The 228478-nt window shown below is 74.8% G+C and carries 202 protein-coding genes, 4 tRNA genes and 1 other RNA gene; 117 read left to right on the top strand and 90 right to left on the bottom strand.

All coding sequences use genetic code 11. The annotated features are described in order from the left end of the window. The first annotated feature begins 116 nt into the window (after window positions 1-116). The 10 genes from obgE (at window position 117) to RSE42_RS12230 (ending at window position 8449) form a co-directional block, all read left to right on the top strand. Window positions 117-1637: a GTPase ObgE gene (obgE, locus tag RSE42_RS12275; RefSeq protein ID WP_415296413.1), complete on the top strand. Its 1521-nt coding sequence runs from the start codon at window positions 117-119 to the stop codon at window positions 1635-1637. 177 nt (window positions 1638-1814) lie between these two features. Next, window positions 1815-2942 (top strand): glutamate 5-kinase, encoded by a 1128-nt coding sequence (gene proB / locus RSE42_RS12270; RefSeq protein ID WP_034651801.1) that lies wholly within the window; start codon window positions 1815-1817, stop codon window positions 2940-2942. A 53-nt stretch (window positions 2943-2995) separates the two neighbouring features. Next, window positions 2996-4360, top strand: a complete 1365-nt coding sequence (locus RSE42_RS12265; protein ID WP_415296411.1) for a glutamate-5-semialdehyde dehydrogenase — start codon at window positions 2996-2998, stop codon at window positions 4358-4360. Between the two features lie 190 nt (window positions 4361-4550). Further along, complete coding sequence (locus RSE42_RS12260; protein ID WP_021483496.1) at window positions 4551-4706, top strand: hypothetical protein; 156 nt, start codon at window positions 4551-4553, stop codon at window positions 4704-4706. A gap of 43 nt (window positions 4707-4749) precedes the next feature. Then, a complete protein-coding gene (gene nadD, locus RSE42_RS12255; RefSeq protein WP_415296409.1) occupies window positions 4750-5355 on the top strand; it encodes a nicotinate-nucleotide adenylyltransferase in 606 nt (201 codons plus the stop codon). After that, window positions 5348-6397, top strand: coding sequence for a hypothetical protein (locus RSE42_RS12250; protein ID WP_415296408.1), 1050 nt, complete (start codon window positions 5348-5350; stop codon window positions 6395-6397). Before nadD ends, RSE42_RS12250 begins: the two co-directional genes overlap by 8 nt. Before the next feature lie 25 nt (window positions 6398-6422). After that, window positions 6423-6869 (top strand): ribosome silencing factor, encoded by a 447-nt coding sequence (gene rsfS, locus RSE42_RS12245; RefSeq protein WP_021482244.1) that lies wholly within the window; start codon window positions 6423-6425, stop codon window positions 6867-6869. Continuing rightward, window positions 6866-7546, top strand: a complete 681-nt coding sequence (locus RSE42_RS12240; RefSeq protein WP_415296405.1) for a histidine phosphatase family protein — start codon at window positions 6866-6868, stop codon at window positions 7544-7546. Before rsfS ends, RSE42_RS12240 begins: the two co-directional genes overlap by 4 nt. Before the next feature lie 68 nt (window positions 7547-7614). Then, a tRNA-Ala gene (locus RSE42_RS12235) sits at window positions 7615-7687 on the top strand. A gap of 192 nt (window positions 7688-7879) precedes the next feature. Beyond that, a complete protein-coding gene (locus tag RSE42_RS12230; RefSeq protein WP_021483178.1) occupies window positions 7880-8449 on the top strand; it encodes a dihydrofolate reductase family protein in 570 nt (189 codons plus the stop codon). Window positions 8450-8512: 63 nt separating this feature from the next. Here the strand turns inward: RSE42_RS12230 and RSE42_RS12225 are convergent, their stop codons facing one another. Then, entirely contained in the window at window positions 8513-9481 is a 969-nt protein-coding gene (locus RSE42_RS12225) for an SH3 domain-containing protein (protein WP_051028408.1), read from the bottom strand. Window positions 9482-9652: 171 nt separating this feature from the next. On the opposite strand from RSE42_RS12225, the gene RSE42_RS12220 reads away from it, so the two are divergent. Continuing rightward, window positions 9653-10498: an aldo/keto reductase gene (locus RSE42_RS12220; protein ID WP_114553074.1), complete on the top strand. Its 846-nt coding sequence runs from the start codon at window positions 9653-9655 to the stop codon at window positions 10496-10498. Window positions 10499-10594: 96 nt separating this feature from the next. On the opposite strand, the gene RSE42_RS12215 is transcribed toward RSE42_RS12220, so the two are convergent. Then, the gene (locus RSE42_RS12215) at window positions 10595-11041 is read right to left on the bottom strand and encodes a hypothetical protein (protein ID WP_415296404.1); all 447 of its coding nucleotides are present in this window, start codon (window positions 11039-11041) and stop codon (window positions 10595-10597) included. Window positions 11042-11132: 91 nt separating this feature from the next. Beyond that, window positions 11133-12065 carry an aldo/keto reductase gene (locus RSE42_RS12210; protein ID WP_415296402.1) on the bottom strand — a complete coding sequence of 311 codons (933 nt, stop codon included), beginning with the start codon at window positions 12063-12065 and terminating at the stop codon, window positions 11133-11135. Window positions 12066-12318: 253 nt separating this feature from the next. Between RSE42_RS12210 and RSE42_RS12205 the strand changes: the two genes are divergently transcribed. After that, window positions 12319-13284 carry a LysR family transcriptional regulator gene (locus RSE42_RS12205; protein WP_198947322.1) on the top strand — a complete coding sequence of 322 codons (966 nt, stop codon included), beginning with the start codon at window positions 12319-12321 and terminating at the stop codon, window positions 13282-13284. After that, window positions 13281-14513 (top strand): MFS transporter, encoded by a 1233-nt coding sequence (locus RSE42_RS12200; protein WP_144722592.1) that lies wholly within the window; start codon window positions 13281-13283, stop codon window positions 14511-14513. Before RSE42_RS12205 ends, RSE42_RS12200 begins: the two co-directional genes overlap by 4 nt. A 58-nt stretch (window positions 14514-14571) precedes the next feature. Here RSE42_RS12200 and RSE42_RS12195 read toward each other — a convergent pair whose 3' ends face one another. Further along, complete coding sequence (locus RSE42_RS12195) at window positions 14572-14790, bottom strand: SCO4848 family membrane protein (protein WP_086151137.1); 219 nt, start codon at window positions 14788-14790, stop codon at window positions 14572-14574. Between the two features lie 172 nt (window positions 14791-14962). On the opposite strand from RSE42_RS12195, the gene RSE42_RS12190 reads away from it, so the two are divergent. Next, window positions 14963-15790: a siderophore-interacting protein gene (locus RSE42_RS12190; RefSeq protein WP_232322538.1), complete on the top strand. Its 828-nt coding sequence runs from the start codon at window positions 14963-14965 to the stop codon at window positions 15788-15790. Between the two features lie 82 nt (window positions 15791-15872). On the opposite strand, the gene RSE42_RS12185 is transcribed toward RSE42_RS12190, so the two are convergent. Both RSE42_RS12185 and RSE42_RS12180 read right to left on the bottom strand, forming a co-directional pair. Then, a complete protein-coding gene (locus RSE42_RS12185) occupies window positions 15873-16982 on the bottom strand; it encodes a fatty acid desaturase family protein (RefSeq protein ID WP_086151135.1) in 1110 nt (369 codons plus the stop codon). Window positions 16983-17135: 153 nt separating this feature from the next. Next, on the bottom strand, window positions 17136-18089 hold the full coding sequence (locus tag RSE42_RS12180) for a helix-turn-helix domain-containing protein (protein WP_086151134.1): 954 nt from the start codon (window positions 18087-18089) through the stop codon (window positions 17136-17138). A 90-nt stretch (window positions 18090-18179) separates the two neighbouring features. Here RSE42_RS12180 and RSE42_RS12175 point away from each other — a divergent pair, with 90 nt between their 5' ends. After that, window positions 18180-18602, top strand: coding sequence for a hypothetical protein (locus tag RSE42_RS12175; RefSeq protein ID WP_415296400.1), 423 nt, complete (start codon window positions 18180-18182; stop codon window positions 18600-18602). A gap of 164 nt (window positions 18603-18766) precedes the next feature. Here the strand turns inward: RSE42_RS12175 and mqo are convergent, their stop codons facing one another. From mqo to RSE42_RS12155, 4 genes are all read right to left on the bottom strand, one after another. Beyond that, window positions 18767-20287: a malate dehydrogenase (quinone) gene (mqo, locus tag RSE42_RS12170; protein WP_144722588.1), complete on the bottom strand. Its 1521-nt coding sequence runs from the start codon at window positions 20285-20287 to the stop codon at window positions 18767-18769. Between the two features lie 294 nt (window positions 20288-20581). Beyond that, window positions 20582-21487 carry a maleylpyruvate isomerase family mycothiol-dependent enzyme gene (locus RSE42_RS12165; RefSeq protein WP_415296399.1) on the bottom strand — a complete coding sequence of 302 codons (906 nt, stop codon included), beginning with the start codon at window positions 21485-21487 and terminating at the stop codon, window positions 20582-20584. Further along, the gene (locus RSE42_RS12160; RefSeq protein WP_409141457.1) at window positions 21478-22152 is read right to left on the bottom strand and encodes a pyridoxal 5'-phosphate synthase; all 675 of its coding nucleotides are present in this window, start codon (window positions 22150-22152) and stop codon (window positions 21478-21480) included. Before RSE42_RS12160 ends, RSE42_RS12165 begins: the two co-directional genes overlap by 10 nt. Beyond that, window positions 22149-22754 (bottom strand): TetR/AcrR family transcriptional regulator, encoded by a 606-nt coding sequence (locus RSE42_RS12155; RefSeq protein WP_415296397.1) that lies wholly within the window; start codon window positions 22752-22754, stop codon window positions 22149-22151. The genes RSE42_RS12160 and RSE42_RS12155 overlap by 4 nt, the downstream gene beginning before the upstream one ends. 220 nt (window positions 22755-22974) lie before the next feature. On the opposite strand from RSE42_RS12155, the gene bioB reads away from it, so the two are divergent. After that, window positions 22975-24048, top strand: a complete 1074-nt coding sequence (bioB, locus tag RSE42_RS12150; RefSeq protein ID WP_415296395.1) for a biotin synthase BioB — start codon at window positions 22975-22977, stop codon at window positions 24046-24048. A 27-nt stretch (window positions 24049-24075) separates the two neighbouring features. Next, window positions 24076-25488: an MFS transporter gene (locus RSE42_RS12145; RefSeq protein WP_415296393.1), complete on the top strand. Its 1413-nt coding sequence runs from the start codon at window positions 24076-24078 to the stop codon at window positions 25486-25488. A 43-nt stretch (window positions 25489-25531) separates the two neighbouring features. On the opposite strand, the gene RSE42_RS12140 is transcribed toward RSE42_RS12145, so the two are convergent. Beyond that, window positions 25532-26710 (bottom strand): M24 family metallopeptidase, encoded by a 1179-nt coding sequence (locus tag RSE42_RS12140; RefSeq protein ID WP_415296391.1) that lies wholly within the window; start codon window positions 26708-26710, stop codon window positions 25532-25534. 146 nt (window positions 26711-26856) lie between these two features. On the opposite strand from RSE42_RS12140, the gene RSE42_RS12135 reads away from it, so the two are divergent. Beyond that, on the top strand, window positions 26857-27249 hold the full coding sequence (locus tag RSE42_RS12135; protein WP_085387683.1) for a cupin domain-containing protein: 393 nt from the start codon (window positions 26857-26859) through the stop codon (window positions 27247-27249). A gap of 80 nt (window positions 27250-27329) precedes the next feature. Here the strand turns inward: RSE42_RS12135 and RSE42_RS12130 are convergent, their stop codons facing one another. The 5 genes from RSE42_RS12130 to RSE42_RS12110 form a co-directional block, all read right to left on the bottom strand. After that, entirely contained in the window at window positions 27330-28265 is a 936-nt protein-coding gene (locus tag RSE42_RS12130; protein WP_415296389.1) for an NADP-dependent oxidoreductase, read from the bottom strand. A gap of 45 nt (window positions 28266-28310) precedes the next feature. Beyond that, on the bottom strand, window positions 28311-28718 hold the full coding sequence (locus RSE42_RS12125; protein ID WP_021482782.1) for a VOC family protein: 408 nt from the start codon (window positions 28716-28718) through the stop codon (window positions 28311-28313). Window positions 28719-28846: 128 nt separating this feature from the next. Further along, window positions 28847-30064: an amidohydrolase gene (locus RSE42_RS12120; RefSeq protein ID WP_415296387.1), complete on the bottom strand. Its 1218-nt coding sequence runs from the start codon at window positions 30062-30064 to the stop codon at window positions 28847-28849. After that, the gene (locus RSE42_RS12115; RefSeq protein ID WP_415296385.1) at window positions 30061-31311 is read right to left on the bottom strand and encodes a YncE family protein; all 1251 of its coding nucleotides are present in this window, start codon (window positions 31309-31311) and stop codon (window positions 30061-30063) included. Before RSE42_RS12115 ends, RSE42_RS12120 begins: the two co-directional genes overlap by 4 nt. Window positions 31312-31384: 73 nt before the next feature. Beyond that, entirely contained in the window at window positions 31385-34069 is a 2685-nt protein-coding gene (locus RSE42_RS12110; protein ID WP_415296383.1) for an ATP-dependent DNA ligase, read from the bottom strand. 215 nt (window positions 34070-34284) lie between these two features. On the opposite strand from RSE42_RS12110, the gene RSE42_RS12105 reads away from it, so the two are divergent. Next, entirely contained in the window at window positions 34285-34983 is a 699-nt protein-coding gene (locus tag RSE42_RS12105; RefSeq protein WP_255181325.1) for a GTP pyrophosphokinase family protein, read from the top strand. A 41-nt stretch (window positions 34984-35024) separates the two neighbouring features. On the opposite strand, the gene RSE42_RS12100 is transcribed toward RSE42_RS12105, so the two are convergent. Further along, a complete protein-coding gene (locus RSE42_RS12100) occupies window positions 35025-35327 on the bottom strand; it encodes a DUF1905 domain-containing protein (protein ID WP_031315545.1) in 303 nt (100 codons plus the stop codon). A gap of 91 nt (window positions 35328-35418) precedes the next feature. Here RSE42_RS12100 and RSE42_RS12095 point away from each other — a divergent pair, with 91 nt between their 5' ends. From RSE42_RS12095 to RSE42_RS12085, 3 genes are all read left to right on the top strand, one after another. Then, window positions 35419-36477, top strand: a complete 1059-nt coding sequence (locus tag RSE42_RS12095) for a Ku protein (protein WP_415296380.1) — start codon at window positions 35419-35421, stop codon at window positions 36475-36477. Between the two features lie 127 nt (window positions 36478-36604). Then, entirely contained in the window at window positions 36605-37057 is a 453-nt protein-coding gene (locus tag RSE42_RS12090; RefSeq protein ID WP_415296378.1) for a VOC family protein, read from the top strand. A 134-nt stretch (window positions 37058-37191) separates the two neighbouring features. Continuing rightward, window positions 37192-38928 (top strand): hypothetical protein, encoded by a 1737-nt coding sequence (locus RSE42_RS12085; RefSeq protein WP_415296377.1) that lies wholly within the window; start codon window positions 37192-37194, stop codon window positions 38926-38928. A gap of 91 nt (window positions 38929-39019) precedes the next feature. Here RSE42_RS12085 and RSE42_RS12080 read toward each other — a convergent pair whose 3' ends face one another. Then, window positions 39020-39646: a TetR/AcrR family transcriptional regulator gene (locus tag RSE42_RS12080; RefSeq protein WP_232322539.1), complete on the bottom strand. Its 627-nt coding sequence runs from the start codon at window positions 39644-39646 to the stop codon at window positions 39020-39022. A 225-nt stretch (window positions 39647-39871) separates the two neighbouring features. On the opposite strand from RSE42_RS12080, the gene RSE42_RS12075 reads away from it, so the two are divergent. The 6 genes from RSE42_RS12075 (at window position 39872) to RSE42_RS12050 (ending at window position 47156) form a co-directional block, all read left to right on the top strand. Continuing rightward, entirely contained in the window at window positions 39872-41431 is a 1560-nt protein-coding gene (locus RSE42_RS12075; RefSeq protein ID WP_232322540.1) for an MFS transporter, read from the top strand. 97 nt (window positions 41432-41528) lie between these two features. Next, window positions 41529-43436 (top strand): metallophosphoesterase, encoded by a 1908-nt coding sequence (locus RSE42_RS12070; protein WP_415296375.1) that lies wholly within the window; start codon window positions 41529-41531, stop codon window positions 43434-43436. 54 nt (window positions 43437-43490) lie between these two features. Then, the gene (locus RSE42_RS12065; RefSeq protein WP_076405581.1) at window positions 43491-44195 is read left to right on the top strand and encodes a YceI family protein; all 705 of its coding nucleotides are present in this window, start codon (window positions 43491-43493) and stop codon (window positions 44193-44195) included. Between the two features lie 34 nt (window positions 44196-44229). Then, entirely contained in the window at window positions 44230-44958 is a 729-nt protein-coding gene (locus tag RSE42_RS12060) for a metal-dependent transcriptional regulator (RefSeq protein ID WP_061266759.1), read from the top strand. 116 nt (window positions 44959-45074) lie between these two features. After that, entirely contained in the window at window positions 45075-46352 is a 1278-nt protein-coding gene (locus tag RSE42_RS12055; RefSeq protein WP_415296373.1) for an MFS transporter, read from the top strand. A 147-nt stretch (window positions 46353-46499) separates the two neighbouring features. Beyond that, window positions 46500-47156 (top strand): vitamin K epoxide reductase family protein, encoded by a 657-nt coding sequence (locus RSE42_RS12050; protein WP_415296372.1) that lies wholly within the window; start codon window positions 46500-46502, stop codon window positions 47154-47156. Between the two features lie 33 nt (window positions 47157-47189). On the opposite strand, the gene RSE42_RS12045 is transcribed toward RSE42_RS12050, so the two are convergent. After that, window positions 47190-47636 carry a YbjQ family protein gene (locus RSE42_RS12045; protein WP_051876945.1) on the bottom strand — a complete coding sequence of 149 codons (447 nt, stop codon included), beginning with the start codon at window positions 47634-47636 and terminating at the stop codon, window positions 47190-47192. A 67-nt stretch (window positions 47637-47703) separates the two neighbouring features. Between RSE42_RS12045 and leuS the strand changes: the two genes are divergently transcribed. Further along, the gene (gene leuS, locus RSE42_RS12040; protein ID WP_415296371.1) at window positions 47704-50703 is read left to right on the top strand and encodes a leucine--tRNA ligase; all 3000 of its coding nucleotides are present in this window, start codon (window positions 47704-47706) and stop codon (window positions 50701-50703) included. 133 nt (window positions 50704-50836) lie between these two features. On the opposite strand, the gene RSE42_RS12035 is transcribed toward leuS, so the two are convergent. Then, a complete protein-coding gene (locus RSE42_RS12035) occupies window positions 50837-52789 on the bottom strand; it encodes a helicase HerA-like domain-containing protein (RefSeq protein WP_415296369.1) in 1953 nt (650 codons plus the stop codon). A 157-nt stretch (window positions 52790-52946) separates the two neighbouring features. Between RSE42_RS12035 and RSE42_RS12030 the strand changes: the two genes are divergently transcribed. The 6 genes from RSE42_RS12030 to holA all read left to right on the top strand — a co-directional run bounded on the left by RSE42_RS12030 (window position 52947) and on the right by holA (window position 60956). Then, window positions 52947-53558, top strand: coding sequence for a TetR/AcrR family transcriptional regulator (locus RSE42_RS12030; RefSeq protein ID WP_043659968.1), 612 nt, complete (start codon window positions 52947-52949; stop codon window positions 53556-53558). 97 nt (window positions 53559-53655) lie between these two features. Continuing rightward, the gene (locus RSE42_RS12025) at window positions 53656-54627 is read left to right on the top strand and encodes a DUF5692 family protein (RefSeq protein ID WP_043659971.1); all 972 of its coding nucleotides are present in this window, start codon (window positions 53656-53658) and stop codon (window positions 54625-54627) included. A gap of 106 nt (window positions 54628-54733) precedes the next feature. Beyond that, complete coding sequence (locus RSE42_RS12020; protein ID WP_415296367.1) at window positions 54734-55615, top strand: DegV family protein; 882 nt, start codon at window positions 54734-54736, stop codon at window positions 55613-55615. Between the two features lie 120 nt (window positions 55616-55735). Further along, on the top strand, window positions 55736-57046 hold the full coding sequence (locus tag RSE42_RS12015; RefSeq protein WP_415296366.1) for a ComEA family DNA-binding protein: 1311 nt from the start codon (window positions 55736-55738) through the stop codon (window positions 57044-57046). Continuing rightward, window positions 57043-59742, top strand: a complete 2700-nt coding sequence (locus RSE42_RS12010; protein WP_415296365.1) for a ComEC/Rec2 family competence protein — start codon at window positions 57043-57045, stop codon at window positions 59740-59742. Before RSE42_RS12015 ends, RSE42_RS12010 begins: the two co-directional genes overlap by 4 nt. A gap of 203 nt (window positions 59743-59945) precedes the next feature. After that, window positions 59946-60956 (top strand): DNA polymerase III subunit delta, encoded by a 1011-nt coding sequence (gene holA, locus RSE42_RS12005; RefSeq protein ID WP_076405569.1) that lies wholly within the window; start codon window positions 59946-59948, stop codon window positions 60954-60956. Window positions 60957-61188: 232 nt separating this feature from the next. Here holA and rpsT read toward each other — a convergent pair whose 3' ends face one another. The 3 genes from rpsT to RSE42_RS11990 all read right to left on the bottom strand — a co-directional run bounded on the left by rpsT (window position 61189) and on the right by RSE42_RS11990 (window position 62999). Then, the gene (gene rpsT, locus RSE42_RS12000) at window positions 61189-61449 is read right to left on the bottom strand and encodes a 30S ribosomal protein S20 (RefSeq protein ID WP_021482133.1); all 261 of its coding nucleotides are present in this window, start codon (window positions 61447-61449) and stop codon (window positions 61189-61191) included. A gap of 235 nt (window positions 61450-61684) precedes the next feature. Continuing rightward, window positions 61685-62374, bottom strand: coding sequence for a type II toxin-antitoxin system PemK/MazF family toxin (locus RSE42_RS11995; RefSeq protein ID WP_415296363.1), 690 nt, complete (start codon window positions 62372-62374; stop codon window positions 61685-61687). A gap of 46 nt (window positions 62375-62420) precedes the next feature. Continuing rightward, window positions 62421-62999, bottom strand: coding sequence for a type 1 glutamine amidotransferase domain-containing protein (locus RSE42_RS11990; protein WP_085387698.1), 579 nt, complete (start codon window positions 62997-62999; stop codon window positions 62421-62423). A gap of 205 nt (window positions 63000-63204) precedes the next feature. Between RSE42_RS11990 and lepA the strand changes: the two genes are divergently transcribed. The 3 genes from lepA (at window position 63205) to RSE42_RS11975 (ending at window position 67686) form a co-directional block, all read left to right on the top strand. Next, window positions 63205-65097 carry a translation elongation factor 4 gene (gene lepA / locus RSE42_RS11985; RefSeq protein ID WP_396052091.1) on the top strand — a complete coding sequence of 631 codons (1893 nt, stop codon included), beginning with the start codon at window positions 63205-63207 and terminating at the stop codon, window positions 65095-65097. Further along, window positions 65094-66386: a radical SAM family heme chaperone HemW gene (gene hemW, locus RSE42_RS11980; protein WP_415296360.1), complete on the top strand. Its 1293-nt coding sequence runs from the start codon at window positions 65094-65096 to the stop codon at window positions 66384-66386. The genes lepA and hemW overlap by 4 nt, the downstream gene beginning before the upstream one ends. A 193-nt stretch (window positions 66387-66579) precedes the next feature. Next, window positions 66580-67686, top strand: a complete 1107-nt coding sequence (locus RSE42_RS11975; RefSeq protein ID WP_415296358.1) for a hypothetical protein — start codon at window positions 66580-66582, stop codon at window positions 67684-67686. Between the two features lie 111 nt (window positions 67687-67797). Here the strand turns inward: RSE42_RS11975 and RSE42_RS11970 are convergent, their stop codons facing one another. Then, window positions 67798-68661 carry a DUF3097 domain-containing protein gene (locus RSE42_RS11970; RefSeq protein WP_076405563.1) on the bottom strand — a complete coding sequence of 288 codons (864 nt, stop codon included), beginning with the start codon at window positions 68659-68661 and terminating at the stop codon, window positions 67798-67800. Between the two features lie 155 nt (window positions 68662-68816). On the opposite strand from RSE42_RS11970, the gene RSE42_RS11965 reads away from it, so the two are divergent. The 19 genes from RSE42_RS11965 to RSE42_RS11875 all read left to right on the top strand — a co-directional run bounded on the left by RSE42_RS11965 (window position 68817) and on the right by RSE42_RS11875 (window position 90276). After that, a complete protein-coding gene (locus tag RSE42_RS11965) occupies window positions 68817-70280 on the top strand; it encodes an MFS transporter (protein WP_415296356.1) in 1464 nt (487 codons plus the stop codon). 79 nt (window positions 70281-70359) lie between these two features. Next, window positions 70360-71376 (top strand): heat-inducible transcriptional repressor HrcA, encoded by a 1017-nt coding sequence (hrcA, locus tag RSE42_RS11960; protein WP_021482687.1) that lies wholly within the window; start codon window positions 70360-70362, stop codon window positions 71374-71376. A 106-nt stretch (window positions 71377-71482) separates the two neighbouring features. Then, on the top strand, window positions 71483-72607 hold the full coding sequence (gene dnaJ / locus RSE42_RS11955; RefSeq protein WP_043651775.1) for a molecular chaperone DnaJ: 1125 nt from the start codon (window positions 71483-71485) through the stop codon (window positions 72605-72607). A gap of 13 nt (window positions 72608-72620) precedes the next feature. Then, window positions 72621-73433: a 16S rRNA (uracil(1498)-N(3))-methyltransferase gene (locus tag RSE42_RS11950; RefSeq protein ID WP_396052081.1), complete on the top strand. Its 813-nt coding sequence runs from the start codon at window positions 72621-72623 to the stop codon at window positions 73431-73433. Then, window positions 73430-73792 carry an HIT domain-containing protein gene (locus tag RSE42_RS11945; protein WP_021482946.1) on the top strand — a complete coding sequence of 121 codons (363 nt, stop codon included), beginning with the start codon at window positions 73430-73432 and terminating at the stop codon, window positions 73790-73792. Before RSE42_RS11950 ends, RSE42_RS11945 begins: the two co-directional genes overlap by 4 nt. A gap of 121 nt (window positions 73793-73913) precedes the next feature. Further along, window positions 73914-75002 carry a PhoH family protein gene (locus RSE42_RS11940; RefSeq protein ID WP_021482947.1) on the top strand — a complete coding sequence of 363 codons (1089 nt, stop codon included), beginning with the start codon at window positions 73914-73916 and terminating at the stop codon, window positions 75000-75002. Beyond that, the gene (ybeY, locus tag RSE42_RS11935; protein ID WP_021482948.1) at window positions 74999-75451 is read left to right on the top strand and encodes an rRNA maturation RNase YbeY; all 453 of its coding nucleotides are present in this window, start codon (window positions 74999-75001) and stop codon (window positions 75449-75451) included. The genes RSE42_RS11940 and ybeY overlap by 4 nt, the downstream gene beginning before the upstream one ends. After that, window positions 75448-76782 carry a hemolysin family protein gene (locus RSE42_RS11930; protein WP_086151103.1) on the top strand — a complete coding sequence of 445 codons (1335 nt, stop codon included), beginning with the start codon at window positions 75448-75450 and terminating at the stop codon, window positions 76780-76782. The genes ybeY and RSE42_RS11930 overlap by 4 nt, the downstream gene beginning before the upstream one ends. Next, window positions 76779-77729, top strand: coding sequence for a GTPase Era (gene era, locus RSE42_RS11925; RefSeq protein WP_415296353.1), 951 nt, complete (start codon window positions 76779-76781; stop codon window positions 77727-77729). The genes RSE42_RS11930 and era overlap by 4 nt, the downstream gene beginning before the upstream one ends. 78 nt (window positions 77730-77807) lie before the next feature. Beyond that, window positions 77808-79406 (top strand): alpha/beta hydrolase family protein, encoded by a 1599-nt coding sequence (locus RSE42_RS11920; protein WP_415296351.1) that lies wholly within the window; start codon window positions 77808-77810, stop codon window positions 79404-79406. 83 nt (window positions 79407-79489) lie between these two features. Then, a complete protein-coding gene (locus RSE42_RS11915) occupies window positions 79490-81142 on the top strand; it encodes a PQQ-binding-like beta-propeller repeat protein (protein WP_043651763.1) in 1653 nt (550 codons plus the stop codon). Between the two features lie 170 nt (window positions 81143-81312). Beyond that, window positions 81313-83502, top strand: coding sequence for a hypothetical protein (locus RSE42_RS11910; protein ID WP_186325273.1), 2190 nt, complete (start codon window positions 81313-81315; stop codon window positions 83500-83502). Window positions 83503-83733: 231 nt separating this feature from the next. Continuing rightward, window positions 83734-85515, top strand: coding sequence for a 2-isopropylmalate synthase (gene leuA, locus RSE42_RS11905; RefSeq protein WP_043651760.1), 1782 nt, complete (start codon window positions 83734-83736; stop codon window positions 85513-85515). A 120-nt stretch (window positions 85516-85635) separates the two neighbouring features. Beyond that, window positions 85636-86757, top strand: coding sequence for an ABC transporter permease (locus RSE42_RS11900; RefSeq protein ID WP_415296348.1), 1122 nt, complete (start codon window positions 85636-85638; stop codon window positions 86755-86757). Beyond that, window positions 86754-87464 (top strand): ABC transporter ATP-binding protein, encoded by a 711-nt coding sequence (locus tag RSE42_RS11895; RefSeq protein ID WP_415296346.1) that lies wholly within the window; start codon window positions 86754-86756, stop codon window positions 87462-87464. Before RSE42_RS11900 ends, RSE42_RS11895 begins: the two co-directional genes overlap by 4 nt. A 120-nt stretch (window positions 87465-87584) precedes the next feature. Beyond that, complete coding sequence (locus RSE42_RS11890) at window positions 87585-88157, top strand: TetR/AcrR family transcriptional regulator (protein ID WP_086151097.1); 573 nt, start codon at window positions 87585-87587, stop codon at window positions 88155-88157. 54 nt (window positions 88158-88211) lie between these two features. After that, window positions 88212-89030, top strand: coding sequence for a DNA repair protein RecO (gene recO / locus RSE42_RS11885; protein WP_061266734.1), 819 nt, complete (start codon window positions 88212-88214; stop codon window positions 89028-89030). Continuing rightward, entirely contained in the window at window positions 89030-89833 is an 804-nt protein-coding gene (locus tag RSE42_RS11880; protein WP_114554428.1) for an isoprenyl transferase, read from the top strand. Before recO ends, RSE42_RS11880 begins: the two co-directional genes overlap by 1 nt. Before the next feature lie 68 nt (window positions 89834-89901). Further along, entirely contained in the window at window positions 89902-90276 is a 375-nt protein-coding gene (locus tag RSE42_RS11875; protein ID WP_043651741.1) for a VOC family protein, read from the top strand. 28 nt (window positions 90277-90304) lie between these two features. Here the strand turns inward: RSE42_RS11875 and RSE42_RS11870 are convergent, their stop codons facing one another. Genes RSE42_RS11870 through RSE42_RS11845 form a run of 6 tightly spaced genes read right to left on the bottom strand, consistent with a single transcriptional unit; the run spans window position 90305 to window position 94798 of the window. Beyond that, window positions 90305-90982, bottom strand: a complete 678-nt coding sequence (locus tag RSE42_RS11870; RefSeq protein ID WP_086151094.1) for an alpha/beta fold hydrolase — start codon at window positions 90980-90982, stop codon at window positions 90305-90307. A 30-nt stretch (window positions 90983-91012) separates the two neighbouring features. After that, window positions 91013-91621 (bottom strand): DedA family protein, encoded by a 609-nt coding sequence (locus RSE42_RS11865; protein WP_186325272.1) that lies wholly within the window; start codon window positions 91619-91621, stop codon window positions 91013-91015. 3 nt (window positions 91622-91624) lie between these two features. After that, window positions 91625-92017, bottom strand: a complete 393-nt coding sequence (locus RSE42_RS11860) for a Fur family transcriptional regulator (protein WP_114553438.1) — start codon at window positions 92015-92017, stop codon at window positions 91625-91627. Then, on the bottom strand, window positions 92014-92982 hold the full coding sequence (locus tag RSE42_RS11855) for a metal ABC transporter permease (protein WP_415296342.1): 969 nt from the start codon (window positions 92980-92982) through the stop codon (window positions 92014-92016). The genes RSE42_RS11860 and RSE42_RS11855 overlap by 4 nt, the downstream gene beginning before the upstream one ends. Beyond that, window positions 92979-93809, bottom strand: coding sequence for a metal ABC transporter ATP-binding protein (locus RSE42_RS11850; RefSeq protein ID WP_082774215.1), 831 nt, complete (start codon window positions 93807-93809; stop codon window positions 92979-92981). The genes RSE42_RS11855 and RSE42_RS11850 overlap by 4 nt, the downstream gene beginning before the upstream one ends. Continuing rightward, complete coding sequence (locus RSE42_RS11845) at window positions 93806-94798, bottom strand: metal ABC transporter substrate-binding protein (protein WP_415296340.1); 993 nt, start codon at window positions 94796-94798, stop codon at window positions 93806-93808. The genes RSE42_RS11850 and RSE42_RS11845 overlap by 4 nt, the downstream gene beginning before the upstream one ends. Before the next feature lie 161 nt (window positions 94799-94959). Between RSE42_RS11845 and RSE42_RS11840 the strand changes: the two genes are divergently transcribed. Then, window positions 94960-96357, top strand: a complete 1398-nt coding sequence (locus tag RSE42_RS11840; protein ID WP_232422896.1) for a glycine--tRNA ligase — start codon at window positions 94960-94962, stop codon at window positions 96355-96357. A 112-nt stretch (window positions 96358-96469) separates the two neighbouring features. Here RSE42_RS11840 and RSE42_RS11835 read toward each other — a convergent pair whose 3' ends face one another. Beyond that, on the bottom strand, window positions 96470-96628 hold the full coding sequence (locus tag RSE42_RS11835; protein WP_021483859.1) for a hypothetical protein: 159 nt from the start codon (window positions 96626-96628) through the stop codon (window positions 96470-96472). 117 nt (window positions 96629-96745) lie between these two features. Here RSE42_RS11835 and dusB point away from each other — a divergent pair, with 117 nt between their 5' ends. Beyond that, a complete protein-coding gene (dusB, locus tag RSE42_RS11830; protein WP_415296337.1) occupies window positions 96746-97981 on the top strand; it encodes a tRNA dihydrouridine synthase DusB in 1236 nt (411 codons plus the stop codon). 114 nt (window positions 97982-98095) lie between these two features. Here the strand turns inward: dusB and RSE42_RS11825 are convergent, their stop codons facing one another. Both RSE42_RS11825 and RSE42_RS11820 read right to left on the bottom strand, forming a co-directional pair. After that, window positions 98096-99940: a glycoside hydrolase family 13 protein gene (locus RSE42_RS11825; protein WP_415296336.1), complete on the bottom strand. Its 1845-nt coding sequence runs from the start codon at window positions 99938-99940 to the stop codon at window positions 98096-98098. A gap of 182 nt (window positions 99941-100122) precedes the next feature. After that, a complete protein-coding gene (locus RSE42_RS11820; RefSeq protein WP_415296335.1) occupies window positions 100123-101199 on the bottom strand; it encodes a LacI family DNA-binding transcriptional regulator in 1077 nt (358 codons plus the stop codon). 264 nt (window positions 101200-101463) lie between these two features. Between RSE42_RS11820 and RSE42_RS11815 the strand changes: the two genes are divergently transcribed. The 4 genes from RSE42_RS11815 to RSE42_RS11800 all read left to right on the top strand — a co-directional run bounded on the left by RSE42_RS11815 (window position 101464) and on the right by RSE42_RS11800 (window position 107253). After that, complete coding sequence (locus RSE42_RS11815) at window positions 101464-102696, top strand: extracellular solute-binding protein (protein WP_021482604.1); 1233 nt, start codon at window positions 101464-101466, stop codon at window positions 102694-102696. Window positions 102697-102847: 151 nt separating this feature from the next. Next, window positions 102848-104494 carry an ABC transporter permease subunit gene (locus RSE42_RS11810; protein ID WP_415296334.1) on the top strand — a complete coding sequence of 549 codons (1647 nt, stop codon included), beginning with the start codon at window positions 102848-102850 and terminating at the stop codon, window positions 104492-104494. Window position 104495: 1 nt separating this feature from the next. Continuing rightward, on the top strand, window positions 104496-105407 hold the full coding sequence (locus tag RSE42_RS11805; protein ID WP_043651727.1) for a sugar ABC transporter permease: 912 nt from the start codon (window positions 104496-104498) through the stop codon (window positions 105405-105407). Window positions 105408-105411: 4 nt separating this feature from the next. Continuing rightward, entirely contained in the window at window positions 105412-107253 is a 1842-nt protein-coding gene (locus tag RSE42_RS11800) for a glycoside hydrolase family 13 protein (protein ID WP_144722553.1), read from the top strand. Here RSE42_RS11800 and RSE42_RS11795 read toward each other — a convergent pair. Next, window positions 107250-107681 (bottom strand): hypothetical protein, encoded by a 432-nt coding sequence (locus RSE42_RS11795; RefSeq protein ID WP_144722552.1) that lies wholly within the window; start codon window positions 107679-107681, stop codon window positions 107250-107252. The two genes, RSE42_RS11800 and RSE42_RS11795, sit on opposite strands and share 4 nt — an antisense overlap. A gap of 113 nt (window positions 107682-107794) precedes the next feature. Here RSE42_RS11795 and RSE42_RS11790 point away from each other — a divergent pair, with 113 nt between their 5' ends. Beyond that, a complete protein-coding gene (locus tag RSE42_RS11790; RefSeq protein WP_249355971.1) occupies window positions 107795-109084 on the top strand; it encodes a deoxyguanosinetriphosphate triphosphohydrolase in 1290 nt (429 codons plus the stop codon). 21 nt (window positions 109085-109105) lie between these two features. Here RSE42_RS11790 and RSE42_RS11785 read toward each other — a convergent pair whose 3' ends face one another. Beyond that, complete coding sequence (locus tag RSE42_RS11785) at window positions 109106-109558, bottom strand: VOC family protein (RefSeq protein ID WP_061268625.1); 453 nt, start codon at window positions 109556-109558, stop codon at window positions 109106-109108. Between the two features lie 96 nt (window positions 109559-109654). Here RSE42_RS11785 and RSE42_RS11780 point away from each other — a divergent pair, with 96 nt between their 5' ends. Both RSE42_RS11780 and dnaG read left to right on the top strand, forming a co-directional pair. Then, window positions 109655-110617 carry a helix-turn-helix domain-containing protein gene (locus RSE42_RS11780; RefSeq protein WP_415296331.1) on the top strand — a complete coding sequence of 321 codons (963 nt, stop codon included), beginning with the start codon at window positions 109655-109657 and terminating at the stop codon, window positions 110615-110617. Window positions 110618-110626: 9 nt separating this feature from the next. Continuing rightward, window positions 110627-112573: a DNA primase gene (dnaG, locus tag RSE42_RS11775; protein WP_086151085.1), complete on the top strand. Its 1947-nt coding sequence runs from the start codon at window positions 110627-110629 to the stop codon at window positions 112571-112573. A gap of 52 nt (window positions 112574-112625) precedes the next feature. Here dnaG and RSE42_RS11770 read toward each other — a convergent pair whose 3' ends face one another. From RSE42_RS11770 to RSE42_RS11755, 4 genes are all read right to left on the bottom strand, one after another. Further along, the gene (locus RSE42_RS11770) at window positions 112626-112835 is read right to left on the bottom strand and encodes a hypothetical protein (RefSeq protein ID WP_396052058.1); all 210 of its coding nucleotides are present in this window, start codon (window positions 112833-112835) and stop codon (window positions 112626-112628) included. Window positions 112836-112838: 3 nt separating this feature from the next. Continuing rightward, window positions 112839-113330 (bottom strand): hypothetical protein, encoded by a 492-nt coding sequence (locus RSE42_RS11765; protein WP_396052056.1) that lies wholly within the window; start codon window positions 113328-113330, stop codon window positions 112839-112841. 182 nt (window positions 113331-113512) lie between these two features. Then, window positions 113513-113588: transfer RNA gene (locus RSE42_RS11760), tRNA-Asn, on the bottom strand. 55 nt (window positions 113589-113643) lie between these two features. Beyond that, the gene (locus RSE42_RS11755) at window positions 113644-114159 is read right to left on the bottom strand and encodes a hypothetical protein (RefSeq protein ID WP_043654924.1); all 516 of its coding nucleotides are present in this window, start codon (window positions 114157-114159) and stop codon (window positions 113644-113646) included. 58 nt (window positions 114160-114217) lie between these two features. Between RSE42_RS11755 and RSE42_RS11750 the strand changes: the two genes are divergently transcribed. Together RSE42_RS11750 and RSE42_RS11745 are read left to right on the top strand one after the other, a co-directional pair. Continuing rightward, a tRNA-Ile gene (locus RSE42_RS11750) sits at window positions 114218-114291 on the top strand. A gap of 51 nt (window positions 114292-114342) precedes the next feature. After that, on the top strand, window positions 114343-114702 hold the full coding sequence (locus RSE42_RS11745; protein ID WP_216607983.1) for a DUF488 domain-containing protein: 360 nt from the start codon (window positions 114343-114345) through the stop codon (window positions 114700-114702). On the opposite strand, the gene RSE42_RS11740 is transcribed toward RSE42_RS11745, so the two are convergent. Next, the gene (locus tag RSE42_RS11740; protein WP_415296328.1) at window positions 114675-115793 is read right to left on the bottom strand and encodes an acyltransferase family protein; all 1119 of its coding nucleotides are present in this window, start codon (window positions 115791-115793) and stop codon (window positions 114675-114677) included. The genes RSE42_RS11745 and RSE42_RS11740 overlap by 28 nt on opposite strands. A gap of 142 nt (window positions 115794-115935) precedes the next feature. Here RSE42_RS11740 and RSE42_RS11735 point away from each other — a divergent pair, with 142 nt between their 5' ends. The 3 genes from RSE42_RS11735 to RSE42_RS11725 all read left to right on the top strand — a co-directional run bounded on the left by RSE42_RS11735 (window position 115936) and on the right by RSE42_RS11725 (window position 117964). Then, window positions 115936-116742: a DUF1206 domain-containing protein gene (locus RSE42_RS11735; protein ID WP_255434713.1), complete on the top strand. Its 807-nt coding sequence runs from the start codon at window positions 115936-115938 to the stop codon at window positions 116740-116742. 67 nt (window positions 116743-116809) lie between these two features. Continuing rightward, window positions 116810-117295, top strand: coding sequence for a peptide deformylase (gene def, locus RSE42_RS11730; RefSeq protein WP_021481144.1), 486 nt, complete (start codon window positions 116810-116812; stop codon window positions 117293-117295). Window positions 117296-117463: 168 nt separating this feature from the next. Further along, window positions 117464-117964 (top strand): DUF3145 domain-containing protein, encoded by a 501-nt coding sequence (locus tag RSE42_RS11725; protein WP_021481145.1) that lies wholly within the window; start codon window positions 117464-117466, stop codon window positions 117962-117964. Between the two features lie 112 nt (window positions 117965-118076). Here RSE42_RS11725 and RSE42_RS11720 read toward each other — a convergent pair whose 3' ends face one another. The 5 genes from RSE42_RS11720 to RSE42_RS11700 form a co-directional block, all read right to left on the bottom strand. Beyond that, window positions 118077-119321, bottom strand: a complete 1245-nt coding sequence (locus RSE42_RS11720) for a beta-ketoacyl-[acyl-carrier-protein] synthase family protein (protein WP_034651767.1) — start codon at window positions 119319-119321, stop codon at window positions 118077-118079. Between the two features lie 97 nt (window positions 119322-119418). After that, a complete protein-coding gene (locus RSE42_RS11715) occupies window positions 119419-119667 on the bottom strand; it encodes an acyl carrier protein (RefSeq protein WP_415296325.1) in 249 nt (82 codons plus the stop codon). A 163-nt stretch (window positions 119668-119830) separates the two neighbouring features. Beyond that, window positions 119831-120838: a beta-ketoacyl-ACP synthase III gene (locus RSE42_RS11710; protein ID WP_034651764.1), complete on the bottom strand. Its 1008-nt coding sequence runs from the start codon at window positions 120836-120838 to the stop codon at window positions 119831-119833. Then, window positions 120835-121821, bottom strand: a complete 987-nt coding sequence (locus tag RSE42_RS11705) for an ACP S-malonyltransferase (protein WP_114553198.1) — start codon at window positions 121819-121821, stop codon at window positions 120835-120837. Before RSE42_RS11705 ends, RSE42_RS11710 begins: the two co-directional genes overlap by 4 nt. 131 nt (window positions 121822-121952) lie before the next feature. Next, a complete protein-coding gene (locus RSE42_RS11700; RefSeq protein WP_415296323.1) occupies window positions 121953-123152 on the bottom strand; it encodes a PucR family transcriptional regulator in 1200 nt (399 codons plus the stop codon). A 119-nt stretch (window positions 123153-123271) separates the two neighbouring features. Here RSE42_RS11700 and RSE42_RS11695 point away from each other — a divergent pair, with 119 nt between their 5' ends. Further along, entirely contained in the window at window positions 123272-123958 is a 687-nt protein-coding gene (locus tag RSE42_RS11695; RefSeq protein ID WP_034651756.1) for a hypothetical protein, read from the top strand. Between the two features lie 86 nt (window positions 123959-124044). Here the strand turns inward: RSE42_RS11695 and aceE are convergent, their stop codons facing one another. Then, a complete protein-coding gene (gene aceE, locus RSE42_RS11690; RefSeq protein ID WP_034655442.1) occupies window positions 124045-126807 on the bottom strand; it encodes a pyruvate dehydrogenase (acetyl-transferring), homodimeric type in 2763 nt (920 codons plus the stop codon). Between the two features lie 431 nt (window positions 126808-127238). Between aceE and RSE42_RS11685 the strand changes: the two genes are divergently transcribed. The 10 genes from RSE42_RS11685 (at window position 127239) to RSE42_RS11640 (ending at window position 142222) form a co-directional block, all read left to right on the top strand. Then, window positions 127239-127652, top strand: coding sequence for a DUF3052 domain-containing protein (locus RSE42_RS11685; RefSeq protein WP_031316633.1), 414 nt, complete (start codon window positions 127239-127241; stop codon window positions 127650-127652). Beyond that, window positions 127636-128133 carry a peroxiredoxin gene (locus RSE42_RS11680; RefSeq protein ID WP_415296321.1) on the top strand — a complete coding sequence of 166 codons (498 nt, stop codon included), beginning with the start codon at window positions 127636-127638 and terminating at the stop codon, window positions 128131-128133. The genes RSE42_RS11685 and RSE42_RS11680 overlap by 17 nt, the downstream gene beginning before the upstream one ends. 69 nt (window positions 128134-128202) lie before the next feature. Beyond that, window positions 128203-128276: transfer RNA gene (locus tag RSE42_RS11675), tRNA-Val, on the top strand. Between the two features lie 142 nt (window positions 128277-128418). Then, complete coding sequence (locus tag RSE42_RS11670; RefSeq protein WP_415296320.1) at window positions 128419-132147, top strand: DUF4132 domain-containing protein; 3729 nt, start codon at window positions 128419-128421, stop codon at window positions 132145-132147. Between the two features lie 36 nt (window positions 132148-132183). Then, the gene (locus RSE42_RS11665; RefSeq protein ID WP_415296319.1) at window positions 132184-133605 is read left to right on the top strand and encodes a YihY/virulence factor BrkB family protein; all 1422 of its coding nucleotides are present in this window, start codon (window positions 132184-132186) and stop codon (window positions 133603-133605) included. Further along, entirely contained in the window at window positions 133602-134735 is a 1134-nt protein-coding gene (locus tag RSE42_RS11660; protein ID WP_085387725.1) for an ATP-binding protein, read from the top strand. The genes RSE42_RS11665 and RSE42_RS11660 overlap by 4 nt, the downstream gene beginning before the upstream one ends. Next, window positions 134726-137245, top strand: a complete 2520-nt coding sequence (locus RSE42_RS11655) for a DUF5682 family protein (protein WP_415296317.1) — start codon at window positions 134726-134728, stop codon at window positions 137243-137245. The genes RSE42_RS11660 and RSE42_RS11655 overlap by 10 nt, the downstream gene beginning before the upstream one ends. Continuing rightward, window positions 137221-138426, top strand: a complete 1206-nt coding sequence (locus RSE42_RS11650) for a VWA domain-containing protein (protein WP_415296316.1) — start codon at window positions 137221-137223, stop codon at window positions 138424-138426. Before RSE42_RS11655 ends, RSE42_RS11650 begins: the two co-directional genes overlap by 25 nt. Continuing rightward, window positions 138423-140534, top strand: a complete 2112-nt coding sequence (locus RSE42_RS11645) for a hypothetical protein (RefSeq protein WP_415296315.1) — start codon at window positions 138423-138425, stop codon at window positions 140532-140534. The genes RSE42_RS11650 and RSE42_RS11645 overlap by 4 nt, the downstream gene beginning before the upstream one ends. A gap of 53 nt (window positions 140535-140587) precedes the next feature. Then, window positions 140588-142222, top strand: coding sequence for a bifunctional 3'-5' exonuclease/DNA polymerase (locus tag RSE42_RS11640; protein WP_415298895.1), 1635 nt, complete (start codon window positions 140588-140590; stop codon window positions 142220-142222). A 28-nt stretch (window positions 142223-142250) separates the two neighbouring features. Here RSE42_RS11640 and RSE42_RS11635 read toward each other — a convergent pair whose 3' ends face one another. From RSE42_RS11635 to RSE42_RS11620, 4 genes are read right to left on the bottom strand one after another with little or no spacing between them, the layout of a single operon-like run. Then, entirely contained in the window at window positions 142251-142739 is a 489-nt protein-coding gene (locus RSE42_RS11635; protein ID WP_354805371.1) for a VOC family protein, read from the bottom strand. Then, window positions 142705-143610 (bottom strand): helix-turn-helix domain-containing protein, encoded by a 906-nt coding sequence (locus tag RSE42_RS11630; RefSeq protein ID WP_415296313.1) that lies wholly within the window; start codon window positions 143608-143610, stop codon window positions 142705-142707. Before RSE42_RS11630 ends, RSE42_RS11635 begins: the two co-directional genes overlap by 35 nt. Window positions 143611-143627: 17 nt before the next feature. After that, a complete protein-coding gene (locus tag RSE42_RS11625; RefSeq protein WP_415296311.1) occupies window positions 143628-145340 on the bottom strand; it encodes a SulP family inorganic anion transporter in 1713 nt (570 codons plus the stop codon). Next, window positions 145337-145783 (bottom strand): ArsR/SmtB family transcription factor, encoded by a 447-nt coding sequence (locus tag RSE42_RS11620; RefSeq protein ID WP_415296309.1) that lies wholly within the window; start codon window positions 145781-145783, stop codon window positions 145337-145339. Before RSE42_RS11620 ends, RSE42_RS11625 begins: the two co-directional genes overlap by 4 nt. A 90-nt stretch (window positions 145784-145873) precedes the next feature. On the opposite strand from RSE42_RS11620, the gene RSE42_RS11615 reads away from it, so the two are divergent. From RSE42_RS11615 to RSE42_RS11605, 3 genes are all read left to right on the top strand, one after another. Then, window positions 145874-146851, top strand: coding sequence for a Nif3-like dinuclear metal center hexameric protein (locus RSE42_RS11615; protein ID WP_415296308.1), 978 nt, complete (start codon window positions 145874-145876; stop codon window positions 146849-146851). 80 nt (window positions 146852-146931) lie between these two features. Then, the gene (locus tag RSE42_RS11610; protein ID WP_034653131.1) at window positions 146932-147675 is read left to right on the top strand and encodes a zinc ribbon domain-containing protein; all 744 of its coding nucleotides are present in this window, start codon (window positions 146932-146934) and stop codon (window positions 147673-147675) included. After that, on the top strand, window positions 147672-148922 hold the full coding sequence (locus RSE42_RS11605; RefSeq protein ID WP_168944408.1) for a bifunctional RNase H/acid phosphatase: 1251 nt from the start codon (window positions 147672-147674) through the stop codon (window positions 148920-148922). Before RSE42_RS11610 ends, RSE42_RS11605 begins: the two co-directional genes overlap by 4 nt. 78 nt (window positions 148923-149000) lie before the next feature. Here the strand turns inward: RSE42_RS11605 and RSE42_RS11600 are convergent, their stop codons facing one another. Both RSE42_RS11600 and RSE42_RS11595 read right to left on the bottom strand, forming a co-directional pair. After that, window positions 149001-149336 (bottom strand): TfoX/Sxy family protein, encoded by a 336-nt coding sequence (locus RSE42_RS11600; RefSeq protein WP_076405479.1) that lies wholly within the window; start codon window positions 149334-149336, stop codon window positions 149001-149003. 104 nt (window positions 149337-149440) lie between these two features. Next, window positions 149441-150283, bottom strand: a complete 843-nt coding sequence (locus RSE42_RS11595; protein ID WP_415296306.1) for a YaaA family protein — start codon at window positions 150281-150283, stop codon at window positions 149441-149443. Between the two features lie 86 nt (window positions 150284-150369). Here RSE42_RS11595 and RSE42_RS11590 point away from each other — a divergent pair, with 86 nt between their 5' ends. Further along, window positions 150370-150753 carry a tautomerase family protein gene (locus tag RSE42_RS11590; protein WP_415296304.1) on the top strand — a complete coding sequence of 128 codons (384 nt, stop codon included), beginning with the start codon at window positions 150370-150372 and terminating at the stop codon, window positions 150751-150753. A gap of 56 nt (window positions 150754-150809) precedes the next feature. On the opposite strand, the gene recQ is transcribed toward RSE42_RS11590, so the two are convergent. Both recQ and RSE42_RS11580 read right to left on the bottom strand, forming a co-directional pair. After that, window positions 150810-152639 carry a DNA helicase RecQ gene (gene recQ, locus RSE42_RS11585; protein ID WP_415296303.1) on the bottom strand — a complete coding sequence of 610 codons (1830 nt, stop codon included), beginning with the start codon at window positions 152637-152639 and terminating at the stop codon, window positions 150810-150812. Window positions 152640-152707: 68 nt separating this feature from the next. After that, on the bottom strand, window positions 152708-154786 hold the full coding sequence (locus tag RSE42_RS11580) for a HelD family protein (protein ID WP_415296301.1): 2079 nt from the start codon (window positions 154784-154786) through the stop codon (window positions 152708-152710). A 118-nt stretch (window positions 154787-154904) separates the two neighbouring features. Here RSE42_RS11580 and rnpB point away from each other — a divergent pair. Continuing rightward, window positions 154905-155318: RNase P RNA component class A (rnpB, locus tag RSE42_RS11575), an RNA gene on the top strand. Window positions 155319-155604: 286 nt separating this feature from the next. On the opposite strand, the gene RSE42_RS11570 is transcribed toward rnpB, so the two are convergent. Beyond that, a complete protein-coding gene (locus RSE42_RS11570; protein WP_021482872.1) occupies window positions 155605-155928 on the bottom strand; it encodes a hypothetical protein in 324 nt (107 codons plus the stop codon). 15 nt (window positions 155929-155943) lie between these two features. Here RSE42_RS11570 and RSE42_RS11565 point away from each other — a divergent pair, with 15 nt between their 5' ends. The 4 genes from RSE42_RS11565 (at window position 155944) to RSE42_RS11550 (ending at window position 161144) form a co-directional block, all read left to right on the top strand. Then, complete coding sequence (locus tag RSE42_RS11565; protein ID WP_216607980.1) at window positions 155944-156633, top strand: DUF11 domain-containing protein; 690 nt, start codon at window positions 155944-155946, stop codon at window positions 156631-156633. Between the two features lie 129 nt (window positions 156634-156762). Next, window positions 156763-157581 (top strand): bifunctional hydroxymethylpyrimidine kinase/phosphomethylpyrimidine kinase, encoded by an 819-nt coding sequence (gene thiD, locus RSE42_RS11560; RefSeq protein WP_021483778.1) that lies wholly within the window; start codon window positions 156763-156765, stop codon window positions 157579-157581. A gap of 261 nt (window positions 157582-157842) precedes the next feature. Next, window positions 157843-160452 (top strand): phosphoenolpyruvate carboxylase, encoded by a 2610-nt coding sequence (locus RSE42_RS11555; protein ID WP_228485421.1) that lies wholly within the window; start codon window positions 157843-157845, stop codon window positions 160450-160452. Between the two features lie 326 nt (window positions 160453-160778). Further along, complete coding sequence (locus RSE42_RS11550) at window positions 160779-161144, top strand: STAS domain-containing protein (protein ID WP_021482430.1); 366 nt, start codon at window positions 160779-160781, stop codon at window positions 161142-161144. A 54-nt stretch (window positions 161145-161198) separates the two neighbouring features. Here the strand turns inward: RSE42_RS11550 and ppgK are convergent, their stop codons facing one another. Together ppgK and map are read right to left on the bottom strand one after the other, a co-directional pair. After that, window positions 161199-161996, bottom strand: coding sequence for a polyphosphate--glucose phosphotransferase (ppgK, locus tag RSE42_RS11545; protein WP_021482429.1), 798 nt, complete (start codon window positions 161994-161996; stop codon window positions 161199-161201). After that, window positions 161993-162898, bottom strand: a complete 906-nt coding sequence (gene map / locus RSE42_RS11540; protein WP_415296298.1) for a type I methionyl aminopeptidase — start codon at window positions 162896-162898, stop codon at window positions 161993-161995. The genes ppgK and map overlap by 4 nt, the downstream gene beginning before the upstream one ends. Window positions 162899-162967: 69 nt before the next feature. Here map and RSE42_RS11535 point away from each other — a divergent pair, with 69 nt between their 5' ends. Both RSE42_RS11535 and RSE42_RS11530 read left to right on the top strand, forming a co-directional pair. After that, entirely contained in the window at window positions 162968-163189 is a 222-nt protein-coding gene (locus RSE42_RS11535; RefSeq protein ID WP_043653514.1) for a hypothetical protein, read from the top strand. Then, a complete protein-coding gene (locus RSE42_RS11530) occupies window positions 163186-164103 on the top strand; it encodes an N-acetylmuramoyl-L-alanine amidase (RefSeq protein WP_415296296.1) in 918 nt (305 codons plus the stop codon). Before RSE42_RS11535 ends, RSE42_RS11530 begins: the two co-directional genes overlap by 4 nt. A gap of 21 nt (window positions 164104-164124) precedes the next feature. On the opposite strand, the gene panB is transcribed toward RSE42_RS11530, so the two are convergent. Both panB and RSE42_RS11520 read right to left on the bottom strand, forming a co-directional pair. Then, complete coding sequence (gene panB / locus RSE42_RS11525) at window positions 164125-164973, bottom strand: 3-methyl-2-oxobutanoate hydroxymethyltransferase (protein ID WP_076405463.1); 849 nt, start codon at window positions 164971-164973, stop codon at window positions 164125-164127. Window positions 164974-165028: 55 nt separating this feature from the next. Then, complete coding sequence (locus RSE42_RS11520) at window positions 165029-166732, bottom strand: NAD+ synthase (protein WP_194522860.1); 1704 nt, start codon at window positions 166730-166732, stop codon at window positions 165029-165031. 116 nt (window positions 166733-166848) lie between these two features. Here RSE42_RS11520 and glnA (RSE42_RS11515) point away from each other — a divergent pair, with 116 nt between their 5' ends. Continuing rightward, window positions 166849-168186 carry a type I glutamate--ammonia ligase gene (gene glnA, locus RSE42_RS11515; RefSeq protein WP_021483141.1) on the top strand — a complete coding sequence of 446 codons (1338 nt, stop codon included), beginning with the start codon at window positions 166849-166851 and terminating at the stop codon, window positions 168184-168186. Beyond that, entirely contained in the window at window positions 168183-171338 is a 3156-nt protein-coding gene (locus tag RSE42_RS11510; RefSeq protein ID WP_415296294.1) for a bifunctional [glutamine synthetase] adenylyltransferase/[glutamine synthetase]-adenylyl-L-tyrosine phosphorylase, read from the top strand. Before glnA (RSE42_RS11515) ends, RSE42_RS11510 begins: the two co-directional genes overlap by 4 nt. A gap of 20 nt (window positions 171339-171358) precedes the next feature. Here the strand turns inward: RSE42_RS11510 and RSE42_RS11505 are convergent, their stop codons facing one another. Beyond that, window positions 171359-172066 (bottom strand): NADPH-dependent F420 reductase, encoded by a 708-nt coding sequence (locus RSE42_RS11505; protein WP_415296293.1) that lies wholly within the window; start codon window positions 172064-172066, stop codon window positions 171359-171361. Between the two features lie 23 nt (window positions 172067-172089). Here RSE42_RS11505 and RSE42_RS11500 point away from each other — a divergent pair, with 23 nt between their 5' ends. Both RSE42_RS11500 and RSE42_RS11495 read left to right on the top strand, forming a co-directional pair. After that, a complete protein-coding gene (locus tag RSE42_RS11500; RefSeq protein ID WP_228485379.1) occupies window positions 172090-173685 on the top strand; it encodes an SLC13 family permease in 1596 nt (531 codons plus the stop codon). Window positions 173686-173804: 119 nt separating this feature from the next. Next, window positions 173805-175538: a flavin-containing monooxygenase gene (locus RSE42_RS11495; RefSeq protein WP_021482456.1), complete on the top strand. Its 1734-nt coding sequence runs from the start codon at window positions 173805-173807 to the stop codon at window positions 175536-175538. Between the two features lie 99 nt (window positions 175539-175637). Here the strand turns inward: RSE42_RS11495 and RSE42_RS11490 are convergent, their stop codons facing one another. Both RSE42_RS11490 and glnA (RSE42_RS11485) read right to left on the bottom strand, forming a co-directional pair. Continuing rightward, window positions 175638-176555 carry a glycoside hydrolase family 19 protein gene (locus tag RSE42_RS11490; protein ID WP_415296291.1) on the bottom strand — a complete coding sequence of 306 codons (918 nt, stop codon included), beginning with the start codon at window positions 176553-176555 and terminating at the stop codon, window positions 175638-175640. Window positions 176556-176734: 179 nt separating this feature from the next. After that, window positions 176735-178159, bottom strand: coding sequence for a type I glutamate--ammonia ligase (glnA, locus tag RSE42_RS11485; RefSeq protein WP_061269191.1), 1425 nt, complete (start codon window positions 178157-178159; stop codon window positions 176735-176737). Between the two features lie 262 nt (window positions 178160-178421). Between glnA (RSE42_RS11485) and RSE42_RS11480 the strand changes: the two genes are divergently transcribed. Then, window positions 178422-178898 (top strand): RDD family protein, encoded by a 477-nt coding sequence (locus RSE42_RS11480; protein ID WP_043656555.1) that lies wholly within the window; start codon window positions 178422-178424, stop codon window positions 178896-178898. A gap of 105 nt (window positions 178899-179003) precedes the next feature. On the opposite strand, the gene RSE42_RS11475 is transcribed toward RSE42_RS11480, so the two are convergent. From RSE42_RS11475 to RSE42_RS11455, 5 genes are all read right to left on the bottom strand, one after another. Further along, complete coding sequence (locus tag RSE42_RS11475) at window positions 179004-179747, bottom strand: DUF4191 domain-containing protein (protein WP_021480396.1); 744 nt, start codon at window positions 179745-179747, stop codon at window positions 179004-179006. Between the two features lie 10 nt (window positions 179748-179757). Next, window positions 179758-180768, bottom strand: coding sequence for a lipoyl synthase (gene lipA / locus RSE42_RS11470; RefSeq protein WP_163186892.1), 1011 nt, complete (start codon window positions 180766-180768; stop codon window positions 179758-179760). Between the two features lie 142 nt (window positions 180769-180910). Further along, window positions 180911-182197 (bottom strand): MFS transporter, encoded by a 1287-nt coding sequence (locus tag RSE42_RS11465; RefSeq protein WP_415296289.1) that lies wholly within the window; start codon window positions 182195-182197, stop codon window positions 180911-180913. An 83-nt stretch (window positions 182198-182280) separates the two neighbouring features. Continuing rightward, window positions 182281-182952, bottom strand: a complete 672-nt coding sequence (gene lipB / locus RSE42_RS11460) for a lipoyl(octanoyl) transferase LipB (protein WP_415296287.1) — start codon at window positions 182950-182952, stop codon at window positions 182281-182283. Between the two features lie 9 nt (window positions 182953-182961). Beyond that, on the bottom strand, window positions 182962-183465 hold the full coding sequence (locus RSE42_RS11455; RefSeq protein WP_255438072.1) for a MarR family winged helix-turn-helix transcriptional regulator: 504 nt from the start codon (window positions 183463-183465) through the stop codon (window positions 182962-182964). 104 nt (window positions 183466-183569) lie between these two features. On the opposite strand from RSE42_RS11455, the gene RSE42_RS11450 reads away from it, so the two are divergent. Continuing rightward, window positions 183570-185864 carry an MMPL family transporter gene (locus RSE42_RS11450; RefSeq protein WP_415296285.1) on the top strand — a complete coding sequence of 765 codons (2295 nt, stop codon included), beginning with the start codon at window positions 183570-183572 and terminating at the stop codon, window positions 185862-185864. Here RSE42_RS11450 and RSE42_RS11445 read toward each other — a convergent pair. Then, a complete protein-coding gene (locus tag RSE42_RS11445; RefSeq protein WP_232322548.1) occupies window positions 185777-186490 on the bottom strand; it encodes an HNH endonuclease family protein in 714 nt (237 codons plus the stop codon). The genes RSE42_RS11450 and RSE42_RS11445 overlap by 88 nt on opposite strands. Window positions 186491-186662: 172 nt before the next feature. Between RSE42_RS11445 and RSE42_RS11440 the strand changes: the two genes are divergently transcribed. Together RSE42_RS11440 and RSE42_RS11435 are read left to right on the top strand one after the other, a co-directional pair. Beyond that, window positions 186663-187703 (top strand): Gfo/Idh/MocA family protein, encoded by a 1041-nt coding sequence (locus RSE42_RS11440; RefSeq protein WP_415296283.1) that lies wholly within the window; start codon window positions 186663-186665, stop codon window positions 187701-187703. 86 nt (window positions 187704-187789) lie between these two features. Further along, entirely contained in the window at window positions 187790-189310 is a 1521-nt protein-coding gene (locus RSE42_RS11435; protein WP_415296281.1) for a hypothetical protein, read from the top strand. 76 nt (window positions 189311-189386) lie between these two features. On the opposite strand, the gene RSE42_RS11430 is transcribed toward RSE42_RS11435, so the two are convergent. From RSE42_RS11430 to lpdA, 3 genes are all read right to left on the bottom strand, one after another. After that, on the bottom strand, window positions 189387-190280 hold the full coding sequence (locus RSE42_RS11430) for a TIGR01777 family oxidoreductase (protein ID WP_415296279.1): 894 nt from the start codon (window positions 190278-190280) through the stop codon (window positions 189387-189389). Between the two features lie 170 nt (window positions 190281-190450). Further along, entirely contained in the window at window positions 190451-192313 is a 1863-nt protein-coding gene (gene sucB / locus RSE42_RS11425; RefSeq protein ID WP_415296278.1) for a 2-oxoglutarate dehydrogenase, E2 component, dihydrolipoamide succinyltransferase, read from the bottom strand. A gap of 30 nt (window positions 192314-192343) precedes the next feature. After that, window positions 192344-193726, bottom strand: coding sequence for a dihydrolipoyl dehydrogenase (gene lpdA, locus RSE42_RS11420; RefSeq protein WP_061269200.1), 1383 nt, complete (start codon window positions 193724-193726; stop codon window positions 192344-192346). Window positions 193727-193941: 215 nt separating this feature from the next. Here lpdA and RSE42_RS11415 point away from each other — a divergent pair, with 215 nt between their 5' ends. After that, a complete protein-coding gene (locus RSE42_RS11415) occupies window positions 193942-194298 on the top strand; it encodes a hypothetical protein (protein WP_043658675.1) in 357 nt (118 codons plus the stop codon). 83 nt (window positions 194299-194381) lie between these two features. Here RSE42_RS11415 and RSE42_RS11410 read toward each other — a convergent pair whose 3' ends face one another. After that, the gene (locus RSE42_RS11410; protein ID WP_034652934.1) at window positions 194382-195887 is read right to left on the bottom strand and encodes a leucyl aminopeptidase; all 1506 of its coding nucleotides are present in this window, start codon (window positions 195885-195887) and stop codon (window positions 194382-194384) included. 89 nt (window positions 195888-195976) lie between these two features. On the opposite strand from RSE42_RS11410, the gene RSE42_RS11405 reads away from it, so the two are divergent. Genes RSE42_RS11405 through RSE42_RS11390 form a run of 4 tightly spaced genes read left to right on the top strand, consistent with a single transcriptional unit; the run spans window position 195977 to window position 198198 of the window. After that, a complete protein-coding gene (locus tag RSE42_RS11405) occupies window positions 195977-196333 on the top strand; it encodes a hypothetical protein (protein ID WP_034652936.1) in 357 nt (118 codons plus the stop codon). Between the two features lie 16 nt (window positions 196334-196349). Next, complete coding sequence (locus tag RSE42_RS11400; protein ID WP_051028504.1) at window positions 196350-196883, top strand: hypothetical protein; 534 nt, start codon at window positions 196350-196352, stop codon at window positions 196881-196883. Further along, entirely contained in the window at window positions 196880-197992 is a 1113-nt protein-coding gene (locus tag RSE42_RS11395) for a quinone-dependent dihydroorotate dehydrogenase (RefSeq protein ID WP_051028503.1), read from the top strand. Before RSE42_RS11400 ends, RSE42_RS11395 begins: the two co-directional genes overlap by 4 nt. Further along, window positions 197989-198198 carry a hypothetical protein gene (locus RSE42_RS11390; RefSeq protein ID WP_076405433.1) on the top strand — a complete coding sequence of 70 codons (210 nt, stop codon included), beginning with the start codon at window positions 197989-197991 and terminating at the stop codon, window positions 198196-198198. Before RSE42_RS11395 ends, RSE42_RS11390 begins: the two co-directional genes overlap by 4 nt. Before the next feature lie 109 nt (window positions 198199-198307). Here RSE42_RS11390 and RSE42_RS11385 read toward each other — a convergent pair whose 3' ends face one another. Further along, a complete protein-coding gene (locus RSE42_RS11385) occupies window positions 198308-199819 on the bottom strand; it encodes a PLP-dependent aminotransferase family protein (protein ID WP_391515331.1) in 1512 nt (503 codons plus the stop codon). A gap of 62 nt (window positions 199820-199881) precedes the next feature. Here RSE42_RS11385 and RSE42_RS11380 point away from each other — a divergent pair, with 62 nt between their 5' ends. Beyond that, window positions 199882-200607: a YczE/YyaS/YitT family protein gene (locus RSE42_RS11380; RefSeq protein WP_415296274.1), complete on the top strand. Its 726-nt coding sequence runs from the start codon at window positions 199882-199884 to the stop codon at window positions 200605-200607. A 58-nt stretch (window positions 200608-200665) separates the two neighbouring features. On the opposite strand, the gene RSE42_RS11375 is transcribed toward RSE42_RS11380, so the two are convergent. Continuing rightward, on the bottom strand, window positions 200666-201679 hold the full coding sequence (locus tag RSE42_RS11375) for an aldo/keto reductase family protein (protein WP_415296273.1): 1014 nt from the start codon (window positions 201677-201679) through the stop codon (window positions 200666-200668). Window positions 201680-201729: 50 nt separating this feature from the next. After that, a complete protein-coding gene (locus RSE42_RS11370) occupies window positions 201730-202323 on the bottom strand; it encodes a DUF3043 domain-containing protein (RefSeq protein WP_043658508.1) in 594 nt (197 codons plus the stop codon). A 74-nt stretch (window positions 202324-202397) separates the two neighbouring features. Here RSE42_RS11370 and RSE42_RS11365 point away from each other — a divergent pair, with 74 nt between their 5' ends. After that, the gene (locus RSE42_RS11365) at window positions 202398-203807 is read left to right on the top strand and encodes a dipeptidase (RefSeq protein WP_370512500.1); all 1410 of its coding nucleotides are present in this window, start codon (window positions 202398-202400) and stop codon (window positions 203805-203807) included. A 37-nt stretch (window positions 203808-203844) separates the two neighbouring features. On the opposite strand, the gene RSE42_RS11360 is transcribed toward RSE42_RS11365, so the two are convergent. Continuing rightward, window positions 203845-204684 carry a hypothetical protein gene (locus RSE42_RS11360; protein ID WP_391515339.1) on the bottom strand — a complete coding sequence of 280 codons (840 nt, stop codon included), beginning with the start codon at window positions 204682-204684 and terminating at the stop codon, window positions 203845-203847. A 49-nt stretch (window positions 204685-204733) separates the two neighbouring features. Next, the gene (locus RSE42_RS11355) at window positions 204734-205264 is read right to left on the bottom strand and encodes an acyl-CoA thioesterase (RefSeq protein WP_396051980.1); all 531 of its coding nucleotides are present in this window, start codon (window positions 205262-205264) and stop codon (window positions 204734-204736) included. A 93-nt stretch (window positions 205265-205357) separates the two neighbouring features. Between RSE42_RS11355 and RSE42_RS11350 the strand changes: the two genes are divergently transcribed. Further along, window positions 205358-205723, top strand: a complete 366-nt coding sequence (locus RSE42_RS11350; protein ID WP_241769880.1) for a DUF3817 domain-containing protein — start codon at window positions 205358-205360, stop codon at window positions 205721-205723. A gap of 37 nt (window positions 205724-205760) precedes the next feature. On the opposite strand, the gene RSE42_RS11345 is transcribed toward RSE42_RS11350, so the two are convergent. Beyond that, window positions 205761-206360: a DJ-1/PfpI family protein gene (locus RSE42_RS11345; protein WP_391515344.1), complete on the bottom strand. Its 600-nt coding sequence runs from the start codon at window positions 206358-206360 to the stop codon at window positions 205761-205763. Window positions 206361-206416: 56 nt separating this feature from the next. After that, complete coding sequence (gene nadA / locus RSE42_RS11340) at window positions 206417-207625, bottom strand: quinolinate synthase NadA (protein ID WP_043658512.1); 1209 nt, start codon at window positions 207623-207625, stop codon at window positions 206417-206419. A 137-nt stretch (window positions 207626-207762) separates the two neighbouring features. On the opposite strand from nadA, the gene RSE42_RS11335 reads away from it, so the two are divergent. Continuing rightward, window positions 207763-208980, top strand: coding sequence for a glycerate kinase (locus RSE42_RS11335; RefSeq protein ID WP_415296270.1), 1218 nt, complete (start codon window positions 207763-207765; stop codon window positions 208978-208980). Between the two features lies 1 nt (window position 208981). Here the strand turns inward: RSE42_RS11335 and RSE42_RS11330 are convergent, their stop codons facing one another. Then, window positions 208982-209410: a VOC family protein gene (locus tag RSE42_RS11330; RefSeq protein WP_415296268.1), complete on the bottom strand. Its 429-nt coding sequence runs from the start codon at window positions 209408-209410 to the stop codon at window positions 208982-208984. 187 nt (window positions 209411-209597) lie between these two features. On the opposite strand from RSE42_RS11330, the gene erpA reads away from it, so the two are divergent. Next, window positions 209598-209948 carry an iron-sulfur cluster insertion protein ErpA gene (gene erpA / locus RSE42_RS11325; RefSeq protein ID WP_043658948.1) on the top strand — a complete coding sequence of 117 codons (351 nt, stop codon included), beginning with the start codon at window positions 209598-209600 and terminating at the stop codon, window positions 209946-209948. A 110-nt stretch (window positions 209949-210058) separates the two neighbouring features. Here erpA and RSE42_RS11320 read toward each other — a convergent pair whose 3' ends face one another. Both RSE42_RS11320 and RSE42_RS11315 read right to left on the bottom strand, forming a co-directional pair. Then, the gene (locus RSE42_RS11320; protein ID WP_415296266.1) at window positions 210059-210355 is read right to left on the bottom strand and encodes a sulfurtransferase TusA family protein; all 297 of its coding nucleotides are present in this window, start codon (window positions 210353-210355) and stop codon (window positions 210059-210061) included. Next, window positions 210352-211497, bottom strand: coding sequence for a cysteine desulfurase family protein (locus RSE42_RS11315; protein ID WP_415296265.1), 1146 nt, complete (start codon window positions 211495-211497; stop codon window positions 210352-210354). The genes RSE42_RS11320 and RSE42_RS11315 overlap by 4 nt, the downstream gene beginning before the upstream one ends. A gap of 401 nt (window positions 211498-211898) precedes the next feature. Here RSE42_RS11315 and coxB point away from each other — a divergent pair, with 401 nt between their 5' ends. From coxB to RSE42_RS11300, 3 genes are read left to right on the top strand one after another with little or no spacing between them, the layout of a single operon-like run. Beyond that, on the top strand, window positions 211899-212819 hold the full coding sequence (coxB, locus tag RSE42_RS11310; RefSeq protein ID WP_021482035.1) for a cytochrome c oxidase subunit II: 921 nt from the start codon (window positions 211899-211901) through the stop codon (window positions 212817-212819). Next, the gene (gene ctaD, locus RSE42_RS11305; protein WP_021482036.1) at window positions 212819-214642 is read left to right on the top strand and encodes a cytochrome c oxidase subunit I; all 1824 of its coding nucleotides are present in this window, start codon (window positions 212819-212821) and stop codon (window positions 214640-214642) included. The genes coxB and ctaD overlap by 1 nt, the downstream gene beginning before the upstream one ends. After that, window positions 214639-215037 carry a cytochrome c oxidase subunit 4 gene (locus tag RSE42_RS11300; protein WP_415296263.1) on the top strand — a complete coding sequence of 133 codons (399 nt, stop codon included), beginning with the start codon at window positions 214639-214641 and terminating at the stop codon, window positions 215035-215037. Before ctaD ends, RSE42_RS11300 begins: the two co-directional genes overlap by 4 nt. Before the next feature lie 775 nt (window positions 215038-215812). Here RSE42_RS11300 and RSE42_RS11295 read toward each other — a convergent pair. The 5 genes from RSE42_RS11295 to RSE42_RS11275 form a co-directional block, all read right to left on the bottom strand. Continuing rightward, window positions 215813-216436, bottom strand: coding sequence for a superoxide dismutase (locus tag RSE42_RS11295; RefSeq protein ID WP_085387761.1), 624 nt, complete (start codon window positions 216434-216436; stop codon window positions 215813-215815). A 192-nt stretch (window positions 216437-216628) separates the two neighbouring features. After that, on the bottom strand, window positions 216629-218383 hold the full coding sequence (locus RSE42_RS11290) for a cytochrome b (RefSeq protein ID WP_021481147.1): 1755 nt from the start codon (window positions 218381-218383) through the stop codon (window positions 216629-216631). After that, window positions 218380-219441: a ubiquinol-cytochrome c reductase iron-sulfur subunit gene (locus tag RSE42_RS11285; protein ID WP_251176215.1), complete on the bottom strand. Its 1062-nt coding sequence runs from the start codon at window positions 219439-219441 to the stop codon at window positions 218380-218382. The genes RSE42_RS11290 and RSE42_RS11285 overlap by 4 nt, the downstream gene beginning before the upstream one ends. After that, window positions 219438-220217: a c-type cytochrome gene (locus RSE42_RS11280; protein ID WP_021481149.1), complete on the bottom strand. Its 780-nt coding sequence runs from the start codon at window positions 220215-220217 to the stop codon at window positions 219438-219440. Before RSE42_RS11280 ends, RSE42_RS11285 begins: the two co-directional genes overlap by 4 nt. Before the next feature lie 73 nt (window positions 220218-220290). Continuing rightward, window positions 220291-220941, bottom strand: a complete 651-nt coding sequence (locus RSE42_RS11275; protein ID WP_415296259.1) for a cytochrome c oxidase subunit 3 — start codon at window positions 220939-220941, stop codon at window positions 220291-220293. Between the two features lie 316 nt (window positions 220942-221257). Here RSE42_RS11275 and RSE42_RS11270 point away from each other — a divergent pair, with 316 nt between their 5' ends. After that, window positions 221258-221695: a response regulator transcription factor gene (locus RSE42_RS11270; RefSeq protein WP_021481151.1), complete on the top strand. Its 438-nt coding sequence runs from the start codon at window positions 221258-221260 to the stop codon at window positions 221693-221695. A gap of 34 nt (window positions 221696-221729) precedes the next feature. Then, the gene (gene trpD, locus RSE42_RS11265) at window positions 221730-222827 is read left to right on the top strand and encodes an anthranilate phosphoribosyltransferase (RefSeq protein ID WP_085387762.1); all 1098 of its coding nucleotides are present in this window, start codon (window positions 221730-221732) and stop codon (window positions 222825-222827) included. A 33-nt stretch (window positions 222828-222860) separates the two neighbouring features. Here the strand turns inward: trpD and RSE42_RS11260 are convergent, their stop codons facing one another. Then, window positions 222861-223142: an Lrp/AsnC family transcriptional regulator gene (locus RSE42_RS11260; protein ID WP_034654744.1), complete on the bottom strand. Its 282-nt coding sequence runs from the start codon at window positions 223140-223142 to the stop codon at window positions 222861-222863. Further along, entirely contained in the window at window positions 223121-224977 is a 1857-nt protein-coding gene (locus RSE42_RS11255) for a DEDD exonuclease domain-containing protein (RefSeq protein ID WP_085388731.1), read from the bottom strand. The genes RSE42_RS11260 and RSE42_RS11255 overlap by 22 nt, the downstream gene beginning before the upstream one ends. Window positions 224978-225127: 150 nt before the next feature. Between RSE42_RS11255 and RSE42_RS11250 the strand changes: the two genes are divergently transcribed. Continuing rightward, window positions 225128-226489: an NYN domain-containing protein gene (locus RSE42_RS11250; protein WP_415296256.1), complete on the top strand. Its 1362-nt coding sequence runs from the start codon at window positions 225128-225130 to the stop codon at window positions 226487-226489. Between the two features lie 70 nt (window positions 226490-226559). On the opposite strand, the gene RSE42_RS11245 is transcribed toward RSE42_RS11250, so the two are convergent. Next, window positions 226560-228377 (bottom strand): AMP-dependent synthetase/ligase, encoded by a 1818-nt coding sequence (locus RSE42_RS11245; RefSeq protein ID WP_171468021.1) that lies wholly within the window; start codon window positions 228375-228377, stop codon window positions 226560-226562. Window positions 228378-228478 lie beyond the last annotated feature (101 nt).

Genomic DNA, 228478 nt, shown 5'->3' with positions numbered 1-228478 from the left:
GGAGGGGCGCACCGACGCGGTGCGCCCCTCCTGCCGTTTCCGGCGCCCGTCCCCGCGGGCCGCACCACCCGCCGCGACCGCGGCACCGCACGACCCACCTCTGAGAGGATCCCTCCATGGCCAGCTTCGTCGACCGTGTCGTCCTGCACGTCTCCGGCGGCGACGGGGGGAACGGGTGCGCCTCGGTCCGGCGCGAGAAGTTCAAGCCGCTCGCCGGCCCCGACGGCGGCAACGGCGGTGACGGCGGCACCGTCCGCCTCGTCGTCGACTCCCAGACCACGACGCTCCTCGAGTACCACCACTCGCCGCACCGCCACGCGACGTCGGGCACCCAGGGCATGGGTGACGACCGCGACGGCGCCAACGGCGAGGACCTCGTCCTGCGCGTCCCGGACGGCACGGTCGTCAAGTCCCCCGACGGCACGGTGCTCGCCGACCTCGTCGGCGAGGGTGCCGAGTACGTCGTGGCGGAGGGCGGCCGCGGCGGTCTCGGCAACGCGGCGCTCTCGTCCCCGCGCCGCAAGGCGCCGGGCTTCGCCCTGCTCGGCGAGCCGGGCGAGGAGCGGGACGTCGTCCTCGAGCTGAAGACCATCGCGGACGTCGCGCTCGTCGGGTACCCGAGCGCGGGCAAGTCGTCGCTCGTCGCCGCCATCTCCGCGGCGCGGCCCAAGATCGCCGACTACCCGTTCACGACGCTCGTGCCCAACCTGGGCGTCGTGCAGGCCGGCTCGGCGCGCTTCACCGTCGCGGACGTCCCGGGCCTCATCCCGGGAGCGAGCGAGGGCAAGGGCCTCGGCCTGGAGTTCCTGCGCCACATCGAGCGCACCGCGGTGATCGTGCACGTGCTCGACTGCGCGACGCTCGAGCCCGGCCGGGACCCGATCAGCGACCTCGACGTCATCGAGGCGGAGCTCGCGGCCTACGCGCAGGACCTCGAGATCGAGGGCGGGCGGGTGCCGCTCACCGAGCGTCCGCGCCTCGTCGTCCTCAACAAGATCGACGTCCCCGAGGCGCGCGACCTGGCCGAGCTCGTCAAGCCCGACCTCGAGGCGCGCGGCCTGCGGGTGTTCGAGATCTCGACCGCGAGCCACGAGGGCCTGCGCCCGCTGACGTACGCGCTCGCCGAGCTCGTGGAGAAGGCGCGCGCCGAGGCGCCCGCCCCCGAGCCGACGCGCGTCGTGCTGCGGCCGCGCGCGGTCGACGAGGCCGGGTTCACGGTCAAGCGCAAGGGCGGGGCGACCGACTACTGGTTCGAGGTGCGCGGCGCCAAGCCGGAGCGCTGGGTCCGCCAGACGGACTTCTCCAACGACGAGGCCGTGGGCTACCTCGCGGACCGCCTCGCGCGCCTGGGCGTCGAGGACAAGCTGTTCGAGGCGGGCGCCGTCGCGGGCGACGAGGTGCGCATCGGCAGCGACGTCAACGCGGTCGTCTTCGACTGGGAGCCGACGCTCATGTCGGGCTCCGAGCTGCTCGGCGGCCCGCGCGGTTCCGACAACCGCCTCGACGAGAGCCTGCGCCCGACCCGCTCCGAGAAGCGGCGCGAGCACCACGAGCGCATGGACGCCAAGGCGGAGGCGCGGCGCGAGCTGTGGACCGAGCGCCAGGCCGGCACCTGGACGGACCCCGATTTCGACTGACCCCGGCGTCGTCCGCGCCGCCGAGGGCCCGGTTCCCGTGGGGACCGGGCCCTCGGCCGTGCCCGGGACGTCCTCGGCGCGGCCCGGGAGCGGGCCGGTCCCGGGCGCAGGCGTCCTGGTCCGTGAAATCGTGCGCGGCGGCGGCCCTCCGGCGGCGATGATGGGCGCGTGAACGCGCTGTCCTCCCGCTCCGAGATCGCCTCCGCCCGCCGCGTGGTCGTGAAGATCGGCTCGTCGTCGCTCACGGGCGCCGACGGCCACCTCGACCTCGCGGCCCTGCGGGCTCTCGTCGACGTCCTCGCGGCCCGACGCGCGGACGGCGGCCAGGTCGTGCTGGTCACGTCCGGCGCCATCGCCGCCGGGATCGGCCCCCTCGGCCTCGCGACCCGACCGCGCGACCTCGCGACGGCGCAGGCCGCGGCGTCGGTCGGGCAGGGCATGCTCGTCGCCCGGTACGCCGAGGCGTTCGCGGCGCACGGGCTGCGCGTCGGGCAGGTGCTCCTCACCGCGGAGGACACGGTGCGTCGCGGGCACTACCGCAACGCCCAGCGCTCGCTCGAGCGCCTGCTCGACCTCGGCGTCGTGCCCGTCGTCAACGAGAACGACGCCGTCGCGACCGACGAGATCCGCTTCGGCGACAACGACCGGCTCGCCGCGCTCGTCTCCCACCTCGTGCGGGCCGACGCCATGGTCCTGCTCACGGACGTCGACGGCCTGTACGACGGCCCGCCGTCGCGCCCGGGCGCGCGCAGGATCGCCGAGGTGCGCTCGCCGGCCGACATCGAGGGCGTCGAGGTGACGGGACGGGGGAGCGCGGTCGGCACGGGCGGCATGCTCACCAAGCTCGAGTCGGTCTCCATCGCGACCGGCACGGGCATCCCCGTGGTGCTCACCAAGGCGCAGCACGCCGCCGCCGCGCTCGCCGGCGAGCCCGTCGGGACCTGGTTCGCCGCGACGGGCAGGCGGACGACGCGCCGTCGGCTCTGGCTCGCGCACGCCGCCCGCACGCGCGGCCGCCTCGTGCTGGACGACGGCGCGGTGCGGGCCGTGCAGGGTGGGCGCGCCTCGCTGCTGCCCGCGGGGATCACCGCGGTCGAGGGGGAGTTCGACGCCGGCGACCCGGTCGAGCTCGTCACGTCCGACGGGCGCGTGGTCGCCCGCGGCCTGGTCGCGTTCGAGTCGCGCGACATCCCGGACCTCCTCGGCCGGTCGACCACGGAGCTGCGGGCCGAGCTCGGTCAGGGCTACGACCGCGAGGTCGTGCACCGCGACGACCTCGTCCTCGTGCGGCGGCGCGCGCGCTGACCGCGGGCCGGACGACGCTCCCGGCGCGACGGCCGCCGACGTAGGCTCGGACCATGACCACCACCGAGGACGCGCCCGTCGTCGCGGGCGCCGCCGAGCCCGGGACCGCCGGTCCTGCCGCAGCCGCGACCGACACTCCGACCGACGCTCCGACCGACGTCGCGGCGGCCGTCGAGGACGTCGCGCGCCGCGCCAAGGTCGCGTCGCGCACGCTCGCGACGGCGACCCGCGCGACGAAGGACGCCGCGCTCCTCGCGCTCGCCGACGCGCTCGTCGCGGCGACCGACGAGATCGTGGCCGCGAACGCCGTCGACCTGGAGCGTGAGCGCGCGAACGGCATGAGCGAGGGGCTGCTCGACCGGCTCGCGCTCGACGCGCAGCGCGTCGCCGCGATCGCCGACGCGCTGCGCGCGCTCGCGGGCCTGCCGGACCCGGTGGGGGAGGTCGTGCGCGGCTCGACCCTGCCGAACGGCCTGCGCCTGCGCCAGCTGCGCGTGCCCATGGGCGTCGTCGGCATGATCTACGAGGCGCGCCCCAACGTGACGGTCGACGCCGCGGGACTCGCGCTCAAGAGCGGCAACGCGGTGATCCTGCGCGGCGGGTCCGCGGCGGCGAGCTCCAACGAGGTGATCGTCGGCGTGCTGGCCCGTGCGCTCGAGGCGCAGGGGCTGCCCGGCGACCTCGTGCAGTCGATCGACCGGCACGGGCGCCCGGGGGCCGTCGCGCTCATGCACGCGCGGGGTCTCGTCGACGTCCTCGTCCCGCGCGGCGGGGCGGACCTCATCCGCACCGTCGTGCGCGAGTCGACCGTCCCCGTCATCGAGACCGGGGTCGGCAACGTCCACGTGTACGTCGACGCGAGCGCGGACCGGGCCATGGCGCTCGAGATCCTCCTCAACGCCAAGACGCAGCGCGTGGGCGTCTGCAACGCCGCGGAGACGCTCCTCGTCCACGCGGAGGCCGCCCCCGAGTTCCTCCCGGCCGCGCTCGCCGCGCTCACCGAGGCGGGCGTCGTCGTGCACGGCGACGACCGCACGGCCGGCCTCGCGCCCGCGGGAACCGACGTGCTCGCGGCCACGGACGAGGACTGGGCGACCGAGTACCTCGCGCCCGAGATCGCCGTGCGCGTCGTCGACGACCTCGACGCCGCGATCGAGCACGTGCGGACCTGGACGTCGGGCCACACCGAGGCGATCGTCACGTGCGACCTCGCGGCGTCGGAGCGATTCGTCGCCGAGCTCGACTCCGCCGCCATCATGGTCAACGCCTCGACCCGCTTCACCGACGGCGGCCAGTTCGGCCTCGGGGCGGAGATCGGCATCTCGACCCAGAAGCTCCACGCGCGCGGCCCCATGGGCCTCGCGGAGCTCACGACGACGAAGTGGGTCGTGCACGGGGACGGCCACGTCCGCCCCTGACGCACGGCCGCCGGCGGGTACCTGATACCCGCCGGACGAGGTCCCCGGACGGTCGTGAGAGACTGGTCGGCGACCGGCGCCCGTCCGGTCCGCCGTCGGGCCGGTCCCGGCGGGCGTACCGTTCCATCGCACCACCCCGGCCCGCGGCACGTGCCCGTCCGGCCCGGGGACGACCTTCGAGGAGGACGTCGTGATCTCTGCCGTCGTGCTGGCCGCCGAGGAAGGCGCCGAGGCCGCGTCGCACCTGCCCATCCCGCCGCTCGCGTACGGGCTGCTCGGGTTCGGCGGGCTCGTGGCCCTGCTGCTCGTGACCTACGCGTTCCGCAGCGTCGGCACGCGGCACTGACCCGCCCCGGACGACGGAAGCGCCCGCGACCGATGACGCGTCGATGAGCCCGCGCCGGGCCCGCCTGGGGGTGATGGGTGGCACGTTCGACCCCGTCCACCACGGCCACCTGGTCGCCGCGAGCGAGGCCGCGGCGCGGTTCGACCTCGACGAGGTCGTCTTCGTCCCCACGGGCAAGCCGTCGTTCAAGCAGCACCAGACCGTCAGCCCGGCCGAGCACCGCTACCTCATGACCGTCATCGCGACCGCGTCGAACCCGCGGTTCACGGTGAGCCGTGTGGACGTGGACCGGCCCGGGCTGACCTACACGGTCGACACGCTGCGCGACCTGCGGGCCGCGCGACCGGACGCCGAGCTGTTCTTCATCACGGGTGCGGACGCCGTCGAGCAGATCCTCACCTGGAAGGATGCCGACGAGCTCTGGAAGATGGCACACTTCGTGGCTGTCTCCCGCCCGGGCCACCAGCTGAGCGTCGAGGGCCTGCCTCCGGGCGTGGTCACGACGCTCGAGGTCCCCGCCCTCGCGATCTCGTCGACGGACTGCCGTCGGCGCGCGGAGGCCGGGCAGCCGGTGTGGTACCTGGTTCCGGACGGCGTGGTCCAGTACATCGCCAAGCACGGTTTGTATCGAGGTCAGCACGATGAGTGACAACGGCAGCAACATGCAGCCCGTCCGCCCGCTCACCCGGCGCGAGATGCGCGAGCGCGAGCAGGCGGCCGCCGCCGAGCGGTCCGCGCAGAGCGCTGCGCCCCCGCCTGCCCCGGCACCGGGTGCGGGCGGCTGGCAGCAGCCGGCGCGCCCGGCCGCGCCGTCCGGCCCGCCGCCGTCGCGCCGCACCCTGCGCGAGACGACCGGCCCGGCGGAGCACCCGGCACAGCCGTCGGTCGTGCGACCCCCGGCCGCCTCGGGCGGCATGCGTGGCCTGGACGAGACCGGGCGCCTCACGCCGGTCCAGGAGACGGCCGAGCGCGTCGCGATCCGCCCGCCGGCCCCGACGCCCGTCGTGCCCACGCGCACGTCCTCGCGTCCCCCCGCTGCGGCCCAGCGCCCCCCGGTGCCCGGCGCGTCCGGCCCCGTGCGGCCCGCGACGCCGTCGGCTCCGGTCGGCGGTCTCGCCGCGGGCTCGGGCCCCGCGCGTCCCGAGGCGACGCAGCCGCCGCGCCTCTCGGCGTTCGCGGCCCCGCCCACCAGCACTGCCCCGCCCGGCACGCCCGCGCCGGCACCGGCGACCTCCCCCTGGGCGGGGACGCGCGCGCCCGCTCCCGAGCGCGCGCCCGCCCCGGCACCGCCCGCCGAGGCAGGCGGCGCGGCCCTGCCGTGGTCCGCGATCACGGCAGGCTCCGCGCCCGAGCCCGCGGGCGCGGAGCGCGAGCAGACGTCGCCCTTCGGCGGCGTGCGGGAGCACGCACCCTCTCCCGCCGGCGGGTCGGACGAGCTCTTCCCCCGCGTGCGCGGTCGTGCCGCCGAGCCCGAGGAGTCGGACGACGACCACCTCGAGGACGAGCGGCGAGGCCCGTCGTACACGTGGCTGCACTACCTGATCCTCGTCGCCGTCGCGTTCGTCCTCGGTCTGCTCGTCTGGACGCTCGTGTCCCGCGACGACCCGGGCCTGGCCGTGGAGGACGCGAGCGCCTCGGCCGCCGCCGTGCGGACGTGGGACGACCCCGGCACCCTCGACACCGGCCGCTGACCGGCCGCACCACGAACGGAGACACGTGACCGCCACCGACCGAGCCCTCGAGCTCGCCGTCATCGCCGCCCGGGCGGCGTCCGACCGCAAGGCCGAGGAGATCATCGCGCTCGACGTGAGCGAGCAGCTCGTCCTGACCGACGTGTTCCTCATCGCCTCGGGGTCGAGCGAGCGCCAGGTCTCGGCGATCGTCGACGCCGTCGAGGAGGCCATGCACAAGGCCGGGTCCAAGCCGATCCGCCGCGAGGGCAAGCAGGAGGCCCGCTGGGTCCTGCTCGACTTCGGGGACGTCGTCGTGCACGTGCAGCACGCCGAGGACCGCGTGTACTACGCGCTGGAGCGGCTGTGGAAAGACTGCCCGGTCGTCGAGCTGCCGGAGGACGCGCGCGGCGGGGACGGCACGGCCGACGACACCGACGACACCACGCGCGGCGACGGCGCCATCCGCCTCTCGGGGGAGCCCCTGGCGTGACCGCCGGCACGCTCGTCCTCCTGCGCCACGGTCGCACCGCGTACAACGCGACGATGCGCCTGCAGGGGCAGGTCGACATCCCGCTCGACGCCGTCGGGCGGTGGCAGGCGGAGCAGGGCGCGAAGGCCCTCGCGAGCGCGCACCGCGCGACGCGCGTCGTCGCGTCCGACCTCGTGCGCGCCGCCGACACCGCGCGCGCGTACGCGGCGGCGACCGGCGCGGACATCACGTACGACCCCCGGCTGCGCGAGCGCGGCTTCGGGGAGTGGGAGGGCCTCACGGGCCCGGAGATCGCCGAGCGCTGGCCCGAGGAGTACGCGGCGTGGCGCCAGGGCGAGGAGCCCGTGCGCGCGGGTGCGGAGTCCAAGGCCGACGTCGCGGCGCGCCTCGTCGCGTCCGTGACCGAGCACGTGGAGTCCCTGGAGCGGGACGACACGCTCGTCGTCGTCTCGCACGGCGCCGCGATCACGCTCGCGGTCACCGCGCTGCTCGGCCTGGACCCGGAGGGCTGGCGCGGGATCTCCGGGCTGCACAACGTCCACTGGTCCCACCTGCACCGCTCGGCGCCCGCCGCGACGCCCGCGTGGCGCCTCGTGGCGCACAACGTCGGGGCCGGGTTCCCGCTCGACGAGTGGAACGCGGGACCGGATTGGAATCTGGAGCCAGTTTCTGCGTAGACTAGCGACGCTCCGCAGGACGGGAAACCGGCCGGAGGAGTGCATGACCTGGATCTTCACGGATCCACGGGGCTGTGGCGCAGCTGGTAGCGCACCTGCATGGCATGCAGGGGGTCAGGGGTTCGAGTCCCCTCAGCTCCACCCGTAGAGCCGGACGGGAGCACGCATCATCGAGCGATGGGCGGGCTCCCGTCCGGCTTTTCTGCGTCCTGCGCGCCGCCCGGTGCTCGCCGGTGGAGGCCGCGGGTCTTGGCGCGGCCAGCCGCGCCTGCCACGCTGGTGCGGTGCGACGGCGCTCCGCCCGTCGCGCGGGTACCCGGGGGAGGGCACGCGATGAGGCCACTGCGCTACGCGATCAACGTCACGCTCGACGGCTGCTGCCACCACGAGGCGGGACTGCCGCCCGACGAGGAGTCGATGCGGTTCTGGACCGAGGAGACGGAGCGCGCGGACGCGCTGCTGTTCGGGCGGGTCACCTACCAGATGATGGAGGCGGCGTGGCGCCGTCCGGCGTCGGGCGCGTGGCCGGACTGGATGGGGGAGCGGGACGTCCCGTTCGCGGAGGCGATCGACGGGGCGAGGAAGCACGTGGTGTCGAGCACGCTGCGCGAGGTCGACTGGAACGCCGAGCTCGTCGAGGGCGACCTGGGTGACGCGGTGCGGCGGCTCAAGGAGCAGCCGGGCGGGTCGCTGTTCGTCGGTGGCGTGACGCTGCCGCTCGCGCTCGCGAATCTCGGGCTGATCGACGAGTACGCGTTCCTCGTGCAGCCGGTCCTGGCGGGGCACGGGCCGACGCTGCTGTCGGGGTTGCGCGAGCGCATCACGCTCGAGCTGGTGGACCGGCAGGAGCTGCGCTCGGGCGCCGTCGCGGTGCGGTACCGGCCCGTGACGGCCGTGCCGTGAGCCGGGACGACGACGCCCGGCGCGGCAGGTGCCGGCCGGGCGCTCGTGCGGGAGGAGCGGGGACTACGACGTGCTGACGTGCACGTGGTCGAAGTGGTTGGCGGTCGCGCCGCCGCGGTCCTCCATGCCGGACCACGCGCTCGCCGGGTCGCCGGCCATCCAGATCTTCTGCTGGTAGATGAGGTACGTGATGCCGAGCGAGCCCGCGTTGGCCTGCAGGTAGCGCGCGATGTCCCAGCCGGTCTCGCCGCTGATCATGATGTCGACGGCGCGGCCCGTGCCGTGGTCGCCGTCGTCGCCGGGGCGGATGCCGCCGAACGTGGTGACCTGGGGGAAGTTCGCGCACACGGAGCGGTAGACGGCGCGCGCGTTGGCGCGCAGCGACGACTCGATCCCGGTGCTCACGGAGCACGCGGCGTCCGAGACGCCGCCGGCGCTCGACCCCCCGGCCGCGGCGGCGGCGACCTGGGGCGCCTCGGGCTGCGACTGCGCGAGGAAGCTCGACTTGATCCACGCGGCCGCGCCGTCCCAGACGATCTGGCTCCAGTCGCCCTCGGTGACGCCCGTGACGTCGACGGCGGCGCCGAACTCGGTGGTCGCGACGCGCTCGGCGTCCGGGGACGGCGCGGAGCGCACGTTGACGGCCTCGGTGGTCCAGAGCTGGCCGGTCACGGGCGGCAGGGGCGGGGGCGTCGGGGCGGCCTGGGCGGCCGGCACGACGGCGATCTCCGCCGCGGTCTCGACGACCGGGGGCTCCTGCGGCGCCGTGGGCGGCGCGACGCGCTCGGACGAGCGGCTGGCGGCTCCCGTGCCGCGCTCCACGCTCGCGCCGGCGGTGGGCTCGACGCTCAGCGGAGCGAGGTCGGGGTTGCCCTCCGCAGGCTGGGGGCCCGCGCCCACGGCACCCGCGCCGAGCAGCGTGACGAGCGCCAGCGCGGGGAGCTTGAGCGACCGGACCGGCAGCGTCGGCAGGGCCGGGAGCCGGAAGGAGCGCGCGGTGGCGGGGGCTGCGCTGTGGCGGCCTCGGGACATGGTGCGCTCCGGTTCTTCGTGGGTAGGACGCGCCAATGTAACCAAACCGTGATCTGAGAAGTCCAGTCGGACATTCCGTGCAGCGCTCCCGTTCGACTCATGAGCGGCAGCGCTGAGTCGTATGCGCCGCAGTCGTTGGACGGGCGGGAGGCGGGTTCCTACGCTGGAAGCATGACCGTTCCCCCTGTACCGACCGTGACGCTCAACTCCGGTCACACCATCCCGCAGCTCGGCTTCGGCGTCTTCCTCGTGCCGCCGGACGAGGCCGAGAAGGCCGTCAGCGAGGCCCTCGAGGTCGGCTACCGCCACATCGACACCGCGGCGATCTACCGCAACGAGGAGGGTGTCGGCGCCGCCATCGCGAAGAGCGGCATCCCCCGCGACGAGCTCTTCGTCACGACGAAGCTCTGGAACGACCGCCAGTCGGGCGAGCAGCCGCACGACGCGATCCGTGAGAGCCTCGACAAGCTCGGCCTCGGCCATGTCGACCTGTACCTCACGCACTGGCCCGCGCCCGAGCAGGACCAGTACACGAACGCGTGGGCGAAGCTCATCGAGATCCGCGACGCGGGCCTCGCGCGCTCGATCGGCGTCTCCAACCACCTGCCCGAGCACCTCGACCGGATCGTCGCCGACACGGGCGTCGTGCCCGCCGTCGACCAGATCGAGCTGCACCCGGCCTACCAGCAGCGCGACGTGCTCGCCTGGGCCGACGCGAACGGCACGAAGATCGAGGCCTGGGGTCCGCTCGGCCAGGGCAAGTACCCGCTCTTCGAGAAGCAGGCCGTCGTCGACGCCGCGGCCGCCCACGGCGTGACGCCCGCCCAGGCGGTGCTGCGCTGGCACCTGCAGCGCGGCTTCATCGTCTTCCCGAAGTCGTCCCGCAAGGAGCGCATGGTGGAGAACTTCGACCTCTTCGGGTTCGAGCTCACCGCCGACGAGGTCGCCGCGATCGACGCCCTCGACACGGGTGACGGCTCGGGTCGCGTGAGCGCCCACCCGTCCGAGGTCAACTGACCCGGTCGCCCGCGGCCTCCCGCGAGGCAGCACGCACGACGAGGGGCGCCGTCCGGTCGGACGGCGCCCCTCGTCGTGCGCAGGTGGGAGGTCGGCTCAGCCGCACTCGTCGCAGATGCCCGTGGCGGGCAGGACCGTGAAGCACGTGGGGCACACGGCCGGCGGCTTCTCCGGCTCCGCGGAGCGGGCCGTCGTGCGGCGCGGTGTGCGCGTCGCGGGCGCGGCCTTCGCCGTGGCCCGACGTGCGGGTGCGGACGCCGCGGGGGCGGCACCGGGCACGTCGAACCCGCGCTTGCGCAGCAGGTCCGCGACGCCGACGGGGCTGCTGCGGAACTCCTCGGCGGTCGCGACGCGGCCGGTCGCGTACCGGTGCGCGACGCCGAGGATCGCCTGCGCGTCGTAGACGCGGTCCTCGTGGACGAGCGGGGTGCCGGGGGACGCGGTGAACCCGTAGACCCCGAGGAACGCGTCCCGGCCCCGGTCGTCCCAGTCCGCGAGGGCCTGGAGGATGTGCTGCCGGGTCACTGCCGAGAAGGTTGCCACGGCACGAGCCTAGACCGCCCCGCGGGACCCCTCGGACGACGAGCGCGTGACCTTCCGCACGCGCTCGTGCCGGGCCCTGGACGCCCGTGGATCAGGGGACGGTGTACCCCGCGGCGCGGAACATCTCGTACCACTCGGCACGGGTGAGCGGGACATCCGAACCGAGCGCGGCGCCGGCGACCCGGTCGGAGCTCGTCGTGCCGAGCACGACCTGCGTCCGCGCCGGGTGGCGCGTGATCCACGCGGTCGCGATCGCGATGGGCGGCACGTCGTACCGGGCGGCGAGGCGGTCGATCACGGCGTTGAGCTCGGGGTACTTCTCGGACCCCAGGAACACGCCCGTGAAGAACCCTGCCTGGAACGGGGACCAGGCCTGGATCGTGATGTCGTGGAGACGGCAGTAGTCGAGGATGCCCTCGTCGCGACTGATCGACTGGTCGAGGGCCTGCATGTTCGCGGCGACGCCCTGCGCGACGAGCGGGGCGTGCGTGACGGAGAGCTGGAGCTGGTTCGCGACGATCGGCTGCTCGACGTACCGGCGCAGCAGCTCGATCTGGCCCGGCGTGTGGTTCGAGACCCCGAACGCCCGCACCTTGCCCGCGGCGTGCAGGTCGGAGAACGCGCGCGCGACCTCCTCGGGTTCGACGAGGGCGTCGGGGCGGTGCAGCAGCAGGATGTCGAGGTAGTCGGTGCGCAGGGCCTCGAGCGAGCCCTCGACGGACGCGACGAGGTGCTCGTACGAGAAGTCGAAGTACGGGCCCTCGGGGACGATGCCGGCCTTGGACTGGATGACCCACTCCGTGCGCTCGGCGGGGGAGAGGTCGAGCGCCTCGGCGAAGCGGCGCTCGCAGCCGTGGAGCTCGGAGCCGTACACGTCGGCGTGGTCGAGGAACGTGATGCCGGCGTCCCGTGCGGTGCGCACGAGGGTGCGGACCTCGTCGTCGGTCTTGTCCTGGATGCGCATGAGGCCGAGTACGACGTCCGGGACGACGATGTCGGTGCCGGCCAGGGTGAAGGTCTTCATCGGTGGAGCTCCTTCGTGGGGTGGGCGGGTCGGGTGCGCGACGTCGGTGTCCGGGATCCGAGAGTGCACTGCCCCAGGGGGGTCCCGGGTCGGGGGTAGGAAGGGACGTCGTCCGCCGGGGGCGGGGTGCCGGGCGACCCGAGTCGAGCCCGGTCGGCCGCGACGGGTCGAGCCTAGGAAGCGATAACCTAGAAGTCTAACAACTAGTATTTGTCAGATAGAGAACTGTGAGTGGTCAATGGACCTTCGTCAGATGGAGTACCTCGTCGCGCTCGCGGACGAACGCCAGTTCACCCGGGCCGCCCAGCTCGTCGGCGTCTCGCAGTCGGGGCTCTCCGCCGCGGTCCGCAGCCTGGAGGAGGAGCTCGGCGCGAGCCTGTTCACGCGGACGACGCGGCGCGTCGAGCCCACCGAGGCCGGTCTCGCGCTGCTCCCGCACGCACGCTCCATGCTCGCGCAGGCGGCGGCCGCTCGCGACGCGGTCGTGCGGGCGACGCACGCGCTGTCCGGCTCGCTGCGCGTCGGCTCGGAGCAGTGCCTGGGCGTCCTCGACGTGACCGCCCTGCTCGAGCGCTTCCACCGGCGCTACCCGCAGGTGGAGATCCACTTCGCACAGGCGGGCTCGCACGACCTCCTCGCGCGCGTCCGTGAGGGCGACCTCGACGTCGCGTTCGTCGCGACCACCGAGCATCTGGGGCCGCTGTCCCAGACGGTCCTGGGCAGCGAGCCGCTCGTGCTCGTGTGCGCGCCGGAGCACCCGCTCGCCGGGAGGGGTCGGGTCGAGTGGTCCGACCTCTCGGGCCAGGAGTTCGTCGACTTCGACCCCTCGTGGGGCGCGCGGCCGGTCAACGACGCGACGTGCGCCGCGCACGGCGTCCACCGGCGCGTGCGGTGCTCCGTCAACGACGTGCACACGCTCCTCGAGCTCGTCGACCGCGGGCTCGGCATCGCGCTCGTGCCGCGCCACGTCGCGGGCAAGCCGGAGGCCGAGCGTCTCGTGACGCTCGCGCTGCCGGAGGGCGGTGCGCCGAGCTGGGTCGTCTCCGTCGTCACGGGGCGCTGGGACCGCGGCGCCTCGGCCGCGCCGCAGCTCCTGGAGCTCCTCGCCGACGCCCCCGCGTGCCGCGGCGTCGAGGTCGCCCGGACGGGCGCCGCGGCGTCGCGCACGGGTGTCGAGGTGCCGAGCCCTGCTGTCGAGGCCGTGGCGGAGGCCCGGTGACCGCCCCCGCGGGCACCGACGCACCGCTCTTCCCGCTGCGCAGCGTCGTCCTCGGCGCGTTCCTCCCCACGCTCGTCCTCGAGATCGGCGTGGGGGCCATGCTGCCGGTCGTCGCGGTCACGGCCACGGGCCGGGGCGCGAGCCTCACGGTCGCGGGGCTCGTGGCCGCGCTCGTGCCGATCGGCAAGATCCTCTTCGACCTGCCCGCCGGAGCGCTCGCCCAGCGCCTCGGCGACCGTGCGGCCATGCTGCTCGCCGGAGGCGTCGCGGCGGTCGCCTTCGCGACGATCGCGCTCACCCCCACCCTGTGGGGCCTCGCGGCGGGGGTCCTCGCGCTCGGTGCGTCGACCGCCGTCTTCAACCTCGCCCGCCAGGCGTACCTCACCGAGATCACACCCCCGCTGCGCCGGGCGCGCGTCCTGTCGACGCTCGCGGGCGTGCACCGCATCGGGCTGTTCCTCGGCCCGTTCGCGGGCGCGGCGGTCATCGCCGCGACCGACGTGCGCGGCGCCTACTGGCTCGGGACGGGCGCCGCCCTCACCGCGGTGGTGGTGCTCGCCGTCGTCCGGCCGGACGACGCGGAGACCGGGCGTGCTCGGCTGCGCGGCGCCCGGGCCGTGCCGCGGGTGGGCATCGCCCGCGTGGCGCGGGACCACCGTCACCTCTTCGCGACGCTCGGCGTGGCGATCCTCCTGGTCAGCGCCGTCCGCGGGGCCCGGCAGACCGTCATCCCCCTGTGGGGCGAGCACCTGGGGCTGGACGCCGAGGTGACGTCGCTGATCTTCGGCGTCTCCGGCGCGCTCGACATGCTGCTCTTCTACCCGGCGGGCAAGGTCATGGACCGGTTCGGGCGCCTGTGGGTCGCCGTGCCGTCCATGCTCACGATGGCCGTCGGTCTCGCGGTGCTGCCGCTCGCGCACACCGCCCCCGCGCTCGCGGTCGTCGCGGCGGTGCTCGGGGTCGGGAACGGCATGGGCTCGGGCATCGTCATGACGCTCGGTGCCGACGTCGCGCCCGCGGACGTGCGCCCGACCTTCCTCAGCGTGTGGCGCCTGTTCCAGGACACCGGCGACGCGCTCGGCCCGCTCGTGCTGTCGGCCGGTGCGGCGCTGGGGTCGCTCGCCGCGGGAGTCTGGGCGACGGCGGCGCTCGGCGCCGGCTCGGCGGCCGCGCTCGCGCGGTGGGTGCCGCGGCACTCACCGCTCGCGAACCTCGTCCGACGTCGCTAGTCCGGGCCGCGCTCGGGTGCGGGGTGGGGCGTCGGGCCGGGCCGCGCGCCGGCCCGGCTCAGACGAGCGTGAGGACGCCCAGCACCCCGACGGCGAGGGCGAGCACGAGCGAGACGGCGATGAGCACGACGTGCACGGTGAGGAAGCGCGTCGCGCGGCCGTCGGCGTCGCGCGAGCGGGGGTCCTTGGCGATGCGCTGGAGGAAGCGCGGCCAGATGAGCAGGTTCCAGGCAGCCGTGACGAGCAGGACCACGGACCAGACGACGGGGATCTCCACGTCCCGAGCATGCCAGGAGGCGTCGGGCGCCTCGGGCGGGGCGGCCGCGGGCAGGGTGTGGGATCCAGCACATCGACGCGGGCGTGAGGTGAGGCTAACCTCTCTCGTGGTCGACGCGCTCGCGGGGCCGCCGTTCCGCCCGGGGAGCCGGGCGTCGCACGAGGAGCAGCCGGTGTCCGTCAAGACCGTCAAGCCCCAGGACGCGCACGTCGTCACGCTGAGCGTCGTCGGGCGCGAGCGGGTCAGTCCGAACGTCGTGCGGGTCACGCTCGGGGGAGACGAGCTGGACCTCTTCACCCCGCTGGGGTTCGACCAGTGGTTCCGGCTCTTCCTCCCGCGGGAGGACCAGGACGCGCTGCGGCTGCCGACCCGCGCGTCGGGCCTCTGGTACGTCCAGTACCTCGCCACGCCCAAGGCGCGCCGGCCGTGGGTGCGGAACTACACCGTGCGGGCCGTGCGCCCGGACCTGCGCGAGCTGGACGTGGACTTCGTCGTGCACGGCGACGCGGGGCCCGCGTCCTCGTTCGCGCTGTCCGCCGAGCCGGGGGACCGCGTGGGCCTGCTCGACCAGGGGATCGGCTACCACCCGCGCGTCCCGCACGACTGGACGCTCCTCGTCGCTGACGAGACCGGGCTGCCCGCCGTCGCGGGGATCTGCGAGTCCCTGCCCGACGACGCGCGCGGCCTCGCGGTGGTCGAGGTCCCCGAGGCGGCGGACGCCCAGGAATTCCGCGTGCCCGCGGGCGTCGAGCTGCGCTGGCTGGCGCGCGACGGCGCGCGGCCGGCGGGCGGCGGCGGCCTCGACCTGCAGCCGGGCCACCTCGCGCTCGACGCCGTACGGTCGGCCGACCTGCCCGCCGGCCCCGTCTACGCGTACGCGGTCGGGGAGTCGGCGCTCGCGACGGGCGTGCGCCGCCACCTGGTCAACGACCGGGGCGTGCCGAAGGCGCACGTCGACTTCGTCGGGTACTGGCGCCACGGGCACGCGGCGTCCGCCTGACGTGCCCCGCGCGCGCCGTCGGGCGCGGGGCGTCGTGCAGCGGGTCGTCGTGCAGCGGGTCGTCGTGCAGCGGGGGGGTCGGTCAGACCCGGCGGAGCTGGCGGAACATCGGGCAGTCGAACGGGTCGCGCGCCGAGAGCCCCACGCGGTTGAGGTACCGGACGACGATCGCGTAGGACTGCACGAGGCTCGTCTCCGTGTACGGCAGGCCGAGGTGCGCGCAGTGCTCGCGCACGATCTCGCGGGCCCGCGCGAGGTGCGGGCGCGGCATGCTCGGGAACAGGTGGTGCTCGATCTGGAAGTTGAGCCCGCCCATGAGGATGTTCATCCACCAGCCGCCGCGGATGTTCCGCGAGGTGAGGACCTGCTTGGACAGGAAGTCGATCTTGCTGTCGGCGGGGATGATCGCCATGCCCTTGTGGTTGGGGGCGAACGACGCCCCCATGTAGACGCCGAAGACGGCGAGCTGGACGCCCAGGAAGGCGGCCGCGAGGCCGAGCGGCAGGAACCAGACGACCGCGCCGACGTAGAGCGACAGGCGCAGCGTGATGGTGACGATCTCGATGACGCGCGTGCGGACGTCGCCGCGCGCGCGGCCGCCGGCGAGGAGCGAGCGGAACGCCTGCACGTGCAGGTTCACGCCCTCGAGCGTGAGGAGCGGGAAGAACAGCCAGCCCTGGTAGCGGTTGATGACCGCCCGGAAGCCCTTCGCGACCTCCGCGTCCTCCTCGAGGAACACGACGACGTCGGGAGCGATGTCCGGGTCCTTGCCGCGGCGGTTCGGGTTCGCGTGGTGGCGCGTGTGCTTGTTCATCCACCACGAGTGGCTGATGCCGACGACGCCGTTGGCCAGCACCTTCCCGAGGCGGTCGTTCGCCGGGCCGGACGCGAACACCTGCCGGTGCGAGGCCTCGTGCGCGACGAACGCGAACTGGGTGAGGATCAGGCCGAGCGCCCCGGCGATGAGGAGCTGGAACCACGAGTCGCCCAGGAGCACGAACCCGGCGACCGCGCCGCCGAGCGCGAGCGTGAGGACCCCGAGGGTCCACAGGTAGTAGGCGTGCGTGCGGTGGAGCAGGCCCGCGTCGCGCACCGTGCGAGACAGTGCGCTGTAGGTGCTGGTGACGGCGCCGGGCTCGTCGGTCCGAGGGCGGGTGGCCCGGAAGCCCGGGCGCACTGCGGCAGAGGTCATGTGTCCTCGCAGGGGTGTCGGTGTCGACTTCCCAGCCGCGGAGGTGAGCAGGTGCTCGTCGTGCAGATGGCCCCACCCTACGGGACCGTAGGTTGCGCGCGCGAGGGGGCCGGGTGAAGGAGTCGCGAAGGAGCGACACCTCACCCGGAGGGGTCAGGCGGCGAACCGGAAGGTCTGGCGGTACTCCGTCGGCGTGATCCCGACCGCCCGCCGGAAGTGGTGGCGCAGGAGCGCGGCCGACCCGAAACCGCTGCGGCGCGCGACCTCCTCCAGGTCCAGCGAGGACTCCTCGAGCAGCGCCTGCGCGTGCGCGACGCGTTGCGACGTCAGCCACGCGAGCGGGGTCGTGCCGGTCTGCGCGACGAAAGCGCGCGCGAACGTGCGCTCGGAGGTGTGGGCCCGGCGGGCGAGGTCGCGCACGGTGAGCGGCTCGTCGAGGTGGTCGGTCATCCACTCCAGCAGCTCCCCGAACGAGTCCTCCTCGCACTCGGGCACCGGGCGCTCGATGAACTGGCGCTGCCCGCCGTCGCGCTGGGGCGGCACGACCATGCGCCGGGCGATCGTGTTCGCCACCCGCGCCCCGAGCTCGCGGCGCACGAGGTGCAGGCACGCGTCGATGCCCGCGGCCGTGCCGGCGCTCGTGATGAGGTTGCCGTCGTCGACGAAGAGCACGTCGGGGTCGATGTCGAGGCTCGGGTAGCGACGGCGCAGCTCGTCGGCGTGCATCCAGTGCGTCGTCACCCGCCGTCCCTCGATGACGCCCGCGGCCGCGAGCACGAACACGCCCGAGCACACGCTGAGCAGCAGGGCGCCGCGGTCGGACGCGCGGCGGACGGCGTCGAGCACCTCGGGCGGGTAGTCGGTCCCGATGCGGATCGCCGGCACGACGACCAGGTCCGCGTCGTCCGTCGCGGAGAGGTCGTGGTCGGGCACGACGTGCGCGCCCACCGACGTCCGGACGGCACGGCCCGCGACCGGGCCGCACACGCGGAAGTCGAACGACGGGACGCCGTCGTCGCTGCGGTCGAGGCCGAACACCTCGCACACGACGCCGAACTCGAACGGGGCCAGGCCGTCGCACACGACGGCCGCAACGGATCGCACCATGCTCGGCACGCTACGCCGCTGGCAGGATCTTGTCGAGAGGTGTCAGTGCTGCCACTCGTGGCGCGGGTCGTGCGCCGGGAGGGTGGAGCCATGGACATCTTCTGGGGTGTGGTGGTTCTTCTCCTCGTCGTCGGCCCGACGGTCGCGGCCCTCGCGGTCCGGCGTGAGGATCCCGCGCGACCGTGGTTCCCCGCCGGGTCCGACGGTGCGTGGCCCGACGGCGCCGCGTGGGACGCGCGCGGGGACCGGTCGGTGCACGGCGAGCGCTGGGACCGTGACGCGCAGCGCCTGGACGTCGACCTGCGCGCCGCGGCGTCGCGACCGGTCGAGCCGGCCGCCGTCGTCGACCCGCACGAGGTCGCGGCCGAGCTCGTGCTGCGGCGCGTCGTGCCCAACCCGGCCGTGCGCGACGGCGTGCGCGCCGCTCCTGCCGTGCCGGGCGGGCGCCCCGGGGCGAACGCGCCCGTCGCGCCGCGGCGGCCGGGGACCCGGGGCACGCCGCTCGCGCGCTGAGCCCCCGCACGCTGAGCCCCCGCACGCCGAGCTGCCGCGTCCTGAGCCTCCCTCGTGCCGAGCCGTCGCGTGCTGCTCGACGCGCGCAGCGTCCTCGGACGCACGAACGGCCCGGACCTCGTGGAGGTCCGGGCCGTTCGCGGGGGAGCGGTGTCGCGCTCGGGTCAGGCGCGCGAGCCGACCGCGTCGACGTCCGCGTCGCCCGTGAGCTGGTCGAGGCCCTCGAGCTCGTGCGCCTCCCACGGCGCGTGGCCGAGGCTCGGGATCATCGTCGCGAGCTCCGGGCGCCACTTGGTGAAGCGGGCGGGGAAGCAGCGCTCGAGCAGGTCGATCATCGCCGGGACGGCCGTCGAGGCGCCCGGCGAGGCGCCGAGCAGGCCGGCGATCGAGCCGTCGGCCGCCGCGATGACCTCGGTGCCGAACTCGAGGACGCCCTTGCCGTCCTTGTCCTTCTTGATCACCTGGACGCGCTGGCCCGCGGTGATGGTCTCCCAGTGCTTGGGGTGCGCGGTGGGCATGAAGCCCTGGAGCGCGGTGAACTTGGTCTCCGGGCTCGCGAGGAGCTGGCCCACCAGGTACTGGGTGAGGTCGAGGTTCTTCAGGCCCGCGCCCACCATCGAGCCGAGGTTGTGCAGGCGCAGCGAGGTGAACAGCCCGAGGTACTTGCCCTTCTTGAGGTACTTGGGGCTGAACCCGGCGTAGGGGCCGAACATCAGGTACGTCTTGCCGTCGACGACGCGCGTGTCCAGGTGCGGGACCGACATGGGCGGCGAGCCGACGTCGGCCTTGCCGTAGACCTTCGCCTGGTGCTGGGCGACGAGCTCCGGGTCGTCCGTGCGGAGGAACTCGCCGCTGATCGGGAAGCCGCCGTAGCCCTTCGCCTCCGGGATGCCGGCCGCCTGGAGCAGCGGCAGCGCGCCGCCGCCGGCGCCGACGAACACGAACCGGGCCTCGACGGTCGAGCGGCGCTTCGGGGCGTTCCACGAGCGGTCCTTGACCGTCAGGCGCCAGCGGCCGTCCTTCGTCTTCCTGAGGTTCTTCACCTCGTGCTCGAGGTAGAGCTGCGTGCCCTCCGAGACGAGGTAGTCGACGAGCTGCTCGGTGAGGGCGCCGAAGTCGACGTCCGTCCCGCTCGTCGCGCGCGTCGCCGCGACCGGCTCGTCGCCGTCGCGCTCGGCGACCAGGAGCGGAGCCCACTCGGCGATGACCGCCGGGTCGTCCGTGAACTCGAGCTCGCTGAACAGCGGGTGGCGGCGCAGCGTCTCGAAGCGGCGACGCAGGTAGTCGACGTTCTCCGCGCCGCGCACGAAGGTCATGTGGGGGGTGCGGGAGATGAAGCTCGCGGGCTGCGGCAGCGCGCCCGTCGTCAGCAGGTGGTGCCAGAACTCGCGCGACACCTCGAACTGCTCGTTGATCTTCACCGCCTTGGTGATGTCGATCGAGCCGTCCGGCTTCTCCGGCGTGTAGTTCAGCTCGCACAGGGCGGCGTGACCCGTCCCGGCGTTGTTCCACGGGTTCGACGACTCCTGCGCCACGGCGTCCAGGCGCTCGTAGATGCGCACCGTCCAGGTGGGCTCCAAGACCTTCAGGAGTGCCCCGAGCGTGGCGCTCATGATGCCACCGCCGATGAGGGCTACGTCGATCTGGTCTGCGCTGCTTGCGGGGTTGCTCGCTCGACTCGACACATGTCGATCCTACGCTTGTGAAAGAGTGCACTAACTGTGCGGTGCGTCACGGGCGTGCGTCACACTTTCGCGGGACCTCGGTCCCGAGCCGGGCAGGTCGGACGTCGCGTACCGCGCGATCCGTCCGCGTTCGCCCGGGTCGCACCGCGATCTCGCGAGGGAGAGCACGGGTCCCGAGCCGTCCTCCCGCGAGGTAGAGCCGTGGTCTCGCGAGGTGGAGCCGTGGTCCGCGTGCACGAGCCGACCACGCCTCTACCTGGGCGGCCCAGGGCTCTACCTCGGCCGACCGGGGCTCTACCTCGCGGGGGTGGGGTTCTCCGGCGGCGGGGAGTACGGGGACGGCCAGGGGCCGATCTCGGGGAGGCTCACCGGCTCGCCCGCGAGGCGGGCGGTGGGCTCGGTGCCGGGGGCGCGGCCCGCGAGCCAGGCGGCGACGTCGGTGAGGCCGCCGTGGACGACGACGGCGCAGCGGCCGCGCGCGGACGTGGGCGCGGCTGCGGCCACGGGCGTGGGCTCTGCTTCGGACGCGGGCTCAGGTCCGGCAGCCATGCGGAGGCCGCCCGGTCCGACGCGAAGAGCGCCCGGTCCCACGTGGACGCCGCCGGCGCCCACGACGAGGCCTCCTGGTGCCCCGTCGAGCTCGACCACGACGTCGTCCGCGAGCCGGACCCCGAGGAAGTCGAGGAGGTGCAGCCCGAGCGCGGGAGGCCAGGAGTCGAGGCCGACGCCGGCGTCGAGGTCGACCGCGTGGATCCGCACCTCGCGCCACCAGGCCACGAGCGCGTCCGTGACCGTGCCGTCGCGGTACGTCACCGGCGCGGACCACCCGGCGGACCCGGCGGTGGGCCACGCGGCGTCGAGGCGGTCGGCCAGCGCGTCGAGCGCCGCGACGTGCTGCGCGACCGAGCGCAGCGCGCCCGTCCGGATGCCGTCCTCGCGCCCGGCCGCGCCGCCGTCGTACACCTCGACGAGCTCGCCGCGCGCGGCGCGCTCGGCCTGCCGTGCCATGGCCTCGCCGATGGCGGTGACGTGCGCGAGCACGTGGCTGCGCGACCACCCGGGCAGTGCCGACGGCGCGTCGAGCCCGGCGGCGTCGAGCCCGCGCGCCGCGTCGGTCACCGCGTCGAGGGCGGCGCGCGCGTCGCGCCGGACCTCCTCGACGTCGGGCGGGGTGAGGGCAGGGGCGTCGGTCAGGGCCACAGCAGCTCCTTCGTCCAGGTGGTCGGCGCGCCGGACGCCGCGGTGTAGCGCAGGCGGGTCTGGCCCGCGCCCGACGACGCCCAGAACTCCACGCTCGTCGGCTCGAGCGCGTACGCGGTCCAGGCGTCGAGGACGAGCCCGGACTCCGCCCGCACGCGGTCGAGGGCGGCGTCCCACGCCTCGCGGTAGGCGGCGCGGGACGCGAGCGGGGCGCTCTGCGACCCGGCGAGGGCGGTCGCGCGGGAGAAGTCGGACCGGTCCAGGAAGTCGGCGGCGGACGTCTCGGCGTCCAGCGGCACGACGGGCCCCCGCACGCGGACCTGCCGACCGTGCTCGCGCCAGAAGAACGTCAGGGCGGCGTTCGGGTTCTGCGCGAGCGCGACGCCCTTGGGGGAGTCGGCGCGCGTCGCGAAGACCCACCCGTCGCCGTCGACGTCCTTGAGGATGAGCGTCCGCGCGTCCACGCGGCCGCTCGCGTCGGCGGTCGAGAGGGTGGCGGCGTGCGGTGCGGGCAGCCCGGCGTCGATCGCGTCGTCGAGCCAGCGGACGAAGAGCGTGCCCGGGTCGTCGGGTGCGGCGTCGACGTCGAGACCGGGGAGGTCGGGGCCGAAGACGGGCAGGGCGCGCAGGCGCTCGCGCAGGGACGGGCGGTCGGCGTCGGTCATGCGTCCTCCGAGGTGGTCGGGAGCGGGTCGAGCAGGGCGACGAAGCCCCGCGCGGCGGCGGACATCGCGTCCGGGTCGTCGAGGGCGCGCGCGAGGACGTACCCGCCCTGCACGACGGCGACGGCGGCGTGCGCGCGGTCGCGCGCCGCGTCGTCGGGCAGCCCGCCCTCGACGAGGACGGCGGCGGCCAGGTCGACGAGCCCGCGGAAGTAGGCGCGCACCTCAGCGGCGAGCGCGGCGTCGTCCATGACGGCCTGGTCGCTCACGAGGCGCCCGACCTTGCAGCCGGCGAGCGCGGGCCGCGGGCGTTCGAGATAGCGGACGAGGCGCTCGACGGCGGAGCCCTGCGCGCCGAGGTCGCGGCGTGCGGCGTCGAGGCCCGCGGTCGTCGTGGCGTGCACGGCCGCGGCGGCGAGGTCGAGCTTCGTGGGGAAGTGGTGGTAGAGGCTGCCCTGCCCGACCCCGCTCGCGGCGAGGACCTGGCGCGGGCTCGTCGCGCCGACGCCCTGGGCCCAGAAGAGCTCCTGCGCGGCGGCGACGAGGCGGTCCCGGGTCGAGCCGGGCGCCTCCGCGCGTGGCTCGGGTCGCGTGTCGGACGGCATGGTCCGCAGCCTAGCGGGCGACCATACCTACCGCTAGGTATGTCGTGGACGAGCCGGGGCGGCCGACGTGGTGCGACCTGCGCCTCGGGGAGAGCGACGGTCCCGCGGCACCGGTCTTGTGGACCGTCACCAACGCGTCGTCGGGCTCTCCCGTCCGTGCGGCCGGACGCTGGAGAGATCGTGCACGGGCCCGTGCGGCGCGCGTCGCCACGATCGACCCATGGACCAGGACCTCGCCGCACTGCTCGACGACCTCGTCTCCGCCACGACGCGCGAGGAGGTGCCCTCTGCGGACAGCCTCCTCGCCGTTCTCGCGAGCGGCGACGACGACCTCCTCGACGTCGTCGCGGCCGCGGCCCGGGTCCGACGCCGGTGGTTCGGCCGGCGCGTGAAGCTCGCCTACCTCGTCAACCTCAAGTCCGGGCTGTGCCCCGAGGACTGCACGTACTGCTCCCAACGCCTCGGGTCCGCGGCGGAGATCCTGCGGTACACGTGGCTCCGCGCGCCCGAGGCGCTCGGAGCGGCGCGCGCGGGGATCGACGCCGGGGCGTCGCGCGTGTGCCTCGTCGCGAGCGGGCGCGGCCCCACGGAGCGCGACGTGACCCGCGTCTGCGGGGTCGTCTCCCAGATCGTCGAGGAGCACCCCGGCGTCGAGGTCTGCGCGTGCCTCGGGCTGCTGTCCGACGGCCAGGCCGAGCGCCTGCGCGACGCGGGCGCCTACGCCTACAACCACAACCTCAACGCGTCGGAGGACGCCTACCCCGAGATCTGCACGACCCACGACTACGCGGACCGCGTCGCGACCGTCCGGCGCGTCCAGGGCGCCGGGCTGTCGGCCTGCTCGGGGCTCATCGCGGGGGCGGGGGAGACCCCCGAGCAGCTGGTCGACGTGCTCCTGGAGCTGTGGGCGCTCGACCCGGACTCCGTCCCGGTCAACTTCCTCGTGCCCTTCGAGGGGACGCCGCTCGCCGGCCGGCACGAGCTCACGCCGCAACGGTGCCTGCGGATCCTCGCCGCCGCGCGGTTCGCGCTGCCCCGGGCCGAGCTGCGCCTGGGCGCCGGGCGGGAGCTCCACCTGCGAGCCCTCCAGCCGCTCGCCCTGCACGTCGCCAGCTCGCTGTTCCTCGGCGACTACCTCACGGCGGAGGGGCAGGACGCCGCCGCGGACCTCGCGATGATCGCGGACGCCGGCCTCGAGGTCGAGGAGGTGCCCGGACCCGCCGGGCGGACGGCGCCGTCGCGCGTCGTGCCGCGCCGCCGCGGGGCGGGGACGGACGTCGCTCCCAACGCCTGATCGCCGCGACCGTCGTAGCGTGAGGGCGTGACGGTGCAGCAGCGGGTGCTGGTGGTCGCGGTCCTCGCGTCGTTCGTGTCGTTCCTGGACGGCTCGGTGGTCAACGTCGCGCTGCCCGCGATCTCCGCCGAGCTCACCACCGGGCCGGTCACCGGTCTCGCGCTGCAGCAGTGGGTCGTCGACGCGTACATGATCACGCTCGGCGCGCTCATCCTCCTGGCCGGGTCGCTGTCGGACGTCCACGGGCGCCGCCGCATCATGGCGATCGGGCTCGTCGGGTTCGCCGTGACGTCGGTCGCGTGCGCGCTCGCGCCCGACGGCCTCGTCCTCGTCGTCGCGCGCGGCCTCCAGGGCGTCGCGGGCGCCCTGCTCGTGCCCAGCTCGCTCGCCATGATCATCTCCACGTTCGACGGCGAGCGGCAGGCCCGCGCGATCGGCTCCTGGACCGCGTGGACCAGCACCGCGTCGCTCGTCGGGCCGCTGCTCGGCGGCATCCTCATCGACGCGATCTCGTGGCGCTGGGTCTTCTGGATCAACGTGCTCCCCGTCGCCGTCACGCTGTGGCTGCTGCGCGGCGTGCCCCGGTCCGCGGCGGAGGAGCCGGGCGCCGCGGCGGGCCCGGGTGGGCGACGGCGCATCGACACGCTCGGGGCGACGCTCGCCGCCGTCGGGCTCGCGGGCACGGTGTTCGCGCTCATCGAGCAGGGCCGCTTCGGGTGGGCGAGCCCCGTGGTGTGGGGGCCGTTCGCCGTGGGGGTCGTGTGCCTCGCCGCGTTCGTGGGGTGGGAGCGCCGCGCCCCGGACCCGATGCTGCCGCCGCGCCTGTTCCGGGTGCGCAACTTCGCGTGGGGCAACCTCGCGACCGCGGCGATCTACGGCGCGCTGTACTTCGGCGGGTTCGTCGTCACGCTCTTCCTCCAGCAGGTCGGCGGGTACAGCGCGACCGCCGCCGGGCTCGCCCAGCTCCCCGTCACGCTCGTGCTCCTGGCCCTGTCGACGCGGTTCGGGGCGCTCGCGGGCCGCTACGGCCCGCGCCTGTTCATGACGCTCGGCCCGATCGTCGGCGGGGCCGGCTACCTGCTCCTGCTCACGACGACCGACGACGCCGTGTACGTCACCCAGGTCCTGCCGGGCCTCGTGCTCTTCGGCCTGGGCCTCGCGATGACGGTCGCGCCGCTGACGTCGGCGATCCTCGGCTCGATCCCCGCGGCCGACGCCGGCATCGGCTCCGCGGTGAACAACGCGGTGTCGCGCGTCGCGGGGCTCGTCGTCATCGCGTTCGCGGGGGTGATCGTCGGCGGCGTGCTCGACCTCGACGGCTTCCACCGCTCGCTCCTCGTCACGGCGGGCCTGCTCGTCCTCGGCGGCGTGCTCAGCTGGGTCGGCATCCGCAACGACCGTGTGCGCGCGACCGGCGCCGGAGCGGACCAGAGCGGCTGAGGCGAGGTGCCGACCTCAGGACCCGCGCCCGCCGTCCCGACGGCTAGCGCACCGTCTGCAGGTCGTGGGTCGAGGTGTTGAGGCGGCGTGCGCCGTCGGGCACGTCCGGCGGGAACGCGACGACGATGTCCTCGATCCGGACGCCGAAGCGGCCGGGCAGGTACACGCCCGGCTCGACGGAGAAGCACATGCCGGGCTCGATCGGGCGGTCCTCGCCCTCCACCATGTACGGCGGCTCGTGCGTCGTCGTGCCGATGCCGTGGCCGGTGCGGTGCACGAACTGCTCGCCGTAGCCCGCGTCGACGATGACGGCGCGCGCGGCGCGGTCGACGTCCTGGCACGTCGCGCCCGGGCGCACCGCGTCGACCCCGGCCTGCTGCGCGCGCCGGACGACGTCGTAGACCTCGCGCTGCTGGTCCGCGAGGGCGTCGTCCGTGCCGCCCGCGACGAGCACCGTCCGCGAGGTGTCCGACCCGTACCCGTCGCGCAGCCCGCCGAAGTCGAGCACGACGAGGTCGCCGGGCTCGATGACGCGGTCGCCCGCGTCGTGGTGGGGGTCGGCGCCGTTCGGGCCGGAGCACACGAGCGTGAAGTCGACCTGCTCGTGCCCGTGCTCGCGCAGGAACCGGTCGAGGTCGGCCGCGACGTCCCGCTCGCGCCGGCCCGCGAACGCGACGCCCAGGACGTCCGCGAACGCGGCGTCGGCGGCCGCGCCCGCCGCGGCGAGGCGCTCCACCTCCGCGGCGTCCTTGACGGCCCGCAGCGTCGGGACGGCGTCGGAGAACGCGGTGAGGCGGGCGCCGGGCAGCGCGCGCTGGAGCCCGAGCACGTGCAGCGCCCACGTGGCGTCCGAGACGGCGTAGGTGCCGTCCGCGGCGAGGAGTCGCGCCGCGGCGTCGTGCTCGTCGTCGCCGTCGCGCCACGTCACGACGTCGAGGCCCTCCGCGCCGGGGGCGGAGGCCAGGTCGCCCCGCTCGAGCAGCGGCACGACGACGGACGCGCCGCCGGTCGTCCCGGTCCCCTCGGCGGGGATCGTGAGCAGCGTCAGCCGCTCCGTCTCCGGCGGCGCGTACCCGGTGAAGTACGCGAGGTCGGGGCCGGGCGAGACGAGCAGCCCCGTGAGACCGGCCTCGCGCGCGTGCGCGGCGGCGCGCTCGCGACGCGCGGCGTAGACCTCGGGACCGAACGCGGCCCCCGGACGTGCGGCATCGGTGCTCGACATGAGCCCAGCGTGGCACCGCTCGCCGCCGAGATCGACCCGAGCGGCCCGACGGCGGTCCGCCGCGGGTCCGCTCGGGCGGCCGGGTCCGTCCCGGTCGTCGCGGGTTGGGCGGTCCGGCTCGGGTCCGGGAGTGGCAGGCTGCTCGCATGACCGACGTGCGCAACCTCCTCGCGGCCCTCGACACGTTCGACGGGCACTGGCAGCCGCACCGCGTGGCGAGCCTCAACGACGCCGACGTCAAGGTGGTGAAGGTGCTGGGCGAGTTCGTCTGGCACACGCACCCCGAGACCGACGAGCTGTTCCTCGTCCTCGACGGCGAGCTGACGATCGACCTGCGCGACAGCGGCGTCGAGCGCGCGGTCGTGCTGGGCCCGCACGACCTGTTCGTGGTGCCGCGGGGCGTCGAGCACCGGCCGCGTGCCGCCGTCGAGACCTCCGCGGTGCTCGTCGAGCGGCAGGGGACGGTCAACACGGGCGACGCGGGCGGCGACCTCACGTCGCCGCTGCGGGAGCTGCCGGGCGAACCGCCCACCGCCTGACGGCCCGCCCGACCGGCCCGGACGTGCCGGACCGGCCCGCGGCGGGTCGATCGGGCGCCGCCGGGGCCGGTCTCGGAGGGTCAGACCCGCACGACGACCTTGCCGCGCACGTGCCCGGACTGGCTCGCGCGGTGCGCGTCGGCGGCGTCGGCGAGGTCGAAGACCTCCGCGACCTCCGGGCGCAGCAGGCCCTCGTCGCCGAGCCGAGCGAGCTCGGCGAGGTCGGCCGCGTCGGGGCGCACCCACACGTAGTGCCCGCCCAGCTCGTCGCGGGCCCGCGCGTCCGTGATCGAGGCGACCGTGCCGCCGTCGCGCAGCACCTGCGGGACCGAGTCGAGCGCGTCGCCGCCCACGTAGTCGAGGACCACGTCCACGCCCTCGGGCGCGAGCGCCCGGACCCGCTCCGCGAGCCCCTCGCCGTACGTCACCGGCTCCGCGCCGAGCGAGCGCAGGAAGTCGTGGTTGCGCTCCGACGCCGTCCCGAGGACGCGCGCCCCGAGCGCCTGCGCGATCTGGACGGCGAACGACCCGACGCCGCCGGCGGCGGCGTGCACGAGCACCGTCTGGCCCGCGGCGAGCCCGGTGCGTCGGATGGTCTGGTACGCCGTCAGCCCCGCGAGGGGCACGGCCGCCGCCTCCTCGAACGACCACGCCGCCGGCTTGCGCGCCAGCGTCCGGACGGGCGCCGCGACGAGCTCGGCGAACGTGCCGCCCGAGACCTCGCCGCCCACGACGTCCTTGCGCACGTACCCGTACACCTCGTCGCCGACCTGGAGCTCGGGGGTGTCCAGGCCCACGCGCTCGACGACGCCCGCCACGTCCCAGCCGGGCACGACGGGGAAGATGGCGTCCATGACCTGGTCGAGGTACCCCTCCCGGACCTTCCAGTCCACCGGGTTCACGCTCGCGGCGCGCACGCGCACGAGGACGGAGTCGGGGCCGACCTTGGGGGTCGGGAGGTCGGTCGTCTCGAGGACGTCGGGGCCGCCGTAGCGGGAGTAGGTGATGGCTCGCATACGGGCGGCAACCCCGCGGACGCCCGACGGATTCCCGCGGCGCGGTCAGCCCTCGAACGCGGTGGGGTCCATGTGGAGGACCTCCCACTGGTGCCCGTCGAGGTCGGCGAAGCTCCGCGAGTACATGAAACCGCCCTCCTCCTGGGGGTCCTTGACCGCCGTCGCGCCGGCGGCGAACGCGGCGTCGACGAGCCGGTCGACCTCGGCGCGGGAGCCGACGCTCAGGGCGTTGATCACCTCGGTCGTGGCGGTCGCGTCGGCGATCGCCTTGTTCGTGAACCGCTGCGCGAACTCCGCGGTGAGGAGCATCACGTAGATCGTGTCGCTGAGGACGATCGAGGACGCGTTCTCGTCCGTGAACTGCTCGTTCACGGTGTACCCCAGCGCGGTGTAGAACGCCTTGGCGGCGTCGAGGTCCTGGACGGGCAGGTTGACGAAGATCTGGGTGCTCATGCGGTCCTCCGGTGTGGCGGGCGGGTCGCCCGGTGCGGGTGTCGTCGGGGTAGACGACGGCCCGCCCGGGAACTCATCGCCCGGCCGCGCGGTGGCGCGACCGGGCGCCGCCCTGCCTCGGCGCGACGTCAGACGAGCACGTCGCCGTCGCGGGCCACGACCCGGCCGCCGGCGACGACGAGCGCGCGGCGCGGGGCGCGCACGACGGCGTCGGGCACGTTCTCCGCGTCGACGAGCACCACGTCCGCGGGTGCGCCGACGACGAGGTCGTGGACGTCGCGGCCGACGAAGCGCGCGGCGTCGGACGTCGCGACGCGCGCGGCGGTGACGAGCTCCTCGTCGTACCGGAAGCGCGAGAGGCGGGCGAGCTGGGTCGTCAGCGCGAGGAGGTCGCCGGTCCCGTAGGGGGACCACAGGTCGCGGATGCCGTCCGTGCCGAGCCCGACGGCGACGCCCGCCGCGCGCAGCGCGTGCACGGGCAGGGGAGCGGCACCGATCGGCGCGACCGTGGTCATGGTGATGCCGGCCTCGCCCATCGCGGCGACGAGGTCCGCCTGGCGCGACGCCGGGACGTCGCCGACCGCGAAGCCGTGCGCCACGTTGACCTTCCCCTGGAGGCCGGCGCGCAGGGTGCGGTCGATCATGAGCTCGACCTGGAACGCGCCGAGGTCCCCGCCGTCGTGGAGGTGCACGTCGACCCCGACGCCACGCCGCTCGGCGATCGCGAACAGCCCGTCGAGCTGGCCGACGGGGTCGCGGTCGATCGACGCCGGGTCGAGGCCGCCGACGTGCTCCGCGCCCGCGGCGGCGGCCGCGTCGAGCAGGTCGAGCACCCCGGGCCGGCGCAGCACGCCGTCCTGCGGGAACGCGACGATCTCGGCGTGCACGGCCCCGTCCAGCGCGGCGAGCGCCTCGCGCACGACCTCGATGCCGCGCAGCCCCAGGCCGAGGTCGACGTCGACGTGGGTGCGGATCGCCGTCGTGCCGTGCCGCACGAACTCGCGCAGCACCGTGAGCGTCACGTCGACGCCCGGGATGCCGAGCTCGTCGCGGTGCGCGCGCTCGTGCGCGATGCGGCCCTGCGTCGTCGCCTCGCCGCCGTAGCTCACCCAGGGCCGGCCCCACCAGCTCTTGTCGACGTGCGCGTGGGCGTTGACGAGGCCCGGGAGCGCGAGCAGGCCGCGGCCGTCCACCACGCCGGCCTCCGGCACCGTGCCGGCCGCCGGGTCGTGCGGCGTCACCGCGGCGATGCGGCCGTCCGCGACGTGCAGGTCGACCGGCTCGCCGCCCCAGGGGCGGACGTCGCGCAGGACGGTGACGGTCTCGGGGGTGCGGGCGGTGGTCATGCGGCGGGTCCTTCCGGCAGCGGGACGACGACCTGGGGCCGTCCGGGGATCTGGATCTCGTACGTGTCGAGCGTGCCGAGGTCGACGACGGTCGCGCCGTCCCACGCCTCGGCCTGCGTGTACCCGCCGGCGAGCACGGCGCTCGGGCGGCCCGTCGCGGGGTCGGTCCACGTCGTCACGGTCTCGTGGCGGCGCGTGAGCGGGACGACCTGCTCCGCGCCGGTCGCCGGGTCGAGCACCGTCACGTTCGGCCCGCCCGTGGCGTTGCCGAACGGGCCGTTGCCCACGACGACGACGCGGCCGTCGGGCGCGCGGGCGACGCCGTGCTGGTGGCTGTCCGCCGCCGAGGCGACGGTCGTCGTCGTGCCGGTGGCCGGGTCGAGGCGGACCAGCACGCGGCCCTGGTAGGGCAGCAGGAGCGAGCCGTCGTCGTCGAGCACCGCGTAGTGCGGCTTCTCGAACGACGCGAGCCCGCCGTCCGTGCCGAAGGGCGCAACCTCGATCCGCCGGGCCTCGAACGTCGTGGTGTCGACGACGTGCACGGAGAACGCGTCGTGGTCGACGGTGTAGACCTCGCTGCCGTCGGCGGCGACGAGCACGTCGAACGGTCGCAGCCCCACGGGCGTGCTCGCGACGACCTCGCGCGACGCGACGTCGATCGTCTCGAGCGTCGACGAGTCGCCGCGGTGGACGGCGACGTGGACGCGGGCGCCGTCGGGCGAGACGGCGATGCCCATGCCGCCGCGGCGGTACTCGCCGAACGCGACGCGCGCGGGCGCGTCCCGGTAGGGGAGGAGGTCGACCCGCTCGCGCGTCGCGAGGTCCACGACGGCGACGCCCTGGGCCGTCGAGACGTAGGCGCGCATCGTCGGGGCGTGCACGGCGACGCCCCACGGCGCGGCCCCGACCTCGATGCGGTCGACGACGGCGCTGCCCTCCCGGATCGTCGGGTCGACGATCGCGAGGCCGTCGGACTCCGCCTCGGTCGCGAGCAGGAACCGCGGGGTCTCGACGGCGGGGACGGGGTCGGGTGCGGGGGCCGCCGGGCCGTCCGCGGGCGTCGTCGCCGGAGCCTGCGGCGAGGCGGCCGGGCTCGGCGGTGCGTCGGGCGTGGCGTCGTCGCCCGCCCCGGCGGGCGTGCACGCGGCGAGGACAGCGACGCCGAGCGCCGCGGCCCACGCCGCCGCGCGGCGTGGCCGACGGTCCCCGGGCCGGTCGGTGCGGCGCGGGAGGGGAGGGGCAGCCATGGCCAAATGGTATACCAATCGTGCGAGCGCTCCGCGGGCGTGATGCGGCGACCGACCGAGGATCGCGGCCGGGTCAGCCCTCGAGCGTCGCGGGCGCCTCCAGCACGACATCGTCCGGCGACTTGTCCCGGCGCCACCCCTTCCAGACGGGATGGCGCAGCTTGCCGAACGGGACGTCGTCGCCGTCGCCCTCCCCGGCGCCCGTCCACTCGGCGTAGACGACCTCCGCGACCCGCCGCGGCGACACCCAGTGCGCGTCGCGCGCGTCCTCGCGCGGCACGCCCACCGCGGGCGGCGTCGTGCGCCCGATCCGGTCGAGCTCGGCGACCAGGTCGCGTCGCTCGGCGTCCGTGAAGCCCGACCCGACCCGGCCCACGTAGACGAGGCGGCCGTCGTCGGGCACGGCGAGCAGCAGGGACCCGACGAGGTGCGTCCGCTCGCCGTGGCCCGGCCGCCACCCGACCACGACGACCTCCTGCGACTGCGCGTGCTTGAGCTTCAGCCACAGCGCCGAGCGGCGGCCCGACGAGTACGTCCCGTCGCGCCGCTTCGCGACCACGCCCTCGAGCCCCAGCCGCCTCGACGTCTCCATCGCGGCCTCCAGGTCCCCGTCGAAGACCGGCGGCACGTGCACCGGGGCGACGGCGTCGCGCAGCACGTCCTCCAGCACCTCGCGCCGCTCGTCGTACGGGCGCTTCGCGAGCGACCGCCCGCCGGTCTCCAGGACGTCGAACACCATGAGGTCGACCGTGACGCGCCGTCGCGCCGCGGCGACGTCCCCCGGCTTGGCGATGTTCGCGCGCTGCTGGAGACGCCGGAAGCTCGGCCGCCCCCGCGCGTCGAGCGCGACGATCTCCCCGTCCAGCACCACCGGCAGCGCCTCGGCCGGGACCTGCTCCGCGAGCGCCTGCAGCTCCGGGTACGTCACCGACATGTCCTTGCCCGAGCGGCTCACGAGCCGCACGCGCCCCTCGGACACGTGCGCGAGCGTCCGGAACCCGTCCCACTTCATCTCGAACGCCCACGCGTCGCCGTCGTGCAGGTCGCCCGCCGACGCGGGCGACGCGAGCATCGGCCGCCAGTCCGTCCGCGCGGGCCGTGGCTCTGGAGCACCGTGGTCGTCGGGCGACGACGCGCCGCGAGCCGACGGCGAAGCCGGGGGTGGGGAGGAGGTGCCGGGTCGTGGCGGGTCTGGCGGGAGCGGCGAGGGACGAGCCGCGGATGGTAGACCCGGCGCCTCCTCCCCACCCCCGGCGCCCCGACCCCGCGCGCTCTCGCCCGGACGGCTCGGCCTCGGCGCCATGAGGTGGATCAGCCAGTCGTCCTCGTCGCGGCCGTCGCGGCCGCCCGTGTGGATGAGCGCGAGGCGGCGCGTGCCGTGCTGCTCGCCGTGGAGCGTGACGATGACCTCCTCGCCGTCGCGCCACTTCTCGAGCTCGTACGTGCCGGCGTCCCAGATGGTCACCTCGCCGGCGCCGTACTCGCCCTTCGGGATCGTGCCCTCGAACGAGCCGTAGGCGAGCGGGTGGTCCTCGGTCTGGACGGCGAGGTGGTTCTTCTTCGGGTCGGTCGGCTCGCCGCGCGGGAGCGCCCAGCTCACGAGCACGCCGTCGTGCTCCAGCCGGAAGTCCCAGTGCAGGCGGCGGGCGTGGTGCTCCTGGATGACGAAGCTGTTGCCCGCGCTCGGCGGCGGCGCCTCGTCCGGGACGGGCTCGGGCGTGCGCCCGGCGTCGCGCATGGAGCGGTACCGGTGCAGGCGGTCGGGCCGCTCGTCGTCCGTCCCGCCGTCCGCGGCGTCGCCGCCCGACGCCGCACCCCCCTTGCGCTCGAACGTCGCCATGCGCGCGGGCGTGGGCTCGAGCGCGGAGAGGTGCCCCTGCGTGAGCGCGGCGAGCGGGTCGCCCAGGGTGCGCACGCGCTCGACGACCTCGTCGAGGTCGAGGTGGCGCAGGTCCGGGTCGTCGAGCTCCTCCCAGGTGCGGGGCGCGGCGACGGTGGGGTGCTCCCGCCCGCGCAGCGAGTAGGGCGCGATCGTCGTCTTGTTGCCGTTGTTCTGGCTCCAGTCCACGAGCACCTTGCCGCCGCGCAGCGACTTCTTCATGTCGCTCACGACGAGGTCGGGGTGCTCGGCCTCCAGGTAGCGGGCGAGCTCGTGCGCGACGGCGGAGACGGCCGCGGCGTCCTGCTTGCCGTCGAGCGCGGCGTACAGGTGGATGCCCTTGGACCCGCTCGTCACGGGCAGGGGTTCGAGGCCCATGCCCTGGAGGATCTGCCGCGCCTGGCGTGCGACCTCCGCGCACTCGGCCAGCCCGGCCCCCGGGCCGGGGTCGAGGTCGAGGACGAGGCGGTCGGGGTCGAGGTGCGCCCCGGTGCGACCGAACTGCCACTGCGGCACGTGGAGCTCGAGAGACGCCGTCTGGCCGAGCCACGTGAGGGTCGCGAGGTCGTTGACCAGCACGTAGTCGTTGGCGCTGCTCTTGTGCTGGATGCGCCGCGTGCGCACCCAGGACGGGACGCCCTGGCCCGCGTTCTTCTGGAAGAACACCTGGCCGTCGACGCCGTCGGGCCACCGCTTGCGCGTCGCGGGCCGGTTGGCGCAGTGGGGGAGCATGACGTCGGCGACGGCCGCGAGGTACGCGAGGACGTCGGCCTTCGTCGTGCCGGTGGCGGGGTAGAGGACCTTGTCCAGGTTGGTGAGCCGCAGGCGGTGACCACCGACGTTCACCGTCTCGCCCGCCCGGCTGGATGTGGTGGCCATGGGCCCATCGTGGCGCGGGCCCGACGGCGTCGCCCGCCGTGGCGGGAACTTCTCGGCGCCCTCGACCGTGGACACTGGGTGGGGCTGTCCGACCGGCCGGGGAGCCCGCCCGGGGTCGATGCCGGACCGAGAGGATCACCGTGACGCACCTGACGACCGACGACGTACCGCTCCCCGCGGAGATCGGTCCCCGCGTCCGCGAGTTCCGTCGCCTGATGATGAACTACAAGTTCGGCATCGACGAGGTGATGACGAAGATCACCGTGCTCCGCGACGAGTTCCGGCACGTGCACGACGACAACCCGATCGAGCACCTTGGCTCGCGCCTGAAGTCGCTCGAGTCGATCGTCGCGAAGGCGCGCCGCAAGGGGATCCCGCTCACCCCGGAGGGCGTGCGGGAGAACATGTTCGACGTCGCGGGCGTCCGGGTCACGTGCTCGTTCGTCTCCGACATCTACCGCGTGCGCGACCTGCTCGTGGGCCAGCGCGACCTCACGGTCCTGGAGGAGCGCGACTACATCGCGCACCCGAAGGGCAACGGCTACAAGAGCCTGCACCTCATCGTCCAGGTGCCGGTGTTCCTCTCCGACCGCGTCGAGGACGTCGTCGTCGAGATCCAGCTCCGCACGATCGCCATGGACTTCTGGGCGAGCCTGGAGCACAAGATCTACTACAAGTACCAGCGGGACGTGCCTCAGCACCTGACGGACGCGCTCAAGCTCGCGGCGGACGTCGCCGCGACCCTCGACACGACGATGGAGCGCATCCACGACGAGGTCCGCAGCCTCGACGGCGTGCCGGAGCCGGTCGAGAACACCGACGAGCTCGCCACGCCGCGCGAGGTGATGGAGAGCTTCATGCGGACGGCGCAGGTCGCCGACGAGGCGTTCCACGAACGCCGCCACGACGGCTGAGGCGACGCTCCCGCGCGGGCCGCGCGACGACGTCGGGCCGCTCAGACCAGCGTCTCGACGCCGATCCGCACCCGGTCGCCGACGTCGACGCCCTCGGCGCGGCGGACCGCGGCCTTGATCGGCACGACGAACGTCTTGCGCTGCGCGTCGGGGAACACCGACGTGGACCAGCGCTGCGCCCCGAGCGTCACCTCGACCTTGACCGAGCCGAACCCCGCGGGCGGCAGCGGCAGCTCCGCGATCTCGTCGCTCACGTCCTCCGGGAGCGCGGCGAACACCCAGCTGTCGGTGCGCGCCTCCCACCGCCACAGCTCGGCCTCGAACTCGAACCTCGTCCCCGCCACCCGTCCATGGTGCCGCGGGCCACCCACACGCGGGTGCCGACGTCGCGCCGTATCCCTCGCGGGCGGGCGCCGGTGACGCCACCATGGACGGATGAGGGCCATCTGGAAGGGCGCCATCACGTTCGGCCTCGTCAACGTGCCGGTCAAGGTGTACTCCGCGACGGAGGACCACGACGTGCCGCTGCACCAGGTCCACGACAAGGACGGCGGCCGCATCCGCTACCGGCGCGTGTGCGAGATCGACGGCGAGGTCGTGCCGTACGAGCACATCGACAAGGCGTACGACGACGGCGAGCGCACCGTCGTGCTGACGAGCGAGGACTTCGCCGCGCTCCCCGCCGAGCGCAGCCGCGAGATCGAGGTCGTGGAGTTCGTGCCGAGCGAGCAGATCGACCCGCTCCTGCTCGACCGCAGCTACTACCTGGAGCCCGACTCGAAGTCCAACAAGGCGTACGTGCTCATGCGGCGCACGCTCGAGGAGACCGACCGGACGGCGATCGTGAAGTTCGCGCTCCGCCAGCGCACGCGGCTCGCGGCGCTGCGCGTGCGGGACGACGTGCTCGTGCTCCAGACGCTGCTGTGGGCCGACGAGGTGCGCGAGGCCGCGTTCCCCTCGCTCGACGACGAGGCGAAGGTGACGGACAAGGAGCTCGCCATGTCGGCGCAGCTCGTCGCGAGCTTCGAGGCGGACTTCACGCCGGAGGAGTACGAGGACGACTACCAGGCGCAGCTCCGCCAGCTCATCGAGGCCAAGCTCGAGCAGGGCGACGCGCTCGACACCGCCGAGACCTTCGGCGAGCAGCCGGAGGAGAGCGAGGGCGCGGAGGTCATCGACCTCATGGAGGCGCTGCGCAAGTCGGTCGCGTCGTCGAAGAGCTCGCGCGCGAGCGGGGGGAAAGCCCCAGGTTCAGGCTCAGGTTCACGGTCCGGGTCGGGCTCCGGGTCGACCGCGAAGTCGGGTTCCGGCCGCGCGAGCTCGTCGTCGGGCAAGGGGTCGAGCGGTTCCCGGTCGACGAGCGCGAGCAAGAGCTCGGGCACGAAGGAGAAGGCGGCGACGAAGCCGGCCGCGAAGAAGAGCACGAGCCGCGCCGCCTCCACGAAGGAGAAGTCGACCACCTCGAAGACGACCCGGAAGAAGGCGTCCGCCTAGCACCGGGCGGCGGGCGGGCGCGCACCGCGCGACCTCGGGGCGGGTGCGATGAGTTCCGCGCCCGGCGCCCGTCGGAACGGGTGGGCGGTCGACCGGCCGCCCGCGAGGCCCTGCGAAGGAGACGACGATGCGTGCGATCGTGCCGAGCCTGTGGTTCGACGGCAACCTCGAGGAGGCCATCACGTTCTACTCGAGCGTCTTCCCCGACGCGAAGGTCGGCGACGTGTTCCGCCAGCCCGACGGCACCGCCGTGTCGGCGGACTTCGAGCTCGCCGGCCAGCGGTTCGACGCCATCAACGGCGGTCCGCAGTTCCCCTTCACCGAGGCGGTGTCGTTCGTCGTCGAGTGCGAGTCCCAGGACGAGGTCGACGAGTACTGGGCGGCGCTCACCGACGGCGGCCAGGAGTCGCAGTGCGGCTGGCTCAAGGACCGGTTCGGGCTGTCGTGGCAGGTCGTGCCGCTCGAGTTCCTCGCGATGCTGCAGGACCCCGACCCCGCGCGCGTGCAGCGCGTCGTGGACGTGATGATGACGCAGTCCAGGCTCGACCTGGTGCCGTTGCGCGCCGCCTACGAGGGCTGAGGCGGACGCCGCCGCGCGTGAGCCCGGAGGACGCGCGGCTCGTCGGGGATGTCCAGGCAGCCCCCAGGTCTGGTTGAATGCGCTCGACATCCGCGACGGCGCGCGCCGTCCTCTCGTGAAGGATCACGAACCGAGTGAAGAAGCTCCTTGCCGGCACCGTGGGGACGGTGCTGGCCCTCGGCGGGCTGGGCGTCGCCACCGCGACCCCCGCAGCCGCCGCCACCCCCTCCGTCCAGCCCTCCTGCAACTCCCTCTACGTCAGCCTCGACGACTACCCGCAGGGCACGTCCGTCGTCGTGACCCTCGACGGCGAGACCGTCGAGAGCACGACGTTCGACACGTCCTACTCCTTCTGGCGCGATCTCGACTTCTCCGTCCCGCACGACTGGAGCGTCGTCGTGGACGCACCGGACGGCGCGGACGGGGACTTCTCCGACAGCGGCAGCACCGTCCCGTGCGACACCGACCCGAACGTCTGGGCCGACGCCTGGGCCTCGTGCGGTGAGCTGTCGACCAACGTGGGCGGGTACCCGGAGGGCTCGCGCGTCGTCGTGAGCGTCGACGGTGCCGTGGTCGGCGACGAGACCTTCACCGGTTCCTTCTGGACCGGCTGGCCGCTGGACTGGCAGACCCCGCACGACTGGTCGGTCACGCTCGACGCGCCCGAGGACGCGCTCGATCGGAGCTGGTCCGGGACGACGGAGCCGTGCCGCTTCGACCCGAGCCTGCGCGTCGACGTCAGCGCCTACTGCGAGGTGCTGTGGGTGGACGTCGCGGGATACCCGGCGGGCACGGCCGTCGCCGTCCGGCTCGACGGGGAGGTCCTCGGCGACGGGGTCGTCGACGAGAGCGGGTTCTTCTCGGGCGAGTGGACCATCGACGGCTCGCGCACCCAGGAGTGGGAGGTCGCCCTCGACGCCGCGGACGACGCGCTGGACCGGACCGAGACCGGGAGCACCGAGCCCTGCTGGGTCGAGCCGACGGTCGTCGAACCGGTCATGCCCGTGGTGCCGACGGACTGCGACGCGACGCCGGACGACGTCGTCCTGCCGGACGACACGGCCGAGATCACGTACGAGCGGACCGCGGAGGGGATCGTCGCGACGGCGGCGCCCGGCTACCGGTTCGACAGCCTGGCCAGCGACCAGTGGAGCTTCTACGGCGAGAGCCAGGTCATCCTGCACTGGGGATCGGCCGTCCGACCGCGCTGCGAGCTCGAGGTCCTGTCGGTCGTGCCGACGTGCGACGCCGGCGTGCCTCTCGTCGACATCTCCGTGACCCCGCCGGCCGGTGCGACCGACGACAACTCGACCTTCTTCATCGAGTGGGAGGGCCCGGGAGGGCCGTACGAGGTCGTCTACGGCGACGCCGGGTTCGGGCACCCGTGGACGACGCGCCAGCCGTGGCCGGGGTTCGTCACCCACCACGACGGGACCGTGTCGCCGACGTACGACCCCACGTGGCGGCTGGACGACGTCGACCTCCGGCTCTCCGCGACCGTCGCGGCGGACGGCGGTGCGTACACCGTGTTCCACAGCGCCACGGTGGAGGACGCGCCGACGGCCGACCCGTGCGCCGACGACCCCGGGCCGCACTTCTCGGTCGACGTGACCCCGCGCTGGCTCGCCGGCAAGCTCTACCTCGGCGTGCGCGTCCTGAACGAGGGCGACGGTGCCGCGGACGTCAGCGTCGTGACGCCGTTCGGGCGCAAGCACTTCCCGCGCGTCGCGGCCGGGGCGAGCGCGTACCAGGCGTTCGCGGTGCGGACGTCGGAACCGGTCGACGGCCAGGTGGACGTCTCGTTCACGGCCGACGTCGACGGCGGGCCGGTGACGCGCGAGCGGTCCGTGCCGTTCTCGTTCGGGGGCTAGCAGTCCCGACTCGCGACGGTCTACGAGGAGAGGCCCGGCGGGGCGCCCTGCGGCGCCCCGCCGGGCCTCTCTCGTGCCTCCGGGCGGCGCCTCAGGCGGTGGCCGTCCGGCGGAGCGCGACGAGCTCGCCGATGAGGCCGAGGAGGTCGTCCACGTCGTCGCCGGGGCGGGGGCCGCGGAAGGCGAGGTCCTCGCCCGGCGTGCCGTCGCCGTCGTCCCCCTCGTCGCCGCCCGTGACGCGGCTGAGCACGTCGCTGCTCAGCGCGGCGTGCGCGTAGAGGCCGTCGCTGAGCAGGACGATCGCGTGGGCGACGACGGGGTCGCCGACCTCGTCGAGCACGGCGCGGGTCCACGCGTCGTGCGCGCCGTCGAGCGCAGCACGGGCGCGCGGGTACGACCCCTGCGCGAGCCGGGACACGGCGAGGTAGACGAGCTCGAACTCCGTGTCGACGAGCGTCGAGGTGCGGATGAGGTAGTCGACGGCCCCCGCGGGGGCGGCGCGCATGGCCTCCACGTCGGCGGCGGTGAGCTCCCGGAGGTGCTCGGTGAGGCCGTCGGCGAGCGCGTCCTTGGAGCCGAAGTGGTAGAGCAGCCCGCCCTTCGACACCCCGGCGCGCTCGGCGACCGCCTCGAGCGTGGCGGCGCGCTCGCCCTGCTCGACGAGCAGGGACGCGAACGCCCGCAGGACCTTGGCGCGAGCAGCGGGGGGCGGCGGCATGGCACCGAGGGTAGTCGGCCCGTGCGGACCCGCAGGCCGGTGAACCGCGAGCCCGCGGCCGGTGCGGGGACGTCGGTCGGGGGAGGCGGCGCGGTGCGCAGCGTCACAGTCGAGGGCGGGATGACGGTGGCCTGTCCCGTCGTTACTATACCGTCTGGACGGTCTGGAAGTTCGGCGCCACCGCGTCGCCCCGGCCGCCCGGAAGACGTGGAAGGACCCCTCGCCGTGACGACCCCCGTGACGACGACCCCGACCGGGACCGCCGCCCAGCACGAGCCCGCGACGCGCGGACCCGCGCGCGGCGCCGCCGGCCGCTGGTTCGCGCTCGCCGTGCTCATGCTCCCGGTGCTGCTCGTGTCGGTCGACAACACCGTGCTCAGCTTCGCGCTGCCCCAGATCTCCGAGTCGCTGCGCCCCACCGGGACGCAGCTGCTGTGGATCATCGACATCTACCCGCTCGTGCTCGCCGGCCTGCTCGTGCCGATGGGCTCGTTCGCCGACCGTGTCGGCCGCCGTCGGCTGCTCCTCACCGGCGCGGTGGGCTTCGCCGCCGTCTCCGTGGTTGCGGCCTACGCGCCCAGCGCCGGCGCGCTCGTCGCGTCGCGCGCCGCGCTCGGCTTCTTCGGCGCCATGCTCATGCCGTCGACGCTCTCGATCCTGCGCAACGTCTTCACCGACCGCGAGGAGCGCCGGCTCGCCATCGCCGTCTGGGCCGCCGGGTTCGCGGCCGGGTCCGCGCTCGGGCCGATCGTCGGCGGCTTCCTCCTCGAGCACTTCTGGTGGGGCTCGGTCTTCCTCCTCGCCGTCCCGGTGCTCGTGCTGCTGCTCGCGCTCGCGCCGTTCTTCGTGCCCGAGTCGCGCGACCCCGCGCCGGGCCGGATCGACGTCCTGTCGATCGTGCTCGTCATGGCGACCATGACGCCGGTCGTCTACGGCATCAAGACCTTCGCGAAGTCCGGCCCGAGCGTGGTCGCGCTCGTGAGCGTCGCCGTCGGGCTCGCCGCGGGCGTGCTGTTCGTGCGCCGTCAGCTCCACCGGTCCGACCCCATGATCGACGTCCGCCTCTTCACGCGCGGTGCCTTCAGCGGGGCGGTGCTCGTCAACCTGCTGTCCGTGTTCTCGCTCGTCGGCTTCCTGTTCTTCGTGTCGCAGGACGTCCAGCTCGTGCTCGGGCTCGGCCCGATGCAGGCGGGCGTCGCGCTCCTGCCGGGGCTGGTCGTCATGATCGTCGCCGGGCTCGGCGTCGTCCGGGTGGTGCGGCGCGTGCGCCCGGCGCACGTCGTCGCCGTCGCGCTGCTGTTCTCCGCGACGGGCTACGCGATCGTCGCCGCGGGCGCCGGGCAGAGCACGCTCGCGCTGCTCATGGTGGCGTTCGTCGTGCTCTCGCTCGGCGTGGGCGCGGCCGAGACCGTGTCGAACGACCTCATCGTGTCGTCCGTCCCCGCCGCGAAGGCGGGTGCCGCGTCCGCGATCTCCGAGACCGCGTACGAGGTGGGCGCCGTGCTCGGCACGGCGGTCCTGGGGAGCATCCTCACGGCGTCGTACCACGCGAACGTCGTCGTCCCGCAGGGCGTCCCCGCGGCCGACGCCGTCGCCGCGGCCGAGACGCTCGGCGGCGCGACCCAGGTCGCCTCGACCCTGCCCGCGGGGCAGGCGCAGGCGCTGCTCGACTCCGCGCACGCCGCGTTCGGCAGCGGCGTCGGCACGACGTCGCTCATCGGCGTGGTGCTCATGCTCGTCGCCGCAGGCGTGGCGCTCGTCACGCTGCGGGGCGCGAAGTCCTGACGACGCGCCGCCCCGCGCGCCCCGCCGCGCCCTCGCGGCGGGGCGCGCGGCGCTCGCGGTTGGCGACGAGAGCCGCGATCCGGGAGGCTGGGCGGTGATGAGCCGTCCGCACCGCACCCCGCCCCGCTGGGTCCGCTGGACCCTCGGCATCCTGCTCGCCCTCGTGCCGTGCGTCGTGTGGGGGGTCACGACGGCGACGGCCGAGCGCAGCCTCGGCCCGCACGAGGCGCTGTACGAGGTCACGACGAACGGCCTCGTCACCGTCGACCTCGGCCCGCTCGGGACCATCCAGATCGACTCGCCGCTGCCGCTCGGCCTGGGCGCCGACGTCACGGTCGAGGAGATCCCCGCCGACCTCACGGCCGTCGGGCAGGCGGACACGCTGGAGGGTCTGTCCCAGGACCTCGAGGACTACCTCCGCTTCTTCGGCGGCCCGCAGGAGACGATCGGCTCCGTCGCGCGCGCCCTCGTCGTCGACGCGCTGCGCCGCACGGGGTTCGCGATCCTCGTCGTCGCGGCCGTCGGTGCGGGTCTCTCCCTCCTGCTCGGCCCGCCGCGCCGGCGCGAGCTCAGCGAGCGGGTCGCGCCGCGCACGTACGAGATCACCGCGGGCGTCGTGCTCGTCTCGCTCGTCGGGGCGTCGCTCGTCGCGAGCGACCCGGGCACGACGGCCGGGCCGTCCCAGCGCGCGTCCGCGGTGTTCGACGGGACCCCGCTCGAGGGCGCGCGCATCACCGGCCGGCTCGCGGGCGTCGTCGACACCTACGGCGCGATGCTCATCGACCTCTACCGCGAGAACGAGGACTTCTACGCACGCGCGGACGCCCACCTCGTCGCGGCCTGGGACCGGCGCGACCGGATCCAGCGCCTCACCGCGCCGCGTCCCGCCGCGGCGGGCACGTCCGACGACCGGGCCTCCGACGAGCCGTCCGACGGCGCGTCCTCCGACGCCCCCGACGCGACGGGCGACGCCCCGGACGCGACGGAGGGGACGACGTCGGGCACGGACGACGGGACCGACGCGGGAGCCGACGAGCCCGGCGCGCCCGACGACGGCTCCGACACCGAGACCGAGACCGACGGCGAGACCGACACCGAGGCGGGCGACGAGCCGACGCCGCGGCCCGCCCCCGCGGCGGAGGAGGACCTCGTCACGCTCCTCGTGGTGAGCGACCTGCACTGCAACACCGGCATGGCCCCGCTCATCCGGACCGCGGTGGAGCGGTCGGGGGCGTCGGTCGTCCTCAACGCCGGCGACACCACGATGAACGGCACGGCCGTCGAGTCGTTCTGCGTCGACTCGTTCGCCTCCGCGGTGCCGAAGGGCGTGACGATGGTCGTCGCCGACGGCAACCACGACAGCGTCGAGACCTCGGCGCAGGAGCGCGCGAACGGCCAGACCGTCCTGGACGGCAAGGTCGTCGAGGTCGAGGGGATCCGCATCCTCGGCGACCGCGACCCGCTCGAGACGCGGCTCGGGCTCGGCAGCCAGCCGCCCCGCGAGGAGACGCCGGAGGAGTACGCGGCCCGGCTGACCGAGGTCGCGTGCGCCGAGCAGGAGGACGGCGACCCGATCGACCTCCTCCTCATCCACACACCCCGCATGGGGAACGAGGCGCTCGACTCCGGCTGCGTCCCGAACCAGGTCTCCGGGCACATGCACACCCGGTCCGGTCCGGAGCGGACGGGCGGGGGCGTCCGGTACGTGAGCGGGAGCACCGCGGGCGCGGTCAAGGACCAGCTCCGCATCGGACCGCTCAAGGGCACCGCGGAGATGACGGTGCTGCGCTTCGACCCCGAGCGGCGGCGCATCGTCGACTGGCAGCTCGTGCAGATCGGGACGGACGAGTCTGCAAAGGTCTGGCCGCGGATCGCGTGGCCCACGCCGTCCGGCGAGCCGGTCGTCGAGGAGGCCGGCACCGAGGTCGGCACCGAGAGCGACGTGCCCGACGGCGACGCGCCCGTCGACGCCCCGGCCGGGGGTGAACCCGCGGGCGAGGGCTGAGCCGCTGCGCGTCGGTGCTCGCCGCGCGCTGCGCGGCACGGCAGGATGGGGCGTATGAGCAGGTCGACGCGCTGGATCGTCGTGTCGGTGGTCCTCGCGCTCGTCGTGGTGCTCCTCGCCCCGTTCGTGTACTCGGAGGTGCAGGAGGGCCGCACCCCGCCCCCGCTGGGTCTGCAGTCGCCGGGGGAGGAGACGGCGTCCGCGGCCCCGGCCGCGCCCGGGCCCTTCGACGTGGACGGCGAGTGGGTCGTCGCGCCGGGCTCCGAGGCGGGCTTCCGCGCGGACGTCCTCGACGTCCCGGCGGACGAGGCGGTGCTCCTCGGCACCACGCCGGACGTCACCGGCACGCTGCGCGTCGCGGACGGGGAGCTGCAGACCGCGACAGTGACCGTCGCGACGACCGCGCTCCGCACCGGGTCGTCCGTCGCGGACCGCCAGCTCCAGCAGGCGCTCGAGACGGACCTGTACCCGACCACGCTCTTCTCGCTCACCTCGCCGCTCGACGTGAGCGAGCTCGCGGCCACCGACGAGACGGTCCGGCTCCAGGCCGCGGGGGCGCTGACGATCCGCGACGAGACCCAGGCCGTGACGGTCGCGCTCGACGTGCAGCGGTCGGGCCAGGGGGTGCTCGCGACCGGGGCGATCGGCGTGCGCTTCTCCGACTTCGGCATCGCGGTGCCGCCCGACGCGCCCGTGCAGGTGCGCGACGAGGGGACGGTCGAGGTGCGGCTCGAGCTCGTCCGGTCCGCGACCCCCTGAGCCCCCGCCGGACGCCGTGACCTAGGGTGGTCGGGTGGACCACCCGACCGACCTGACGCCCGTCGCCCAGGACTACCTCAAGGTCGTCTGGGCCGCCCAGGAGTGGGCGGACGAGCGCGTGACGACGAAGCTCCTCGCCGAGCGCATCGGCGTCGGGGCCTCGACCGTCTCCGAGACGGTCCGGCGGCTCAGCGCCCAGGGTCTGCTCGAGCACGCGCCGTACGGCGCGATCACGCTCACCGAGCGCGGCCGCAGCCTCGCGCTCGCGATGGTGCGCCGCCACCGGCTCCTCGAGACGTACCTCGTGTCCGAGCTCGGCTACGGGTGGGACGAGGTCCACGACGAGGCGGAGGTGCTCGAGCACGCGGTCTCCGACCTGCTCATCGAGCGCATCGACGCGCGCCTCGGGCACCCCACGCGCGACCCGCACGGCGACCCGATCCCCGGCGCCGACGGGACCGTCGTCCGCCCGCCCGCGGTCCCGCTCGCGGAGCTCGTCGTCGGCGACCGCGGCACGGTGGTGCGGATCTCCGACGCCGACCCCGACGTGCTGCGCTACCTCGCCGAGATCGGCGTCGGCCTCGACACGGGCGTCGAGGTCCGCGAGCGCCGCGAGTACGCGGGCATCCTCTCGGTCGTCTGGTCGCCGCCGGCGGAGGGCGTCGAGCCGGTGCCGGAAGGCCGCCCGGCGGCGCCCGCCCAGCTCGGTCTGCGCGCGGCGGACCACGTGTGGGTCGTGCGCGCCGAGCCCGTCTCCGCCTAGACTGGTCGCCGGCCCCTTCTTCTCGTCGCCGATGTCGCCGACCGGGCTCGAATCGATTCGACACCTCGGTCCGAGCCGCTCGCCCGACCCGCCCGACCGACGCACGAGGACACCCAATGACCGACGCCACCCCGACCGCACCGCCGTCGGACGCCCCTGAGCCGCGCGACGCCGGCCGCCTGCGCGGCGCCGGACCCGCGCTGCTCGCGCTCGCGATGGGCGGCTTCACCATCGGGACGACCGAGTTCGCGACCATGGGGCTCCTGTCCGACATCGCGACCGACCTCGGCACGTCCATCCCGACCGCCGGCCACGCGATCACGGCCTACGCCGTCGGGGTCGTCGTCGGCGCGCCGCTGCTCACCGTCGCCGCGGCACGCGTGCCGCGCAAGACGCTCCTCCTCGCGCTCATGGCGTTCTACACGCTCGGGAACCTCTTCTCCGCCACGGCAGGGAGCATCGAGACCCTCGTCGCCGGGCGCTTCCTCGCCGGGCTGCCGCACGGCGCGTTCTTCGGCGTCGGGGCGGCGGTGGGCGCGGCCGTCGCGGGTCCTGGCCGCCGGGGCCGCGCCGTCGCGACGATGATGGCGGGCCTGACGATCGCCAACGTCGTCGGCGTCCCCCTCTCCACGTTCGCCGGGCAGCAGCTCGGCTGGCGGGCCGCGTTCGTCGTGGTCGGGGCGCTCGGGCTCGTGACGCTCCTGGCGCTGTGGCGGCTGATCCCCGCCGGGGCGGGCAACGAGGACACGAGCGTGCGGCGCGAGCTCGGCGCCCTGCGCAACGGTCCGCTGTGGACGGGTTTCGTCGGCGCCGCGATCGGGTTCGGCGGCATGTTCGCCGTGTACTCCTACGTCGAGCCGACCGTCACGCGCGTCACCGGGCTCGCGTCCGGCGCGGTGCCGCTCGTGCTCGCGATCTTCGGCGTCGGCATGACCGTCGGGACGGTGCTCGGCGGCCGGCTCGCCGACCGCTCGGTGATGCGCACCGTGTACCTCGGGTTCGTGTCGACCGGGGCGATGCTCGCCCTCTTCGCGCTCACCGGGCAGCACCCCGTCCCGGCCGTGCTGTCGCTGTTCCTCCTCGGCGTCACGTCGCAGATCCTCGGCCTGTCGCTCCAGACGCGGCTCATGGACCTGTCGCCGTCGGCGCCGTCGCTCGGTGCGGCGCTGTGCCACTCCGCGCTCAACGTCGGCAACGCCAACGGGGCGTTCCTCGGCGGGCTCGTCATCGCCGCCGGCTGGGGCTACCTCGCGCCCGCCTGGACGGGCGTCGTGCTCACCGTGGCCGGCCTCACCATCATCCTCGTCGCCGGTCGCCGCCCCGCGGGCGTCGTGGTCGCCACGCTGCCCGACGACGCGCACGCGCCGTCGGCGGCCGTCGCGCCGCCGCGGTAGCCCGCCGACCGACCGAGGTGGCGCCCGTGCGGTGGTCCGGTGTCTCCCAGCCAGGTCCCAGCGGGGCGCGGTAGGTTGTGCCGTGCGCGCACCGCCGTGCGCGCCGTCACGTCCGGCGGGAGCCGGTGACCCACGAGGAGCGTCCCCGTGAGCAAGAGCGCCACCGCCGGTGCGAACGTGTCCGCCGGGCCCGACGACGAGCTGCTGCCCGCGTCCGGCCCCCGCCCGATCAGGCCGCGCACGATGGGCTGGCTGCTCGTCGTGCTGGGCGCGATCGGCCTCGCCGGCTCGGCGGCGCTCGCGATCGAGAAGTACCTCAAGCTCGCCGACCCGGGTCACGTCGCCTCGTGCAGCGTCAACGCCCTGCTCGACTGCGGCGACGCGATGGACTCGTGGCAGGGCGCGCTCCTGGGCTTCCCCAACCCGCTGCTCGGGATCGCGGCGTTCCCCGTGGTGATCACCACGGGCGTGGTCCTGCTCGCGGGCGCCCGCCCGCCGCGCTGGTACTGGCTCGCACTCCTCGGAGGGACGACGCTCGGCATGGGCCTGATCGTCTTCCTCATGTGGACGACGATGTACGCGATCTCCGCGATGTGCCCCTACTGCATGGTCGTGTGGTTCGCCATGCTCCCGCTGTTCTGGTACCAGGTGGTCCACGCCGTGCAGGAGGGCTACCTGCCCGCGGGCGAGGGCGTGCGCCGCACCCTCGTCCGCAACCGGAACCTGTTCCTGGCGATCGCCTACGTCGCGCTCGTCGCGTGGATCGTGCTGGTCAAGGGCCCGATCATCGTCTCGCTGTTCTGACCGGCGCCGCCGCGCCGGTGGTGCCGTGTCGCGTCAGCGCCAGGCCGGCTGGTCCGGCGCGGCGTCCTGCGGGTAGCCGTGGCCGCCCGGCTGCGGGGGAGCGGACGGCCCACCCTGGGCCTGGTGGGCGGACTGCGCCGTCGCGCCGGGCTGGCCCGCGGCGAGCGGGCTGACGACGACGGCCGTGCCGTACGCGCACACCTCCGAGAACGACGCCGCGATCTCGCCCGTGTCGAAGCGCATCCCGACGACGGCGTTGGCCCCGCGGCGCTGCGCCTCCTGCACCATGCGGTGCATGACCTCCTGGCGCGACTCGTAGACGAGCTGCGTGTACTCCTTGACCTCCCCGCCCCCGATCGAGCGGAAGGACGCGACGAAGTTCGCCCCGAGGTTGGCGCTGCGCACGGTCATGCCCATGACCTCGCCGAGCACCGCGTCGATGCGGTAGCCGGGCACGTCGTTGGTCGTCACGATGATCACGCCGCACATCCTCGCACGGGGCGGACGGCCGCCGTCGGGCCGTGCGACGGCCGGTAAACTCGGCCGGGTGACCACGCCTGACACGACCTCGATCCCGCACGCCCCGGACGCCCCCGCCGCGGGCGGCCCCGCCCACCGCTACACGCCGGCGCTCGCGGAGCAGATCGAGCTCAAGTGGCAGGAGCTCTGGGAGCAGCGCGGCACGTTCTGGGCCGCGAACCCCACGGGCGACCTGACGGACGGCGAGGGCGACGGCCCCGAGGGCGCGAGCCCGTACTTCATCATGGACATGTTCCCGTACCCGTCGGGCGCGGGCCTGCACGTGGGGCACCCCCTCGGGTACATCGCGACGGACGTCGTGGGCCGGTTCCGGCGCATGCGCGGCGAGAACGTGCTGCACGCCCTCGGCTACGACGCGTTCGGCCTGCCCGCCGAGCAGTACGCGGTGCAGACGGGGCAGCACCCGCGCGTGACCACCGAGGCGAACATCGCCAACATGCGCCGGCAGCTGCGCCGCCTCGGGCTCGCGCACGACTCCCGCCGCACGTTCGCGACGATCGACCCCGAGTACGTGCGCTGGACGCAGTGGATCTTCCTGCAGATCTTCGACTCCTGGTACGACCCCGAGGCCCTGCGCCCCGACGGCGGTCGTGGCCGCGCCCGCCGGATCGCCGAGCTCGAGGCCGAGCTCGCGTCGGGCGCGCGCCCCGTGCCGGGCGGCGTCGAGGGCGTCGAGGAGGGGGCCGGCTGGGCGAGCCTCACGCCCCAGCAGCGCCGCGCCGTCGTCGACGCGCAGCGCCTCGCGTACGTGGACGAGTCGCCCGTGAACTGGGCCCCCGGCCTGGGCACGGTCCTGGCGAACGAGGAGGTCACCGCCGACGGCCGCTCGGAGCGCGGGAACTTCCCCGTGTTCCAGCGCAGCCTGCGCCAGTGGAAGATGCGCATCACCGCGTACGCCGACCGCCTCGCGGACGACCTGGACCTCATCGACTGGCCCGAGAAGGTCACGGCGATGCAGCGCAACTGGATCGGTCGCAGCGAGGGCGCGCTCGTGCGGTTCGCCGTGCTCGGCACGCCCGACGGGGCGAACGACGCCGCGGCGGAGTCCGGCGCGGAGGTCGAGGTCTTCACGACGCGCCCGGACACGCTGTTCGGCGCGACGTTCATGGTCGTCTCGCCCGAGCACCCGCTGCTCGACGAGGTCCCGGCGCACTGGCCGGACGGCACGTCGAGCGCGTGGACGGGCGGGCACCGCTCGCCGGTCGAGGCCGTCGCGGCGTACCGCCGCGAGGCCGCCGCGAAGACCGCTGTCGAGCGCCAGGCCGACGCCGGCAAGAAGACGGGCGTGTTCACGGGGCACCTCGCGGTGAACCCCGTGAACGGCCAGGCGATCCCGGTCTTCACCGCCGACTACGTGCTCATGGGCTACGGCACGGGCGCAATCATGGCCGTCCCCGGCGGCGACGAGCGCGACTTCGCGTTCGCCGAGGCGTTCGGGCTGCCGGTCGTGCGCACGGTCGAGCCCGCGGACGGGCTGCCGGAGGACTTCACGGGCCCGTACACGGGCGACGGCGTGGTCGTCGGCTCGGCGAACGACGAGATCTCGCTCGACGGGCTCGACGTGCCCGAGGCGAAACGCCGCATCACCGAGTGGCTCGTGGGCAAGGGCATCGGCGAGGGCACGACGACGTACCGCCTGCGCGACTGGCTGTTCAGCCGCCAGCGCTACTGGGGCGAGCCGTTCCCCATCGTCTGGGACGAGAACGACCAGCCCGTCGCGATCCCCGACGCTCTGCTGCCCGTCGACCTGCCGGACGTCCCCGACTACGCGCCCCGCACGTTCGACGCGGACGACGCCGACTCGTCGCCCGAGGCGCCGCTGGGCCGCAACGACGAGTGGGTCAACGTCACGCTCGACCTCGGCGACGGGCCGAAGCAGTACCGCCGCGACACGAACACGATGCCCAACTGGGCCGGGTCGTGCTGGTACTACCTCCGCTACCTCGACCCGCAGTGGGACGGCGGCGACCAGGACACGGTCGTCGACCCCGAGCTCGAGCGCTACTGGATGGGCCCGGAGCACAACCCGAGCGCGGGCCGCGCCGGGGGCGTCGACCTGTACGTCGGCGGTGTCGAGCACGCCGTGCTGCACCTGCTCTACGCGCGGTTCTGGCACAAGGTCCTCTACGACCTGGGCCACGTGTCGAGCGTCGAGCCGTTCCACAAGCTCTTCAACCAGGGCTACGTCCAGGCGTACGCCTTCACCGACGCGCGCGGCCAGTACGTCCCCGCCACCGAGGTCACGGAGGAGCCCGCGCCCGACGGCTCGGGCGAGGTCGTGTACCGCTGGAACGGCGAGGTCGTGCAGCGCGAGTACGGGAAGATGGGCAAGTCGCTCAAGAACGTCGTCACGCCCGACGAGATGTACGCCGAGTACGGCGCCGACACGTTCCGCGTGTACGAGATGTCGATGGGCCCGCTGGACCTGTCGCGCCCGTGGGAGACGCGCGCCGTCGTCGGGTCGCAGCGGTTCCTGCAGCGTCTGTGGCGCAACGTCGTCTCCGAGGAGACGGGCGAGGTGACGGTCGTCGACGAGCCGGCGTCGCCCGAGACGCTGCGCGCCGTGCACCGGGCGATCGCGGACGTCCGCGTCGAGATGGAGCACATGCGCCCCAACACGGCCATCGCGAAGCTCATCACGCTGAACAACCACCTCACGTCGCTCGACCGCGTGCCGCGCGAGGCCGTCGAGCCGCTCGTGCTCATGACCGCGCCCGTCGCGCCGCACATCGCGGAGGAGCTGTGGGAGCGCCTGGGACACGAGCGCTCGCTCGCGCACGAGCCCTTCCCGACGGCGGACGAGCGCTACCTCGTCGAGGACACCGTGACGTGCATCGTGCAGGTCAAGGGCAAGGTCCGCGGGCGGATCGAGGTGCCGCCGTCGATCTCGGAGGAGGACCTCACGGCGGCCGCGCTCGCCGAGCCGAACGTCGTGCGCGCGATCGACGGCGCCGAGGTCCGCAAGGTGATCGTCCGCGCCCCGAAGCTGGTCAACATCGTCGTCTGACCTCGTTCGCTGAGTGCAGGAGATCGTCGCGTCCCAGGCAGCCGGACGCGACGATCTCCGGCACTCACGGGTCGAGACAGCCGCGCTGGACCGGTCCCGGCGCGACGGTCTCCCGCACCCACCGGGTGGCGGATCAGCGGCGGCGGGTGCCGAAGATGGTGCGGGTGAGCTCGCGGCCGAGCTGGGTGCCCGCCGAGCGGAGGAACGAGTCGAGCGGGCTCGACGACCGCGACCGGGAGGACCCGGACGAGGGCGAGCGCCCCGTCGCGGCCTCGCGCTCGAGCTTCGCCCGCATCTTCTCCAGCTCGGCCTGCTCCTTCTTCGCCTCGCGCTCGGCCTCCTGGGCGGCTTTTTTCGCCGCCTTCTCCTGCGCGGCCGCCTCGGCCTCGGCCGCGTCGGCGGCGGCGCGCGCCGCCGCCTGCTCCTGGACGCGCACCTGGAGGAGCTCGAACGCGGACTCGGCGTCGACGGCGGTGCCGTACCGGGCCGTCGCGGGCGACGCCGCCACGATGCCGTCGAGCACGGACGCCGGCGCGGGATCCATCGACGACTGCGGCGCACGGACCCGTGTCCACGCCACCGGGGCGGGCGCGCCCTTCTCGGTGAGCACCGTGACGACGGCCTCGCCCGTCCCCAGCGACTGGAGCAGCCGCTCGAGGTCGTACGGCGACGTGGGGTAGGTGCGCACCGCGGCCCGCAGGGCCGCGGCGTCGTCGGGCGTGAAGGCGCGCAGCGCGTGCTGGACGCGGTTCCCGAGCTGCGCGAGCACGTCGGCGGGGACGTCCTTCGGGCTCTGCGTCACGAAGAACACGCCGACGCCCTTGGACCGCACGAGGCGCACCGTCTGCACCACCTGCTGGAGGAACTCCTTCGACGCGCCCGTGAACAGCAGGTGCGCCTCGTCGAAGAAGAACACGAGCCGCGGCTTCTCGACGTCGCCCACCTCGGGCAGCTCCTGGAACAGGTCGGCGAGCAGCCACATGAGGAAGGTGGAGAACAGTGCCGGACGGTCCTGCACCGCGGGGAGCTCGAGCGCGGAGACGACGCCCCGCCCGTCGGGCGTCGTGTGCAGCAGCTCCGACGTCGCGAACGCCGGCTCGCCGAAGAACACGTCCGCACCCTGCGCCTGGAGCGCGACGATCTCGCGCAGGATCACGCCGGCCGTCGCGCCCGACACGCCGCCGATGCCCCGGAGCTCGGCCTTGCCCTCGTCGGACGTCAGGTACGCGATGGTGGCCTGGAGGTCCTTGAGGTCCAGCAGCGCGAGGCCCTGCGCGTCGGCCCAGTGGAAGATGAGCCCGAGGCTCGACTCCTGCGTCTCGTTGAGGCCGAGCACCTTGGCGAGCAGGAGCGGGCCGAAGTCCGCGACCGTCGTCCGGATCGGCACCCCGGTGCCGAGGCCGCCGAGCGAGTACACCTCGACGGGGTACGCCGTCGGGCTCCAGTCCTGGCCTATCGACGCCGCGCGCTCCACGATCTTCGCGGACGACGTGCCCGGCACGGCGAGCCCCGACAGGTCGCCCTTGACGTCGGCGAGGAACACGGGGACGCCCGCCGCCGACAGGCCCTCCGCCATGCCCTGGAGCGTCTTCGTCTTGCCGGTGCCCGTCGCGCCCGCCACGAGCCCGTGCCGGTTGAGCATCGAGAGCGCGAACCCGACCTGGACGTCGGCGCGGGGGGACGGGTCGCCGCCCTCCGTACCCTCCAGCAGCGCACCGAGCGGGAGCGTGCCGCCGGCGTACGCGTAGCCCGCCGCCACCTGCGCGGCGTACCCGTCGCCGGGGGGCGACGGTGCGTCCCGGGCGGGGCCGGTCGGCGCCGGCTCCGGTGGTGCGTCCGTCGGGGACGGCTCGGCCGCGGGAGCGTCCCCGGGCGGCGCGTCGGCAGGGGTCGCGTCGGTCGAGGGAGCGGAGGCCGGGGGAGCGGGGGCGTCCGGCTCGGGGGCGTCGCCGCGCGCCGCCGCCTCGGCGGCCTCGAGCGCCGCCCGCGCCGCGGCGGCGCGTGCCTCGGCCGCCTCCGCGGCGGCCTGCGCGGCGGCCGCGCGCAGCGCCAGGATCTCCGGGTCGGTCGGTGCGTCGTCGCCCATGCCTCGGATCCTAGGGCGCGGCGCGGGCGGCCGCCCGGCCGCGCCCGGACGGTCGTCACGACCTTCGGGGACCTTCGTCCCCGCGGCGCTCGGCTTTATTGACGGTCTGTCAATAGCGACCCTAGCGTGAAGACGTCCCCCTGATGAAGGAGCGTCCATGAGCGCGACGACACCGACGCGGCGACGCCGGTCCGCACCCGAGGTGCGGGCCGAGGAGATCGTCCGCGCCGCCCGTGAGCTCTTCGTCGAGCGAGGCATCGCGAAGACGTCCACCACGGACGTGGCGGAGCGCGCCGGCGTGGCGCGCGGGCTCGTCTACTACTACTTCGCGGACAAGGACGCGCTCGTCGACGCCGTGCTCGACGAGTACGTGGAGGAGTTCACCGCGGCCGTCCGCGCCTGGGACGCCGCTCGCGAGACGGGCGACATCGACACCGCGCTCGTCGACTGCGTGGCGATGTTCCGCACCTACCTGCGCGCGATCGACCCGCTGCGCGACGACCTCCGGCGCCCCGAGAACGGCGGGCTCTACGACCGGTTCCTCGACCGCGCCGTCCGCGCGGTCGTCGCGTGCCTCGAGGCAACCACGGTCGAGGCCTACGCGGCACGGCACCGCGTCCGGATCGCGCACGTCGCGGAGACGTTCTACGTGCTCGTCTACGGGCTGGTCGGACTCGTCCGGAACTCCCCGGACGTGGACGACGCGGCCCTCGCGACGATCGTGCGCCAGACGCTGCACCTGGACGAGGAGAGCTCCTCGGACGGGTGATCCCGGGTCCTCCGGCGCGCCGGGACCCGGAAGCCCTCCGAGCGCGCACCGTCCCGGGCGGCGTGGGCCGCCCGGTCGTCCCCCAGGAGAAGACGACATGTTCTTGTTCGACTCGATCCCGTGGCAGGCAGCAGTCATGTGGTTCGTCGTGCTGGCCGCGCTCATCGCGCTCAACGAGCTCGTGCGCTGGTCGAAGACCGCCGCCGTCGGCATCTTCGTGGTCCTGCCCGTGGCGCTGACGATCTTCGTCTGGCCGCAGACGGCGGGCGCCGGCTCCTCGACCGGGACGTGGTTCCACTGGGTCAAGGTCTACTCGGCCCTCGCGGGCTGCATCGGCTTCATGCTCCTGCGCTACAGCCCTCGGCTGCGCGCCATGCGGTACGCCCTGCTGTTCCCGCCCGCGATCCTCGGGCTCAACATCCTCGAGGCCGTCATCCGGGACTTCCAGGTCACGGGGATGGACGGCGTGGTCGACGGCGTCGTCATGGTGGGCGGCCCGTGGAACGTCATGAACGGGGTCGCCGGCATCCTCAACCTCGTCACCATCTGCGGGTGGGTCGGGATCTTCGTGACCCGTGACCGGTTCCAGGACATGATCTGGCCCGACATGATGTGGTTCTGGATCATCGCCTACGACCTCTGGAACTTCGCCTACGTCTACAACTGCGTCGGTGACCACGCGTTCTATGCCGGTGCCGCCCTGCTGATCTCGTGCACCATCCCCGCCTTCTTCCTGCGCAAGGGGGCTTGGCTCCAGCACCGTGCCCACACCCTCGCGTTCTGGATGATGTTCACCATGGCCGTCCCGGCGTTCGTCTCCGACTCGCCGTTCGCGGTGCAGTCCTCCCACGACCCGACGGCGCTCTTCGTGGTGAGCCTCGTCTCGCTCCTCGCGAACGTCGCCGTCGCGGTCTACCAGACGTACGTAATCGTCTCGCGGCGTCGCAACCCGCTGCGCGACGAGCTGTACGCCGACCACGCGTCCTACCGCCGGCTCGCCGCGGAGCGGCCCGCGGCGCGCCCTGCGGAGCAGGCCGTGCCCGCGGGAGTCGCGGCCACCTCGGCCTGACGCACCGGCCACCGGCCCCCGGCGCCGCTCCGGTGTCGCGGGCCGGTCGCGTCCCTGCGCGGCCGGGGTGCGCGACGACGCGTGGTCGCCGTAAGGTGGCGCGGCCATGACCGACCACCGCGTCCACGTCGTCACCGACTCCACGGCCTCCCTGCCCCCCGGGCCCGACGAGCGGCTGCACACCGTCCCCCTGCACGTGATCGTCGACGACGAGTCGCACCTGGAGGGCGTCGGCCTCACCGCCGAGGACATCGCGGCGCACCTCCAGGCCGGCCACCGGGTGACCACCTCGCAGCCGACGCCGCGTGCGTTCGGCGAGGCGTACGCCGCGGCGGCCGCGGCCGGCGCGCGCGAGATCGTCTCCGTCCACCTCTCGGGGGAGCTGTCGGGCACGGTGCACGCGGCGGCGCTCGCGGCCGCCGACGCCCCCGTCCCCGTGCGGGTCGTGGACTCGCGGACCGTCGCGATGGGGCTCGGCTTCGCCGCGCGCGAGGCGGCGGCGGCCGCGGCAGCCGGGGCGGGGTCGGACGTCGTCGCGCGGCGGGCGATCGAGGTCGCCGACGCGAGCCGTGCCGTCTTCCTCGTCGACTCGCTCGATCACCTGCGCCGCGGCGGCCGTCTCAGTGCGGCCTCGGCCGCGCTCGGGACGGTGCTCGGTGTCCGCCCGCTGCTGGCGGTGCGTGACGGCAGGATCGACGTCGTGCAGAAGGTCCGGACCCGGTCCGCCGCCGTCGAGCGGCTCACGACGGTCGCCGTGGAGTCCGCGGGTCGGCGTGCGCGGCCCGCGCTCGCGGTCCACCACGTCGGGGACGACGACGGCGCCGACCGGCTCGCGGCGACGCTCACCGAGCGCACCGGCCTGGACGTCGTCGTGACGCCGGTGAGCGCGGTGCTCGGGGCGCACGTCGGCCCGGGCGTGCTCGCCGTCGTGGTCGCGGACCTCGCCGACCGCGGCTCCGGGGCAGGGGACCTCTCGACGACGACCTGAGGTGCGGACGGCGCAGGCCCCAGGCGCGTGGCCGTGCACAGCCGGGCATCCCGTCGTCCCCTCCACAGCCCGGCCCGAGGGGCCGGCAGTGCGCGGCGACCCCGCCCTAGCGTCCACGGCGTGAGCACACCTCGGCACGAGCCCCGCCAGCACGCCCGCCCCGGCCGCGACCCCGGGAGGGACGGCGCCGTCGTCCGGCAACGCCTGCGGGCGGTCGCCGGGTCCGGGCGCCCTGCCCTCGCGTGGCACCCGGCGACCGCCGCGCTGCCCCGGGTCGACCCGCCGGAGACGAGCCCGGTGCGAGGCGAGCGGTGGTCGTGGGAGCCGCCGGAGGCGGTGGGCGTCCCTGCGTCGGACGCCGTCCCGTCCTGGCACCGGCGTCCTGGAGCGCCGGGCGACTCCGGGTCGTCCGGCGCCGACGGGTGGCTGGAGTCGCGCCCGGAGCCGGAGGAGCGTGCGCCGTCCGTGCCGTCCGTGCCGTCCCTGCCGTCCCTGGTGCCGGAGGCTGACGAGGCCGTCGGTCCCGCCACCCTCGGGGGGACGGCGCGGTCCGACGACGAGGTGCCCGCCGCCACCGTGGACGGAGACGAGGACGTCGAGGCGGACGGAGAGGTGGCTCGCCTGCGGCGGCGCGCGGCGCAGACGGCCGCGAGCGCGTACACGGCCGCGCACGGGCACCCGACGGCGCACTCCGGGTTCGGCGACCTCGCCGAGGAGGGCGGCAGGCGGTGGGCGCTGCGGCCGCGGACCGCGGTCACCGCGCTCGTCGTGGTGCTGCTCGTCGCGGTCGGCGTCGCCGTGCTGCGGGCGCCGGCCGGAGGCGTCGAGCCTGTGGCGCGCGTGGACGCCCCCGCCGCGGCCGCTGCGGCCGGTGACGGCGCCCCGGCTGGTTCGGACGCGTCGCCCGCCGCGGCGGGTGGTGCCGCCGCCGACGGCGCGGGGGAGGCCGCTCCCGATCCGGACGCAGCAGCGGCGGGGACGTCGGGCGGGGTCGTCGTGCACGTCGTCGGGCAGGTGGCGGCGCCGGGCCTGGTGACCGTCGCGACGGACGCTCGCGTCGCCGACGCGCTCGACGCGGCCGGGGGAGCGACCCCCGAGGCCGACCTCGCCGCGCTCAACCTCGCGCGCGCCGTGACCGACGGCGAGCAGATCCACGTCCCCCGCCCCGGCGAGGCGGTCGCCGCACCACCGCCCGCCTCACCGGGGGCGGCCGCCACCGGTGGCGGGGGTGCGGGTGGCGCGGTCGTCGACCTCAACGCCGCCGACGCCGCCGCCCTCGACACGCTGCCCGGCATCGGTCCTGTGCTCGCCGAGCGCATCGTCGCGTGGCGCGACGAGAACGGGCCGTTCACCGCCGTCGACGAGCTGGGGGAGGTCAGCGGCATCGGCCCCGCCGTGCTCGAGGACGTGCGCGACCTCGTGCGCGTGTGACCGACCTCCGGCTCGTCCCGGCGGCGCTCGCGGCGTGGGCCACCGCGTTCGTCGCCGTAGGTGCGTCGGCGGTGGACGCGCTGCACGCGGCGCGTGCCACGGCCGTCGTGCTGTGCTGCGTGCTCGTCGCCCGCCTCGTCGCGCTGCGTCGCGGGGCGACCTTCCCCGGGGTGTCCGACGCGGGTCTCGGCGGGGGCGTCGTCACCGTGCCCTCTGGCCCGGCGACCGGTGCGGGCCCCCGCCGGTCGGGCGGACCGCGGCGCGGCGCGCCCGTCCGGCCACGTGCCGGTCGGCCGGTCGGGCCGCGGACCGGGTCATCGCTCGGCGTGCGCGCGCTCGGGCAGGTGGCGCTCGTCCTCGCGTGCGTGGCCGCCGTCCTCCTCTCGGGCGGGGTCCAGCTCGCCGCGCGGGCTCCGCTCGCCTCGCTGGCCGACGAGCGCGCGACGGCGACCCTCGCCGGGACGGTGCGCTCCGCCGTCGAGCCGCTGACCGACCCGTGGTCGGGGTCGGCCGACCGGCACGAGGTGCGGGTGGCGGTCGACCAGGTCACCGCACGCGGCGCGACCGTCCCGGCGGCGGGGCCCGTCGTCGTGTCGGGAAGCGGGGAGGGATGGACCGACCTTGCGTACGGGGCGGCCGTCGTGGTCACCGGCCGGCTCGACGTGCACGGGGACCGGACCTTCCTGCGCACGGACGACGCGCCACGCGTCGTCGACGACCCCGGGCGGTTCCTCCAGGGCGTGCAGGCCATGCGGCAGAGCCTGCTCGACGCGACGGACGGGCTCAGCCCGCAGGCGCGCGGGCTTGTGCCGGGGGTGGCCGTGGGGGACACCTCGCGGCTGGACCCGGAGCTCGACGAGGCGATGCGCACCACGTCGCTGACGCACGTCACGGCCGTGTCCGGCGGCCACTTCGTCATCGTCGTCGCGTGCGTCGCGGGGCTGTGCGTCCTGCTGCGGGCGCCGCGAGCCGTCCGCGTCGTCGTCACGGGTGCGGCGATGGTGGGTTTCGTCGCGCTGGTCCACCCGGAACCGAGCGTGCTGAGAGCGGCGGCGATGGGGGTGGTCGGCGTCCTCGGCATCGCGCTCGGGCGCCCGTCGCGCGCGGTGGCGGCGCTCGGGGCCGCCGTGGTCGTGCTCCTGGTCGTCGACCCGTGGCTGGCGCGGTCGTACGGCTTCGTCCTCTCCGTCGCCGCGACCGCCGGGCTGGCCCTGCTCACGGCGCCGATCGCCCGCCGTCTGGCACCGTGGTGCGGACGGACTACCGCGCACGTCCTCGCCGTCCCGGTGGCAGCGCAGGCGGCGTGCGCCCCGATCGTCGTCCTGCTCGACCCGAGCGTGAGCACGTGGTCCGTCCCGGCGAACCTCCTGGCCGCACCGGCGCTTGGTCCGGCGACGGTGCTCGGCGTCCTCGCGACGCTCGTCGCGCCGTGGTGGCCCGGTGCCGCGACCGCGCTCGCCTGGACGGCGGGGCTGTTCACAGGCTGGATCGCGGGCGTCGCCCAGGTCTTCGCTGCCACGCCCGGCGCACGGGCGCCCTGGCCGGGAGGTCTCGGAGGAGCCGCGCTGCTCGCCGCGCTGACTGCCGTCGGGCTCGCCGTGGTCCTCCGCTCGCGCGCCCTGCAGGACGCGGGGGAGCGCCGCACGCTGCGTCGCGCGACGTCGCCGTCCCTGCGGGCGCGCCTCGCCGGGGAGTGGCGTCGCGTCACCCGGTCGTCACGCCCCGACGCCGGGCCGTTCGGACGGGCCGACGGCGCGCACCCCGCCCTCGCTCCGCGGGCGAGAGCCCGGCCCCGTGCGCGCCTCGCGGCCGTGGTCGTCGTGGTCCTGGCGGTGCCCGTCCTGCTCGTCGTGGTGCTCCGGCCGCTCGGTGTGACCGCGGGGCCGGTCCCCGCGGACTGGGCGGTCGTGGCGTGCGACGTCGGGCAGGGCGACGCGCTCGTCGTGCGCTCGGGACCGCGCGCCGCGGTGGTCGTGGACGTCGGGCCCGCGGGCGCCGCAGCGGGCTCGTGCCTGGACGACCTCGGGGTCGAGCGGGTCGACCTGCTCGTCCTCAGCCACTTCCACGCGGACCACGTCGGCGGCCTGGAGGCGGTGCTCCGCGGCCGGGAGGTCGAGCGCGCGCTCGTGAGCCCCACGGCGGAGCCCGCGGGGCAGGCCGAGCGCGTGCTCGGGGACCTCGCGGACGCGGGCGTCCCGGCACAGGTCGCGCGGCCCGGGGAGACGGGCGCGACGGGCACGGCGGACTCAGTCGGCGCTGCGGGTGCCGGCGGATCCGGCGAGCGCGTCGACGACGGCGCCTCGTGGGAGGTGCTGCAGGCCGGACCGGGCGACGCGAACGACGCGAGCGTGGCGCTCCTCGTCCGGGTGGCGGGACTGGACGTCGTCGCGCTGGGCGACCTGGAGGACGCGGGGCAGGCGGCGCTCGCGCGGACCCTGGGCGAGCGGGGCACGGGCCCGGTCGACGTCGTCAAGGTCGCGCACCACGGCTCGGCCACCCAGTCCGACCGGCTCGCGCAGGTCCTGGCACCGACCGTCGCGCTCGTCAGCTCGGGCGAGAACACCTACGGCCACCCCACCGACCGGGCGCTCGACCTCTACCGCGGGGTCGGGGCTACCGTGCTGCGGACCGACGCGTGCGGCACCGTGGCGCTCGTCGTGCGCGACGACGTCCTCTCCGCCGCGGGATGCGGATGACCGCGCCCGAGCGCGCCCCCGCACGGGCACCCGAGCGGCCGAGCATCCGGTGCCCCGGTGCCCCGGTGCCCGGTGGCAGGGCGCCCCTGACGCCAGGGCGTCATCGGTGCGGCGTCGCCGGAACTCCTGCGAGAGTCGCGGACCGCAGCCTCGGGGTGCGTCGACCGGCACTGCCGGTGGGCGGCTCGTGGCAGGCTTGGGCCATGCCCGCGCCGACCCGCACCGCCCGTCCGTCCGCCGGCCCGTCCCTCGCGTGGGACGACGTCCGGCTCGCGCCCGTGGTGCTCGTCCAGGGGCCCGAGTCGCTCCTCGCGGAGCGTGCCGTCGACGCGATCGTCGACCTGGCGCGAGAGCGCGACCCCGAGGTCGAGAAGGTGACGATCGAGGCCGCGACGTACCAGGCCGGGATGCTCACGGTGGCGGCGAGCCCGTCGCTGTTCGGCGAGGCGAAGGTGGTCGTCGTCGAGGGCGCCGAGTCGGCGACGGACGCGCTCGTCGCGGACGTCGTGGACTACGTGCCGGTCGCCGACCCGGCGACGACGGTCGTCGTCGTGCACGGGGGCGGCGTGCGCGGCAAGCGCATGCTCGACGCGATCAAGGGGAGCGGCGCGCCCGTCGTCGCGGTGGAGGCGATCAAGAAGGACTCCGACAAGGTGGCGTTCGTCAACGCCGAGTTCCGCAGGGCCCGTCGACGCATCGACGCGTCGGGCGTGCGGGCTCTCGTCGAGGCACTCGGCAACGACCTGCGGGAGCTGGCGGCAGCCTGCAGCCAGCTCGTCACGGACACCGACGGCACCGTGAGCGAGGCCGTGGTGGACCGGTACTACGGCGGCCGGGTCGAGGCGACCGGGTTCCGGGTCGCGGACGCCGCGGTCGCGGGGAACGCGGGGGAGGCCGTGGCGCTCCTGCGGCACGCGCTCGCGACGGGCGCGGACCCGGTGCCGCTCGTCGCGGCCCTGGCGATGAAGCTCCGCGCCCTCGCGAAGGTCGGCGCGATGCGCGGCCGCGGCGGGGTGGCGGCCAAGGACCTGGGGCTCGCGCCCTGGCAGGTCGACCGTGCGCGCCGCGAGCTCGCGGGCTGGACCCCGGAGGGGCTCGCGACCGCGATCAGCGCCGTCGCGCAGGCCGACGCCGAGGTCAAGGGCGCGGGGCGTGACCCGGTGTTCGCCGTCGAGCGGGCCGTGCTGACGATCGCGCGGGCCCACGGCCGCTGACCTGTCAGCCGCCTGACCGGGCTCCGGGCTCGGGGTCGCCAGCACCGCACGGCGGCGTCGGCGACGGGCTCCGACTGGGCGCCCGGTCCCGCGCGGCGGCGCCGGTCAGGACCGGGCGCCCGACGCGGACGCACGAGGGGCGCCGACCCGTGCGGGTCGGCGCCCCTCGTGGGAAACCTGTGCGAGCGTCGCGACGATCAGCGTGTCACGACACCGCGGGCGAACCGTGCGCTCAGAGAGCGTTGACGGACTTCGCGATGGCCGACTTGCGGTTCGCGGCCTGGTTCGCGTGGATGACGCCCTTCGAGACGGCCTTGTCGAGCTTGCGCGACGCCGCCTGGAGCGCGGTGGTCGCCGCCTCCTTGTCGCCCGCGGCGACGGCCTCGCGCACGCGGCGCACGTACGTCTTGAGCTCGGACTTGACTGCCTTGTTGCGCAGACGAGCCTTCTCGTTCGTGCGGATGCGCTTGATCTGGGACTTGATGTTGGCCACGTGTGGACTTTCTGGTTCTGTTCGCCGGAGCGAGCGGATAGGTCGTAGAGGGCGACTCCAGCTCCGGGACTGGGGTGGGGAACCCGTGGAGAGGTGCTGGAGCTGTGCCCGCCGACCTGGGCGGACACGCAGCCATCAAGACTACCAGCGGTCCGGCCGTGACCCTAATCGCTCGTGCGGACGCCGGAGCAGCGCCTCGCGCGGCCCCGAGGCTCGGGCGAGAGCCGGGACCACCTCAGCGGTGCCGCGAGATCCCCTCGACCACGCGGTCGAAGACGTCGCGCCCGACGACGGCACCCTCGCGGCGCACCGCGGCCGGGTCGACGCGCACCACGCGGTCCAGCCGGACCTCGCTGTCGCGCCCCTTCGCGTCCCACGGGCCCGACCCGATGTCGAGCCAGTACCGGCCCCAGCGCGCCTCGTCCCGGGCGTCGCGCGAGTGGTCCTTGCTCGTGAGCATCACGCCGAGGAGCCACGCGCCGTCCGACCCGACGAGCAGCACCGGCCGGTCCTTGCCCTGCGAGTGGTCCTCCTCGAACGGGACCCAGGTCCAGACGATCTCGCCGGGGTCCGGGTCGCCGTCGGGCCGCGGCGCGTACTGCGCCCGTACCGCACCCTCGAAGTCGCCCGGATACGCCCCGGCGGCGGCGCCCCGACCGCCCCTCGTCCCGGCCGGGCTCGGTCGCCCGCCCACCGCGGGGCGGGGTCGAGGACCGGGTGCAGCACCGGGACGCGGGCCGGGCCGCGGCGACGGCGTGCGGTCGGCGGGGCCGCGGCCCGACGGCGTCCGCTCGCGCCCCGGGGCCCGCGTCGCCGCGGTGCCCTGGCTCGCGCTGCCCTGCCCCGCGCCCTGCGAGCGCGTGAGCCCGGAGACCACGGCGCGCGCCGCGTCGGTCAGAAGTCCCAGCCATCGGTTGCGTGCCACGCGCGCACCCTACCGGGCGGACGTGTGTCCGCCCGGACGGTGCACGTCACCCGGCCAGGACGGCGTCCACCTCGCGCAGGAAGTCGTCGAGGTCGCCGGGGTCGCGCGACGTGACGAGCGTGTACCCCTCGTCGTCGCGCACGACGGACCGGTCGACCCAGGCGCCGCCCGCGTTGAGCACGTCCGTCTCGAGCGAGGCGTAGCTCGTGAGGGTCTTGCCCTCGACGGCGGCCGCCTCGACGAGCGCCCACGGGCCGTGGCAGATCGCCGCGACCGGCTTGCCGGCGGCCGTGAACGCGCGCACGAGGCTTACGGCGTCGTCCTGGAGGCGCAGCGCGTCGGCGTTGATCGTCCCGCCCGGCACGAGCAGCAGGTCGTACTCGGCAGGGTCGGCGTCGGAGTGCGTGAGGTTCGGGGTGACGGTGCGGCCGGGGTCCTTGTCGCCCACGAGGGTCTGCACGTCGTCGGCGGACGTGGCCGCGACGTCGACCTGCACCCCCTCGCCGCGCAGGTGCTCGAGCGGGACCACGAGCTCGTCCTGCTCGACGCCGTAGTTGGTCACGATCGCCAGCACGCGGCGCCCCTCGGGGCCGCCGGAGGTGCGGTGCTCGGTGTCCTGGGCCATGAGCGCTCCTCTCGTCGCCGGTCGGCCCGGTGCGGCCGGCCGGTCCTCCACGCTAGGTCGGCTCGCGGTGCCCCGCAGGGCGGGCGGGTGCCCGACGCCGGACGTGGGACAATGGTCGTTCCCGCCCGCCCGAGAGCGACCGTCGGCGCGCCGCCCCCGAGCGCGCGGCCCCGACCCGCACGCCACTCCCAGGAGCGCACCCGCGTTGTCCCCGATCCCCAGCGCCCAGCTGAGCACCCGCATCCAGCCCGCGGCCACGCCGCCCGAGCTGATCCGGAACTTCTGCATCATCGCGCACATCGACCACGGCAAGTCGACCCTGGCCGACCGCATGCTGCAGCTCACCGGTGTCGTCGAGCCGCGCGCCATGCGCGCGCAGTATCTCGACCGCATGGACATCGAGCGCGAGCGCGGCATCACGATCAAGTCGCAGGCGGTCCGCATGCCGTGGGCCGTCGTGGCGGACGGCGTGGAGACGCCGCACGCGCTCAACATGATCGACACCCCGGGGCACGTCGACTTCACGTACGAGGTCTCGCGGTCGCTCGCGGCGTGCGAGGGCGCGGTGCTGCTCGTCGACGCGGCGCAGGGCATCGAGGCGCAGACCCTCGCGAACCTGTACCTCGCGATGGAGAACGAGCTCGAGATCATCCCCGTGCTCAACAAGATCGACCTCCCGGCGGCCCAGCCCGAGAAGTACGCGGAGGAGCTCGCGAACCTCGTGGGCGGCGACCCGGACGACGTGCTCAAGGTCTCCGGCAAGACGGGCGCCGGCGTCGAGGCGCTGCTCGACCGCATCGTCGAGCGCGTGCCCGCGCCGGTCGGCGACGCCGACGCCCCGGCGCGCGCCATGATCTTCGACTCGGTCTACGACACCTACCGCGGCGTCGTGACGTACGTGCGCGTCGTCGACGGCAACCTCAACCCGCGCGAGCGCATCGTCATGATGTCGACCCGAGCGACGCACGAGCTGCTCGAGATCGGCGTCATCTCGCCGGAGCCGATCGTCACGAAGGGCCTCGGCGTCGGGGAGGTCGGCTACCTCATCACGGGCGTCAAGGACGTGCGCCAGTCGAAGGTCGGCGACACCGTGACGAACGCGGCGAAGCCCGCCGCCGACGCGCTCGGCGGCTACTCCGACCCGAAGCCCATGGTCTTCTCGGGCCTGTACCCGATCGACGGGACCGACTACCCGGTCCTGCGCGACGCGCTCGACAAGCTCAAGCTCAACGACGCCGCGCTCAACTACGAGCCGGAGACGTCGGTCGCGCTCGGCTTCGGCTTCCGCGTCGGGTTCCTCGGCCTGCTGCACCTGGAGATCGTGCGCGAGCGCCTCGAGCGCGAGTTCGACCTCGACCTCATCTCGACCGCGCCGAACGTCGTCTACGACGTGACGCTCGAGGACGGGACGCTCGTCAACGTGACGAACCCGTCGGAGTTCCCCGGCGGCAAGATCAAGCAGGTCAGCGAGCCGGTCGTGCGCGCGACGATCCTCGCGCCGAGCGAGTTCGTGGGCACCGTGATGGGGCTGTGCAACGACCGTCGCGGCCAGATGCTCGGCATGGACTACCTGTCCGAGGACCGGGTCGAGCTGCGCTTCACGCTCCCGCTCGCCGAGATCGTGTTCGACTTCTTCGACCAGCTCAAGTCCCGCACGCGCGGCTACGCCTCGCTCGACTACGAGCCGTCGGGCGACCAGGTCGCCGACCTCGTCAAGGTCGACATCCTGCTCCAGGGCGAGCAGGTGGACGCGTTCAGCGCGATCGTGCACAAGGACAAGGCGTACGACTACGGCGTCATGATGACGGGGAAGCTCAAGGAGATCATCCCGCGCCAGCAGTTCGAGGTGCCGATCCAGGCGGCCGTCGGCGCGCGCGTCATCGCCCGCGAGACGGTGCGCGCCATGCGCAAGGACGTCCTCGCGAAGTGCTACGGCGGTGACATCAGCCGCAAGCGCAAGCTGCTCGAGAAGCAGAAGGAGGGCAAGAAGCGCATGAAGAACATCGGGTCGGTCGAGGTCCCGAAGGACGCCTTCATCGCCGCGCTCTCCTCCGACGCCGCGGGCGGCAAGGACGCCAAGGACAAGTCGAAGAAGTGAGCCCGGCGCTGCCCGAGGGCGAGCCGGTCCCGCCCGACGGCTCGCTGCCCTCCTGGGTCGCGGGAGGCGCGGGCGGCACCGTGCCCGCGACCCGCGGGTTCGGGGTCTACCTGCACGTCCCGTTCTGCTCGGTGCGGTGCGGGTACTGCGACTTCAACACCTACACGGCGTCCGAGCTCGGCGGGGGCGCGAGCCAGGCGTCGTACGCGAGCACGGCGCTGCGCGAGATCGACCTCGCCGCGCGCGTGCTGCACGACGCCGGGTTGCCCGAGCGGCCCGTCTCGACCGTCTTCGTCGGCGGGGGCACGCCCACGCTCCTGCCGGCCGGGGACCTCGTCCGCCTGCTCGGCGGCGTGCGCGACGCGTGGGGGCTCGCCCCGGACGCCGAGGTGACGACGGAGGCGAACCCGGACTCGGTGACGCCCGAGTCGCTCGCCGAGCTCGCGGCCGCCGGGTTCACGCGCGTGTCGTTCGGCATGCAGTCCGCCGTGCCGCACGTGCTCGCGACGCTCGAGCGCACGCACGACCCGCGCCGCATCCCGGACGTCGTGCGCTGGGCGCGCGACGCCGGCCTCCAGGTCTCGCTCGACCTCATCTACGGCACGCCGGGGGAGAGCCTCGACGACTGGCGGGCGAGCCTCGAGGCCGCGCTCGCGACCGGCGTCGACCACGTGTCCGCGTACGCGCTCGTCGTGGAGGCGGGGACGAAGATGGCCGCCCAGGTGCGGCGCGGGGAGGTCGCGCTCCCGAGCGAGGACGACCAGGCGACGAAGTACGAGCTCGCCGACGAGCTGCTCACGGCGGCTGGCCTCACCTGGTACGAGGTGAGCAACTGGGCCCGTACCGACGCGGACCGCTGCCGCCACAACCTCGCGTACTGGCGCGGCGACGACTGGTGGGGGATCGGGCCCGGCGCGCACTCCTACGTCGCGGCGGCCGGTACCGAGCCCGCGGGGGCGTCGCCCGAGGACGCCCGCGTCGGCGTGCGGTGGTGGAACGTCAAGCACCCCCGCCGGTACGCGGCGCTGCTCGAGGCGGGCACGAGCCCCGCGGCGGGGCGCGAGCTCCTCACGCGCACGGAGGGCCGGCTCGAGCAGGCGATGCTCGGCGTGCGGCTGCGCGAGGGTCTCGACCTCGCGGTCCTCTCCCCGGCGGGACGGCACGCCGCCGCCGGGCTCGTCGCGAACGGGCTGCTCGACGGCCGCGCAGCGGTCGCCGGTCGTGCCGTGCTGACCCTGCGGGGGCGGCTGCTCGCGGACACGGTCGTCCGGACGATCACGGACGAGTGACGTCGGCCCGGGTCCACCGCGACCCGGGCGCGCCCCGCGGGGGACGAGGCCTTCGGCGGCACCACCCTGCCCGCCGCCGTGCGACGGCCGCGGTGCTCGCCGCGCGGTCCGGGCAGTGAACCGCCAAGGTGGACCCAGCACGTCGACGGAGCGTGCAGCCCGCAGCACGTGACGACGAGGAACGAGGTGCACGATGACGGACCCCACCAACACGGGCGGCGAGCCGCCCCGCGACGACGAGCACACCCCCGCCGACGGCGCGGGCGGCCCGCGACCGGACGCCACGCCACCGTCCGGTCCCGGACCCGACCGGCCCGACGCCGCCCCGTCCGGCGGCGAGGTCCCGCCCGCCTCGCCGTACGGCCCGGGCGGGGGAGCGCCGCACGACCCGGCCGCACCGCCGTCGGGCCCGCCCGCGTACGGGGCGCCGGGTGCCTACGGCGCCCCGGCCGGTGCGCCGGACGGCGCGGCCGGGGGACCGGGTACGCCCCCGCCGGGCGCGTACCCGCCCCCGTCCGGTGCGTACCCGCCGCCCGTCGGCGGATACCCGCCTCCCGCCGGGGGGTACCCGCCGCCGCCCGGGTCGTACCCGGGCGCCGCCGGAGGGTACGGGGGCCAGCCCGGCTACGCGGGCCCGGCGTTCGGCGTCGGCGACGCGATCTCCTACGGGTGGCGCCGCGTCACGTCGAACCTGGGGCCGTGGATCCTCGTCGCGCTGATCTTCCTCGCCGTCAACATCGCGTGGAGCTGGATCACGGGCGGGTTCGACCAGCTCCAGGACCAGTTCGACTACTCCGACACGAACTTCGCGGCCCTCGGCGGCCTCACCTTCACGAGGGCGCTGCTCGCGATCGTCGGCACCGCCATCGGCTACCTCATCACCGCGTTCTTCACGCGCGGCGCGCTCGACGAGGTGGACGGGCGTCGACCCGACGTCGCCGCGTTCTTCCGCATCGGCAACGTGCTCAACGTGCTGCTCGCGGCGCTCATCGTCGGCATCCTGTCCGGCATCGGGTTCTTCCTGTGCGTCCTGCCCGGGCTCGCGATGCTGCTGTTCTCGGCGTTCGTGTACTACGTCGCGCTCGACCAGGGCGTCGACGCGATCACGGCGATCCGCACGAGCTTCTCGCTCGTCGCGAAGAACTTCGGGCAGGTGTTCCTGCTCCTGCTCGCCCTCGTCGGGATCAACATCCTCGGCGCGATCCCGTGCGGTCTCGGGCTCTTCGTGACGATCCCGCTGAGCTACATCGCCGTCGGCTACGCCTACCGTCGTCTCACGGGCGGCGTCCCGGCCGCCTGACACCCGGCCGACGCTGTCGCCGCGCCCCGGTACCGCCCGTCGGTACCGGGGCGCGGTGCGTGACGAGCGCGGTACCTCACGCGCGCGGTGCGTCCGGGCGCCCGCGACCGGTCAGGGCGCGGTGACGAAGTCGATGAGCTCCTCGACGCGCCCGAGCAGCGACGGCTCCAGGTCGGCGTACGTGCGCACCGTGCCGAGGATGCGCTGCCACGCGCGGCCGACGTCCTCCGCGCTCTCCGCCGGCCAGCCGAGCTCGCGCAGGATCCCGCGCTTCCACTCGGTGCCGCGCTCGATCACGGGCCACCGCTCGAGGCCGATCCGGGCCGGCTTCACCGCCTGCCAGACGTCGACGTACGGGTGCCCGAGCACGAGCACCGTGCCCGCGGGCGACCGCCGCAGCGCCTCGTCGGCGATCCGCCGCTCCTTGCTGCCGGGCACGAGGTGGTCCACGAGCACGCCCACGCGACGCTGCGGCGTCGGGCCGAAGTCCGCGAGCGCCGCCGCGAGGTCGTCGACGCCGTGCAGCGGCTCGACGACGACCCCCTCCACGCGCAGGTCGTCGCCCCACACCTTCTCGACGAGCTCGGCGTCGTGCTTGCCCTCGACCCAGATGCGGCTCCCGCGCGCGACGCGCGCCCGCTGCCCGACGACGGCCCGCGAGCCCGAGGCCGTGCGCGTCGGCGCGGCGGGGGCGCGGGAGGTGACGGGCGGGGTGAGCTCGACGGGCGCGCCGTCGACCCAGAAGCCCGGCCCGAGCGGGAACGTGCGGGTCCGGCCCGCGCGGTCCTCGAGCACGACGACGTGCATCCCGCCCGACTTCTCGACCCGGACCACGGCCCCGACCCACCCGGTCTGCACCTCCTCGACGACGAGGCCGCGCTCCGCGGGCTGCGGGCGCGACACGGGCCGCGCGCGGTGGTGGGTGGGGGCGGGCGTGCCGCCGAGGACGTCGGAGCCGTAGCGGTCGAAGGACACGGCGTCACCCTAGGCCAGCGTCCGCCGCTCACCACCGAGATCGCCCCGTGCGTCGCGGGATCGGCGTCCCGCGGGAAGGTCCCGGGCGCCCGACCCGGCCGCGCACGGCGGCTCCCGGCGCGCGCGCCCCCGGGGCGGGGTGGTACCACGGACCGATGAGCCAGCAGCGCGCGGAGCCGGACCCGAACCGCTGGCGCGTGCTGCCGGTCTGCCTCGCGGTGGGCTTCATCACGACGCTCGACGTGTCGATCGTCAACGTGGCCCTGCCGTCGATCGAGTCGTCGCTCGACGCGGGCCCGACCCAGCTCCAGCTCGTCGTCGCCGGCTACACGCTCGCGTTCGGGCTCGCGCTGGTGCCCGCCGGGCGGCTGGGCGACGCGGGCGCACGACGACCGCTCTTCATCGCGGGCCTCCTGGGCTTCGCGCTCATGAGCCTCGCGTCCGGGCTCGCGCCGACCGACACGTGGCTCGGCGTCGCGCGCCTGCTCCAGGGCGTGAGCGCGGGCGTCCTCAACCCGCAGGTCGTCGGTCTCATCCAGCAGCAGTTCCGCGGGTACGAGCGCGGGCGCGCGTTCGGCATGTTCGGCGCGACCATCGGCGTCTCGACGGCGCTCGGGCCCCTGCTGGGCGGGCTCATCATCGCCGCGGCGGGCCCGGAGACGGGGTGGCGGTGGGTGTTCCTCGTGAACATCCCCGTCGTCGCCGTGCTCCTGCCCTTCGCCTGGCGCCTCGTGCCCGGGCCGCCGCGCACCGGCTCGGGCGCGGCGCGCGGGCCGCGCCGGCTCGACCTCGTCGGGCTGGGCCTGCTCGGCGCCGCGACCCTCGGCGTGATGATGCCGTTCGTCACGACGACCGGCCGCGGCGACGACGCGTCGCGCTGGTGGTGGCTCGTGCCGGCCGCGGCCGCCGTGGTGGGCGCCGTCGGGTGGGAGCGGCGCTACCAGCGGCGCACGGGCGAGGCCGTGCTCGACCCGCAGGTCGTGGGGCTCGGGTCCTTCCGCAACGGCGCGCTGCTCGGCCTCGCGTACTTCGCCGGGTTCACGGGCATCTTCCTCGTCGTCACGCTCTACCTCCAGGACGAGCTCGGGTACACGCCGCTCCAGGCGGGGCTCGTCGGCACGCCGTTCGCGGTCGCGTCGGGCGTGTCGGCGTGGTTCTCGGGCCGCTGGGTCGCGCGCTGGGGCCGCGAGCTCGTCGTCGGCGGTGTCGTGCTCGTGCTCGTGGGGGTGGTCGCGGCGGAGGTCGTCGTGCGCACGCTCGGGGACGACCCGGGCGCCGTCGGCCCGGCGCTCGCGGTCGCGCTGCTCGTCGCGGGCGCGGGCAGCGGGACGGTCATCGCGCCGAACCAGACGCTCACGCTGTCCGAGGTGCCGGTGAACCGGGCCGGGGTGGCGGGCAGCATGCTGCAGCTCGGCCAGCGCATCGGGTCGGCCGTCGGGATCTCCGTGGTCCTGTCCGTCTACTACGGCGGGCTCGCGAGCGGCGACTCGGCGGCGGACGCGACCGGGCGCGCGCTCCTGGTGACGATCGGCCTCGTCGCGGTCGCGCTCGTCGTCGGCCTCCTCGACCTGCGTTCGCGACGAGCGGAGGACCGCCGGACGGGCCGCGCGGACGCGTAGGATTGGCACTCGGAGGTCGAGAGTGCCGACTCCCGCACGCCCGCCCGGGCGGCGACGGTGCGGCACGCGGGAGGTGGACGTGAGCGAGGAGCGCCGGCTCGAGGTGCTGCGGGCCATCGTCGAGGACTACGTCCTCACGCGCGAGCCCGTGGGTTCGCGCGTGCTCACCGAGCGCCACAGCCTCGGCGTCTCGCCCGCCACGATCCGCAACGACATGGCGGCCCTCGAGGACGCCGGGTACATCGCCCAGCCGCACACGTCCGCGGGCCGGATCCCGACGGACAAGGGCTACCGGCTCTTCGTGGACCGCCTCTCGGGCGTCAAGCCGCTGTCCGCGCCGGAGAAGCGCGCCATCGAGACCTTCCTGTCCGAGGGCGTGGACCTCGACGACGTCATCGCCCGCGCCGGGCGCCTGCTCGCCCAGCTCACCGGCCAGGTCGCCGTCGTGCAGTACCCGTCGCTGAGCCGGTCGGGCCTGCGCCACCTCGAGCTGGTGCCCGTCGGCGAGTCGCGGCTCCTGGTCGTCATCATCACGGACACGGGTCGCGTCGAGCAGCGCACGCTCGAGGTCGCGAGCCTGCCGGACGAGGGCACGCTCGTCGAGGTGCGCGCGCGGCTCAACGCCGCGGCCGCGGGCAAGCGCCTCACGGACCTCGCGCCCGGTCTCGCCGCCGTGACCGAGAGCTTCCACCCCGACGACGCCCCGCTCGTCCGCGCGGTGGGCGACCTCGTCGCCCAGACGCTCGCGGAGGAGAGCGAGGAGCGCCTCGTCCTCGCGGGCACGGCGAACCTCGCGCGCGCGGGCATGCGGTTCGAGCATGCGCTGCGCCCCGTCCTCGAGGCGCTCGAGGAGCAGGTCGTCCTGCTCGGGCTGCTCACCGAGATGGCCGCCGAGTCGGGCGTGAGCGTCCGGATCGGTCGCGAGACCCAGCTCGAGGGCCTCGCGGAGACCTCCGTCGTGACGACCGGTTACGGTAACGACGGTGACACGGTCGCGCTCGTCGGCTCGATCGGGCCGACCCGCATGGACTACCCCGGCACCATCGCGGCGGTGCGCGCGGTCGCGCGCTACCTGTCACGGGTGCTCGGCACGTGAGCCCCGCGGTCTCCCCGCCCGCGGCGGGCCCGCTCGACGACCACCCCCGACCCCTCCCGACCGGCCCCGCGCCGGCCTCACGACCCGCACCAGCAGAGAGTGACGTGTGAGCGACTACTACGAGATCCTCGGCGTGGCCCGTGACGCCAGCCAGGACCAGATCAAGAAGGCGTACCGCAAGCTCGCGCGCGAGCTGCACCCGGACGTCGCGGGCGAGGAGGCGGGCGACCGCTTCAAGGACGTCGCGCGCGCCTACGAGGTGCTGTCCAACCCGGAGAAGCGCCAGCAGTACGACCTCGGCGTCGACCCCAGCGCCCCCGGCGGCGGGGGCGGCGGCCCGATGGGCGGCGGGTTCGGCTTCCAGGACATCTTCGAGACGTTCTTCGGCGGCGCCCAGGCGCAGCAGGGCCCGATCCCGCGCGCCCGCCGCGGCCAGGACGCGCTCGTGCGGCTCGACATCGACCTCTCCGAGGCGACGTTCGGCGCGCAGCGCGAGCTCCAGGTCGACACGGCGGTCGTGTGCGGCACGTGCGGCGGCACCTGCTGCCGTCCGGGCACCTCGCCCCGCACGTGCGAGGTGTGCCACGGCCGCGGCACGGTCCAGCGCGTCGCGCGCTCGTTCCTCGGCCAGGTCATGACGAGCGCGCCGTGCGCCGCGTGCCAGGGCTTCGGCACGGTCATCCCCGAGCCGTGCGCGGAGTGCTCGGGCGAGGGCCGCGTGCGCAGCCGCCGCAGCATCACGGTCAACGTCCCGGCGGGCGTCGACACGGGCACGCGCATCAAGCTCACCGCGCAGGGCGAGGTCGGCCCGGCCGGCGGCCCCGCGGGCGACCTGTACGTCGAGATCCGCGAGCGCAACCACGACACGTTCGTGCGCCGCGGCGACGACCTGCACTGCACCCTCCAGGTGCCCATGACGGCGGCCGCCCTCGGCACCGTGCTCGAGCTGGAGACGCTCGACGGGCTCCAGGAGATCGACCTGCGCCCCGGCACGCAGCCGAACCAGATCGTCACGCTGAAGAACCTCGGTGTCGGGCACCTGCACGGCAGCGGGCGCGGCGACCTCAACGTGCACATCGAGGTCCAGGTGCCGACGGCCCTCGACCCCGAGCAGGAGCAGCTCCTGCGCTCGCTCGCCGCGCTGCGCGGCGAGGAGCGGCCCGAGCCCCGGCTCGCCGCCGCGCACCCGGGCGTGTTCTCGCGCCTGCGCGACAAGCTCTCCGGCCGCTGAGCGGGGCGCGGGCATGAGTGCTCCGGTGTTCCTCGCCGAGACGGGGACCGACGGCGTCGCGCCCGGCGACCGGTACGTGCTCGACGGCGCGGAGGGCCGGCACGCGGGCGTCGTGCAGCGGCGCGGCGCGGGCGAGCGCGTCGACGTCGTCGACGGTGACGGGCTCCGGCTGCGGTGCGTCGTCGAGCACGCCGAGTCGGGCCGCGTGACGCTCCTCGTGCAGGAGGTGGACCGCGAGCCGGCGCCGGACGTCGTCGTGACGCTCGTCCAGGCGCTCGCCAAGGGTGACCGCGACGAGATGGCGATCGAGGCGGCGACGGAGATCGGCGTCGACGTGGTCGTGCCGTGGCAGGCGGAGCGGTCCGTCGTCGTGTGGCGCGGCGAGCGCGCGGCGAAGTCCCGCGCGCGGTGGCTCGCGACCGTCCGCACGGCGACCAAGCAGGCCCGGCGCGCGCGCCTGCCCCGCGTCGAGGTCGCGCTCGACTCGCGCGGCCTCGCGGCGCGGGTCGTCGACGTCGTCGCGGCGGGCGGTCGGGCGATCGTCCTGCACGAGGAGGCGACGACGCCGCTCGCCGACGTCGGGCTGCCCGCCGGTCCGGCCACGGACGGCGCGCCCGCGCCCGAGGTGCTCGTCGTCGTCGGCCCGGAGGGCGGGATCTCCGACCGCGAGCTCGCCGACCTCACGGCGGCCGGCGCGGTCGCGGCGCGGCTCGGGCCCCACGTGCTGCGCACGTCGACCGCCGGCCCGGTGGCCGTGGCGCTGCTCGCGGAGCGGCTCGGCCGCTGGGGCGTGGCCGGGACGCGTGGTCTAGCCTCGGGGGCATGACGAGCACCGACCTGCGCACCGACCCGGACTGCCTCTTCTGCCGCATCGTCGCGGGGGAGGTGCCGGCCGACGTCGTGGCGACCAGCGAGCGCTCGATCGCGTTCCGCGACATCGACCCGCAGGCGCCCGTGCACGTGCTCGTGGTCCCGCGTGACCACCACGGCGACATCGCCCAGCTCGCGGCGGCGGACCCGGAGCTGCTCGGCGACGTCGTCGCGCTGGCGGACGAGGTGGCGGGCGACCTGGCCGACGGCCAGTTCCGGCTCATCTTCAACTCGGGGCCGCGCGCCGGCCAGAGCGTGTTCCACGTGCACGGCCACGTCATCGCGGGCGCCGAGCTCGGCTGGTCGCCCGCCTGAGCCCTGCGCGAAAGCGCGTGTGACGCCCGGCCGCGCTCGGTACGATGGAAGCGATCTGCGGGGCGGTGGCCGTCCCGGACCCACTGCCCGACCGAAGGAGCGCAGCGGCGCAAGCCGGCTCATGACCTCTCTGTCCCGAGAACCCGACCCCTCGTCGCACCGGGTCGAGCACCGCATCGTCATCCCGAACCACGTGCCGATGGTGGCGCTCCTCGGTAGCCGCGACTCCGTGCTCCGGGCCGTCGAGGAGGGGTTCCCCGCCGTCGACGTGCACGTGCGGGGCAACGAGATCGCGGTCGCCGGCCCTCCGGGGGAGGTCGCGCTCGCCGCGCGCCTGCTCGACGAGCTCGTCGAGGTCGTCGAGGCCGGCACCCAGCTCACGGCCGACGTCGTGACGCGGTCCATCGCGATGCTCACCGCCGCGACGGCGTCGCGCCCGGCCGAGGTGCTGACGCTCAACATCCTGTCGAGCCGCGGCCGCACGATCCGGCCCAAGACCGTGGGCCAGAAGCGCTACGTCGAGGCGATCGACGCGAACACCATCACGTTCGGGATCGGTCCCGCCGGCACCGGCAAGACGTACCTCGCGATGGCGAAGGCCGTGCAGGCGCTGCAGTCGAAGCAGGTCAACCGCATCATCCTCACGCGCCCGGCCGTCGAGGCGGGGGAGCGGCTCGGGTTCCTGCCCGGCTCGCTGACGGAGAAGATCGACCCGTACCTGCGCCCGCTGTACGACGCGCTGCACGACATGATCGACCCGGACTCGATCCCCAAGCTCATCGAGGCCGGCACGATCGAGGTCGCGCCGCTCGCGTTCATGCGCGGGCGCAGCCTCAACGACTCGTTCATCATCCTCGACGAGGCGCAGAACACGACCACCGAGCAGATGAAGATGTTCCTCACGCGCCTCGGCTTCGGGTCGCGCATGGTCATCACGGGCGACGCGACGCAGGTCGACCTGCCGGGCGGCACCCAGTCCGGCCTGCGCGTCATCGAGGACGTCCTCACCGGCGTGGACGACGTCGAGTTCTGCCGGCTCACGTCGTCCGACGTGGTGCGGCACCGGCTGGTGAGCGACATCATCGACGCGTACGCGCGGTGGGACCTGGCGAGCGGCGGGGGCTCGGGGAGCTCCGGGTCGCGCCGCCGCGACGACGACCGCCGCGGACGCCCCGCGGCACGAGAACGACGGACGAGGGACGACGCGTGAGCATCGAGGTCAACAACGAGACCGAGGCCGAGGTCGACGAGGCCGAGTTCGCGGCGCTGGCACGGTACGTGCTCGACGCGATGCGCGTGCACCCGCAGAGCGAGCTGTCGATCCTCTTCGTCGACACGGACGTGATGAGCGAGCTGCACGTGCGCTGGATGGACGAGCCCGGCCCGACGGACGTGCTGTCGTTCCCCATGGACGAGCTGCGGCCCGGGCGCGACGGCGAGGTCGCCGGCCCCGGCCAGCTCGGCGACGTCGTGCTGTGCCCGGAGGTCGCCGCCCAGCAGGCGGTGACGGCGGGCCACTCGACGGCGGAGGAGATGCTGCTGCTCACGACGCACGGCATCCTGCACCTGCTCGGCTACGACCACGCCGAGCCGGAGGAGGAGAAGGAGATGTTCGCGCTGCAGCGCAAGCTGCTCCTGACCTTCCTCGCGGGCCGGTGAGCGGCGAACCCGTCGCGCTCCTGGCGGCCCTGACCGTCCTGACGGTCGTGCTCGCGGCCGCGCTGAGCGCGGGCGAGGCGGCGGTGCTGCGCGTGACGCGGGCGGCCGTCACGGAGGCCGCCCTGGGCGACGACCCGGCCGTGCCCGCCCGCCCGGAGGGGCGCCGGGCGCTGGCGCTGCTCGCGGACCCGGCGGCGACCGTGCGCTCCGTCGGCTTCGTGCGCGTCGTCGCGGAGGTCGCGGCGGTCGCGTGCCTCACGCTGCTCGTCGCGGCGTGGCTCGAGCCGTGGTGGCAGGTCCTGCTCGTCGCGCTCGCGGTGAGCGTCGTCGTCGGGCTCCTCGTGGTGCGCGTGAGCCCGCGGTCCCTCGGCCGTCGCCACGCGGTGCGCGTCCTGCTGAGCCTGTCGCGCCTGCTCACGATCGTCGTCGGGGCCACGCGCTGGCTCACGCGGCTCGCCCCGGCGCCCGACGAGGGGGCCCACCAGCGCGAGCTCCAGGACATGGTGGACCGCGTCAACGAGTCCGAGGTCATCGAGGAGGAGGAGCGCGAGCTCATCCGCTCCGTGTTCGAGCTCGGCAGCACCCTCACGCGCGAGGTCATGGTGCCCCGCACGGACATGGTGACGACGTCGCGCGACACGCCCCTGCGCAAGACCCTCTCGCTCTTCCTGCGCTCCGGCTTCTCCCGCATCCCGGTCACGGGCACGTCCGCGGACGACCTCGTGGGCGTCGCCTACTTCAAGGACGTCGTGCGCGTCCTGCAGGGCGGTCCCGGGACCGACGCGCGGCCCGTGGGCGAGGTCGCGCGCCCCGCGATCTTCGTGCCCGAGTCCAAGCCCGTGGACGACCTGCTGCGCGAGATGCAGGCGTCGTCCTCGCACATCGCGATGGTTGTCGACGAGTACGGCGGCGTCGCGGGACTGGTGACGATCGAGGACGCGCTCGAGGAGATCGTGGGCGAGCTCACGGACGAGCACGACCGGCCGGAGCCCGAGGTCGAGGACCTGGGCGAGGGCGTCCTGCGCGTGCCCGCCCGCCTCGGCGTCGACGAGCTCGGCGAGCTCTTCGGCCTCGGCCTGGACGACGACGACGTGGACACCGTGGGCGGCCTGCTCGCCAAGGCGCTCGGCAAGGTCCCGCTGCCCGGCTCCGTGGCCGAGGTCCACGGGCTGCGCCTCGAGGCCGACCGCGTCCAGGGCCGCCGCAAGCAGCTCGCGACCGTCCTCGTCTCCACGGCGACCTCGCCCGACGCTCCGGTCCCCGCGCCGGACGAGCCCGACCCCGCGGCCGACACCCGTCAGCCCCTCCCCACCGTGAAGGACACCCCGTGAGCACGACCACCCCCGAGCACCGCTCCGGCTTCGCCTGCCTCGTCGGGCGGCCCAACGCGGGCAAGTCGACCCTGACGAACGCGCTGGTCGGCCAGAAGGTGGCGATCACCTCCGGGCGCCCCCAGACGACGCGCCACACGATCCGCGGGATCGTGCACCGCCCCGACGCGCAGCTCGTCCTCGTGGACACCCCGGGGCTGCACCGCCCGCGCACGCTGCTCGGCGAGCGTCTCAACGACCTCGTGCGCGAGACCCTCACCGAGGTCGACGTCATCGCGTTCTGCCTGCCCGCCGACCAGAAGATCGGCCCGGGCGACCGCTTCATCGCGAACGAGCTCGCGGAGCTCATGCGCGGGCGCCGCGGCACGCCCGTGGTCGCCGTCGTCACGAAGGCCGACCTCGTGGACCGCGGCACCCTCGCCGCGCACCTGCTCGCGGTCGACCGCCTGGGGGAGACGGCGGGCGGTTGGGCCGACATTGTGCCCGTCTCGGCCCAGGACGGTTACCAGGTCGACGTGCTCACCGACGTCCTCGTCTCCCACCTGCCCGAGGGCCCCGAGCTGTACCCCGGCGGCGAGCTCACGGACGAGCCGGAGGCCGTCATGGTCGCCGAGCTCGTGCGCGAGGCGGCGCTGGAGGGCGTGCGCGACGAGCTCCCGCACTCGCTCGCGGTCCAGGTCGAGGAGATCGTGCCCCGGGAGGGCAGCGGCGACGAGGCCGCGGGCCGGCCGCCGCTGCTCGACGTGCGCGTCAACCTCTTCGTCGAGCGCGACTCGCAGAAGGCGATCGTCATCGGCCGCGGCGGCTCGCGCCTGCGCGAGGTCGGGACGCGCGCGCGGCACGGCATCGAGGCGCTCCTCGGCGCGCGCGTCTACCTCGACCTCCACGTGAAGGTCGCCAAGGACTGGCAGCGCGACCCGAAGCAGCTCCACCGGCTCGGGTTCTGACCCGGGGGGACGTCCCCCCGTGCCGCCGTCGGGAGGGCACCAGGGACCGGCCGGCGGCCCGCGGCGTACGATTCCTCGGTGATCTTCCGGACCGCCGCGACGACGGCAGCCCTCGCGATCGTCCTCGCGATCGTCGGTGCGGTCACCGGGCCGCAGTGGGACCCGGTGCCCGTGACCGAGCACCTCGTCCCCGAGACGCCCGACACGACCGTCGGCGGGCAGCCGCCCGGCGGGGCCGCCCCGGTCGGCACCTACGACGTGCGCGAGACCGACGTGACGGTCCGGCTCGACGGCGCGACCGTCGGGGGCGTGCTGCGCGAGCCCGTCGACGCGGGCGACGACCTCCCGGGCGTGGTGTTCGTGCACGGTGCGGGGACCGGTCTGGCGTCCGAGGCGTTCGTGGACGTCGCGACCGACCTCGCGAGCGCGGGCGTCGTGACCCTCGTCCCGGACAAGCGGCTCGACACCTACACGACGCGGCACCGCGACTACGAGGCGATGGCGCGCGACTACGCGCACTCCGTGGACCTCCTGCGCGCGCGTCCCGGCGTCGACCCGGAGCGCGTGGGGCTGTACGGGGAGTCCGAGGGCACGTGGATCGTGCCCGTGATGGCGGCCGACGACCCGACGATCGCCTTCACCGTCCTCGTGTCCGCGCCGGTCGTGCCGCCGCGCCAGCAGGCCGCGTTCGCGGTCGACAGCTACCTGCGGAACACCGACGTGCCCCACGGGGTGTTCCGGGCCATCCCGCGCGCCGTCGGGATGGCGATCCCCGGCGGCGGCTTCGAGTACGCCGACTTCGACGTGGAGCCGTTCCTCGAGCGGCTCACCCAGCCGGTGCTCGTCGTGTACGGCACCGCGGACCCGTCGATGCCCGTCGAGCAGGGGGCGCGGCAGATCCTCGACGCCACGGGGCCGTCGTCGCAGGTGCCGGGCGGGGCCGACGTCACCGTGCGGTACTACGCGGACGCGAACCACGGGATCAAGATCGACGACGTGCTCGTGCCCGACTTCCCGCGCGACGTGAGCGCGTGGGTGACGTCCCTGCCCGCGAGCGCGACCGCGCTGCCGCAGGTCGCGGGCGCCGAGCCCGCGCAGCAGTACCTCGCCGGGCCGGTCCCGTCGCCGCGCTGGCTGGGCAACGGCGACCTGTTCGTCGCCCTCGTCCTCGCCGCCGTCGGGCTGCTCGTGCTCGGCCCGCTCGTCGGCCTCGTCGGGGGCCTCGTGCGCCGGCTGCGACGGGTCGCGGGCCGGCCCGGAGCGCCCGCCGGTCTCGCGCCCGGCTTCCGCGTGCCGCTGGTGGGGCTCGGGGTCGGCGCGTTCGCGACGACGGTCGCGCTCGTCGTCTACCTCGTCGCCACCGCGCGGCTCGCGCTCGACTACGAGAAGGACGCGTGGGTCGTGCAGGGCGGCTGGATCGGGGTGCGGCTCGTCGGGCTCGCGACGCTCGTCGCGGGAGCCCTGCTGGTCAACCGGGCCGCCGAGGTCCGCTCCGCGCGCCGTGCGCACGACGAGCGCCGGGGCACCGGCGAGGCGGTCGCCGCGGACGAGGGCGGGAGCGTGCTGCAGGTCGCGCGGGGCGTGACCCCCCGCGTCATGCTGTGGTGCGTGATCGCGGGGTCGACCGTCCTGCTCGTCATCCTCGCGTACTGGGGCGTCTACCAGCTCGGCATCTAGACCCTGCCGGTGCGCCGTCGTCCGGGCGCGGCGGTCCCGCCGCTCGCCCGGCGCGGCCCGACGGGCGTGCGTATCGTGGACGGGTGAGGCGCCGTCGGCTCGCGCAGGACCGGGCGGCTCGTGCCGGGCACGTCACCCACGAGCCGACGACGGACGGTGCCGGGACGGCGGTCGGCGGCCTCGAGCTCCTGCCGCCCGAGCTGCGGTCCGACGACCGGTTCGACGCCGCCCTCGACGCCGCGCTCGCGAGCCCCGCCGAGGCGCCCGCCCACCGTCCGCCCGACGGGCCGCGACCCCGGGACGAGGACGGCCCGCCCGCCGTCCGGGGCGGGCACCACGACCGGGCGGCCCGCGACGTGCTGCCCCTGTCGCGCCCGCAGGACGAGCACCCGCCCACGGACCACGACACGCCCGGCCTCGCGCGGTCCGGCGCGCCCCGGCCGTCCCGGTCCGACGGGGGCGGCGAGTCCCCGCAGGTGCGTGCGGCCGGGCGCCGCTGGTTCCTGCACCCCGTCCCGTGGGTGGCGCTCGCGGTCGCCGTCGCGTTCGCCGGCTCCGTCGCCTTCACCGCGTCGATGGAGGACGCGCGGCCCGTCGACGTCACCGCGCTCGCCGGCGGGCTGCGGCCGCTCGAGGACCCGCCCGAGCCGCGCTGGTCGGTCCCCGTCGAGCCCGGCACCGAGGTCGTCCCCGCGGTCGGCGCCGTCGTGACCGTCGACGGGTCGCTCACGGCGTACTCCGTCGCGGACGGCTCGGTCCTCTGGCGGTCCGAGCGTCTCGGCGACCGTGCCACGTGCCTGCCGGCCTCGGGCGAGCCCGCGCGCGAGGTGGTGGTGTGCGCGGTGCCGACAGGGTGGCGCGAGCAGGCGGCCCGGCTCACCACCGTGCGCGCGACGACCGGGGAGGTCGTGGGGGAGCGCACGGCCGCGACGGCGGGGCGGCTGTCCGTCGTGCCGGTCGGCGCGACGGACGTCGTGCGGGCGTGGTGGCGCGGCGACGAGGTCGCGGTGGTGCGCGAGGACGCCGCGACCGGCGAGGTGCGGTGGGAGCGCACGCTCGCGCACGACGGCCTCGGGAGCGGCGGCGACGTCGTGCTCGACGTGCGCCGCGGCGTCGTCGACGTCCTCGCGCCGGGCGTCGCGGCGGCGCTCACGGAGGACGGCCTGTCGCTCGTCGAGGACGACGTGTGGACCATCGTCCGGCTCCAGGACGGGCGCTACGTCGGCAACGAGTACGGCCGCGGCACCGCCACGGTGTTCACCGCCGCGGGCGAGCCCGCGTTCCGGATCTCCGGCCGCGTGCTCGAGGCGCCCCTGTCGGACGGGTCCGCGCCGGGCGTCATCGTCACGAACACCTTCGGCAGCATCGTGGGCGTGGACGCCGCGACCGGGTCGGAGCTGTGGTCGTTGCCGGGCACGGGCATGCGCGCCGTCGCGCGCGTCGACGGCCGCGTCGTCGTCCAGACGGACTCGGCCTACCGCAGCGTCGACGCCCGCACGGGCGAGGAGGAGTGGGCCGTCACGCTCGAGGACGGCGGCCCCGGGCCGGTGCTCACCGACGGCCGGTCGCTGTTCGTCACGGAGCGGCAGCGCCGCCAGCCGGGGCTCGTGTCGATCGCGCTCGACGACGGGGCGGTCGAGTGGCGCTGGACGCTGCCGGAGGGCACCTACGACGTGCTCGCGGTCGAGGGCCGGCTCTTCCTCCTCGGGACCGGCGGGCTGACGGCGGTCTCGTGAGGTGCCGGGCGGGCGCGACGCCCTCCGGCGTCGCCGCCGGCACCGTCCGGATGGTGGCCCCGGGCCGCGTGGGCGCTTGAGCCGCACGTGATGAACCGGTAGAAACGGTCGGGGCCCCTCGGCCCGGCGTGCGTGCGACCGGCACCGCGCGACAGCGTAGGGAGTGCACGATGACCAACCAGACAGAGCCGGCCGAGGACCCGCAGCCCGGTGCTGCGGGCACCGGGCCGACCCCGGCGCCCCAGGGCGTCACGGCGGGTGACGGGGACTCCACGGCCGAGCGCGCACCGGACGGTGCGACGGGCTCGGCAGGGTCGGACCCGGACGCGGCGGGAGCCGCGGACACGGGTACGGAGAAGGACACGGGCTCCGCGCGCGAGACCGGCGGGACCGCGACGGCGACCGCCACCGCGTCGCCCTTCGCCGGGATCCCGGTGAGCGACTACGTGCGCGACGGCGTCGCCGCGCTGCTGCTCCTCGTCTCCCTCGCGCTGCCGTGGGACGTGTCGAGCCGCGCGTCGGACAAGATCGAGGTCGTCCTGCTGACGATCCTCTCGCTGCTGACGCTCGCGCTGCCGTACCTCGCGCGCACGGGCGTGCTCCCGACGACCTGGACCGTGCACACCACGCGCAAGGTCCGTCTGCTGGCCAACGCGCCGTACGTGCTGCTCGTGCTCGTCTACCTCGTGGTCGACGTCGTGGGCGGCGGCGACCTCGCCGACGGGTGGGGCGGGGTCGGCTCCGCCGCCGCGCTCGGCCTCGCGGGCGCGCTCCTCGCGGCGCAGCCGCGCGAGAGCGAGCTCGGGCCGCAGGACCAGGACCGCGCGGTCACCGACCGGTGGCTCCAGGCGCTCCTCGCGCTCGCGGCGCTCCTCGCCCTCACCGTGCTGCTCACGGTGATCCTCACCGCCACCGGCACGCGCCTCGGCGGCGCCCTGTTCGTGCTGCTGGTGATCGTGGCCGCGGTGTTCGTCCTCGCGCTCGCCGGGCTGCCGACGTACGGCACGTGGCGCCGGTCCGAGGCCGCGCGCCTCACGCTCGTCGGGCTGGGCGTCATGCTCGCCGTCGGGTTCGTCCTCGGCTCGGGCAACAACGGGCTCGTGACGATCGAGAGCACGCACGGCGGCCGGTTCGGGCTCGTGCTCGTCCCGGCGCTCGCGGCCGTCGCCGCGGCGCCCGCTGTGCACCGCGCGATGGCTGCCGCGGACCCGGTGACCACCTGGGTGCGCGTGGCCGTCAACGCCCTCGACCTCGTGCTCGTCGTCGCGGGCTACGTCGCCGTGAGCGCCGTGCTCACCCTGGCCGACGGTGCACGCGGCGTCCCGGTCGTCCTCGCCGTGATCGTCGGTGTCCTCGCGGCCGCCGTCGCGTTCGTCGCGCGCCGCTCGCTCGCTCGCGACGCCGCCACCGGGCGCCCGCTCGCGCTCGGCGGCGCCGGCGTCGTGGCGCTGCTCGGCATCGTGCTGCTCGTCGTGACCTCGAACCGCGTCGTGCTCGGCGGCGGTGTGGAGCACGTGCTGCTCGCCTTCGGCCTCCCGCTGCTCGTCGTCGGGGCGCTCACCGTGCCGCGCGAGGTGCGCGCCTACTTCGCCGAGCACCGCCCCGTGCCCGCGGCCACCGGGGCGGAGGCGGCACGCGCGTACGTGTGGCAGCCGCCCGCGCCGAAGCAGCCCAAGCCGGCCCGGCCCGCGCCCGCCCCGGCGGGCCCGCCGACCGGTGCGCACCCGACGACCGGGCACACGGGTGCCTACCCGGGCTCGGGTGCCTACCCGGCCACCGGGCCGGCGGGCACCTACCCGCCGGCCGGGCACACGGGGCCCGTCCCGACGCAGCAGGCGCCGGACCGGCGGTTCGCCGCCGGGTCCGACGCGACCGAGGTGCTCCCGGTCCAGCCGGCGGAGCCGGAGCGCAGCGGGTACGCCGCGCGTCCCGGCCTCACGCCCGACGAGGGCCCGTCGACGGCGGTCCTGCCCGCCTACCAGGAGGAGCAGCCGGGCACCGGCCCGCAGCCGACCGCCCAGCAGCCCGGCCAGGGGTACCCCCAGCAGGGCTACGGCCAGCAGCAGGGCTACGCGCCGCAGGGGTACGACCAGCAGGGCTACGGCCAGCAGGGGTACGCCCAGCAGCCCGCGGCGCAGCAGCCGTCGTACGCCCCGCCGGCCCAGCCGGCGGGCTTCACCGCGGCCCAGGCGCTCGACCCGAGCACGCCGCTCGAGGTCCTGGCGCAGATCGTCCAGGACGCGCCGCACCTGCGGCCCCAGGTCGCGGCGAACCCGTCGACGTACCCGGCGCTGCTCGAGTGGCTCGGCAACCTCGGCGACCCGGCGGTCGACGCGGCGCTGCGCTCGCGACGCGGCTGACGCACCCCGGCGCCCGGCCGGCCCTCCGCGCGAGGGCCGGCCGGGCGCACCCACGCCGTGCCCGAGGAGCGGACGTCCCGGGCGCGCGGACGGCGGAGGAGTACAGTGGCGTCGTGCACCTGATGCGGCAGCTCCTCCTTCGTTGCCGCGGCGAGGCCCTGTAGCCGGTTCCTCGTCGCGGTGGTTGGTGTGCCGGCTGACACCGATCAGGACGACCCCGAAGGACCGACGATGAACGCCTCCGCCCCCACCTCGACGCCCACCGCCGCGGACCCGAACCCGCAGCAGCCGTCGGGCATGCCGATCCACAAGTACCTGCCGTTCCACCGGCAGATCGACGTCTCCCTGCCCGACCGCACGTGGCCGGACAAGCGCATCGAGACCGCGCCCCGCTGGTGCGCCGTCGACCTGCGCGACGGGAACCAGGCCCTCATCGAGCCCATGAACGCGGAGCGCAAGCTGCGCATGTTCGAGCTGCTCGTCGCGATGGGCTACAAGGAGATCGAGGTCGGCTTCCCCTCGGCCTCGCAGACCGACTTCGACTTCGTGCGGATGCTCATCGAGGAGGACCGCATCCCGGACGACGTCGTCATCCAGGTCCTCACGCAGTCCCGCGAGCACCTCATCGCCCGCACGTACGAGGCGATCAAGGGCGCGAAGCAGGCGATCGTGCACCTCTACAACTCGACGTCCGTCCTGCAGCGCGAGGTCGTGTTCCGCTCGGACGAGGACGGCATCATCGCGATCGCCGTCGACGGCGCGCGGCTGTGCAAGAAGTTCGAGGAGACCGTCCCGGAGACGACGGTCTACTACGAGTACTCGCCCGAGTCGTACACCGGCACGGAGCTCGAGTTCGCAGCCCGCATCTGCAACGAGGTGCTGGAGGTCTTCGAGCCCCGCCCCGACCGCAAGGTCATCATCAACCTGCCCGCCACGGTCGAGATGGCCACGCCGAACGTCTACGCCGACTCGATCGAGTGGATGAACCGGCACCTGCACCACCGCGAGAACGTCGTGCTGTCGCTGCACCCGCACAACGACCGCGGCACGGCGGTCGCGGCCGCCGAGCTCGGCTACCAGGCGGGCGCGGACCGCATCGAGGGCTGCCTGTTCGGCAACGGCGAGCGCACCGGCAACGTCTGCCTCGTCACGCTGGGCATGAACCTGTTCAGCCAGGGCGTGGACCCGCAGATCGACTTCTCCGACATCGACCACGTGCGCCGCACGGTGGAGTACTGCAACCAGCTCGGCGTCCCCGAGCGGCACCCCTACGCGGGCGACCTGGTCTTCACGGCGTTCTCCGGCTCGCACCAGGACGCCATCAAGAAGGGCTTCGACGCGATGGCCGTCCGTGCGGAGGCGGAGGGCGCCACGGTGGACGACATCACGTGGGCGGTCCCGTACCTGCCGATCGACCCCAAGGACGTCGGCCGCTCGTACGAGGCCGTGATCCGCGTCAACTCGCAGTCCGGCAAGGGCGGCATCTCCTACCTGCTGAAGTCGGAGCGCCACCTCGACCTGCCGCGCCGCCTGCAGATCGAGTTCTCGCAGTCCGTGCAGCAGCACACCGACGCGCACGGCACGGAGGTCACGGGCGAGGACATCTGGCGCCTCTTCTCGGACGAGTACCTGCCCGTCGAGCCCGGTTCCGGCCTGGAGCCGTGGGGCCGGCTCAAGCTGCGCTCCACGCGCGCGTCGTCGAGCGAGGACGGCCCCGACACCCTGAGCGTCGACGTCCTCGACCGCGGCGAGGAGCTGACGCTCGAGGGCACGGGCAACGGCCCGGTCGCGGCGTTCGTCGACGCGATCGCGCAGGTGGGGGTCGACGTCCGCGTCCTGGACTACGCGGAGCACGCGCTCTCGGAGGGCGGGGACGCCACGGCCGCCGCGTACGTGGAGTGCCAGGTGGGCGACGACGTCCTGTGGGGCGTGGGGATCGACCCGTCGATCACGACCGCCTCGCTCAAGGCCATCGTGTCCGCCGTGAACCGCGCGGAGCGTGCCCAGGGCTGACCGCCCTCCCGCCGATCTCACCGACGGCCCGGACGACCTCGTCGTCCGGGCCGTCGGCTTTTTGTCGACACCGTGTTGGTAAGATGCCGACGCACTGTCGACAACATTGGAAGGCTCCTCATGTTCCTCGCGTTGCGCGAGCTCGTCTTCGCGCGCACCCGCTTCCTGCTCATGGGCGGTGTCGTCGCGCTGGTCGCGGTCCTCGTCGTCCTCCTCTCCGGGCTGTCCGCCGGCCTCGTCAACGACGGCGTCTCCGGCCTCAAGCGCACGCCCGTCACCGACTTCGCCTTCGCCGAGGGCACCGGGACGGACGCCGCGTTCACGCGCTCCGTCATCGAGACGGACCAGGTCGGCACCATGGCCGAGCAGCCGGGCGTGCTCGAGGCCGCCCCGTACGGCCTGCTGCTGGCCAACGCGCACCAGGAGGACGGCTCGCCCGTCGACCTCACCCTCGTGGGCGTCGAGCCCGGCTCGTTCGTGGCCCCGGCCGCGATCGCGGAGGGCGACGCCGTCGGGGCGGCGGACGGCATCGTCGTCTCGGCGACCGCCGCCGAGGACGGCCTCGCCGTCGGCGACACCGTGGCCCTCGCGCGCCCGGAGCGCACGCTCACCGTCGTGGGCGTCCTCGAGGACCAGCACACGTTCGGCCACGTCGACATCGCGTACCTCCCGCTCGGCACGTGGCAGGAGCTCCTCGCCGGGGCCGAGCAGCCGGGAGCCGACGTGCCGGACGTCGCGACCGCCGTCGCGCTGCGCACCGACCCCGGGTCGTTCGACCGCGAGGCCGCCGACGCGGCGTCGGGCACGGTGACGCGCACGCTCACCGAGTCCTTCGACGCCTCGCCCGGGTACACGGCCGAGACCGCGACCCTCCTGCTCATCCAGGTGTTCCTCTACGCCATCTCGGCGCTCGTCGTCGGGGCGTTCTTCACCGTGTGGGTCATCCAGCGCCGGCACGAGATCGCCGTGATGCGCGCCATGGGGGCACGGCGCCGCTTCCTGCTCGCCGACTCCCTCGGCCAGGCCGCCGTGCTCCTGCTCGCCTCGATCGCCGTGGGCTTCGCCCTCGGCGTCGCGGCGGGCGCGGGCCTCGGCGCGTCGCCGATGCCGTTCGCGCTCCAGGCGCCCGACCTCGTGCTGGCCGGCGTCCTGCTCTTCGTCCTCGGCATGGCCGGAGCGGCCGTCGCCGTCGCGCGCGTCACCTCCGTCGACCCCCTGACCGCCCTGGGAGGGCAGCGATGAGCACCACCACCCCCGCCACGCCCGTGCTCGAGATCGACCGGGTCACCGTCCGCCACGGCGACGGCGACACCACGGTCGTCGCGCTCGACGAGGTCAGCCTGAGCGTCGCCGCGGGCGAGCTCGTCGGTGTCGTCGGGCCCTCGGGCTCCGGCAAGTCGAGCCTGCTCGCCGTCGCCGGTGCGCTCACGGCGCCGGACTCCGGGACCGTCCGTCTCGAAGGGGTCGACCTCGGCGCGACGAACGACCGCGAGCGGGCCCGGCTGCGGCGCGAGCGCATCGGCTTCGTCTTCCAGTCCGGCAACCTCCTCCCGGCGCTCACGAGCGTCGACCAGCTCCGGCTCGCGCTGCGGGTCGCCGGGATCGACGAGCGCGACCCCCGTGCCCGCGACCCCCGCGAGCTGCTGGGCTCGGTGTCCATGAGCCACCGTGCCGACCGGCGCCCGGACCAGCTCTCGGGCGGCGAGCGGCAGCGCGTGGGGATCGCCCGCGCGCTCGTCGCGAGCCCCGCGCTGCTCCTCGTCGACGAGCCGACGGCGGCGCTCGACCGGGCCCGCAGCCACGAGGTCGTGAGCCTGCTGGCCCGCGAGGTCGAGGCATACGGCGCCGCGGCGCTCATGGTCACGCACGACCACGACGTGCTCGAGCACTGCCACCGGGTCGTCGAGATGGTCGACGGGCGGCTCGGGCTGCCCGCGGCGGCCGGCTGACGTCGGCGGTCGGCCCCGGAGGGCCGCTCCACCGCCCCCGGTCGGGCATGATGGTCCGGCCGGGGGCCGTCGCGCTCCCGGGGGAGCGCTCCGCAGAGCGCTCCGGGAAGGAGGACCCTCGTGCCCAAGATCGCCGCCCCGACGGTGGCCGAGCACCGCGCGGCGCAGCTCCGGACCCTGCTCGACGCCGCCCGCGACCTCATCCGCGAGGACGGCAGCGGGCTCACGCTCGCGGCGGTCGCGGCGCGGGCCGGGCTCGCCCGGTCGAGCGTCTACCAGTACTTCCGGTCGCGGGAGGAGCTGCTCGACGCGGTCGTCGCCGACGTCGTGCCGCGGTGGTCCGCGCGCATCACCGCCGCGGTGGCCACCGCGGCGTCGCCGGAGGACGCGATCGTCGCCTACGCGCGCGAGAACCTGCTCCTCGTGGCCGAGGGCGAGCACGCCGTCGTCGCCGCGCTGCGCGCCGAGGCGGGCCGCGAGGCGCTCGCCCAGCAGAGCGCCGCGATGCACGCGACGATCCTCGTGCCGCTCGTCGAGGCCCTGGAGCAGCTCGGCGTCCCGGACGCCGCGCGCTCCGCGGAGCTCGTCAACGCCGTGGTGCTCGCCGCGGCCCGCCAGGTCGAGGCCGGCGAGGACGCGGGCACGACGCTCGCCCGGGTCCGCGCGGTCCTCGGGTGCCTCGCGCCCGCGTGACCGCCGTCGGCGGGTGGTGCGCGCCGTGTCGGCGGCGTGACGGACAATAGGGGCGTGGTGCTGTACCGAGACGACGCGATCGTGCTGCGCGCCCAGAAGCTGGGCGAGGCGGACCGCATCGTCACCCTCCTGACGCGCGAGCACGGGAAGGTGCGCGCCGTCGGCAAGGGCGTGCGCCGCACGTCGTCCCGGTTCGGCGCGCGGCTCGAGCCGTTCATGCTCGTGGACGTCCAGCTCTACGCGGGCCGGTCGCTGGACACGGTGACGCAGGCGGAGACGATCGGCCCGTACGCGCGCCGGATCTGCGAGGACTACGGCCTGTACACGGCGGGCGCCGCGATGCTCGAGACCGCGGAGCGCCTCGTCGCCGACGAGCGCGAGCCCGCCGTGCAGCAGTACTGGCTGCTCGCGGGCGCGCTGCGGGCGCTCTCGGAGCACGCGCACGCGCCGGGGCTCGTGCTCGACTCCTACCTCCTGCGCGCGCTCGCCGTCGCGGGCTGGGCGCCGTCGTTCGTCGACTGCGCGCGGTGCGGCGAGCCGGGCCCGCACCACGCGTTCGCCGTCGCGCAGGGCGGGGCCGTGTGCTCGCGCTGCCGCCCGCCGGGCTCGACGGCGCCCGCGCCCCAGACCTTCGCCCTGCTCGCCGCGCTGCTCGCGGGGGAGTGGGACGCGGCCGACGCGTCGGACGCCCGGCACCGCAAGGAAGCGAGCGGCCTCGTGGCCGCGTACAGCCAATACCACCTGGAGAGAACGTTGCGATCACTGCGCATGGTGGAGCGGGACGCCCCCGCCCCGCACGTCCCCGCCGTCCCGCACGCCGACGAGGCCGCCGCCTCCGCGGACCCGCGCGCCGGCGCCGGGGCGGACGCCTGATGGCGCGGCGCACGTACCAGCCGCCGTTCCCGCACCCCAGCGGTGCGCGGCCCCCGGCGATCCCGGCGCAGTTCGTGCCGAACCACGTGGCCGTCGTCATGGACGGCAACGGCCGCTGGGCCAACGCGCGCGGGCTGCCGCGCACCGCGGGCCACGAGGCCGGCGAGGCGGCGCTGCTCGACGTCGTCGCGGGCGCCATCGAGATCGGCGTCAAGCACGTGTCGGCGTACGCGTTCTCGACCGAGAACTGGAAGCGCTCCCCCGACGAGGTCCGCTTCCTCATGGGCTTCAACCGCGACGTGATCCGGCGTCGCCGCGACGAGATGGACTCGTGGGGCGTGCGCGTGCGGTGGGCGGGGCGTCGTCCGCGGCTCTGGGCGTCCGTGATCAAGGAGCTCGAGGTCGCGGAGGAGCAGACGAAGCAGAACGACGTCTGCACGCTGACGATGTGCGTCAACTACGGAGGTCGCGCCGAGATCGCCGACGCCGCGGCCGCCATCGCGCGCGAGGTCGCCGCCGGGCGGCTCGACCCGCGCAAGGTCACGGAGCGGACCGTCCAGCAGCACCTCGACGAGCCCGACCTGCCGGACGTCGACCTGTTCCTGCGCAGCTCGGGCGAGCAGCGCACGTCGAACTTCATGCTGTGGCAGGCCGCGTACGCGGAGCTCGTGTTCCTCCCGGAGCCCTGGCCCGACGTGGACCGTCGCTCGCTGTGGCGCGCCGTCGAGGAGTACGCGCGCCGCGACCGCCGCTACGGCGGCGCGGTCGACGCGGTGGGCGGGACGGCGGGCGGCACGGCCTGACGCCGTGCGCGGGCGGCGCGCGCCCTGTCGCCGGGACGCCGTGGGAGGCGGCCGGTAGCGTGCGCGGCATGACTCTGAGCATCGGCATGGTGACCGTCGACTCCACCGACCCGCGGCCGCTCGCCCAGTGGTGGGCGCGCCGCCTCGGCGGGCGGCTCGTCGACGAGGCGGACGGGTGGTTCCTCGAGGTCGTGCCCGCCGAGGGGGTGACGGCTCCGGTCCTCGGGTTCCAGCGCGTCGAGGACCCGACGCCCGGCAAGAACCGGCTGCACCTGGACCTCGGCACGTCCGACCGCGAGGCGGACGTCGCGGCGCTCGTGGCGGACGGCGCGACGCTCGTCGGCGAGCACACCATCCCCGGGTACCGCTGGGCGGTGCTGGCCGACCCGCAGGGCAACCAGTTCTGCGTGGGCGCGCCCGAGGAGCCGACGAGCGTCGGCTGAGGCGGGGTCGTCCCGTCAGGGCGGCCCGTCAGCGGGCCAGCGCGTCGAGCCGGGCGGCGAGCTCGGCCGGGCGGCTGAGCGCCACGAGGTGGCCGCCCGGCATCGTCTCGACCTCCGCGCCGAGCCGCTCGCGCGCGACGGCGCGCTGGAAGGGCGGCGGGAAGAGCCGGTCGTCGTCGCCCTGCAGCACGACCGTGGGCACGGCGGGCCAGGCGCGGGCCGGCCACGGCTCGGCGAAGGACCGCTCGGACGGCTGCCGGTCGCTGCGCTGCACGACGGCCGCGACCGGCTCCGGCACGTCGTGGAAGAAGTCGTCCACGGGGTCGAACGGGCCCAGGCCCGTGGCGGCACGACGCGCGGCGTGGTCCGTCGCGCGCCACCAGTCGCCCCCGCTCTCGCCCGGTCGCGGGATCATCGGGTTGAGCAGCACGAGCAGGCGGACCGCCTCGCGCTCGCACACGAGCGGCCCGACGTACGCGCCCATGGACTGGGCGACGACGACGAGGTCGTCCCGCTCGGCGGCGGCCGTCGCCCGGTGCAGCGTCGTGACCGCGACGTCGGTGAGGTCCGCCCAGCCGTGGCCCTCGTCGTGCTGGGGCAGGTCGACGGCGACCGGCCGGTGGCCGAGCCGGTCGAGCTCCGGGACGAGCAGGTCCCAGTACGCGGGGTCGCCGCCGGCGCCGGGCAGCAGGAGGAACGTCGTCATGGGGGTTCGGACGGTCCGGGACGCGTCATCTCATCGGTCGGTGCGCGGCGCGTCCTCGTCGCGGGGGAGCGTCGCCTGCCCGTCCAGCGCGGGGACGTCCCCGGCGGGCGCGCCGGTCGGCACGACCGCGGCGTCGGCGCCCGCCCGGGCGGCCCGACGGCGGACCATGAGGACCACCGCCACGACGACCACGACGACGATCGCGACGAGCACCGCGACGCCCGTCGGCGAGCCCGTCGCGGCGGCGAACGCGGCGGTCCACACCGCCCACCCGACGGTCGCGTAGATCGTCGCGTGCACCGCGCACCCGAGGACCATGGCCGCGAGGTAGCGCCCGAACGGCATGCGCACGACGCCCGCGGCGGCGTTGATCACGGTCTTCGTCCCGGTCGCGAGGAACGACGCGGGCACCGCGAGCACGCCCCACCGCCGCACGGTCTCGATCCCGCGTGCGGCCGACCGCCCGGACAGCCAGGCGTGGACGCGCGCGACCCACGGCTTGACGGGGCGCGTGCGGTCGAGCGTCCACGTCGTGACGAGGCGCGCGATCCAGTAGGTCGCCTGCGTCCGCACGAACGCGATCGCGAAGAAGAAGGCGAAGAGCGCGGCGAACGGGGCGCCGTCCAGCGCGTCGGGCACCGCTCAGTCCTGGACGGCGGTGGCCCGCGCGCAGTCCGCGCACGTGCCGAACAGCTCGATGGTGTGCTGGATGTCGACGAACCCGTGCGAGGTGCCGACCTGGTTGGCCCAGGCCTCGACCGTCGGGCCGTCGATCTCGACGGTCCGGCCGCACGCCCGGCACACGAGGTGGTGGTGGTGCTCGCGGCGCTCGCACCGGCGGTAGAGGTTCTCGCCCTCCTCGGTGCGCAGCACGTCCACGTCGCCGCCGTCCGCGAGGCTCTGCAGCGTGCGGTAGACGGTCGCGAGCCCCACGTTGTCGCCGCGCGTGCGCAGGATCTCGTGGAGCTGCTGCGCGCTGCGGAAGTCCTCCAGGTCCTCCAGCGCGTCCGAGACGGCGGCGCGCTGGCGGGTCATGCGCTGCACGGGTCACCTCCGGTGGTGCGGTGGGTCGACCCCGAGGGTACGAGGTCGAGCTCGACGTCGTCGGGGATGTCCGGGTGCGGGTCCCGCGCGACGCGCGGCCGCCGCCGGACCCACAGGGGTCGCAGCGCAGCGAGGACGAGGTACGTCGCGATCGCGAGGACGACGATCGTCGCACCCGGCGAGACGTTCTTCCAGTACGTGAAGGACAGCCCGACGACGCACACGACCACCCCGACGACCGACGCGACGAGCATCGTGCGGCGGAACGAGCGCGTGACGAGCTGGGCGACCGCGACGGGCACGATCATGAGGGCGCTGACGAGGAGCAGCCCGACGACCCGCATCGACACGGTCACGGTGAGCGCGGCGACGACGGCGACGGCGATGTTCAGCGTGCGCACGGGCAGGCCGGACGCGCGCGCGAACTCCTCGTCGTGGCTCACCGAGAACAGCGCGGCCCGCAGGCCGACGCCGACGAGCAGGATCACCGCGCTGAGGACGACCGTGAGGACGAGGTCCGACGACGTCACCGTCGAGATCGAGCCGAACAGGTACTGCATGAGGCTGCCGGAGGAGCCGCCCGCGAGGCCGATGAGCAGGACGCCGCCCGCGATGCCGCCGTAGAACAGGAGCGCGAGCGCGAGGTCACCGCTCGTGCGGCCCCGCTCGCGCACGAGCTCGATCGCGACCGCGCCGAGCACCGCCGCGACGACCGCGCCGGGGATCGCGAGCGCGTCGTTCGGCACGACGCCCATCGCCGCGCCGACGAGCCACCCGAGCGCGACGCCGGTGAGCGCGACGTGCCCGATGCCGTCGCCGAGCAGCGAGAGCTTGCGCTGCACGAGGTACGTGCCGACGACGGGGGCGCTGACGCCGACGAGCAGCGCCGCGAGGAGGGCGCGCTGCATGAGCGGGTCGGTGAGCAGCAGGGAGATCTCGGAGAACAGGGTGGTCATGAGGCCGTCCTGGGTGCGTGGCCTGCGGAGAGGTCGGGGTTCAGGGTGTCGGTGAGGCCCGTCTCCGGGCCCGCGGGACGGTTGTCGCCGTCGACGGGCTCGTGCGGGTGCAGGTGCTGGTGCGTCGCGCCCGCGTGCGTGGACGACGCGCGGGGCGGGGCGCCGTCGTGCACGACGCGCCCGTGGCGCAGGACGACCGCGCGCTCGACGAGCGGGGCGAGCGCCCCGAGCTCGTGGAGCACCACGAGGACCGTGAGGCCGTCGCCCACGAGGCGCGTCATCGTCGCGGCGAACGCCTCCTGGCTCGGCTTGTCGACGCCCGCGACGGGCTCGTCCAGCACGAGCAGGTCGGGCCGGCGCACGAGGGCGCGCGCGATGAGCACGCGCTGCTGCTGCCCGCCCGAGAGCTCGGCCGTCGAGTCGTCGGCGCGGTCCGCGAGGCCCACGAGCTCGAGCGCCTCGACCGTGCGGTCGCGCCACCCGCGCGGGAGCCGGAGACGGCCGCCGCCGAGGAGCCCGGACGCGACGACCTCCGACGCGGTGGACGGCATGCCCGAGGGCGCGCTCACGCGTTGCGGCACGTAGCCGAGCCGACGCCACGGCAGCCGCGGGCCGAGCGGGGCGCCGAACAGGTCGACGGAGCCGCGGGAGAGCGGCACGATCCCGACGAGCGCGCGGACCAGCGTCGACTTGCCCGAGCCGTTCGCGCCGAGGAGCGAGACGACCTCGCCCGCGCGGACCGAGAGGTCGATGCCGCGCAGGATCTCGCTCCCGCCGAGGGTCACGTGGACGTCGCGCGCGGCGATCAGCTCCGGTGCGTCCGTCATGCGCACGCGAGGCCGGACGTGAGCGCCTCGAGGTTGGACTCCATGACCTCACGGTAGTCCGTCGCGCCCTCCGCGAGGCTCTCGAGCGGGTCGAGCAGCGCGGTCCGGACCCCGAGGTCGTCGGCGAGCGTCTGGGTCACCTTGGGGCTGACGAGCGTCTCGAAGAAGAGCGTGGTCACGCCGTTCTCCCGGACGACCTCGCCCACCTCGCGCAGGCGCGCAGGGGAGGGCTCTGCCTCGGGGTCGATCCCGGAGATCCCGACCTGGTGCAGGTCGTAGCGCTCTGCGAGGTAGCCGAAGGCCTCGTGGGAGGTGACGAGCGTCGCGCCCGCGCACGGGGCGAGCGCCCCGGCGAACTCGGCGTCCAGGTCGTCGAGGTCCGCGGTGAGGGCGGCGGCACCGGCCGCGTAGTCGTCGGCGTGGTCGGGGTCGATCGCGGAGAGCTCGTCGGCGACGGCGTCGCCCACGGCAGCCAGGCGTGTCGGGTCGAGCCAGAAGTGCGGGTCCGTGGGGCCGTGGTCGTGACCGTCGCCGGACTCGTCCGCGTGCTCGGCGTGCTCCTCCGCGGTCTCGTCGGCGTGCTCGCCCTCGCCGCCGGGGTGCTCCTCGAGCCCGGCCGACGCCGCGGCGTCGACCACGTGCTCGGGGGCGCGCTGCTCGATGCCCTCGTCGACCGCGGGCTGGAACCCCGAGAGGTAGACGACGAGGTCGGCGTCGCCGATCGAGCGGACCTGCGCGGGCGCGAGCTCGAGGTCGTGCGGCTCGGCCGCGGGCGGCGTGAGGTTCGCGACGTCGACGTGCTCCCCGCCGACCTGCTCGACGACGTACTGGAGCGGGTAGAACGACGCGAGCACCTGGAGCCGGCCGTCGTCGTCGCCGCCTCCTCCCGAGCCGCCGTCCCCGGGGGAGCACGCCGCGACGAGCGCGGCCGTGGCGAGGGCGGCGGTGGTGGCGAGGGCGCGACGGCGCCGGGCGGGGGAGCGGTGCATGACCACCAGTCTCCGCCTTCTTGAGAATGAATGTCAAAACCGTTCCCGGTGAGCCGGGTCACGGCCGGGTACGCTGGTCGGTCGGCGCCCGTGCGGGCGTCGCCCACCCGTCCAGCCCCCACGAGCCACGTGCGGGGCCGTGAGCACCAGGAGTGATGTCCGTGGCCGCAGCGCCCTCACCCACCGCCCGTCTCGACGCCGTCGTCTCCCTCGCCAAGCGGCGCGGGTTCGTCTTCCCCTCGGGCGAGATCTACGGCGGCACCCGCTCCGCGTGGGACTACGGGCCCCTGGGCACCGAGCTCAAGGAGAACATCAAGAAGCAGTGGTGGCGCGCGATGGTCACGAGCCGCGACGACGTCGTGGGTCTCGACTCGTCCGTGATCCTGCCGCGCCAGGTGTGGGTCGCGTCGGGCCACGTGGGCGTCTTCACCGACCCGCTGACGGAGTGCCTGCACTGCCACAAGCGGTTCCGCGAGGACCAGATGATCGAGGAGTTCGAGGAGAAGAAGGGCCGCGCGCCCGAGGGCGGCCTCGCCGAGATCGTCTGCCCGAACTGCGGCACGCGCGGGCAGTGGACCGAGCCGCGCGACTTCAACATGATGCTCAAGACGCACCTCGGCCCCGTCGAGGACGAGTCGGGCCTGCACTACCTGCGCCCCGAGACGGCGCAGGGCATCTTCGTGAACTTCGCCAACGTCATGGGCGCGAGCCGGAAGAAGCCGCCGTTCGGCATCGGCCAGATCGGCAAGTCGTTCCGCAACGAGATCACGCCGGGCAACTTCATCTTCCGCACGCGCGAGTTCGAGCAGATGGAGATGGAGTTCTTCGTCGAGCCCGGCACGGACGCCGAGTGGCACCAGTACTGGATCGACACGCGCACCGACTGGTACGTGGACCTCGGTATCGCGCGCGACAACTTGCGCCTGTACGAGCACCCGCAGGAGAAGCTCTCGCACTACTCGACCCGCACGGTCGACATCGAGTACCGCTTCGGCTTCTCCGGCTCGGAGTGGGGCGAGCTCGAGGGCATCGCGAACCGCACCGACTTCGACCTCAAGACGCACGCGGAGCACTCCGGCAAGGACCTGTCGTACTTCGACCAGACGAAGAACGAGCGCTGGGTGCCCTACGTCATCGAGCCGGCCGCGGGTCTCACGCGCTCGCTCATGGCGTTCCTCGTCGAGGCGTACACCGAGGACGAGGCGCCGAACGCGAAGGGCGGCGTGGACACGCGCACGGTCCTGCGCCTCGACCACCGCCTCGCGCCGGTCAAGGCCGCCGTGCTCCCGCTGAGCCGCAACGAGCAGCTCTCGCCCAAGGCGAAGGACCTCGCGACCGAGCTCCGCAAGTACTGGAACGTCGACTTCGACGACGCCGGCGCCATCGGCCGCCGGTACCGCCGCCAGGACGAGATCGGCACGCCGTTCTGCATCACGGTCGACTTCGACACGCTCGACGACCAGGCCGTGACGATCCGCCACCGCGACTCGATGAGCCAGGAGCGCGTCGCGCTCGACAAGGTCACCGAGTACCTCGCCGGGCACCTGCTCGGCGCCTGACGCGTCACCGGCCCGGCGCACCGGCGCCGGGCAACGCAGGAGGGGCGGGACCGTACGGTCCCGCCCCTCCTGTCGCGTCTCGTCGGGACGCGTCGCCCCCAGCGGCCTCGCGCTAGCGGGCCGCCCCCTTAGCCCTGTTGAGCAGGCCGATCACCAGGCTCACGACGAGCACGATGATGCCGATCCAGATGAGGATCTTCGCGGCCTCGATGGCGACGCCGAGGATGAGGAGCACGGCGCCGACGATGACCAGGATGAGCCAGAGAGGCATGTCGTCCCTTTCGTCCGTGTCCGGCCTGGATTGCCGGACCTCCTCAACACTGCCACGACCGTGCGCTGCTCGCTCGTCGAAACGGGGCTCGTCGTGCAGCGGGAGCCGGGTGGGACAATGGAGCGCGTGACTGCACCCGCTCCTGCCCTCAGCACGACGACCGACCGCCCCGACCCGGGGACCGGTCCGCTCGTGGCGCCGCTGCGGATCGGCCCGATCGTCGTCCGGACGCCGGTGGTCCTCGCCCCGATGGCCGGCGTCACGAACCGCGCGTTCCGCACGCTGTGCCGCGAGGCTGGCGCGTCCGGCGGCGACGACCCCGGCCTGTACGTCGCCGAGATGGTCACGAGCCGCGCGCTCGTCGAGCGCAACCCCGAGGCGCTGCGCATCGTGACGTTCGGCGCCGACGAGACGCCGCGGTCCGCGCAGGTGTACGGCGTGGACCCCGCGACCGTCCGCGAGGCCGTGCGCATCATCGTCGCCGAGGACCGCGCCGACCACGTCGACCTGAACTTCGGCTGCCCGGTGCCCAAGGTCACGCGCAAGGGCGGGGGAGCGGCGCTGCCCTGGAAGCGCGACCTGTTCACGGCGATCGTGCAGGGCGCGGTCGAGGCCGCCCGTCCGTTCGGGGTCCCCGTCACCGTGAAGATGCGCAAGGGCATCGACGACGACCACCTCACCTACCTCGAGGCCGGCCGGATCGCGGAAGGCCTGGGCGTCGCCGCCGTCGCGCTGCACGCGCGCACCGCCGCCGAGCACTACTCCGGCACGGCCGACTGGTCGGCGATCGCACGTCTCAAGGAGGCCGTGACGAGCGTGCCGGTGCTCGGCAACGGCGACATCTGGTCGGCCGAGGACGCCGTGCGCATGGTGCGCGAGACCGGGTGCGACGGCGTCGTCGTCGGGCGCGGCTGCCAGGGCCGGCCGTGGCTGTTCGCCGACCTCGCCGCGGCGTTCGCGGGCCGCCCGGAGCGCGTGCGCCCCGGGCTGCGCGAGGTGGCGGGCACGATCTACCGCCACGGCGAGCTCATGATCGAGTACTTCGACGGCGACGAGGGCAAGGGCATGCGCGACCTGCGCAAGCACATGGCCTGGTACCTCAAGGGCTACGCGGTGGGCGGCGACGCGCGCCGCGCGCTCGCGATGGTCTCGACGCTCGCCGAGCTGCGCGCGCTGCTCGACGAGCTCGATCAGGACGCGCCCTACCCCGGCGAGGCCGCCGAGGGTCAGCGCGGCCGGGCCGGGTCGCCCAAGACGCCGCACCTGCCGTACGGCTGGCTCGACTCGCGCGAGCTCGACGCCGAGCACGAGGAGCGCCTGCGCGAGGCCGAGCTGAGCGTCTCCGGCGGCTGAGCGCCGCCCTCTCGCCGGCTACCCGAGCGCGGCCCTGCACCGGCGGGACGCAAAGCACGACGGCCGGGACCCCCGCTGGGGTCCCGGCCGTCGTGCACGACGCGGCGGCGTCGGTCAGTGCGCGCGCAGCCAGACGGTCGTGTCGGACGGGACGCGGACCTGCGGGTCCGCGGAGCGGTCGGTCAGGACCGGGCCGGAGGCCACGAGGACCTCCGCGCCGTGCGGCAGGACCACGGGCTCGGCGCCCAGGTTCGCGAGCACGACGACGTCGCGGTTGCGGAAGGCGACGACGTCCGCCGAGCCGGCGAACTCCTCGACCCACGCGAGCGTGCCCGCGCCCAGACGCTCCGCGCGACGCGTGGCGAGGGCCGTGCGGTACGTCTCGTAGGTCGAGCCCTCGACGCCGCGCTGGACGTCCGCGGCGTAGCGGCCGTACGACTGCGGCTGGGGGAGCCAGGTCTTGCCGGACGGCCCGAACCCGAAGCCCTCGGCGTCGGCGCGCCAGGGGAGGGGGATGCGGCAGCCGTCGCGGCCCGCCTCGGCGCCCTGGGTGCGGAAGAACGCGGGGTCCTCGCGGACGTCGTCGGGCAGGGCGGTGTGCTCGGGGAGGCCGAGCTCCTCGCCCTGGTAGAGGTACGACGACCCGGGCAGGCCGAGCATGAGCAGCGACGCGGCGCGTGCGCGGCGCAGGCCGAGCTCCTCCTCGGGCTGCGGGTCGTGGGCGAAGATGCCGTTGGGGCGCAGGCCCGGGTCGGCCAGGCCGAGGCGCGACGCGTGGCGCACGACGTCGTGGTTCGACAGGACCCACGTCGTGGGGGCGCCGACCTCGTCGTTCGCGTGCAGCGACGCCGCGATCACGGTGCGCAGCGGCGCGGCCGCCCACCCGGTGGTGAGGAACGAGAAGTTGAACGCCTGGTGCATCTCGTCCGGGCGGACGTAGCGGGCGAGGCGCGAGAGCGGCTCGACCCAGGCCTCGGCGACGAGGGCGCGGTCGCCGTCGTACTCGGCGAGCACGCGGTGCCACGCGCGGTAGATCTCGTGGACGCCGTCCTGGTCGAACATCGGGCCGGAGTTCCCGGCGCCCGTCGAGCCGTCCTCGGGGGCGCCCGGGTCGGTGCCCTCCTCGCCGGCCTCGGTGCCCTCGACCATCGAGACGGTGCCGTCCCAGTCGGGCAGGCCGTCGGCCTTGATCATGCCGTGCGCGACGTCGACGCGGAACCCGTCCACGCCCTTGTCGAGCCAGAAGCGCAGGACCTGCTCGAACTCCTCGCGCACCTCGGGGTTGTCCCACGCGAGGTCCGGCTGGGTCGAGTCGAAGAGGTGCAGGTACCACTGCCCGGGCGTCTCGCCCTCGGCGCCGGTCACGGGGCGTGCGTTCGCGCCGGCCGTCACGCGGGTCCACGCGGGGCCGCCGAAGATCGACTGCCAGTTGTTCGGGGGCAGCTCGCCGTGCTCGCCCTCGCCCTCGCGGAAGATGTAGCGCGCGCGCTCGGGGGAGCCCTCGGGCGACGCGAGCGCCGCCTGGAACCAGGCGTGCTGGTCCGACGTGTGGTTCGGGACGAGGTCGACGATGATGCGGATGCCGCGCGCGTGCGCCTGGGCGAGGAGCTCGTCGAAGTCGGCGAGCGTGCCGAACAGGGGGTCGACGTCGCGGTAGTCGGCGACGTCGTAGCCCGCGTCCTTCTGGGGCGAGCGGTAGAACGGGCTCAGCCAGACGGCGTCGACCCCGAGCTCGGCGAGGTGGTCGAGCTTCGAGGTGATGCCGGGCAGGTCGCCGACGCCGTCGCCGTCGCCGTCCGCGAAGGAGCGCGGGTACACCTGGTAGATGACGGCGTCGCGCCACCACTCGGGGGCCTCGCCCGGCCCGGTGTGCACGAGCGCGCCCGTGCTGAAGGGCGCCGGGGCGGTGGCCAGCCCGGTGCTGGTCGCGGCGGTCGGCGTCGAATCGATACGAGTCATCGAGCTGTCGGTCCTCACGTACGTGGTGCTGGGGTTTTCAGGGGATCTTCCGGTGGTGGTCACTCGGCTGGCGGAGCGGGGTGTCGCCGACCCTCCGTCGAGTGTAAGCGCTTGCGGTGCGGTGCCGACGAGGGGTCGGCGGATGCCCGCAGCGAGGTGCGTGGACTTCCGGGGCGCCGGTCTCAGGCGGTCGGCGAGCCCGCCGCGGCGACCGTGCTCGCGTCCGTCGCGGACGCCGCGCGGGCCGGGGCGGCCCCGGTCGAGTCGCGGACGATGAGCTCCGGCTGGAAGAGGAGCTCGGTCCGCGGTGCACGCTCGCCCGCGATCTCCGTGAGCAGCGCGCTCACGGCGGCGTGCGCCATGGCGCTCACGGGCTGGCGCACCGTGGTGAGCGGCGGGTCGGTGAAGGCGATGAGGGGCGAGTCGTCGTAGCCGAGCACCGAGACGTCCTGCGGCACGCGCAGCCCGCGCGAGCGCGCTGCGCGGATGGCGCCGAGCGCCATGAGGTCGGAGCCGCAGACGATCGCGGTGTGGCCCGAGTCGATGAGCTCGCCGCCCGCGGCCTGGCCGCCCTCGACGGTGTAGAGCGTCACGACGACGTGCTGGGCAACCTCTGCCTCGTCGGCGACGAGACCGTGCCGCACGAGCGACTCGGCGAAGCTCGCGAGCTTGCGCCGCGCGGGGACGAAGCGGTCGGGGCCGATCGCGAGGCCGACGCTGCGGTGCCCGAGCGAGACGAGGTGCCGCACCGAGAGCTCGACGCTCGCGACGTCGTCGGGCGAGACGAACGGGGCGTCGATGCCCTCGGCGAAGCCGTTGACCAGGACGATCGGGATGCCCCGGCTGCGCAGCCGCTCGTAGCGCTCGTGGCTCGCCTGGGTGTCCGCGTGCAGGCCGGAGACGAAGACGATGCCGTCGACCGCGTGGTCCATGAGCATGTCGACGTAGTCGTCCTCCGTGGTCCCGCCCGGCGACTGCGTGCACAGCAGCGGCGTGTACCCGTGCTCGGACAGGAGCGACTCGATCGTCTGGGCGAACGCAGGGAAGACGGGGTTCGTCAGCTCGGGGACGACGAGGCCGACGAGGCCGGCGGAGCGGGTGCGCAGCGTCGACGGTCGCTCGTAGCCCAGCACGTCGAGCGCGGCGAGCACCGCCTGGCGGGTCTCGCTCGCGACGCCGGGCTTCCCGTTGAGGACGCGCGAGACCGTCGCCGTGGAGACGCCTGCCTGGGCGGCGAGATCACTGAGACGGGTACGCACATGGGGCAGCGTAGGGGACACCGGACCTCCTCGTCCTGGTCGTCCGGTCGGCGAGCCGCGATCCCCTGTGCGGAGGCGCGCGGACCCGTCGACCGGAGGAGGCGGGTGGGCGCCGGTCGACGCCCTGCAAAGCGTTGCATGAAAGTTACCGCAACGACTTGCACCTGTGCCACCTCCCGCTCTACCGTCGTGCCCATCAGGGTCCGGCGCCGGTGCCAACGCCGGAGCGGGCCGCCCATCACGACACGCTTGGAGTGACCACTGATGCGACGGAGCATCCTTCTTGCCGCCGCGCTGACCACGACGCTGGCGCTGACCGCCTGCTCGTCCGGCGGCTCGGGCGACGAGACCACCGACGAGCCGAGCGCCGAGGGTTCGTCCGCCGGTGGCTCGCTGACCGTCTGGGTCGACGAGACCCGTCAGGACGCCGTGACCGCGGCGGCCGAGTCGTTCGAGACCGAGACGGGCACGACGGTCGACGTCGTGCTCAAGAACTTCGAGGACATCCGGGCGGACTTCCTCGCCCAGGTCCCGACGGGCGAGGGCCCCGACATCACCGTCGGCGCCCACGACTGGCTGGGCGAGCTCACCACGAACGGCGTCGTGGCGCCGCTCGAGCTGGGCGACAAGGCGGCCGAGTTCGAGGACGTCTCCATCGAGGCGTTCACGCAGGACGGCCAGGTCTACGGCCTGCCCTACGCGATCGAGAACATCGCCCTCATCCGCAACACCGCGCTCGCGCCGACCGCCCCCGCCACGTGGGACGAGGCCGTGGCCGCGGGCCAGGCCGCCGGGACGCAGTTCCCGATCCTGGTCCAGTCGGACGGCGACAAGGGTGACCCGTACACCCACTACCCGTTCCAGACGTCGTTCGGCGCCCCCGTCTTCGCGCAGAACGAGGACGGCAGCTACTCGTCCGAGCTCGCGATGGGCGGCCCCGAGGGCCAGGCGTTCGCGCAGTGGCTCGGCGCCCAGGGTGCGGCCGGCGTGCTCAGCCAGGACACGACCTACGACATCGCCGTCGAGGCGTTCAAGAACGGCCAGTCGCCGTTCATCGTCGGCGGTCCGTGGATGATCGACTCGTTCGAGGGCCTCGACCTGTCGATCGACCCGATCCCCACCGCGGGCGGCCAGCCCGCGCAGCCGTTCGTCGGCGTCCAGGGCTTCTACCTGAGCGCGGAGAGCGACAACGCGATCGTCGCGAACGACTTCCTCGTGAACTTCCTGTCCACCGAGGACGCTCAGCTCGCGCTGTACGAGGCGGGCAACCGTCCGCCGGCGCTGACCGCCGCCGCCGACACCGCCGCCGCGGACGACCCGATCGTCGCGGGCTTCCGCGCCGTGGGTGCCGAGGCCGTGCCGATGCCGTCGATCCCCGAGATGGCTTCCGTGTGGAGCTTCTGGGGCGTCACCGAGGCGGCGATCGTCGCCGGTGCCGACCCGGTCTCGAGCTGGGACAAGATGATCGCCGACATCCAGGGCGCGATCGACTCCTGATCCGGGTGCAGCCCGCCGTCGCGGTGCGCAGGGCTCCTGCGCACCGCGACGGCGCGTCCCGACCTCCGGCCCGGAACGGGCCGCGACGCAGCACGACGACACTCCAGAAGACGCAGCACCCCGCGCGTCCGACGACCTCGGAGGCACCACGATGTCCGCCCCTCAGACCACGGCCGGCGACGAGCGCGTCGGCACCTCCGGAGCCGACGGCCCGCCGCCGCGCGGCGAGCGCCGCCTGCGGCCGCGCGACGCCTCGCACGCGCGCGACTACGGGCCCGGGTTCTTCGTCAAGCTCGCCCTCATGGCGGTCGTGGACGCGCTCGGCGTGTACGTGGTCTGGTCGGCGTGGACGGCGGGCTCGTACGGCATCCTCGCCGCGACGCTCGCGATGCTCCTCGCGGCCAACTGGGTGTACTTCTCGAAGCGGTCCCTGCCGCTCAAGTACATCCTGCCCGGCCTGATCTTCCTGCTCGTCTACCAGATCTTCGTCGTCGGGTACACGGGCTACGTGGCGTTCACCAACTACGGCACGGGCCACAACTCGACGAAGGAGCAGGCGGTCTCCGCGCTGCTCATCCAGAACGAGCGCCGGGTCGAGGGCTCGGCGTCGTCCGCGCTGACCGTCGTCGAGGACGGCGACGCGCTCGGGTTCGCGGTCGTCACCGACGACGGCGAGGTCGAGGCCGGCACGGCCGAGCGGCCGCTGTCGGTCGTCGACGGCGCGACCGTCGAGGACGGCCGCGCGACCGAGGTCCCCGGGTACACGGTCCTCCCGCGCGACCAGGTGCTGCAGCGCCAGGCCGAGGTGACCGAGCTGCGCGTCCCCGTCTCGGACGACCCCGAGGACGGCTCGATCCGCACCACCGACGCCCGCACCGGCTACGTGTACACGTCCGCCCTCGAGTGGGACGCGGCGGCGGACACGATGACCGACACCACGACGGGCACGGTCTACACGCCGAACGACGAGGGCCAGTTCGAGGCGCCCGACGGCTCGACCCTCGCGGTCGGGTGGCGCGTCCCGGTCGGGTTCGACAACTTCGTCACCGCGTTCTCGGACGCCCGCTACGCCCAGCCGTTCGTCAAGATCCTGGTGTGGACGTTCGTGTTCGCGATCGGCTCGGTCGCCACGACGTTCCTGCTCGGCCTGTTCCTCGCGATCGTCTTCAACGACACCCGGATGCGCGGGCGCAAGGTCTACCGGACGCTCATGATCCTGCCGTACGCGATCCCGGGCTTCCTCGCGGCGCTGCTGTGGTCCGGGCTGCTCAACACGCGGTTCGGGTTCATCAACGAGGTGATCCTGGGCGGCGCGCACATCCCGTGGCTCACCGACCCCTGGCTGGCGAAGCTGTCCGTGCTCGGGGTGAACCTGTGGCTGGGCTTCCCCTACATGTTCCTCATCTGCACGGGCGCCCTGCAGTCCCTGCCGTCCGACGTCATGGAGGCCGCGAAGATCGACGGCGCGGGCCGCTGGACCACGTGGCGCGCGATCACGCTGCCGCTGCTGCTCATCTCGACCGCGCCGCTGCTCATCTCGTCCTTCGCCTTCAACTTCAACAACTTCACCCTGATCTACATGCTCACCGGGGGCGGGCCACGCTTCGCCGACGCGTCCGTGCCGCTCGGCCACACGGACATCCTCATCTCGATGGTGTACTCGATCTCCGGCGTCGACGGCTCGGCGCAGAAGGACTTCGGGCTCGCGAGCGCCCTGTCGATCGTCATCTTCGTCATCGTGGGGACGATCTCGGCCATCGCCTTCCGCAGCACGCGCAAGTTCGAGGAGATCAGCTGACATGGCGACCACCCAGGCACCCCCCGTCGTCGGCGGCACCGCCGTCCCGGCGTCCCGGAACCGCATGCGCCCGGGGCGCTGGTTCTCCGAGCTGGGCTGGCGGCACGTCGTCGGCGTGATCGCCGTCGTCTACGCCGCGTTCCCGCTCGTGTACGTCCTGTCGGCGTCGCTGTCGGAGAACGGGACGCTCACCGGCTCCAACTCGCTGTTCTCCGACGTGAGCACCGCGAACTACGCCCAGCTCGGCACCACGATGTTCTGGACGTGGATGGGCAACACGCTCGTCATCGCGGTCGCGACGTCGGTCGGCACCGTGCTCATGGGCGCGGCGGCGGCGTACGCGTTCTCCCGGTTCCGCTTCAGCGGCCGGCGGGCCGGCCTCACGTCCCTGCTGATCATCCAGATGTTCCCGCAGATGCTCGCGTTCGTCGCGATCTTCCTGCTGCTCATCGGGCTGGGGAACGTCGTGCCGGTCCTCGGGCTCAACAGCAAGATCGCGCTCGTCGCGGTGTACCTCGGCGGGGCCCTGGGCGTGAACACGTTCCTCATGTACGGGTTCTTCAACACCGTGCCGCGCGAGCTCGACGAGGCCGCGAAGATCGACGGCGCGACCCACACGCAGATCTACTGGACGATCATCCTGCGCCTCGTCGCGCCGATCCTCGCCGTGGTAGCGCTGCTGTCGTTCATCAGCACGTTCGGCGAGTTCATCATCGCGCGCATCGTCCTGTCGTCCGAGAGCAACTGGACCCTCGCCGTCGGGCTGTACGGGTGGGTGTCGTCGCTCAAGGAGGCCAACTGGGGCCTCTTCACGGCCGGTGCCGTCATCTCGGCGCTGCCCGTGCTCGCCCTGTTCCTCTACCTGCAGAAGTACATCGTGGGCGGCCTCACGGCCGGCTCCGTGAAGGGCTGACCGCGTGCACGACGTCGCCACCCCCGTCCCGCACCACGACGGCTCGGCGCTGTACGTCCCCGAGGGCGTCCCCGCCCTCGGGGACACGGTCCCCGTCCGCGTGCGCGTGCCCCGGTCGGCCGGCGTGCGCGACGTGTGGCTGCGCACCGTGCGCGACGGCGAGCCGCGCCTCGCCCCGGCGCGCCTCGACCGCTCGGACGAGCACGAGGACTGGTACGTCGCCGAGGTCCTCGTGCACAACCCGGTGACCGGCTACCGGTTCTTCCTCGACGAGGGCGAGCGCGGCTACCGCTGGCTCAACGGCCGGGGGGTGTGGGACCGCGACGTGCCCGACGCCGCGGACTTCCGCCTCACCGTCCACGAGGGCGCGCCCGCGTGGATGCGCGACGGCGTCGTGTACCAGGTCTTCCCCGACCGGTTCGCGCGCTCGGCCGGGGCCGACGGGCGTCCGCTGCCGGAGTGGGCCGTCCCCGCGGCCTGGGACGACGAGCCGCACGGCGCGGGGCCCGACGTCGGCACGCAGTACTACGGGGGCGACCTCGCCGGGGTCGAGGAGCGGCTCGACCACCTCGTGGCGCTCGGCGTCACGACGCTCTACACGACGCCCGTCTTCCCGGGGCGCTCCAACCACCGCTACGACGCGAGCACGTTCGACCACGTCGACCCGCTGCTCGGCGGCGACGCGGCGTACGCGTCGCTGATCCGCGCCGCGCACGCGCGCGGGCTGCGCGTCATGGGCGACCTCACGACGAACCACACGGGCGCCGGGCACGAGTGGTTCGCGCGGGCGCTCGCCGACCCCGGCGCGCCGGAGCGCGACTTCTACTACTGGACCGACGGCGAGCCCGGGTACGTGGGCTGGCTCGAGCACGCGTCGCTGCCGAAGCTGTCGTACGGCTCGGCCGAGCTCGGGGCGCGCATGATCGACGGGCCCGGGTCCGTCGTCGGGCGCTACCTGCGCGAGCCGTTCGGCCTCGACGGGTGGCGCATCGACGTCGCCAACATGACGGGGCGCTTCGGCGCCGAGGACCGCACGCTCGACGTCGCGCGGCGCCTGCGTTCGACGATGCGGGGCGTGAACCCGGAGGCCGCTCTCGTCGCCGAGCACTTCCACGACGCGTCCGGCGACCTCGCGGGCGACGGCTGGCACGCGAACATGAACTACTCGGCGTTCACGCGCCCGGCGTGGACCTGGCTGTCTCCCGCGCACTCGCCCGTGCCCTACCTCGGGCTGCCCGTGCGCACGCCGCGCCGGGCCGGGCCGGCGGTCGTGGAGACGATGCGCGAGTTCGACGCCGTGCTGCCGTGGCGCGTGACCGCGTCGCAGTGGAACATGCTCGGCTCGCACGACACCCCGCGGCTGCGCTCGATCGTCGGCTCGCGCGAGATGGTCGAGGTCGCGGCGACGCTCCTGCTCACCTACCCGGGCACGCCCGTCGTCTTCGCGGGCGACGAGGTGGGGCTCACGGGCCTCAACGGCGAGCACGCGCGCGCGACCATGCCGTGGGACGACGCGGGCTCGGCCCAGGGGCGCTGGGACGGCGCGACGTTCGACCTGTACCGGGCGCTCATCGCGGTGCGCCGCGGCTCGGACGCGCTGCGCCGCGGCGGCCTGCGCTGGGTGCACGTCGCCGACGACGCCCTCGTCTACCTCCGGGAGACGCCCGAGGAGCGCGTGCTCGTCGCGCTCGTCCGCGCGCCGTGGGACGGCGTCACGCTGCACCCCGCGCTCGCGGGACGCGGGGAGCCCGAGCGGCTGCACGGCGCGCTGACCCTGACGACGCACGACGGCGGCGCCCGGCTCGCGGGCGACGGCCCGGCCGTCGGGGTGTGGCGGCTGCCCTAGCCGAACAGGTGCGCGACCGCGCGCACCGCGTCGTCGTACTGCGCGCGGTCGAACGTGAAGGGCCCGAGCGCGGAGTAGTCCCACTCGGGACGGAACGGCTGCGTGAGGTCGCGCCACGTGACGGTCGTCGCGTCGGAGTCGACCGCCACCTCGAACGGCCAGCACCCCGCCTCGTGGCAGTCGCACGCGAGCACCCACGCCCGCCCGCCCGCGGGCACGCGACCCCGCCCGTACCACTGGTGCGCGGCGTCGCCGTAGCGGAAGAACGCGGGGACCAGCCCGCCGTACGCGCCCGCGGGGGAGTACCCGCGCGCCGACTCGAACCGTCCGACGACGTCCACGAGCGACCGGCCGTCCACGTACGGGACGACCTCGACCAGGCCGTCGACGGTGACGGCCCGCAGCTCGAGCGCACGCGCTGCACCCATACGCCGGAGGGTACGCCCGCGGCGGCCCGCCCGCCGTCCGCCGGGTGCCGACCGGCGTCGTTACGCTGGGGCCCGTGCAGACGTTCGAGCAGCAGGCGTTCGACCCCGCGGTCGTGGGGACCGGCCCGCGCCCGGCGCGCGGCGAGGAGGGCACGGCGTCGTACTCCGACGCCGATACCGAGCGGTGGTTCGTCGAGTCCGCGAAGTCCCGGGCCCGCACGCCGTTCGAGCGCGACCGCGCGCGCATCGTGCACTCCTCCGCCCTGCGCCGCCTCGGCGCCAAGACGCAGGTGCTCGGGCCGGGCAGCGACGACTTCGTCCGCACCCGCCTCACGCACACGCTCGAGGTCGCGCAGGTGGGCCGCGAGATCGGCAAGGCGCTCGGCTGCGACCCGGACATCGTCGACACCGCGTGCCTCGCGCACGACCTCGGGCACCCGCCGTTCGGGCACAACGGCGAGCGGGCGCTCGCGGACCTCGCGGTCGACGTCGGCGGGTTCGAGGGCAACGCGCAGACGCTGCGCCTCCTCACGCGGCTCGAGCCCAAGGTCGTGGAGGACGGCCGGTCGTACGGGCTCAACCTCACGCGCGCGAGCCTCGACGCGAGCGTCAAGTACCCGTGGGGCGCGGGCGAGGCGCCGCTGCGCGCGGACGGTCGGCCCACCCACAAGTTCGGCGTCTACGAGGACGACCGCCCGGTGTTCGACTGGCTGCGCGCCGGGGCGCCCGCGCAGGTGAAGTGCCTCGAGGCGCAGGTCATGGACCTGGCGGACGACGTGTCGTACTCCGTGCACGACGTCGAGGACGCCGTCGTCGGCGGGCGCATCGAGCTCGCCGTGCTCGACGACCCCGACGAGCGCGCGCGCGTCGTGCGCGCCGTCCACTCCTGGTACGGCACCGCGTACGACGAGGCGGCGCTCGACGAGGCGATCACCCGGCTCCAGGGCACCGGGCACCTGGTCACCGGGTTCGACGGGTCGCGCCGCGCGCTCGCCGCGCTCAAGGACGCCACGAGCCAGCTCATCGGCCGGTTCACGGGCGCGGCCCAGGACGCGACGCGCGCGCTGTTCGGGGACGGCCCGCTCACGCGCTACGCGGCGCGGCTCGTCGTGCCGGACGAGACGGTCGCCGAGATCCTCGTGCTCAAGGGCGTCGCGGTCGCGTACGTCATGGCGCCGCGCGAGCAGGAGCCGCTCTACCAGCGCCAGCGCGAGGTGATCGCCGACCTGGTGCACGTCCTGGGCGACCGCGCGCCCGTCGCGCTCGAGCCGTCGTTCGCGGCGGACTGGGAGGCGGCGCCCGACGACGCGGCCCGCCTGCGCGTGGTGATCGACCAGGTCGCGTCGCTCACCGACGTCTCCGCGATGCAGCTCCACGCGCGGCTCGTGCGCCCGCCCGCCTGACCGGCGGGCGCACGGGCCGCGTCAGCCGCGCTCGGCGACCCACGCGTCGCTCGCGCGCTGCACGTCCTCGGCCGTCACCGACTCGGCGACGGTCGCGAAGTACCAGCGGTGCCCGAACGGGTCGCGCACCGCCGCCTGGCGGAACCCCTCGAACCAGTCCGACGGTTCCGCGAGGCTCGACGCGCCGGCCGCGAGCGCCCGCGCGTACGCGGCGTCGGTGTCCTCGACCGGGACGGTGAACGACGCGTGCGTCGGGGCGCCGGGCTCCGGCGCGACCGAGTCCGGCGGGAACGCCTCCGCGACGGTGAACGTGCTGGTCCCCGCCGGGGAGACGAGCCGCAGGTCGGAGTGGATGACGGCGTCGCCCGCCGTGATCGTGTCGACCACCTCGGCGCCGAGCGCGGCCTCGTAGAACGCGATGGCCTCGCGCGCGCCGCTCACCGTGACGTTGGGGTGCAGTGCCGACATCTCCATGGTGTCCTCCTCCTCGTGGTTCCCCGCCCACCCGGGGCGGGCCGTCCCCTCATGCTCGTGTCGGCGGGCCGTGCCAGTCTTGGAGGAATGCGACAGGTGTTCGAACCCGCTGGTGCCGGCGCCTCTGCGGAGCCCCGGCGCCCGACGACGTCCGTCCGCGGCCTCGTCGACCCCGCGGCCGCGCGGCGCGGCTTCGAGCTGGTGCGCGTCGAGCCCGCCCCCGACCTCGCGGACCTGGTGGAGCGGCACTGGGTCGTGCGGTGGGACCTGCCGCCCGGCGCGGCGTTCACGCAGGTCCTCGTGCCCCACCCGGTGGCGAACGTCGTGGCCGAGGAGTCGGGGTACGTCGCGCACGGGATCCCTCCGGGGCTGTTCGAGCGCACCCTGACCGGGTCGGGCGCCGTCGTCGGCACCAAGCTCCGGCCGGGCGCCTTCCGGGTGCTGCTCGGCCACCCGGACGCCGTGCGTCCGGGCGTGCAGGTCTCGGCCGCGGCGCTGCTCGGCCCGACGGCGGAGCGCGCCGGCGCCGCCGCGCTCGCCCTGGCGGTCACCGGCCGCGACGAGGAGGCCGCGCGGACGGTCGAGCCCCTGCTGCGCGCCCGGGCCGAGCGGGTCCGCACCGCACGCGCGAGGCGCGACCTCGACCGGGTCGCGCGGGCGTTCGCGGCGCTCGTCGGCGGCGAGCTCGGGCCGGGGGCGGGCGTGGGGGACCTCGCGGACGTCGTCGGCACGTCCGCGCGCTCGCTGCAGCGGCTGTTCGCCGCGTCCGTCGGCGTGAGCCCCAAGTGGGTGCTCCAGCGGCACCGCGTGCACCTCGCCGCGGACCTCCTGGCGGCGGACCCGGGCCAGGACCTCGCGGGGCTCGCTACCGCCGTCGGCTACTACGACCAGGCCCATCTCGGGGCGGACTTCGCGCGCGCGACGGGCGTCACCCCGGGCGCGTACGCGCGCCGCTGCGCGGCGTCGCGCGCGGCCCTCGTGGGGGCGGCGGCGGGGACCGGCGCCGGGGTGACGGACGCCGCCACCGGGGCACCCGCCGGGCCGGCCCGGGGCGCATAGACTCGCCTCGTGGCAGGCCTGATTCGACGCGAGGACGTGGAAGCCGTCCGCGACCGCGCGCGGATCGACGAGATCGTCTCCGCGCACGTCACGCTCAAGACCGCAGGCGTCGGCTCGCTCAAGGGCCTGTGCCCGTTCCACGACGAGCGCTCGCCGTCGTTCCACGTGCGTCCCGGCGTCGGGCGCTGGCACTGCTTCGGCTGCGGCGAGGGCGGCGACGTCATCTCGTTCGTGCAGAAGATCGACGGCCTGACGTTCGTCGAGGCCGTCGAGTACCTCGCGGACCGCATCGGCATCCAGCTCCGCTATGAGGACTCCGGCGGCCCGCAGCGCCCGCGCGAGGAGCCCGGCCGCCGCCAGCGCCTGCTCGAGGCGCACCGCGTCGCGGCCCAGTACTTCTCCGAGCAGCTCTTCGCCCCGGGCGCCCAGGCCGCGCGCGCGTTCCTCGCCGAGCGCAGCTTCGAGCGGGCCGACGCCGAGCACTTCGGCGTCGGGTACGCGCCGACCGGCTGGGACAACCTCCAGCGCCACCTCCAGGGCCGGGGCTTCACGCAGGCGGAGCTCGTCGCCTCCGGCCTCATGAGCCAGGGGCAGCGCGGCATCTACGACCGGTTCCGCGGCCGGCTCATGTGGCCCATCCGCGACGTGACCGGCGAGATCATCGGGTTCGGCGCGCGCCGCCTCTACGACGAGGACCAGGGCCCCAAGTACCTCAACACGCCCGAGACCACGCTCTACAAGAAGTCGCACGTGCTCTACGGCATCGACCTCGCCAAGCGCGAGATCGCGAAGCAGAAGCGCGTCGTCGTCGTCGAGGGGTACACGGACGTCATGGCTGCGCACCTGTCCGGCGTGACGACGGCCGTCGCGACGTGCGGCACCGCGTTCGGCTCGGACCACGCGCGCATCGTGCGGCGCCTCCTCGGCGACACGACCGCGGGCGGCGGCATGCAGCTCGCGTCGGGCGCGTCCGTCGGGGGAGAGGTCGTCTTCACGTTCGACGGCGACGCCGCGGGCCAGAAGGCCGCCGTGCGGGCGTTCGGCGAGGACCAACGCTTCTACGCCCAGACGTTCGTGGCCGTCGAGCCGAGCGGCATGGACCCCTGCGAGCTGCGCATGGCGCGCGGGCCGGACGCGGTGCGCGCGCTCGTCGACGGCCGCCAGCCGCTCTTCGAGTTCGTCATCCGCACGACGCTCGCCTCGTTCGACCTCGACACGGCCGAGGGGCGCGTCGGCGCCCTGCGCGCGGCCGCCCCCGTCGTCGCCGGCATCCGCGACACCGCGCTGCGGCCCGAGTACGCGCGCATGCTCGCCGGCTGGATCGGCACCGACGCGGAGCGCGTCCGGCGCGAGGTCGCCGCGGCCGCCAAGCGCGGCAGCGCACCCGGGCCCGTGCGGACCTCCCGGCCCGACGACGCCCGCCCCGGCGCCGAGGCCCGGCCGCCTGAGCCCGAGGTCCCCGCGCTGCCCCTGCCCGACCCGCGCGACCCCGTCGCGCGCCGGGAGCGACTCGCGCTCGCCGCCGTCCTCCAGTACCCCCAGCACGTGCCGCCGATGTTCGACGACCTCGGCGAGGACGCGTTCGCCGTCCCCGCGTGGCGCGCCGTCCACGCCGCGATCCGCGCCGCGGGCGGCGTGCGCGAGGGCAGGTCGCTCGGCGCCGGGCACTGGGTCGAGGCGGTCGTCGAGCAGGCAGCCGAGCCCGTGCGCGGCCTCGTGACCGAGCTCGCCGTCGCGCCCCTGCCCGAGGACCGGGAGAACGTCGTCGGCGGCTACGTCGCGGGCGTCGTGCGCGGCCTCGTCGACCTGGGCCTCACGCGTCGCGTCGCCGACGCGAAGAGCCGGCTCCAGCGGCTCGACCCGTCGGTCGACCTCGCCGCGTACCAGGAGGCGTTCGCCGCGCTCCTCGCCGTCGAGGCCGAGCGCCGCACGCTGCGCGAGGGCGAGATCGCCTGACGCCCACCGCTCGACCTCCGAGGGCCGCGGCGCCGCCGATGCCGGGTGCGGCTCAGAGCCCGCCCGGGTGCGGCGAGAGCCAGTCGGTATGGCGCTCCCGCAGGGCGTCGCGTTCGGCCTCGGTCGGGAGCAGGACGTCGGCGCCCCCGTCGTACGGGCAGTAGAGCCACGAGAGGTCGTGCGCGCCGATGACGATGTGGCACTGGTCGTCCGCTGCCCCGAGCAGGAGCGCGTCGATCTCCTGCGGGGACCGATCCGACACCGCTCAGAAGTAGTGAGGGGCGTCGTCGCCGTCCGGGGTGCTGCTCCGCCAGGGCCACGCTCCGGGCAGACGGCGCTTCGTCCAGCCCGCAGCCAGGTCCCGCCAGTCCCAGTCGACACCGACGACGTACACGCCGTGGAAGGCGCGGGAGTCGGCAGAGCCGAGCAGCTCGTGCAGGACCGCGCGGTGCCGCCGCACGATCTCCTCGTCGTCGGCCGCGTTCTCGGCGCATCGCTTCGACTCGGGGAGACTGTGGAACCGGACCCACCGGTCGGGGTACTCGACTCGCAGCACGTGCCCGAGCGGCTCGACACCGGGCCACCTGCGCTCCCAGAGCTCGGTGAGGCGCGTCGCCCGCGCACTGACCTCTCCGTGCGCGAACGCACCGTGGCGCCCCTGCAGGCGCCGCCAGCGGCTCCTCGCGGCACCACGCGCTTCCACGGCCCTGGACTCGAGCCCGGCGCGGAGCGAGTCGAGCGCTGACGGCAGATGCATGGACGTGAGCGTAACGATCCTCAACCGGCCACCACCGCGAAGGTTCGCCGCCTCCGGTCCGCCGACCGGACAGCGACCCGACCTCCGGAGGCACGGACACGAGCATGCGGACGGGTGCGATGAGTGCGTCTGGGTCGCTCGAGGAAAAGAAAACCCCCACCCGGGGATCCGGATGGGGGCGATGGCTCCCGCGGTAGGACTTGAACCTACGACCGTCCGATTAACAGTCGGATGCTCTGCCAGCTGAGCTACGCGGGATCGACCATGGCCGTTGCGGTGTGCACCGCAGCGACCGGGGAAAACTCTAGCAGGCTCAGAGGGGTAGTCCGGACGCCGACCGGACCCGACCCTCGGCCGCGTCGACCCGGGCCTCGACCTCCGGGTCCGTCAGGTCCAGCCCGGGGTCGGCGACGACCTGCGAGAAGAGCTCGCCGTCCGCGTCTCGCCGCACGGCGACGCGCGCGGTGAGGCCTGCGGCGAACGTCACGGTCTCGGAGAGCACGACCGACGACTGCACGCGCTCGCGCAGCGTCTGCGCGAGCGACGTGCGGCGCGGGTCGGCGAGGCGCAGGGCCAGGGGAGGGGCGCCGTCGACCCACGAGACGGTGATCGTCGCGCTCTCCGGGTCGTACCCCGCCCGGTCGACGTCCGACCAGAGGCGCCGGACGACGGTCGTCCCGCCGGCGTCGCTCGTGAGGAGCCCGGCCCGCGTCGCGACGGCCCACGACCCGTCGGCGAGCTCCGCCGACGCGAGGACACGATCGGTGGCCGGGAGGTCGAGCGCACGGCGGACAGGGTCGGGCAGCGCGGGACGGCGGAACCAGGACACGTCCCCACCGTAGCGGCTCTCCGACCGCCTGCCGCACGGGCGGTATGCTCGCCCGCGCGCCCCGTTAGCTCAGCTGGTCAGAGCAGGAGACTCATAATCTCTCGGTCGCGGGTTCAAGTCCTGCACGGGGCACCCTTCCGCGTCGCGCGTGCGGCGCGAGCGTCCGCGCGGTGTCATGGCCTCATGACGGTGCGGACCAAGCGCGTGTACGAGCCGGCCGAGGAGCAGGACGGGTTCCGCGTGCTCGTCGACCGCCTGTGGCCGCGCGGCGTGAGCAAGGAGGCGGCGCACGTCGACCTGTGGCTCCGGGACGTCGCGCCGTCGACGGACCTGCGGCGCTGGTTCCACCACGAGGAGCGGCTGTTCGACGAGTTCGCCGAGCGGTACCGCGCCGAGCTCGACGCCCGCGGCGACGCGGTCGCGGAGCTGCGGGACGTCGTCGGGCAGCACCCCGTGGTGACGCTGGTGTACGGGGCGAGGGACGAGCAGCACAACCAGGCGGTGGTGCTGCGCGACTACCTCGCGGCGAGCGCCTCGTCCTGAGCGCCCCGGGACGCGGCGGCCCGGGTCGGGCGGTCGAGGTCGCGGCGCAGGTCGCGGTCGAGGGCGCGGCGCAGCCGGGGCCCGAGCGGCCGTTCGACGGCGCGGTGGATCACCCAGGCGAGGGCGAGGCACACCGCGACCGCCACCGCGAGGGTCGCGGCGCGCGAGAGGTACGGGTGCACGGACTCGATGACCCATCGTCCCCAGGACGAGTGCACGAGGTAGAGCGGGTAGGTGAGGGCGCCGAGCGCGGTGAGCCAGCCCCAGGAGACGCGGGCGAGCGGGGTGAGCGTCGCCACGGCGACGAGCGCGAAGCACACGACGATCGCGACCCACCACGCGGTGGGGGAGACGACGACGTCGGTGCTGTTCTCGATGCGCCCGGACTGGATCCGGCCGGAGAGCGCCGCACCGAGGAGCACGTTCAGCGCGAGCGCGAGCCAGAGGACGGGCGAGCGGCGCTCGCGGGTCAGCAGGTAGAGCACCATGCCGCCCGCGAAGAGCGGGGCGTCGGGGGCGACGAGCACCGTCGCGGCCAGCTCGGAGCCGGTCTGGGTCGCGATCGCGCCGGCGACGGGCCACAGCACGACGAACGCGAGGACCCGTGCCCGGGTGAGGCCGACGGCGACGAGCACGCCGACGAGGACGTAGAACCGCAGCTCGGACCAGAGCGTCCAGTAGACGGCCTCGAGGTCGGGGATCCCGAACGCGCGCTGGACCATGGTGAGGTTGGCCGCCGCCTGCGGCAGGTCGACGTCGCGCCGGCCGGGGACGACGAGCACCAGCAGGACCACCGTGAGCAGCACCGAGGCCCAGTACGCGGGGAAGAGCCGCCCGGCGCGCGACGCGACGAAGCCGCGCACGTCGCGGCCCCACGCCGTCATGAGGATGACGAAGCCGCTGACGACGAAGAAGAGCTGGACCCCGAAGGACCCGTAGGCGGTGACGGCCTGGGCGTCGGGGAGCGAGGTGCTCGTGCGCGCGCCCCACGCGTGGTGGTTGACGGCGACGAAGTGGTAGACGAGCACCGCAGCTGCTGCCGCGAACCGGAGTCCGTCGAGCACGGCGAGGCGGGGGTTCTGCGTGGGCATCCGCGGCACGTTACCGAATCGTGATCAACGCCGCCTGGCAACGCCGTCCGGCGTGCGCGGAGTGCGCAGTTCTGGCACCGTGTGCGGGCCGGAGAACCCGGCGGCGCGGTGGGGGCGGCGTCCCGACGACCGAGGAGGTCCTGTGGCACCGAGCATGAGCTCGACCGGCAAGGCGGCAGCACGCGGCGCACGCGGCAGCAAGACCCTGGAGCTCCTGGCCCGCGGAGGCTACGCGGTGAGCGGTCTGCTCCACCTCGTCGTCGGCGTCCTCGCCGTGCAGGTGGCGACGGGCTCGGCCTCGAGCGAGCAGGCCGACCAGACCGGTGCGCTCACCGCGATCGCGCAGACGCCGGGCGGCACCGCGCTGCTCTGGTTCGCCGTCGTGGCGTTCGCGGCGCTCGCCCTGTGGCAGGTCACGGTCGCGCTGAGCGGCGCGGCCGAGACGTCCGACCGGCTCAAGGCCGCGGGCAAGGCCGTCCTCTACCTGGCGCTCGGGGTGATCGCCCTCCAGGTCGTGACCGGGTCCGCCGGCGGCTCCGGCCAGGAGGAGAGCATGACCGCGACCCTCATGGAGAAGCCGGGCGGCGTGCTGCTCGTCGGCGCGGTCGGGGTGGGCATCGTCGCCGGTGGCGTCTACCACGTCGTCAAGGGGTGGCGGAAGAAGTTCCTCGAGGACCTCCAGGGCGGGACCAGCGGGCACCTGGGCCGCGCCGTGGTGACGCTCGGGCGCGTCGGGTACATCGCCAAGGGCGTCGCGCTCGGCGTGCTGGGCGTGCTGTTCGTCGTGGCCGCGGTCCAGCACGACCCGCAGCAGGCGGGCGGCCTCGACAGCGCGTTCGCCACGCTCGCGGCGCAGCCGTTCGGGGTCGCGCTCCTCGTCGCCGTCGGTCTGGGCTTCGCGGCCTACGGGCTCTACTCGTTCGCGCGGGCGCGGTACGCGCGGATGTGACGCGCGCCCCGGTGCGAGGCCGGGGACGACGGCCGGACGTCGTCGTGCGCATGGAAGAATGGTGACCATGGCGATGAGAGAGATCCGGACCATCCCGGACCCCGTGCTCCGCACCCCCTGCGACGAGATCACCACCATCGACGACCGGGTGCGCTCTCTCGTCGCCGACCTCGTCGAGACGGTCGACCACGAGGGACGCGCGGGGCTCGCCGCCAACCAGATCGGCGTCAACCTCCGGGCGTTCTCGTGGAACATCGACGACGAGATCGGGTACGTGCTCAACCCGCGCATCGTCGAGCTGTCCGACGACTACCAGGACGGCGACGAGGGCTGCCTCTCGGTCCCCGACCTCTGGTACCCGACGCGTCGCGCCTGGTACGCGCGCGTGGTCGGCACCGACCTCGACGGCAACGAGGTCGTGGTCGAGGGGACCGAGCTCATGGCCCGGTGCCTCCAGCACGAGTGCGACCACCTCGACGGCATGCTCTACCTGGACCGGCTCGACCGCTCCGTGCGCAAGAAGGCGATGCGCGAGCTGCGCGAGCACCTCTGACGGGGTTGTGCCCGGTCGGTCCCGGGCACGCCCGCCCGATCTCTCGCGCGCACGCGCGATGTCGTGCAAGATGAGCACGAGACACGCCGCGACACCTGTGCGAGCGCTGTGGATCCGCCCTGGGTGAGGACGTTGGGGAAGACGAAACCTCGACCTAGGGAGGCAGACATGGCCGGTGCCATCACCCGCGGTGTTCTTTACGTGCACTCAGCACCGCGTGCTCTGTGCCCGCACATGGAGTGGGCCGCGGGCAACGTCCTCGGCGTGCGCGTGTCGCTCGACTGGACCGAGCAGCCCGCCGCGCGCGGCCTCTACCGGGCCGAGTACTCGTGGCAGGGGCCGCAGGGGACGGGCGCCAGGCTGGCCTCCGCGCTGCGCGGATGGTCCCACCTGCGGTACGAGGTGACCGAGGAGCCCAGCCACGGGGTCGACGGCGGCCGCTGGTCCCACACGCCCGACCTCGGCATCTTCTACGCCCAGACGGACGTGCACGGGAACATCGTCGTGCCCGAGGACCGGATCCGGGCCGCGCTCGAGCAGGTGAGCGAGCCCTGGGCCATGCGCGACGCCCTCCACCTCGCGCTCGGCAAGGCCTGGGACGACGAGCTCGAGCCGTTCCGCTACGCCGGCGCGGGCGCGCCGGTGCGCTGGCTGCACCGCGTCGGCTGACGCTCGCGCGCGCCTGTCGGCAGCGACTGCCCACGAACGCCCGTCCGCAGGGACGACGAAGGGCGCCTCCCCGAGATCGGGGAGGCGCCCTTCGCGTCGTCGTGGTGCGTGGTCAGACGCTGGCCACGGCGAGGGCGACGTTGTGGCCCCCGAAGCCGAACGAGTTGTTGATCGCGACGACGTCGCCGCTCGGCAGCGGCGCGGGCGTGTCGCGCACGAGCGGCACCTGGAGCTCCGGGTCGGGGTTCGCCACGTTGATCGTCGGGGGAGCGAGGCGCTCCGCGACGGCCTTGATCGTGAAGATCGACTCGAGCGCGCCGGCACCACCGAGGAGGTGTCCGGTCATCGACTTGGTGGCCGAGAGCAGCACGTGGTCGGCGTCGTCGCCCAGGAGCGAGCGGATGGAGCGGGTCTCGGTGAGGTCGCCCACCTTGGTCGAGGTCGCGTGCGCGTTGACGTGCACGACGTCCCGTCCGGTGACACCGGCCTCCTCGAGCGCACGGCGCATCGCCGCGACCTGGCCCCGCCCCTCCGGGTCGGGAGAGGTGATGTGGTAGGCGTCGGAGGACAGCCCGACGCCGGCGAGGCGCGCGTAGACGCGGGCGCCGCGGGCCGCGGCGTGCTCGGCGCTCTCGAGGACGACGACGCCCGAGCCCTCGCCGATGACGAAGCCGTCACGGTCGACGTCGTACGGGCGCGACGCGCCCTGGGGGTCGTCGTTGCGCAGCGAGAGCGTGCGCGAGGCGGCGAAGGCCGCCATCGGCATGGGGTGGATCGTGGCCTCGGTGCCGCCGGCGACGACGACGTCCGCGCGGCCCGCGCGGATCATGTCGACGCCGTAGCCGATCGCCTCGGCGCCGGACGCGCACGCGGAGACGAGAGCGTGGGCGCCCGCCCGGGCGCCGAGCTCGAGCGAGACGTACGCGGTGGGGGAGTTCGGCATGAGCATGGGCACGGTCATGGGCAGCATGCGGCGCGCGCCGCGCTCCCGCAGCGTGTCCCAGCCGTCGAGCGTGGTCCAGATGCCGCCGATGCCGGACGACACGACCGTGCCGAGCCGGTCCCCGTCGACCTCGGGGCTGCCCGCGTCCGCCCACGCCTCGCGCGCGGCGATGATCGCGTACTGCGTGGAGGGGTCCATGCGCTTGATCTCGGGGCGCGCGAGGACCTCGGCCGGGTCGACCTTGATCGTCGCGGCGAACGTCACCGGGATCTCGTAGCGCTCCGCCCAGTCGTTCTCGAGCGTGCGCGCGCCGGACTCGCCGGCCAGTGCCGCGGCCCACGTGGAGGGCACGTCGCCGCCGAGCGGCGTGGTGGCGCCGAGGCCGGTGACGACGACTTCAGTAGCGGCAGACATGGTGCTCCTCGGGGGTTGCGGCGGGGGCGGGAGGACGAGCGGGCCGGCGTGGGTGACGCCGGCCCGCCCGCAGGCCTGCGAGGCAGGCGGGGCGTGCTCAGGCCTGGGCGCCCGTGATGTAGGACACGGCGTCGCCGACCGTCGTGAGGTTCTTGACCTCGTCGTCCGGGATGCGGACCCCGAACTTGTCCTCGGCGTGGGTGACGATCGTCATCATCGACAGCGAGTCGATGTCGAGGTCGTCGGTGAAGGACTTCTCGAGCGCGACGGCGTCGGTCGGCAGACCCGTCTCCTCGGCGACGATCTCCGCGAGGCCGGCGAGGACTTCCTGCTCGGTGTAGGCCATGGTTTCTCCTTGTCGTGGGGCCGGCGGCGACCGGTCCCGGTGGCGGTGCCCGGTGGGTGTGCCGGGCGGTACTTCGTCAGACGGTGCGCGCGACGGACGGGTCCGCCGACGGCGTGGGTCCTCCCCGCGGGGAGGGCGGCCGTCCGTCCAGGGTGATTCTCCCCTACGGCAGCACGACCACCTGCGCCGCGTAGACGAGCCCGGCGCCGAACCCGATCTGGAGGGCGAGGTCGCCGGAGCGGACCTGCCCCTCGTCGAGCAGGCGCCGGGTCGCGAGGGGGATCGAGGCGGCCGACGTGTTGCCGGTCTCCGCGATGTCCCGGGCGACCGCGACGGACGCGGGGAGCTCGAGCTGCTTGATCATCTGGTCGATGATCCGCATGTTCGCCTGGTGCGGCACGAACGCGCCGATGTCGGCCGGGGCGACCCCGGCCTCGGCCATCGCCTTGGCGGCGACGGGGGCCATCTGGAACGCGGCCCACTTGAACACGCTCTGACCGTCCTGGCGCAGCGTGGGCCACCCGAGCGAGGGGTCCTCGCGCAGGTCCGACCACGCGTGCGTCTGGCGGATCGCCTGCGCCTTGCCGCCGTCGGAGCCCCACACCGTCGGGCCGATGCCCGGGGTGTCGGACGGCCCGACGATCGCGGCGCCGGCGCCGTCGCCCAGGAGGAACGAGATCGAGCGGTCGGTCGGGTCGATGAAGTCGCTCATCTTCTCCGCGCCGACCACGAGCACGTGCGTCGCGATGCCGGCACGCACGAGCGCGTCGGCCTGCGCGATGGCGTAGGCGTAGCCCGCGCACGCGGCGGAGACGTCGAACGCGGCGGCGGGCGTCGCGCCGAGGCGCTCCGCGAGCACCGCCGCGGCGGCGGGGGTCTGGTGGAAGTACGTGACCGTGGAGACGATCACCGCGTCGACGTCGGCGCCCTGGAGGCCCGCCCGGGCGAGCGCGTCGCGCGCCGCGGCCTCGGAGAGGTCCAGGACGTCGACGTCGGCGCCCGCACGACGCCGCGTGACGATCCCGGTGCGCTGCCGGATCCACTCGTCGGAGGAGTCGATCGGGCCGGCGATGTCGTCGTTCGTGACGACGTTCTCGCCGCGCACCCCGCCGATCGCCAGGATGCGCGAGTGCGCCGGCCCGGTGGCCTGGCGCAGGGTCGCGCCGCTCACGCGTCGACGCCCGTGGCCGCGCCGGCCGCCACCGAGTGCCGGGCGACGAGGTCGCGGGCGGCCTCGACGTCGTCGGGCGACTTCACGGCCACGGCCTCGACGCCCTTGAGCGAGCGGCGGGCGAGACCCGTGAGGACGCCTCCGGGCGCGAGCTCGAGCAGCGCGGTGACGCCGAGCTCCGCGAGGGTCTCCTGGCACAAATCCCAGCGCACGGGTGCCGCGATCTGCGCGGTGAGGCGGCGGACGACGTCGCGCGCCTTGCCGTACGTGCTGCCCTCGATGTCGATGGTCCCGTAGGACTCGCCGTCGGCGTTGGACAGGAGCGGCAGGCGCGGGTCGGCGACGTCCCACGACGCGGCGACCGGCTCGAACTCCTCGAGCGCCGGCTGCATGAAGGGCGTGTGGAAGGCGCCCGCGACCTGGAGCGGGATGACGCGCGCCTTCGCGGGCGGGTTCTCCGCGAGGGCGGCGAGGTGGTCGAGGGCACCGGCGGCGACGACCTGCCCGCCGCCGTTGACGTTCGCGGGCCACAGGTGGGCCGCCTCGATCGCGGCGAGGACCTCCTCCGGGTCGCCCCCGACGACGGCGCTCATGCCGGTGGGCGTCGCGGCGGCGGCCGCAGCCATGGCGCGCGCGCGGTGCGCGACCAGCCCGACGGCGCCGGTGTCCGTCAGCGCCCCCGCGACGGCCGCGGCGGCGAGCTCGCCGACCGAGTGCCCGGCGGTCACGTCGACGACGTCGGCGGTGTCGCGCCCGTCGAGGATCACGCGGAGCGCGACGAGCGACGACGCGACGATGAGCGGCTGCGCGACGGCGGTGTCACGGATCGTGTCGGCGTCCGACTCCGTCCCGTGCGCGCGCAGGTCGAGGCCCGCGGCCTCGCCGAACGCGGAGACCTGGTCGGCGACGCCGGGCAGCTCGAGCCAGGGGGCGAGCATTCCGGGGGACTGGGAGCCCTGTCCAGGGCACAAGACGGCGAGCACCCGTCAACTGTGCCAACGCGAGGGCCGTGCGCCACGTCACGACGCGCACCAACCTTGCCGAGGGAGGTTGTGCCGAACCTACAAGGCGCCGCGCGCGGGGAGCCCGCGGGACGTCGGGCGCGCCCGGCTCCTCAGCGGACCGTCGAGAGCTGCCCGAGCGCGAGCGCGACCTGCAGCACGAACGACTCGCGGGCGTCGAGCGGGTCCCACCCGGTGATCTCCGAGACCTTGCGCAGGCGGTAGCGCACGGTGTTGGGGTGGACGTACAGGGACCGGGCCGCCGCCTCGAGCGACCGGCCCGTGCCGAGGTAGGCGGACAGCGTCTCGAGCACCGAGCCCGTCGCCTCGGCGAGCGGGCGGTAGGCCTGGGCGACGAGCGTGCGTCGCGCCGTGGTGTCGCCGGTGAGGACGCGCTCCGGGAGCAGGTCGTCGGCGAGCACCGGGCGCGGGGCCTGCGGCCAGGCGGGCGCGGCCCGCAGCCCCGCGAGCGCGGCCTGCGCCGAGCGCGCGGCCTCCTCCAGCCCGGGGACCGTCGGCCCGATGACGACCGGGCCGGGGCCGAAGCGGGGCAGGAGCGACGCCGCGGCGGCCTGGAGGTCGCCCGCGCCGCCGAGCACGAGGACGAGCCGGTCGCCGTGGATGCCCACGAGCGCGTCGCCCGCCGCGCGGCGCGTCGCCCGGCGCAGCTCCGCAGTCCGGACCTCGTCGAGCGTCGCGGCGATCGTGCCCGCCATGACGAGCGTCGAGCCGTGGCCGCCCCAGCCGAGCGCCGAGACGCGCGACCGCAGCGAGTCGTCGCCGTCGCCGCGGATGAGCGCGTCCACGACGAGGGCCTCCAGGCGCGCGTCCCACGCGCCCCGGACCTCCGCGGCGCGGGCGTAGACCTCGGCCGCGGAGAACGCCACCTCCCGGGAGTAGCGCAGCACGGCCTCGCGCAGGTCGCGCTCGCCGCCCGGCGCTGCGAGCTGGTCCGAGTACGCCTCGACGACCTCGACGACGATGCGGACGAGCTGGAGCGTGTTCTGGAGCGAGATCGAGCGCGTGAGCTCGGGCGGGGCCGCGGCGAAGATGTCGCTCACGCCGTGCGGCGGGGCCTGCGGGTCCGCGTACCACGTGACGAACGCCGTGATGCCGGACTGCGCGACGAGACCCACGTAGGAGCGGTCCTCGGCCGGGAGCTCGCGGTACCAGCGGATCTCGTCGTCGAGCCGGCGCAGCGCGGCGGACATGAGCAGGCCGCTGCCGTCGCGCAGGCGCTGGAGGTTGTCCGCGTTGCCGGCCGGGCCGGTCGGGGCCGGCGCGGTCGCCGGGGTCCTGGGGGTGGCCGTCACGCGCCGAGCATACGGCCGGGGTTGTGGACAGTCCACAAAGCGCGTGCCACGGCGGGCGCCGGGTCGCCGGGGGACCGGGTCGCTGGGTGAGCACCCGGACGACCCGCTAGGGTCGGGGAATGGCACTCATGCCCCGACTTCGACAGCTCATGCGTCGGCCGACGTCCGCGTCGACCGTCGGCACGCGCCGCCCACGGTCCGGGGAGAAGCGTGGCGACACGGTCCACGAGGACGCGCTGCGGGCGATGCTCGTCGACGACCCCAACGACGAGCGGGCCTTCCGCGCGCTCGCGGAGCTGGTCCGCCGTCGCGCCGCGGAGGGACCGACCACGGACGACCCGCTCGCCGCCCCGGCGGACGAGACGGAGAAGCAGCGCGCCGCCGACCTCGCGGTCTGGGCGCTCGCCGAAGAGCTCGCCGGGCACCCCCGTGGGTGGTACCCGCTCGTGGAGCTCGGCCGCCTCTCCCTCGACGACGACCCGGAGGCGGCCCTGCGCCGCTTCGCGACGGCCGCGGAGCGCGACCCCTCGGGGCACGCGCTCGCGCAGTCCATGGAGGTGCTGCGCACGGCGGGCCTGCCGGTCGAGGCGCTGGGCCTCGGCGTCGGCCACTGGCGCGCCCGCGAGCACGAGGCCGAGGTCGGGCGCCAGCTCGTCCTCGCGGCCATCGAGGCCGACCGGCCCCTCGACGCCCGCCATCACCTCGAGTCGCTCGTCGAGTACGGCGACCCCCGGGGCGTCGCGCCGCTGCGCGCGGACCTCGAGCGCGCCGTCGCCCAGGCCGAGCAGCACCGCGCCGGGACCTGACCTACGGCGTCCGGCACCTTCCGGAGACGACGACGGCCCGGCCCCCCGGGGGGGGCCCGGGCCGTCGTCGTCTCAGGCGGTGGCCGTCAGGCCTCGCCGCCCGCGTTGCCGGACGTGCCGGCGGTGACGTCCATCAGGCGGTACTTCTCGATCGCCCGGGCCGACGCGTCCGCGGGGACCTTGCCCTGCTTGGCGAGCGCCTGGAGCGTGCGCACGACGACGGACGGGCCGTCGATCTTGAAGTGCCGGCGGGCCGCCGCGCGCGTGTCCGAGAACCCGAAGCCGTCGGCGCCGAGCACCTCGTAGTCGCCCGGGACCCACTTGCGGATCTGGTCGGGGACCAGGTGGTCGTAGTCGCTCGTCGCGACGAACGGCCCCTCGGCACCGGAGAGCTTCTCCGTGACGAACGGGACGCGCGCGGGCGCGGCCGGGTCGAGGAACGCGGCCTGGTCGGCGGCGAGCGCGTCGCGCCGCAGCTCGTTCCAGCTCGTCACGCTCCACACGTCCGCCGCGACGCCCCAGTCCTCCCGCAGGAGCTGCTGCGCCTCGAGCGCCCACGGCACGCCGACGCCCGACGCGAGGATCTGGGCGCGCGGCCCGTCGCCCTCGCCCACGGAGATGCGGTGGATGCCCTTGAGGATGCCCTCGACGTCCACGTCCTCCGGCTCGGCCGGCTGGACCATCGGCTCGTTGTACACCGTGAGGTAGTACATGACGTTCTGGTCGCGGCCGTCCGCGCCCACGCCGTGCTCGCCGGGGCCGAACATGCGCTCGATGCCGTCGCGCACGATGTGCCGGATCTCGTAGCCGAACGCCGGGTCGTACTGGACGATCGCGGTGTTCGTGCCCGCGAGGAGCGGCGAGTGGCCGTCGGCGTGCTGCAGGCCCTCGCCCGTGAGCGTGGTGCGGCCCGCGGTCGCGCCGATGATGAAGCCGCGCGTGAGCTGGTCGCCCGCCGCCCAGAACTGGTCGCCGGTGCGCTGGAAGCCGAACATCGAGTAGAAGATGTAGAACGGCACCATGATCTCGCCCTGCGTGGCGTAGGACGTGCCGACCGACTGGAAGGCGGCCGCGGAGCCCGCCTCGTTGATGCCGGTGTGCATGATCTGCCCGGCCTCGGACTCCTTGTAGCTCAGCATGAGCTCACGGTCCACGGCGAGGTAGTGCTGGCCCTGGGTGTTGAAGATCTTCGCCGACGGGAAGATCGAGTCCAGGCCGAACGTGCGGGCCTCGTCGGGGATGATCGGCACGACGCGCTTGCCGAACTCCTTGTCCTTGATGAGGTCCTTGAGCAGGCGGACGAACGCCATCGTCGTGGCGATCTCCTGCTGGCCCGAGCCCTTCTTGAGGATCTCGTAGGACTTGTCGCCGGGCAGCGTGATCGGCTTCGGCGACGAGCGGCGCTCGGGCACGAACCCGCCCAGCTGCTGGCGCCGGTTCAGCAGGTACTGGATCTCCGGCGCGTCGGGGCCCGGGTGGAAGTACGGGGGCTCGTACGGGTTGGCGTCGAGCTCCTCGTCCGTGATCGGGATCCGCAGGGAGTCGCGCAGCGCCTTGAGGTCGGCCAGGCCGACCTTCTTCATCTGGTGCGTCGCGTTGCGGCCCGCGAACGACGGCCCGAGCGCGTAGCCCTTGACCGTGTGCGCGAGGATCACGGTCGGCTGGCCCGTGTGGGCGCGCGCCGCCGCGTAGGCCGCGTAGATCTTGCGGTAGTCGTGGCCGCCGCGCTTGAGGTTCCAGATGTCGTCGTCGGTCATGTTCTCGACGAGCGCCTTCGTCCGCGGGTCGCGGCCGAAGAAGTGCTCGCGGATGAACGCGCCGGACTCCGCACGGTACGTCTGGTAGTCGCCGTCGGGCGTGACGTTCATGAGGTTGACCAGGGCGCGGTCCTTGTCCGCGTTGAGCAGGACGTCCCACTCGCGGCCCCAGATGACCTTGATGACGTTCCAGCCCGCGCCGCGGAACTGCGCCTCGAGCTCCTGGATGATCTTGCCGTTGCCGCGCACCGGGCCGTCGAGGCGCTGCAGGTTGCAGTTCACGACGAAGGTCAGGTTGTCGAGCTGCTGCTGCGCCGCGAGCTGGAGCATGCCGCGCGACTCGGGCTCGTCCATCTCGCCGTCGCCGAGGAACGCCCACACGTCCTGCTGCTCCGTGTCACGGATCCCGCGGTTGTGCAGGTACTTGTCCGTCCACGCCTGGTAGATCGCGCTCGCCGGGCCGAGACCCATGGAGACGGTCGGGTACTCCCAGAAGTCGGGCATGAGCCGCGGGTGCGGGTACGACGGCAGGCCGCCGCCCGGGTGCGACTTCTCCTGGCGGAACCCGTCGAGCTGGTCCGCGGAGAGGCGGCCCTCGAGGAACGCGCGCGCGTACACGCCGGGGGAAGCGTGGCCCTGGAAGTAGACCTGGTCGCCGCCGCCGGGGTGGTCCTTGCCGCGGAAGAAGTGGTTCAGGCCCACCTCGTACAGCGTCGCCACCGAGGCGTAGGAGGAGATGTGGCCGCCGACGCCGATGCCGGGCCGCTGCGCCCGCGTCACCATGACGGCGGCGTTCCAGCGGATCCACGAGCGGTAGCGGCGCTCCAGCGCCTCGTCGCCGGGGAAGTAGGGCTCCTCGTGCACACCGATGGTGTTCACGTAGGGGGTGGTCAGGGAGGTCGGGACGGCGACGTTGCGCTCCCGGGCCCTCTTGAGCAGGTTCAGCAGGACGTAGCGGGCGCGCGGGCCCCCGCGGTCGTCGATCAGGCCGTCGAGGGCCTCGACCCACTCGCCGGTCTCGGCGGGGTCGAAGTCCGGAACCTGGCTGAGCAGACCGTTGATCAGCGGTCCGGTCTCGTCGTACGAAGCCACCAGCAACCTCATATCTCGTCGGATGCCGGGCGCTCGGCCGCGCGGTACACGGCCGACACCCGTCTCGGGCCCACTCCGGGCACGCGGCCGCGGCCGCTGGTGGCGACCGCGCCTCTTCACGAGACCAGGGTGGTCTACCCATTGTGTTCACAACGCGCGCGTAAGTCACACCATCGGGTGGTCAAGAGGGCGTGATTTCGGCGACACGGGGCGGACGGCGTGCGCGCCGCCGTCGTGCGGCCGCCCGGCCGTGCCCGGCCACGGCCGACGACCCGCGCGACGGCCGTCCGTGGGCGGTGCCTTGCCAAGCACCGCACCCTGCGGTGGGCTACCTTTGCCAGACACGGCAGGTCGTCGTGCGCGCGGGCGCCCGCCCGGGCGCGCGCGACGGCCCACCGCACGGACAGGACGAGGAAAGGAACGACACGACAGTGACCGACACCGTAGGGCCCAGCGGGGCGGACCGACTGGGGTTCGCGCCCGGCAACGTGGTCCAGGAGTTCGGCTGGGCGGACGACGTCGACGACGACCTGCGCGGTGAGCTCGAGGAGCTCGTCGGCGGCGAGCTCGTCGACGAGGACTACGACGACGTCACGGACGGCGTGGTCGTGTGGTTCCGCCAGGACGACGGCGACCTCACCGACCTGCTCGTGGACGTCCAGACCGTGCTCGACGACGGCGGTCTCATCTGGGTGCTCACCCCGAAGCCCGGCCGGCCCGGCCACGTGGGCCACAACGACATCCAGGAGGCCGCGACCACGGCCGGGCTGCACGCGACGAGCACGTTCGCCATCGCGCCCGACTGGTCCGCGACGAAGCTCGGGACCCGTGGCCGCGGTCGCTGACGACGCCGCGACGACCGGGCGCACGACGCCGCCCGGTCCGGGCGACCCGGCGCCCGACTTCACGCTGCCGGACACCCACGGCACGCCCGTCCAGCTCGCGGACCTGCGGGGTGGGCCGGTGCTCCTCGTGTTCTACCCCTTCGCGTTCTCGGGGATCTGCACGGGCGAGCTGTGCGAGCTGCGCGACAACCTCGAGGAGTTCGAGGCGGCCGGCGTCACCCTGCTCGGCATCTCGTGCGACTCCGTGTTCGCGCAGAAGGCGTGGACGGCGCAGGAGGGCTTCGAGTTCGACCTGCTCTCCGACTTCTGGCCGCACGGGGACGTCGCGCGGGCCTACGGCGTCCTCGACGAGGACAACGGCCTCGCGCTGCGCGGGTCGTTCCTGCTCGACGCCGACGGGATCGTGCGGTGGTCGGTCGTGAACCCGCGCGGGCAGCGTCGTGACCTCGACGGTTACCGACGGGCGCTGGAACAGCTCTGAGCCCTGGGAGCCGGGCGGTCGTGGCAGGTGGCGGGGTGCCGACCCGGTAGGCTGTGCTCCGCCGTTCCAGGGCCTGTAGCTCAGCTGGTTAGAGCGCCACGCTTACACCGTGGATGTCGGGGGTTCGAGTCCCTCCGGGCCCACCCACACCTCCCTCCCCGCCGGTCACGGTCGTGCCGTGCTGCGACATGGCACCCGTCGCCCGTGCGAGCGCAGCGCGCCGTGTCGGCGGCCGCCCCTAGCATCGGGCCCACCAGCAGCGACGACGTGACGGTGAGGTAGAGGGTGCTCGACAAGGTCAAGGGTCTGTTCCGGCGTGACGAGGGGCAGACGGGAGGCGACCGCCCGAGCGCTCGGCTCGTCGACGCCCTGAAGGTGCTCGCCGTTGCGTCGCCGGAGCTCGCGGACCGTGCGGTCGCGTACGTGCACCGGGGCGAGGGTCCGGAGGTGCTGCTCGAGCTGGAGGCGCTGCGGGGCGGCGACGTCGAGGCGCTCCTCGGCCGTCCCGGTCAGTCCGGGGTCTACTCGTGGACGACCCCTGCCCAGGACGACCGGCTGAAGGCCGCCGTGCCGGGGTGGACGTCGGCGAAGGCGGTCACCGCGCGCTCCAACCTCTACACGCTGTCGGACTCCGTCACCGTCCCGGAGCTCGTGCGCCTCGGCCGCGTCCTCAGCGCGGTCTCGTCCGAGGTGGACCGCGAGCGGGCGTCGGACCCGCGCTGGCTCACGACGCTCGTCAACGACATGTCGCGGCGCGCGAGCGAACGCCGGCACGGCCAGAAGGGCAAGGGCGCGCCCGACCGCTGGACGCCGGACCTGCTCGTGGCCCTCGCGGTCGAGGGCGGCGTGCCGGAGGCGGACGCGCCGGCGGTCGTGCTGCGCGAGCTGTTCGAGCGGCCGGCGTCGGCCGGCTGGGCGTCGCGGCACCTGGGCCCGGCGCTGCTGGGCGACCCGGCGCGGGAGTTCGTCGTCGCGCACCTGGACGTCGCGACGCAGGTGCTGCCGGGGGTGAGCGCCGCGGGGCGCGGTGAGCTCGTGGCGCTCGTCGCGGCGGACCCGGCGGCGACCGAGACGCTCGCCCCGCTGCTCGCCGCGCTCGCCGCGGACACGAGCAAGGCGGTGCGCGAGGCGGCGGTCGCCGCGCTCGTCCCGCTCCCCGCGACGCGCCAGCGCGAGCTCCTCGCCCCTCTGCTCACGTCGCTCCCGGCCTCGCGGCTCGGCGCCGTGGTGACGCGGCTCGCCCAGGTCGAGGGCGGCCTGGCCGCCTTGGAGGACGCGGCCGAGCGGTCGACGGGCGCTCGGGCGACGCTGCTGCGCGACACCGTCGAGCGAGCGCGTGTGCTCGACGCCGCGCAGGAGGACGAGCCCGAGCTCGACGTGCCGCCCTTCGAGCCGCTGCCGGAGACGGTGCTCGGCGACGAGTTCGTGCGGGCCGCGCGGGCCGCGATCGACACCGCCCTCGAGCGCGCCCGCGCCGACCACGCGGCGCACGCAGGGAAGAAGGACGACGACGGGTGGCCACGGTGGCGCCGTCTGACCGTCGAGCAGGACCTCAAGGAGCTGCCGGGCATCACCGACGACGACCTCCGGGTCTTCGCGGCGTTCCTGTCCGGGACGAGCACCCGGCGCCCCGGCGGCGTCGTCATGCGCCGGCTGTCCGCGCCGGGCGTCTTCTCGCGCCTCCCCGGCATCACGCTCCTGCACCGGCTGCGGCTGCAGGGGAACGAGGGGCGCGGGCGCAGCGAGCGGTTCGGCTGGTACCGGCTCCACGAGGGCGACCTGCTCGACGTCGACCTGCGCGTCCTCGACGAGGCGCTGCGGCGCGTCGGACGCGACGACGCCGGGGCGCTGGTCGACGAGCTGTACTTCTCGACCTGGTGGGCGACCGACACGGTGACGCCCGAGCACGCGTGGCCCTACTACGCGGGGCACCTCGACCGGCTCGCCGCCGCGCTCGACGACCGTGAGCGCACGTACGGCAGCGCCAAGCCGGCCCGGGCGCTCGCGGTGCTCGCACAGCTGCCGCAGGTCCCGCGCCGGTTCCTGCCGCGCCTCACCGAGCTCGCGCTGGGCGAGGGCCGCACCTATCGCGCGACGGCGCAGGCGGCCCTGAGCACGCACCCCGGGGTCCGCGGGCTGGCCGAGCAGGGCCTGGGCAACGGCCGGTCCGAGGTGCGCCGCAGCGCGGCGGAGTGGCTCGCCCGGCTCGGCGACGTCGAGGCGGTGCCGGCGCTGCGCGCCGCGCTGGGCAAGGAGCGCAGCGAGGTCGTGCGCGCCGCGCTCCTCACGGCGCTCGAGGCGCTGGGCGAGGACATCTCGGCCGACCTCGCGCCCGAGGCGCTGCTCGCGGAGGCGACCAAGGGCCTGCGCGTGAAGAAGCCGGTCAGCATGGCGTGGTTCGACCTCGACGCGCTGCCCGCGGCCCGCTGGGCGGCGGACGGCTCGCCGGTGGACCCGACGGTCCTGCGCTGGTGGGTCGTGCTCGCGGTCAAGCTCAAGGACCCGAGCGGTGCCGGGCTGCTGGAGCGGTACCTGTCGCTGCTCCAGGAGGAGGACCGCGCACGGCTCGGCAGCCACGTGCTCGCGGCCTGGGTCGCGCAGGACACGCGCAACCCCTCGCCGCAGGAGAGCGACGCGTACGCGACGGCCGGTGCCCAGCTGCGGTACGACCAGTACCAGGCATGGGCCAAGCGTTCGCCCGAGCACTACTCGGTCGAGGCGTCCAAGACGCTCGAGGACCACCACCGCGACCTGTACCGCGAGCACCAGGCCACGTACGTCGGCTCGGCGGTCAAGGACAAGGGTCTGCTCGCGCTGACCGTCGCGATGCCGGGCGCGGAGCTCGCCGCGACGTTCCAGCGCTACGCGAAGGCGCACGTCGGGCGCCGCGCGCAGACCGAGGCGCTCGTGCACGCGCTCGCGGCGAACGGGCAGCCGGCCGCGATCCAGGAGCTCCTCGCCGTCTCGCGGCGGTTCCGCCAGGCGACGGTCCAGGAGACCGCGCAGCGGCTCGCGGGCGAGCTCGCGGAGCGGCGCGGCTGGACGGCGGACCAGCTCGCCGACCGCACCGTCCAGACCGCGGGCTTCGAGGACGATGGCCTGCTCCACCTCGACCTCGGCTCCCGGGAGTACGTCGGGCGCATCACCCCCGCGTTCACGCTCGAGCTCACGAGCGACGCCGGCAAGGTGGTCAAGGCGCTCCCGGCGCCCCGGGCGCAGGACGACCCCGAGCTCGTCGCGGCCGCCAAGAAGCAGCTCACCGCGAGCCGCAAGGAGCTCAAGGCCGTGGTCGCCCTGCAGAACCAGCGGCTCTACGAGGCGATGTGCGTGGGCCGCACGTGGACGGCGTCGGAGTGGCAGGAGTACCTCCTCGGTCACCCCGTGATGTCGCGCCTCGTCGAGCGGCTCGTCTGGGTCGAGAACCCCGGGACGGAGGGTGCCCGCCCGTTCCGGCCCGACGGCGGCGCGCTCGTCGACGCCGACGACGAGGACGTGGAGCTCGGGGAGGGGTCCACGGTCGGGCTCGCGCACGCCGTCCTGCTCGGCCCGGAGGCGACGGCGGCCTGGACGGCGCACCTGGCGGACTACGAGGTCACCCCGCTCTTCGCGCAGCTCGACGTCGCGACGCCCGACGTCCCCGCGGGCGCGACCGCGATCGACGACCACAAGGGCTGGTTCTCCGACAGCTTCTCGATCCGCGGGCGCGCCACGAAGCGGGGATACTCCCGCTCGCAGGCCGAGGACGCCGGGTGGTTCAGCGCGTACACCAAGGCGTTCACGAGCGCGGGGATCGTCGTGCAGATCGAGTTCACGGGGTCGTTCGTCCCGGAGGAGAACATCCCGGCCGCGGTGACGGCGCTGACGTTCGAGCGGACGGGCCGCGGCTCCGGACGGGGGACCGCGCGGATCGCGGACCTGCCGCCCGTCCTCGTCGCGGAGGCCTACCGGGACTATGTGGCGGTGGCCGAGGCGGGTTCGTTCGACCCCGACTGGGAGCGGAAGAGCCAGTGGTGACCCGCCGGACGCTCCCGTGAGCGGCGGCGCCGCCCCGTGATCGTCGTCGCGACGCTCGCCTGGCTGCTCGTCGCCGTGCTCGCGCGCCGGTCGACGGCGGTCCGGTCCGCCGTGAGCACGGCGACGTCGACGCTGCTCGCCCTCGCGGGCGTCGGGGCGGTCGTCGTCGTGGTGGCCGTCGCCGCGGACGACGGCGGGACCCGGGCGCTCGGCGCCCTCGCGAGCGTGCCCGCCGCGGCCGGCGCGGTCGCCGCCGGGACGTGGTGCGCGCGAGCGGTGGTCCGCCCGTGGACGGCGCGGCGGCGCGAGCGCGCGGCGGGCCGGGTCGCGTGGCAGGACCGCGTGCTCGCCGCCGCGGCGCGCACCGGGCCGCGCGTGCGAGGCGTGCGCGTCGCCGACGTCGCCGCCCGTTCGGCGTTCCGCGTCGCCGGGGTCCGCGTCACGGGCCTCGCCGCCGAGATGTCGTACTACGGCCTCATCTCGCTCATCCCGCTGACGACCGCGATCGGGTCGAGCCTCGGCTTCCTGCGCCCGCTCCTCGGCGACGACACCGTCGACTCGATCCGCTCGTCGATCGTCGGCGGGCTCACCACGGTGTTCGCCGAGCACGTGTCGACCTCGGTCGTCGCGCCGCTCGTCGACAGCCTGCTCGACGAGCAGCGCACCGGGTTCGCCGTCGGGTCGTTCCTCGTGGCGCTCTGGCTCGCGAGCCGCGTCTTCCGCGCCGCGGTCCGAGCCTTGGACGACGCGTATGGCGTCGAGCGGCGCCGCGGGGTCGTGGCGCAGTACGTCCTGGGGGTCGCGCTCGCCCTCGGCGCGATCGTCACGGCGGTGTCCGTCGTCGCTCTCGTCGTCGTCGGCCCGCTCCTGGGCGACGGCGCCGACCTGGCCGAGCGGCTCGGCCTCGACGCGGCCTTCCGGCAGACGTGGGACGTGCTGCGTTGGCCGACCGTCGTGCTCGTCTGCGGCGCGTACCTCACGCTGCTCTACCGCTACGCACCGAACGTCGACACGACGTGGCGGCGGTGCCTGCCCGGCGCGGCCGTCGGGACCGGTGGCGTCCTCCTCGTGTCCTGGGGGTTCGGTCTCTACGTCCGGCTCGCGGGACCGGCGGCGCCGGGCTCCGAGGCGGGGACGACGGCGGTCGTCCAGGCGGCCGGGCAGATGCTCGGCCTCGTCCTCGCTGGGGTCCTCTGGGGCTGGCTCACGAGCATCGTCGTGCTCGTGGGCGGCGTCGTGAACGCGGAGGCCGACCCGCACCGCGTGGTCCCGGCGGGACGTGCCACGGGCGCATCCTGGGCCGGTGGGGAGCGCGCCCCCGTGACGGGCACGGCCGCCGAACCCGTCGACGACCGCTCCCGCGGCACCGGCGCCGGCCGTGTGGGACGCGGCTCCTACGCTGACCTGCAGGACCACGGGCCCGGTGCCCGCGACCGGACCGAGGAGGAGCCCGGGTGACGAGCACGACGACCGGTGACGAGCAGGCGCCCCTGGCGCTCGCCGAGCTGCGACCGCCGGCGGAGGTCCGGTACGCCGACGAGCTCGCGGTGCTCGCGCAGGCCGACGCCCGGCGCGGGGCCGACGTCCCGCCGGGCTGGCGCCTGAGCCCGCGCGCGGTGCGGGCATTCGTCGTGGGCGACCGGGAGCTGGGCGTGAGCCGCAAGTTCTTCGGCGACGACCCGCTCGTCGACCGCGCGGTCGTGTCGCTGCTCGGCCGGCAGGGCCTCATGCTCGTGGGCGAGCCCGGCACGGCCAAGTCCCTGCTGTCCGAGCTGCTCGCGGCGGCCGCGAGCGGCACGTCGACCCTCACCGTGCAGGGCACCGCGGGCACGAGCGAGGACCACGTGCGGTACTCGTGGAACTACGCGCTCCTCATCGCGGAGGGGCCGAGCGAGCGCTCGCTCGTGCCGTCGCCCGTCTACCGCGCGATGGAGAGCGGGCGCGTCGCGCGGTTCGAGGAGATCACGCGCTGCGCCCCGGAGATCCAGGACACGCTCGTCTCCGTGCTGTCCGAGAAGCAGCTCATGGTCCCCGAGCTCGGCGCCGACGCCCGCGTCGCGGCGCGGCCCGGGTTCAACGTGCTCGCCACGGCGAACCTGCGCGACCGCGGGGTCCACGAGATGTCGGCCGCGCTCAAGCGGCGCTTCAACTTCGAGACGGTCGCGCCGATCCGCGACCGCGCGTTCGAGATCGAGCTCGTCGAGACGCGCCTCACGGCGGAACTGGGGCCGGCCGCGGACCGTCCCGTGCTCGACCGTGACGTGCTCGAGGTGCTCGTCACCGTGTTCCAGGACCTGCGCACCGGCACGACGGCGAGCGGCGCACCGGTCAAACGCCCCGAGACCGTGATGTCGACGGCGGAGGCGGTGAACGTCGCGATCGCGGCGTCGCTCGAGGCGCGCTATCTCGGCGACGGCACGGTCACGGCCGGGCAGGTCGCGCGCCAGGTGGGCGGCGTCGCGCTCAAGGGCGACGAGGAGGACGCGCGGCGGCTGCGGCACTACGTGGACAACGTCGTGCGGGAGCGCGCGCGGTCGGACGCACGCTGGAAGGACTTCCTCACCGCGGCGGGCGACCTGTGGCGGTAGCCCTGCGCGCCGCGTGGGACGCCGCGCCGCCGCGGCTTCGCCAGGCGGCTCACGACCTCGCGCTGCTGCGCGAGCGCGACGGCGTGCACCTCGTCGGGGTGCGCCACCACAGTCCCGCCTGCGCGGTCGCGGTGGCCGCGCTGGTCGCCGAGGTCCGGCCGTCCGTCGTGCTCGTCGAGGGGCCCGAGGAGTACACGCGCCTCCTGCCCGCGCTGCTCGACGAGCGGACGGTCCCGCCCGTCGCGGTCCTCAGCCTCGCCGGCGACCTCGCGGACGCCGCGGGAGGCGGCGTGCGCGCCGCGGGCTTCTACCCGCTCGCGCGGTACTCGCCCGAGTGGGTCGCCCTGCGCGCGGGGCACGCGGCGGGCGCGGAGCTCGCGTTCGTCGACTCCCCGTGGGGGGAACGGACGGCCGAGGAGGACGACGAGCGGGGAGCGGCCGCGCGGACCGTCCTCGCGGAGCGCCACCTCGCGCACTCGCGCACGGTCGCCCGGCTCGCGGAGCGGCTCGGATGCCGCGACCACGACGAGCTGTGGGACCACCTCTTCGAGGCGCGCGAGACGGCGCGCCTGCACGACTGGCGCGAGCTCGTCGACGACGTGTTCGCGTGGGCCGCGCTCGCGCGGCTCGACTACGAGGACGAGGCGCTCGCCGCCGACGGCTCGCTGGACCGCGAGGCGCGCATGTCCGCGCGCGTCGCGGAGCACGCCGCGCGTGCGGACGGGCCGGTCGTCGTCGTGACGGGCGCGTTCCACACGCTCGCCCTCGTCGAGGCGCTCGTCGGGAGCGAGCACGGCGCGACGGTCGTGGCGCGGCGCCCCGCGGACGGGTACGGCGACCTCGCCGACGCTCCCGCGTGGCTCGTCCGCTACGACGACGAGCGGCTCGACGCCCTGCGGGGGTACGGCGCGGGCATGCCCGCGCCGGGCTACTACGACCGGCTCTGGGCCGCGCACCACGACCCGGCCGGGCCTGCTGCCGCCGCGGCCGGGGTGCTGGTCGACGTCGGGCGCGGGGCGTCGGAGCGCGGGGCCCTCGTGAGCGTGGCCCAGTCCCAGGCCGCCGTCGAGCACGCGCACCGGCTCGCGGCCTTGCGGGAACGGCCCTGGCCGTGCCGCACCGACCTGCTCGACGCGATCACCTCGTGCTACGTGAAGGACCCGGACGACCTGGACGCCGCGGGCGACCGCCCGCTCGGTCTCGCGGTCGCCGAGGTCTTCGCCGGGCGCGCGCTCGGTGACGTCGCCCTGGGCGGTGCGGCCCCGCCGCTCGTCGAGGAGGCCCGGGCCCGCGCCCGGGCGCTGCGTCTCGACGTGTCCGACGCCGTGCCGCGCACCGTGCGGCTCGACGCCCGCCGTCGTGCCGCGCACCGCGACCGGCGCCGGTTCCTCGCGCTGTGCGCGTTCCTCGAGCTGGGCTTCGCCCGCCGGGTCTCGGGCCCCGACCACGTCGCGGGCCGCGGGCTGGGTCTCGTGCTGGAGGAGTGGACGTACGCGTGGACGCCGCTCGTCGAGGCGCGCCTCGTCGAGCTCTCCCACCGCGGGGCGACGCTCGAGGCGGTCGCGGTCGCGCTGCTCGACGACGCGCGCGACCGGGCGCGCGAGGAGCGCTCGAGCGACGCCGTCGCGCGCCTCGTCGCGCAGTGCGTCGTCGTCGGCCTGCCGGAGCGGCTGCCCCCGCTCGTCGCGCTCGTGCGCTCCACGCTCGACGTGGACCCGTCGCTCGCGTCCGTCGTCGCGGGCATGCGACGGCTCGTCGCGCTGTGGCGGGCGCGCGTCGAGCTGGAGCTGGGCGACCACGCGGAGGCCCTGCTCGACCTCGCGGAGCAGGGGCTGGCCACGGCCGCGTACCTGGTCCCGGACCTCGCGGCGGCCGACGCGACGACGCAGGACGACGCCCTGGCGAGCCTCGTCGCGCTGCGGTCCCTCGTGCGCGACGTGCGCGGCGCGGGCCGGGACGGACCGGGCTCGGCGGCCGCGACGGTGGGGCAGGCGCTCGCGCTCGTGCGCGAGGACGCCGACGCGTCCCCGGCGGTGCGCGGCGCGCTCACCGCGTTCGCCGCCGTCGACGACGAGCTCGACGACGAGCTCGGCGGCGAGCCCGGCGACCGCGGGCTCGTCGAGCGGGTGCGGGCCCAGCTCGCACCCGGCGCGGACCCCGTGGCGGCGACGGCGTTCCTCGGCGGGGTCCTGCGCGCGGCCCCGGACCTCCTGCTCCACACGCCGGAGATGTTTGACGCCGTCGACGAGGGCCTGCGTGGTCTCGACGAGGACGCGTTCCGCGCGGTCCTGCCGGACCTGCGGCGCGCGTTCACGTGGTTGCGGCCGACCGAGACGCACCGGCTCGCCGAGCGCGTCGCCGCCCGCACCGGGACGCGCGCGGACGCGCTGGACCGGCGCGTGCACGTCTCGGAGGACGACCTGCGGGCCGCGCTGGTGGTGGAGCGCGAGCTCGTCGCCGTCCTCGAGCGGGACGGGCTGGGCGCGTGGGCTCGCGGGAGCGCCTCGTGACGGCGGGCGGCGGTCTGGGCGTGGCCGGGCGGGCGGACGACCAGGAGGCCGCGCGGCGCTGGCGCCTCGTGCTGGGCCGGTACGCGGGCGACACGCTGCCCGTGGCGCCGCCGGACCAGTCGCTGGACCGCACGCTCGGGCACCTCTATGACCGCGAGTACACCGCGCGGGGCCACCGGCACGGCACCGGCGGAGACCCCGACGGCGACCGGGGCAGGGGCCGCGGAGGCGGCCGCGGCGGGTCGATCGTCGAGGGGCTCGACTGGCTGGGGTCGGCGCGCGCGCTGTTCCCGCGCGAGACGTTCGAGCGCATGCAGGTCGAGGCGGTCGGCCGGTACGGCATGACGGAGCTGCTCGCGGACCCGCAGGCGGTCGAGGCCGTCGAGCCGAGCACCGAGCTGGCGTCGGCGCTCCTGCGCGTGCGAGGCAGGCTCGGGCCGCAGGTCCAGGACGGGCTGCGACGGATCGTCGCGCGCGTCGTCGAGGACGTGGTGCGCCGCCTGCGCCCCCGCTTCGTGACGGCCGTCGACGGGCGCCGGGACCGGTCTCGCCGCTCGTTCGTGCGATCCAGCCGCACGTTCGACGCCGCCGCGACGGTCCGCGCGAACCTCGGCCGCTGGGACCCGGAGCGCGGGCGCCTGGTCGTCACGGACCTGCGCTTCTCGGCGCGGCGGCGTCGGGCGCTGTCGTACGACGTCGTGCTGCTCGTCGACCAGTCGGGGTCCATGGCGGCCTCGGTGCTCTACAGCGCGGTGAGCGCGGGCATCCTCGCGGGGCTGCCGGGGATCACGGTCCGCCTCGTCCTGTTCGACACGGCGGTCGTCGACATGTCGCACCTCGCGCACGACCCGGTGACGGTGCTGCTCACCGCGCAGCTCGGCGGCGGGACCGACATCGCGCGCGCCGTGCGGTACGCGGAGCAGCACGTGCGCGACCCGCGGCGCACGGTCGTCGCGCTCGTCAGCGACTTCGAGGAGGGCGGCTCGGTGTCGCAGCTGGTGTCCGCGGTGGGGCGCCTGCACGCGTCGGGCGTCCGGCTGCTCGGGCTCGCGGCCCTCGACGGGCAGGCGAACCCCGCGTACGACCGCGGCGTCGCCCGCCGGCTCGCCGAGCAGGGCATGGAGATCGCGGCGCTCACGCCGGAGCGGTTCGCCGAGTGGCTCGGCGAGGTGCTCCCGTGAGCGGGGTCGGCGCCGGGCCCGGTGCGTGGGCCGCGGTGTACGCGGGGTACGACGACGACGCCCTCGCCACGCTCGCGAGCCCGGGCCTCGTCCGGCGCGGCCGCAAGGACGTCACCGCCGGGCGGGTCGAGCCGGTCGATGCGCGCCACGACGGCGTGGTCGTGTCCGTGGGCGGGGTGCGGGTCGAGCTCGACGCGCGCGGTCCCGCCGGGGCGCGGTGCGCGTGCCCGACGCCGGGCACGTGCCAGCACGTCGTGGCCGCGAGCCTGTGGGCGCGGGGGACGGGTGCCGCACCCGCGGCGGCTCCCGCCGCGGCCGGTGACGGCGCGACGCCGTCCGCTCCCGCCCCGGACCCGGTGGCGGAGATCCTCGCGCTCGACCCGCGCGTCGTGCACCGTGCCGCGGGCGCCGCCGTCGTGCGGGCGGTCGCCGAGACGGTGCCAGCTGATCCCGCGCAGGCGTCGGTCGACGGTCTCCCCGTGGAGGGGGCGGTCGGTGGGCCGCCCGTGGAGGTGGCGGTCGACGGCCCGCGCGCGGAGGTCTCGTGGCCCGGCGCGCCGCGCGTCACGTACGTCGCGGGGGCGGGGTTCCCGGGGATGCTCGTGGCCCGCGAAGGCGCGGCGTGGAGCGACGCCGACGAGCGCCGGTGGCGGCTGGAGGCGCTCGTGCACGTGTGGCGTGCGCACGGCCGGCCGTGGCCCTGGCCCGAGCGGGCCGCTGCGACGCCGCGTGCCACGGGCGTCCCCGACGCCCGGGCGGTGGCCGACGAGGTCGTGCGCGCGGTCGAGCGGCTGCTCGACGTCGGGCTCTCGCACGTCGGCCGCGACGACCTGGAGGAGCTGCGCGGTGCGGGCGTGGTGGCGCGGCTCGGCCGACGGCCCGCGGTCCAGCGTCTCGTCACGTCCGCGGTCGGGCGGCTCGAGGCGCTCGCGGACCGCCGCGACGCGGTCGACGAGACGGACTGCCTCCTCGCCCTGGCCGAGCTGTGGGCGTACGTGCAGGCGGTGCCCCCGCCCGACGCCGGCACGCCCGACGAGCGCCCGACCGACCTGGCGCGGGTCGTGCCGCTCGGTGCGCGGTGGTGGGTCGCGGCGTCGGGCGCGCGCGGGGTGACCGTGCACCTGTGGGACGCGGACGCCGGGCGCGTGCGGTCGGTCACCACCGGCCGCCCGCCGGGCGCCGACCCGACCTTCCGGCGCTCGTGGGACCTCCCGCTCGTCTGGGGCCGCTCGGTCGAGGCGCTGTGCCGCGGCCCGTTCGCGCTCCACGGCGCGACCGAGCGGGCGGGCACGGGGCTGCGCGCGGGCGAGGGGCCTGCGGTCGAGCCGCTCGGGGCGCTCGACGCCGACGAGCTCCGCGACGTCGCGGCCCGCACCGCGACGACCCCGCCGCGGGCCGAGGCCGGGTTCGGCCGGACACCCGCCGCCGTGCGGGTCGTCATGGTGCGCGAGGCAGGGGCGATCGGCCTCGACGAGGTCGCCCAGGAGCTCACCTGGACGCTGGTCGCGGCGGACGGCGCGGAGACCGTCGTGCGCGTCGACGCCGCGGACGAGGCGGCGTGCGACACCCTGCTCGGGGTCGCGGCGGGGAACCGGCGCGTGGTCGCCGTCGCCGTCGAGCGCGACCTCGCGTCGCGGAGCGACGAGGCCGTCGGGCTGTTCGTCGACCGCCGGGGCGAGGGCCTCGACGTCGTCGTCCCGACGCTGACGCCGGCGTACGACCACCGGGCGTGGTCGGCCCCGTGGACCCGGCTCCGCGCCCGGGTCCGGTCGCTGCGCGGGCGCGCCGGCACGCACGCGCGGGAGGTGGTCGTGCCCACGCCCGTCGAGGACGTGTGCGACACGCTGCTCGACACGGTCGTGGCGCTCGCCGCCACGGGGCGCCGGCACCTCACGCCGCACCAGGCGAGCGCGCTCGCGCGCGCCGCGCGCACCGCCGACGACCTCGGGGCGACGACCCTCGCCGCCGCGGTCGGCCTCGTCGCGCACGAGCCCGACGCCGTCCGGCTCCTGCGGGCCGGCTTCGTCGCGTCCCGGGGTCGGACGCTCGCGCGCGCCGTGGCCGCCGCACCCGACCCCGGGCCCCGAGCACGGGAGGCGAGCGCGTGAGCACCTACGCCGTCCACGTCGGCTCGCCGGGACGGGCCCGGGTCGAGCACGTCGTGGACGGTCCGCCGGACCCGGTCCGCGAGACCTGGGACGACACGAACCGGTGGTACCCGCCCCTGCTCACGGCCGGGCGGCGCGTGGAGCGGTCGCACGACCTGCGCCTGTCCCACGTGCTGCTACGACGCTCGCGGCTCGTCGCGGGCACGCCGTTCGCGCGGCGCGACCCCGGGCCGTGGGACGCGCTCGCCGCGGTGCCGGCCGGGCGCGACCCGTCCGCGCCGCGGCAGCCCGTCGGGCTCTTCGAGCTCGGTGCGCAGGACGGCCCGAGCGTGCGGCTCGACCCCGTCGCCGAGCTTCGCGACCAGCTCGCGACCGTCGCCGCCGCGGACGGGTCGGACGCCGCCGGGCGGCTGCGGCTCCTGCTGGCCGCCGAGTCCGCGGGCGCACTCGTCGCCGCCGAGATGCACCACGCGGGCGTGCCGTGGCGCGCCGACGTGCACGACGCGATCCTCAGCGGCGAGCTCGGACCACGGCCCCGGCCGGGCGAGCGGCCCGCGCGCATGGAGGAGCTCGTCGCGCGCATCCGCGCGGCGCTCGACGCGCCGCCCACCCTCAACCCCGACTCCCACCCCGACCTGCTCAAGGCGCTGCAGTACGCGGGCGTCGGCGTGCGGTCCCTGCGCAAGGGCGAGCTCGAGCGCACGGATCACCCCGTCGTCGAGCCGCTGCTGGAGTACAAGAAGCTCGCACGGCTCCTCACGGCGAACGGCTGGGCGTGGCTCGACACCTGGGTGCACGACGGCCGGTTCCGTACCGAGTACGTCGTGGGCGGGGTCGTCACGGGCCGGTGGGCGTCGAGCGGCGGGGGAGCGCTGCAGCTCCCGAAGCAGGTGCGGCGCGCCGTCGTCGCGGACCCGGGCTGGCGGCTCGTCGTGGCCGACGCCGCGCAGCTCGAGCCGCGCGTGCTCGCCGGGCTCGCGCACGACGAGCGCATGGCCGCCGCGGGCCGTGGGGGCGACATGTACGCGGGGATCGTCGCGTCGGGCGCCGTCGCGACCCGCGACCACGCGAAGGTGGGGATGCTCGGCGCGATGTACGGCGGCACGACCGGCGACAGCGCGCTCGTGCTCCCGCGGCTCGCGAAGGCGTTCCCCGACGCCATCGGCCTCGTGGAGCGCGCCGCCCAGGCCGGCGAGCGCGGGGAGGTCGTCTCGACGCTCCTCGGCCGCAGCTCCCCGCGCCCCGGCGAGTCGTGGGACGCCGCGCAGGACGGGGCGTACGCGGTCGAGGACGCCGGTGCCACGGAGGACGCCGCGTCCGGGGCCGACGCGCAGGCGCGGGCCCGGTCGTACACGCGGGCCTGGGGCCGGTTCACGCGCAACTTCGTCGTGCAGGGCACCGCCGCCGAGTGGGCGCTGTGCTGGCTCGCGTCGATCCGGCGGCGGCTGTGGGACCTGCCCCTCGCCGCGACCCCCGGGGCGGCGCCCGCCCCGTTCGCCGACCGGGCGCACCTCGTCTTCTTCCTGCACGACGAGGTCGTCGTGCACGCGCCGGCCGAGCTCGCCGAGACGGTCGCGCACGAGGTCCGCGCCGCGGCGGCCGAGGCCGGACGCCTGCTGTTCGGCGACTTCCCGGTCGACTTCCCGCTCACCGTCGCGGTCGTCGACCACTACGCCGAGGCGAAGTGAGACGCGGCGGGCAGGACGCCCGGCGTCGTCACCGCCGCGGCTCCCCGCGGTACGTGCCGAAGGACCAGAGGTTCCCCTCGGGGTCCTGGAGCACGAGCTCGCGGCTCCCGTAATCCGTGTCCCGCAGCGGCACGACGACGCGACCGCCGGTACCCGGCACGCGCTCGCGCAGCCGGGCGTCGAGCGCCTCGATCGCGGCGTCGTCGGGCACGACGGCGTACGTGCCGCACGTGCCCGGCTCGCGCGACCACTCCCGCTCGGGGGAGTGGCTGCCGAGCATGATCCCGCCGCCGTGCGGCCAGTCGAGCTGGGCGTGCGCGACGTCGCGGTCGTCGCCCGCCATGACGGCCGTCGCGACGAACCCGACGACGTCGGTGAGGAACGCGACGAGCGCGCGGGCGTCGCGCGCCTGGAGGGTGGGCCAGACCTGGGGGCGCGGTGCCCCGGTCGGCGTCCCGGCCGCGTCGACGGCGGGGGTGTGGTCAGCGGTGTCCCGGGTGCTCTCGTGGATGCTCATGGTCCCAGGCTGGGCCGTCGGTGTGGCCGCCGGCTTGGATGTTCCCGACCTCCTCCCGGACCCACCCGGTCGGGGTCGTGCCGGCGAACCGCCGGAAGTCGCGCACGAGGTGGGAGTGGTCGGCGTACCCGGCGCTCGCGGCGACGTCCGCGAGCGTGCGGGGCCCGCGGCCGAGGGCGAGGCGCTGCACCGCACGACGGGCGGCGTCGAACCGCGCGAGCCCGCGCGCCGCGCGCGGCGAGACCCCGAGCTCCGCCCGGAACAGCGTCTCCAGGCGGCGTTCGCCCAGCGCTACGTGGCGGGCCACGTCCCGGACCCGGGCGCGCCCGTGCGTGCGCACGAGCACCCGCCATGCCTCCGCGACGTCGGGCCGCACGCCGTCGCGCCGGGCGACGGAGCCACCCGGCGCGACGGCCCCGGGCTGTGTGAGCGCCGCCCGCACGACGTCGAACGCCGCGGGCCACGAGCCCGCCTCGGCCACCTGCTCGCGCAACCGCTCGGCGACGGGCCCGAGCACCGCGTCCGCGTCCTCGACGAGCCCGAGGTCGCCGGCCCGGACACCGAGCAGCTCGCGGCACGCGAGGGGGTCGAGGGCGAGCTGCACGCCCGCCTGCTCGGGCGGCTGGTGGATGTAGGCGGGCCGCGTGTGCAGACCGCCGACGAGCGAGGGGTAGCCCACCGGGGCGTCGTCCGGCCCGACCGCCGTCGGCACGGCGCCCGCGGTGCTCAGGACGAGCGTGAGCCACGGCGACGGCAGGCCGCGGTGGACGGACGGTGTCCCGTCCGTCGTCGCGGTCCGCAGGCGGTAGCCGACCATCGACACGACGCCGGGCGGCAGCGCCGGCGGCAGGGCTCGCACGTACTCGTGCACGGCTCCAGGCTAGGCACTCACGTCGCGGGTCGCAGACCGCGCACCTGCGGGACGTCGGTGCCGGTGGCCGCGCGGCGCACGTGGGAGCGCGCGTGCTCGACGGCGGCGTCGAGCGTGTCGAACAGGTGGTTCTCGTGCCGGAGCTCGGCGAGCGCGCCGACGTTCGTGAGCAGCGCGCGGTGCCGGTCCTGGACGCCCTTGACGAGGACGGTCACGCCGCGCGCCTCGAGGCCCTCGATGAGCCCGCCGAGGGCCTTCGCCCCGGTCGCGTCGACCATGCGGAGCTGGGAGAGCCGCAGGACGACGACCGCGACGTCCTCGTGCGCCGAGGCGTCGTTCACCTCGGCGAGCACGCGGTCGGCGGCGCCGAAGAACATGGACCCCTCGAGCCGGAAGAGCGCGACGTGCTCGTCGCCCGGCTCGGCGGGGCCGGGCAGCGGCTCGCGGTGGACCCCGGAGGCGCGGGCGACGGTCCGCAGCGCGAAGAACGCGGCGACGAGGATGCCGATCTCGATGGCCTGCACGAGGTCGAACGCGACGGTGACGACGGCGGTCACGGCGAAGGTCGCCGCGCTGGAGCGCCCGGCGCCGACGACGGAGCGGATCGTGCGACCGCCGATCATCCGGAAGCTCGTCACCATGAGGACGCCGGCGAGCGCGGCGAGCGGGATCCGCGAGACCGGGCCGGTGGCGAGGTACATGACCGCGAGGATCACGACCGCGTGCACGACGGCGGAGAGCCGCGTCCGGGCGCCTGAGCGCACGTTGACCGCGGTGCGGGCGATGGCCCCCGTGGCGGGCATGCCGCCGAAGAGGCCGCTGGCGACGGAGGCGGCGCCCTGGCCGACGAGCTCCCGGTCGGGCTGGTAGACGGATCCGCCGCCCGGCCCGGACTGGACCATGGTCGCTGCGACGCGCGCGGACAGCAGGGACTCGATCGCGGCGAGCGCGGCGATGGCGAGCGCGGCGCCGCCGAGGTCGCGCAGCGCGCCGGGCGTGACCGACGGCAGGACGGGCGCGGGCAGCGACGACGGCAGCGCGCCGATGCGCGGGACGGGCGCGCCGAGCACCTCGACGAGGACGGTGGCGAGCACGACCGCGACGAGCGACGCGGGGATCCCCGCGTGGAGCCGGGGGAGCAGCACCATGGTCGCGGCGACGAGCGCGACGCAGCCGAGCGTCCACAGCACCGGGGCGGCGGGGACGTCGGTGACGGCCGCGCGCACGGCCTCCACCGCGGACACGAGGGTGTTGTGGCCGGGCGCGACCTCGACGCCGACCGCGGCCGGGACCTGCTGGAGGAAGATGATGCACGCGATCCCGAGCGTGAACCCCTCGACGACCGGCCACGGGATGTACGTGACGACCCGGCCGAGCCGGGCGAGCCCGGCGACGAGGACCACGAGCCCGGCGAGGACGGTGACGAGCGCCACGGAGCCGGGGCCGTGCGCGACGACGACGGGCGCGAGGACGACCGCCATCGCCCCGGTCGGTCCGGACACCTGGTGGTTCGACCCGCCGAGGACCGCCGCGACGACGCCGGCGACGACGGCGGTGACGAGCCCGGCGGCGGCCCCGACGCCGGAGCTGACGCCGAACGCGAGCGCGAGCGGGAGCGCGACGACGCCCACGGTGACGCCGGCGAGGAGGTCGGCGCGCAGGGTCCGGGGGCGCAGGTCGTAGTCGGAGCGGCGGGGCAGCAGGTCGCGGACGGCGGCGAGGCGGTTCATGCCGAGGGGGACGACGCCGTGGTCGCGTCGAGCACCGCGCGCGCGGTCGCGCCGGGCAGGGCCGGGAGCCGCCGCGCGGCCTCGAACTGGTCGGACGCGCCGGCGAGGTTCGACAGGAGGAACGCCCGCGCGACGACGAGCAGCTCGGCGACGAGCGGCTCGGCGAGGCGGTACTCGACGGCGTTCCCGCTGCGCGTCGAGGTGACGACGCCTGCCCGGCGCAGCACCGCGAGGTGCTGGGAGAGCTGGGACGCCTCGCACCCGGTGACGTCGAGCAGCACGGAGACGGGCGCGGTGTGGTCGGCGTCGGCGGCGAGGACCTCGAGCACCTGGATCCGCGTGGGGTGCGCGAGGCACCGGAAGAGCTCGGCCTTGATGCGGTAGAGGGGAGCGGTCTCGTCGGTGCCGGGGGCGCCGTCGTCGGGTCGGGGTGGGCGGGGCACGGGTCCTCCGGGCAACGGGATGATGGCTTGCGCAATCCATCAAACCATGGCGAGCGGCGTCCGGCGGCCCGCCCGGGATAGCCTGCCGCCATGACCGCCGCGCCCGACCCGAGCACCGACACGTCTCCTGCGGACCCGGCGGCCGAGGGCGCGGGGCACCCGACGCTCGGCCGCGTCGTGCGGACGCTGGACGAGCTGTACCCGCCGTCGACGGCGGAGGACTGGGACGCCGTCGGGCTCGTCGCCGGCGACCCGGACGCGCCGGTGCGCAAGGTGCTGCTCGCCGTCGACCCCGTCGAGGAGGTCGCGGACGAGGCACTCGCGTGGGGCGCCGACCTGCTCGTCACGCACCACCCGCTGTTCCTGCGGCCGGTGCACTCCGTCGCCGCGACGACCTTCAAGGGCTCGCTCGTGCACCGCCTCATCCGGGGCGGCTGCGCGCTGTACGTCGCGCACACGAACGCCGACGCCGCGCAGCGCGGGGTCGCGGACGCCCTCGCCGACGCGCTCGACCTGCTGCACCGCGTCCCCCTCGTGCCGCACGCCGCGCCGTCACCGCACGAGGCGGCCCGCACCGGCACCGGCCGGGTGGGCAGGCTCGCGGAGCCTACGACGTTGCGTGCGTTCGCGCAGCGCGTCGCGCAGGTGCTGCCTCCGACGGTGCAGGGCGTCCGCGTGGCGGGCGACCTCGACGCGCGCGTGGAGTCGGTCGCGGTGGTGGGCGGGTCCGGCGACTCGCTGTTCGACGCCGTGCGCGCGAGCGGGGCCGACGTCTACCTCACCTCCGACCTGCGCCACCACCCCGTGTCCGAGCTGCGCGAGCGCGCTCGGCTCGACGGCGGCGAGGCGGGGACGCCGTTCCTCGTCGACGTGCCGCACTACGCCTCGGAGTGGCCGTGGCTCCGCTACGCTGCCGAGGACCTCGTGCGCGTCCTCGCGCGCTCCGGCGCGGCCGTGGAGACGCGGGTCAGCACGCTCGTCACCGACCCGTGGACGGCGCGGTTCCCGTCCGCACCCGCCGACCCCGCAGCCGACGCCGGACCGCCCCGCGAGACCGCGCAGGGCTGACCCCCGCCGCACGTCGACCCCCACCCGTCCCCACCGACCCGCACGCCGGCCCCGTCCGGGGCCCACGAAAGGAACCATCCGTGGCCACTGCACCGCCCGCCGACCAGCTCCGCCTGCTCGACGTCCAGGAGCTCGACACGCGTGCCCAGCAGCTCGCGCACCAGCGCAAGAACCTGCCGGAGCACGCGCGCATCGCCGAGCTCGACGCCCAGCTCGAGGACCTGCGCGGCAAGCTCGTGGAGTCGCGGACCGCGGTGAGCGACCTCCGGCGCGAGCTGACCAAGGCCGAGGGCGACGTCGAGCAGGTGCGGACGCGCGCCGCGCGCGACCAGTCCCGCCTGGACTCCGGCCAGGTCGGGGCGAAGGACGCTCAGGCGCTCGTCGCCGAGCTCGAGTCGCTCGCGCGCCGGCAGGGCGTCCTCGAGGAGGTCGAGCTCGACGTCATGGAGCGCCTCGAGGCGCACGAGGAGGCCCTCGCGAAGCTCGAGTCGGCGCACGCCGAGCTCGAGTCCGCCAAGGCCGAGGTCGTGGCCGCGCGCGACGCCCGGTACGCCGAGCTCGACGCCGAGGCCGCGCAGGTCGCGGGGCGGCGCACGGACGCCGTCGCCGGTCTCGACGCGGGCCTGCTCGCGCTCTACGAGCGCGTCCGCGACCAGAACGGCGGCCGCGGCGTCGTCGCGCTGCGCGGCCAGCACGTCGACGGGCTCAACGTCTCGCTGAGCCCGGCCGAGCTCGCGGCGATCACGTCGGCCGCGCCCGACCAGGTGGTGCGGCTCGAGGACTACGGCCACATCGTGGTGCGGCCGGAGGGCGCCGGCGCGTGAGCGGCACCAGCGGTCGGCAGCTCGTCGTCGAGGCCGACGGCGGCTCGCGCGGCAACCCGGGGCCCGCGGGTTTCGGGGCGCTCGTGCGCGACGCCGCGACCGGCCAGGTGCTCGCCGAGCGGGCCGCCTACCTCGGCACGACGACGAACAACGTCGCCGAGTACTCGGGCCTCGTCGCCGGGCTGCGCGCCGCCGCGGAGATCGACCCGGACGCGCGCGTGACGGTCCGGATGGACTCGCGGCTCGTCGTCGAGCAGATGTCGGGGCGCTGGCAGATCAAGCACGACGACATGCGCCGCCTGGCGGCCGAGGCCGCGGCGGTGCTCCCCGCCGCGCAGGTCACCTACGAGTGGGTGCCGCGCGCGCAGAACGCGGCGGCCGACGCCCTGGCCAACGAGGCGATGGACACCCGCGGGACCGTCGTGCGCGACCACGACCCCGCGGACCCGTCCTCGGGTGCAGCAGCCGACCCCGCGGCCGAGACCGCGCCCGTCCCCGTGGACGGGGCGACCCTCCCCGCCGTCCCCGAGGGCGCGGCGCTCGACACGCCCGCTCGGCCGTCGGGCGCCACCGTCCGGTTCGACGACGCGCCCGCGCTCACGGTCGTGCTCGTGCGCCACGGCCAGACGCCGCTCACCGTCGCGGGCGCGTTCAGCGGCTCGTCGGTCCCGGGGCCGTCGCTCACCGCGCGCGGCCGGACCCAGGCCGCGCAGGCAGCGGACCTGGTGTTCCGGATCGGTCGTCAGGCGTGGCCCGACCTGCCGCGCCCGTCGGCCGTCGTCTCCTCGCCCATGGTCCGGGCCCAGGAGACCGCGCGCGCCGTCGGCCGCCGCCTCGGGGTGCCCGTGACGACGGACGACCGGTTCGCCGAGGTGGACTTCGGCGCGTGGGAGGGGCTCACGGCCGCGGAGGTGGACGCCGGGTGGCCCGGCCTCCTGCCCGCCTGGTACACGACCGGGACGACGCCGGCCCCGCGCGGCGAGTCCGCCGCCGACGTCGGCGTGCGCGTCCGGCAGGGGCTGTGCGACCTCGTCGACACCATGCTGCCGGGTGCCGGACCCGCGGGCCGCACCGTCGTCGTCGTGGGCCACGCCGTCCAGGTGCGGGCCGCGATCGGGACGGCCGTGGACGCGCCGCCCGAGCAGTGGTCGCGGATCCGCGTCCCTCCGGCGTCGGTGAGCATCCTGCGGCTGTGGGCCGACGGCACGAGCGAGCTCACGGCCCAGGGCGTCCCGAGCGACCTCTGACCCGGCCGAGGTAGAGGCCTGGTAGCGCGAGGTAGAGGCCTGGTAGCGCGAGGTAGAGGCATGGTCGTGACCAGGCCTCTACCTCGGCGGCCTCGGACGCGCGGTGCGGGCGACCTGGAGACCGGTCTCCACCCAGGCGTCGAGCTCGCGCGTGTCCGCCAGGCGCGGACCGTCGACGACGACCCACCCCGCCATCGTGCGGGTGCCCATCGTCATCGGCCGGGCGCCGCGCTCCAGGGCGGCGGTGCGTCCGCCCGTCCCGACCCGCACCATGAGGGCGTCGCCGGTGATCGCGACCGCCATGCGCCCGTCGACGAGGAACGCGAGGCCGCCGAACATCGTCCGCTCCTCGAACGGGGCGCGGGGCGCCAGCACCGCGCGGACGCGGTCGGCGAGGTCCTGGCTGACGGCCATCGGTCCACTGTGGACCCCTGCCCGTCCCGGCGCAGTGGCACGCGGCGCCGGCCCGGGCCGACAACCGCGCCGGACCGCTCGCCCGGACCGCTCGCCTGGACCGCTCAGGCGATGACGAGCTCGAGCGTCCGCGGGCCGCTGCGCGTCGTGGCGTCGTGCAGGGTCGCCTCGATCAGCCGGTAGGTGAGGCCCGAGCCGACCTCGGTCCCGATCACCGTGCCGACGAGCTCGCGCGCGGCGTCCTGCAGCCCGGCCGCGGACGACGGCGCCGCCGCCTCCCGGCGCACGAGGTGCCCGGCGAGCACGCCGCGCGTGTGCTTGGCGTTGTGCGAGACGACGGTCCGCTTCCCGGCGTGCTCGCGCACGACCCGCACCGCGACCCACTCGGCCGCCCGCGGGCCCGATGTCCGCGGCTTCCACGCGCCCACGTACGTCGCGGACCGGCAGTCGACGACGACGTCGCCCGCGGCCCGCTCGTCGAGCACGGGGGCGAGGTGGGGCCGCCACGCCGTGGCGAGCTTCCCGACGCCCGGCAGGTCCACCGCCATGGAGAGCCGGTACGCCGGGACCCGGTCGGCAGGGGAGAGCGCGCCCCACAACCCCGACACGACGCGCACGTCCTCGCGGGCCCGACGCGCGGGCTCCCCGCCCGCGGCGAGCGCCCCCGCGAGGTCCGCGGCGCCGTACAGCACGCCCGTGTACACGTCGGCTGCCGGACCGGCCGGGGCCGAGCGCAGCACGGTGTTGCGTCGCACCTCCTCGGCGAGCCCCGGCGTCGTGCCCAGGACCTCGTGGGCGTCCGGCCGGGCGCTCGCGGCGGCGAGCGCGTCGAGGACCGACACGCGGTGCGCGGTGAGCGCGGGGGAGGTCAGGGTGTCGAGGTCGACGGGCGGGGCGCCGTCGGGCGCGGGGGTCTTGCCCTCGGACGGGGGGAGCAGCACGAGCACCGGGTCACTCTACGAGCGCGCGCGACGTCGCCGCCGCGGGTGACCGGGGCCGACGGCGTGGGGTGCGTCACGGCTACGCTCGCCCGATGGCCCAGGTGAAGATCTACGGACGGCGCAGCGTGTGGGGCGCGCGGCGGACGGAGGTGTCCGACGCGCTGCACGACGCGCTCGTGCGCGCGTGGCAGCTCCCGCCGGACAAGCGGTTCCACCGCTTCCTGCTCCTGGACGACGACGACCTGGTCGCCCCGCGCTCGGACGCGTACCTGGTCGTCGAGGTCGTCTGCTTCACGGGCCGCACGCGCGAGGCCAAGCGCGCGCTGGTCGCGGCGCTGTACGACGACGTCGTGCCAGCCCTGGGCCTGACCGCGGACGACGTGGAGCTCGTGATCCTGGAGAGCCCGCGCGAGAACTGGGGCATCCGCGGGGTCGGCGGCGACGAGCTCGCGCTGTCGTACCGCGTCGACGTCTGACTCGCGCGTCCCCTGCCTCGCGCGGCGGGGGCGGTCCGAGCCCCGTGCGGGGCCGCTCAGCCTGCCTCGGCGACGACGGCCAGCACCGCGTCGCCGTACCGGGCGAGCTTGTTCTCGCCGACGCCGCTCACCAGCGCGAGCCGCTCGAGCGAGCCGGGCCGGGCGGTCGCGATCCCGCGGAGCGTCGCATCCCCGAACACGATGTACGCGGGCACGCCCTGGGTCTTCGCCTCGCCCGCCCGCCAGGCGCGCAGCGCCTCGAACAGCGGGACGTCCGCCTCGGCCAGCTCGGCGGCGGCGGCCGCCTTCCGTCCCTTCGCCGCACGCACCGGACGAGCCGGCTCGTGCCGCATCCGGACCTCGCGGCGCCGGGCCAGGACCTCCCCGCTCGCCGCGGTGAGCACGAGCGTCCCGTGCGCGCCCTCGACGGTGAGCAGCCCCTGGGCGAGGAGCTGGCGCACCACGGCCCGCCACTCGTTCTCGGACAGGTCGTCCCCGACCCCGAACACCGACAGCTCCTGGTGCCGGAACCGTCGGACCTTCTCCGTGTCCCGGCCGAGGAGGATGTCGACGACCTGCCCGACGCCGAAGCGCTGCCCGCGCTCGCGGTCCAGGCGGAACACCGTCGAGAGCACCTTCTGCGCGGCGACCGTCCCGTCCCAGGCCTCGGGCGGGGCGAGGCACGTGTCGCACGACCCGCAGGCCCCCGCGTGCTCCTGGCCGAAGTAGGCGAGGAGCTGGGCGCGGCGGCACTCCACGGTCTCGCAGAGGGCGAGCATCGCGTCCAGGTGCCGGCCCAGGTTGCGCCGGTGCGCGGCGTCGCCGTCGGACGTCTCGATGAGCTTGCGCTGCTGCACGACGTCGGCGAGGCCGTAGGCCAGCCAGGCGGTGGACGGCAGCCCGTCGCGCCCCGCGCGTCCCGTCTCCTGGTAGTACCCCTCGACGGACTTGGGCAGGTCGAGGTGGGCGACGAACCGGACGTCGGGCTTGTCGATGCCCATGCCGAAGGCGATCGTCGCGACCATGACCACGCCGTCCTCGCGCAGGAACCGGGACTGGTTCGCGGCGCGCACCGACGCGGGGAGCCCCGCGTGGTAGGGCAGCGCCTGGATCCCGTTCTCGACGAGCGTCGCGGCGGTCCTCTCGACCGACGCGCGCGAGAGGCAGTAGACGATCCCGGCCTCCCCGGCGTGCTCGGTCCGCAGCAGGTCGAGCAGCTGCTTCTCGGGCCGGTCCTTGGGCACGATCCGGTAGGTGATGTTGGGGCGGTCGAAGCTGGAGACGAAGTGCCGCGCGCCCTCCAGGTCGAGGCGCAGGGCGATCTCGGCGCGCGTCGCAGCCGTCGCCGTCGCGGTCAGCGCGATGCGCGGGACGGACGGCCAGCGCTGGTGCAGCACCGACAGCTCGAGGTAGTCCGGCCGGAAGTCGTGGCCCCACTGGGAGACGCAGTGCGCCTCGTCGATCGCGAACAGCGCGATCGGCGTCCTGTCGAGCAGGTCGAGGGTGGCGCGGCTGCGGAGCCCCTCCGGCGCCACGTAGAGCAGGTCGAGCTCACCCGCCACGAGCGCGCGCTCCACGGCGCGGCGGTCCTCCGAGGACAGCGTGGAGTTGAGGAACGCGGCGCGGACGCCGAGCGCCGCGAGGGCGTCCACCTGGTCCTGCATGAGGGCGATGAGCGGGGAGACCACGACGCCGGTCCCTGGACGGACCAGGGCGGGGATCTGGTAGCACAGCGACTTGCCCCCGCCGGTCGGCATGAGCACCAGGGCGTCGCCGCCGTTGACGACGGTGTCGATGACGGCCGCCTGCTCACCCCGGAACGCGTCGTACCCGAAGACTCGCCGGAGCACGTCGAGCGCGGGGTCGGTCGCAGTCGCTGTGGCCACCCGGGCACCCTACCGAGGAGTTCCGACACGACGGTCCCGGCGCGTCCGCCCCACCGCCGGGGCGCCCGTCACGGGCGGCGGAGCTCCGCGGGCAGGTCGTCCCGGTGGCGGACGGCGAGCGACGTCACCGCGCGGGTCAGGCAGACGTACAGCCGTCGCAGCCCCGTGACCCGGTCGGGCTCGCCCCGGACGACGCCCTCCGGGTCGTCCAGCACGACGTGGTCGAACTCCAGCCCCTTCGCGAGCGACGCGGGCACGAGGTCGAGGCGCGCGTCGAACTCGACCGCGCCGTCGTCGTCCGACGCCTCGCCGACGACCGCGAAGGCGAGGCCCGCCGCGGCGAGCGCCGCGCGCGCGGCGTCCGTGCCGGCGTCGGGCACGATCAGCCCGACCGACCCCTCCCGGGCGAGCGCCGTGCGGACCAGGTCCACGAGCGGCCCGGTGGTGAGGACGAGCTCGCCCCGCGCCCGGCGGACGGCGACCGGCGGGTCGAGGTCCGGCGCGATCGAGGGGAGCAGGCGGGCCGCGTACTCGATGACGTCGCCGGGGACGCGGAAGCCGGCGGTGAGCTGCTCCACGTGGCCGTCGGGCTTGCCGAGGTGCGTCAGCGCGTCGGTCCACGAGGAGACCCCCCACGGCGTCGTCGCCTGGGCCAGGTCGCCCAGCACCGTCAGCGAGCCGGTACGCGCCCGGCGCCCGAGAGCGCGCAGCATCATCGGCGACAGGTCCTGCGCCTCGTCCACCACGACGTGCGCGACCGACGCGCCGCGGGCCAGCAGGTCCGCGACCTCGTCGAGCAGGACGAGGTCGGCCAGCGTCCAGCGGGCCGTGCCCGGTGTCCGGGACGGTCGGGCCGGGCGCAGCAGCTCCTGCTCGGCCGGGGTGAGGACGCCGTCGGCGCTCGCGGCGAGGAACGCGGGGTCGACGAGGAGCCGGTGCAGCAGCGCCGTCGGCGTGACCTTCGGCCACACCGCGGCGGTGTAGTCCCGGACCGGGCGGGTGCGCGCGAGCGCGTCCCACGCCCGCTCGTCGAGCGCCTCGCCCGACTCCTCGATCTGCACGAGGATCCGGTGCGCGAGCGCGTGCCGCAGGTGGTCGCGACCGGCGTCGAAGCGCGGCTCCCGGCCGACCACCTGCGCCACGCACTCGCGGGCCTCGTGCGCGGCGACGCGCCAGCGGCGCGCACCGCGGGGCAGCACGAGCGCCTCGGACGGCTCGACGAGGTGCGACCACACCGCGCGGCGGAGGACCTCGGCCATGCGCACGTCGCCCTTGAGCCGCGCGACGTCCGCGGGCTCCGTGCCGCGCAGGCGGCCGTGCGCCGTGACGATCTGCTCGACGGTGGTCTGGGTCGCGTCGACCTCGCCGAGGGCGGGCAGCACGTCGCGGATGTACCGCAGGAAGCTCGCGTTGGGCCCGACGACGGTCATCCCGGCGCGGCTCACCCGCTCGCGGTGGGAGTACAGCAGGTACGCGGCGCGGTGCAGCCCGACGGCGGTCTTGCCGGTGCCGGGCGCGCCCTGCACGACGACGGTCCGGTCGATCCCGCTGCGCACGATGACGTCCTGCTCGGGCTGGATGGTGGCGACGATGTCGCGCATCGGCCCGGTACGGGGCCGCTCGATCTCGGCCTCGAGGATCGCGGAGGACTCCGCGCCCGCACCCGGGGCGGTGAGCGACTCGTCCTCGAAGCCGGTGAGGACGCCGCGCTGGAAGCCGTAGCGGCGACGGACGGCGACCCCCATCGGCTCGGTGCGGGTGGCGCGGTAGAAGGGCGTGCTCACCGGGGCGCGCCAGTCGACGACGAGCGGGTCGCCCTCGGGGTCCGAGACGTGGCGGCGGCCGATGTGGAAGACCTCGGCGGGCTCGTGGCCGGTGCCGTCGAGGTCGATGCGTCCGAAGAAGAGCGGGACGTCGGGGTCGTCGGCGAGCTGGGCGAGACGACGGGCGAGCGCCGCCTCGAGGTACTCGGCGCTGACCCGGTCTCCCGCGAGCGCGTCGAGCGACCCGGCCCGCTCGCGCATGCGGGCGAGCTGCCTGCGGGCGTCGGCGAAGAACTCCTGCTCCCGGGCGAGCTCGGCCGACGTGTCGGTGGCGGGTGCCGCGCTCGGGGCGTCGGGGGCGGACGGTTCGGCGGTGGCGGGCACGACAGACCTCCGGGAGCAGGCTTCGAGGGGGGCGGGCCATCTTACGGGCCATGACCCGCCGGCGGGCCGGTCGCTGGTCCGCCGAGCCGCCCGGGAGCGGTAGCCTTGCTGGCGCGGACGAGTCGGTCGGACGGTCGCGTCGGGAGGCCTCGTGCCTCCCGCCGAGGAACGTCCGGGCTCCGAAGGGCAAGGTGGTGGGTAATGCCCACCCGGGGTGACCCGCGGGACAGTGCCACAGAGAACAGACCGCCGCGTCGGGAAGGGCTCCGGCCCCGACCGGTGCGGTAAGGGTGAAACGGTGGTGTAAGAGACCACCAGCGGACCGGGTGACCGGTCCGGCTCGGTAAACCCCACCTGGAGCAAGGTCAGACAGACTGTGTCTGAGGGCTGCCCGCCCGATTCTCCACGGAGAAGCACAGTCGGGTAGACCGCTCGAGCCCTGCGGCGACGCAGGGCCTAGATGGATGACCGTCGCCCGCGCGAGGGTGACCTCGCGCGGGAACAGAACCCGGCGTACAGACCGGCTCGTCCGCATCGCACCGCCCGACCTGAGACAGCGGCGCCTCCTCTGGTGCCGTGACGATCGACGCTGACATCGACGACGGCGATGACGACTTCAACGGCGTCGGGTTGTGCCCTGCCCCCCTGGCGCTGACCGTCCCCGGACTGGGGTGAGCCCAGCGCGGACGCCTCCACTCCGTCCACGCCGGGCTCTGCGACAGAGTTACGGCCGCCTCGCATCAGAGACGGCGCGAGCCGGGCACCTACACGCGTCCCCGACCGCGTCGTGTCGAGGGTCGTCAGCCGCCTCTGGACGGCTAGTGCGCTCTGAGCTGCCCTGCTTCGTCGAACCCCAGCCGGGCGGGTGGTGTCTCGCGCATGCGGAGCAGTTCGTCGATGTGAGTCATCAGGAGAGCGAAGCCCGCCCAACGAGGCTCTCGTCCGGGCCAGAGCACCTCGACGTCGTCGGCGACCGCGTCGAGGAAGCGGTTCAGGTCCTCGTCGTCGACGTCCAGGACGATCGGCGGGGCGTACTGCCTGTCGTCCCAGCGGTGGATCTGCGCTCCGTCGGTGGTGACGCGCACGTCGTTGCCGTCGGAGGCCGACTGGAGGGCGAACTGCTCGACGGTTCGGGTGGTCATGAAAACGCAGGGTAGATGGTGCCCTGGTTGCCGGTCGCGGACGACAACGACGACCGGGCGTGCGGGACCGCGACCGCGCCGCCGTCGACGGACGTGTCCGTGATGCTCTCCCCGCCGTCGGGCCAGGCGAGACCGGGCGAGCGCGTGCAGCTCGACGCCGTCGTGCGCAACGGCGGCCCGGCGGGCACGACCGCCGAGGTGCGCTGCACGCCGGCGGCCACCGCCGCGCTCGCCGTCGTGGCGGCGACGGTCCTCACGTGCGTCGTCGGCGACCTGCCGCCCGGCGCCGCGGTGACGTACCGCCTCACGGGCACCGCCACCGGGGCGCCGGGCACGGACCTCGTCGTCACGGCGCGGGTCGCGCACGACGCCCCGGACACCGTCCCGGAGAACGACGTCGCGGCCGCGACGGTCCGTCTGCTGCTCGGAGCGACGCCTCCTCCCGGCCCCGGCCCCGGCCCCGGTCCCGGCCTCCCGCCGTCGGGCCCGGGGGAGGCGCCCGCCGGTGCGGTGCCGGGCTCGCACCCGGCCGCCCCGGGGCCGTCCGCGGGGCCCTCGTACGCCCTCGCCACGACCGCCGGCCTGGCTGCGCTCGCCGCCCTCCTGCTCGGCCTCGGGACGCTGCTCGTGCGCGGGCACGGGAGGGCCGCGCGCGGCCCGGGCGGGCTCGGGCCGCGGCGGCCGCGAGGCGGCGGGACGGCGTGAGCGCCGCGGTACGGCGTTAGGCTGTCGTGCCGCACCCGCCGCGGAGACGCCGGTCCGCCGGCGCGTCCGCCCGCCTCTCCCGGCACCACCGGGAGGACGGGCCCCGTCCTACTCGTGCCGAGGAGCACCATGTCGCACCACGACTCGCACACGCCTCCGCTCGCCTACGTCATCGCCGGTTCCGAGGCCACCGGCGGCGCCGGCATCCAGGCCGACCTGAAGACGTTCCAGGAGCTCGGCGCCTACGGCGTCGGCACGCTCACGTGCATCGTCTCGTTCGACCCGAAGAACGACTGGGGCCACCGCTTCGTCCCCGTGGACCCGCAGGTGATCGCCGACCAGTTCGAGGCGGCGACGGTCACGCACGAGCCCTCGGTCGTGAAGATCGGCATGCTCGGCACGCCCGCGACGATCGACGTCGTCGCCGAGTCGCTGCGCTCGCGCACGTGGGAGCACGTCGTGCTCGACCCGGTCCTCATCTGCAAGGGCCAGGAGCCCGGTGCCGCCCTCGACACCGACACGGCGCTGCGCGCGCAGGTCCTCCCGCTCGCGACCGTCGTCACGCCCAACCTCTTCGAGACGCGCACGCTCGCGGGCGTCGAGTCGATCGAGACCGTCGAGGAGCTCGTCGAGGCGGCGCGCAAGGTCCAGGCGCTCGGCCCGCGCGCCGTCGTCGCGAAGGGGGGCGTCGAGCTGCCCGGCCCCGACGCGGTCGACGTCCTGGTCGACGGCGACGAGGTGCACGTGCTGCGCACCCCGAAGATCGGCGAGGAGCGCGTGAGCGGGGCCGGCTGCACGTTCGCCGCCGCGATCACCGCGGAGCTTGCGAAGGGCGCCTCGGTGCTCGACGCCGCGCGCGTCGCCAAGGACGTCGTCACCGCCTCCATCGAGGACCGCGTGGCGTCGAACGCGCCGTTCGACGCGGTACGGGTCGGCGCGCGCCGCTGACCTCCTGCGGCGTGCCCGGGCCGCGGCCTCACGACCCCGGGCCGACCCGTGCTCGACCAGCGATCACCCCTCGGACGTCTCGACGTCCCCTGACGGTCAAGGAATACTCTCGTCACCGTGAACGACCTCTCCCCTTCGGAACTGTCCCCGTCCCCGGGTGCTGCCGACGGCCCCGACCGGGTCTCCGCCGACGTCTCCGACCTCCCCGACGACACCGGGCACGCCGGGCGCGGCCTCGCGCGCCACGACGTCCCGGGCCCGCTGCGCGACGACGTCCGCCTCCTCGGCGGCCTGCTGGGCACCGTGCTGCGCGAGACGGGCGGCCAGGACCTGCTCGACGACGTCGAGCGGCTCCGCGAGCTCTCGATCCGCGCGTACGACGACCGGTCGGGCGCGGTGCTCGCCGAGGCCGAGGCGCTCGTCGAGGGCCTGTCCATGGCGCGCGCCGAGCAGGTCGCCCGGGCCTTCACGTGCTACTTCCACCTCGCGAACCTCGCGGAGGAGTACCACCGCGTGCGCGTCCTGCGCGAGCGCGAGGCGGAGTTCGCGACCCGCGCCACGACGCCGGACGACTCGCTGCCCGAGGCGTTCGAGCAGCTCGTCGGCGAGGTCGGGCGCGAGGAGGCGCTGCGTCGGCTGCGTCGCCTCGAGTTCCGCCCCGTGCTCACCGCGCACCCCACGGAGGCGCGCCGTCGTGCGGTCTCCGGCGCGGTGCGGCGCATCGCGACGCTCCTCGACGAGCGGGACGCGCAGCGCCTCGGCGGCACGTCGCTCGCGGAGAACGAGCGTCGTCTCCTCGCCGAGATCGACACGATGTGGCGCACCGCCCCCATCCGCGAGCACAAGCCGTCGGTCCTCGACGAGGTGAAGACGGCGCTCGGCGTGTTCGACGCGACGATGTTCGACACGTTCCCCACCGTCTACCGCCGCCTGGACGACTGGCTGCTGGGCGACGAGGCGGGGCGCGAGGAGCCGCTCGTGCGGCCGTTCGTCAGCCTGGGCACGTGGATCGGCGGTGACCGCGACGGCAACCCGAACGTCACGGCCGACGTCACGCGCCAGGCCGCGGCGATCGCCGCCGACCACGCGCTCGCGGCGCTCGAGCAGCAGGCGCGCGCCGTCGGGCGCAAGCTCACGCTCGACCAGGACGGCACGCCGCCGTCGGACGGCCTGCGCGCCCTGTGGGAGCGCCAGCGCCGGCTCTCGGAGGCGGTCACCGTCGCCGCGTCGGAGGCGTCGCCGCGCGAGCCGCACCGTGCGGTCCTGCTCGTCGTCGCCGACCGCATCGCCGCGACGCGGGCCCGCAACGCCGACCTCGCCTACCCGAACGCGGAGCAGCTCGAGTCCGACCTGCGGGTCGTCCAGGAGTCGCTCGTCGCGGCGGGCGCGCCCCGCGCGGCGTACGGGGACCTGCAGCAGCTCGTGTGGCAGGTCGAGACGTTCGGGTTCCACCTCGCGGAGCTCGAGGTGCGTCAGCACTCCCAGGTCCACGAGGGGGCGCTCGCCGAGATCGCGGAGAAGGGCCTGCACGGCGACCTCTCCGACCGCACGCGCGAGGTGCTCGACACGTTCCGCGCGCTCGGCGCGGTCCAGCAGCGCTACGGCATCCGTGCCGCGCGCCGCTACATCGTGTCGTTCACGCAGAAGCCGGAGCACCTGGCGGCGGTGTACGAGCTCGCGGAGCTCGCGTTCGAGGGCTCCGACGAGGCGCCCGTGGTCGACGCGATCCCGCTGTTCGAGACTTTCGCCGACCTCCGGGCGAGCGTCGACATCCTCGAGTCCATGCTCACGCTGCCGCAGGTGCAGCGTCGGCTCGCCGAGAACGGGCGCCGCGTCGAGGTCATGCTCGGCTACTCGGACTCGTCGAAGGACGTCGGCCCGGTGTCCGCGACCCTCGCCCTGCACGACGCGCAGAGCCGCATCGCGCAGTGGGCCGAGCGCCACGACATCACGCTCACGCTGTTCCACGGCCGCGGCGGTGCCCTCGGCCGCGGCGGCGGCCCGGCGAACCGTGCCGTGCTCGCCCAGCCCCCGGGCTCGGTCGACGGCCGCTTCAAGCTCACCGAGCAGGGCGAGGTCATCCTCGCGCGCTACGGCGACCCGACGATCGCGTCGCGCCACATCGAGCAGGTCGCCGCGGCGACGCTGCTCGCGTCGGCGCCGTCGACGGAGAAGCGCAACGCCGAGGCGACCGAGCGCTACCGCGACCTCGCGGCCGCGCTCGACGAGTCGTCGCGCCGCCGGTTCCACGAGCTCGTGCGCGCGGACGGGTTCCCCCAGTGGTTCTCGCAGGTGACCCCGCTCGAGGAGGTCGGCCTCCTGCCGATCGGCTCCCGCCCGGCACGTCGCGGCCTGTCGGTCTCGTCGCTCGACGACCTGCGCGCGATCCCGTGGGTGTTCTCCTGGTCGCAGGCGCGCATCAACCTCGCGGGCTGGTACGGGCTCGGCACGGCGCTGCGCGACTTCGGCGACCTCGAGCTGCTGCGCGAGGCGCACCGCGAGTGGCCGCTCTTCGCGACGCTGCTGGACAACGTCGAGATGTCGCTCGCCAAGACGGACGAGCGCATCGCCGAGCGGTACCTCGCGCTCGGGGACCGCGACGACCTCGCGCAGGCGATCCTCGACGAGCTGCGCCTCACGCGCGAGCAGGTCCTCGCGGTGACGGAGAACGCGTGGCCGCTCGCCGGCCGGCGCGTGCTGGGCCGTGCGGTCCAGCTCCGCAGCCCGTACGTCGACGCGCTCTCGCTGCTCCAGGTCCGCGCGCTGCGCGGCCTGCGCTCCGGCGCGGAGGGCCCTGTCAAGGACGAGCTCCAGCACCTGCTGCTGCTCACCGTCAACGGGGTCGCGGCCGGCCTGCAGAACACCGGCTGAGGTCCGGCGCCCGCCACGACGGCCGTCACGTCGACCCGCGACCGGGTCCGTGGCGGCCGTCGTCGTCTGGACAGCCGTCCAGTTGTTGAATGAATCCTCAACCATCGCCCGGGTGAACGGCCGCTCACGGGGTTCTGGGTAAAGTCTTCGCCAGAGGCCTACCAGCCGCCGCTATCCGTGGGGTACTCTGGCGACGACCGACCACGCCGGAGTCCTGCTGTCGCCCGACGACGTACGAGAGCAGGGGGCCGACAGGTCGGGGCGTCGGGCAGGAGGCGCGGCACTCGTCGGGGTGGGCGAGGCAAGGCGGGACGAAGGGCGGGGCAGTGTTGGTACAGGAGCTCGAACGCAGCGACACCGGGGCAGGGACGGGCGGCATCCGGCTGCTCGAGGAACGCGACGCGAGCGTCGTGGACATGTGGGGCGAGATCGACGTCGCCCTGCGCAGCGAGGCGAGCGCCGCGCTCGCCAACGCTCTCGAACGCGACGTACCCGTGGTCATCGACACGTCCAAGGTGACGTTCATGGACTCGACGGGCATCGCGTTCCTCGTGCAGTTCTACACGATCGGCTCCGAGGAGGGGCTGTCCGTGACGCTGCGCAACCCGCCGACGGTCGTCACGGACGTCCTCGAGATGCTCGGCGTCATCGAGATCTTCGGCACCGAGCACCACGAGGTCAGCCCGGCCTGACGGCCCCGGCGAGCCCGGCCCCTCGGGACCGGGCTCGGACCGTGGGCACGATCGTCAGACGGCGTCGGCCGCGAGCGACGCGGCGCCCACGATCCCGGCCGCGTTGCGCAGCTGGGCGGGCACGATCGGCGCCCGCAGGTGCAGCAGCGGCAGGAAGTGCTCGTGCTTCTTGCTCACGCCGCCGCCCACGACGATGAGGTCGGGCGAGAACAGGTCCTCGACGACCCCGAAGTAGCGCTGGAGCCGCTCGGCCCACTGCGCCCAGTCGAGGTCCTCGCGGTCGCGCGCGGCGTCGGAGGCCCGCGTCTCGGCGTCGTACCCGTCGATCTCCAGGTGGCCGAGCTCCGTGTTGGGGAGCAGGTGGCCCTCGACGAGGATCGCGCTGCCGATGCCGGTGCCGAGCGTCGCGACGAGCACGACGCCGTCCGCGTCGCGCGCGGCGCCGTAGCGCACCTCGCCCACGCCCGCGGCGTCGGCGTCGTTGACGGCGACGACGTGCCGTCCCGTCTCGCGCGCGACGAGCGCCGGGAGGTCGACGCCCGTCCACGACTTGTCGAGGTTGGCGATGAACCGCACGACGCCGTGCTGGAGCGGGGCGGGGAACGCGACGCCGATCGGCACGTCCTGCGGGAGGTCGTAGGCGCCCACGAGCTCGGCGATCACCTCCGCGACGGCCTGCGGCGTCGACGGCTGGGGGGTGGGGATGCGGTGCCGCTCCTGCGCGAACTCGCCCGTGGCGAGATCGACCGGGGCGCCCTTGATGCCGCTGCCGCCGACGTCGATGCCGAAGGCGGTGCGGGGGCGCGGGCGGTCCGCGGGGGGTGCGGCGTGCGAGTCCTGGTGGGCGTTCATGGCAGTGTGAGGATCTCCGCTCCGTCGTCGGTCACCAGCAGCGTGTGCTCGAACTGCGCGGTCCGCGAGGCGTCCGCGGTGACTACCGTCCACCCGTCGTCCCACATCCGCCACTCGGACGTGCCGAGCGTCAGCATGGGCTCGATGGTGAAGACCATCCCGGGCTCGATCACGGTCCCGTGGTCGGGCGCCGCGTCGTAGTGCGGCACGACGAGCCCCGAGTGGAACGCGCGCCCCACGCCGTGGCCCGTGTACTCGCGCACGACCCCGTACCCGAAGCGGGCGGCGTAGCGCTCGATGACACGACCGACGACGTTGATCTGGCGGCCGGGCGCGACGGCCTTGATGCCGCGGGCGAGCGCCTCGCGCGTGCGCTCGACGAGCAGCGCCGACTCCGGGTCCACCTCCCCGACGGTGAAGGTGGCGTTCGTGTCGCCGTGCACGCCGCCCACGTAGGCGGTGATGTCGACGTTGACGATGTCGCCCTCGACGAGCTCGGTGGAGTCCGGGATGCCGTGGCACACGACCTCGTTGAGCGAGGTGCACAGCGACTTGGGGAACCCGCGGTAGCCGAGCGTCGACGGGTAGGCGCCGTGGTCGAGGAGGAACTCGTGGCCCACGCGGTCGAGCTCGTCCGTCGTGACGCCGGGGGCGACGTGGCGCCCGACCTCGACGAGCGCCTGCGCCGCGACGCGCGAGGCGACCCGGATGCGCTCGACGGTCGCGGGGTCGTTGACCTCGCTCCCCTCGAAGGGTCGCGGTCCCGGCCGACCCACGTACTCGGGGCGCTCGATCGTCGTCGGGACCTGCCGCTGCGGCCCCACGACGCCCGGCGTCAGGGGACCACGGCGCCCGGGGCGTGGGGGAGCGGCGGCGTCGGGCGGGACGGGGGCGGTGCTCATGGCCGCCAGTCTACGAACGCGCGGGCGCCGTGGCCGGCCGGCCGGGCCGGGATGGGGGAGGATCGAGGCATGAGCACCGGATCACGCTTCAGCGACGACGGCGAGCCCGCGGCCGCGGACGGGTACTACTACGACACGCGCACCGGCGAGGTGCACCGCGGCCCGAGCGCGTCGTGGTCGCACCGCATGGGCCCGTACCCGACGCGCGAGGCCGCCGAGAAGGCCTTGGAGACGGCGCGCGAGCGCACCGACGCCTGGGACGAGGAAGACCGCCGCGAGCGCGAGGAGTGACCCACGCCCCACCGCCCGGCCCGCGCCGGGTGTGGTCGGGCCGTCTCGGCCTGCTCCTCGCCGGGCTGGCGGTGGGCGCGCTGACGTTCCTCGTCGCGCTGCAGATCCGCGCCGTGTCGGGGGCCGACCCGACGACGGTCACCCCCTCGGGCGGGGCCGTGCCCGCCGCGCCCGAGCCCGCGCCGTCGACGGCGTCGCCCGACCCGACGGCTACGGAGCCCGGGCCGGCGCCCCCGCTCGCGGGCGTGACGGTCGCCGTCGACCCGGGGCACAACGGCGGGAACGGGGCGAACCCGCTCGTCGTGAACGCGCCCGTCCCCGACGGCCGGGGCGACACGAAGGCCTGCAACACGGTGGGGACGTCCACGGACTCGGGCTACCCGGAGCACGCGTTCACGTGGGACGTGGCGGGGCGGCTCGCGGCACGCCTGACCGAGCTGGGCGCCGTCGTCGTGCTCACGCGCCCCGACGACGCGGGCGTGGGACCGTGCGTCGACGCGCGCGGCCGGTTCCCGCAGGAGAACGGCGCGGACGTGCTCGTCTCGCTCCACGCGAACGGCACGGAGGACCGCCGCGCGCACGGGTTCTTCGCGATCGTGTCCGACCCGCCCGTGGACGAGGCCCAGGGGGAGCCGAGCGTCGCGCTCGCGCACGAGCTCGTGGCCGCGCTGACGGCGGCCGGGTTCGCGCCGTCGTCGGCGGTCACGGCCGACGACGGTCCCGTCCAGCGGCGCGCCGACCTGGCGACGCTCAACCACGCCGAACGACCGGCCGTGATGCTCGAGCTGGGGGAGATGCGCAACCCCGACGAGGCCGCGGTGATGGAGTCGGAGGAGGGCCGCCAGCGCTACGCGGACGCCGTCGCGAGCGGCGTCGCCGCGTGGGTCGCCGGCGGCGGTGCGGGCGCGGGCTGACCCGGCGCCCGCACCGGGTGCTCAGCGGGCGAAGCTGTGCGCGTCGTCGGGGAAGGTCCCGCCGCGCACGTCGGCGGCGTAGTCGGCCGCCGCCTGGCCGAGCGCGGCGCCGATCTCGGCGTAGCGCTTGGCGAACCGGGGCGACCAGTCCGTCATCCCGGCCATGTCCGTCCAGACGAGCACCTGGCCGTCGCACGCGGCGCCCGCGCCGATGCCGATCGTGGGGATGCGCAGGATCTCGGTGACGCGCGCGGCCACCTCGACCGGCACCATCTCGAGCACGACCGCGACGGCGCCCGCCTCGGCCACGGCGAGCGCGTCCTCGCTGAGGCGCTCCGCGGCGTCGTCGCCCCGCCCCTGGACGCGCGGGCCGCCGAGCAGGTTCTCGGACTGCGGCGTGAAGCCGAGGTGCCCGACGACGGGGATGCCCGCGTCCGTGAGCGCCTGGATCTGCGCCGCGACGCGGCGGCCGCCCTCGAGCTTGACCGCGCTCACGCCCGTCTCCTTGAGGAACCGGACGCCGGTGGCGAGCGCCTGCTCCGGGCCCGCCTCGTACGAGCCGAACGGCAGGTCCACGACGGTGAACGCGCGGCGCGCGGCGCGCGCGACGGCGCGGGCCGGGGGGATCAGGTCGTCGACCGTGACGGGCAGGGTCGACGCGTGCCCGTGCATCGTGTTGCCGATCGAGTCGCCGACGAGCAGCATGTCGATCCCCGCGTCGTCGAAGATGCGCGCGGTCACCGCGTCGTAGGCGGTGAGCATGGTGATCTTCTCGCCGCGCGCCTTGGCCTCGGCGAGGTGGTGCACGCGGACGCGGCGCGGTCCCGTGCCGCCGGTCGCGGCGGGCTCGGGGGCGGTGTGAGCAGACATGACGGCCTTTCCTGGGTGCGGGAGGGGGCGGACGGCGCGCGGGGTGCCGGCGTCGTCAGGCGAGCGGCTCGCGCCAGCGGTTCGTGATCGGCAGACGGCGGTCGCGGCCGAACGCGAGCGCCGTGACCTTGGGGCCCGGCGGGTACTGGCGGCGCTTCCACTCGGCGCGGTCGACGAGCGTGACGACCTTGTCGACGACCTCGGGGTCGAACCCGCGGGCGAGGAGCTCGGCGCGTCCCTCGGCGTGCTCGATGTAGGCGTCGAGGACCTCGTCGAGCAGGTCGTAGGGCGGCAGCGAGTCCTGGTCGGTCTGGCCGGGGCGCAGCTCCGCCGACGGCGGCTTGGTGATCGACGACTCCGGGATGGGCGGGATCTCGCCGCGGTCGAGCGCGGCGTTGTTGCGCCAGCGCGCGAGCTGCCACACGCGCGACTTGTCGACGTCCTTGAGCGGCGCGAACCCGCCGATGCTGCCCGCGTCGTAGATCGTGGCGTACCCGGTCGCGAGCTCGGACTTGTTGCCCGGCGCGATGACGAGGTGGCCCTCGCGGTTGGAGATCGCCATGAGGATCACGCCGCGCACGCGCGCCTGGAGGTTCTCCTCCGCGACGCCCTCGAGCTCGAGCTCGCCCTGGAACGCCTCGACCATGGGCGCGATCGGCTGGACGCGGTAGTCCGCGCCGAGCCGCTTCGCGAGGTCGGCCGCGTCGTCCTTGCTGTGGTCCGACGAGTACCGCGACGGCATCGACACGCCGACGACGTTCTCGCCCCCGATCGCGTCCGCGGCGACGGCGGCGGTGAGCGCCGAGTCGATGCCGCCCGAGACGCCGAGGACGACCGAGCGGAAGCCGTTCTTGCGCACGTAGCCCGCGAGGCCCGTCACGCACGCCCGGTACACCTCCTCGTCCGGGTGCAGCTCGGGGGCGCGCGGCCCGCGCGGCGAGCCGTCGGCGGGGAGCTCCCAGACGAGCAGGTCCTCCACGAACTGCGGCGACGAGGCGACCACCGTGCCCGCGGCGTCGGTGACGAACGAGCCGCCGTCGAACACGAGGTCGTCCTGGCCGCCCACGAGGTTCACGTACGCGACCGGGGCGCTCACCTCGCGCGCGCGGCGCGCGGCGAGGTCCGTGCGGACGTGCCCCTTGCCCTCCTCGTACGGCGAGCCGTTGAGCACGAGCAGCAGGTCGAGCCCGTTCCCCGCCTCGTCGAGCGTCGCCATCTCCGCGACGGGGCCGCCGTCCTGCCAGATGTCCTCGCAGATCGCGATGCCGACGCGGCGCCCCTCGACCTCGACGACCGTCGTCGTCTCGCCGGGCGCGAAGATGCGGAACTCGTCGAACACGCCGTAGTTGGGCAGGTGGTGCTTGTCGTACGCGGCCTGCACGGCGCCGTCGCGCAGCACGACGGCGCGGTTGGTCGGCAGGTCGGCGGGGGAGCCCGAGGCCTCGCGCTCCGCGGCGCCCGCACCGCGGGGCGCGCCCGAGGTGCCCACGGTGCCGAGCACGACGGTGACCGCGCCCAGCCCCTCGGCGTCGAGCCGCGCCGCGATGTCCGCGGCGGCGTCCCACGCCGCGCGCCGGAACGACGCCCGCAGCGCGAGGTCCTCGATCGGGTAGCCGGTGAGGGTCATCTCCGGGAAGGCGACGAGCTGCGCGCCCGCGGCCGCGGCCTCCCGGGTGCGCTCGAGGACCAGGGCGGCGTTGCCGTCGAGGTCCCCCACGCACGTGTCGACCTGTGCCAGCGCGACGCGCAGATCAGCCATGCGTCCACCCTAGACGAGCAGGGCGGACGGCTCGTCCGGGGGGCCGCCGCGCGGCACGACGTCCAGGACACGACCGTGTCACCCGTTCGTCACACGGATCAGGCAGGATGTACCGCATGGACAGGCAGCAGGAGTTCGTGCTCCGCACGGTCGAGGAGCGCGACATCCGCTTCATCCGGCTCTGGTTCACCGACGTGCTCGGCATGCTCAAGTCGGTGGCGATCGCGCCGGCGGAGCTCGAGTCGGCGTTCGCCGAGGGGATCGGGTTCGACGGCAGCTCGATCGAGGGCCTCACGCGCGTGTACGAGGCCGACATGATCGCCAAGCCGGACCCGACCACGTTCCAGGTGCTGCCGTGGCGCGGCGAGCGGCACGGTACCGCCCGCATGTTCTGCGACATCCTCACGCCAGACGGCGAGCCGTCCCTCGCGGACAGCCGCAACGTCCTCAAGCGTGCGCTCGCCCGGGCGAGCGACAAGGGGTTCACGTTCTACACGCACCCCGAGGTCGAGTTCTACCTGTTCAACCAGCCGGCCGACGCCGGGTCGCCGCTCGTCCCCGTCGACCAGGGCGGGTACTTCGACCACCTCGCGCGCGGGAGCACGCACGACTTCCGGCGCGCCGCGATCACGATGCTCGAGTCCATGGGCATCTCGGTCGAGTTCTCCCACCACGAGGCGGGGCCGGGGCAGAACGAGATCGACCTGCGCTACGCCGACGCGCTGACGACGGCCGACAACCTCATGACGTTCCGCACGGTCGTCAAGGAGGTCGCGCTCGAGCAGGGCGTGTTCGCGTCGTTCATGCCCAAGCCGATGGCCGACCACCCCGGCTCGGGGATGCACACGCACCTGTCGCTCTTCGAGGGCGACCGCAACGCGTTCCACGAGCCCGGCGCCCAGTTCGAGCTGTCCAAGACGGCGCGCCAGTTCATCGCGGGCCTGCTCGTCCACGCGGCGGAGATCACCGCGATCACGAACCAGTACGTAAACTCGTACAAGCGCCTGTGGGGCGGGGCCGAGGCCCCCAGCTACGTGTGCTGGGGCCACAACAACCGCTCCGCGCTCGTGCGCGTCCCCATGTACAAGCCGGGCAAGGGCAACTCGAGCCGCGTGGAGTACCGCGCGCTGGACTCGGCCACCAACCCGTACCTGGCGTTCGCCGTCATGCTGGCCGCCGGGCTCAAGGGCATCGAGGAGGGCTACGAGCTCCCCGAGGAGACCGAGGACGACGTCTGGGAGCTCACCGACGCGGAGCGTCGTGCGCTCGGCATCAAGCCGCTCCCGCAGTCGCTCGACGAGGCGATCCGCATCATGGAGGGCTCCGAGCTCGTCGCCGAGACCCTGGGCGAGCACGTGTTCGACTTCGTGCTGCGCAACAAGCGCCAGGAGTGGGACGCGTACCGCGCGCAGGTCACGCCGTTCGAGCTGAAGCGGTTCCTCCAGGTCCTGTGAGCGGGTCCACGACGACGTCCGGTCGGTCCGGCGGGTCCCGCCGGCCCACGCTCACGGGTCGGCTCGCGCGGTTCGGCTTCGCCGACATCACGCGCTCGGCCGGCCTGCTCGCGGACCCGGACCTGGCGCTGCTGCTCGACCCGGGTGCTCGGTCCGTCGACGGTCCCGAGGCCGGCGCCGCCGACCCGGCGGGCGTCGTCGACGACGAGCTGCTCGCCGCGTTCGGCCAGGCCGCCGACCCGGACCTCGCGCTCCTGCAGGTCGTGCGGCTCGCGGGCGCGCTGCGCCCCGACGTCGAGGCGCGCGGTGCGCTCGCGGACCTCGCGCGCGGCACCCTGCGGCCCGGCCCGGCGCGCGACAGGCTCCTCGCGGTGCTCGGGGCGTCGGTCGCGCTCGGCGACGACGTCGTGCGGCGCCCCGCGCTGCTCGAGGTCGTCGCGGACCCGGCGCCGGGCACCGGGGTGGCCGCGGGCGACGTGCGGGCCGAGCTGCTGCGCGCCGTGGGCGCCGACCCGGACGCCGCCGTCCCGGTCGCGGCCGAGCCGGGGCCCGAGCGGGTCGACGCGCTGCGCCGCGCCTACCGCGAGCGGATCCTGCGCATCGCGGCGACCGACCTCACCGTCACCGACCCCCTGACGCGCATGCCCGCGGTCGGTGCGGCCCTGGCCGACCTCGCCGCCGCCGCGCTCGAGGGCGCGCTCGCCGTCGCGCGCGCGGAGCTCGACGACCACGGCGCGGGGGTGCGACTCGCGGTCATCGGCATGGGCAAGTGCGGGGCGCGCGAGCTCAACTACGTCTCCGACGTCGACGTGATCTACGTCGTCGAGCCCGCCGACGGCTACGACGAGGAGCACGCCACGACCGTGGGGGCGCGCCTCGCGACGAGCCTCGCGCGCGTGTGCTCCGGCACGTCCGGCGAGCCCGCCCTGTGGCAGGTCGACGCCGCGCTGCGCCCCGAGGGCAAGCAGGGGCCGCTCGTGCGCACGCTCGCGAGCCACGTCGCGTACTACGAGCGCTGGGCCAAGACGTGGGAGTTCCAGGCGCTGCTCAAGGCGCGCACCGTCGCGGGCGACCGCGAGCTCGGGCGCGCGTACGAGGACGCGATCGCCCCGTTCGTGTGGTCGGCGGCGGGCCGCGAGAACTTCGTCGAGGACTCGCAGGCGATGCGCCGCCGCGTCGAGGCGCACGTGCCCGCGGCGGAGGCCGACCGCCAGCTCAAGCTCGGCAAGGGCGGCCTGCGCGACGTCGAGTTCACCGTGCAGCTGCTCCAGCTCGTGCACGGGCGGTCCGACGACTCGATCCGCAGCCGCAGCACCCTCACCGCGCTCGCCGAGCTCGCCGCCGCCGGGTACGTGGGGCGCGAGCACGCGGCCCGGCTCGGCGTCTGCTACCGGTTCCTGCGCTCGCTCGAGCACCGCATCCAGCTCTTCCGGCTCCGGCGCACGCACCTGCTCCCGACGGCCGACGACGAGCTGCGTCGTCTCGCCCGGTCGCTCGGCATGCGGACCGAGGGCGCGGCGGGCCTCACCGAGCGGTGGCGCGCGACGCGGCGCGAGGTGCGCGGCCTGCACGAGGAGATCTTCTACCGGCCGCTCCTGCCGGTCGTCGCGCAGCTCTCGCCGGACGAGGTGAGCCTGGCGCCGGAGGCCGCGAAGGCCCGCTTCGCCGCCATCGGCTACCGCGACCCGGCGGGCGCCATGCGGCACGTCACCGCGCTCATCGAGGGCGTGAGCCGTCGCGCCGCCATCCAGCGTCAGCTCCTGCCCGTGATGCTCGGCTGGTTCGCCGAGGGCGCGGACCCGGACGCCGGGCTGCTCGCGTTCCGCACGCTCTCCGAGACGCTCGGCACGACGCACTGGTACCTCCAGCTGCTGCGCGACTCCGGGTCCGCGGCCCAGCGGCTCGCGCACCTCCTGGCGAACTCGCGCTACATGGCCGACGCGCTCGGCCGGTCGCCCGAGTCCGTGCGCTGGCTCGCGGGCGACGCGGACCTCGTCCCGCGCGGCATCGAGCGCCTCGCGGCGGAGACCGACGCGATCCTCACGCGCGCCGACGAGGTGGAGCCGGCCACGGTGAGCCTGCGCGCCGTGCGGCGGCGCGAGCTGGCCCGCACGGGCGCCGCCGAGCTGCTCGGGGTCGTCGACCCGGTCGACGCCGCGCGCAGCATCTCCGACGCGGCGGACGTCGTGCTCGCGGGCGCGCTCCGGGTCGCGGAGTTCGTGGCGCGCGACGAGCTCGGGTACGACGCGCCGGACCCGTCGTCCGCGCCGGCGCGCCTGCTCGTCGTCGCGATGGGGCGCCTGGGCGGCCGGGAGATGGGCTACGGCTCGGACGCCGACGTCATGTTCGTGCACGACCCGGCGCCCGGTGCGGCCGGCGACGCCGCCCAGGCGTACGCGCTCGCCGCGGCGACGCGGCTGCGGCAGCTGCTGTCCGCCGTCGGGCCGGAGCCCGCGCTGCCCGTGGACGCCGACCTGCGGCCCGAGGGGCGCAACGGCCCGCTCGTGCGCTCGCTCGCGTCGTACGCCGAGTACTACGAGCGCTGGTCGAGCGTGTGGGAGGCGCAGGCGCTCCTGCGCGCGCGGCCCGTCGCGGGCGACGTCGCCGGGCTCGGCGAGGCGTTCATGCGGGTCGTCGACGCGCGGCGCTACCCGGCCGGGGGCCTCGACCTCGCCCACGTGCGCGAGGTGCGGCGCATCAAGGCCCGGGTCGAGGCGGAACGGCTCCCGCGCGGGGTCGAGGCGTCGCGGCACCTCAAGCTCGGGCGCGGGGGAGTGTCCGACGTCGAGTGGACCGTCCAGCTCCTCCAGCTCCAGCACGCCCACGAGGTCCCCGCGCTGCGGACCACGTCCACGGTGGACGCGCTCGACGCCGCGGTCGACGTCGGGCTCGTCGACCCCGACGACGCCGCGACCCTCGGCGAGGCGTGGCACCTCGCGTCGCGGCTGCGCAGCGCGCTCGTGCTGTGGTCCGGGCGCACGACCGGCACGACGGTGGACGTGCTGCCGCACGACCGCTTCGCGCTCAACGGCCTCGCGCGCGTGCTCGACCTGCCGGGCGTGGACACGGGCGCCGAGCTGGAGGAGCACTACCTCCGCACGGCCCGCCGGGCCCGCACCGTCATGGAGCGCGTCTTCTACGGCGAGGACTGACCGCGGGCCGCGCGGGGCGGTCAGATCGTGCGCGGGGCGCGCGCGAGGTTGGCCCGCAGCTCGTCGGCGTCCTGGCGCGCCACGTACGCCGGGCGGTCGCGCTCGACGCGCCACGACTCCGCGAGCGGGCTCGTGTCGACGGTGTCGAACCCGAGCTCGTCGTAGAACCGCTCGACCCACGCGGCGGCCTCGGGGAAGTCGCTCGACGTCGCCAGCGCGCGGCGCCCCAACGTCCCCGCGGGCGTGCCGTCGGTCGTGATGTGCGCCGACTGGATGTGGTTGAACGCCTTCGCGACCTTGGACGACGGCAGGTGCTCCTGGAGCAGGCCCGACGACGTCGCCTCGCCGCGGTCGAGCGCGTCGACGTGGCCGTCGCGCTCCCAGTAGTAGTTGTTCGTGTCGAGCACGATCTTCCCCGCGAGCGGCTCGACCGGGACGTCGCGGTACGCGTGGAACGGCACCGCCACGACGGCCACGTCAGCGGCCCGCGCCGCCTCCTCCGCGGTCGCCGCGCGCGCCCGCGGACCGAGCTCGGCGACGAGGTCGTCGAGCGTGCGGGGGTCGCGCGAGTTCGCGATGACCACGTCGTACCCCTGCCCGACGGCGGCCCGCGCCACCTGGGAACCGATGTTGCCTGCGCCGATGATGCCGAGAGTCGTCATGGTCATCGACAACGCACCTGCGGCGTCACTATTCCGCACGGCTCGCCGTCCGGGCCGCTGTGGCATCCTGACGTCCGAGAGGGGGCCCCATGATCGATCCGCTGGTCGCCACGTTCGCGATCCTGGCCCTCGCCGTCGTGGGCTTCATGACGAACCGCCTGCCGCTCGTCGTCGTCGCGCTCTTCGTGCCCGTCGCGCTGTGGGCGACGGGCGTGCTCCCGCTCGACGAGGCGCTGGGAGGCTTCAGCGACCCGATCGTCCTCTTCATCGCGTCGCTCTTCGTGCTCAGCGACGCGCTGGACTCCACCGGCGTCACGGCGTGGATCGGGCAGTGGCTCGAGCGGCGCGCGTCGCTCGGGCGCGCGGGCCTGCTCACGCTCATGGTGGGCGTCGCGGCGCTGCTCGCGGCGGTCATCAGCATCAACGGCGCCGTCGCGGCGCTGCTCCCCGTCGCGGTGGTCGCGGCGGCGCGCGCCGGGATCGTGCCGTCGCGCATGCTCGTCCCGCTCGCGTTCGCCGCCGGCGCGGGGTCGCTGCTCACCCTCACGGGCACGCCCGTGAACATCATCGTCTCCGAGGCGGCGGCCGAGGCCGGCGGCCGCGAGTTCGGCTACTTCGAGTTCGCGCTCGTCGGCGTCCCGCTCGTCCTCGCCACCGCGGTGCTCGTCGTGACCCTCGGTGACCGGCTGCTGCCCGAGCGCGTCCCCGAGCACCTCGCCGACACCGCGACCGACCCGCGCGAGCGCGTGCGCTCGTGGCGCGAGAGCTACACGCCCGACCTCGACACGGGCCGCCTGTTCACCGGCGGCACCGGGGTCGTGGAGGTGGTCATCGCACCCCGATCGACCCTCGTCGGGCGCACCGTCAGCCCGGGCATGACGACGCGCGACGAAGGGCTCGTCGTGGTCGCCCTCCGGCGGGGCGAGGCGCACGCGTCGGCGTCCGACGCCGAGCGGGCCTCCGGGACGCTGACCCTCCAGCCGGGCGACGCCGTGCTCGTGCGCGGCCCGTGGGACGCGCTCCACCGGTACACGCAGTCGCCCGACGTGCTCGCGGTCGACTCGGCGCGCAGCCTGCAGCGCGGCGTCCCGCTGAGCCGCGGCTGGCGTCGCTGCCTCGCCGTGCTCGTCGTGACCATCGTGCTGCTCGCGACCGGCGTCGTGCCGCCCGTCATCGCCGGTCTGCTCGCCGCGGGTGCCCTGGTGGTCGGCGGGGTGGTCACCGTGCCGCAGGCGTTCCGTGCGATCTCGTGGGACACCGTCGTGCTCATCGCGGCGCTCATCCCGCTGTCCGCGGCGTTCGTCTCGTCCGGGGCGGCGGAGGCGATCGCCGGGCTCGTGCTCCGGCTCACGGGCGACGGGTCGCCGCGCCTCGCGCTGCTCGTGGTGTGCGTGCTCACGCTCGTGCTCGGGCAGTTCATCTCGAACGTCGCGACGGTGCTCGTCATGGCTCCCGTCGCGGTGTCGTTCGCGCAGACGCTCGACGTGAGCGTGCTGCCGTTCATGATGGCGCTCACGGTCGTGGGCGCGGCCGCGTTCCTCACCCCGATCGCGACCCCCGTCAACCTCATGGTGCTGCAGCCCGGCGGGTACCGGTTCGGCGACTACTGGCGCCTCGGCCTGCCGCTCGCCCTGGTCTTCCTCGCGGCCGCGGTCCTCTACGTGCCGCTCGTCTGGCCGTTCTGAGCCGCGGCCCCTGACCGTCCTGCGGTCGCCGTGGCACGACGTCGCAGGTCGTGGCACGGTATACCGCGTCGCGCGGGCACCGGGCCCGCGCCGACGTACCTGACACGGGGGAGTCGTCCATGGCGGAGACCACGAACGGCACGCTCTACGACGCGGTCGTCATCGGGGCGGGCTACTCGGGCCTGGCGATGCTGCACCACCTGCGCGAGATCGGTCTGTCCGTGCTCGTCGTCGACGCCGCGGACGGGATCGGCGGTACCTGGTGGGCCAACCGCTACCCGGGCGTGCGGACCGACTCCGAGTACCTCGCGTACGCGTACTCGTTCTCGCGCGAGGTGCGCGACGAGTGGGACTGGTCCGAGCGCTACCCGCGCGGCGAGGAGATCCGCGCCTACCTCGAGTTCGTCGCCGACCGGCTCGACCTGCGCCGCGACATCCGGCTTGGCGCCGCCGTCGAGCGGGCCGAGCACTCCGACGCGACGAACCTGTGGACCCTCACCCTCGCGGACGGCTCCCGGCTGCACGCGACGTACGTCGTCTCCGCGACCGGCCTGCTCTCCCGGCCCCTGTACCCGGACCTGCCCGGGCTCGACACGTTCGCAGGGCCGGTCCACCACTCGGCCCGCTGGCCGCACGACGGCGTCGACCTGGCGGGCAAGCGCGTGGGCCTGCTCGGGGTCGGTGCCTCGGGGATCCAGATGCTGCCCGAGCTCGCGGCGGTGGCGGAGCACGTCACCGTCTTCCAGCGCACCCCCAACTATGTGCTGGAGACGACGAGCCCCGCCGTGAGGGCCGACGAGCTCGCCGCCCTGCGCGCCCGCTACGACGAGGTCTTCGAGCGCGCCGCGCGCCACCCCTTCGGTGTCCCCATGGAGATCCCCACGCGGTCCGCGCTCGAGGTCGACGCCGAGGAGCGCCGCCGCGTCTTCGAGTCCCGCTGGGAGGCGGGCGGCTTCCGGTTCGCCAACGAGTGCTTCACGGACCTCGTGTCCAGCCCCGAGGCGAGCGAGCTCGCGTCCGAGTTCCTGCGCGGCAAGATCCGCGAGGTCGTCGAGGACCCGCAGACGGCCCGCCTGCTCACCCCGACGACGTACCGCTTCATGGGCAAGCGGCCCCCGACGGGCCACGGCTACTACGCGGCGTACAACCGCGAGAACGTCGAGCTCGTCGACGTGCTGACCACGCCGGTCACGCGCGTGACGCCGCGCGGGATCGTCGTGGGGGAGGTCGAGCACGAGCTCGACGTGCTCGTGCTCGCCACGGGCTTCGACGCCATGACCGGGGCGCTCACGGCGTTCGACGTCGTCGGGCGGGACGGCGTCACCCTGCGCGAGCGCTGGGAGCGCGACGGTCTGCGCACCTACCTCGGCATCTCCGTGCACGGCTTCCCGAACTTCTTCATGTCCCTCGGTCCGCAGACGCCGCTGTCCAACCTCACGGTGCCGGTCCAGCGCGGCGCGCAGTGGCTCCAGCGCGCGCTCGCGTACGCGCGCGAGCACGGCGTCGACCGGCTCGAGGCCACGCCCGAGGCGGAGGAGTGGTGGCGCGCCGAGACGGAGCGCGCGGCCCGCGCGACCGTCATGTACGAGGAGGGCAAGAAGGCGGGCGCCTGGTTCGTGGGCGGGAACGTGCCCGGCAAGCGCGAGGAGATCGCCGTGTACCTCGGTGGCGGGCACGTCTACCAGGACGAGTGCGCCCGCGCCGCGGCCGAGCACTACGCCGGGTTCCGCCCTGGTGCGGGGCTGCCGTCGTCCCACGTCGTGCGGTCCGTGCCTGACCCGGAGCCTGTGCCCGACGTCGGTTCGGCGTCCGGGGCCGAGGACACGCCGCTGGCCGCCGGGGTCGGCGGCTGACCGGCGGGTGCGGTGCGCCCCCTGCGTGCACCGCACCCGCCGCTCACGCCGCCGGACGTGCTGCGGCCGACCGGCCGCCCACGCCGCGGTCCGGACAGCTCAGCAGGTCAGTCCCGAGCCCGGGGCGACGCCCAGCACCTCGGTGATCCGCACGTAGCGGTCCACGCGCGACTGCACCGACGCCGGGTTGCCCCCGTCGCACTCGAGCGCCCCGTTGAGCGAGTTGATCGTCTGGCCGAAGCCGGCGCCGGACACCATCGCCTGGTGCGACGTCATCACTCCGGGCCCGTTCTGGGTGTTCCAGTACCAGAGCGCGGTCTGCCACGCGACGGACGGGTCCTCCTCGACGAGCCACGGGTCGTTGAGGAGGTCGATGCCCAGGGCGTCGCCGGCGGCCTTGTAGTTGAAGTTCCAGCTGAACATGATCGGCCCGCGCCCGTAGTAGGCCGTCTGGCCCGCCGGGCAGCCGAACGGCTGCTCGTCGTCGCACTTGATCCAGTAGTTCGCCTCGTTGATCTCCTTCACGTACCGGAGCCCGACCGACTCGAAGTCCGCGTGCGTGAGGAACGCCGCGGCCTCGCGCGTCCGGGTCTCCGGCGTCCCCGTGCTGGCGAACGCCGGGTACGCACCGAGCGCGTCGACGAACCCGTCGTACGTGTAGAACGGGTGCCGCTTCGGGAAGATCGCGTCGAACTCCGTGCGGCTCACCACGAAGTCGTCCCCGCCGCCCGTGCACCGGCCCGCGTCCACCCACACGCTCGTCGACCCGGGCGTCTCCCGCTGGGTCCACCACCGCGCCGTCCAGTTCCGCCCGTGGTGCGACGCCGTCTCCCCACCCGAGTACGCGGTCGTCGGAGACCACGTCGCGGCGCACGCGGCGGCGCTCGCGGGCTGGTCGGCGCTCGCGGGGGAGAGGCCCGTTCCCGCGCCCGCCGGGGCGGTGACGGACACGGCGAGGACCGCCGAGGTGAGGACGGAGACGACGGTGGTGAGGGCGCGCCGGAAGCGAGTGCTCATGAATCCCCCTGCTGTTGCGGGCGGCCTCGTTACCGCCGCTCGCAAACCTAGCGCGAGGCATGCGACGACGACAAGGGCATGCTCGTCGCACCACGCGGAACGGCGCCCGGCCGGCACCGAAGAGGTGCGGGTCGGGCGCCGTTCGCTGTCATCCTGGGCAGGGCCGCGAGGCCCTCCGATCAGATGTCGTAGTAGAGCTCGAACTCGTGCGGGTGCGGGCGCAGGCGGATCGGGTCGATCTCGTTGGCACGCTTGTAGTCGATCCACGTCTGGATGAGGTCCGGCGTGAACACGTCGCCCTGCGTGAGGAACTCGTGGTCGGCCTCGAGGTTGTCCAGCGCCTCGGAGAGCGAGCCGGGGACCTGCTGGATCTGCGCGTGCTCCTCGGGCGGCAGCTCGTACAGGTCCTTGTCGATCGGCTCCGGCGGCTCGATGCGGTTCTTGATGCCGTCGATGCCGGCGAGGAGCTGCGCGGCGAACGCGAGGTACGGGTTGGCCGACGGGTCCGGCACGCGGAACTCGACGCGCTTCGCGGCGGCGGACGAGCCGGTCACCGGGATGCGGATGCACGCGGAGCGGTTGCGGGCCGAGTAGACCAGGTTGACCGGGGCCTCGTAGCCGGGGACCAGGCGGTGGTAGGAGTTCACCGACGGGTTGGTGAACGCGAGCAGCGACGGCGCGTGCTTGAGCAGGCCGCCGATGTACCAGCGCGCGAGGTCGGAGAGACCGCCGTAGCCCTTCTCGTCGAAGAACAGCGGCTTGCCGTCCTTCCACAGGGACTGGTGCGAGTGCATGCCCGAGCCGTTGTCGCCGAAGATCGGCTTCGGCATGAACGTGACCGACTTGCCGGCCTCGAACGCCTCGTTGCGGATGACGTACTTGAACTTCATCAGGTCGTCGGCCGCGTGCAGCAACGTGTTGAAGCGGTAGTTGATCTCCTGCTGGCCGGCGGTGCCCACCTCGTGGTGCGCGCGCTCGACCTCGAGGCCGACCTTCTCCAGCGTCGCGCACATCTCGTCGCGCAGGTCCGCGAAGCGGTCGGACGGGGAGACGGGGAAGTAGCCGCCCTTGTAGCGCGTCTTGTACGCGAGGTTGCCGCCCTCCTCCTCGCGGCCCGTGTTCCACGCCGCCTCGACGGAGTCGAGGTAGTAGAAGCTCGAGTGCTGGTTCGTCGCGAAGCGTGCCTCGTCGAAGAGGTAGAACTCGGCCTCGGGCGCGAAGAACGCCGTGTCGGCGATGCCGGTGGAGCGCAGGTACGCCTCGGCCTTGGCCGCGATGTTGCGGGGGTCGCGCGAGTACGGCTCGCCCGTGAACGGGTCGACGATGGAGAAGTTCACGACGAGCGTCTTGCGCTTGCGGTACGGGTCCACGAACGCGGTCTTGACGTCCGGCACGAGCTTCATGTCCGACTCGTGGATCGCCTGGAAGCCGCGGATCGACGACCCGTCGAACATCAGGCCGTCCTCGAACGCCGACTCGTCGAACTGCGAGACGGGGATGTTGAAGTGCTGCATGATGCCGGGCAGGTCGCAGAACCGGACGTCGACGAACTCGACGCCTTCGTTCCGCGTGAAGGCGATTGCCTCCTCCGCGTTGTTGAACATCCGTTGCTCCTTGATCGGGTGGTGCCGTCGGGCTGCGCGGCGGACGAGCCGCTGACGTGGCGCCCACGAACCTAGGCCGGGGCGGTTTCCCTGCGGTGTACCCCTTGTTTCGGTCGTGTTACGTCCCGCGTCCCCGTGTGACGATCGTGCGACACGAGGGCGCGCGGCAGCCGACGTGGGGTCGGTGTGCCGTTCGGCACGATACCGCCGTCCGGCCGCCGGCGGGCGGTCCCGTCCACCGCGTGGCACGTACGCTGGTCCCGTGGTTTCACGCGAGGACATGGGTTCGTGGCTCGAGGGCGCCCCGGGCGGCCAGAACAGCGGTCGCGGTGCGCGGCTCGGACTCCCGCCGGACGGCCCCGGCTCCCTCGCGACGCTCGGTCGGCGCGTCGTCGCGCTGGTCATCGACTGGGTCCTCGCGACCCTGGTCGCGTTCCTCTTCTTCCGGCCCGCCGCGCCGGGGTTCTTCGAGGGCATCTCGGCGCTGCCCGTCTGGTCGCAGCCGCTGGTCTTCGCGATCGAGAACGTGCTGCTCGTGAGCACGCTCGGGTTCACCGTCGGTCACCGCGTCATGGGGATCCGGGTCCGGCGACTCGCCGAGCCGGCCCGCATGGTGGGTCTCGGTCGCGGCGTGCTGCGCACGGTCCTGCTGTGCCTCGTCATCCCGGCGGTCGTGTGGGACGCCGACGGTCGCGGCCTGCACGACCGCGCCGCGGGCACCGTGCTCGTCCGCTCCTGACCCCGGCGGCCGGGGCGGCCGGATCCCCACCCCTTCGCACGACGACGCCCGGCCGGCAGAGGGAAGATCCTCGCCGACCGGGCGTCGGTCGTGGTGCAGGGTGTGTCAGCGCCCCTTGAGGCCCTTGCGGTCGGGGCGGGCCCGGGTCGGGTCGATCCCCTTCGGGATCGGCAGGCGAGAGACGCCGAGCGCGCGCAGGCGCTTGGAGACCTCCGCCGTCTCGGGCTTCGTGAGGGTCGGCTTGAGCTTCTGGACCGCGCGGGGGAGCTTGGGCAGCGCCACCTGGTCCTCGCCGTCACCGACCTGGATCGTGGTGACCGGCACGTTCGGCAGCACGCGCGCGACGCGCTTGCGCTCGGCGTCGAGCAGCCGCTTGGCGCGGTGGGGCGGGCCCTCGCTCACGAGCACGACGCCCGCGCGCCCGACGCCGCGGAACACGAGGTCCTGCGTGCGGGGGTCGATCGCGACGGGCTCCTCGTCGAACGTCCACCCGCGGCGGATCGTGCCGAGCGCGGCGCGCGCGGCGCCGGGCTGACCCTCGATCTGCTGGTAGGCGGCGCGCTCGGCGCGGCGCGTGAGGACGAACATCGCGCCCAGCGCCGCGAACGGGATGCCGACGATGAGCGTGTAGACCCACTGGCCCCACCACAGGCCGATGCCCAGCGCGACGGCGAGGATGCCGACGAACACGCCGAGCATGACCCACGTGACCGCCGGGTCCTGCTTGCGGGTCATCTGGTAGGCGGCCCACACCTGGTGGTACCAGCGCTGCTTCTTGGGCTTCTTCTGCTTCGCGACCTGCTCGCCGGCGGCGGGCGCGCCGGTGCTGTCCGAGTTCTTGCGGGCCATGCCGGTCAGTCTAGTGGGGCGAGCGGGCCAGCAGGCTCGCGGCCTCCTGGCGGGACGTCGTCGGCTCGGCGAGGTGCGCGAGCGCGGCGGGGATCTCCATGCCGCGGCGCGTCATGGCCTGGCCCCAGAGCCGCCCGGCGCGGTACGACGACCGCACGAGCGGGCCGGACATGACGCCGAGGAAGCCGATCTCCTCCGCGGCGTCCGACAGCTCGACGAACTCCTCGGGCTTGACCCAGCGGTCCACCGGGTGGTGCCGCAGCGACGGGCGCAGGTACTGCGTGATCGTCACGAGGTCGCAGCCGGCGTCGTGCAGGTCCTGCAGCGCCTCCTTCGCCTCGTCGATCGTCTCGCCCATGCCGAGGATGATGTTCGACTTGGTGACGAGCCCCGCCTCGCGCGCGCGCGTGAGCACGGACAGCGAGCGCTCGTACCGGAAGCCGGGACGGATCTGCTTGAAGATGCGCGGCACCGTCTCGAGGTTGTGCGCGAGCACCTCGGGCCGGGAGTCGTTCACCTCGTCGAGCAGCTCGGGGATCGCGTTGAAGTCCGGGATGAGCAGCTCGACGCCCGTGCCGGGGTTGAGCGCGTGGATCTGGCGGACGGTCTCCGCGTAGAGCCAGGCACCGCCGTCGGGCAGGTCGTCGCGCGCGACGCCCGTGATGGTCGAGTAGCGCAGGCCCATCGCCTGGACGGACTCCGCGACGCGGCGCGGCTCGTCCGCGTCGAAGTCGGCCGGCTTGCCCGTGTCGATCTGGCAGAAGTCGCACCGGCGCGTGCACTGGTCACCGCCGATGAGGAACGTCGCCTCGCGGTCCTCCCAGCACTCGAAGATGTTGGGACAGCCCGCCTCCTCGCAGACCGTGTGCAGACCCTCGCGCTTCACGAGCCCCTTGAGCTCGGAGTACTCCGGGCCCATGGTCGCGCGGGTCTTGATCCACTCGGGCTTCTTCTCGATCGGCGTCGCGGCGTTGCGGGCCTCGACCCGCAGCATGCGCCGTCCTTCAGGTGCGATCGTCACGGGTGTCTCCCGGTCGTCGTGGCGAGTGAGCGCCGACGTCGCGCCGAGCAAACGGGCGGGCGGCGCACCGTTCGGGTGCGCGCCCTGGTACGGCGCCGGACTCCGGTCAGACTACGCGCTCACGCTCGTCGTCTCCCGCGCGTCACTCACCCTGTGGACGTGACGTCAGCGACACCCCGGTCACGACGAGCAGAACCGCCGCGACGACCGGCAGCGCGAACGCGCTCGTCGTCGAGACGGTGTCGGCGAGCGCACCGCCCCCGGACGCACCGATCGCGACGCCGACGACGTTCGCGCTGGCCACGAGCGTCATGGCCGACGCCGTCCGCCCGGCCGGCGCGCGCTCGCCCGCGACGGTGAACACGGTGACCATGACGGGCCCGACGAACAGGCCGGTCGCTGCGACGGCGACGACGACGGCGGTCAGCGAGCCGCCCGCGGCCGCGAGCACGAGACTGGCCGTGCCGACCAGGAGCCCGGCCGCGAACGTGATCCAGCGGCTGCGCAGCCCCCAGCGGCGGGGGAGGGCGACCACGGAGAGCGCGGTGATCGCGGAGCCGACGCCCATGACGGCGTACACGAGCCCCGCGCTGCCGGGCACGCCCGCGTCGCGCGTGAGGGCGGTGAGCGCGGCCTGGGTCCCGCCGAACAGCAGCCCCATGGCGAGCATCCCGACGAGGACGACCGCCTCGCGACGCACGAGCGCGGCCGTCCCGCCGTCCGCCGCACCGGCCGTCGCGGCGTGCGGGCCGTGGCCGTGCGGCGTGGTCGCGCGCGCCGTGGGGTGGAGCGCGAACGCGGCGCCGAACACGGCGATGCCACCGGCCGCGGCGAGCACCGCGACCTGGGGCGAGCCCGCGGACGCGAGGACGCCCACGAGGGCGGGCCCCAGGACGAAGCTCACCTCGTCGGCCGTGCTCTCGTAGCTCATCGCGGCCTCGACGGTGCGCGGCTCGTCGGGCGCGAGACGCAGCCAGCGCACGCGGGCCAGCGGACCGACCTGGGGAGCGCTCGCGCCGGTCGCCGCCGCGGCGAGCAGCACCGCGGCCGTGGCGCCGGGCGCGGACGCCGAGAGGACGAGCGCCAGCACGGCGACCGTCGCGACCGGCACGCACACGAGCAGGACCCGGCGCTGACCGACGCGGTCGGCGAGCGCGCCCTGGGTCGGGCCGCCGAGCGCCGTCCCGAGCGCCGTCGCCGCGGAGGCGAGGCCGCCGAGCGCGACCGACGACGTCGTCGACGACACGAGCAAGAGTGTCCCGATCGTCAGCATGGAGAACGGCAGGCGCGCGAGGAACGCGACGGGGAGGAACGCGCGGCCCGCGAGCTGGGGGAGCCGGGCGTAGCCCGTGCGGACGGGAGCGCCGCCGGGCGGGGGAGGTGCGGGGGTGCGGGGGCGCGACGTCGCGCGCGCGGGGGTGGTGGTCATGCGGTCCAGGTCCTCGGGGTACGTCCTACCGCGCGCCGACCCACCCGTACTCCGGCGCGCGAGGATTCCCTGGAGCCTCCAGCCTATCCCGCGAGCGAGGCCGGCGGGGCGTCCGGAGCGTCGGCCGCGAGCAGCGGGCCGAGCGCCGTCCCGAGCGCGTCGACGAGGAGCGGTGCGACCTCGGCGAGCGTGACCTCGCGGCCGAGCTCCGCCGTGAGCGACGTCACGTCGGCGTCCTCGATGCCGCATGGGACGATCCGCTCGAACCGTGACAGGTCGGGCACGCAGTTCAGCGCGAGCCCGTGCATCGTCACGCCGCGCGCGACCCGCACGCCGATCGCGCAGACCTTGCGCTCGCGGCGGGACGCGTCGGCCGCGACCCAGACCCCGCTGCGGCCCTCGACGCGCATCGTCGCGAGCCCGAGGCGGGCGCAGACCGCCATGACGGCCTCCTCGAGCGCCCGGACGTAGGCGACGACGTCCACGGGCTCGGCGAGCCGGACGATCGGGTAGACGACCTGCTGGCCCGGGCCGTGCCAGGTGATCTTCCCGCCGCGGTCGACGTCCACGACGGGCGTGCCGTCGTCGGGCCGGTCGGAGCGGTTCGTGCGGCGCCCGGCCGTGTAGACGTCGGGGTGCTCGACGAGGACGAGGGTGTCCGGCCGGGTGCCAGCGACGACGTCGTCGTGCACCGCGCGCTGGAGGTCCCAGGCCTCGTGGTAGTCCGTGATCCCCGGCAGCGCGAGCAGGTCCATCGGGTCAGGCTAACGCTCGTCGCCCGGTGTGCGGGGGAGGGTCTCGAGGAGGGTGAGGAGCGCCGCGCGCATGGCGGCGATCTGCTCGTCGTCGAGGCCGCGGGTCGCGAGGTCCTCCGCGGGGCGGCGGCGCGCCGCCGCGAGCCCGGCCGCGCGCCCGGCGTCGGTGATGGCCACGGCCCGACGGCGGCGGTCGGCCGGGTCGTCGGTGCGCGTCACGTAGCCGGCCCGCTCGAGCCGCGCCACGATCCGGCTCATGGTCTGCTCGGTGACGCCCGACTCGTCCGCGAGGACGCGCTGGGACCGCGGCCCGGCGAGCAGGTGCATGAGCACGGGGAAGCCGGCGTGGTTGAGGTCCCACTGCCCGAGGTGGGCGTTCCACTCCCGTTCGATCCGGCGCGCGACGGCGAAGAGCAGCCGGCCGGTGGCCCACTCCTGGGGGTCGCCGGGGGTGGGGTCGCCGACGTCCGGGTCGACGTGCGGCCCGGTGCGGTCCCTCGGTGCAAGCTCCAACGTGCATTCCTCCCTCCACCATGGCACCATTCCTCAGCATGCTGAGCAATCGGACGGGCGGGTTCCTCCGCGGACTGATCATTGTCGCAGTCATCGGTCTCTGGATGGCCATCGGCGCACTGGGTGGTCAGGCGCAGGGTCGTCTGAGCAGCGTGCAGACCAACGACGCCGCGGCGTTCCTGCCCGCGAGCGCGGAGTCGACGCGCGCAGCCGAGGTCGCGCGGGAGTTCACCGACTCCGAGACGCTGCCCGCGCTCGTCGTCGCGACGACCGGTGAGGGGAGCGCGCTCACTCCCGACGACCTCGCGGCGCTCGACGCCTACGCGCAGGCCGTCCCCGCCGCGCCGCTCGAGGGGACCTCGGGCGACGAGCCCGCGACCGTGGGCGACGTCTCGATCGCCGACCCGGTCCTCGTGCCGTCCGAGGACGGGGAGGCCGCGCTCGTCGTCGTCTCGCTCGACGCGTCCGTCGCGTCGGACCGCGTCGGGGCGGACGAGAGCAGCGTGAGCGAGCTCGCCGTCGGCGCGCTGCGCGACCTCGCCGCCGCGGACGCGGCCGACGGCGGCCTCGCCGGCACGTCGCTCGACGTGTGGGTCACCGGCCCCGCCGGGTTCGTCGCCGACCTCGTCACGGCCTTCGGCGGGATCGACACCGTGCTGCTGCTCGTCGCGCTCGGTGCGGTGCTCGTCATCCTCGCGGTCGTCTACCGCTCGCCGATCCTGCCGTTCATCGTCATCCTCACGGCCGTGCTCGCCCTGACGCTCGCCGGTCTCGTCGTCTACGAGCTCGCGGCGGCGGACGTCCTGACGCTCAACGGGCAGTCCCAGGGCATCCTCTCGATCCTCGTCGTCGGGGCCGCGGTCGACTACTCGTTGCTCGTGGTGGCCCGCTACCGCGAGGAGCTGCGCCTCGTCCGGTCGACGGCGACGGCGCTGCGCCGTGCCGTGCGGGCCTCGGTCGAGCCGATCGCGGCGAGCGCCGGCACCGTCATCGCGGGTCTGCTCTGCCTGCTCCTGTCCGACCTGTCGTCCAACCGCAGCCTCGGCCCCGTCGCGGCGATCGGCATCGCCGCGGCGTTCGTCGCCGCGCTCACGCTCCTGCCGGCGCTCCTGCTCGTCGCGGGGCAGCGGTCCCGCGCGCTGTTCTGGCCGCGCATGCCACGGTACGACGCCGACCACGCGGCCCACGAGGCCGCCGTCGCCCAGGCGTCGCCCGAGAACGAGAACAGCGTGAGCATCGAGGGGCACGGCGTGTGGTCGCGCGTCGCGAGCTTCGTCGGCCGCCACGACCGGCGCGTGTGGATCGTCACGGCGCTCGTCCTGGCCGCGTGCGCCGCGTTCGTGCCGACGCTCGACGCCGAGGGGACCGGCGACTCGGAGGTGTTCCTGGCGGACGTCGACTCCGTCGCGGGCGAGGAGGCGCTCACCGCGCACTTCGAGGGCGTGTCCGCGCAGCCGGCGACCGTCATCGCCCCCGAGGCGGACCTCGACGCCGTCGTCACGGCGGCCGAGAGCACGGACGGCGTCGCCGCGGCGACCCCCGTCACCGACCAGCCCGCCGTCGCCCCCGGGGCCCCCGCGCAGGGCGACCCGCTCGTCGTCGACGGGCAGGTGCGCGTCGACGTCACGACCGAGGCGCCGTCCGACAGCCAGGAGGCCGTGGAGACGGTCTCGGCGCTGCGCGACGCCGTGCACGAGGTCTCGCCCGAGGCCGTCGTCGGCGGTGCCGCGGCCGAGCGCCTGGACACCCAGCTCGCGGGGCAGCGCGACCTGCGGGTCATCGTGCCCGTCGTGCTGGTCGTGATCCTGCTGATCCTCATCCTGCTGCTGCGGTCCGTGCTCGCGCCCGTGCTGCTCATGCTCGCGAACGTGCTGTCGTTCGGGGCCGCGCTCGGCGTCGCCGCGATCGTCTTCAACCACGTGCTCGACTTCCCCGGCGCGGACCCGGCCGTCCCGCTCTACGCGTTCTGCTTCCTCGTCGCGCTGGGCGTGGACTACTCGATCTTCCTCATGACGCGGGTGCGCGAGGAGAGCCTGCGCGTCGGGACGCGGCGCGGCGTGCTGCGCGGGCTCGCGGTCACGGGGTCGGTCATCACGTCCGCGGGCGTGGTGCTCGCGGCCACGTTCGCCGCGCTCGGGATCATCCCGCTGCTCTTCCTCGCCCAGCTCGCGTTCATCGTCGCGTTCGGCGTCCTCGTCGACACCCTCGTGGTGCGGTCGCTCCTCGTGCCCGCCCTCGTGCACGACGTCGGGCGTCGCGCCTGGTGGCCGAGCGCCCTCGGGCGTCTGGACCGCGGTCCGGGGGAGCCTGCTCAGCCCGCCGGGAGCGGCTCGGCGGGGCAGTCCGACAGCACGCGCGCCATCGCCTCCGACTCCGACGGCGTGACCGAGAGCTCGTAGGCCGCCTTCACGGCGATCTGCCGGGCGACGTACGGGCACCGGAACGCGTGGTTCGGGGGCAGCCACGCCGACGCGTCGCGCGCGCCCTTCGACTGGTTCGCCGGGCCGTCGGACGCGAGCAGGTTGAGGGGGTCGTTCGCGAACTGCCGACGCGTCTCGTCGTCCCAGGCGCGAGCGCCCTTGCGCCACGCGTCGAGCAGCGGCACGACGTGGTCGATCTGGACCGCCGCGCTCGTCGCGTTGCCGCGGCGGAAGTCGATCGTCTCGCCCGTGTACGGGTCGTCGAAGGTCCCGGTGCGGACCTCGCAGACGTCGCCGCGCGTCGAGAAGGTCAGGTCCGTGAGGTCGCGCGCGAGGATGTCGTTGCGGGTGTCGCACCCGTTGCCGTCGACGTCGGCCCACGCCGGGCCGAACAGCGCGCGCTCGTAGCCGGTGTCCGGCCCGGGGCCCTTGACCTCGAGGCCCGCGAGGGCCTCGAGCGCGCTCCCGGCGACCGGCTCCGGGTCGGTGTCGGCCGCGACGGACCGCTGGTTGATGACGTTCGCGACGACGATCGCGATCGCCAGGGCGATGAGGACGTAGCGCAGGACGCTCCGACGAGGGACCTGGCGGCTCGTGGTGCTCAAGGGACGACCTTCCCGAAACCGAATCTCGGCCCGACCCCCGCGAGACGGTACGCAGCGCTCCATATCGGACCAACGCGCACATTCTGCCAGGTCGCCCGGAGTGCTCCGGCCCGCGCCCGACGTGCCCCGTGCGCCCCCGGCGCCCGGCCGCGACGCCGCTAGATTGGTCGGCATGGACACCGCCGCACGCACGCTCAGGGTCGGGATCGTCGGGTACGGAGGGGCCGGCCGCGGCATCCACGCCCGTCTCGTGCGCGAGGCCGGGCACTCCGTCACGGCCGTCGTCGTGCGCTCGCGGGAGCGCCGCGCCGCCGCCACCGAGGACTGGCCCGGCGTGCACCTGCACGACGACGTCGAGGCCCTCCTCGCCGACCGGGCGGCCTACGACGTCGTGGTCGTGGCCAGCCCGTCCGCGCTCCACGCGGACCACGCGACCGCGCTCGTGCGCGCGGGCGTCCCCGTCGTGGTGGACAAGCCGCTCGCCCTGGGCGCCACGGCGTCGCGCGCCGTCGTCGACGCCGCGGAGGAGGCGGGGACCCCGCTCACCGTCTTCCAGAACCGCCGGTGGGACCCGGAGCAGCTCACGCTGCGGTCCGTGCTCGACCGCGGCGACCTCGGCCGGGTCCACACGTTCGAGCGCCGCTGGGAGCGCTGGCGTCCCGTGCCGCAGCAACGCTGGAAGGAGAACGACCTCGTCGGGGGCGGCCTGCTCCTCGACCTCGGGCCGCACCTCGTCGACTCCGCCACCCAGCTCTTCGGTCCCGTCACCGGCGTGTGGGCCGAGCTCCGCTCGCACACGACCCCCACCGAGGACGACGTGTTCCTCGTGCTCCACCACGCCCCGGACGCCGACGGGAACGCCGTCGTGAGCCGCCTCTGGGCGGGGTCCGTCGTCGGTGCGCCCGGCCCGCGCACCCGTGTGCTCGGCACGGGCGGGGCGTACGTCGTCACGACGTTCGAGAACGACGCGTCGCCCTTCGAGGTGTTCGACGACGCCGCGCCCGCGGGCACCCTCGGCTGGGTCACGCGCGGTCGCGAGCGCGAGCCCGTGCCGCAGACCCCCGGCGGGCACGCGGACTTCTACCGCGCGGTCGCCGCATGGCTGCTCGACGACGGCCCCGTGCCGGTCGACCCGCGCGACGCCGTCCGCACGGCCGAGGTGCTCGACGCCGCGCGCCGCAGCGCGCGGGAGGGTCGCCTGCTCGACGTGTGACGGCGCGCGTCCCCGGAACTGGCCCGGGGCAGACTCGTCCTGTGGACGACGGCTCGCGCGGGCGTGTCGTGCGGTGGGATGGGGGCATGCCGTCGTCGTCCCGCCGCCCGCGCCCGCCCGGGCCGTCCGTCGCCGACCTCGGGCCGGCGCTCGCCGCGGCGGGGTGGTCGCTGCGGCGGGAGCCGGGCGCGGTCGGCGGGGTGGTCGCCCGCGACGCCGCCGGGACGGTGTGCGAGGTCGCGCTGCTCGCGGCGCCCGCGGACCCGGGGGCGCGGGCCGCGCTCGTCGAGCACCTGCGCGGGCTCGGCGGGGAGCACGAGCACCTCGCGGCGGTGCGCGGCGTCGTGGCGGCGGACGGTTCGTCGCTCGCCGTCCTCGTCGACCACGTCGGCGGGCTGCGCCTCGACGAGCTCGCCGCCGCGCGCGAGCCGCTCCGCGCGGGGGAGGCGGTGACGGTCCTCGTCCCGGTCGCCCAGGCGCTGACGGCGCTCCACCGCGAGGGTCGCAGCCACGGCGTCCTGGACGCCGCGTCGGTCGTCGTCGCCCCGGACGGCCGGACGGTGCTGCGCCCGCCGCTGGCGCCCACGACGGCGTCGAGCGCCGACGACGTCCGCGACCTCGCCCGCACGGTCCTCGGTCTCGTCCCTCCGCCCGCGTCGAGCCACCCCGCGCACGCGGCGCCGCCCGACCCCGACGAGGCGCGGGCCCTCGCCGCGCTGCACGCGGAGCTCGCCGTCGCGCTCCGCGACGACCCGGCCGCCCGTCCCGCCGTCGGGACGTTCGCCGCGCGCTGCTACGACGCGGTCGAGCCGCAGCCGATCGTCATGCCGGACCCCGCGCGGCTCGTCGCCGGCGCCCTGGCGGGTCGGCGAGCTCCCCGCCCGGCGGTGCCGGGGCGGCGAGCGGCCCGCGACGACGTGGCCGCGGCGCCCGGCCGTCGTGGGGTGCGCGGGATCCCGGAGCGCCCGCGGCGCGGGGCGCCGCTGTCCGGACTCCGGCCGGGGGCACCGGCCGGTGCGCACGCCCGCCGGCCGGACCGGCGGCGACTCCCGTGGCCCGGCCGCACGACGACGGCCCTCCTCGGCAGCGCGGGGCTCGTCGTGGCGGTGGTCGTCGCGCTCGCGGTCGGCACACCGTGGCCCTCGCCCGTGCGCGGCGACGGTCCCGCGACCACCCGCACGGCGTCGGCCGCGGATCCGGCGACCGACCCCACGCTCGACCGGGCTGACCCGCTCGGTGCGGCGCGCACCCTCACGGCGCGGCGGCTGGAGCTGCTCGCGGACGGTGCGGGGAACCTGTCCGCGGTGATGGTCGCTGGTTCGGCCGCGGAGGCCCGCGACGCCGAGCTGCTCGCCGCCCTCGACGGCGTCGACGTGGTCGGGGCACGGGCCGAGGTCTTCGACGCCCGGCACGTCGAGCCCCGGCCGCCGGATGCCGACGAGGGGCACGGGGACGAGGTCGCGACGGTGGCCGTGGACTACGCGGTGTCGGCCCACCACCAGCGCTCGGCCGCGGGCGAGGTGGCGGTGCCCGCCACGCCGCGGACCACGGCCGTCCTGGTGCTGCGGTGGACCGACGCGGGGTGGCGCGTCGCCGAGGCGCGGTGACCTCGCCCGTACGGCAGGGCGAGCCGTCGTCGAGCGCGCCGGGTGCCGTCCGCTGCCCGGGTGTGAAGACCGCCGGTCAGCGGCTCTCGACGACCTCGCGCGCGGCGTCCTCCAGGACGGGGTCGGACCACGTGAACCCGCTCGCCTCGAGGACGGTGGGCAGGGCGCGCTGGGAGCCGAGGATGTCGGACGCGAGCTCGCCGAGCGCGACGTGCAGGGCGAACGACGGCACCGCGAGCACGGCGGGACGGTGCAGCGCCCGCGCGAGCGCCTGGGTGATCTCGGCGTTGGTCGCCGGGTGCGGGGCGGACAGGTTGACGGGGCCGTGCACGGGTGCGGTGAGGAGGTGCTGCAGCGCGGCGACCTCGTCGCGCAGCGTGATCCAGCTCCAGTACTGCGTCCCGGGGCCGAGGCGCCCGCCCACGCCGAGCCGCAGGAGGGGCAGCAGCCGGCCGAGCGCGCCGCCGTCGGGGGAGAGGACGATGCCGGTGCGGGCGTGCACGACACGGACCCCTGCCTTCTCGGCGGGTGCGGTCGCGGCCTCCCACTCGCGGACCAGCCGCGCGAGGAAGCCGTCTCCGGACGCGGACGTCTCCGTGAGCATCTGGGAGCCCCGGTCGCCGTAGTACCCGATGGCGGAGCCCTGGAGCCAGACCGGCGGCGGCGCGTCGAGGCCGGCGAGCGTGCGGGCGAGCAGCCCGGTGGTGCGCGTGCGGGACGTGACGAGCGTCCGCTTGTACGCCGTCGTCCAGCGGTGGTCGCCGATGCCCGCTCCGGCGAGGTTGACGACGGCGTCCGCCCCCGCGAGCACGCCCGGGTCCAGCCGGCCGGAGTCGGGGTCCCACTCGTGCTCGTCCGAGGTCTGCGGTGCGCGGCGCACCAGGCGGCGCACGTGGTGACCGTCCGCCCGGAGACGTTCGAGCAGCTCGGTGCCGATGAGCCCGTGCGAGCCCGCCACGACGATGTCCATGGGGGACACGCTACGGGTCTGCGGCGGACTCGGCACGGTCCGCGCGACGGATCCGCGGCCGGGACGGAGGGACGAGCGAGGGCCCCGACCGGCGTGCGGTCGGGGCCCTCGTCAGCGTCGCGCCGGAGCAGGCCGGCGCCGTCCGCGGCGGGTACCGCGGAGCGGGTCCGTCAGAGGCCGACCTCGGCCTCGAACGCGCCCTCCTCGATGCGGTTCTTGATGGTGGTGAGGAAGCGCGCGGCGTCCGCACCGTCGACCAGGCGGTGGTCGTAGGACAGGAAGATGAAGCACGTCGAGCGGATGCCGATCGTGTCGTTCCCGTCGACGTCCGTCACGACGACGGGGCGCTTCGTGATCGTGCCCGTGCCGAGGATCGCGACCTGACCGACCGGGACGATCGGCGTGTCGAAGACGGCGCCGCCCGAGCCGGTGTTCGTGATCGTGAACGTCGCGCCCGCGAGCTCGTCCGGACCGACCTTGTTGGCACGCGTGCGGGCGCCGAGGTCGGCGATCTTGCGCGCGATGCCGGCGAGGTTGAGGTCGCCCGCGTCCTTGATGACGGGGACGACGAGGCCGCGCTCGGTGTCGACCGCGATGCCCACGTTCTCCTGGCCGTGGTAGGTGATCTCGTCCTCGGCGAAGGTCGCGTTGATCTTCGGGTAGGCCTTGAGCGCCTCGACCGCGGCGAGCGTGAAGAACGGCAGGAACGTGAGGTTCGCGCCCTCGCGTGCCTTGAAGTCCGCCTTGGCGCGGTTGCGCAGGGCGGCGACGCGCGTGACGTCGACCTCGACCGCCGTCGTGAGCTGGGCCTGCGTGCTCAGCGCCTCGACCATGCGGCTCGCGACCAGCTTGCGCAGGCGGCTCGTCTTCTCGGTCGTGCCGCGCAGCGGGGAGACCGCCGGGACCGACGCCTTCTTCGGGGCGCCACCGGCCGCGGGAGCCGCCGGTGCGGCAGCGGCGGGCGCCGCCTTGGCCTCCTCGGCCTTGCGGGCTGCCTCGAGCACGTCCTCCTTGCGGATGCGGCCGCCGACGCCCGTGCCCGTGAGGGACGAGAGGTCGACGCCCTTGTCCGCGGCGAGCTTGCGCACGAGCGGCGTGAGGTACGTGCCGCCGGCCTTGGCGGCCGGGGCCGGGGTCGCGCCAGGAGCCGACGGCGCGGCCGGCTTCTCGGCTGCCGGAGCGGGGGCGCTCGTCGCGGGGGCGGGCGTCTCCTCCTGCGCGGCCTGCGCGGGGACGTCCGCCTCGCTCGCCGGGGTGCGCGCCTCGGTCGGCGCCTCCTCCTGCTTCGGAGCCTCCTGCTTCGGAGCCTCCTGCTTCGGAGCCTCCTGCTTCGGAGCCTCCTGCTTCGGCGCCTCCTGCGCGGGCTGCTCGGCCGGAGCGGCGGGGGCCGCGGCCGGGGCGGCACCGGAGCCGACGATCGCGAGCACGGCGCCGACCTCGACCGTCTCGTCCTCCTGGACGAGGATCTGCTGGACGGTGCCCGCGACGGGCGACGGGACCTCGGTGTCGACCTTGTCGGTCGAGACCTCGAGCAGCGGCTCGTCGACCTCGACGGTGTCGCCGACCGACTTGAGCCACCGCGTGACGGTGCCCTCGGTGACGGACTCGCCGAGCGCCGGGAGCTTGATCTCCTCACCGCCACCGGCGGAGTCGCCGGACGGCGCGGGCTGCTCGGCGGGCGCGGGGGCGGCGGGCGCCTCCTGGGCGGCCGGCTGCTCCGGCTCCGGCGCGGCCTGCGGGGCCGGAGCCTCGGTCTCGGCCTCGGCGGGGGCCGGCGCGGAGCCGCCACCGCCCGAGCCGTCGCCGATCACGGCGAGGTTCGCGCCGACCTCGACGGTCTCGTCCTCCTGGACGAGGATCTGCTCGAGCGTGCCCGCGACGGGCGACGGGATCTCGGTGTCGACCTTGTCGGTCGAGACCTCGAGCAGCGGCTCGTCGACGGCGACGGTGTCGCCGACCGACTTGAGCCAACGGGTGACGGTGCCTTCGGTGACGGACTCGCCGAGGGCCGGCATCTGCACGTTCTCAGACATGACCTGCCTGGTCTCCTTCGATCGTTGGGGTCAGTTGTGGGCGTGCAGAGGCTTGCCGGCCAGGGCCAGGTGCGCCTCTCCGAGTGCCTCGTTCTGGGTGGGGTGGGCATGGACCAGGGCGGCGACGTCCTCGGGGTACGCCTCCCAGCCCACGATCAGCTGGCCCTCGCCGACGAGCTCGCCGACGCGGGCGCCGATCATGTGCACGCCGACGACGGGACCGTCCTTGCGGCGCACGAGCTTGACGAAGCCGCTCGTCCCGAGGATCTTGCTCTTGCCGTTGCCGGCGAGGTTGTACTCGAGGGACTCGACCTGGTCGGCCCCCCACGTCTCGGCGGCGTCGGCCTCGGTGACGCCGACGGACGCGACCTCTGGCTCGCAGTACGTGACCCGGGGGATGGACGACTCGACGATCGGCGTCGGGTCGAGGCCCGCGATCTGCTCCGCGAGGAAGATGCCCTGCGCGAAGCCGCGGTGGGCGAGCTGGAGGCCGGGGACGATGTCGCCCGCGGCCCAGATGTTGCCGACGCCCGTGTGCAGGCGCTCGTCGACGATCACGAAGCCGCGGTCGAGCGTGAGGCCCTGCTCCTCGAACCCGAGGTCCGCGGTGCGCGGGCCGCGCCCGACGGCGACGAGCAGCAGCTCGGCCTCGAACGTCTTGCCGGACTCGAGGGTCACGGTGACCCCGGAGTCGGTCTCCTTGACGCCGGCGAACCGGTCGCCGAGCGAGAACGCGATGCCCCGCTTGCGGAACGCGCGCTCGAGCGCCTTCGACAGCGCCACGTCCTCGTTCGGCACGAGGTGGGGCAGCGCCTCGACGATCTGGACGTCGGCGCCGAACGACTTCCACACGCTCGCGAACTCGACGCCGATGACGCCGCCGCCGAGCACGACGACCGACTTCGGCACGCGGTCGAGCCGCAGCGCCTGGTCGGACGTGACGACCCGGCCCCCGATCTCGAGACCGGGCAGCGACCGGGCGTACGAGCCGGTGGCGAGCACGACGTGGCGGCCGGTGTAGCGGGTGCCGTCGACCTCGACCGTGTCCTGCGACACGAGGCGCCCGTGGCCCTCGACGTACGTGATGCCGCGCGAGGAGACGAGTCCCTGGAGGCCCTTGTACAGGCCGGCGACGACGCCGTCCTTGTACGCGTTGACCCCCGCCATGTCGATGCCCTCGAGCGTGCTGCGCACGCCGAACTTCGCGCCCTCGCGGGCGCCGTCGGCGAGCTCGGCCGCGTGGAGCAGCGCCTTGGTGGGGATGCACCCGTTGTGCAGGCAGGTGCCGCCGAGCCGGCCCGACTCGACGAGCGCGACGTCGAGACCGAGCTGGGCGGCACGCAGCGCGGTGGCGTAGCCGGCGCTGCCTCCGCCCAGGACGACGACGTCGAATGGTGTGCCGGGTTCGGCCACGTGCGACTCCTTCAGCGAGGGGAGAGCGAGAGCGGGCGTCCACGGCACGACGGCGGGCCGGACGGGAACCGCTGACCCACGGTGCGTGAACGTTCTCCGGGAGCCATCTTGGCACCTCGGGGACGGGCTCCCCAATCGAAACCTGGGCCGTACGGCTGTGACGATGGAGACAGCGTGCCCACCGTATGACCAGGGTCACGCTGTACCCTGCCGCTGTGCCCCGGCTGCCCAAGCTGTCCAGCCTGTTCTCCCGCCGTCCCGCGACGACCTCGTCGCCGGGCGGCGCCGCGGCCGCGCCGTCGGACGCCCGCCGCGCGACGCTCGCGCACCTGCAGGAGTTCGTGCGCACGCGCGTGGGCGTCGAGGCGTACGTCGAGCCGCCCACGCCGGACACGGGCGCGACGCTCCTGCTCATCGCGACGACGGGGGAGTGGACGCGACGGCGCGTCCCGGACGAGAAGACGGCGTTCGACGTCGCCGGCTCGCTGGGCGTGCCCGTCTACAACGTCCGCTTCACCGGGTACCCGCAGCGCATGCGGGACTGGAACTCGCGCCAGCGCAGGAGCTCCTGAGGGGCTGTCCGCCGGGCGAGCAGGCGGTCCTGGTCCGTCGGAGCGACCGGACGGACCAGGACCACCTGCTCGGCGGGGCTGGGTCAGCGGCGGGCGCGGCCCTCGACCAGGCCCAGCAGGGTGCGGACGGCGACGCCCGTGCCGCCGACCGGCGTGTACCCGTGCGCGGAGCCCTCGTTGAACGCGGGGCCGGCGATGTCGAGGTGGGCCCACGGGGTCTCGCCGACGAACTCCTGGAGGAACAGCCCGGCGACGAGCATCCCGCCGAACCGGTCGCCGATGTTGGCGAGGTCCGCGACCTTCGACTTCAGCGACGCGCCCAGCTCCTCGGGCAGCGGCATCGGCCAGAACTGCTCGCCCGCGGCGTCGGCCGCCGCGACGACCTCCGCGCGCACGTCGTCGGCGCCCATGACCGCCGAGACGCGGTTGCCGAGCGCGACCATCTGGGCGCCGGTGAGCGTCGCGACGTCGAGCACGACGTCGGGCTTCTCCTCGACCGCCGCGACGAGGCCGTCGGCCATGACGAGGCGGCCCTCGGCGTCGGTGTTGAGCACCTCGACCGTCTTGCCGCCCCGGATCGTGATGACGTCGGACGGGCGCTGCGCGGTGCCGGACGGCATGTTCTCCGCCAGGCACAGCCAGCCCGTGACCGCCACGGGCAGGCCCAGGCGCGCGGCGGCGACGACGGTCTGGAGCACCGCGGCGGCGCCGGCCATGTCGGACTTCATCGCCTCCATGCCCTTCGCGGGCTTGATGGAGATGCCGCCCGAGTCGAACGTGATGCCCTTGCCGACGAGCGCGACCTTCGCCGCAGGGCGCGACGGCGTGTAGGCGACCTTGACGAGGCGCGGCCCGCGCGCCGAGCCCTGGCCCACGCCGACCAGGCCGCCGTACCCGCCCGCGGCGAGCGCCTTGTCGTCGAGCACGGTGACCTTGAGGCCCTTGGCGCCGGACTCCTTGACGGCCTGCTTCGCGACGTCGGCGAACGCGGCCGGGTACAGGTCGTTCGGCGCCGCGTTGACGAGGTCGCGCGTCGCGTTCACGGCGGCGGCGACGACCGTCGCGCGCTCGACCGCGGCCTTCGCGGCGGCGCTGCGCGCGTTCGCCGCGAGGATCTCGACGGTCGCGGGCGGACGGCTCCCGGCCGACGTCGCGGCCTCGCCCGTGCGGTAGCGCGCGAACGTGTACGTGCCCAGGAGCGCGCCCTCGGCGACGGCGGCGAGCTGCGCGTCGTCCTCGACGGGCAGCGCGACGGCGACCGACGCGGTGCCGGCGAGCGCGCGCAGCGCGGCCCCTGCCGCACGGCGCAGCGCCTCGGCGCCGAACGTGCCGTCGGCCCGACGGGCGCCGAGGCCCACGAGCACGAGCACGCCCGCCTTGAGGTCGGGACCGGCGGGGACCTTGCGGACCTCGTCGGCGGCGCCCGTGATGCCGAGCGCGGGTGCGAGGTCCTCGAGGGCGGCGACCACCGGACGGGGCAGGTCGCCCCCGACGATCGCGACGCCGTCGGACGTCGTGTGGGTGCCGACGACGAGCGCGTCGACCTTGGCACCGGCGGGATTCTTGCTGGAGACGGTCAGTTCAGCCACCCCGCGATGCTATCCCCGGCCGCCCGCGGGGTCCGCCGGGCCTGTGGACGATTCCCGCGGCGCCCACCGCCCCCGGTACGCTCGGCGGCGTGGTCCTCCCCCTCCTGCTCCTCGTGGTCGCGGCGTGCGTCGCGCTCGCCGCCTGGGCGGTCGTGTTCGTCGCGCGCGACCGCGCGGTGATCCTGCGCCAGCTGTGGGGCGCCGCGGTGATCGAGGGGCTGATCCTCGTGCAGGCGGTCGTGCTCGGCGTGCTCGGCGCGACCGGGACGGCGCCCACCGACCCGGTCCTGCTGTGGGGCTACCTCGTGACCGCACTCGTCATTTTGCCCGTCGCCGCGCTGTGGGCGTTCGCGGAGCGCTCGCGCTGGAGCTCCGTCGTGCTCGCGGTCGCCGCGCTCACGGTCGCGTTCCTCGAGTGGCGGCTGTGGCAGATCTGGAACGCCTGACCTGGAGGCCCACGCCATGAGCGCACCTGCCGCCCCCGACGGGGCGGACCCGGCGGCGACGCCCGCAGCGGGCGGTCGCCCGGACCCACGGTCGGGGCAGCGCCGCACCAACGGCGGCTTCGGCCGGGTGCTCGTCGCCGTCTACGGGATCTTCGCGCTCGCCGCGACCGCCCGTGCGGGGGTCCAGCTCCTGCGCGACTGGCACGAGGCGCCGCTCGCCTACGCGCTGTCGGCGCTCGCGGCGGCGGTCTACGTCGTCGCGACGATCGCCCTCGCGCGGGGCGGCCGCGTCGCGCGCCGCGTCGCGTGGCTCGCCGTGGGCGTCGAGCTCGTCGGCGTCCTGACCGTCGGCGCGTTCTCGCTCGCCGACCCCGAGGCCTTCCCGCGCGCGACCGTCTGGTCGGGCTTCGGCCAGGGCTACGGCTACGTCCCGCTCGTGCTGCCGTTCGTCGGGCTCTGGTGGCTCTGGCGCACCCGGCCCGCCGCGCCCGGCGCGACCACCCCGCCCCCCACCACCCCCGCCACCGACGCCCCGGAGGACGCCGCATGACCCGCCGCCGACCGCTCCTCTACGGCCTCCTCTTCGACACCGTGTTCCGCCGGATGGACCCCGAGCGGGCGCACCACGTGGCGTTCGACCTCATCGGGTTCGCCGGGCGCGTGCCCGTGCTGCGCGACGTCGTCCAGGGGGCGCTCGCGCCCTACCTGGGCCGCGCGGCGGGGGGCCGGGGGAGCGTCGAGGTGCTCGGCAAGGTCTTCCCGGCGCCGTTCGGGCTCGCGGGCGGCTTCGACAAGGACGCCCGGGCGGTGCGCGGGCTGACGATGCTCGGCTTCGCGTTCGTCGAGATCGGCACCGTGACGGCGCACGCCCAGCCCGGCAACGAGCGGCCGCGCCTGTGGCGCGAGCTCGACGTCCAGGGCGTGCGCAACCGCATGGGGTTCAACAACGAGGGCGCCGCGGCGGCCGCGCGCCGGCTCGCGGCCCTGCGCTCGACGCGGGGCGGGCGTGCCGTGCTCGTCGGGGCGAACATCGGCAAGACGAAGGTCACGCCCGCCGAGGAGGCGGCCGCGGACTACGCGACGAGCGCGGGCCTGCTCGCGCCGTACGCGGACTACCTCGTGGTGAACGTGTCGTCCCCGAACACCCCGGGCCTGCGCGACCTCCAGGAGGTCGAGTCGCTGCGGCCGATCCTCGTGGCCGTGCGCGAGGCGGCCGACGCGGCCACGGCGGACGCGGGCGTCGGCCGGGTGCCGCTGCTCGTCAAGATCGCCCCGGACCTCGCGGACGAGGACGTCGACGCCGTCGCCGACCTCGTGGACGAGCTCGACCTCGACGGCGTCGTCGCCGTGAACACGACGATCGGGCACGACCGCGGGCCAGGCGGCCTCTCGGGCCCGCCCGTCCGCGCGCGGGGCCTGGCCGTCGTCGCGCGCCTGCGCGAGCGGCTCGGGCCGCAGCGCGCGATCATCGGCGTCGGGGGGATCACCACCGCGCACGACGCGCGCGACTACCTGCACGCGGGCGCGGACCTCGTGCAGGGGTACACCGGGTTCCTCTACCAGGGACCGCTGTGGGCGGCGCGGATCAACCGCTCGCTCGCGCGGCACCCCGAGCCCGGCGCGCACGTGCGGGGCGCCGACGCGAAGGAGGCACGATGATCCGGCCGCAGTGGGTCTGGGAGCTCGACGACGCCGAGGGGCGCGCGCTCGCCTCGCCGGTGAGCCCCGTCTTCACGACGCAGTACGACGCCGAGCAGTGGCTCGGCGAGACCTGGCGGAGCCTCGCCGCGGAGGGCGCTGCCGCCGCCCGGCTCCTGCACGACGGCAGCCAGGCGACGGCGACGGTGGAGCTGCGCGTCCCCTGACCGGGTCGCCCGCCTCCTGACCCGGACGCACGGCCGGCGGGTCCGCCCCTGGCGACGCGGGCGACGCGGGCGCGCGAGCCTGTCGCGCGCCGTCGTCCCGGGGGGACCGTCAGCCCGCGACCCGGGCCCACGCGGCGGCGAGCCGTGCCACGGCGTGCTCGAGCTGCTCGGGCGGTCGGGAGAACGTCAGGCGTAGCCGGTCGGCCGCGCTGCCGTCGGGCGTGAAGGTCGGGCCGGCGTTGACGAGCACGCCCTCGGCCGCCGCGGCGGCGGCGAGGGCCTGCGCGACCGGGGCGCCCAGGTCGACCCACAGCGAGAGACCGCCCTCGGGCACGTCCACGCGCCACTGCGGCAGCGCCCGGGCGAGCAGCCCGCACAGGAGGTCGCGCTGCGCGCGGAGCGTCCGACGGCGCTCGGCGAGCACCGCGGGGGCGTCGTCGAGCAGCTCGACGACGGTGAGCTGCTCCAGCACCGCGGTGGCGATGTCCGCCGACTGGCGCGTGCGCGCGAGACGCGCGACGAGGTCCGGGTGGGCGCGGACCCAGCCGACCCGCAGCCCGCCCCAGAACGACTTGGACGCCGAGCCGACCGTGACGACGTACGGCGAGGTGCCGTCGCCCGCGAGCGGCTCCACGACCGGACCGGTGGCGTCCGGGTCACCGTCGAGGTCGAGGTCGGTGAGCGTCTCGTCGCCGACCACGGTCACGCGGTGGCGCGCCGCGGCGTCGCGCACGCCCGCCCGCTCCTCGGGCGTGAGGGTGTAGGCGGTCGGGTTGTGGAAGTCGGGCACGAGGTAGACGAGCCGCGGCGCGACCTGGCGCAGCGTCGAGTCGAACAGGTCGACGTCGAACCCTGGCGCGTCGTGGTCGTGGCCGCCTCGCGCCCCGCGGTCGCCGCGCCCCACGGGGACGGGCACCAGCCGCGCGCCCGCCCGTCGCAGCGACTCCATCGCGTGGTAGTACGTGGGCGACTGCACGACGGCGCGGTCTCCCGCCCCGAGGAGGGTGTCGGCGAGCGTGGTGATGGCGTGCTGGGCACCCGTGGTGACGAGCACCTCGTCGGGCGTGGTGGGCGTGCCGCGGCGCGTGTGGTGGTCGGCGAGGGCCTCGCGGAGCACGCCGAGGCCGTACGGCTCGTAGCCGCCGCCGGACAGGTACTCGGGCAGCCGCTCCAGCGCGCGCGAGTAGGCCGCGTGCAGGCCGCTCGGGGCCGCGGAGGTCGCCTGTGACAGGTCGGCGAGGTCGATCGGCGCGGTGCGCGGCGCGGGCCCGGGCGGGGCGTCCCCGCCGGCCGCGCGGTCCGCGGGCCGGCGCGCGCTCGGGCGGGGCAGCACGACGACGGTCCCCGAGCCGGTGCGCGAGCGCGCGAACCCGAGCTCGCGCAGCCGCCCGTACGCGGCGGCGGTCGTGGTACGCGAGACGCCGAGGGCGACGGCGAGGTCGCGCTCCGACGGCAGGCGCGTGTGCGGCGCGAGGGTTCCCGCGAGGACGGCGGCCCGCAGCGCGTCGGCGAGGGCGGTGTACGCGGGGCCGCCCGCGTGCCACCGGCCGAGCAGCCGGGCGGCGGCAGCGGGGGACAGGTGGCGGTGGACGTCGACCGTCCCGGCCGGGGCGAGGCTCATGGGGCCACTCTCTCGCGATTGGCTATGGATGTCGATGCCACTCGGGGGTCAGGATGACCCCCATGAGCCCCACCCGTCGCACCGCCCAGCTCCTCCTCGGCCTGCTCGGCTACGCGCTGTCCATGGCGATGCTGATCCACGCGGGCCAGGGCGGGATGCCCTGGGACGTGCTGCACCAGGGCGTCGTCCGCCGCACGGGGCTCCCGTTCGGCGTCGTCGTCGGGTCGCTGAGCGTGCTGGCCCTGCTGGCCTGGATCCCGCTCCGGCAGCGGCCCGGGATCGGCACGGTCGCGAACGTCGTGGTCATCACGCTGACGATCGACCCGGCCATCGCGCTCGTCACGCGCCTCGTCCCCGACCCGGGCGTCGCCGCGAGCGTGGCCCTGGCCGTCGGGGGCATCGTGCTCAACGGCCTCGCGACGGCGGCCTACCTGGGCGTGCGGCTCGGCCCGGGACCGCGCGACGGGCTCATGACCGGCCTGGTGGCGCGCACCGGCTGGTCGGTGCGGCTCGTGCGGACCCTCCTCGAGGTCGTCGTCGTGACGCTGGGCTGGGCGCTCGGCGGCACGCTCGGCTGGGCGACGGTCGCCTACGCGCTCGCCGTCGGGCCGATCGTCCAGCTCACGGCGCGGTGGTTCGCGCCGCGCGGGCTCGTCGCCGCCGCGGCCCCCGAGGTGGCGGCGGACGTCGAGGGCGCCTGGGACGTCGAGACGATGTCACGGGAGCCCGTCCCCGCGACCGCAGGCCCCCGGCCGGGCGAGGGAGGCATGCCCGCGTCCGGCCGGTGAGGAGACGACGACGGCCCCGGCGTGCTGCCGGGGCCGTCGTCGCGTGCGGTGGCGTGCGTCAGGCGACGCGGCCCTGCGGGGCGTTCTCCGCCGTCTTGCCCGGGTCGCGCTCGACGGCACCCCCGAGGATCTCGTCGATGCGGGTCATGAGCTCGGCCGGGATCGTCACGCCCGACGCCTTGACGTTCTCCGCGACCTGCTCTGGGCGCGAGGCCCCGACGAGCGCCGCGGCGACGTTGTCGTTCTGGAGCACCCACGCGATCGCGAGCTGCGCCATGCTCAGGCCCAACTCGTCCGCGACGGGCCGGAGGTTCTGCACGCGCGTGAGCACGTCGTCGGTGAGGAAGCGCTGGATCATGCGCGCGCCGCCCTTGTCGTCGGTCGCGCGCGACCCCGCCGGCAGCGGCTCGCCGGGGAGGTACTTGCCGGACAGCACGCCCTGCGCCATGGGCGACCAGACGATCTGCGAGAGCCCGAGCTCGCGCGACGTCGGCACGACCTCGTCCTCGATGACGCGCCAGAGCATGGAGTACTGCGGCTGGGAGGAGATGAGCTGGAACCCGAGGTCCTGCGCGAGCGCGTGGCCCGCGCGGATCTGGTCCGCCGTCCACTCGGAGACGCCGATGTACAGGGCCTTGCCCTGGCGCACGATGTCGGCGAACGCCTGCATCGTCTCCTCGAGCGGCGTCTCGGTGTCGTACCGGTGCGCCTGGTAGAGGTCGACGTAGTCGGTGCCGAGCCGCTTCAGGGAGCCGTTGATCGACTCTATGACGTGCTTGCGCGACAGGCCGGTGTCGTTGGGGCCGCCGGGGCCGGTCGGCCAGTAGACCTTCGTGAAGATCTCGAGCGACTCGCGCCGCTGGCCCTTGAGGGCGTCGCCGAGCACCTGCTCGGCCTTCGTGTTGGCGTAGACGTCCGCGGTGTCGAACGTCGAGATGCCGGCGTCGAGGGCTGCGTGCACGCACGCCGTCGCGACGTCGTTCTCGACCTGGGAGCCGTGGGTGAGCCAGTTGCCGTAGGTGATCTCGGAGATCTTGAGACCCGAGTTGCCGAGGTAGCGGTAGGTGGGCATGGACCCAACCTAGCCGCGGGCCCGGCCGCTCGCGGGGCCGGGCGCCGTCGTCACTCGGGGTAGACGCCGTGCTTCTTGTGCGTGGGCTTGGGCAGGCGCGCGCGGCGGAGCTGGAACGCCCGCATGACCGCGTACATGACCGTGCCCTTGGGGATGTCGCCGAACTTCGCGAGGAGGCGCTTGCGCAGGCGCCGCCACATGATGAAGCCGTCGACGACGGTGAGCAGGACGATGACGTACAGCGTCATGACCGTGAGGAACGCGAGCTCCTGGTTCCGCGCCGTGAGGAACGAGAACACGATGAAGACGAGGGCGACGGGCAGGAAGAACTCGCCGAGGTTCCAGCGGGCGTCGACGTACTCGCGCACGTAGCGCTTGACCGGGCCCTTGTCGCGCGGCGGCAGGTAGCGCTCGTCGCCGGTCTGCATGGCCTGGTACTGACGGTCGCGCATCTCGCGCTGCTTCTCCCGCGCGGACTTCGCGGCGGCGCGGCGGTCGTTCGGCACGAGGGGACGCTTGTTCGCGGCCTCGGAGACCTTGCGCTTGGGGGTCGGGCGGCCCTTGCCGGCGCGCTCGATCTCGGCCGCCTCCTCGACGGGGTCGGGGGCGGCGGGGGTCGCGGCGGCCTTGTTGCGGGAGAACACCCCTCCAGGGTAGTCGAGCCGACGGGGTGCCTGGACGCGGGTCCGGGGCCGCACGGTGTCGTACCGTGCTGGTCGTGACGAACTCACCCGAACCCACCGCCCCCGCGCCCGGCACCGCCCTGGCGACCACGCTCCGCGAGACCGTCGCCCGGCTCTTCCCGGCGCTGCGCGCCGACCTGGAGTCGCTCGTGCGCGTGCCGAGCGTCTCGAACGCCGCGTTCGACCAGGCGCACGTCGCCGCCAGCGCCGACGCCGTGGCCGCGCTCCTGCGCGACGCCGGACTGCCCGAGGTCCAGGTGCTGCGCGCCCGGGCCGAGGACGGCACCGAGGGCGCGCCCGCCGTCGTCGCGCGCCGCCCGGCGCCCGACGGCGCCCCGACCGTGCTGCTGTACGCGCACCACGACGTCCAGCCCCCGGGCGACGCCGGCACGTGGGAGACCGACCCGTTCGAGCCGACCGAGCGCGACGGCCGTCTCTACGGCCGCGGCGCGGCCGACGACAAGGCGGGCGTCGTGGCCCACCTCGGCGCGCTGCGCGCCCTCCTGGAGATCGGCGACCTCCCCGTCGGGGTGACGGTGTTCGTCGAGGGCGAGGAGGAGATCGGCTCGCCGACGTTCCTGCCGTTCCTCACGCAGCACCGCGACCTGCTCGCGGCCGACGTCATCGTCGTCGCCGACTCCTCGAACTGGAAGATCGGCGTGCCTGCGCTCACGACGTCGCTGCGCGGGCTCGTGGACTGCGAGGTCGAGGTCGCGGTGCTCGACCACGCGGTGCACTCGGGCATGTTCGGCGGCCCCGTGCTCGACGCCGTGACGCTGCTCGCGCGGCTGATCACGACGCTGCACGACGACGCGGGCAACGTCGCCGTGCCCGGGCTCGCCACCGCGGACGAGCCGACCGTGGACTACGCCGAGGCCGACTTCCGCGCCGACTCCTCGCTCCTCGACGGCACGGTCCTCGCGGGCGAGGGCAGCATCGCCGGGCGGCTGTGGACCAAGCCGGCGATCGCCGTGATCGGGCTCGACGCGCCGAGCGTCGCGCACGCGTCGAACACCCTCACGCCCCGCGCGACCGCGAAGCTCTCGGTGCGGCTCGCGCCCGGCCAGGACCCGGCGGCCGCGATGGCGGCGCTGCGCACGCACCTCGAGTCGCACGCGCCGTTCGGCGCGCGCGTGACCGTGCGCGACGGCGAGCAGGGCAAGCCGTTCCTCGCCCCCGGCGACTCCGAGGCGATGCGCGCCGCGCGGTGGGCGTTCGCGACGTCGTGGGGCACCGACCCGGTCGACATCGGCATCGGCGGGTCGATCCCGTTCATCGCCGACCTGCTCGAGGTCTTCCCCGGCGCGGCGATCCTGGTCACGGGCGTCGAGGACCCGGACTCGCGCGCGCACGGCGCGAACGAGTCCGTCCACCTCGGCGAGCTGGAGAAGGTGGTGCTCGCCGAGGCGCTCCTGCTCGCGCGGCTCGGCGGCGCGGTCGCCTGACTCGCGACGTCTGGCTCCGCGCGGCGGCGTTCCCCGGTCAGCCGGGGAGCGTCGCCCGCACGTCGGCCGCCTCGGCGAGCGCGGGACCGACGGCGTCGCGCACCTCCGGGTCGAGGGTGCCTGCGAGCGCGTCGAGGTCGTCGAGGTACGTGCGCGCCGCGGCGGCGTCGTCCGTGCGCGCGGCGAGCTCGACGAGGTAGGCGAGGGCCCGCACCCGGTCGGCGGCGCCGACGTCCTCCCCGGCGCGCCGGAGCGCCCCTGCGAGGATCTTGCGGGCCTGGGCGGGGTTGCCGTGCGAGTCGGCCTGCACGACGGCGTCGTCCAGCGCCCGGGCGAGCCGTCCCTCGGGGCGTGCGGCGTAGGCGCCGGCGGAGGAGTCGCCCGCGGCGCCCGGAGAGGTGTCCGTGGCGGTGTCCGTAGAGGTGTCCGTGGAGGCGTCCGCAGCGGGGGAGCGGCGCATGACCCGGACCCAGTTGCCCGCCGGGTCGACGAGGCTGAAGCCGGTCGTGCCGCCCGCGTTCGCGCGCCGCCGTGGACGGGTGATGCGCGGGAAGCCGGTGAGCGGCAGCCGTCCGTAACGGGCGCGGAGCCCCGCGGCGAACGCCTCGAAGACCGGCGCCGTGTCGTCCACGACGACGATGCACGTGCTGTAGCTGTCCTGCGGCGCGAGCCCGTCGAGGCCGAAGTAGTGGATGTCGACGCCGCCGCGTCGCACCGCGAGGTAGGGGTTGGGTCGCAGCTGGCGGTAGGTGACGTCGAAGCCCAGCGCGGTCCAGAAGTCGCGCACCTCGTCGATGTCCCGGCAGGGCAGGGCCGGGACCATGGTCGCGTCGAACGGGTCGGCCGCTGGGTGGTCGTGCTCTCGGTCGGCGGTCACCGACCCATCGAAGCACCCGGCCCACGCCCGGTACAGGGCGCCCCGGGTGTCAGCCGCGGTGCGCGACGTCGACCGCCCGGGCCCACCGGGCGACGTCCTCCGGGAGCTCGGGGGCGGCGACGTCGCCGCCCAGGAGCCCGACGACGTCGGGCGCGGCGATCCGGTCGCCCGACCCGCGCGCGAGGAAGCGCCCGGCGACGAGGCCGCGCGCGCAGAGGTCCCCGCGACGCGTGAACACCTGCTCGAGGTACACGACGCGCTCGTCCCACCCGAGCACGCGCGTCGTGATCTCGAAGCGGTCCCCGAGCTGCAGGGAGCGGCGGTACTTCATGGTCGACGCCGCGACGACGGGGTACCAGCCCTTGTCCTTGAGCAGGGGGAACCCGCCGAGGTCGGCGATGAAGTTGCTGCGCGCGACGTCCATCATCTGGAGATACGTCCCGTTGTTCACGTGCAGGTAGAAGTCGAGGTCGCCCGGGCGCACGCGCATGCGGGTGACGGACGGCTCGAGGACGCCGCGGCCCGGCACGGCCTTGCGCGGCATCGTGCTGGCGACGAGGAGCTGGATCTGGCGGGTCACCGGGGCAGGCTACTACCCCGCACCAGCGGTATCGGGTATCCGGCACCGACGGCGAGGGACGCCCCTCCAGGTCGGTGTGCGAGGATGCGCGCCGTGACGACGACGAGCCCCGCCCCTCGCCCCACCGCCACCGCCGACACCGGGTCGCCCGCCCCGCACCCGTGGCAGGTCCGCGCGTTCCGCGCGGTCGCGATCGCCGAGGCGTTCTCCTGGGCCGGCCTGCTCGTCGGCATGTACCTCAAGTGGGTCGCCGGGACGACCGAGCGCGGCGTGGAGATCTTCGGGCCCGTCCACGGGGCGCTCGTGCTCGTGTACGTCGCGCTCGCCGTGCTCGTCGCCGTGCGCGTCCGCTGGTCGCTCTGGACGACCTTCCTCGCGCTCGCCGCGACCGTCCCGCCGTTCTGCACCGTCCTCTTCGACGTCTGGGCGCACCGCACCGGCCGCTACGCGCGCCGCTGACCGCTCGGGTCGGCTGACCCCAGACCGGGCTGACCGCTCAGACCGGCGGGTCGGGGTCGTACTGGATCCCGCGCCGCACGGCGCGTGCGACGTCGTCGCTCTCCAGGCGCGCGACGAGGTGCAGCGCCATGTCGATCCCCGCGGAGACGCCGGCGGACGTGACGACGTCGCCGTCGTCGACGTAGCGCGCCTCCGTGTCGACCACGACGCTCGGGTCGATCCGCGCGAGCTCGTCGTAGTGCGCCCAGTGCGTCGTCGCGGGCCGGCCCGCGAGGAGCCCCGCCGCGGCGAGGACGAGCGAGCCCGTGCAGACGCTCGCGATCACCGGGGTGCGCGCCCGCATCGCGCGCAGCCACTCGAGGTGCACGCGGTCGGCGAGCAGCGGGCGCGTCCCGCGACCGCCGGGGTACACGAGCAGGTGGAGGGGGCCGACGTCGTCCGCCGAGCGGTCGGGGAGCAGCCGGAGGCCCTTCGCGAGCCGCACGCCGCCGCCGTCCCACGAGAACGTCGACACCTGGGGCTTGAGCACCGAGTGCTCGGCCCAGGCCGACAGCACCTCGAACGGCCCGGCGACGTCGAGCTCCTCGGCCTCGTCGAAGACGAAGATCCCGACGTTCGTCCCGTTGCCCGTTCCCATGGCCACCTCCGCGCGCCCCCGCGTCCCGAGGGCCTCGACCGCTCCTGCCCGCGCGCCTAGAGGCCGGGCAGGGCGAGCATCTGGTCGAGCGCGACGCGCGCCCAGTGCGCGTCGTCGGCGTCCACGACGATCCGGTTCACCACGCGACCGGCGACCAGCGACTCCATCGCCCACACGAGGTGCGGCAGGTCGATCCGGTTCATCGTCGAGCAGAAGCACACCGTCGAGTCGAGGTAGTGCACCTGCTTGTCCGGGTGCGCCCGCGCGACGCGGCGCACGAGGTTGAGCTCGGTCCCGATCGCCCACGCCGAGCCCGGCTCGGCGGCGTCGAGCATCTTGATGATGTACTCCGTCGACCCGACGAAGTCCGCCGCCGTGACGACCTCGTGCTTGCACTCGGGGTGCACCAGCACGTTGACGTCCGGGACGGCCGCGCGGACGTCGTCGACGTTCTTCGCCGAGAACCGCCCGTGGACCGAGCAGTGCCCGCGCCACAGGATCATGCGCGCGTCGCGCAGCTCGGCGTCGGTGAGGCCGCCGTTCGGCTTGCGCGGGTCGAACACGACGCAGTCGTCGAGCGACATCGCGAGCTTCAGCACCGCGGTGTTGCGCCCCAGGTGCTGGTCGGGGAGGAACAGGACCTTGCCCGTGCCGTCCACGCCGCCCACCTGGTCGAACGCCCAGCGCAGCGCGACCTCCGCGTTCGACGACGTGCACACCGTGCCGCCGTGGCGCCCCGTGAAGGCCTTGATCGCGGCCGAGGAGTTCATGTAGGTCACGGGGATCGTCGAGTCGGCGATGCCGACCTCCTGCAGCACGTCCCACGCGTCCTCGACCTGGTCGATGGCGGCCATGTCCGCCATCGAGCAGCCCGCCGCGAGGTCCGGCAGCACGACCTGCTGCGCGTCGGAGGTGAGGATGTCCGCGCTCTCGGCCATGAAGTGCACGCCGCAGAACAGGATGAACTCCGCCTCGGGGCGGGCGGCCGCCTCGCGCGCGAGCTTGAAGGAGTCGCCCGTGACGTCGGCGAAGTCGATGACCTCGTCGCGCTGGTAGTGGTGGCCCAGGACGAACGCCCGCTCGCCCAGCGCGGCGCGCGCCGCGCGGGCGCGCTCGACCAGGTCGGGGTCGCTCGGCGCGGGCAGGTCGCCCACGCACTCGACGCCCCGCTCGGACGCGAGGTCGCGGCCCTGCCCCAGCAGGAGCAGGGCGGACGGGCTGGGCTCGACGAAACCGCCCGGGCGTGCGGTGCTCGGACCGCCCACGGACGACAACAAGGTGCTCCCGGTGCTCACGGGACCATCGTCGCACAGCGACGCGGAGACGGAGAGGGTCCTCCCACCGCGGATCGGCGCGCCGAGCGCGACCCGCCGGACCGCGCCCGGGCTGGCACAATCCGGGCATGCGCGTGCTGCTCACCGGGTCCGCCGTCCCGCCCCCGCCCGACGGCGCGTGGCCGGGCCGCGACGTCGTGCCGACTGCCGCCGGACCGAGCCTCGCCGACGTCGCCTCGTGGTGGTCCGCGCACGGCGCCGTGGACACCGTGCCCCTCGCGGCATCGGGGCCCGCGTTCCTCGACGCCCTCGCCCCCGTCGCGCCCGAGGTCCTCGCGGGCGTCGTGCCGGGCCCGGGCGGCGCGGAGGTCCCGGTCGCCGTCCGACGGCGCGCGTCCTCGCCGCACGAGGGCGCGCAGGCCCGGACCGTCGTCGTCGACGTGTCCCAGGTCCCGGCCACCGGGGAGGCCGTCGTCGTCGACGCCGACGGCACGTCGACGACGGTGCCCGCCCGCTCGTCGACCGCCGTCGGGCACCTGCTCGCGCTCGCGGTCGACGCCGCTCGGGCGGGGACGGATCCCGGCCGGGTCGTGCTCGCGACCGGGGGCAGCACGAGCCACGACGGGGGCCTCGGGGCGCTCCTCGCGCTCGCGGGCGAGCCGCCGTCGGCCGGGGGTGCGTCGGACCTCGAGCCCGCCCGGCTGGCGGACGTCGTGCGCGCCGCCCGCGCCGCGCTGGGCGGTACCGACCTCGTGGCGGCCGTCGCGTCGGACGTCCCGCTCCTCGGTCTGCACGGCGCGAGCGCGACCCTCGACGCGCGCGGTGTCGACCCGCTGGTGGCCCAGCACCTCGAGCGCGCGCTCGGCGCGGTCGCGCACGACGTCGCCGCCGCCGTCGACCGCGCGGACGCGGGCGGGCCGGGGGAGCGCGGGATCCTCGGGCGCGACCTGCTCGCGGGCGCGACGGCGGGCCGCCGCCTCGCCGGGCTGCCGGGGGCGGGCAGCGGGGGAGGGCTGGGCTTCGCCGTCGCGGCGCTGGGCGGCAGGCTCGTGCCCGCGCTGCGGGTCGTGGCGGACGACGTCGGGCTCGACGCGCGGCTCGCGGCCGCGGACGTCGTCGTCGTGCTCGCGGACGAGCTCGGCGCGCACGAGCTCGGCGAGGGGACCGTCCGCGAGGTGTCCGGCCGGGCGGCGCGGCACGCGCTCCCGGTGGTGGTCGTCGCGCGCGCGGTCGTCGCGGGCCGCCGCGAGCAGGCGGCCGCAGGGCTCAGCGGCGCGTACGCGTGGGGTGACGGCGACCCGCGCGACCTCGTGGAGCGCGTCGCGCGCACGTGGTCGCGCGGCTGAGTCAGCCGAGCTCCACGTCGCCGTCCGCGCGCACGGACCACGCGGGGTTGTGCGCGATCTCCCACACGAGGTCGTTCGGGTCGGCGACGTGGGCGTGGAAGACGCCCCCGAACTCACCCTCCTGCGGCTCCTTGCGGACGGTCCCGCCCGCGGCGACCATCGCGTCCACCAGCTCGACGACGGCGTCGCGCGACCCGACGTTGTGCGACAGGGTCACACCCGTGGTCGCGGCCGGCGCCCCGGCCGAACCGGCGTCGCGCGCGAAGCTCGCCGCGTCGAAGAAGCCGAGGAGCTGGCCGGCCGCGGACCGGTAGAACACGATCTCGCCCGGCACGTCGAGCCGAGGCTCCCAGCCGAGCGCGCCGTAGAAGCGTCGGGCCGCGCCGAGGTCTCGCGTCGCGACCGTCACGAAGTGCACCGCCTGGTCCATGGGTCCTCCGTCGTCACCCTCGCGCCCCGTGCGGCGAGGCCCGTTCGACCCTAGTCCCGCGCGGGGTCGTAGACTCGGGAACACCACCGGCACGTGTGGTGTTGAGGACCTGACGGGATCTCTCTCGAGAGATCCGAGAAGCCGGCCACCACCGGGGCAGCACTGCCCCCGACAGCGCGGAGACGAGATGAGCGAGACCACCGACATTGCCACGCACGGCGTCAACCTGACCGACGAGGCCGCGGACAAGGTCCGCACGCTCCTCGAGCAGGAGGGTCGCGACGACCTGCGCCTGCGGGTCGCGGTGCAGCCCGGCGGCTGCTCCGGCCTGATCTACCAGCTCTACTTCGACGAGCGCGTGCTCGACGGCGACGCGCTGCGCGACTACGACGGCGTCGAGGTCGTGGTCGACAAGATGAGCGTCCCGTACCTCGAGGGTGCGACGATCGACTTCGCCGACACGATCGAGAAGCAGGGCTTCACGATCGACAACCCCAACGCGGGCAGCGCCTGCGCCTGCGGCGGCTCCTTCAGCTGAGCCGTCCGGCGTGCCGCGCGCACGCCACCGGACCGCACGAGCCCGGTCACCCGTCCGCGGGTGGCCGGGCTCGCGTCGTCCGCGGGTCGGGCCGCCCAGCTCGGGCGGGGTCAGCCGCCGATCTCGACGGTGATCGCCCAGGCCTCGGCCTCTCCCTGACCGGGGAGCTGCTCCTCGCCCACGACCGTGTGCCCGCGCATCCGCGCCCACGCGGGGACGTCGAGGCGCGCGGCCGGGTCGGTCGACCACACGGTGAGCCGAGCGCCCGGTGCGAGGTCGCGCGCCGCCGCGGCGAGCCGGATCACGGGGAGCGGGCAGCGCAGCCCGCGCGCGTCGACCACGTCGCCGGCCGCGCCCGCGTCGCCGGACGCGCCGGACGCCGGCAAGGGCGGGGGAGCGCCGGTCACAGACCCTGCACCCCCAGCGCCGCGCGCACGCGGGCGACGGCGTCCGGCAGGGCGGCGAGCAGCCGCTCGACGTCGTCCTCCGTCGTCGAGCGGTCCAGGGCGACGCGCACGTTGCCGTGCGTGAGCACGCCCATCGCCGCGAGGACGTGCGAGGGCTCGAGCGAGCTCGACGTGCACGCCGACCCGGAGCCGACGGCGACGCCCTCGCGGTCCAGGTCGGTGAGCAGCGCCTCGCCGTCCACGTAGAGGAACGAGAAGGTCGCGACGTGGGGGAGCCGGTCGACCGGGTCGCCGACCACCTCGACGTCGGGGATCTGCGCGACCCGTGCCCGCACGCGGTCGACGAGCGCCCGACGCCGCGCGTCCTCCGCGTCCCGGTCGGCCAGCACCGCCTGCAGCGACACGGCCGCGGCGAACGCCGCCGGGACGGACACCCCGCCGGGTGCCCACGGGTCCGCGTCCTCGGGGAACGGGCTGCGCCGTCGGACGCGGGAACGCACCGCGAGGACACCGATGCCCGGACCGCCGCCCCAGTCCGCCGGGTCGGCGGCGAGCGCGTCCCAGGTCTCGGGGACGACGTCGTGCCCGAGCGTGGCCCCCGCGTCCACGAGCAGCGGGACCCCCGCCCGCCGCGCCGCCTCGTGCACGGCCGCGACCGGCTGACGCGTCCCCACCTCGCCGTTGGCGGCCTGGAGCGCGGCGAGCGCCACGCCCGGGCGACCGACGGCGTCGGTCATCTCCGCGGCGTCGACGCGGCCGGACCCGTCCACCCCGACGACTTCCCGCTCCAGGCCACCGTGCTCGGCGGCGTGCAGGACGGCGGCACGCTCGACGGCGCCGACGACGACCCGTCGCCCCGCGCGGTGACGCGCGCCGGCGAGCGCGGCGACGGCCGTGTGGAGGGACGCGGTGTGGTTGGCGGTGAAGACGACATCCTCCGTGCGCGCGCCGAGCGCGGCGGCGACGGCCTCGCGGGCGCCGTCGAGCAGGGCCGCGGCACGCCTGCCCTCCGCGTGCAGACGTCGGGGGTCGGCCCAGCCGTCGTCGAGCGCGCGGTCGAAGGCCTCGCGCGCGAGCGGGTGCCAGGGGGCGTGCCCCCCGTTGTCGAGCAGGACCCGGCGATCGGGGGTGGTGTGTGTCACATGGCCTCCAGGGCGCGGGCGGGGCCGTCGTGGAGCGAAGGACGGCCGGGCTGAGACGGCCCGAGCGGGCGCGGGGCGCCGGTCGGGGTCCGGCGCACGGCGTCGGATCGTTGCGCTCGCGCGCCCCGCGACGAGGTGCCTCCGGGAGTCCGAAGGTCCTACCGGCACGCTACCGTGCTGCTCGGTGGGCCGACGGTGTGGCAAGGATCTGACAGACTCGGGACGGGTGTGGCGAACCCGCCCCTGACCGGCCACGACGTGTGCCGCATCTCGCCCGTCCGCAGCGCGTTCCGGGCCACGAAGGGCGGAATCCCGCGCTAGGCTTCGTGTGTCGAGGACGAAGGTCCTGTGCTGGGCTCGTAAAGACGGGCACGGGCAGGACGTGACGTGAAAGGCCCCCCTTGCACTCGCAACCCCCTAGCCGCACACGGCGCACCATCCTGCGGGCGACGGCCCTCGCCGTCGCCGTCGCCGCGGTGGCGTCCGGCTGCGCCACCGACACCGTCCAGCGCGGGTTCCTGCCCGGTTACGAGGACGGGGAGGTGACCAACCAGACCGCCCGGATCACGTCGCTGTGGACCGGCTCCTGGATCGCGGCCCTCATCGTCGGCGTGATCACGTGGGGCCTGATGCTGTGGTGCGTCGCCGCGTACCGCAAGCGCAAGGACGACCACCAGCTCCCCGTGCAGACGCGCTACCACCTGCCGCTCGAGATCATGTACACGGCCGTGCCGATCCTCATGGTCCTCGTCCTCTTCTTCTACACGGACCGCGACATGAGCGCGATCGTGGACAAGGACGTCGAGTCCGACCTCACGGTCCAGGTCATCGGCAAGCAGTGGAGCTGGGACTTCAACTACGTGGACGACGACGTCTACGAGACGGGCCAGCACCTGGCGGACGTCGGCGACACCATGACCGACGACGCGACGATCGACGGAGCCCCGGGCACGGCGGCGGCGCTGCCGACGCTCTACCTGCCCGTCGGTGAGTCGGTGCGGTTCGAGCTGCAGTCGCGCGACGTCATCCACTCCTTCTGGATCCCCGCGTTCCTCTACAAGCTCGACATGATCCCGCACCGGACGAACGAGTTCGTGGTCACCCCGGAGCGCGAGGGCGTCTACGCCGGCAAGTGCGCCGAGCTCTGCGGCGAGCACCACTCCGGCATGCTGTTCAACGTCGAGGTCGTCGACCGCGCGGAGTACGACGCGCAGATGGAGGCGCTCCGCGAGAAGGGCCAGGAGGGTCAGATCCCGGTGGAGGGCTTCAGCCGTCTCCAGGACCCGAACCCTGTCACCGCTACCACGGAGGGTGAGAACTGATGGTCGCGCAGGCCGAAGTCATCCCCGGTCTCGCGCCGCGGCGTCAGACCCTCGGGCGGACCGTGATCAAGTGGGTCACGTCCACCGACCACAAGACGATCGGGTACATGTACCTGATCACGTCGTTCATCTTCTTCTGCATCGGCGGCCTCATGGCCCTCGTGATCCGTGCGGAGCTCTTCGAGCCCGGCATCCAGATCGTGCAGAGCAAGGAGCAGTACAACCAGCTCTTCACGATGCACGGCACGATCATGCTGCTGCTGTTCGCGACCCCGCTCTTCGCCGGGTTCGCGAACGTGATCATGCCGCTGCAGATCGGTGCGCCGGACGTCGCGTTCCCGCGACTGAACATGTTCGCGTACTGGCTCTACCTCTTCGGCGGTCTCATCGCCTCGGCCGGCTTCTTCACGCCGCAGGGCGCCGCCTCGTTCGGTTGGTTCGCGTACGCGCCGTTGTCGAACACGACGTTCAGTCCAGGGCTCGGGGGAGACCTCTGGGTGTTCGGGCTCGCGCTCGCCGGCTTCGGCACGATCCTCGGTGCGGTCAACTTCATCACGACGATCATCACGATGCGCGCGCCCGGCATGACGATGTTCCGCATGCCGATCTTCACGTGGAACACGCTCATCACGAGCCTCCTCGTGCTCATGGCGTTCCCGCCCCTGGCCGCCGCGCTCTTCGCACTCGGTGCCGACCGGCGCCTCGGCGCCCAGATCTTCAACCCCGAGAACGGGGGCGCCATCCTGTGGCAGCACCTGTTCTGGTTCTTCGGGCACCCGGAGGTCTACATCATCGCGCTGCCGTTCTTCGGCATCGTGTCCGAGATCTTCCCGGTCTTCGCCCGCAAGCCGATCTTCGGCTACAAGGGCCTCGTCTACGCGACGATCGCGATCGCGGCGCTGTCCGTCACCGTGTGGGCCCACCACATGTACGTGACCGGCGCGGTCCTCCTGCCGTTCTTCGCCTTCATGACGATGCTCATCGCCGTGCCGACCGGCGTGAAGTTCTTCAACTGGATCGGGACCCTCTGGCGAGGGAAGCTGACGTTCGAGACACCGATGCTGTGGTCGATCGGGTTCCTCGTGACCTTCCTCTTCGGCGGTCTCACGGGCGTCATCCTGTCCAGCCCGGCGCTCGACTTCCACCTGTCCGACTCGTACTTCGTGGTGGCGCACTTCCACTACGTCGTGTTCGGCACCGTGGTGTTCGCGATGTTCGCCGGCTTCTACTTCTGGTGGCCCAAGTTCACCGGGCGCATGCTCAACGAGCGCCTTGGCAAGGTCCACTTCTGGCTGCTCTTCATCGGCTTCCACATGACGTTCCTCATCCAGCACTGGCTGGGCGTCGAGGGCATGCCGCGCCGCTACGCGGACTACGCGCCGTCCGACGGCTTCACGTGGGAGAACCAGGTCTCGACGGTCGGGGCGTTCATCCTCGCCGCGTCGACGCTGCCGTTCCTCTGGAACGTCTACACGACCTGGCGCAACGCGCCCAAGGTCCAGGTCGACGACCCGTGGGGCTACGGCCGCTCGCTCGAGTGGGCCACGTCCTGCCCGCCGCCGCGGCACAACTTCACGTCGCTGCCGCGCATCCGCTCCGAGTCGCCCGCGTTCGACCTGCACCACCCCGAGGTCGCGGCGATGGACCACGCGGAGCCGAACCCCAACGTCCTGGAGAAGGTCTACGGGGAGGCCGACCGCCGCGGTGAGAAGAGCGTCGCGCTCGACCGCCTCGGCGACAAGCAGGCAGGCAGCGACTCGACGTCGACGATCATCATCGACGAGCCGCGCACGGGTGACACGGACGAGGAGGCCGGCAAGTGAAGGTCGAGTACAAGCTGTTCATCTTCCTGGCGCCCTTCTTCGCGCTCATCGGCGTGGTGTATGGGCTCTGGAGCGGCTGGGAGCCCGTCGGCAGCGCCGCGCTCCTCCTGACCGCAGGTCTGTCGGGCATGATCGGCGCCTACCTGGCGCTCACCGCCAAGCGGATCGACGCGCGGCCCGAGGACGACCCGGACGGCCTCATCGAGCAGGGTGCCGGCGACCAGGGCGTGTACGCCCCGTGGAGCTGGTGGCCGCTCGCGATCGCGGCGTCGGCTGCGATCGTCTTCCTGGGCCTCGCGGTCGGCTGGTGGCTGGTCTACGTGGGGATCGCGATGAGCGCGGTCGCCCTCGTCGGCTGGGTCTTCGAGTTCTCCCGCGGCCAGCACGCGCACTGACGCACCTCTTCCGGACGGCCCGATCCCCTCGCGGGGGTCGGGCCGTCCTGCTGTCTGCGGAGGGTCGTGGGGCGCGCCCATGGGGTCGAAGGCACGTGTGTGTGAGTGCCGGAGCCGTTCCTTGTGGCGCGCTCCGGCAGCGTGGTGGCGTTCTACGCCGGGCTGGTGCCCACGCCGGGGCTGGAGCGGCGCAGGGCGGCGCAGGAGCACCCACGCCTGGGCTGGAGCCGCGCAGGGCGGCGCAGAAGCACCCAAGTCAGGCTGGCAGCGTGCACGTCGGGGCGGGAGCGTCCACGCCGGGGCGGGAGCGCCCACGCAGGGCGGGAGCGCCCACGCAGGGCGAGAGCGACTACGCCGGTGCGGGAGCGCCCGTGCCGGGGTGGCCTCGCGCCAGGGTGGCCTCCCGCCGGGCGCAGGTGGGAAGCCGTCACGACGGCGCTCCGGGCACGGACCGGGTCGCTCTCCGCGTGGCTGGGGCATGTTCGTCCAGACATTCAGCGCGGGACGGTGCGTGGTGCGTGGTGCGTGGTGGGCGGGGTCGGGCAGCCGCTGGAGCGCGCCGGAGCATCGTGACGGCCTGGGACGGCGTCGGTGACGCTCTGCGCCCAGCGACATGACGCGCCACCTGTCGGCGACCGCGGACTGACCGGGTCGTGGCCCTGGGCGGCCGCCGAGAACGAGGTTGGTCCCGCTATCCGGTGGATAGCGGGACCAACCTCGTTGTGGTGGGGGAGCGGGGTCGTGCTCGCCGACCGGGTGTCGTGCGGCGGGGTCGTCAGGGGACGATGAGCCCGGCGGTCTGGGTCTTGGCGCGCTGGAGGCGGGCCTCGGCGTCGGACCAGTTGACGAGGTTCCACCAGGCGGTGACGTAGTCGGCGCGCACGTTCTGGTAGTCGAGGTAGTAGGCGTGCTCCCAGACGTCGAGCAGGACGATGGGGGTCAGGCCGAGGGTGAGGTTGCCCTGCTGGTCGTAGAGCTGGACGGTGATGAGCTTCTGGCCGATGGAGTCCCAGGCGAGGATGGCCCAGCCGGAGCCCTGGACGCCGGCGGCGACGGCGGCGAACTGCTTCTTGAAGGCGTCGAAGGAGCCGAAGTGCTCGTCGATCGCGGCGCCGATCTCGCCGGTGGGCTCGCCGCCGCCCTCGGGGGAGAGGTTGGTCCAGAAGGCGGAGTGGTTGACGTGGCCGCCGAGGTTGAACGCGAGGTTCTTCTCGTGGAGGTTGATCGCGGCGAAGTCGCCGGACTCGCGGGCCTCGGCGAGCTTCTCCAGGGCGGTGTTCGCGCCGGTGACGTAGGCCTGGTGGTGCTTGGAGTGGTGCAGCTCCATGATCCGCCCGGAGATGTGCGGCTCGAGCGCACCGTAGTCGTAGGACAGCTCGGGCAGGGTGTAAGCGGGCATCCGGATGTACCTCCTGGTACGGACCGCCGGAGGTGGTCCGACGGTCCCTGGGCAGTGAACTGACGGTGTCCCTGCCGCCTTAAGCGGGCGCTGCCGCGCCCCGGGGGCAGAGACGACGATGACCCGCGACCTGCCCGCCTGGAAGAGGGGGTTGGTCGCGGGTCATCGTCCTACTGTGCAGGAACGCGGAGGTCAGCGCTCGTCGGCGCCCTTCTCCGGCTCCACGAGGTCCCGACCGCCGCCGACGGGGGCGGTCCCGGCCTCGATCTGCTCGTGGCTCGTGCTCTCGAGGGCGTCGTGCTCACCGTGCGAGTGGGCGGCGGCGAGCTCGGCCGGCGTCACGGGCTCGATGCGGTCCTCGTAGAAGAACCGCGACAGGCGCTGGAGACGCTTGTCCTTCTTGTAGCCCTTGCGACGCACGCCGCGGGAGTCCGTCGCCGGCTCGATCTCGAGCGGGGCGTGGGCGGAGTAGTTGACCCGCAGCCAGCGCTCCTGCTCGTCAAGCGGGCGGTGGACCTCGATGTACTCGCCGTGCGCGAACCGGACGATCCGGCCGGTCTCGTGGCCGTGCAGCACGAGCTCGCGGTCCTTGCGCTGCAGCCCGAGGCAGATGCGCTTGGTGACCCAGAACGCGAACCAGGGGCCCACGAAGATCAGGATCCGGAAGGCCCAGGTGATCGTGTTGATCGACATGTGGAAGTGCGTCGCGATGAGGTCGTTCGACCCGGCGAGCGCCAGGATGATGAACGCCGTGAGGAACGCGACGCCCAGGCCGGTGCGAACCGGCACGTTGCGCGGGCGGTCGAGGACGTGGTGCTCGCGCTTGTCCTTCGTCACCGCGGACTCGAGGAACGGGTAGACGAAGAGGAACGTGAACAGCAGGCCCGGCACGACGACCGCGGGGATGAGGACGTTCAGCGACAGCGTGTACCCGCCGATGACGAACTCCGTCTGCCCCGGCATGAGTCGCAAGGACCCTTCGAGGAACAGCATGTACCAGTCGGGCTGTGCTCCCGCGGAGACCGGTGACGGATCGTAGGGGCCGTAGTTCCAGACGTTGTTGATCGCCATCGTGCCGCCCATGAGGGCGAGGATGCCGAACACGACGAAGAAGAAGCCGCCGGCCTTCGCGACGTACACGGGGAACAGCGGGAAGCCGACCACGTTGGTGTCCGTGCGGCCGCCACCCGGGTACTGCGTGTGCTTGTGGAGCACGACGAAGAACAGGTGGAGCGCGACCAGCGCGAGGATCAGGCCCGGCACCAGGAGGATGTGGACCGTGAACAGTCTCGGGATGATGTGCTCGCCCGGGAACTCGCCGCCGAAGATGAAGTACGACATGTACGAGCCGATGAGCGGGATCGCCTTGACGACGCCGTCGGTGATGCGCAGGCCGTTGCCCGACAGGACGTCGTCGGGCAGCGAGTAGCCGGAGAAGCCGGCGGCGAGGCCCATGATCATGAGCAGCATGCCGACGAGCCAGTTGACCTCGCGGGGCTTGCGGAACGCGCCCGTGAAGAACACGCGCATCATGTGCGTGACGATCGACGCCATGAAGATCAGCGCGGCCCAGTGGTGGATCTGCCGCATCAGCAGACCGCCGCGGACCTCGAACGACATGTGCAGCGTCGACGCGAACGCGTCGGACATGAGCACGCCGTCCATCGAGGCGGGCTCGCCGTGGTAGGTCACCAGGGACATGCTCGGGACGAAGAACATCGTCAGGAAGATGCCGGTGAGGATCAGGACGACGAACGAGTAGAGCGCGATCTCGCCCAGGAGGAACGACCAGTGGTCGGGGAAGACCTTGCGCGCGAACTCCTTGACGGCGACACCGATGCCGGTGCGCTGGTCGAGGTAGTCCGCGGCCTTCCCGGCGGGGGTCGTCGGCGCGGCTGACTTCGGTGCGGCCGCCCGAGGTGCGGCGGTTCCGGTGCTGGTGGTCACTTCAGACGCTCCCAGAAGCTCGGGCCGATGGGCTCGTGGAAGTCGCTCTGCGCAACCAGGTAGCCCTCGTCATCAACGGTGATCGGCAGCTGCGGCAGGGGCCGCTTCGCGGGGCCGAAGACCACCTTGGCGCTGTCGGCCACGTCGAACGTCGACTGGTGGCACGGGCACAGCAGGTGGTGCGTCTGCTGCTCGTAGAGAGCGACGGGGCAGCCGACGTGCGTGCAGATCTTGGAGAACGCGACGATGCCGTCGTACGACCAGCTCTCCCCGGCGGGGGACTGCTCGGACACGATGTCGCGCGGGTCGAGACGGACCAGGAGGACGACGGCCTTGGCCTTCTCCGTGATCCACTCGTGGGACTGCATCTCCTCCTGCGAGGCCTCGGGGATGACGTGGACCACCGAGCCGATGGTGACGTCGGCGGCCTTGATGGGCCGGCCCGAGGGATCGATCGCGAGGCGCGTGCCCCGCTGCCAGAGGGTGTGCTTGAACTTGGAGACGTTCCAGTCGCCACCGACGCTCCCGACGAGCGGGACCGCGATGGTGAGCGGGAAGAGCGCGAGGGCGGAGATGACCGCGCCCTTGAGCACGCCGCGGCGGGCGATGCCCGAGTCCTTGACGCCCGCGTCGAGCTCGGCGAGCGCGGCGGTGCGCGTCTCGGGGTCGCTCGCGATGGGGTGGCGCTCGTCCACCTTCTCGTGGTCGGACATGAGGACCTTGGCCCAGTGCACCGCGCCGAAGCCGATGCCGAGCAGGGCGAACGCGATGGCGACGCCGAGCGCCACCGTCGAGAGGCGGACGCCCGCCGTGGTCCCGTCCGGCGGGATCACGAAGTAGACGACGAGGGCCGCGATGGTGCCGATGACGGAGATCCCGAAGAGGGCGGCGACCTGACGCTCGGCGCGCTTCGACGCCTTCGGGTCGCGGTCGGCCATGCGGCTCTTGTGCTCCGGCAGACCGGGGTCCGGGAACGTGTCGAGGGTGCCGTGCTCCTCGCGGTGCCCGACCTCGCGGTGCGAGGACTCGGACGAGCGGGGGCTCTGGTAGTCGCTCACGAGGACTTCGCTCCGATCCACACTGCGGCCCCGATGAGGAGGCCCATTCCGACGATCCAGGCCCACAGGCCCTCGCTGACCGGACCGAGCGACCCGAGCGACAGGCCGCCGGCAGAGCCGTCGCGCTGCTCGGCGAGGAACGCGATGACGTCCCGCTTCTCCTCGGGCGTCACGGTGGCGTCGTTGAAGACCGGCATCGACTGCGGGCCGGTGAGCATCGCCTGGTAGATGTTGCGCTCCGAGGTGTCCCACAGCGGGGGAGCGAACTTGCCCTCGGAGAGGGCGCCGCCCGCACCGATCGCGTTGTGGCACATCGCGCAGTTGGTGCGGAAGACCGCGGCACCGTTGGCCGGGTCGCCCAGCGCTGCGTCGACCTGCTCGTCCGTGGGGATCGCGGGGCCCGCGCCGAGCGACGCGACGTAGGCGGCGAGCTGCGCCGTCTGCTCCTCGTCGAACTGGCGCGGCTTCTGGATGGCCTGCGGACCGTCCATCTGCATGGGCATGCGGCCGGTGGACACCTGGAAGTCGACCGACGCGGCGCCGACACCGACGAGCGAGGGCGCGGTGGCCGTGCCCTCGGCGTTCGGCCCGTGGCACGTGGCGCAGTTGGCCTGGAACAGCTTCTGGCCGGTCTCGATGTCCTCGGTGCTGGCGGTCTCGGCGTTGGCCGAAGTCGGGGCAAAGGCGGCGTAGACGCCACCGGTGACCAGCAGCGCCAGCAGCAGCAGCACGACCGGCGCGAAGCGGTGGTGTCTGCGGGCGGCGAGTGCCTTCACGAAATGATCCTCGTCTCGCAGGTGGGGGAGCAGGGGGCGGGTGGGCGGTCCGGGGCGGAACCCGGGCGGGACGTCAGCGCAAGATGTAGATCACGAAGAAGAGCGCGATCCACACGACGTCGACGAAGTGCCAGTAGTAGGACGTCACGATGGCCGTCGTGGCCTCGTGGTGCCCGAAGTTCTTGGCCGAGAACGAGCGGCCGAGAAGGAACAGGAAGGCGATCAGGCCGCCGACGACGTGGAGGCCGTGGAACCCGGTCGTGATGTAGAAGACGGAGCCGTAGGGCGTGGAGGAGATCGACACGCCGTGCTCGACGAGCTCGGCGTACTCGAAGATCTGACCACCGATGAAGAACGCGCCCATGAGGAACGTCAGGGTCATCCACTCGTTCATCCCCCAGCGGTTCACCTGGAAGATCGAGCCGGTGCGGACGGGCTGGAAGCGCTCGGCGGCCCACACGCCCATCTGGCACGTCACCGACGACAGCACCAGGACGGTCGTGTTGATCGCCGCGAAGGTCAGGTTGAGCTTGTCCGCCTCGAGGGCCCACTCGTCGGCGAGCATCACGGCGCGGACCGTGAAGTACATGGCGAAGAGGCCGGCGAAGAACATGAGCTCGCTGGCCAGCCACACGATCGTCCCGACCGAGACGGGGTTCGGTCGGTTGACGCTCACGTGCTGATGGGCGTGGGGGGCAGCCGTTGCGGTCGACACAGGAGCCATTATGGCCGACGAACCTCAGGTTCGCGGCACGCAGACGGCAGCCCGGAGGCGGTGAATCTCACAATGTCTCCAGAACTTCCCACGGAGACCTGCACTTGGTGACGGAAACCGTCCGAGTGCCATGAAACCCGGGCGTCCGGGGCGCGGGCCAGGGCCCTTGGTCCCCGGTCCGCCGCCGGTCGGCGCGCGTCCCGCCGCAGGGGTGCTGCGGAGCGCTCCGACGTGCCAAGATGCCAGTCGGGACGTGCGTTCGCACACGCGGCGCCGCGCGCTCCCGGGCCCACCCGAGGGAACGACGAAGGCGACGGTGACGACGATGACGACGACCGTGACGACGACGCACGGGGACACGGACGTGACCCCGCGCGCGCCGCGCATCCTGCTCTACAGCGACGACGTGACCGTGCGCGAGCAGGTGCTGCTCGCCGTCGGGCGGCGGCTGGGCGCGGGGCAGCCGGAGATCGAGTGGCACGAGGTGGCCACCCCGGCGGCGGTCGTGGCGTCGGCGGACGCCGGCGGGTGGGACCTGCTGGTCCTGGACGGCGAGGCCGACAAGGCCGGGGGCATGGGTCTGTGCCGCCAGCTCAAGAACGAGATCTATGCCTGCCCGCCGGTCCTGGTCCTCACCGGCAGGCCGCAGGACGGTTGGCTAGCATCGTGGTCGCTCGCCGACGACGCGGTGCCCCGGCCGTTCGACGCGGTCGCCCTCCAGCGCGCCGTCGCCGACCTGCTGCGCGCCTCCGGCACGCGGTAGCCGACCAGGAGACCGACCAGCCGAAGGGCCACCCGTGACCGCCACCCCGCACCCTGCCGCCTCGACCACGAGCGACTCGACGGGTGCGGGGCTCACCTGGCCCGGTCTGCTCACCGAGCTCGTCGCGGGGAACGACCTCGACGCCGAGCGCACCGCGTGGGCCATGGACCAGGTCATGTCGGGCGAGGTCTCGCCCGTGAGGCTCGCGAGCTTCCTCGTCGCGCTGCGCGCGAAGGGCGAGACGGTCGCCGAGCTCACCGGTCTCGCCGACGCGATGCTCGCGCACGCGAGCCGCTTCTCCGTGGACGGGCCCGCCGTGGACATCGTCGGCACGGGCGGCGACCGCGCCCACACCGTGAACATCTCGACGATGGCGTCGCTCGTCATCGCGGGCGCGGGCGTGCGCGTCGTCAAGCACGGCAACCGCGCCGCGACGTCGTCGTCCGGGGCCGCAGACGTGCTCGAGGAGCTCGGGATCCGGCTCGACCACGGTCCCGACCGCGTGGCGCGCATCGTGCAGGAGGCGGGGATCACCTTCTGCTTCGCCATGGTGTTCCACCCGTCGATGCGGCACGCGGGCGTCGCGCGCAAGGAGCTCGGCATCCCGACGGCGTTCAACGTGCTCGGCCCCCTGACGAACCCCGCGCAGCCGCGCGCGGCCGCGATCGGGGTGGCCGACGCCCGGATGGCGCCGCTCATCGCCGGCGTGCTCGCCGGGCGCGGCACGTCGGCGCTCGTGTTCCGCGGCGACGACGGCCTCGACGAGCTCGCGGCGACCGGCGGCGCCACGGTGTGGGAGGTGCGCGACGGCGCCGTGACGGAGCACCGCCTCGACCCCGTCGCCGACCTCGCGCTGACGCCCGTCACCGTCGAGGACCTGCGGGGCGGGAACGCGGCGCACAACGCCGACGTCGCGCGGCGGTTCCTCGCGGGCGAGCCGGGCGCGGTGCGCGAGACCGTGCTGCTCAACGCGGCCGCTGGCCTCGTCGCCGACGGCACGCTGCCCGGTACCGCGGAGGGTTCGCTCGTCGAGCGGCTGCGCGCGGCCTACGACGTCGCGGCGCGCAGCGTCGACTCCGGCGCCGCGCGCTCGGCGCTCGCCCGCTGGGCGGAGGCCGCGGCGCGCGACTGACCGCCGGTCAGCCGGCGCGCGACTGACCGCCGGTCAGTCGTCGAGGCCGAGGGCGAACGCCTGCTCGAGGTCGACGTTCGAGTAGGCGCGGAACGCGATGAACGTCTCGGTGCGCACGACGCCCTGGACCTTGCTGATGCGGTCCGCGATGACGTCGGCGAGCTGGTCGTGCTCCTGGACCCGCACCATCGCGACGAGGTCCGCCTTGCCCGTCACCGAGTAGACCTCGCTGACGCCGCGCAGGTCCGCGACCTCCGACGCCACCTCGGGGATGCGTGCGGGGTCGGTGTCGATCAGGACGATGGCGGTGAGCATGGTTCCTCCGGGGACGGGTCGTCGTCAGGCGACCACTCTACGGTCGGCCCGGCCGACGCGTGGGCCAGGTCGGCGCCGTCGGCGTCCGCGTGGCGGGCGACGTGGCGGGCCGTGGCCGCGAGGTCCACGTGCGACCCGGCCGAGCGGACCGGGCACGCCCAGGGACCCGTGACGTCGACGATCCGCACGCCTGGTTCCTGGAGCCACGACAGCAGGATCTCGGCCTCGTGCGGATGGCTCGCGGGGGCCGGCGGCACGGGTGGTGCCACCGTTTCGCCCGTCGCGACGAGCGCGTGCACGAGCGGCCACGGGTCGGTGCCCGGGGCGCTGACGCCGGTCGCGGCGAGCCGCGCGTGCCGCACGACGACGACCTCCCACCCGCCGGCGTCCGTCGGGCGCGCGGCGACGAGCTCGGCGCACGCGGCGAGCGGGGCGAGCCGCTGCGCACGCGCCGCACCCGTGAGGAAGGCGCGCAGGCGCTGGGTGAGCTCGCCGGCCTGCTCGAAGCGCTCGTCGCGCGAGAGCGCCACGATGCGGCGCCCGAGCTCGGCGACCACGCGCGACGGGTCGCCCTCGAAGGCCTCGCGCGCGCCCGCCGCGACGTCGCCGTAGCCCGCGTCGCGCTCGGTCGCCGTGCACGGGGCGGAGCAGCGGCCCATCTCGGCGAGCACGCACGCCGTCGCGCCGGGCGAGGCGACGACGGGGAGGCGCCGGGTGCACTGGCGGAGCGCGAAGGCGTCGTGCAGGGCGTCCACGGCGGCCTGGGCCTGGTGCCGCGAGGCGAACGGGCCGATGTGCGCCGCCGGTGCGCGGACGTCGCGGACCAGCGAGAGGCGCGGGTACGCCTCGTCGGTGAGCCGGACCCACGTCATGCGCTCCGGGTGCCGCGACCGGCGGTTGTACCGCGGAGCGTGCTCGGCGATGAGGCGCAGCTCGCGGACCTGCGCCTCGAGCGGCGTCGCGCACACGACGGGCGTGACGGCGTGCGCGATGCGCACCATCTCGGTGATGCGCCCGCGCTTCTCCGAGCGCGTGAAGTACGACCGCACGCGGCGCCGGATCGACGTCGACGTGCCGACGTACAGCACCTCGTCGCCGGGGCCGCGGAAGAGGTAGACGCCGGGCGCGTCCGGCAGGCCGTCGGCGAGGTGGCGCTTGCGGCGCACGTCCTGCGGCACGGGGTCCGTCGCCCCGGCGAGGTCCTCCAGGTGCGTCACGCCGAGCGGGCCGAGGCGGCCGAGGAGCGCGTGCAGCACGTCGACGGTGGCGCGTGCGTCGGCGAGCGCGCGGTGGTCCGGCGTGACCGTGGCGCGGAAGAGGGCCGCGAGCGTCGCGAGCTTGTGGTTCGGCGCCTCGTCGCGCGTGACGACCCGCCGCGCGAGGGGCACGGTGTCGAGCACCTGGTTCCCGGGCCAGTCGTAGCCCGCGGCGCGGCACGCGGCCTTGAGGAACGAGATGTCGAACGGGGCGTTGTGCGCGACGAGCACGGCGCCGCGCGCGAACTCGAGGAAGCTGGGCAGCACGGCCTCGATGCGGGGCGCGGTGGCGACCATGGACGACGTGATGCCGGTGAGCCGGGCGACGAAGGCGGGGACGGGCACCCCGGGGTCGACGAGCGTCTGGAACTCGCCGAGCACCTCGCCGCCGCGCACCTTCACCGCGCCGATCTCCGTGATCCCGGCGCCCGCGGGGGAGCCGCCGGTCGTCTCGAGGTCGACGACGACGAACGTCACCTCGTGCAGCGGCGTGCCGAGGTCCTCGAGCGTGGGCTGGACGGGGACGCCCTGCGGTGCGGACCCGGCGCGGGGTGCGGCGAGGGCGGGTCCGGACGACATGGCGGCGAGGCTAGCGAGGGCCACCGACACCGCCGCCGCGAGGTCCGTCGGTCGCCCGCCGACACGAAGGCCGGGAGCCGCGGCGCGCGTCCCCGGGCGGCATAGGGTGGGACCGAGAGAATCAGGCCGATCAGGGACGAAGCGCCCGTGGTGACCCGCGGACGAGGTGCGGAGGAGGCGCGGCGCATGGTGGCCGACGGACCGGAGGACGCCCTGCCCGCGGAGCCGGACGTGCCGCCGTCGGTCCGCAGCCTCCTCGTGGCCGCCGCGGCGGACGCGCTCCGCGCGCTCGACACGGCACTGGTCCCGGTCGCGCTCCAGCGGGTGCGGGGCTTCGCGCCCCGGCGGCGGGCGTCGGCCGGTGCGGCGCCCCTGTGGCGGGCCCTGGTCGACGACGCCGGGTTCCGGCACGCGGTCGCCGCGGCCTGGTCCCGCGAGCACGACGGCGAGCCGGAGCCCGACGCCGCGCCCCCGGACGGCCTGTCCCCGGCGCAGGTGCGCGAGCGGGCGGCGGGTGCCTTCCTCCTGCGGCCCGACGGCTGGCAGACGGAGGTGGAGCGCGCTCGCTCGCTCGACGACACCCTCCGGGCGGACCGGTCGGCCCGGGACGACGCGGCCCGCCTCCGCGTCGAGCGCGACCGGCTCGCCCGCCAGGTCGAGGAGCTCCGGGCGCGTGCCCGCGACGCCGACGCGCGCGCCGAGGCCGCGACGGCCGAGCTCGCCGCGGTACGCCGGACCGAGCGGCGGCTGCGCGCGGACGCGGACCGGGCGCGGGCCGAGGCGCGGGCCGCCGAGCGGGCGGCGCAGGGGGAGCGGGACGCCGCCGAGGTCGCACTGCGGGACGCGCGCGAGGAACGTCGCGCGGCCGCCGTCGAGCTGGCCCGGGCGCGCGCGGAGCGGGACGAGGCACGCCGGGCGCGGACGTCGTCGGCCGACCTCGCGACGGCCCGCGCGCGGCTCCTGCTGGACACGGTGGTCGACGCGGCGGCGGGGCTCCGGCACGAGCTCGCGCTCGGCCCGTCGACGACGACGCCCGCCGACGACGTCGCCGCCGGGCTGCCGGACGCGGCGCGTCCCCGGCCGGGGTCGCGCGGCCGCGCGGCGGACGACCCGGCGCTCGTCGACGACCTGCTGTCGGTCCCGCGGACGCACCTGGTCGTCGACGGCTACAACGTGACGAAGACGGGCTACGGCGAGCTGTCGCTCGCGGACCAGCGCGACCGCCTCCTCTCCGGCCTGCTCCGCGTGGCCGCCGCCGGCACGGAGGTCACCGTGTGCTTCGACGGCGCCGACGGCGGCCCCCGGCCGGTGCACGCCCCGCGCGGCGTGCGCGTGCTGTTCTCGTCGGGGGAGATCGCGGACGACCTCATCCGGCGCCTGGTCGCCGCCGAGCCGCCCGGGCGCCCGGTCGTCGTCGTGACGAGCGACCGCGCCGTCGCCGACGACGTGCAGGCGATGGGCGCGGCGTGCGTCCCGGCCCACGCGCTCCTGGCGCGGCTCGCCCGCCGCTGACGACGCGGCCCTCCCCGGCGTGCTGCCGGGGAGGGCCGTGGTGCGCGGGGGACGAGGGCCCCGGGCCGTGTCAGCGGACGGGCGCCGGCCCGTCCACGTAGATCGCCTCGACGTCGGCCGCGAAGTCCTTGAGCACCTCGCTGCGCTTCACCTTGAGCGACGGCGTGAGGTAGCCGTTCTCGACCGTGAAGTCCGTCGTGAGGACCGTGAACTTGCGGATCGACTCGGCGCGGGAGACCGCCTGGTTCGCGCGCGTGACCGCGGCGTCGAGGGCGGCGAGGACGTCCGGGTCCTTGGCCGCCTGCTCGACGGTCAGCGGCTCCTTGCCGTGCATGCTCGCCCAGCCGGGCAGGCCCTCCGGGTCGAGCGTCACCAGGGCGCCGATGAACGGCTTCTGGTCGCCCACGACGACGCACTGCGAGACGAGCGCGTGCGCGCGGATCCGGTCCTCGAGGACGGCGGGCGCGACGTTCTTGCCGCCCGCGGTGACGATGATCTCCTTCTTGCGCCCGGTGATGCGCAGGAAGCCGTCCTCGTCGAGCGAGCCGAGGTCGCCGGTGCGGAACCAGCCGTCGACGAACGCGTCCGCGGTCGCCTGCTCGTTGTTGTGGTAGCCGCGGAAGATGTGGTCCCCGCGCAGGAGGATCTCGCCGTCCTCGGCGATCCGGGCGCCGCAGCCGGGGAGCTGCTCGCCGACGGTCCCGATCTTCGTGTTCCCGGGGCGGTTGACGCTCGTCGGCGCCGTCGACTCGGTGAGGCCGTAGCCCTCGAGGATCCGCACGCCGATGCCGCGGTAGAAGTGGCCGAGGCGCTCGCCGAGCGGCGCGCCGCCGGAGACCGCGTACTTCGCGCGCCCGCCGAGCGCGTGCCGGAGCTTCTTGAAGACGAGCGCGTCCGCGACCTTGTGCTGCAGGCGCAGCCCGATGCCCGGCCCCGACGGCTCGTCGAGCGCGCGCGAGTACGCGATCGCGGTCGCGGCGGCCCAGTGGAAGATCTTCAGCTTGCCGCCCGCGGCCGCCTTCTGCTCCGAGGAGTTGTAGACCTTCTCGAAGACGCGCGGCACCGAGAGGATGTACGTCGGCTTGAACGTGCCGAGGTCCTCGAGCAGCGTCTTGGTGTCCGGCGTGTGGCCCAGCACCGTGCCGCCGGCCACCACGAGCACGCCGATGAACCGCGCGAACACGTGGGCGAGCGGCATGAACAGCAGCGTGCGGCCGCCCGGCTCCCCGAAGACCTCGGGCACGGCGGCCACGGCGTTGACCGTGAGGGAGTAGAAGTTCTGGTGCGTGAGCTCCGCGCCCTTGGGGCGGCCGGTCGTGCCGGACGTGTAGATGATCGTCGCGACGTCCGCGAGGTCGGCCAGGCCGCGTCGGCGCACGATCTCGGCGTCGTCCACGCCGGCGCCGTCGGCCGTGAGCGTGGCGATCGCGCCCGTGTCGATCGCCAGCACGTCCTGCAGGGCCGGGGCCTGGTCGCGCACCTCCTCGACCGTCGCCGCGTGCGCCTCGGTCTCCACGACGAGCAGGCGCACGTCCGCGTCCGAGAGGATCCACTGCACCTGCTCCGGGCTCGACGTCTCGTAGAGCGGCACGGGCACGGCGCCCGCCGCCCACGTCGCCCAGTCGAGCAGGGTCCACTCGTAGCGCGTGCGCGACATGATGCCCACGTGGTCGCCCGGCTGGATGCCGCGGGCGACGAGCCCCTTCGCGACGGCGACGACCTCGGCGTCGAACTCGCGCGCGCTGAGCGCCTGCCACGCACCGTCGGCACCCGTGCGGCGCTCGACCATCGGCGCGGCCGGGTCGGCCGCGACGCGGCTCGCGAGGAGGTCGTTGAGGTTCTTCGAGGGATCGACTTCGACGATCCGTGGGGCGCTGATCTCGTCCATTCTGGCTCCAGTGGCAGTAGTCGACGGTGGGAGAACCCTACCCAGTGGCGGCGTGTGCCCGAGACCTGCCGTTGTCGGTAGGCTTCAGGTGCTGTGCGCTG

The sequence above is a fragment of the Cellulosimicrobium sp. SJTW-1 genome (genome assembly GCF_047716875.1).
Lineage (GTDB): Bacteria > Actinomycetota > Actinomycetes > Actinomycetales > Cellulomonadaceae > Cellulosimicrobium > Cellulosimicrobium funkei.
This window is presented reverse-complemented; position numbering and strand designations above follow the sequence as displayed.

Bases quoted from the DNA above. Each gene is read 5' to 3' on its own strand.
- RSE42_RS11520 (WP_194522860.1), bottom strand. From the start codon at position 166,732: ATGGCTGATCTGCGCGTCGCGCTGGCACAGGTCGACACGTGCGTGGGG.
- bioB (WP_415296395.1), top strand. From the start codon at position 22,975: ATGGACCAGGACCTCGCCGCACTGCTCGACGACCTCGTCTCCGCCACG.
- RSE42_RS11740 (WP_415296328.1), bottom strand. From the start codon at position 115,793: ATGCCCACGCAGAACCCCCGCCTCGCCGTGCTCGACGGACTCCGGTTC.
- RSE42_RS11255 (WP_085388731.1), bottom strand. From the start codon at position 224,977: ATGTCGTCCGGACCCGCCCTCGCCGCACCCCGCGCCGGGTCCGCACCG.
- RSE42_RS11295 (WP_085387761.1), bottom strand. From the start codon at position 216,436: ATGCCCGCTTACACCCTGCCCGAGCTGTCCTACGACTACGGTGCGCTC.
- RSE42_RS11695 (WP_034651756.1), top strand. From the start codon at position 123,272: ATGGCACTCATGCCCCGACTTCGACAGCTCATGCGTCGGCCGACGTCC.
- RSE42_RS11945 (WP_021482946.1), top strand. From the start codon at position 73,430: ATGACGAGCACCGACCTGCGCACCGACCCGGACTGCCTCTTCTGCCGC.
- map (WP_415296298.1), bottom strand. From the start codon at position 162,898: ATGAGCACCGCCCCCGTCCCGCCCGACGCCGCCGCTCCCCCACGCCCC.
- RSE42_RS11330 (WP_415296268.1), bottom strand. From the start codon at position 209,410: ATGGACCAGGCGGTGCACTTCGTGACGGTCGCGACGCGAGACCTCGGC.
- RSE42_RS11835 (WP_021483859.1), bottom strand. From the start codon at position 96,628: ATGCCTCTCTGGCTCATCCTGGTCATCGTCGGCGCCGTGCTCCTCATC.
- RSE42_RS11635 (WP_354805371.1), bottom strand. From the start codon at position 142,739: ATGAGCATCCACGAGAGCACCCGGGACACCGCTGACCACACCCCCGCC.
- RSE42_RS12115 (WP_415296385.1), bottom strand. From the start codon at position 31,311: ATGGCTGCCCCTCCCCTCCCGCGCCGCACCGACCGGCCCGGGGACCGT.
- RSE42_RS11975 (WP_415296358.1), top strand. From the start codon at position 66,580: ATGACGGACCCCACCAACACGGGCGGCGAGCCGCCCCGCGACGACGAG.
- dusB (WP_415296337.1), top strand. From the start codon at position 96,746: ATGGAGCGCGTGACTGCACCCGCTCCTGCCCTCAGCACGACGACCGAC.
- RSE42_RS11245 (WP_171468021.1), bottom strand. From the start codon at position 228,377: ATGGACGAGATCAGCGCCCCACGGATCGTCGAAGTCGATCCCTCGAAG.
- RSE42_RS11950 (WP_396052081.1), top strand. From the start codon at position 72,621: ATGAGTGCTCCGGTGTTCCTCGCCGAGACGGGGACCGACGGCGTCGCG.
- RSE42_RS11715 (WP_415296325.1), bottom strand. From the start codon at position 119,667: ATGGCCTACACCGAGCAGGAAGTCCTCGCCGGCCTCGCGGAGATCGTC.
- RSE42_RS12070 (WP_415296375.1), top strand. From the start codon at position 41,529: ATGAGCCGTCCGCACCGCACCCCGCCCCGCTGGGTCCGCTGGACCCTC.
- RSE42_RS11440 (WP_415296283.1), top strand. From the start codon at position 186,663: ATGGACACCGCCGCACGCACGCTCAGGGTCGGGATCGTCGGGTACGGA.
- RSE42_RS11880 (WP_114554428.1), top strand. From the start codon at position 89,030: ATGGCGCGGCGCACGTACCAGCCGCCGTTCCCGCACCCCAGCGGTGCG.
- RSE42_RS11940 (WP_021482947.1), top strand. From the start codon at position 73,914: ATGACCTCTCTGTCCCGAGAACCCGACCCCTCGTCGCACCGGGTCGAG.
- def (WP_021481144.1), top strand. From the start codon at position 116,810: ATGGCGATGAGAGAGATCCGGACCATCCCGGACCCCGTGCTCCGCACC.
- RSE42_RS12025 (WP_043659971.1), top strand. From the start codon at position 53,656: ATGTTCTTGTTCGACTCGATCCCGTGGCAGGCAGCAGTCATGTGGTTC.
- nadD (WP_415296409.1), top strand. From the start codon at position 4,750: ATGAGCCCGCGCCGGGCCCGCCTGGGGGTGATGGGTGGCACGTTCGAC.
- RSE42_RS12105 (WP_255181325.1), top strand. From the start codon at position 34,285: ATGATGAACTACAAGTTCGGCATCGACGAGGTGATGACGAAGATCACC.
- RSE42_RS11850 (WP_082774215.1), bottom strand. From the start codon at position 93,809: ATGACGGACGCACCGGAGCTGATCGCCGCGCGCGACGTCCACGTGACC.
- glnA (WP_021483141.1), top strand. From the start codon at position 166,849: ATGGACAGGCAGCAGGAGTTCGTGCTCCGCACGGTCGAGGAGCGCGAC.
- RSE42_RS11430 (WP_415296279.1), bottom strand. From the start codon at position 190,280: ATGGACATCGTCGTGGCGGGCTCGCACGGGCTCATCGGCACCGAGCTG.
- RSE42_RS11465 (WP_415296289.1), bottom strand. From the start codon at position 182,197: ATGACCACCACCCCCGCGCGCGCGACGTCGCGCCCCCGCACCCCCGCA.
- RSE42_RS11495 (WP_021482456.1), top strand. From the start codon at position 173,805: ATGGCGGAGACCACGAACGGCACGCTCTACGACGCGGTCGTCATCGGG.
- RSE42_RS12030 (WP_043659968.1), top strand. From the start codon at position 52,947: ATGAGCGCGACGACACCGACGCGGCGACGCCGGTCCGCACCCGAGGTG.
- RSE42_RS11810 (WP_415296334.1), top strand. From the start codon at position 102,848: ATGTCCGCCCCTCAGACCACGGCCGGCGACGAGCGCGTCGGCACCTCC.
- RSE42_RS12120 (WP_415296387.1), bottom strand. From the start codon at position 30,064: ATGACCACCGCCCGCACCCCCGAGACCGTCACCGTCCTGCGCGACGTC.
- ppgK (WP_021482429.1), bottom strand. From the start codon at position 161,996: ATGAACGCCCACCAGGACTCGCACGCCGCACCCCCCGCGGACCGCCCG.
- RSE42_RS11270 (WP_021481151.1), top strand. From the start codon at position 221,258: ATGACGACGACCGTGACGACGACGCACGGGGACACGGACGTGACCCCG.
- holA (WP_076405569.1), top strand. From the start codon at position 59,946: ATGCCCGCGCCGACCCGCACCGCCCGTCCGTCCGCCGGCCCGTCCCTC.
- leuA (WP_043651760.1), top strand. From the start codon at position 83,734: ATGAACGCCTCCGCCCCCACCTCGACGCCCACCGCCGCGGACCCGAAC.
- RSE42_RS11965 (WP_415296356.1), top strand. From the start codon at position 68,817: ATGAGCCAGCAGCGCGCGGAGCCGGACCCGAACCGCTGGCGCGTGCTG.
- RSE42_RS12125 (WP_021482782.1), bottom strand. From the start codon at position 28,718: ATGAGCACCCAGATCTTCGTCAACCTGCCCGTCCAGGACCTCGACGCC.
- RSE42_RS11400 (WP_051028504.1), top strand. From the start codon at position 196,350: ATGAGCGCACCTGCCGCCCCCGACGGGGCGGACCCGGCGGCGACGCCC.
- RSE42_RS11825 (WP_415296336.1), bottom strand. From the start codon at position 99,940: ATGACTCGTATCGATTCGACGCCGACCGCCGCGACCAGCACCGGGCTG.
- RSE42_RS11615 (WP_415296308.1), top strand. From the start codon at position 145,874: ATGACCGCCGCGCCCGACCCGAGCACCGACACGTCTCCTGCGGACCCG.
- RSE42_RS12265 (WP_415296411.1), top strand. From the start codon at position 2,996: ATGACCACCACCGAGGACGCGCCCGTCGTCGCGGGCGCCGCCGAGCCC.
- RSE42_RS11795 (WP_144722552.1), bottom strand. From the start codon at position 107,681: ATGGGTGCAGCGCGTGCGCTCGAGCTGCGGGCCGTCACCGTCGACGGC.
- RSE42_RS11380 (WP_415296274.1), top strand. From the start codon at position 199,882: ATGAGCCCCACCCGTCGCACCGCCCAGCTCCTCCTCGGCCTGCTCGGC.
- RSE42_RS11345 (WP_391515344.1), bottom strand. From the start codon at position 206,360: ATGGGAACGGGCAACGGGACGAACGTCGGGATCTTCGTCTTCGACGAG.
- RSE42_RS11435 (WP_415296281.1), top strand. From the start codon at position 187,790: ATGCCGTCGTCGTCCCGCCGCCCGCGCCCGCCCGGGCCGTCCGTCGCC.
- RSE42_RS12220 (WP_114553074.1), top strand. From the start codon at position 9,653: ATGACCGTTCCCCCTGTACCGACCGTGACGCTCAACTCCGGTCACACC.
- RSE42_RS11720 (WP_034651767.1), bottom strand. From the start codon at position 119,321: ATGTCTGCCGCTACTGAAGTCGTCGTCACCGGCCTCGGCGCCACCACG.
- RSE42_RS12250 (WP_415296408.1), top strand. From the start codon at position 5,348: ATGAGTGACAACGGCAGCAACATGCAGCCCGTCCGCCCGCTCACCCGG.
- RSE42_RS11260 (WP_034654744.1), bottom strand. From the start codon at position 223,142: ATGCTCACCGCCATCGTCCTGATCGACACCGACCCCGCACGCATCCCC.
- RSE42_RS11990 (WP_085387698.1), bottom strand. From the start codon at position 62,999: ATGGCCCAGGACACCGAGCACCGCACCTCCGGCGGCCCCGAGGGGCGC.
- RSE42_RS11590 (WP_415296304.1), top strand. From the start codon at position 150,370: ATGGCCCAGGTGAAGATCTACGGACGGCGCAGCGTGTGGGGCGCGCGG.
- RSE42_RS12210 (WP_415296402.1), bottom strand. From the start codon at position 12,065: ATGAAGACCTTCACCCTGGCCGGCACCGACATCGTCGTCCCGGACGTC.
- RSE42_RS12160 (WP_409141457.1), bottom strand. From the start codon at position 22,152: ATGACCGACGCCGACCGCCCGTCCCTGCGCGAGCGCCTGCGCGCCCTG.
- RSE42_RS12095 (WP_415296380.1), top strand. From the start codon at position 35,419: ATGAGGGCCATCTGGAAGGGCGCCATCACGTTCGGCCTCGTCAACGTG.
- RSE42_RS11390 (WP_076405433.1), top strand. From the start codon at position 197,989: ATGATCCGGCCGCAGTGGGTCTGGGAGCTCGACGACGCCGAGGGGCGC.
- RSE42_RS11745 (WP_216607983.1), top strand. From the start codon at position 114,343: ATGACGGTGCGGACCAAGCGCGTGTACGAGCCGGCCGAGGAGCAGGAC.
- RSE42_RS12080 (WP_232322539.1), bottom strand. From the start codon at position 39,646: ATGCCGCCGCCCCCCGCTGCTCGCGCCAAGGTCCTGCGGGCGTTCGCG.
- RSE42_RS12135 (WP_085387683.1), top strand. From the start codon at position 26,857: ATGACCGACGTGCGCAACCTCCTCGCGGCCCTCGACACGTTCGACGGG.
- RSE42_RS11855 (WP_415296342.1), bottom strand. From the start codon at position 92,982: ATGACCACCCTGTTCTCCGAGATCTCCCTGCTGCTCACCGACCCGCTC.
- RSE42_RS12130 (WP_415296389.1), bottom strand. From the start codon at position 28,265: ATGCGAGCCATCACCTACTCCCGCTACGGCGGCCCCGACGTCCTCGAG.
- thiD (WP_021483778.1), top strand. From the start codon at position 156,763: ATGTCGCACCACGACTCGCACACGCCTCCGCTCGCCTACGTCATCGCC.
- RSE42_RS11450 (WP_415296285.1), top strand. From the start codon at position 183,570: ATGGCCATCGGCGCACTGGGTGGTCAGGCGCAGGGTCGTCTGAGCAGC.
- RSE42_RS11805 (WP_043651727.1), top strand. From the start codon at position 104,496: ATGGCGACCACCCAGGCACCCCCCGTCGTCGGCGGCACCGCCGTCCCG.
- panB (WP_076405463.1), bottom strand. From the start codon at position 164,973: ATGTCTGCTCACACCGCCCCCGAGCCCGCCGCGACCGGCGGCACGGGA.
- RSE42_RS11910 (WP_186325273.1), top strand. From the start codon at position 81,313: ATGACCAACCAGACAGAGCCGGCCGAGGACCCGCAGCCCGGTGCTGCG.
- RSE42_RS12055 (WP_415296373.1), top strand. From the start codon at position 45,075: ATGACCGACGCCACCCCGACCGCACCGCCGTCGGACGCCCCTGAGCCG.
- RSE42_RS12155 (WP_415296397.1), bottom strand. From the start codon at position 22,754: ATGCCGTCCGACACGCGACCCGAGCCACGCGCGGAGGCGCCCGGCTCG.
- RSE42_RS11625 (WP_415296311.1), bottom strand. From the start codon at position 145,340: ATGAACCGCCTCGCCGCCGTCCGCGACCTGCTGCCCCGCCGCTCCGAC.
- RSE42_RS11500 (WP_228485379.1), top strand. From the start codon at position 172,090: ATGATCGATCCGCTGGTCGCCACGTTCGCGATCCTGGCCCTCGCCGTC.
- RSE42_RS11725 (WP_021481145.1), top strand. From the start codon at position 117,464: ATGGCCGGTGCCATCACCCGCGGTGTTCTTTACGTGCACTCAGCACCG.
- RSE42_RS12205 (WP_198947322.1), top strand. From the start codon at position 12,319: ATGGAGTACCTCGTCGCGCTCGCGGACGAACGCCAGTTCACCCGGGCC.
- RSE42_RS12140 (WP_415296391.1), bottom strand. From the start codon at position 26,710: ATGTCGAGCACCGATGCCGCACGTCCGGGGGCCGCGTTCGGTCCCGAG.
- RSE42_RS11600 (WP_076405479.1), bottom strand. From the start codon at position 149,336: ATGGCCGTCAGCCAGGACCTCGCCGACCGCGTCCGCGCGGTGCTGGCG.
- RSE42_RS11765 (WP_396052056.1), bottom strand. From the start codon at position 113,330: ATGCATCTGCCGTCAGCGCTCGACTCGCTCCGCGCCGGGCTCGAGTCC.
- RSE42_RS12185 (WP_086151135.1), bottom strand. From the start codon at position 16,982: ATGACCTCTGCCGCAGTGCGCCCGGGCTTCCGGGCCACCCGCCCTCGG.
- RSE42_RS11875 (WP_043651741.1), top strand. From the start codon at position 89,902: ATGACTCTGAGCATCGGCATGGTGACCGTCGACTCCACCGACCCGCGG.
- RSE42_RS12225 (WP_051028408.1), bottom strand. From the start codon at position 9,481: ATGTCCCGAGGCCGCCACAGCGCAGCCCCCGCCACCGCGCGCTCCTTC.
- obgE (WP_415296413.1), top strand. From the start codon at position 117: ATGGCCAGCTTCGTCGACCGTGTCGTCCTGCACGTCTCCGGCGGCGAC.
- RSE42_RS11490 (WP_415296291.1), bottom strand. From the start codon at position 176,555: ATGAGCACTCGCTTCCGGCGCGCCCTCACCACCGTCGTCTCCGTCCTC.
- RSE42_RS12035 (WP_415296369.1), bottom strand. From the start codon at position 52,789: ATGGGCGACGACGCACCGACCGACCCGGAGATCCTGGCGCTGCGCGCG.
- RSE42_RS11275 (WP_415296259.1), bottom strand. From the start codon at position 220,941: ATGGCTCCTGTGTCGACCGCAACGGCTGCCCCCCACGCCCATCAGCAC.
- RSE42_RS11335 (WP_415296270.1), top strand. From the start codon at position 207,763: ATGCGCGTGCTGCTCACCGGGTCCGCCGTCCCGCCCCCGCCCGACGGC.
- RSE42_RS11570 (WP_021482872.1), bottom strand. From the start codon at position 155,928: ATGACCACCCGAACCGTCGAGCAGTTCGCCCTCCAGTCGGCCTCCGAC.
- RSE42_RS12020 (WP_415296367.1), top strand. From the start codon at position 54,734: ATGACCGACCACCGCGTCCACGTCGTCACCGACTCCACGGCCTCCCTG.
- RSE42_RS12180 (WP_086151134.1), bottom strand. From the start codon at position 18,089: ATGGTGCGATCCGTTGCGGCCGTCGTGTGCGACGGCCTGGCCCCGTTC.
- RSE42_RS11860 (WP_114553438.1), bottom strand. From the start codon at position 92,017: ATGACCCGCCAGCGCGCCGCCGTCTCGGACGCGCTGGAGGACCTGGAG.
- RSE42_RS11375 (WP_415296273.1), bottom strand. From the start codon at position 201,679: ATGCCCACCTACCGCTACCTCGGCAACTCGGGTCTCAAGATCTCCGAG.
- sucB (WP_415296278.1), bottom strand. From the start codon at position 192,313: ATGTCTGAGAACGTGCAGATGCCGGCCCTCGGCGAGTCCGTCACCGAA.
- RSE42_RS11535 (WP_043653514.1), top strand. From the start codon at position 162,968: ATGAGCACCGGATCACGCTTCAGCGACGACGGCGAGCCCGCGGCCGCG.
- RSE42_RS11385 (WP_391515331.1), bottom strand. From the start codon at position 199,819: ATGAGCCTCGCCCCGGCCGGGACGGTCGACGTCCACCGCCACCTGTCC.
- RSE42_RS11785 (WP_061268625.1), bottom strand. From the start codon at position 109,558: ATGGAGATGTCGGCACTGCACCCCAACGTCACGGTGAGCGGCGCGCGC.
- RSE42_RS12090 (WP_415296378.1), top strand. From the start codon at position 36,605: ATGCGTGCGATCGTGCCGAGCCTGTGGTTCGACGGCAACCTCGAGGAG.
- erpA (WP_043658948.1), top strand. From the start codon at position 209,598: ATGAGCGAGACCACCGACATTGCCACGCACGGCGTCAACCTGACCGAC.
- RSE42_RS11395 (WP_051028503.1), top strand. From the start codon at position 196,880: ATGACCCGCCGCCGACCGCTCCTCTACGGCCTCCTCTTCGACACCGTG.
- lipB (WP_415296287.1), bottom strand. From the start codon at position 182,952: ATGGACCTGCTCGCGCTGCCGGGGATCACGGACTACCACGAGGCCTGG.
- ctaD (WP_021482036.1), top strand. From the start codon at position 212,819: ATGGTCGCGCAGGCCGAAGTCATCCCCGGTCTCGCGCCGCGGCGTCAG.
- RSE42_RS11845 (WP_415296340.1), bottom strand. From the start codon at position 94,798: ATGCACCGCTCCCCCGCCCGGCGCCGTCGCGCCCTCGCCACCACCGCC.
- RSE42_RS12230 (WP_021483178.1), top strand. From the start codon at position 7,880: ATGAGGCCACTGCGCTACGCGATCAACGTCACGCTCGACGGCTGCTGC.
- RSE42_RS11475 (WP_021480396.1), bottom strand. From the start codon at position 179,747: ATGGCCCGCAAGAACTCGGACAGCACCGGCGCGCCCGCCGCCGGCGAG.
- RSE42_RS11815 (WP_021482604.1), top strand. From the start codon at position 101,464: ATGCGACGGAGCATCCTTCTTGCCGCCGCGCTGACCACGACGCTGGCG.
- RSE42_RS12110 (WP_415296383.1), bottom strand. From the start codon at position 34,069: ATGGCCACCACATCCAGCCGGGCGGGCGAGACGGTGAACGTCGGTGGT.
- RSE42_RS11505 (WP_415296293.1), bottom strand. From the start codon at position 172,066: ATGCCACAGCGGCCCGGACGGCGAGCCGTGCGGAATAGTGACGCCGCA.
- RSE42_RS11900 (WP_415296348.1), top strand. From the start codon at position 85,636: ATGTTCCTCGCGTTGCGCGAGCTCGTCTTCGCGCGCACCCGCTTCCTG.
- RSE42_RS11565 (WP_216607980.1), top strand. From the start codon at position 155,944: ATGGTGCCCTGGTTGCCGGTCGCGGACGACAACGACGACCGGGCGTGC.
- RSE42_RS12065 (WP_076405581.1), top strand. From the start codon at position 43,491: ATGAGCAGGTCGACGCGCTGGATCGTCGTGTCGGTGGTCCTCGCGCTC.
- RSE42_RS11870 (WP_086151094.1), bottom strand. From the start codon at position 90,982: ATGACGACGTTCCTCCTGCTGCCCGGCGCCGGCGGCGACCCCGCGTAC.
- glnA (WP_061269191.1), bottom strand. From the start codon at position 178,159: ATGTTCAACAACGCGGAGGAGGCAATCGCCTTCACGCGGAACGAAGGC.
- RSE42_RS12175 (WP_415296400.1), top strand. From the start codon at position 18,180: ATGGACATCTTCTGGGGTGTGGTGGTTCTTCTCCTCGTCGTCGGCCCG.
- RSE42_RS11895 (WP_415296346.1), top strand. From the start codon at position 86,754: ATGAGCACCACCACCCCCGCCACGCCCGTGCTCGAGATCGACCGGGTC.